A 230,686-nucleotide genomic window follows, 5' to 3' on the forward strand; every position below is an offset into this window, starting at 1 on the left:
TGGAAATACGCAATCGCACCAAGCCGCCCAAGCAATTCGCCCTGTGGTTCAGCCCGTCTGGCTATGAAAGGATTTCTCTTCGCGGGACTTTCGAACGGGAAACAGAGCAAGGCATGTATGCCTATCACCTGGCCCAGCATGACCAGGACGAAACCGAGCGCCTGCGCCAATACATCCTGCAACAGCACCGCCTGACCCATCCGGCGATGCACTTCTAAACGCGGTTCACGTATCCAGGTTACCCGCCAGGAACTGATGCAAGCGCTGCCCCATCACCGAACCCTCATTTCCCAGACAAGCGATCGGCGATCCCGCCAGGCTTTCCTGTGCCAGGTCGGAGGCTTCGCCGGCCAGCAACAGGGGACAATCCAGGCCCATCGCCAATTTGGTCAGCCGCCTGGGCAATTCGGCGGCCGGTGCATGATTGGAGACCAGCACCAACGCCAACGGCCGGATCTTCTGGCAAACCAGCGTCAGTTCATCAAAGGGCTGCCCGACGGTCATGACCCGCACGCCCACCTCTGCCTTGGAAACGAACAGCGCTGTTACCAGCAACTCCAACTCCCGGCATTGACCAGCAACGGCACTGACCAGCACTCGCCGCGAGGTTGCCTCACGCTTGAGCAAGAGACGGTGCATGACCCGCGAACGCAAGAAACCGTCGAAGAACAGCCATTCGCTGGTATGCCCGAACTCATGCTGGCGATGCAGCAGGTCTCGCCAGAGCGGCATCAGAATGTCCTGGAATACCACGGGCTCGGCGTAACTCGAGAAAATCTTTCCGTAGACACGATCCAGTTCGATGTCGTCAAAATTGCCGACCGCATCCGACACCTGCTGCTGCCAATCGCTGTAATCGGCACGAACCAGATCGGGTGAAATAAACTTGGAGACTGGCCGTACCGATTCGGTTTTCGCAAGGATCTTACCCACCTTGCTCACGGCGACCCCGCGCTCGATCCAGGCGAGAATGCTCCGCACCTTTTCGATATCGATCAAAGAATACAAGCGATGCCCGCTTTCGGTGCGTGTGGGCTGGATCAGGCCGTAGCGACGCTCCCATGCACGCAAGGTCACCGGGTTGACCCCCGTCAACCGGGCGACGTCCCGAATCGGAAGCAAATCCTCGCGGGTCGAAGCGACAGATGCCTGAGAAGGGTGGTTTTCCTCGACTATCGCGCTCATTTGCCTGGATTTCCCAGCTGGAAAATTGGATCCCAGTTTACCCCTTTCCCGCCATGGGCTGACAAGGATAAACACGTCCGCCCTGCGGATTCGTTGTTTATTGCTCGAAAGCAACAATGCTCGCGCACCCTGCTGCCAGGCGCAGCCCAACGCCCACGGGGCGTTTTTCCCATAGCGCTCGTTACAAAGCGAAACAAAATGTCTGGGTCCCCGGTCAAGGGAACCGGTCTCGAAATCGTTAACCCCTGACAGCGCCCCAGCGCTGTACTCGTCTTTACGCATAGGAGGCGCCGGCCGTCGCTGTTATAGTTTTTGCTTGTGCCGCGAACCGAGCCGAACCGTCCCATGTCCACCGCCCCGATCCTGATCACCGGCGCAGCCCAACGCGTCGGCCTGCACTGCGCCCGACGTTTATTGGAGGACGGGCAGCCGGTCATAGCCACTTACCGCACCGAACGCCCGGGCGTGCAGACGCTGCGGGACCTGGGGGCCACGGTGCTGTTTGCCGACCTTGCCAGCGAACCGGGAATCCTGGCGTTCATCGATCTGCTCAAGCAGCACACCGACCAGTTGCGAGCCGTCGTGCACAACGCCTCGGCCTGGCTGGCAGAAACGCCGGATAGCGAAACCACCGCGTTCAACGCCATGTTTGGCGTCCATATGCTCGCGCCTTACCTGATCAACCTGCATTGCGCCGAGCTTCTGCGTCGTTCGGTCCCAGCGGATATCGTGCACATCAGCGATGACGTGACACGCAAAGGCAGCAGCAAGCACATCGCCTATTGCGCCACCAAGGCCGGCCTGGAAAGTCTGACGCTGTCATTTGCGGCGAAGTATGCACCGGCCATCAAAGTCAACGGTATCGCCCCGGCCCTGCTACTGTTCAATCCCGGCGACGACCCAACCTATCGTGCCAAGGCCCTGGCCAAGTCCGCGCTGGGTATCGAGCCCGGCAGCGAAGTCATGTACCAGAGCTTGCGTTATCTGCTGGATAACTCATATGTCACCGGCACGACCCTGACGGTAAATGGCGGGCGGCACATCAAATAGTCACGGTTCGAGGAAGTATCCATGGCGCTTTCGCCCCAGCATTACCGTGAGATCCTGATCGGCCTGGGCGAAGACCCGGAGCGCGAAGGCCTGCTGGATACTCCGGTGCGCGCGGCCAAGGCCATGCAGTACCTGTGTCATGGCTACGAGCAAAGCGTCGAGCAGATCGTCAACGGCGCTCTGTTTGCTTCCGACAGCGATGAAATGGTGATCGTCGCCAACATCGAGCTTTATTCACTGTGCGAACATCACCTGCTGCCCTTCATCGGCAAGGCCCATGTGGCTTATATTCCAACGGGCAAGGTCCTGGGGCTGTCGAAGGTCGCCCGGCTGGTGGACATGTTCGCCCGCCGCCTGCAAATCCAGGAGAATCTCACCCGGCAAATTGCCGACGCCGTGCAGGAGGTCACCCAGGCTGCCGGCGTTGCGGTGGTGATCGAAGCCCAACACATGTGCATGATGATGCGCGGTGTGGAAAAACAGAACTCGACCATGAACACCTCGGTGATGCTCGGTGCCTTTCGCGAATCCAGCACCACGCGTCAGGAGTTTCTGCAATTGATTCGACGGAGCCAATAAATGCCTCAACTTCAACCCGCCATGGCGCGTATCAAGGTCAAGGACCTGCGCCTGCGTACGTTCATCGGCATCAATGAGGATGAAATCCTCAACAAGCAGGATGTGCTGATCAACCTGACCATCCTCTACGCGGCTCAAGAGGCCGTGCGCGACAACGACATCGACCACGCCCTGAACTACCGCACCATTACCAAGGCAGTCATTGCCCATGTGGAAGGCAATCGCTTCGCCCTGCTCGAACGCCTCACCCAGGAGTTGCTGGACCTGGTCATGGCGAACGAGTCGGTGCTGTACGCCGAGGTCGAAGTCGACAAGCCACACGCGTTGCGCTTCGCCGAGTCCGTATCGATCACGCTCGCAGCAAGCAGGGCTACTCCGTAGCCGCCAACAGTCTCAAGCTGTAACCTTCAAGCCTGAACGCCGCAAACCAACTAGCAGCTTGAAGCTCGCCGCTTGAAGCTGTCTCGCAGAGACCCTCATGAACGACCAACAACGCCTCGAACTTGAAGCCGCCGCTTTCCGCCGGCTGGTTGCCCACCTCGACAGCCGCAAGGATGTGCAGAACATCGACCTGATGAACCTCGCCGGTTTCTGCCGCAACTGCCTGTCCAAGTGGTACAAGGCCGCCGCCGATGAGCGCCAGGTCGAGGTCAGCCTCGATGATGCGCGCGAAGTTGTCTACGGCATGCCCTATGCCGAATGGAAAGCCCAATACCAGAAAGAAGCCAATGCCGAGCAGCAAGCGGCGTTTGCCAAAGGAAACCCCGATGCTTGACCTGAACACTTTCCGCGCCAGCCTCGAGAGCGGTGAGCATGTCTTTGCCGACACCCTGGCGTTCATTGCCGAAGGCTACGACTACCAGCCCCAAGCCTTCGACAACGGTGGCGTGAAGAACGCGGCCGGGCAGAACGAAGGCTCCTGCAAGACGTTGGGCCTGGCACTGCTTGAAGGCTTGAGCGACAAAGAGGCGCTCCTGGCATTCGGCGAGCACTACCGTTCGGTACTGAACACGCCCGAAGGCAGCGACCACGGCAATATCCGCGCGCTGATAGCCCACGGGTTGGCGGGGGTGAAGTTCGAAGCCCAGCCATTGCAACGCCGCTGATTCACCCGCTGTCGTAGCGAGGGAGCTTGTTCCCTCGCTACGGGGAATACGTCTCAAGTTAAGTGGCACCTCACCACATCCCGACTTTTATGATTGACCCGGCGACTTTATTTCGTTTGCTGGGCACTGCTTCTCGCGGCTTAGATAAGGCAAATCCTTTCTTCTTCCGAGCCGTCATCCATGAGCCGCGACAGCATCAGCCAATCGATTTCCTTCGTTCACCCCGTCAGTCTCAGCCACGGGAAAAATGCCGAGGTCTGGGATTGCGACGCCAAGCGCTATATTGATTTCGTGGGTGGCATCGGCGTGTTGAATCTGGGGCATTGTCATCCTCGCATCGTCGAGGCGATCCGCGAGCAAGCCACCCGCCTGACGCACTACGCCTTCAATGCCGCGCCCCACGCGCCTTACGTCCAATTGATGGAGCGCCTGGCCGCATTCATCCCGGTCGGTTATCCGGTGAGCGGCATGCTGACCAACAGCGGCGCCGAAGCGGCTGAAAATGCCTTGAAGATCGTGCGCGGCGCCACGGGACGCACTGCCGTGATTGCTTTCGACGGCGGCTTCCATGGGCGAACCCTCGCCACCCTCAATCTCAACGGCAAGGTCGCGCCGTACAAACAGAAAGTCGGCGTACTGCCCGGACCGGTCTATCACCTGCCCTACCCCAGCCACGACAATGGCGTGACGTGCGCCGAAGCGCTGAAAGCCATGGACAGGCTGTTCAGCGTCGAGATCGATGTAAACGACGTGGCCTGTTTCATCGTCGAGCCGGTGCAGGGCGAAGCCGGTTTCCTGGCGATGGACGTGGCGTTCGCCCAGGCGTTGCGGCAGTTCTGCGACGACAAGGGCATCGTGCTGATCGTCGATGAGATCCAGTCCGGTTTCGGCCGCACCGGCCAGCGCTTCGCGTTCTCGCGACTGGGGATCGACCCGGACCTGATCCTGCTGGGCAAAAGCATCGCTGGCGGTGTCCCTCTGGGGGCGGTGGTAGGGCGCAAGTCGCTGATGGATAACCTGCCAAAGGGTGGGCTCGGTGGGACCTATTCTGGCAACCCCATCGCCTGCGCCGCCGCGCTGGCAACGCTGGATGAAATGACTGACGCCAATCTCCACGCGTGGGGCGCACAACAGGAAGAAGCGATCGTCAGCCGCTACGAGTCGTGGCGCCGCCGTGGGCTGTCGCCGTACCTGGGCCGCCTGACCGGCGTCGGCGCCATGCGCGGGATCGAACTGGCCCACGCCGATGGCACCCCGGCCCCGGCACAACTGACACAACTGCTGGCCCTGGCACGTGAGTCGGGCCTGCTGCTGATGCCCAGTGGTAAATCGCGGCACATCATCCGGCTGCTGGCGCCGTTGACGACCGAAGCGGCGGTGCTGGAAGAGGGCTTGGACATCCTGGAGGCGTGCCTGGCGGAACTGGCCTGATCAAGGTTTTCCTGACCACACATAACCTTGTGGGAGCGAGCCTGCTCGCGATCGCGGTATATCAGCCAACACCGACATTGACTGGTTGACGCCATCGCGAGCAAGCTCGCTCCCACAGAAACCGCCTATGAAGTTGCGTTAAATACCAAGCACAAAAAACCGGCCGAAGCCGGTTTTTTTAATGCCCGATGAATCAGAACGAAACGTTCTGCAGGCCGTCCAGGTAACGTTCGGTGTCCAGAGCCGCCATGCAACCAGCGCCAGCCGAGGTGATGGCCTGGCGGTAGACGTGGTCGGCCACGTCGCCGGCGGCGAAGATACCTTCGACGCTGGTGGCGGTAGCGTTGCCGTCGCGGCCACCCTTGACGACCAGGTAGCCGTCCTTGAGCTCCAGCTGGCCTTCGAACAACGAAGTATTCGGCGTGTGGCCGATGGCGATGAATACGCCGTCAACCTTGATTTCTTCGAAGCTGCCATCGTTGTTCTTCAAGCGCGCGCCGGTCACGCCCATGTTGTCACCCAACACTTCGTCCAGGGTCGCGTTGAGCTTGAGGATGATCTTGCCTTCGGCGACGCGGGCGTTGAGCTTGTCGATCAAAATCTTCTCGGCGCGGAATGTTTCGCGACGGTGAACCAGGGTGACCGTGCTGGCGATGTTGGCCAGGTACAGCGCTTCCTCGACCGCGGTGTTGCCGCCGCCGACCACCGCCACGGGTTTGTTGCGGTAGAAGAAACCGTCGCAGGTAGCGCAGGCCGAAACGCCTTTGCCCATGAACGTTTCTTCCGATGGCAGGCCCAGGTAACGAGCGCTGGCGCCGGTGGCGATGATCAGGGCATCGCAGGTGTAGGTCGCGCTGTCGCCGGTCAAGGTGTATGGCTTGGCGGCGAAATCCACGGCATTGATGTGGTCGAAGACGATCTCGGTCTCGAAGCGCTCGGCGTGTTCTTTCATGCGCTCCATCAAGGCCGGGCCGGTCAGGCCGTGGACGTCGCCTGGCCAGTTGTCGACTTCGGTGGTGGTGGTCAATTGACCGCCGGCTTGCATGCCGGTGATCAACAACGGCTTGAGGTTGGCACGTGCCGCATAAACCGCGGCGCTGTAACCGGCAGGGCCGGAACCGAGAATAATCACACGCGAATGACGGACTTCAGACATGACCTGCTCCTGTTGACCGGACCCTGCGGCCCGGAACGCCGGCTGAGCGGCGGGAATAAAAAAAGACTGTTGATGCACTTGGGGAAGGCTTGGGTTCGACAGTCCTGTAAAAAGAATGGGTGCAGCGTATCGAGGGACCGAAGATTAAGGAAATACGGTTTAACAATCCAGCTCATAGGTGAGCTCTATCCGCCGCGACGTCGCCGATAGCGACAAACCTGCGCTAAACCTTTGTTACACGCCGTGTCGCGACTTTCCCGCACAAGGCAAAGTCGGTAAGGTCGGGCGCGTCCACTACCCTTGGAGCCACTTATGCCCGCCCCCGTCCTGTCCGGCCCGCAATATTTGCGCGAAGGGCTCAAATTGGTCCTGAGCCCCAGCCTGCGCCTTTTTGTTCTGCTGCCGCTCGCTGTCAACCTGGTGCTGTTCGTCGGGCTGATCTACCTCGCCGGCCACCAGTTCAGCTTGTGGGTCGACACGCTGATGCCGTCGCTGCCGGATTGGCTGAGTTTCCTGAGCTATGTCCTGTGGCCTCTGTTCGTCGTCCTTGTGGTGCTGATGGTATTTTTCACTTTCACGATGCTTGCCAACATCATCGCGGCGCCTTTCAACGGTTTTCTCGCCGAGAAGGTCGAAGTGGTAGTACGCGGCACGGATGATTTCCCAGCGTTCAGTTGGGGCGAGTTGGTCGCCATGGTCCCGCGCACCCTGGCTCGAGAGGCGCGCAAGCTCGGTTATTTTCTGCCCCGGGCCCTGGGGCTGTTCGTGCTTTCGTTCATCCCGGTGGTCAATCTGGTGGCCGCGCCACTGTGGTTGCTGTTCGGGATCTGGATGATGGCGATCCAGTACATCGACTACCCGGCGGACAACCATAAGCTGGGCTGGAACGAAATGCTCGCCTGGCTGCGGGAAAAGCGCTGGCAGAGCCTGGGTTTTGGCGGCAGCGTGTACCTGGTGCTGCTGATTCCCTTCGTGAACATTCTGATGATGCCGGCGGCGGTGGCCGGGGCGACGTTGTTCTGGGTGCGAGAGCAAGGCGCCGAGACGGCGCTGGCGCGTCAGGGCTGACCCGGTCACAAATCCGTCATCCTGACGTCACACTGGCGAAACGGCCCCGGTCGACACTGGGGCCATGACCACACTCCTGCACGTTACGCTCGTCACCGAAACCTTTGCGCCGGAAATCAATGGCGTAGCCAATACCCTGGGTCGTCTCCATGACGGTTTGCGCGCCCGCGGGCATCGGGTAGAACTGATTCGCCCTCGCCAGGCGGGAGACCAGGGTCTGACCAGTGATGACCAATTGCTGCTGTGCCGGGGCTGGCCATTGCCGGGGTATCCGGGTTTGCAGTGGGGACAGGCTTCGATGCACAAGCTGTTGCGGCGCTGGAAGCGTCATCGCCCGGACGTGTTGTATATCGCCACCGAAGGGCCGCTGGGCTTGTCTGCGTTGCGTGCCGCGCGGCGCCTGGGTATTTCGGTAGTCAGTGGCTTCCATACCAACTTCCAGCAATACACCCAGCAATACGGCCTCGGCCTGCTGAGCCGTGGGCTCACGCATTACTTGCGCTGGTTCCATAACCGCTCAAGCCTGACGCTGGTGCCCAGCGTCAGCCAGCGCCTGGAACTGGAACGCCGGCATTTCGAACGCGTGGCATTGTTGTCCCGTGGCGTGGATAGCCATTTGTTTCATCCGGCCAAACGCTCAGCCGCCTTGCGCAAGAGCTGGGGCCTGGATGATGACGCTATCGCGGTGCTTCATGTGGGACGCCTGGCGCCGGAAAAAAACCTGGCGCTGCTCAAACGCAGTTTCGACACCCTGCGCAGTGCTTTTGCGACACGGCAAATCAAACTGGTGATCGTTGGAGACGGCCCACAGCGGCTCGCTCTCGAGCAACAACTGCCCGAGGCGATATTCTGCGGGGCGCAACGTGGCGAAGCGCTGGCCGCCCATTACGCGTCCGGGGATGTGTTTGTCTTTCCGAGCCTGACCGAAACCTTCGGCAACGTTGTGCTGGAAGCACTGGCATCCGGGCTGGGCGTGGTGGCCTACGACCAGGCCGCGGCGGCGCAGCACATCCGTCATGGCTATAACGGCGTATTGGCGATGCCTGGGGATGAAGAAGCATTTTGCGACGCGGCCCGTTGGCTGCTGGAAGAGCCAGAGGCCTTGCGTTGCGTGAGGCTCAACGCGCGCCAGCATGCCAGCCGCCAGGGCTGGGGGGCGGTGATCGAGCAGTTCGAGGCGTTATTGCGAAGCGCTTGTGTCGGCGAGCAGGTGCTGCCTGCTGCGCCGACTGTGCGTTGATTATCCGATGATGCCGAGGCAGCCATCGCGAGCCTGCTCGCGAAGGCAGACGCCGCTTACACCAAGGTCATCAACGCCTCGCGACTGAACGGCAGGATGTCCTGCTCACGCCCGTCACGCACTTTCTGCGCCCAGTCGGGATCCACCAGCAGAGCACGGCCCACCGCCACCAGGTCGAACTCTTCCTTGTTCAGGCGCTCCAGCAGGTTTTCCAGGCTGGCCGGTTGGGCAACCTTGTCGGTATTGACCATGAACTGCAGGAACTCGCCGTCCAGGCCGACACTGCCGACGGTAATCGTTGGCTTGCCGGTGAGCTTGCGGGTCCAGCCGGCCAGGTTCAGGTCCGAACCGTCGAACTCAGGCTCCCAGAACCGACGCGTGGAGCAATGGAAAATATCCACGCCGGCATCGGCCAACGGCTTGAGGAACGCTTCCAGCGCCTCAGGCGTCTGCACCAGGCGCGCGGTGTAGTCCTGCTGCTTCCATTGAGAAAATCGGAAAATGATCGGAAAATCTTCGCCCACCGCAGCGCGCACGGCGCGGATCAGCTCGATGGCGAAGCGCGAACGGTTGGCCAGGTCGCCGCCGTAACCGTCCGTGCGCTGGTTGCTGCCTTCCCAGAAAAACTGATCCACCAGATAGCCGTGGGCACCGTGGATCTCGACGCCGTCCATGCCGATACCCTTGGCATCTTTTGCCGCTTGGGCGAAGGCGGCGATGACTTCGTCGATGTCTGCCTGGGTCATGCCGTGAACCACGACCTGGCCATCCTTGAGCTTTTCAGTCGGGCCATAGCCTGGTACGGCGCCGTCCGGCTCGGTACCAAGGCGTCGGACATTGCCTACGTGCCACAGTTGCGGAACGATCTTGCCGCCTTCGGCGTGCACCGCATCGACTACTTTCTTCCAACCCGCCAGCGCGGCGTCACCGTAGAAATGCGGTACGTTCGGGTAGCCATTGGACGCCTTGTGACCTACCGTCGTGCCCTCGGTGATGATCAGGCCCACCCCGGCCGCCGCGCGACGACGGTAATACTCGATCACCTTGCTGTTCGGTACGCCGCCCGGCGAAAAGGAACGGGTCATCGGCGCCATCACGACCCGGGTCGGCAGCTGGAACGTGCCGAGCTGAAAGGGTTTGAACAGGGCTTGTACAGGCATGGGGCACTCCACGGGATCGGTCACGGTTCATATATGACGACGATAATATGAAGCTGAAGCAGAGCTGGGTAGCACTATTGATTGGAGTGATTAAGGATCAGAAGGGAGCCGAGAGAACGCTTTTGTTTTGAGGCCCGCAATACGTGGCGAGGGAATGTATCCTCTCGCCACAAAGGTTCGCCTGACGGTTTAGCTCAGGGCTTTTTCGATCGCCTGGATCACCGCAGGATCATCGGGCGGCGTGCGCGGCGAGAAACGCGCCAGCACCCGGCCGTCCTTGCCGAGCAGGAATTTTTCGAAGTTCCAGGTAATGTTTCCAGGGAACTCGGCGCCCTCGCCCGCCAGCAGACGATAGAGCTGATGACGTTCTTGACCGTTCACTTCCAGCTTGCTGGACAGCGGGAACGTCACGCCATAGTTGAGGCTGCAGAATTCCTGGATTTGCTGATCGGTTCCAGGCTCCTGTCCGGCGAACTGGTTGCAGGGCAGGCCCAGCACACTGAAGCCCTTGTCCTTGTACTGCTGGTAGAGATTTTCCAGCGCCGCGTATTGAGGCGTCAGGCCACATTTGGAGGCAACGTTGACCACCAGCACGACTTGCCCTTTGAACGGTGCCAGAGGAAGCTCCTGACCATCCAGGGTTGTCAGTTTAAGGTCGTGGAAAGCACTCATGACGAAACTCCAGGTTTGCAGATCTTTTCGATACAGCCATGGGTGATGCTAACAGCAAGCGACTAAAAAGGCGCCGTATGGCGCCTTTCCAGTTCACTGTTTCCTTGAACGTAGCGCAGGAATCAGTGGTGATGGCCGCCTTCGCCATGGACGTGGCCATGGGCAACTTCTTCCTGGCTGGCGTCACGGATATCGACGATCTTGACTTGGAAGTTCAAGCGCTGGCCGGCCAACGGGTGGTTGCCGTCAACGGTGACGTCATCGCCGTCCAGGTCGCGAATGGTGACGATCTGCATCTGGCCATCCGGCGCCGAAGCGTGGAACTGCATGCCGACTTCCAGCTCATCCACACCTTCGAACATGCTGCGGCTCAGGGTGCTGACCAGTTCGGCGGAGTACTCGCCGTAGGCGTCTTCCGGCTCGACGGTCACGTTCAGCTCGTCGCCGGTGGTTTTGCCTTCGAGGGCTTTTTCCAGGCCCTGGATGATGTTGCCTGCACCATGCAGGTAGACCAGCGGAGCGCCGCCGGCAGAGCTGTCGATGACCTCACCAGCGTCGTTGGTCAGGGTATAGTCGATGGAGACAGCCTTATTGGCGGCGATCAGCATGGGGCGAGACCTTTTGCATAAGAATGAAGAACGGACAAGTCTAAACAAGGATTTGCCCGAAAGCGAACGGAACCCGGACAAACGGGCTAGCTCGAACAGACCAACGGTCACGGGTTTCCGCCAGGATGAGGACGGACACTGGGTCGTCGAGCTGTCTTGCGGCCACACCCAGCACCTGCGCCACCAGCCACCGTGGCAATCCCGGGCCTGGGTACTGGACCCGGCGCAACGTATTGAAAAAATCGGCCAGCCCTTTGCTTGCGGCTGGTGCGCTCAAGGCCCGGTTAGCGATAACCTTGGCGACTGAATTGTGGGTAGATGACCAGTCATAGGTCGCGCCCTGGTGCCCTGTTTCGCAAATACAGGGCACTGGCCATGCACCCTTAGAGAATCCGCATGCAAACTTTTTTTATCGCACCCACCGATTTTGGCGTGGGCCTGACCTCCATCAGCCTCGGGCTGGTGCGTACCCTGGAACGCGCCGGGCTCAAAGTCGGCTTTTTCAAACCCATTGCCCAGCCTCATCCTGGCGATACCGGCCCGGAACGCTCCACCGAACTGGTGGCCCGCACCCACGGCCTCAAGCCACCGCAACCGCTGGGCCTGGCTCACGTGGAGCGCATGCTCGGCGATGGCCAGCTCGATGAGCTGCTGGAAGAAATCATCACCCTCTACCAGCAGGCCGCCGTCGGCAAGGACGTACTGGTCGTAGAGGGCATGGTCCCGACCCGCAGCGCGAGCTACGCCGCCCGGGTCAACCTGCACCTGGCCAAGAGCCTGGACGCCGAAGTGATTCTGGTGTCGGCGCCGGAAAACGAAGTGCTGACGGAGCTTTCCGGTCGCGTCGAGTTGCAGGCACAACTATTTGGCGGCCCCAAGGACCCGAAAGTCCTCGGCGTGATCTTGAACAAGGTTCGCACCGACGAAAGCATGGAGGCGTTCACCGCGCGCCTGAAGGAACATTCGCCGTTGCTGCGCAGCGGCGACTTCCGCCTGCTCGGCTGCATCCCGTTTCGCCCCGAGCTCAACGCCCCGCGTACCCGCGACGTGGCCGACCTGATGGGCGCGCAGGTGCTCAATGCCGGCGACTACGAAACGCGGCGCATGAGCAACATCATCATTTGCGCCCGCACCATGCGCAACACCGTGGAACTGCTCAAGCCCGGCGTACTGGTGGTGACCCCTGGCGATCGCGACGACATCATCCTCGCCGTGAGCCTGGCGGCGATCAACGGCGTACCGCTGGCCGGCCTGCTGCTGACCAGCGACACCCTGCCCGATCCACGCATCATGGACCTTTGCCGCGGTGCGTTGCAGGCCGGGTTGCCAGTGCTGTCGGTGAGCACCGGCTCGTACGACACCGCCAATCTGCTCAACGGCTTGAACAAGGAAATCCCCATCGATGACCGCGAACGCGCGGAAATCATCACCGATTTTGTCGCCAGCCACCTGGACGCCCGATGGCTGCACCAGCGCTGCGGCACGCCACGGGAGATGCGCCTGTCACCGGCGGTGTTCCGCTATCAACTGATCCAGCGCGCCCAGGCTGCCAACAAACGCATCGTATTGCCGGAAGGCAGCGAACCGCTGACAGTGCAAGCCGCCGCCATTTGCCAGGCGCGGGGCATCGCCCGCTGCGTGTTGCTGGCAAAACCGGCCGACGTCGAGGCCGTGGCCCGCGCCCAGGGTATCGAACTGCCGCCGGGGCTGGAGATTCTCGACCCGGATGTGATTCGCGAGCGTTACGTCGAGCCCATGGTGCGGCTGCGCAAGAGCAAAAGCCTGAACGCCCCCATGGCCGAGCAGCAACTGGAAGACACCGTGGTGATCGGCACCATGATGCTGGCGCTGGATGAAGTGGACGGGCTCGTCTCCGGCGTCATCCACTCCACCGCCAACACCATCCGCCCGGCGTTGCAATTGATCAAGACCGCGCCGGGCTGTTCGCTCGTGTCGTCGGTATTCTTCATGCTGTTTCCCGAGGAAGTGCTGGTGTATGGCGATTGCGTGATGAACCCGCACCCAAGCGCTGCGGAACTGGCCGAGATCGCCTTGCAAAGCGCCGACTCCGCCGCGGCGTTCGGCATCACGCCACGGGTCGCGATGCTCAGCTATTCCAGCGGTGAGTCGGCCAGCGGCGAAGAAGTGGAAAAGGTCCGCGAAGCAACGCTGCTGGCCCATGAGGCGCAACAGGGGCTGTTGATCGACGGCCCGCTGCAATACGATGCCGCCGCCAACGAGGCCGTGGCACGGCAACTGGCGCCCAACAGCCAGGTCGCAGGTCGGGCCACCGTGTTCATTTTCCCGGACCTCAATACCGGCAATACCACCCACAAGGCCGTGCAGCGCAGCGCCGATTGCGTCAGCCTCGGGCCAATGCTGCAAGGTCTGCGCAAGCCCGTGAATGACTTGCCGCGTGGCGCCCAGGTCGATGACATCGTCTACACCATCGCCTTGACCGCGATTCAAGCCGCCAACCGACCTCTGGATATTTAAATGCTGGATTTCCTGCCTCCCCCTGTACGGGGCGTAATCGCCTCGCTGCTGTTGGCGTTGAACACCATCGCCTGCTGCACGCCGCTGTTCATCGTGGCGATCTTCAAACTGTTGCTGCCCTTCCCCGCTGCCCAGCGTATTACCGACTGGCTGATGAGCCATATCCACGAAGCCTGGATCAGCAACAACAAGGCCTGGATGAACCTGTTGCGCCGTACCCGCTGGCATATCAGCGGGCTGGAAGGCCTGGACTACCAACACTCATATCTGGTCACCAGCAATCATCAAAGCTGGGTCGACATCATGGTGTTGCAGTACGTGCTGAACCGACGCATCCGACCGTTGAAGTTTTTCCTCAAGCAAGAGCTGATCTGGGTGCCGGTGATTGGCCTGGCCTGGTGGGCACTGGGCTTCCCGTTCATGAAGCGTTACTCCAAGGCTTACCTGGAAAAACATCCGGAAAAGAAAGGCAAGGACCTGGAAACCACCCGCAGGACCTGTGCGAAATTCCGCAACAACCCGGTGGGTATTTTCAATTTCGTTGAGGGCACGCGCTTCACCGAAAGCAAGCATGCCCAGCAGCAATCACCGTTTCGCTACCTACTCAAGCCCAAGGCCGGCGGCATCGCGTTTGTGCTCGATGCGATGGGCGAACAATTGGAGTCGATCATCAACGTGACGATTCATTATCCGGGCGGCCGCCCGGGGTATCGGGATTTGCTCTGCGGCAACGTTGGCGAGGTGGTGGTGCACTTCCAGGAGCTGAAGATACCGCCGCAGTTCATTGGCAAAAGCTACGACCAGGACGGGGAATATCGCCTGGAGTTCCAGGGTTGGATCAACCAGCTGTGGCAGGACAAGGATGCATTGCTTGAGCAGATGCATCGGGAATATCCCGACAAGTTTTGAGCTGGCTGCACCGGCCTCATCGCGAGCAAGCTCGCTCCCACAATGGTCACTGCTGAGGCAAATACCTGTGGGAGCGAGCTTGCTCGCGATGGCGTCCCTCCAGACAACAAAAAAGCCCGCCGATGATCACTCATCGGCGGGCTTTTACTTGCCGCTTGCAGCTGTTTCCCTTAGATCGCGCCACGCTTGCGCAGCAGATCCAGCACTTGCTTGACGCTTTCTTCCAACGTCAGCGACTGGGTGTCGATCACCAGGTCGGCATCCAGCGGCACGTCGTATGGGAACGACTCGCCCGGAATGTTATCGCCGGCAGCCGCGTACAGCCCTTGTGGATCACGCTGGGCACATACCGTTGGCGAGGCCTGGACGTAGACGGTCACCAGGCGCTCGCGGCCGATCAAGTCCTTGGCCTGTTCACGGCCTTCGGCACTCGGCGCGACGAACGCAGCCAGGGTCAGCAGGCCGGCTTCGTTGAACTGACGGGCGACGTGAGCCGCGCGACGCCAGTTCTCGGTACGTCCGGCACGGTCTTGCGGCAGCCCCTTGTTCAGGTCGTGGCGCAGGTTCTGGCCATCGAGTACAAACACCGCACGGCCCATGTCGAACAGCTTGCGCTCCACCGCATAGGCCAACGTGCTCTTGCCCGCGCCCGACAGGCCGCTGAACAGCACCGTGGCCGGCTGCTGGCCGAAGCGCTGGGTACGTTCTTCCACCGACACATGGGCCAGTTTGCCGTGGTGCGTGCTGCTGCCGTGGGCCAGCGGCTGGGCCACGATCATGCCCGCGCCCACGGTGCCGTTGGTCAGACGGTCGATGACGATGAACGCGCCAGTGGTGCGGTTGCTCTCGTAACCGTCCAAGGCGATCGGCGCATCCAGGGCGATCTTCACCTTGCCGATTTCGTTGAGTTGCAACGCGCTGGCCGGACCTTCCTCGAGGGTGTTCACATCGACTTTGTTGACGATGCTGGCAATCGAACCGGGCACGTAGCTCGTGGCGCGCTTGATGTCATATTTCTTGCCCGGGAGCATCGGCTCCTCGGCCATCCACACCAGCATCGCTTCGAAGCTGTCGGTGACCGGCGGGACATTGTCGGCATGCACCAGCAGGTCGCCACGGGAGATATCAATCTCGTCTTCCATGGTCAGCGTGACAGCCTGACCCGGGCCGGCGTGCTCCAGCTCGCCTTCGAAGGTGACGATGGATTTCACGCGGCTGCTCTTGCCGGAAGGCAGCACCACCACTTCGTCGCCCTTGTGCACGATGCCGCTGGCGAGGGTGCCGGCGAAACCGCGGAAGTTCAGGTTCGGACGGTTGACGTACTGCACCGGGAAACGCAGGTCGGTGAAGTTGCGATCGCCCGCCACTTCCACGGTCTCGAGGATTTCCATCAGCGACTGGCCGGTGTACCACGGCGAGCGCTCGGACTTGTTCACCACGTTGTCGCCCTTGAGGGCCGACATCGGCACGAAGTGCATGCTGGTGGGCTTCATCTTCAAGCCTTCGGCGAACTTGAGGTAGTCGGCCTTGATCGACTCGAACACGCCCTGGTCGAAGTCCTTGAGGTCCATCTTGTTGATGGCCACGACGATGTGCTTGATGCCTAGCAACGAGGCGATGAAGCTGTGGCGACGGGTCTGGGTCTGCACGCCGTAGCGGGCATCCACCAGGATGATCGCCAGGTCACAGGTGGAAGCACCGGTGGCCATGTTGCGGGTGTACTGCTCATGGCCGGGGGTGTCGGCGATGATGAATTTGCGCTTGGCGGTGGAGAAATAGCGGTAGGCGACATCAATGGTGATGCCTTGCTCGCGCTCGGCCTGCAGACCATCGACCAGCAACGCCAGGTCGATATCGTCACCGGTGGTGCCGACTTTCTTCGAATCACGGGTAATGGCTTCCAGGTGATCTTCATAGATCATCTTGGAGTCGTGCAGCAGGCGCCCGATCAGGGTGCTCTTGCCGTCATCGACGTTACCGCAGGTCAAAAAGCGCAGCAGCTCTTTACGCTCGTGCTGGCCCAGGTAGGCGAGGATGTCCTCGCTGATCAAATCAGATGCGTGCGACATGACAACCCCTTAGAAATAACCCTGACGTTTTTTATCTTCCATCGAGCCTGCGCCATCGTGGTCGATGACCCGGCCCTGGCGCTCGGAAGTTCGCGTCAGGAGCATTTCCTGGATGATGTCCGTCAGGCTCTCGGCCTCGGACTCCACCGCGCCCGTCAACGGGTAGCAGCCAAGGGTACGGAAACGTACTTTCTTCTTGACGATTCGGGCTTTGTCTTCGTCGGACAGGTGCTCGAGGATGCGCTCATCATCGATCATGATCAGCGTGCCGTTCTTCTCGATCACTTCACGCTCGGCGGCGAAGTACAGCGGCACGATCGGGATGCCTTCGAGGTAGATGTACTGCCAGATGTCCAGCTCGGTCCAGTTCGACAATGGGAAGACGCGGATCGACTCGCCTTTGTTGACCTTGCCGTTGTAGACGTTCCACAGCTCCGGGCGCTGGTTCTTCGGGTCCCAGCGGTGCTTGCTGTCGCGGAACGAGTAGACGCGCTCCTTGGCACGGGACTTCTCTTCATCACGACGGGCGCCACCGAAGGCTGCGTCGAAACCATGCTTGTCGAGCGCCTGTTTCAGGCCCTCGGTCTTCATGATGTCGGTGTGCTTGGCGCTGCCGTGGGTAAACGGGTTGATGTTCTGCGCCACGCCGTCCGGGTTGATATGGGTGATCAGGTCCAAGCCGAGTTCTTCGACCATGCGGTCGCGGAACTTGTACATTTCCTGGAATTTCCACCGGGTGTCGACGTGCATCACCGGAAACGGCAGCTTGCCGGGGAAGAACGCCTTGCGTGCCAGGTGCAGCATCACGGCGGAGTCTTTACCGATGGAGTACAGCATCACCGGGTTATCGAACTCGGCGGCCACCTCGCGGATGATGTGGATGCTTTCCGCCTCCAGCTGTTTCAGATGCGTCAGTTTGTCGACCATGGCTACTCACGAAAGCTTTCTTATGAACGGCCAGCGGGCCGTGTTCGAGCGGGGAATCCTAGCACAGCGACCTCTTCTAATCAGGGCGCCAACTAGATCGAAACAGCATATGGATATGCCCGGTGGTTCGGGCCTCGCATTTGCTTTCTGTGGGGGCGAGCAAGCTCGCTCCCACAGGGATAAGCGCCCACAGCGTTTATAAGCAGTCAGATCGGATTCGGGCAGTCGATGAAGATGTGTTCCAGCGCAAAACGCCGCGCCAGGTAGTCGCCCAGCGCCTGGACGCCGTAGCGCTCGGTCGCATGATGCCCGGCGGCGATGAAGCTGATGCCGTTTTCCCGCGCGCTGTGGAAGGTCTGCTCGGACGCCTCGCCACTGAGGTACAGATCGACGCCGGCCAGTACCGCCTGGTCGATGTATCCCTGGCCGCCACCGGTACACCAGCCGACCCGGCGGATCATCTGTTCCCCTTCTATCAGCAACGGCTCGCGGCCCATGACTTCCTGGACCTTGCGGGCGAAATCCCGAGGCGTCATCGGTTCGGACAGAGAACCCACGAGGCCGACGATCTTTGGATTATCCGGATCCAGCGGCCCTTCGACGGTGATGTCCAGTTGTCGGGCAAGTTGTACGTTGTTGCCGACTTCGGCATGCAAGTCCAGGGGCAAGTGATAGGCCAGCAGGCTGATATCGTGCTTGAGCAAGGTTCTCAGGCGCCGCTGCTTCATCCCGGTGATGCAGGGATTCTCGCCCTTCCAGAAATAGCCGTGATGCACCAGGACCAGGTCGGCCTCGGCCTCCACGGCAGCATCGAGCAACGCCTGGCTGGCCGTCACGCCGCTGACGATACGCATCACCTGCGGGGCGCCTTCGACCTGCAAGCCGTTGGGGCAATAATCGGCGATCCGGCTGCTTGCCAGGTAACGGTCCGCTTCTTCTACCAGGGTGTTCAGGGCGACGGCCATGAAAAGACTCCTAAATATCCCGTCCAGAGGCGCGCGCGGCCTCGTATAATGCGCGACATTATGGGCGGTCCCATCCCGCCTGCAACCTTTGTAGGACGTGCTTAATGTTCAAGGCGCTGCGTTTTTCCGGCTGGCCGCTGTTGGCCGGCGTGCTTGTCGCTTTATTGATTATCCAGCGCTACCCGGAATGGGTCGGGCTGCCAAGCCTCGACGTCAACCTGCAACAAGCGCCCCAAGCCAAGGCGCCGCAGCAGGGGCCGGTGTCCTATGCCGACGCGGTCACCCTGGCGGCGCCGGCGGTCGTGAACCTGTACACCACCAAAGTCATCAACAAGCCCAACCACCCGCTGTTTGAAGACCCGCAATTCCGGCGTTTTTTCGGCGACAACTCGCCCAAGCAGAAGCGCATGGAGTCGAGCCTGGGCTCGGGTGTGATCATGAGCCCGGAAGGTTATATCCTGACCAACAACCACGTCACCAGCGGTGCCGACCAGATCGTGGTAGCACTCAAGGACGGCCGTGAAACCCTGGCCCGGGTGATCGGCAGCGATCCGGAAACCGACCTCGCGGTACTGAAGATCGATCTGAAGAACCTCCCCGCGATCACCATCGGCCGTTCCGACAGCATCCGCATCGGCGACGTGACCCTGGCAATCGGCAACCCGTTCGGCGTTGGCCAGACCGTGACCATGGGCATCATCAGCGCCACCGGCCGAAACCAACTGGGCCTGAACAACTACGAAGATTTCATCCAGACAGACGCTGCCATCAACCCTGGCAACTCCGGTGGCGCCCTGGTGGATGCCAACGGCAATCTCACCGGGATCAACACGGCGATCTTTTCCAAATCCGGTGGCAGCCAGGGCATCGGTTTTGCCATTCCGGTGAAGCTGGCCATGGAGGTAATGAAGTCCATCATCGAACACGGCCAGGTGATTCGTGGCTGGCTGGGCATCGAGGTCCAACCGCTGACCCAGGAACTGGCGGAGTCGTTCGGCTTGTCCGGGCGACCCGGCATCGTGGTGGCGGGCATCTTCCGCGACGGTCCGGCGCAGAAGGCAGGCCTGCAATTGGGTGATGTCATCCTGAGCATCGACGGCGAACCGGCCGGCGATGGCCGGCGCTCGATGAACCAGGTGGCGCGGATCAAACCCACCGACAAGGTCACGATTCAGGTCATGCGCAACGGCAAGGAACTCAAGCTCACGGCTGAGATTGGCCTGCGCCCGCCACCCGCGCCGGTGGTGCTTAAAGAAGAACAGTAAGCACGCCACTTTGGCGAGATCACCTTGGCGAAGGGATTTATCCCCTCGCCACATCTTCTCGATATCCAGCGACCACAACCACACCTGAAATTACAGATAGCATAAATTCTCATTAGTAGTGTTATATTGTTTCAATGCAAAAATTGGAACAACATAACATGTCATCTCTGAAACGGATTTCCGTTGCCAGCCTCACCCTGGGGTTGCTCGGCGATCCGGCTTTTGCCGAAGAAATCCAGCCCCTGGAACTGGACGCCATCAATGTGCACCTGGCCAGCCATTACAAGCAGGGTGAACTCTGGGGATTCGCTTCCGAAGCGCGCCCGTTGAATGCCGACGGCCACACGGTGAACCGTCGTTACCGCGAGCGAGACAACAATTGGCACGACAGCATTACTCAACTTGAAGTACGGGGGATGGTCGACCTCGGGGCCTGAACCTGAACAACATTTTCGACGAAAAATACTACGAACGCTCCTACAGCAATTACTGGGTCACGCCCGGTGATCCACGCAACTTCACTGTCAGCCTCACCCCCAATCTATAAGGAAGTCAGCATGAAATACCCCAAGACCTTCACCCTGCTCGCCCTGCTCCTGGCCACCCAGGCTTCGGCCCATGGCCTGTGGACAGAACAGCGACGCGGCAACATCGAAGTGATCTACGGTCACGGCGCCGAGGACAACGCCTTCAAGGCGAAGAAAATCAGTGGCGCCTGGGCCTACGACCTGGGCGGCAACATGATCCCCGTCACCGTGGAGCGTCTGCCGGACCACGCTCGCCTGCAACCCCTCAAGCCGCCGGCCGTGCTGGCCGTCGCCCTGGACAACGGCATGTGGTCACAGACCGCCGACAAGAAGTGGATCAACGAAGGCCGCAGCAAGGTACCCGGGGCGATCGAATCGACCCAGACCTTCAAGTACAGCCTGGCGATCTATGAGCCGGGAGCGAAGCTGCCGAAACTGGATCAGATCAAGTTCGTCATCGTACCGGAAGTCGACCCACTGACCGTCGGCCCCGGCCAGCCTTTGCCGGTGCGAGTGCTGATCGATGGCAAACCTGCCGCTGGCGTGAAACTGGTGGGCGACTATCGCAGCGCGCCAGGTACTGTCACCACGCAAACCGACGCCGAGGGACGGGCCAAGGTACCGGTACGTAATGAAGGGTTGAATGTCATTGCCGCGCAGATGGAAATCCCGCTCAAGGACAATAAGGATGTCGCGACGCGCGGGGTGTTTACGTCGCTGACGTTCCTTGGCGAGCCGCATCACGAGTAAGCGCTGAAATTGTGGGAGCTGATCTGGCCACTATCGCGAGCAAGCTCGCTCCCACAAAGGATTTCAGTGTCGCTGATCGTTAGGACGCCCTGAAATCAATGTGGGAGCGAGCTTGCTCGCGATGGCGTTGGGTCAGTCATCCAGGCGTTAACTGACACACAGCCTTCGCGAGCAAGCCCGCTCCCACAGGATCCATGCAGCGCTTTAGAGCTCGCCTAGGCCGTCGATCAGCGCCTGGTTCTGCTCCGGCGTACCGATGCTGATCCGCAGGAACTGCGCGATGCGCTCCTGCTTGAAGTGCCGCACGATCACGCCCTGCTCACGCAGTTTCGCCGCCAACCCCGCTGCGTCGTACCGGGGGTGACGAGCGAAAATGAAGTTGGCCGCCGATGGCAGCACTTCAAAGCCCCTGGCCTCCAGTTTGGCCACCACCCACTCGCGGTGCTCGATCACCAACCGGCAGGTTCGGTCGAAATACTCGCGATCGTCGAACGCCGCCGCGCCACCGACATTTGCCAGACGATCCAACGGATAGGAGTTGAAGCTGTTCTTGATCCGCTCCAACGCTTCGATCAGATCCGGATGCCCCACCGCCAGGCCCACTCGCAATCCCGCCAACGAGCGAGACTTGGACAGCGTCTGCGTGACCAGCAGGTTCGGATACCGATCCACCAGGCTGATGGCCGTTTCGCCACCAAAGTCGATGTAAGCCTCGTCGACGACCACCACCGAATCCGGGCTGCCCTTGAGGATCTGCTCGACCGCGTCAAGCGCCAGCAGGCAGCCGGTCGGCGCGTTCGGGTTGGGGAAGATGATCCCGCCGTTCGGCTTGGCGTAATCCGTCGGGTCGATCCGGAACTGTTCATCCAGCGGCACCGCGTCGAACGCGATGCCGTACAGCCCGCAATAGACCGGGTAGAAGCTGTAGCTGATGTCCGGGAACAACACCGGTTGGTTGTGCTGAAGCAGACCGTGGAAGATGTGCGCCAGCACCTCGTCCGAACCGTTACCCAGGAACACTTGGTTGGTTTGCACACCGTAATACCGGGCGACGGCGCTTTTCAGCAAATCGCTATTGGGGTCCGGATACAGGCGCAGGTTGTCATTGAGTTCGGTCTGCATCGCCGCGAGGGCCTTGGGCGATGGGCCATAGGGATTCTCGTTGGTGTTGAGCTTGACCAGGCGGGTCAGCTTCGGCTGTTCGCCCGGCACATACGGCACCAGGTCCTTGACGAACGGGCTCCAGAATCTACTCATTTCAGTTCCCCTTCCGTTCGTCTTTGATGCGGTATTCGGCGCTGCGGGCGTGGGCGCTCAGCGATTCGCCACGGGCCAGCACCGACGCGGTCTTGCCCAGTTCGGACGCGCCCTGCTCCGAGCAGAAAATGATCGAGGAGCGTTTCTGGAAGTCATAAACCCCCAGCGGCGACGAGAAGCGCGCGGTGCCGGAGGTCGGCAGTACATGGTTCGGTCCGGCGCAATAGTCGCCCAGCGCCTCGGAGGTGTGACGGCCCATGAAGATCGCGCCGGCATGGCGGATCTTCGGCAGCCAAGCCTGGGGATCGGCAACCGACAGTTCCAAGTGCTCCGGCGCGATGCGGTTGGCGACTTCGATGGCCTGTTCCATGTCATCGACCTTGATCAGGGCACCACGGCCATTGATGGAGGTGTTGATGATCTCGGCGCGGTCCATGGTCGGCAGCAACTTGTCGATGCTGGCGGCCACTTTGTCGAGAAATTCGGCGTCCGGGCTGACCAGGATGGCCTGGGCATCTTCGTCATGCTCGGCCTGGGAAAACAGGTCCATGGCGATCCAGTCCGGATCGGTCTGACCGTCGCACACCACGAGGATTTCCGAAGGGCCAGCAATCATGTCGATGCCGACCTGACCAAACACGTGGCGCTTGGCAGTGGCGACATAGATGTTGCCCGGACCGACTACCTTGTCGACCCGCGGCACGCTTTGCGTGCCATAGGCCAACGCGGCCACGGCCTGGGCACCGCCGATGGTGAACACCCGGTCCACGCCGGCAATGCAGGCGGCAGCCAGCACCAGTTCGTTGATTTCGCCGCGCGGGGTCGGGACAACCATGACCACTTCAGTCACGCCGGCGACCTTGGCCGGGATCGCGTTCATCAGCACCGAGGACGGATAGGACGCTTTGCCACCCGGCACGTACAAGCCGGCGCGGTCCAGCGGCGTGACCTTCTGGCCCAGCACCGTGCCGTCGGCCTCGGTGTAACTCCACGAATCCTGTTTCTGCCGCTCGTGATAACTGCGTACCCGGGACGCGGCTTTTTCCAAGGCTTCGCGCTGGGCCACGGTGATTCGGGTCAAAGCCAGTTCCAGACGCTCGCGCGGCAGGATCAGGTCGGCCATCGACGCCACGTGCAGGCCGTCGAACTTCTGTGTGAATTCCACCAAGGCATCGTCGCCACGCTCGCGCACGGCCTTGATGATGTCCAGCACCCGCTGGTTGACCGAGTCGTCGGACACACTCTCCCAGCTCAGCAGATGATCCAGATGATGTGCGAAATCCGGGTCGGCAGCATTGAGTCGGCGAATCGAGGTGGGAGCGGTCATAGCGAGGGCCTCATTAATGGCAAATGCTCAGGCGCCCTAAGCTACCAGTCCATTCGCGGGGGCACCTGAGAAAATTGGCTATGACGCGGATAGACGGGCGCGACTCAAGGTCGCGCAGGTGAATCAGCCGCGGTGTCGCGATTCCACTGCCTTGCGCAGGGTATCGATCAAAGCCTGGATACGGGCGTGCTGCATTTTCATCGAAGCCTTGTTGACGATCAGCCGGGAGGTGATGTCGGCGATGAAATCCTGGGGTTCCAGGCCGTTGGCGCGCAGGGTGTTGCCCGTGTCGACCACGTCGATGATCTTGTCCGCCAGGCCGATCAACGGCGCCAGCTCCATCGAGCCGTAGAGCTTGATGATGTCGACCTGGCGGCCTTGTTCGGCGTAGTAGCGCTTGGCAACGTTGACGAACTTGGTCGCGACCCGCAGGCGCCCTTTGGGCTCGGGCGCGCCGACCTTGCCAGCGGTCATCAGCTTGCAGCGAGCGATGCGCAGGTCCAGCGGCTCGTACAAACCCTGGCCGCCGTATTCCATCAGTACGTCCTTGCCGGCAACGCCCAGGTCGGCGGCGCCATGCTCCACGTACGTCGGCACATCGGTGGCGCGCACGATCAACAAGCGCACGTCGGCCTGGGTCGTGGGGATGATCAGCTTGCGGCTCTTGTCCGGATTCTCGGTCGGCACAATGCCCGCTTCAGCCAGAAGCGGCAGGGTGTCGTCAAGGATGCGGCCCTTGGACAGTGCGATGGTCAACATGGGAAACGTCAGTCCTAATCAAGGTACTCATGCCCGGTCGCAAGCGGCGCCGGACATACATCGAGGGCGCAACCACCCTCGATTTGAAACGAAATCCTGGCACATCCTTGTGCCATGCAGCCGGAACTAGCCCGGCACGCGGCGGATCTTGGCGCCGAGCATCTGCAGTTTCTCTTCGATGCACTCGTAGCCGCGGTCGATGTGGTAGATGCGGTCGATCAAGGTATCGCCCTCGGCGATCAGGGCCGAGATCACCAGGCTGGCCGAGGCCCGCAGGTCGGTTGCCATGACCGGCGCGCCCTTGAGTTTCTCGGCGCCGGTGACGATGGCGGTGTTGCCTTCGACCTGGATCTTGGCGCCCATGCGGTGCAGCTCATAGACGTGCATGAAGCGGTTTTCGAAGATCGTCTCGATCACCGCGCCCGTGCCTTCGGCAATGGCGTTGAGGGAGATGAACTGCGCCTGCATGTCGGTCGGGAACGCTGGGTAGGGAGCGGTCCGCACGTTGACGGCTTTCGGCCGCTTGCCGTGCATGTTCACTTCGATCCAGTCTTCGCCGCAGGTGACTTCGGCGCCAGCTTCCTTGAGTTTTTCCAGCACAGCTTCAAGGATGGTCGGATCGGTGTCCTTGACCTTGACGCGGCCACCGGTGACGGCGGCGGCAACCAGGTAGGTGCCCGTTTCAATACGGTCCGGCATCACTTTGTAAGTGGCCGAGTGCAGGCGCTCGACGCCATCGATGGTGATGGTGTCGGTGCCAGCGCCGCTGATCTTGGCGCCCATGGCGATCAGGAAGTTCGCCAGGTCCACCACCTCGGGCTCGCGAGCGGCGTTTTGCAGCACGCTGCGGCCCTTGGCCAATGCGGCGGCCATCATGATGTTCTCGGTCCCGGTCACGCTGACGGTATCGAAGAAGAAATGCGCGCCACGCAGGCCCCCTTCAGGGGCCTTGGCCTTGATGTAGCCGCCCTCGACATCGATCACCGCGCCCATGGCCTCCAGGCCACGGATGTGCAGGTCCACTGGACGCGAACCGATGGCGCAACCGCCAGGGAGCGCCACTTCGGCTTCACCGAAACGGGCGACCATCGGGCCGAGCACCAGGATCGAGGCACGCATGGTCTTGACCAGTTCGTACGGCGCGACCAGGGTCTTGATGGTACGTGGGTCGATTTCGACGGCGAGTTTCTCGTCGATCACAGGTTCGATGCCCATGCGGCCGAACAGCTCGATCATCGTGGTGATGTCGTGCAGGTGCGGCAGGTTGGCCACGGTCACAGGGCCATCGCACAGCAGCGTCGCGGCCAGGATCGGCAGCGCGGAGTTCTTTGCTCCGGAAATACGGATTTCGCCATCGAGGCGAACGCCGCCGGTAATAATCAATTTATCCATAAGAATCTCGACGCCCTTGGGCTCAGGTGCGCTCGGCCCAGGCCGCGCGGCTGAAAAATTTCATAGTGACCGCGTGGATGCTGCCATCGGCGATCCATGGGTTCAAATGGGCATAGATGCTCTGCTGACGCTTCACCGGGCTCAACGCCGCCAGTTCATCGCTGATCACGTTCAGCTGGAAATTGCAGCCTTCGCCTTCAACTTCCACCTGCGTACCAGGCAGCTTTCCTTCAAGGAAGCTCTTCACTTCTACAGCCTGCATGCTCAACCTCAATCGGCGCCCTGTGCGCACGGGTCGCACATCATACAAAAAAGCCCCGCGCCTGCGAACCCCGCGAAGCAGGACTCTGACGGGGGGCTTTTACGAAGTTGTGAATCAGGGGTGCTCCAACAGCTCGGTCAATTCGCTGACCTGGGCTATTTCGCGCATGTCCTCAGGCATCCCACGGATGCTCCACGTCTTGCCGGCGGCCTTGGCGTCGCGCATGAAGCACAGCAGGAGGGACAGACCGACACTGCTGGACTTCTCCACCGCCGAGCAGTCAATGACCAACTCGGCGGCCTTGGCGGATTGGATCAACGCCTGGCCCTGCTTGCGCAAACCCGGGCCGGTGCGGTAATCCAGCACGCCACTGAGCAGCAACTCGCCAGACTCGCCCAGGCGAACGGCCGACTCACTCACCGACGCATTCATTGTTGCTGCTTCTCTTGGGCATCTTCGGCAACTTCCTTCGCCTTGGCGACTTCACCCGCCCAACCGTCGATGGTCTTGTTCAGGTCGTTGCCGTTGCGCTGCATCGCATCGGCGAACTGATCGCGGAACAACTTGCCGATGTTGATGCCGTTGATGATCACGTTGCGTACTTTCCACTCGCCGCTGATTTTCTCGAGCGTGTAGGACACCGGATATACGGCGCCGTTATTGCCTTTGACCGTCATGCCGACGCTAGTGCGATCACCTGACTCATCCTTGGCCGGATCGACCGTGATGCCCTGGTTGTTGTACTCGAGCAAGGCGTTGCCATAGAACTGGAACAGGCTGCGCTTGAAGTTTTCCTGGAAGCGGGTCATCTGCTCGGGCGTAGCCTTGCGCGAGTATTTGACGGTCATGATGCTCTTGGAAATGCCATCGGCATCCACGACCGGCCCGACGATACGGTTCAGGGATTCATAGAACGCACCCGGGTCCTGCTTGTACTTTTCCTTATTGGCAGAGAGATCCGCCAGAAGTTGATCCGTGGTGGTCTTGATGATGTCGTGCGCCGAAGGCGCCGCCACGGCATTGCCCATCAGCGGCAGGGCCGCCAGCAAGACCAGCAGGCTGCGTCGCAGGATAGAGATCATTCAATAGCTCCTCATTTGGCGTCTTTGTTCACGGTATTGAGCAGGAATTTACCGATCAGGTCCTCGAGCACCAGGGACGACTGTGTATCGTGGATGGTCCCACCGTCCTTGAGCAAGGCATCTTCCCCACCCACGCTGATACCGATGTATTTCTCGCCCAACAGCCCAGCCGTGAGAATCGATGCAGTGGAGTCAGTCGGCAGGTTATCCACCCGCTTTTCCAGTTGCAGCGTTACCCGACCGGTGAAACTGTCGCGGTCCAGATCGATTGCCGTGACCTTGCCGATGGTGACACCGGCCATGGTTACCTTGGCTCTGACCGTCAAACCGGCGATATTGTCAAAATAAGCGTAAAGTTTATAAGTATCGGTGCTCGCGGTCGGCGCCAGTCCACTGACTCGCAGGGCCAGCAGCAGCAAAGCCAGGATGCCAGCCAGCAAGAAAAGGCCGACACCGATTTCCAGGGTGCGGTTTTGCATCAGAAATCTCCAAACATCAAGGCGGTCAGAATAAAGTCAAGGCCCAGGACGGCCAACGAGGCATAGACCACGGTCTTGGTTGTGGCACGGCTGATCCCCTCTGACGTGGGCTCACAGTCATAACCTTGGAACACGGCGATCCAGGTGACCACGAAAGCGAATACGGCACTCTTGATCACACCGTTGAGCACATCGTCGAGAAAGTCGACGCTGTTCTGCATGTTGGACCAGTAGGAACCTTCATAGACCCCCAGCCAATCGACGGCCACCCATGAGCCTCCCCAGATCCCCACGACACTGAAGATCATCGCCAGCACCGGCAGCGAGATGAAGCCGGCCCACAGGCGCGGGGCAATGATGTACTTGAGCGGATCGACACCAATCATTTCCAGGCTGGACAACTGCTCGGTGGACTTCATGTTGCCGATTTCAGCGGTCAACGCCGACCCGGCACGCCCAGCGAACAGCAGCGCCGTCACCACGGGCCCGAGCTCGCGCAACAAGGTCAGCGCGACCATTTGCCCGACCGCTTGCTCCGATCCATAGCTGGACAGGATGCTGAAGCCCTGGAGCGCCAGTACCATGCCAATGAAGATGCCCGAGACGACGATGATCACCAGGGACATCACCCCCACCGAATGCAATTGCTTGACCAGCAGGCCAAAACCGCCTCCGGTCGAATTGCGTCCGAGCAGTGCGTGCATCAGGAACAGCGTGGAACGCCCCAGCACGGCCAGCACGTCGATGCCGGAACGGCCGAACAGGCGAATTCTTTCTATTAATGATTTCTTGCGCATCAGCGCTTCCCCAGCAGATCGGTACGGTAATCCGTGGCCGGAAAATGAAACGCCACCGGACCGTCCGGGTCACCTTTCATGAATTGGCGAATGCGTGGGTTGTCCGAATCCTTCAATTCCTTGGGCGTACCCTGCCCCAGCACCTGGCCATCGCCAACGACATAGATGTAGTCGGCGATGCTCGCGGTTTCGGCCAGGTCGTGGGACACCACGATGCTGGTGATGCCCAGGGCGTCATTGAGCAGGCGGATCAACCGCACGAGCACGCCCATGGCAATGGGGTCCTGGCCAACAAAGGGCTCATCGTACATGAGGATTTTTGGATCGAGGGCGATGGCCCGCGCCAACGCCACGCGACGCTTCATGCCACCGGACAGTTCATCCGGCATCAAATCCAGGGCCCCGCGCAGCCCGACGGCCTGCAGCTTGAGTAAAACGATGTCGCGGATCATTTCGTCCGGCAGTTCGGTATGGACCCGCAGGGGAAACGCCACGTTCTCGAACACATCGAGGTCGGTAAACAGCGCGCCGCTCTGGAACAGCACCCCCATATGCTTGCGCGCATCGAACAAATCGCTGCGCGACAACTTTGGAAGGTTCTGGCCATTGACCCAGACTTCGCCGGCGCTAGGGCGCAGTTGTGCCCCCATCAGCCGCAGCAGCGTGGTCTTTCCGCACCCGGAAGGCCCCATGATGCCGGTCACCTTGCCGCGCGGGATGCGAATATCGATGTCATTGAAAATGCTGCGCGTCCCTCGCTTGAAGGACAGTCCCTTCAGCTCGACCGCGTAGGCGTTGTCGGCACTCATCTAAACTCCTTGCGATGCAGCCTCATATCCGAATGCCCAGGCCAACCGACAAATGCCGGTACCGCCGGGCACACGAACCGGCGGCGAACTATATCACTGCAAGCGTCAGGCGCCCAAGGCCAACCCCCCGCCCGTTAAGCCTGGCTTAAGGTAAAACACCACATTTTATGTCCAGCCTTGCAACCGTTCGAACAAAGCGTGACGAACTAACGTGAGGGAATCGTTCATTACCGCTATAATCGCCGCCTTTTCATCGGGCTATACGATCTGACATGAGCCAATCCAGCGACCTGATTCAATCGGCACAACGTACCATCCGCCTCGAGCTCGAAGCCGTACAAGGCTTACTGGCCCACATCGACGCTGATTTCGTACGTGCCTGCGAGATGATTCTGGCCAGCAAGGGCCGCGTGGTCGTGGTCGGCATGGGTAAGTCCGGCCACATCGGCAACAAGATCGCCGCCACGCTGGCGAGCACGGGCACGACGGCATTTTTTGTCCACCCGGCCGAAGCCAGCCACGGCGACATGGGCATGATTACCCGGGACGACGTCATCCTGGCCCTGTCCAACTCCGGCTCGACCAATGAAATCCTCACGTTGCTGCCGCTGATCAAGCGCCTGGGCATCCAGATGATCAGCATCACCGGCAACCCGGACTCCCCGTTGGCCAAGGCCGCCGAGGTGAACCTCAATGTCCATGTCGAGCACGAAGCCTGCCCGCTGAACCTGGCCCCGACCTCCTCCACCACCGCGGCACTGGTCATGGGCGATGCCCTGGCCGTGGCCCTGCTGGAAGCCCGTGGCTTCACGGCGGAGGATTTCGCCTTTTCCCATCCCGGTGGCGCGCTGGGCCGTCGCCTGCTGCTGAAAGTCGAAAACGTGATGCACGCCGGAGAAGAGCTGCCGCAGGTGCAACGCGGCACGCTGCTCAAAGATGCGCTGATGGAAATGACCCGCAAGGGCCTGGGCATGACCGTGATCCTCGAAGCCGACGGCAAGCTCGCCGGGATTTTCACAGACGGCGACCTGCGCCGCACCCTCGACCGCGCGATCGACATTCGCAACGCAACCATCGACGAAGTCATGACGCTGCACGGCAAGACCGCACGCGCCGACATGCTGGCCGCCGAAGCCCTTAAAATCATGGAAGACCACAGGATAAACGCACTGGTGGTAGTGGATGACGAAGACCGCCCGATCGGCGCCTTCAACCTGTCCGACTTGCTGCGTGCTGGAGTAATGTAATGACGACCGACCTGCTGCAACGGGGCAAGACCATCAAGCTCGCCGTATTCGACGTCGACGGTGTACTCACCGACGGCCGCCTTTATTTCCTCGAAGACGGCAGCGAATTCAAGACCTTCAACACACTCGACGGCCAAGGCATCAAGATGCTGATGGCCTCGGGCGTGCAAACGGCCATTATCAGCGGCCGCAAGACCCCGGTGGTCGAACGGCGGGCGAAGAACCTGGGCATCCCCCACCTTTACCAGGGCCGCGAAGACAAACTGGTGGTTCTGGACGAGCTCCTTGGCCAACTCAATCTAAGCTATGAACAGGTCGCCTACCTGGGCGACGATCTGCCGGACCTGCCGGTCATCCGTCGGGTCGGCCTGGGCATGGCAGTGGCCAACGCAGCGGCGTTCGTGCGCGAGCACGCCCATGGCGTCACCACGGCAAGGGGCGGCGAAGGTGCAGCCCGTGAATTCTGTGAACTGATCCTGCGTGCCCAGGGCCACCTCGAAGCGGCCAACGCCGCATACTTGTGAGCCATTTATGCTAAGCAAGAAGATTCGCACCATTCTGGTGTTCAGCTGCATCGCCGCGATTTTCGCTGCGGTGGGCTATTGGAACATCAGCCCGGAACGCTTCCTTGACCAACCCGCGGCCAAGGTCGAGGAAAATGACATCGACTGGTATGCGACCAATACGCATACCCTGCAATACCTGCCGGACGGAAAGGTGCAGTACGAGATGACGGCCGACAAGGTCGATCATGTAAAGGCCAGCGACGTCACGCTGGTGACCAAACCGGACCTGAACATGTTCCGGGGTACCGAATTTCCATGGCACGTGCAGAGCGAACGGGCCGAGGTCAATCCCGGCGGCACCGAAGTCGAACTGATCGACTCGGTGCGCATCGCACGGACCGATGAAAAGAACCGTACGACCATCATCACCAGCAGTCGCATGACGGTCTTCCCGCAGCGAGAATATGCGCAGACCGAGCAACCCGTTAGAATCGACGGCGCTGGCGGCGTGTCGACCGGCGTGGGAATGAAGGCGTATTTGAAGGAAAGCAGGATACACCTGCTATCGAAAGTAAGAGGACAGTATGAAGCTCGCTAAAACCCTCCCTATTTTGCTCAGTCTGGGCGCTGCACTGGGAAGCGCGAGCGCCTGGGCCCTTCCCAACGACCGCGACCAGCCTATCCGCATCCAGGCCGACGACGCGCAACTGGACGACAAGAACGGTGTCGCCACCTATAAGGGTGACGTGATCATTACCCAGGGCTCGATGAAGGTGACCGGCAATACCGTCACCATCACCCGCACCCAGTCCGGCGATATCGACGTAGTGACATCCGTGGGCAACCTGGCGTACTTCGAACAGTTGCAGACCGCAGGCGACACCAAGCCTGTGCAGGGTTACGGGGTCACCATCCAGTATCACGCCGCCCAGGACCGCGTTGTATTGATCGACCGCGCCAAGGTCGTCGACAAGGACAACAACGTGACCCAAGGCGAGAAGATCGTCTACGACACGGTCAAGAAGCTGGCCAGCGCCGGCCGTGCCACTGGCAGCAAGGTGACCGAACAGCGTCCGCGGATCGACATGGTGATCCAGCCGAAAAAGAAAACCGACGAGCAGAAGGCCCAGTAATGGCAACTCTGAAAGCCCAGCACCTGGCCAAGAGCTACAAGAGCCGCCAGGTTGTGCGCGATGTCAGCCTGTCCATCGACAGCGGCCAGATCGTTGGCTTGCTTGGCCCCAACGGCGCGGGCAAGACAACCTGTTTCTACATGATCGTCGGGCTGGTTCAGGCCGACCAGGGCCGCGTACTGATCGACGACCTGGATGTCAGCCACCAGCCGATGCACGGCCGGGCGAAGGCCGGTATCGGTTATCTGCCGCAAGAAGCGTCGATCTTCCGCAAACTGTCGGTGGCCGACAACATCATGGCCATCCTCGAGACCCGCAAGGAGCTCGACAAGGCCGGCCGCCGCCAGGAATTGGAGAGCCTGCTGCAGGAATTCCATATCAGCCACATTCGCGACAACCTGGGCATGAGCCTGTCCGGCGGCGAACGTCGTCGCGTGGAAATTGCCCGCGCCCTGGCTACCGCGCCGAAATTCATTCTGCTCGACGAACCCTTCGCCGGCGTAGACCCGATTTCGGTGGGCGACATCAAGCAGATCATCCATCATCTCAAGGCCAAGGGGATCGGCGTGCTGATCACCGACCACAACGTGCGCGAGACACTGGACATCTGCGAGACCGCCTATATCGTCAACGACGGCCAGTTGATCGCCGAGGGCGACTCGGCCACCATCCTGGCCAACGAGCTGGTCAAGGAAGTGTATCTGGGCCACGAGTTCCGCCTTTAAGCCACGAAGCCTCAGGCGAAGGCCTGGGTGGCGCCGAATGTCCGATGACGACCCGTGGGGCACTCTCAATTAATTGAAGACGCCCCCTAGGCAAACACTTCAGTTTCAGGCATATAATTTGCTTAAGTTTGGCGCTCCGGCGCCCTGTAGTGGATGGCGCATGTGCGCCGGCAAATAAGGTGTTAAGCCCCTGCCATGAAACCATCGCTAGTCTTGAGAATGGGCCAGCAGCTGACGATGACACCGCAGCTGCAACAGGCCATCCGCCTGCTCCAATTGTCGACCCTGGACCTGCAACAGGAAATCCAAGAGGCCCTGGAATCCAATCCGATGCTCGAACGCCAAGAAGAGGGCGACGACTTCGACAACACCGATCCACTGGCCGACAACGTCGAGCAGAAAACCACCCCGGAAATCCAGGAACCAACCTACCAACAGGAAGCCGCCCCCACGGTGGACAACCTTGAGGATGGCGAATGGAACGAGCGCATTCCCAACGACCTGCCCGTGGACACGGCTTGGGAAGACGTCTATCAGACCAGCGCCAGCAGCCTGCCCAGCGGCGATGACGACGAATGGGATTTCACTACCCGCACGTCCGCCGGCGAGAGCTTGCAGAGTCATCTGCTCTGGCAACTGAACCTGGCGCCGATGTCCGATACCGATCGCCTGATCGCCGTGACCCTGATCGATTGCATCAACAACCAGGGTTACCTGGACGAGACGCTGGAAGAAATCCTCGAAGCCTTCGACCCCGAGCTCGACATCGAGCTGGACGAGATCGAAGCCGTCTTGCATCGCATCCAGCAGTTCGAACCCGCCGGCATCGGTGCTCGCAACCTGGGCGAATGCCTGTTGCTGCAGCTGCGCCAATTGCCCGCCAAAACCCCGTGGCTGGCCGAAGCCAAGCGCCTGGTGACCGATTACATCGACCTTTTGGGCGGACGCGACTACAGCCAACTGATGCGTCGCATGAAGCTCAAGGAAGATGAACTGCGCCAGGTCATCGAGCTGGTGCAAAGCCTCAACCCGCGTCCTGGCTCACAGATCGAATCCACCGAGCCCGAATACGTCGTCCCCGACGTAATCGTGCGCAAGCACAACGATCGCTGGCTGGTGGAGCTCAACCAGGAGTCGATGCCCAAGCTGCGCGTCAACGCCCAGTACGCAGGTTTCGTCAAACGCGCCGATACCAGCGCCGACAACACCTTCATGCGCAACCAGTTGCAGGAAGCGCGCTGGTTCATCAAGAGCCTGCAGAGCCGCAACGAAACCCTGATGAAAGTCGCCACCCAGATCGTCGAGCATCAGCGCGGCTTCCTGGAATATGGCGACGAAGCGATGAAGCCGTTGGTCCTGCATGACATTGCCGAGGCGGTGGGCATGCACGAATCGACGATTTCACGGGTGACCACCCAGAAATTCATGCATACCCCTCGGGGCATCTATGAATTGAAATACTTTTTCTCCAGCCACGTCAGCACCTCCGAAGGCGGCGAATGCTCGTCCACGGCCATCCGCGCGATCATCAAAAAACTGGTCGCTGCGGAAAATCAGAAAAAGCCGTTGAGTGACAGCAAGATCGCTGGTTTACTGGAGGCACAAGGCATTCAGGTGGCCCGCCGTACCGTCGCCAAATACCGCGAATCCCTGGGGATCGCACCTTCGAGCGAACGCAAGCGGTTGATGTAACAGGCCACGCCACAGCGTTCCAGTGGCAGGCACCCAGCCTGCCGCTTTATGCACTGGCAACGAAGGAGAAGCTGTATGCAAGTCAACATCAGTGGACACCAACTGGAAGTGACCGAACCCCTGCGCACCTACATCGGCGAAAAACTCGACCGATTGGAGAGGCATTTCGACAAAATCACCAACGTGCAAGTCATTCTGAACGTCGAAAAGCTGAAGCAGAAGATCGAAGCCACACTGCATATTCCCGGCGGAGAAGTGGTTGCCAATGCGGAGCATGATGACATGTATGCCGCGATTGACCTGCTGACCGACAAGCTGGATCGCCAACTCAAAAAGCATAAGGAAAAGACCCAGAGCCTCCTCCAGGGCGCAACCGGTCGTTAACCCCCCCAATCCATGATCCGACTAGAAACCATCCTGACCCCCGGCCGTTCCCAGGTGAACGCGCCGGGTGGCAGTAAGAAGAAAGCCCTCGAACAAATTGCCAACCTGATCCACCGCGAAGTGCCGGATCTGGAAATGCAGGACGTCTTCGAGGCCCTTATCGCCCGTGAAAAACTAGGCTCCACCGGTTTTGGCAACGGCATCGCCATTCCACATTGCCGCCTCAAAGGCTGTACGTCGCCCATCAGCGCGCTACTGCACCTTGAAGCACCCATAGATTTCGACGCCATCGACGGCGCCCCGGTCGACCTGCTGTTCGTATTGCTGGTTCCGGAAGCGGCGACCGATGCGCACCTTGAGCTGCTGCGCCAGATCGCCAGCATGCTGGACCGCAAGGAAGTGCGCGAAAGACTGCGCAGCGCAACGAGTAACGACGCTTTGTATCAGGTTGTCCTGGACGAGCAGAACGGTCATTAAACATGCGCATGATCATCGTCAGTGGCCGCTCCGGCTCCGGTAAAAGTACCGCCCTCAATGTGCTCGAGGACAGCGGCTACTACTGCATCGACAACTTGCCGGCAGGCCTGCTTCCGGAGTTGGCCGAGCGCGCCCTGATCCACACCGAACTGGCGCAACCGCTGGTCGCCGTGTCGGTCGATGCCCGTAACCTGCCCAGCCACTTGTCGCGCTTCCCCGAACTGCTCGAGGAAGTGCGCAGCCGCCATATCCAATGCGATGTGCTCTACCTGGATGCCGACGAAGAAACCTTGCTCAAGCGTTTCTCCGAAACTCGCCGGCGCCATCCACTGAGCAATGCGAGCCGCTCCCTGGCCGAAGCGATCCATGACGAAAGCCAACTGCTCGGGCCCATCGCGGACCTGGCGGACCTCAAGCTCAACACCACGAACCTGAACCTGTATCAACTGCGCGACACCCTCAAGTTGCGCCTGCTGAACCAGCCAGAACCGGGTACGGCCTTTCTCGTCGAATCGTTCGGTTTCAAACGCGGAATGCCGGTAGATGCCGACCTGGTGTTCGATGTCCGCTGTTTGCCCAACCCTTATTGGAAACCGGAACTGCGCGAGCAGTCCGGGCTGGACCAACCGGTAATCGACTACTTGGCTGCCCAGCCGGATGTCGAAGAGATGTACCAGGACATTTCCAGCTACCTGCTTAAATGGCTGCCCCGCTTTGCCGCTAGCAACCGCGCCTACGTCACGATCGCCATTGGCTGTACGGGTGGCCATCACCGCTCCGTCTACCTGACCGAACGCCTGGGTCAGCTCCTGCAACAATCCCTAAAGAACGTCCAGGTTCGCCACCGCGACCTCAGCTAAAGGATTCACACCGCGATGCCTGCTCGTGAAATTGAAATCATCAACAAGCTGGGTTTGCATGCCCGAGCGTCGGCGAAATTCGTAGGTGTGGCGGGTCAGTTTCCTGAGACCACGATCCGGGTCGGGCGCACGCCTGAGAGTACCGTCGATGGTAAAAGCATCATGGCGATGATGATGCTCGCCGCTGGCAAGGGCACCAAGATCCACTTGAGCACCGAGGGCGAACAGGCCCAGGAGGCGATGGATGCCTTGGTGACGCTGATCAACAACTATTTCGACGAGGGGGAATAACTCCTCCGGACCCAAGGCCATTTCGTCGCGAGGGAGCTTGCTCCCGCTCGGCCGGACTGGCGCTCCAGTGCGCAGCGGCCGCAAGATGTTGGGGTCGCTTCGCGGCTCAGCGGAACAAGCTCCCTCGCCACAAAAACGGACTTGCCATGAGCTCTAATCGACACAAAAAAGGCGCGTCATCCACATGAATGACGCGCCTTTTTTTGTGGCCTTGAGTATCAGCTACCCGCCACGGTCATCCGCTCGATCAACACCGAGCCCGTGCGGATGTTGCTGCGCAGCTCCAAATCATTCCCCACCGCCACGATCTGCTTGAACATGTCACGCATGTTTCCGGCGATGGTGACTTCCTGAACCGGGAACTGGATCTCGCCATTCTCGACCCAGAAACCCGCCGCGCCACGGGAATAATCCCCGGTCACCATGTTCAGCCCATGGCCCATCAACTCCGTTACCAACAGCCCCCGGCCCATGCGCCGAAGCAATGCCGCCTGGTCTTCTTCGCCATGGGTAACGAAAAGGTTATGCACACCGCCAGCGTTGGCGGTGCTCGGCATGCCGAGTTTGCGGCCCGAATAGGTACCAAGGATGTAGGACACCAGCTCGCCGTTTTCCACGAACGGCTTGGCGTAAGTGGCCAGGCCATCGCCGTCGAATGCCGAGCTGCCCATGGCCTGCATCAGGTGCGGACGCTCGTCAATGGTCATCCACTCCGGGAACAGCTTCTGCCCCAGCGCGCCTTCCAGGAACGACGACTTGCGGTACAAGTTGCCGCCAGACACCGCCGACAGGAAGCTGCCAAACAGACCACCGGCCAGCTCGGCAGAAAACAACACCGGCACCTCACAGGTCGGCACCGGCCGCGCGCCCAAGCGGCTGGCTGCCCGTTGTGCGGCTTTCTGGCCGATGCTCACCGGGTCCGCCAGCAACGTGCCCTGGCGACTGACGTCATACCAGTAGTCGCGCTGCATCTGCCCGTCCGCCTCGGCGATCATCACACAACTTAGGCTGTGACGGGTCGAAGCGTAACCGCCGATAAAGCCATGGCTGTTGCCATAAACCCGGCAACCCTGGTGCGTATTGAGCGTCGTACCGTCGGCATTCTTGATCCGGCGGTCGGCATCGAATGCCGCCGCCTCACAGCGCAGCGCCTGTTCGATGGCTTGCTCGGGCGTGATGTCCCAGGCGTGGAACAGATCGAAATCCTTCAGTTCCTTGCACATAAGGGCGGCATCGGCCAACCCCGAGGCGTCATCCTCGGACGTGTGCTTGGCGATCGCCAGCGCCGCGGCCACCGTTTCGCGAATGGCATCGGGCCCGCTGGCCGAAGTGCTGGCCGATCCCTTGCGCTGGCCTACGTACAAGGTAATGCCGAAACCCTGATCCCGATTGAACTCAACGGTTTCCACTTCGCGCTGGCGCACCGAAGTCGACAATCCCTGCTCCAGCGATACCGCCACCTCACAGGCGCTGGCACCTTGTCGCTTGGCCTCGGCGAGAATCTGCTCGACTTGCTCCTGCAGTGCCGGCAATGCCTGCGGACCGACGCTCTGAACTGCACTCATGGTGTTCTCCACTCAAATTCTGCTTTCGGTATCGGGTTTGCACGCAAACTGCCTGCGCTGTTTTTCGTACAAACCCTTGGCCTTCTAGCGACCGGGCCGGACAAGCGGCCCCCGACTGGTTATCATGGCGGCGTTTCTTTGCGGACTGCCACCATGGTTGATTCTTACGACGACTCCCTCTACGAGGGTGAAAAAAGCAAATCCCAGGTCAAACGCGAGCTGCATGCTCTGGTTGACCTCGGCGAGCGCCTGACAACACTCAAGCCTGACTTGCTGGCCAAACTGCCGTTGACCGACGCCTTGCGCCGGGCCCTGGCCGATGCGCCCAAGCACACCGCGAATATCGCGCGTAAACGGCACCTGCAGTTCATCGGCAAACTGATGCGCGACCAGGACACTGACGCGATCCTGGTTTTGCTAGACCAGCTCGATGCCTCCACCCGGCAGTACAACGAGCGCTTCCACAACCTGGAACGCTGGCGTGATCGCTTGATCGCTGGCGATGACGGCACCTTGGAAAAATTCGTCATCGACTACCCGGAGGCCGATCGCCAGCAATTGCGCTCCCTGATCCGTCAGGCCCAGCACGAACTGGCGCACAACAAGCCGCCGGCCTCGAGCCGTAAAATCTTCAAATACATCCGTGAGCTGGACGAGACTCAACGCGGCCTGCGCTGAGTCTCGTCCTTGGGTGGAGGCCTTGCACTCCACCCAAGGCTCCGTCATGCGCCCGTGCCACCCACGGTGATCGCATCGATCTTCAAGGTCGGCTGGCCGACACCCACCGGCACCGACTGGCCGTCTTTGCCACACGTGCCCACGCCACTGTCCAGCGACAGGTCATTACCGACCATCGACACTTTGCTCATCGCCTCCGGCCCGTTGCCGATCAGGGTCGCGCCCTTGACCGGCGCGGTGATCTTGCCGTCTTCAATGAGGTAGGCCTCGCTGGTGGAAAACACGAACTTGCCGCTGGTGATGTCCACCTGGCCGCCGCCGAGGTTGGCGCAATAGATGCCTTTTTTCACCGAGGCAATGATTTCCGCCGGATCGCTCTGGCCGCCCAGCATGTAGGTATTGGTCATGCGCGGCATCGGAAGGTGCGCGTAGGATTCGCGACGACCGTTGCCGGTGCGAGCGACGCCCATCAGGCGAGCATTGAGCTTGTCCTGCATGTAGCCCTTGAGCACGCCGTTTTCGATCAAGGTGGTGCACTCGGTCGGGGTGCCTTCGTCATCAACGCTCAGGGAGCCCCGACGCCCGGCCAATGTACCGTCGTCGACGATCGTGCAGAGTTTCGAGGCGACCATTTCACCCATGCGACCACTGTAGGCAGAGCTGCCCTTGCGGTTGAAATCGCCTTCCAGGCCGTGGCCGACCGCTTCATGCAGCAGCACGCCGGACCAGCCGGAGCCCAGCACCACCGGCAACGTGCCGGCCGGGGCCGGAATCGCTTCCAGATTGACCAGCGCCTGGCGCAGGGCTTCGCGGGCGTAGCCCATGGCGCGGTCTTCGCTGAGGAAATAACGATAGTCGGTGCGCCCGCCGCCGCCATGACCGCCGCGCTCACGCCGGCCGTTCTGCTCGACGATCACGCTGACATTGAACCGCACCAGGGGCCGGACGTCCGCCGCCAGGCCACCATCGGTGGACGCCACCAGGATTCGCTCCCAGACGCCCGCCATGCTCACCGACACCTGCTGGATCCGTGGATCGAGGGCGCGAGTGGCAACGTCGATGCGTTTGAGCAGCTCGACTTTCTCGGCGCGACTCATGACCTCCAATGGATTATCCGGCGCATACAGCTGCGCCACGTCCTGGCTGCTGAACGCCTGGACCGTGCCGTTTTGCCCGGCGCGCGAGATCGAACGAGCGGCACGGGCCGCGGCGCCGAGGGCTTCGAGGGTGATGGCGTTGCTGTAGGCAAAACCGGTCTTTTCACCGGACTGGGCCCGTACGCCGACGCCCTGGTCAAGGTTGAAACTGCCTTCCTTGACGATGCCGTCTTCCAACGACCAGGACTCGGAAATCTGCCCCTGGAAATACAGGTCGGCGGCATCGATGCCCGGGCCGGCCAGGTCACCCAGCACGCCTTGCAGGCTTTCGAGGGTCACGCCACCGGGGGCTAAAAGGTGTTCACTGACTGAGGACAACAACCCGCTCATATGTTTTACGCCTTGAATTCGTCGTCTTGGGCAGGTCGCTGTCGGGCGCCCTGCGAGAAAAAGCGCCGATGGCTCGCCACCGGCATGCGCGCCCGGATGGACGCCTGTTCGCTGCTGTCGCGCTCGGCCAGCAGCACCGCCTCGCCTTGATCCTGTTGCGCCAGCACCCGCCCCCATGGGTCGATAATTGCAGCGTGGCCGAAGGTTTCCCTTGGCCCCGGATGCGTCCCGCCTTGGGCTGCCGCCAGCAGGTAGCACTGGGTCTCGATGGCTCGGGCGCGAATCAATACGTCCCAATGGGCGGCGCCGGTTACTGCTGTAAAGGCCGAAGGCGCGGTGATCAACTCAGCCCCGGCCGCTCGCAACTCGCTGTAGAGCTCCGGGAAACGCAAGTCGTAACAGACCGTCAGGCCCACCCGGCCCACGGGAGTATCGGCGACCACCACGTTGCGACCATAAGCATAGTCATCGGATTCGCGGTAGCGCCCACGATTGTCCGCCACGTCCACGTCAAACAGGTGCAGCTTGTCGTAACGCGCCACGATCTGGCCCTGGTCGTCCACCAGCAACGAACAGGCATGAGCCCTGGCTTCGGGCTCGTCCTCCGGCGGTAATGGCAGCGTGCCGGCGACAATCCATAACCTGAGGTCGCGAGCGACCTGTTTCAACCAAGGCAGGATCGGTCCCTGACCAAAGGCTTCGGCGCGACCGATGTCGGCAACGTCCCGCCGCCCCATGGCGGCGAAGTTTTCCGGCAGCACCGCCAGCCTCGCACCGCCAGCCGCTGCCTGTTCCAACAGCACACGGGCGCGGGCCAGGTTGGCGAGGACATCGCTTTGGCTGACCATTTGAATCACGGCGACTGGCATGCTGCCTCCCTCATTTCGTGCATCATTCCCTTGTGGGAGCGAGCTTGCTCGCTCCCACAAGGGCTAGCGTTACTCGTCAGAACGGCTTGTCGAAGCTGATCTTCGGCTCTTTCCACGGCCCCTTGACGTCGTATCTTACGCTGGCAAAACGCGCTACGCGGTCACCGATCAGTTTGTCGATCAAAAACAATGCCCCACCCACCGCCGGGGCGCCGACAATCAGCGCGGCGATGGGCAGGTTGTTGGTCACCGGCAACGTCACCAGCAGCTTGGCGTCGACCTGGTCAGTGACCATGTCCAGCGTTCCGTTCAGTTCCAGGTTGCTCGAAGGTCCCGTCAAGGCGATGGGCTCACGCGTTACATAGACGCCATTGCTCGCCACCAGCAAGCCCTTGACCCGGTCATAGCTCAGCCCCTTGCCAAACAGGTCGGAGAAATCCAGGCGCAGGCGGCGGCCGATGGAGTTGAAGTTCAACAGGCCGAATACCCGCAACGCCTGCGCGCTGCCTTCGACCTCGACGAACTGCCCCTTGGTAAGCGACGCATCGAGACTTCCGGAGAAGCGCTTGGTGGCCACCCAGGCGGGCGAACCAGGCCAACGGCCGTCAACGTCCAGGCGAAACTCCTGGCTGGTCACGCTGGGGGCGAATCCCCAGCCTTTCAGCACATCGGCCAGGTTCTTGCCCTTGATCCGCCCCTTGTACCAACTGCTGGTCGAGCCCGGCGCACCTTCCCAAGCGCCATTGCCATTGAGGACCATGCCCTTGAGGCCCATGTCCAGATCGTTCAACGCAATACCTTTACCGGTTGGACGCACCTTCAACGACCAGGCGCCGATCAGATCAGGCCCTTGGAACAACTGGTCGATGGCGATATCCAGGGCCGGTATCTTGCTCGGATCAACCGAAGCCAGCGGATCCGGGGCGTTTTCGTCGGCCTGCACCGTCGGGTCGGCAGCGGGCAGTCGCACGTAGTCCAGCTTGATACCGATGGGGGCGGCCTTTGCGTCCGGCACGTTGACGCTGCCCTTGGCCTGCTGGCTGTCGAGCCGCATGGCCCAGGCGTCCGGCTTGCGGTCCAGTTGCACCGATGCCTGGTCCAGCGTCGTGCCCATCGCCGTGAGTTTGCCTACTTTCAGGTCGACACCGCTGAGCACTTGCCGGGCGCTGCCGCCCGGGTCCTGGCCGGCGTATTTGCCCAACAAATCCTGCCAGGGACCCACGTCCAGCTCCGATAGCGTGCCTCGCAGGCGCAGCCCCTTGGCTCCCGGCAGCACTGCGTCGCCCCCGCCCAGGAGCAATTCGCCACGGCCATCGGCCGTTTTTCCGCTCGGGGCGGCATAAGTGAAGCTGGCCAGGTCGCCATAATTGGCCCAGTAACGCCGCTCCGGCCCCTGCAATGTCATACGGAACACGGTGTCGCGCCCGGCATCAGCCGCCATGCCGAAGGGCGCCGGCAGATCCACCGCGACGCCCTTGAGATTGGAATTGATCGACAGCTGGCTGTCGGCGCCGTCGAGGATCACTTGCAACTGGTAAGGAATCACGCCGGAGACGGGCAACGGCTGGGTCACGCTCAGCCAGTCGGTGAGTTTCTTCACCTCAACCCGTCCGGACGCCGTGACACGCGTATTGAGCGCGCCGGTGCGGCCCTCGGCGAATATCTGCGCGGTCACGGGTCGGTCGAATGCCCGGGCCGCAATGTTCTTGCCGCTCAGCCCCTTGCTGCTGTCGAAGCGGAAATCCCCCTTGAGCTGAGTCAATTCCAAGGCCGGCTCGCTGAGTTTGAGCCGAGCCTTGTCCGTGGAGAAATCCACGAGGATCTTCGGTTGCTCGCCTTTCACGAGCGGGATATCGAGCTTTACGCTGCCGCGCAGGTCGCCCTCGCCTTCCCAGCCGGCGAATGTTTCGGCCGTGCCGATGGGCGCGGTCTGGAGGATCTTCAACCCGTCGCCGAGCCCTCCGGCAAACCCACCGTCGAGCAGCAAATGAGCGTTTTGCCCGGTCGGCACGTGGGGAATGTTCACCGAAACGTCTTTTACCTGGGTGCCCAGCAGTTGCCCCTGGCTGGCGAAGATGCGTACGCCGCTGTCCTCGACAAACACATCGCCGCTGACCTTACTGACCGAAGGCCAGCCGGGCTGGAACGCCAGCTCAGCGTCATGCACCTTGAAAAACAGGCTGATGCTGCGAGCCGCATCCTCGGCGCCTTTGTTCAGCGAGCCTTGATACTGAAAGAAGCCCTCATCCACCGCGCCTTTGACAATTGCGGTGCGCAGCCACTCGTCCAGCGCCGGACTGAGAACGGCCGGCAGGTACTTGCCGGTGTAGCGCCCATCACCGTCCACCAGGCCGACCCGCAGGTCCATGTAATCTTCCTGGCTGTGATCGAAATGCAGGCGAATCAGGAAATCCCCGGCAATCCGGCCCTCCTCGCCCAGCACCTTCAGGTAAGGCGCGATCAAGGTGAACCCTTGCTTGTCCAACTTCCAGGTCAGCAGTGCGTTGGCCTGCAAGTACTGCCAGGGCTTGGCGAAGATCGGGTCCAGGTGCAGGGAGAAATCCTTGCTGTCCATGCGCAGTTCGCCGCCGCCGAGGTCGCCGCTCAGGCTGCCCGAAACATTACGTGCCGCCGGGGCCCCGTGATAGGCGTTGAAACCCACCGCGTCGAGGTTGGTGGCGAAGCTGACTTTTTGATCACCGGTATTGTGTGGCCGGTAGTCGAGCAAGACGTTGCGCAAGCCACCGGTCACCTTGAGTCGGTCGATGGCGGTGGCGACGCCTTCCGGCAATGGCGCCAGGGCATTGAGTAGCGGCGTGAGCGGCGTCAAGTCGAGACGATCGGCCTGCACGTGCCAGCGTTCCTCGGCCTTGTCGGAGGCGTCGGTCTGCTGCAGCTGCAGGCGCGACTCCCAGCGGGTGTCACCCAGGCTCATCGCCAGAGTGTCGAAGGTTGCGATAAATCCTTGGCTGCTGCGCTGGAAATAGCCGTTGAGGGCCAGGTTATGGATCTGCACGGGCTTGCGGTCGGCATAGGCGCCCTGGAGCTGCGGCGCGTTCAAGCGCACGGCCGCGCTTTGCACCGTGCCCGCGCCCCAGCTGAGCCAGAACTCGCCCCCCGCCTTGATTTCGGAAAAATTCCATTGCCGGGTCAGGCGTTTAGGCAGCCATTGGGACCAATCGCTTTGCGGCAGGCTCAGGTAGGCATCGGCCACGCCATTTTTCCAATCGCTGGCGCGGATGCGGGTACGCAGGTTGATCGCCACGGGCTGGCCGTCGGGCAGGGTCAGCCGAGCGTCCAGGCGCTGGCGGGAGGCACCGGTGCGCAGGCTCAAGCCAACGTAGGTGAGGCTCAGGGGCGGATGGTCCAGTGGCTGCAACGTCACTTGGCTGTCGAGCACCGACAGCTTCGAGACCATTTGCATGCGGTTCAACAGTTGCTGCGGATCGAGTGGCTGGTCGTCCCGTACTGGCAGGCCTTCCAGGGCCCATTTCCCGTCGGCGCCTTCCTTGAGGCTGATCTTCAGGCCGCTGATTTCCAGATGGGCGATGCGCACCTGGCGGGCCACCAGGCTGTCCCACACCGCGGGCACGGCGCGCACATGATCCAGGTGCAGGGCATTGGGGCCGTCGCCGACCACTACATCGCGCGCGGCGAAGATGGGGGCCAGGGCGTTCCAGCCGCCTTCGAGGCTACCGACGTGCACCGGCATGCCGAGCGCTTCGCCGGCACGGGCCTCGACCTCGCTACGGTATTCAGCCACCAGCGGGACCAACTCCCGGCCGAGGCTCACGTACAAGGCCAGCACGACCAGCAGCAGCGCACACAGGCCAAGCCCCCAGCGTGTCAATGTGCCCACCAGGCGTGTCAGACGCTCCATGTCAGCAGCCCCCCTTGGCAAAGGCATTCTCGCCGCGGCCTCGCCACTGTGCATGCCACGTCAGAGCAACACCACGTCGTATTGTTCCTGCGAATACATGGTCTCCACCTGGAAACGGATCGTGCGGCCGATAAAGGTTTCCAGCTCCGCGACGTTGCCCGACTCTTCATCGAGCAACCGGTCCACCACTTTCTGGTTCGCCAACACTCTATAGCCAGTGGCCTGGTAGGCGCGCGCTTCCCGGAGGATTTCCCGGAAGATTTCGTAACACACGGTTTCCGGGGTCTTGAGCTTGCCCCGGCCCTGGCAACTGCTGCATGGTTCGCACAGCACTTGTTCAAGACTTTCGCGGGTGCGCTTGCGGGTCATCTGCACCAGGCCCAGTTCGGTGATGCCGATGATGTTGGTCTTGGCGTGATCGCGCTCCAGCTGTTTTTCCAGGGTGCGCAGCACCTGGCGCTGGTGCTCTTCGTCTTCCATGTCGATGAAATCGATGATGATGATCCCGCCGAGGTTGCGCAGGCGCAATTGCCGGGCAATGGCCGTGGCCGCTTCAAGATTGGTCTTGAAGATGGTTTCCTCGAGATTACGATGGCCGACAAAGGCACCTGTGTTGACGTCGATGGTGCTCATCGCCTCGGCCGGATCGACCACCAGGTAACCGCCGGACTTGAGCGGCACCTTGCGTTCAAGGGCGCGCTGGATCTCATCTTCGACGCCGTACAGGTCGAAAATCGGCCGCTCGCCAGGGTAGTGCTCCAGGCGGTCGGCGATTTCCGGCATCAGCTCGGCGACGAACTGGGTGGTTTTCTGGAAGGTTTCCCGGGAATCGATGCGGATCTTCTCGATCTTCGGGCTGACCAGGTCACGCAGGGTTCGCAACGCCAGTCCCAGATCTTCGTAGATCACGCTGGGAGTGGCGATGGTCTTGATCTGCGCGGCGATCTGGTCCCAGAGCCTGCGCAGGTAGCGGATATCCATGAGGATCTCATCGGCCCCGGCGCCTTCGGCGGCCGTACGCAGGATGAAGCCGCCGGCTTCCTTGATGCCTTCTTTTTCCACGCAGTCACTGACCACTTTTTTGAGGCGCTCACGCTCGGCTTCGTCTTCGATCTTCAGGGATATGCCGACGTGGGCGGTGCGCGGCATGTACACCAGGTAGCGCGACGGAATCGACAGCTGGGTGGTCAGGCGCGCGCCCTTGGAGCCGATGGGGTCCTTGGTGACCTGCACCACCAGGCTCTGGCCCTCATGGACCAGCGCACTGATGCTTTCTACCGCCGGCCCTTCGCGCATGGAAATTTCCGAGGCGTGGATGAACGCCGCGCGGTCCAGGCCGATGTCGACGAAGGCTGCCTGCATGCCCGGCAAAACCCGCACCACCTTGCCCTTGTAAATATTGCCGACGATGCCACGCTTTTGCGTGCGCTCGACGTGAACTTCTTGCAGGACACCGTTTTCAACCACCGCCACGCGCGACTCCATCGGCGTGATGTTGATCAGAATCTCTTCACTCATGGCAGGGTCTCGTTCAGGCATATTCACGATTATGGCCGCATCTAGTCAGACGGCGCTCAACGCGCGCTCAAGGTTTGCCAACAGGGTATGCCGAAATGGCCGAGCAATTCTGCGGTTTCGCAGAGCGGCAGGCCGACCACGGCCGAATAACTGCCTTCAAGCCCGGCGACGAACACCGCGCCCAGCCCTTGGATACCATAGCTGCCGGCCTTGTCTCGCGGTTCGCCGCTGGCCCAATAGGCGAGCGCTTCCTGTTCCGTGATCAGGCGAAAGCGCACGCGGCTGCGAACCACCCGGGATTCGCAGCGTTCGGCATCCAGCACGGCAATGGCAGTCAATACCTCATGATCGCGCCCGGACAGGCCCATGAGCATCGACACGGCGTCGGCCTGATCCTGAGGCTTGCCGAGAATTTGTCCATCCAGCACCACGGCGGTGTCCGCGCCGAGCACGCAGCCATCGATGTCATTTGATAGGGCACGTCGTCCAGCATCGGCCTTGCCACGCGCCAAGCGCTCTACATAGGCCGATGGGGTTTCGTGATCGTGGGGAGTTTCGTCGATGTCCGCACCGATGGCGGTAAATGGCACCCCGATCTGCGTGAGCAATTCACGCCGGCGCGGCGACCCTGAGGCGAGGTAAAGCGGTTTCATCAAGACATCTCCCTTATAGGCGACCGGCTTTTGTGGCGAGGGAGCTCCCTCGCCACAGGGATGTAAGTCATCAAAAAAGTGTAGATATCCTGACCGAATCAGTTGATTTTGAAACGCAGCCGCAAGCCGCGCAAACCGAAACTTATCCACGGCCAGAGCAATGCGCTGACCAGGGCCGGCAAGACCAGCGCCAGGGTCGGCTGGCGATTACCGGTCAAGGCGCTGAGCCATAATTGCACCAGTTGCGCCAACCCGAAGATCACCAGGATCACCAAGCACTGTTGCCACATCGGGAACATGCGCAGGCGTTGTTGCAACGACAGCACCAGGAATGTGATCAAGGTCAGGATCAGCGCGTTCTGACCCAGCAACGTGCCATAGAGCACGTCTTCGGCCAGCCCCAGGCACCAGGCCGTGACCATGCCGACCTTGTGCGGCAAGGCCAGGGCCCAGAAGGCCAGCAGCAAGGCCAGCCACAGCGGGCGCAGGATTTCCATGAACTGCGGCAGCGGGGAAACGCTGAGCAACAGGCCGATGGCAAAGGTCAACCAGACCATCCAGCCATTACCGGATCGAGTACTGCTCATTCTTCACGTGCTCCCCTGGTGGCGGGCGTAGCGGCAGGCGCTGGGGCCGGTGGCTTGGTCGCGGGCCGGGCGGGTTGGACCGCCGGCTGCTGGGCTGCGGCCGGTCGGGCGGGAGCCGCGGCGTGTGCGGCCGGAGCTGTTGTTGCCGGGGCCGTCGCAGCCTGGGGCTTGGGCACAGTGGCTGGTACAGGTGCGGGCGCGGGCGCAGGTGTGGCCGGAGCAGGCGATTCGCCGCTCTGCTGGTCCTGGGCCTCCTGGGCCACGGCGGCATCGTTGGCGCGCTCTTCAGGCGTGCGGTTGTCGCTGAATACCAGCAGCAGGTAGCGGCTGCGGTTCAACGCAGCCGTTGGCACCGCCCGCACGATCGCGAACGGCTGGCCAGAGTCATGAATGACTTCCTTGACCGTCGCCACGGGATAACCAGCCGGAAACCGCTGGCCGAGGCCGGAACTGACCAGCAGGTCGCCTTCCTTGATGTCGGCGGTATCGGCCACATGGCGAAGTTCGAGGCGCTCGGGGTTGCCGGTGCCGCTTGCGATTGCCCGCAAGCCGTTGCGATTGACCTGCACCGGGATACTGTGGGTGGTATCGGTCAGCAACAGCACACGAGACGTATAAGGCATTAATTCCACCACCTGCCCCATCAGGCCACGGGCATCGAGCACCGGCTGGCCGAGGACCACGCCGTCGCGCTCGCCCTTGTTGATGATGATGCGGTGGGTGAACGGGTTCGGGTCCATGCCGATCAGCTCGGCCACTTCGACTTTCTCATTGACCAGCGCCGAGGAGTTGAGCAACTCGCGCAGCCGCACGTTCTGTTCGGTGAGGGCCGCCAGCTTCTGCATGCGTCCCTGCAGCAGCAGGTTTTCAGTCTTTAGTTTTTCGTTCTCGGCGACCAGTTCGGTCCGGCTGCCAAACTGGCTGGCCACACCCTGCCACAACCGTTGCGGCAGATCGGTGATCCAGTAGGACTCCATCAACACCAGCGACATCTGGCTGCGCACTGGCTTGAGCAGCGTGAAGCGGGCATCCACCACCATCAGCGCAACCGACAGCACGGTCAACACCAGCAGGCGTACACCCAATGAGGGGCCTTTGGCAAAAAGCGGTTTAATAAGCCGCTCCTCCCAGGCAAACGTTGTCTTTATTCATACGGTATCGAACCGGCCTGGATACGAATGACAGAAGATAAACGCCAACGGGCAGCACTGCAAAGTGCCGCCCGAGCGCAAACAACATAGACCACTGCGCCAGATTTATTCGCTGGAGAGCAGGTCCATGGTGTGCTTGTCCATCATTTCCAGCGCACGGCCACCACCGCGGGCAACGCACGTCAGCGGGTCTTCGGCAACGATCACCGGCAGGCCGGTTTCCTGGGCCAGCAGTTTGTCGAGGTCACGCAACAGCGCGCCACCACCGGTCAGCACCAGGCCGCGCTCGGCGATGTCCGAGGCCAGCTCCGGCGGCGATTGCTCCAGGGCGCTCTTGACGGCCTGGACGATGGTTGCCAGCGACTCTTGCAGCGCTTCGAGCACTTCGTTGGAGTTGAGCGTGAACGCGCGTGGAACGCCTTCGGCCAGGTTGCGACCGCGAACATCGACTTCGCGCACTTCACCGCCCGGGTAGGCCGTGCCGATTTCCTGCTTGATGCGCTCGGCGGTGGATTCGCCGATCAGGCTGCCGTAGTTGCGACGTACGTAGGTGATGATCGCTTCGTCGAAACGGTCGCCGCCCACACGCACGGATTCGGCGTAGACCACACCGTTGAGGGAGATCAAGGCGATTTCAGTGGTACCACCACCGATATCGACGACCATCGAACCACGGGCTTCTTCCACCGGCAGGCCGGCACCGATGGCTGCGGCCATTGGCTCTTCAATCAGGAATACTTCGCGAGCACCGGCACCCAGGGCCGATTCACGGATGGCGCGACGCTCCACCTGGGTGGACTTGCAGGGCACGCAGATCAGCACACGAGGGCTGGGCTGCAGAAAACTGTTTTCGTGAACCTTGTTGATGAAGTACTGCAGCATCTTTTCGCAGACGCTGAAGTCGGCGATCACGCCGTCCTTCATGGGGCGAATGGCTGCAATGTTGCCCGGTGTACGGCCCAGCATGCGCTTGGCTTCCGTACCGACAGCCACGACACTTTTCTGGTTACCGTGGGTGCGGATGGCCACGACCGAGGGTTCATTCAGGACGATACCGCGCTCGCGCACGTAAATAAGGGTGTTGGCAGTGCCCAGGTCGATGGAGAGATCGCTGGAAAACATGCCACGCAGTTTCTTGAACATGGGAAAGGGACCCTAGGCAACGCGTGGGTAAAAAAGTGCGGCAAACTCTAACAACGACAGGGATTTTGGGCAAGGCGCCAATATGTTAAATTGGCCGCTTTTCTGTGCACCAAACCCTACAATCGCGGCCGTAGCGCCGTAGAAATGCGGTAGTGTTCCGACAATCTAACACACGGACAGACTGCGTCCGTTTTGTTTTCCACTGGAGAATCCCATGGCGCTTGAACGCTCCGACGTGGAAAAAATCGCTCATCTGGCCTGCCTGGGCCTCAATGAAGCCGATCTTCCACACATCACTTCTGCCCTGAACAGCATCCTCGGGCTGGTCGACGAAATGCAGGCGGTCGATACCGACGGTATCGAGCCGCTGGCCCACCCACTGGAAGCCAGCCAGCGCCTGCGCGCCGACGTCGTCACCGAGTCCAATAACCGCGAGGCCTACCAGTCCATCGCGCCAGCGGTCGAAAACGGCCTGTACCTGGTTCCGAAAGTCATCGACTAAAGGGAAAGAGCCTCTCATGCATCAGATGACCCTGGCCGAGATCGCCCGCGGACTCGCCGACAAAAAGTTTTCCTCCGAAGAGCTGACCAAGGCCCTGCTGGCGCGCATCGCCCAGCTCGATCCGCAGCTCAACAGCTTCATCAGCCTCACCGAAGAACTGGCCCTGAGCCAGGCCAAGGCCGCCGACGCTCGTCGCGCCAAGGGTGAGAACGGCGCCCTGCTTGGCGCGCCGATTGCCCACAAGGACCTGTTTTGCACACAGGGCATCCGCACCAGCTGCGGCTCGAAGATGCTCGACAATTTCAAGGCCCCGTACGATGCCACCGTGGTCGCCAAGCTGGCCGCCGCCGGCACCGTGACCCTGGGCAAGACCAACATGGACGAGTTCGCCATGGGCTCGGCCAACGAGTCGAGCCATTACGGCGCGGTGAAAAACCCGTGGAACCTTGAACACGTACCGGGCGGCTCGTCCGGTGGTTCCGCCGCCGCCGTGGCCGCGCGCCTGTTGCCGGCCGCCACCGCCACCGACACCGGTGGCTCGATTCGCCAGCCAGCTGCGTTCACCAACCTCACCGGCCTGAAACCGACCTACGGCCGCGTCTCGCGCTGGGGCATGATTGCCTACGCCTCCAGCCTCGACCAGGGTGGCCCGCTGGCCCGCACCGCCGAAGACTGCGCGATCCTGCTCCAAGGCATGGCCGGCTTCGACCCGAACGATTCCACCAGCATCGATGAACCGGTGCCGGACTACAGCGCCAGCCTCAACGGTTCGCTGCAAGGCCTGCGCATTGGCGTGCCGAAGGAATATTTCGGCGCCGGCCTCGACCCGCGCATCGCCGATCTGATTCAAAACAGCATCAAGGAGCTGGAAAAGCTCGGCGCGGTCATCAAGCAAATCAGCCTGCCGAACATGCAGCACGCCATTCCGGCGTATTACGTGATCGCCCCGGCGGAAGCCTCCTCTAACCTCTCGCGTTTCGACGGCGTGCGCTTCGGCTATCGCTGCGAGAACCCGCAAAACCTGGTCGACCTGTACAAGCGCTCCCGTGGCGAAGGCTTCGGCGCCGAAGTGCAGCGCCGGATCATGGTTGGCGCCTACGCGCTGTCCGCCGGCTACTACGATGCCTACTACCTAAAGGCGCAGAAAATCCGCCGCCTGGTAAAGAACGACTTCATGGCCGCCTTCAACGAGGTCGATATCATCCTCGGCCCAACCACGCCGAACCCGGCCTGGAAGCTCGGCGCCAAGAACAGCGACCCGGTCGCCGAGTACCTGGAAGACGTCTACACCATCACCGCCAACCTCGCCGGCTTGCCAGGCCTGTCCATGCCGGCCGGCTTCGTCGATGGCCTGCCGGTGGGCGTGCAGTTGCTCGCGCCGTATTTCCAGGAAGGCCGCCTGCTCAACGTGGCGCACCAGTATCAGTTAAATACTGACTGGCACACCCGCACCCCTCAGGGGTTTTGAAACTGCTGCGCTCGGTAATGCTGCGTTGAAAACTGGCTCGAAATGCTCATTGATTAAAGTCAACTCCGCTTTCTCGCCAGTTTTCGCCTTGCCTTACCTTCGCTCGCGACGTTTCAAAATCCCCTGATAAGACTTCTGAGGAGAAACACATGCAATGGGAAGTCGTGATCGGGCTGGAGATTCATACCCAGCTCACCACCCGGTCGAAAATCTTTTCCGGTAGCTCGACCACCTTCGGTTCCGAGCCCAACACCCAGGCCAGCCTGGTTGACCTGGGCATGCCCGGCGTACTGCCGGTGCTCAACGCCGAAGCGGTGCGCATGGCGGTGATGTTCGGCCTGGCGATTGACGCCGAGATCGGCCAGCACAACGTGTTCGCCCGCAAGAACTACTTCTACCCGGACCTGCCCAAGGGCTACCAGATCAGCCAGATGGAACTGCCGATCGTCGGCAAGGGCCACCTGGACATCGCCCTGGAAGACGGCACGGTCAAGCGCGTCGGCATCACCCGCGCGCACCTGGAAGAAGACGCCGGCAAGAGCCTGCACGAAGAATTCAACGGTGCTACCGGCATCGACCTGAACCGCGCCGGCACGCCGCTGCTGGAAATCGTCTCAGAGCCGGACATGCGCAGCGCCAAGGAAGCCGTGGCCTACGTCAAGGCGATCCATGCCCTGGTGCGCTACCTGGGCATCTGCGACGGCAATATGGCCGAGGGCTCACTGCGTTGCGACTGCAACGTGTCGATCCGTCCCAAGGGCCAGGCCGAGTTCGGCACCCGCTGCGAGATCAAGAACGTCAACTCGTTCCGCTTCATCGAAAAGGCGATCAACAGCGAGATCCAACGCCAGATCGAACTGATCGAGGACGGCGGCAAGGTCATCCAGCAGACCCGCCTGTACGACCCGAACAAGGACGAGACCCGTCCGATGCGCAGCAAGGAAGAAGCCAACGACTACCGTTACTTCCCCGACCCGGACCTGCTGCCGGTGGTCATCGAGCATTCGTTCCTCGATGAAGTACGCGCCACCCTGCCGGAACTGCCGCCACAGAAACGCGAGCGCTTCCAGGCGCAGTTCGGGCTGTCGAGCTATGACGCCAACGTCCTGGCCACCAGCCGCGAACAGGCCGATTACTTCGAGAAAGTCGTGAGCATCGGCGGCGACGCCAAGCTGGCGGCCAACTGGGTGATGGTCGAGTTGGGCAGCCTGTTGAACAAGCAGGGCCTGGAAATCGACGAGTCGCCGGTGTCGGCCGAGCAACTGGGCGGCATGCTGTTGCGGATCAAGGACAACACCATTTCCGGCAAGATTGCCAAAATGGTATTCGAAGCCATGGCCAATGGTGAGGGCAGCGCAGACGAAATCATCGACAAGCGCGGCTTGAAGCAGGTCACCGACACCGGTGCGATCAGCGCCGTGCTCGATGAAGTGCTCGCGGCCAACGCCGAGCAGGTCGAGCAATACCGTGCGGCGGACGAAGCCAAGCGCGGCAAGATGTTCGGCTTCTTCGTCGGCCAGGCCATGAAAGCTTCCAAGGGCAAGGCCAACCCTCAGCAAGTCAACGAACTGCTGAAAAGCAAGCTCGAGGGCTGATTGCCATGGAGCCAGTCTTTGAATCTGGCTCAACTCCCTGTGGGAGCGGGCTTGCTCGCGATAGCGGTATGACAGTCAACCTAAATGTTGAATGTGATGGCCCCATCGCGAGCAAGCTCGCTCCCACATTTGTATTTGGAACCTCTCAGATGAAGCGTCTCCTCGGCGCCTGCGCCCTGCTGTCCCTGCTGGCCGGTTGCGCCAGCCAGAGCGGGACGGTCGATCCACACGGCTACGACCAGACCGGCGTCGCCTCCTATTACGGCTCCAGGCACCATGGCAAGCGTACCGCCAGCGGCGAGCGCTTCGACCAGCACGGCCTGACCGCCGCGCATCGCCAGTTGCCATTCGGCACCCGGGTGAAAGTCACCAACCTGAAAAACAACGACAGCGTCGTGGTCCGTATCAACGATCGTGGCCCGTATACCCGTGGGCGCCTGATCGATGTGTCCCGCGCCGCGGCCGAACAATTGGGCATGCTGCGCAGCGGTACCGCGCGTGTGCGTGTGCAAGCCCTCGACGACTGATAGACGGAGCCCGGCCATTTCCCTGATCAATGCTTTACCGCTGCTCAGCCTGATCGAACTGTGTGGCGCCCTGCTGTTGCTGATCGCCGGCGCCGAGTTGCTGGTGCGTGCCGCCGTGGGGCTGGCGGCACGCTTGCAGGTGCGGCCGCTGATTATCGGCCTGACCGTCGTCGCATTCGGCAGCAGCGCACCGCAAATGGCTGTCAGCCTGCAAGCGACCCTGGCACAGAACGCTGACATCGCCGTGGGGAGTGTGATCGGCAGCAGTACCTTCAACATCCTCGTCACCCTCGGGCTGTCGGCGCTGATCATTCCGCTGCGCGTCTCGCGTCAATTGGTGCGCTTGGACATCCCGCTGATGATCGGCGCCAGCCTGCTGGTGTTCGTGCTGGCCTGGAACGAAGAACTGACCCGACTCGACGGCGTCCTGCTGCTGGTAGCCCTGGCGGTGTACCTGGGCCTGTTGCTGCGCCAGTCCCGGCACTCCGCGCGACCACATCCGCTGGGAGGCGCAGTTGCCCATGGTTCGTGGCCCAAGAGCCTGGTGATGATCGTTTCGGGCCTGGCGATGCTGGTCTTCGCCGGGAACCTGTTATTGGGCGCGGCGGTGGAAGTGGCGACCGACCTGGGGTTGTCCGAGCGCATCATCGGCCTGACCATCGTTGCCGTGAGCACCTCGCTGCCGGAGCTAGCCACTTCGTTGATCGCCGCCCTTCGGGGTCAACGGGACATCGCGGTAGGCAACGTAATCGGCAGCAACCTGTTCAACCTTCTGGGTGTATTGGGCGTGACCGCCCTCGCCGCGCCCTCTCCGCTCTCGGTCTCGCCCAATGCCCTGGCCTTCGACCTGCCGGTGATGCTTGGCGTCGCGGTGCTGTGCCTGCCGGTGTTCTATTCCGGCTATCGCGTCACCCGTGCCGAAGGGCTGCTGTTCCTGGGCTTGTACACGGCGTACGGGCTGCACGTGGTGTCGTTCACCACCGGCATGCCATTGGCCGGCCAGCTTGAACGATTGATGTTGTTCTACGTGCTGCCGGCCCTGCTCGCGTTTCTGCTGTTCACTTCCTTGCGCGCCTGGCGCCGCCAACATCACAAGAGGGATTTGCCATGACCGACAATCCAAAGACCGGCCTCGATATGCGTCGCAAAGTGATGGGCGATGCGTTCGTCGACCGCGCCCTGGGCAACGCCACCGAATTCACCCAGCCGCTGCAGGATTTCGTGAACGAACATGCCTGGGGCAGCGTCTGGAGCCGCGAAGGCCTGCCGCTGAAGACCCGCAGCCTGATCACCCTCGCCGCCCTCACCGCGCTCAAGTGCCCGCAGGAACTCAAGGGCCACGTGCGTGGCGCGCTGAATAATGGCTGCACGGTAGAAGAAATTCGCGAAGCGTTGCTGCATTGCGCGGTGTACGCGGGCGTGCCAGCGGCGATCGATGCGTTTCGGGCGGCGCAGGAAGTGATCGATAGTTACCAGAAACCTGAGTGATCGGGCGACCGCCTTCGCGAGCAGGCTCGCTCCCACAGGGATCGCGGCACAACCACAAGCCAATGTGGGAGCGAGCTTGCTCGCGATTGGCCCTCAAGAACAGCGCAAAATCGAGGGTTAGATCCACCCACCCCACTGCAACACAAAGATCCCCAGGTTGGTGGTAATCGCCGCCATCAAGGTGGTGATGACGATGATCGCCGCCGCCAGCTCGTGGTTGCCATTCGCGGCGCGGGCCATGACGTAGCTGGCGGCGGCGGTGGGGCTGCCGAAGTACAGGAACAGGATCCCCAGTTCCGCCCCGCGAAAACCCCACAACCATGCGCCCAGAGTAGTCACCAACGGCAAGCCGACCATCTTCACCAGGCTCGAACTCAGGGCCATCTTGCCGCTCTTGCGCAAGGCCGCCAGGGACAGCGTGCCGCCGATGCAGATCAGCGCCAGGGGCAAGGTCATTTGGGACAGATACTTGGCCGACGTCTCGAACCAGTTCGGCAGGCCGATCTGCCAATAGGCGAACGGCGCGGCGGCAAGCACGCTGATGATCAGCGGGTTGCTGATCACGCTCTTGCAGATGCTCCAGGGGTCGGACTTGATCACCGGGCTGTAGACCGCCAGCACGATGGTCGACAGGGTGTTGTAGAACAGGATCACCAGCGCCGCCAGAATCGCCCCCAGGGAAATCCCATAGTCGCCATACATGCTCGCGGCCAATGCCAGGCCGATCACGCCGTTGTTGCCACGAAACGCGCCCTGGGTGTAGATCCCGCGATCCTCCCGCGGGCAACGCCAGATCGCCCAGCCCCAGGCCATGGCGAAACTCACCAGGGTGGCAATCGAGAAATAGATCAGCAGGTCTGGCTGCAAAGCCGCGTGCAAATCAGCGTGCAGAATGCCAAGGAACAACAGCGCCGGCATGGTGACGTTGAACACCAGCGACGAAGCGATGTGGATGAAGTTGTCGTTGATCCAGCCGATGCGCTTGAGCAGCGTCCCCAGAAACAGCATGGCGAACACCGGCGCGGTGACGTTCAGGGTTTCGAGGAAAATTGCCAGCATGCCGAGGACCTTGAGAAGGAGGTGTCGTTAGGTGGCTAATGATAAGCCACTCACGACGTTGGCGTCTGGTGAAGCGCTTTCGCGAGCAGGCTCGCTCCCACATTTATTGTGCGCTGAACACAAAATCCATATTCACCCCACATCCCCTGTGGGAGCGAGCTTGCTCGCGATAGCGTTGGGTCAGCTTGCATCAATGCTGAATGTACCGCCCCCATCGCGAGCAAGCTCGCTCCCACACTGGATCTCCATCGATCACGCAATCATCAGGTAATCGGCGCCGGGTTGAACAAGGTAATGTCGTTGAACAACTTGTGCTGCTCGGCCCAGGTCTGTTTCTTGCCGCTGGCCACGTCCAGGTAGTAGTGGAACAGCTCCCAGCCCAACTCTTCGATGGTCGCGCGCCCGGTGGCGATGCGGCCGGCGTCGATGTCGATCAGGTCCGGCCAGCGCTGGGCCAGTTCGGTACGGGTCGAGACCTTCACCACCGGCGCCATGGCCAAGCCGTACGGGGTGCCCCGACCGGTAGTGAACACGTGCAGGTTCATCCCCGCCGCCAGTTGCAGCGTGCCGCAGACAAAGTCGCTGGCCGGCGTGGCGCAGAAGATCAGGCCCTTTTGCTTGAAGCGCTCACCCGGGCCAAGCACGCCGCTGATTGCGCTGCTGCCGGATTTGACGATCGAGCCCAAGGACTTCTCGACGATGTTCGACAACCCACCCTTCTTGTTGCCCGGCGTGGTGTTGGCGCTGCGATCGGCCTCGCCCTTGGCCAGGTAACGGTCGTACCAGTCCATTTCGCGCACCAGTTCCTGGGCGACTTCCTGGGTTTGCGCCCGGGAGGTCAGCAGGTAGATCGCATCGCGCACTTCGGTGACTTCAGAGAACATCACCGTCGCACCGGCCCGCAGCAACAGGTCCGAGGCGTAGCCCAGGGCCGGGTTGGCGGTGATGCCGGAGAACGCATCGCTGCCGCCGCACTGCATGCCCAGGATCAGCTCCGAGGCGGGCACGGTTTCGCGGCGACGCTGGTCGAGTTTCTTCAGGCGCGTCTCGGCCAACTCCATGATCTGCTCGATCATCTCGGTAAAGCCGTGGCTGGAATCCTGCAAGCGATACAACCATGGCTCGCTGAGGTCCACCGAGCTATCGCCTTCGTGCATCACCTGCCCGGCTTGCAATTTCTCACAGCCCAGGCTGATCACCAGCGCCTCGCCACCCAGGTTCGGGTTGCGCGCCAGGTTGCGCACGGTGCGGATCGGGATGTAGGCGTCGGTGGCGGTGATCGCCACGCCGCAGCCATAACTGTGGGTCAGCGCCACCACGTCATCGACGTTCGGGTACTTGTGCAGCAGCTCTTCCTTGATGCGCTTGACCGCATGGTCAAGCACCCCGGTGACGCACTGCACCGTGGTGGTGATGCCCAGGATGTTGCGCGTGCCGACGGTGCCGTCGGCGTTGCGGTAGCCCTCGAAGGTGTAGCCTTCCAGTGGCGCATCCGCCGCCGGCACATCGGTGGACAGCGGCAGGCTGTCCAAGGGTGGCGCGGTGGGCATGCGCAATTGGTCTTCCTTGACCCAGCTGCCACGAGGGATCGGTTGCAGCGCGTAGCCAATGACCTGGCCGTAGCGAATCACCTCGCCACCCTCGGGAATGTCCACCAGGGTGACCTTGTGGCTCTGTGGCACGAAGTCCACGGTGACCAGGCCGTCCGGGAACTCGGTCCCGGCGGGTACGCCCTGGTCGTTGACAACAATCACCACGTTGTCCCGCTCGTGCAGGCGGATGTAACGGGGCGAATCGGCATGTTCAATCAGATTCATGGACGCCATTCCTCAGGATTTGGCTTCAGACAGGCTGGATAGGTCGGCTTCCCTGGCCGTGGGCTCCTTGAGCACCACACGCTTGATCGGGCCCACGATGACCAGATAGCTGAACACCGCCACCAACGCATTGCAACCGACGAACACCAGGGCCCACTTGAACGAACCGGTGGCGCTGATGATGTAGCCGATGACGATTGGCGTGGTGATCGACGCCAGGTTGCCGAAGGTGTTGAACAGGCCACCGCTCAAGCCGGCGATCTGTTTTGGCGACGTGTCGGACACCACGGCCCAACCCAATGCGCCCACGCCTTTGCCGAAGAATGCCAGGGCCATGAAGCCCACCACCATCCATTCGATATCGACGTAGTTGCACGCCACGATGCTGCTGGACACCAGCAGCCCGGCGATGATTGGCGCCTTGCGGGCGAAGGTCAGCGAATGGCCCTTGCGCAGCAGGTAGTCGGAAATCACCCCGCCGAGGACGCCACCAATGAAACCGCAAATGGCCGGCAAGGACGCGATGAAACCGGCCTTGAGTATGGTCATGCCGCGCTCCTGCACCAGGTACACCGGGAACCAGGTCAGGAAGAAATAGGTGATGCCGTTGATGCAGTACTGGCCCAGGTACACACCGAGCATCATGCGGTTGGTCAGCAACTGGCGGATGTAATCCCACTTCGGACCGTCGGCTTTCTTTTCCTTGCCCTTGTCCTGGTCCATGTCGACCATCGCGCCATTGGAAGCGATGTGGTTGAACTCGGCCTCGTTGATCATCGGGTGTTGGCGCGGGCTGTAGATGACCTTCAGCCAGACGAGCGAGAACACGATGCCGATCACGCCCATGACGATGAACACGTGCTGCCAGCCGAAGCGGTAGACGATCCAGCCCATCAGCGGCGCGAACAATACGGTGGCGAAATACTGCGCCGAGTTGAAGATCGCCGAGGCGGTGCCACGTTCGGCGGTGGGAAACCAGGCCGCGACGATACGGGCGTTGCCGGGGAAAGAAGGCGCTTCGGCCAGCCCGACCAGAAAGCGCAGCATGAACAGCGCAACCACCGCCGTGGACATGCCGAACTCACCGACGTAGCCCTGCAGCACGGTGAACAGCGACCAAGTGAAAATGCTCAGTGCATAGATTTTCTTCGACCCGAAACGGTCGAGCAGCCAGCCGCCAGGAATCTGCCCGGCCACGTAGGCCCAGCCGAAAGCGGAGAAGATGTAACCGAGGGTGACGGCGTCGATGCCGAGGTCTTTTTGCAGGCTGGAACCAGCGATGGCGATGGTGGCGCGGTCGGCATAGTTGATCGTCGTCACCAAAAACAGCATGAGCAGGATCAAATAGCGGACGTGCGTCGGCTTGGTCTCTTGCATGTAATCTACTTCCACTATTTATTTTTATGCGGGAAATCAAATTGTACGGTCGGCGCCAGAGCCCGGCGCCGGCCGGTCCTGCGTATTACGAGCCGATGTAGGAGGTCTTCACCACGGTGTAGAACTCTTGCGCGTAGCGACCTTGCTCGCGCGAACCGTAGGACGAACCTTTGCGCCCACCGAACGGAACATGGTAATCCACGCCGGCGGTTGGCAGGTTGACCATCACCATGCCTGCTTGGGAGTGGCGCTTGAAGTGGTTGGCATACTTCAACGACGTGGTGGCGATACCGGCCGACAAGCCGAACTCGGTGTCGTTGGCCATCGCCAGCGCCGCCTCGTAGTCAGCCACGCGCACGACGTTGGCCACCGGGCCGAAGATCTCTTCGCGGCTGATGCGCATCGAAGCCTCGCTGTCGGCGAACAGGGTCGGCGCCAGGAAGTAACCTTCGGTGTCGCAAGTCACTACACCACCACCGCTGACCAGCCGCGCACCTTCGTTCTGGCCGATGTCGATGTACTTCAAGTCCTGGTTGAGCTGGGCTTCGGAAACGACCGGGCCGATGTCGGTGCCAGCCTTCAGCGCGTGACCGACCTTGATCGATTGCATGCGCTCGGCCATGGCGGCAACGAACTTGTCGTGGATACCGGCAGTGACGATCAGTCGGCTCGATGCCGTGCAACGCTGGCCGGTGGAGTAGAACGCGCTCTGCACCGCCAATTCGACCGCCTGCTTGAGGTCGGCGTCGTCGAGGATGATCTGCGGGTTCTTGCCGCCCATTTCCAGCTGGACCTTGGCTTGGCGCGCCACGCAGTTGACCGCGATCTGCCGGCCGACGCCCACGGAACCGGTGAAGCTGATGCCATCGACTTTCGGGCTGTTGACCAGAATGTCACCGACCACACGGCCGCTGCCCATCACCAGGTTGAACGCACCGGCCGGGAAACCGGCACGGGAAATGATCTCGGCCAGGGCCCAGGCGCAGCCCGGCACCAGCTCGGCGGGCTTGATCACCACGCAGTTGCCGTAGGCCAGGGCCGGGGCAATTTTCCACGCAGGGATGGCGATCGGGAAGTTCCACGGAGTGATCAGACCAACCACGCCGAGGGCTTCGCGGGTCACTTCGACGTTGACGCCCGGGCGCACCGACGGCACGTAGTCGCCCGACAGGCGCAGGCATTCACCGGCGAAGAATTTGAAAATGTTGCCGGCGCGGGTTACTTCGCCGATGGCTTCGGGCAGGGTCTTACCCTCTTCCCGGGCCAGCAGTTGGCCAAGCTCTTCGCGACGGGCGAGAATTTCGCTGCCGACTTTGTCCAGCGCATCGTGACGGGCCTGGATGCCCGAGGTCGACCAGGCCGGGAACGCGGCACGGGCGGCTTCGATGGCGGCGTTGACTTGCGCTGCGTCAGCCTTGGCGTATTCACCGATGACGTCGGACAAGTCAGACGGGTTGATGTTGGTGCAATAGTCAGCACCGGCCACCCACTCACCGTTGATGTAGTTATCGAAACGCTTTGCATCTGCCACGGAGCTTCTCCTCTCACAAAAGCTGTCTAGGAACGCAGGGCGTCCCTGGCTGCGTTTCCACGCGCACGTGGAAACGATCAAGCCTTACGCAAAAAGCCGCTGATTGCTCAGCGGCCTTGTCGGGTCTGTTACTGCTTGCCTTGCTTGTCGATCAGCGCGGCCAGGGCTTCGTACTCTTCTGGCAGCAGGTCGGTCAGCGGCGTGCGCACTGGGCCCGCGTCATAACCAACGATCTTCGCGCCGGCCTTGACGATGCTCACCGCGTAACCCGCCTTGCGGTTGCGGATGTCCAGGTATGGCAGGAAGAAGTCGTCGATGATCTTGCCGACAGTCTCGTGATCTTCGCGGGCAATGGCGTGGTAGAAGTCCATCGCGGTTTTCGGGATGAAGTTGAACACCGCCGAGGAGTAGACCGGCACGCCCAGGGCCTTGTAGGCCGCGGCGTAGACTTCAGCGGTCGGCAGGCCGCCCAGGTAGCTGAAACGGTCGCCGAGGCGACGACGGATCGACACCATCAGTTCGATGTCGCCCAGGCCGTCCTTGTAGCCGATCAGGTTCGGGCAGCGCTCGGCCAGTTGTTCCAGCTGGGTCGCGTTCAGGCGGCAGACGTTGCGGTTGTACACCACCACGCCGATCTTCACCGATTTGCACACGGCTTCAACGTGGGCGGCAACGCCGTCCTGGCTGGCTTCGGTCAGGTAGTGCGGCAGCAGCAACAGACCCTTGGCGCCCAGGCGCTCAGCTTCCTGAGCGTATTCGATAGCCTGGCGGGTGGCACCGCCGACGCCGGCGAGGATTGGCACGCTGGTGGCGCAGGTATCGACGGCAGTCTTGATGACTTGCGAATACTCACTGGCGGCCAGGGAGAAGAATTCACCGGTGCCGCCCGCCGCGAACAATGCAGAGGCGCCGTACGGGGCCAGCCACTCGAGGCGCTTGATGTAGCTGTCGCGATTGAAATCGCCATTGGCAGTGAAATCGGTAACCGGGAACGACAGCAGGCCCGACGAGAGGATGGACTTCAGTTCTTGTGGATTCATTATTCGAACACCCTGGACGCAAATGTTGTGTTGTGGAAATGGTTCAGCTTCATGTGAAGTTGTAGGTCATCGTACAACTTAAAATGTGGGCGTCAACTGTATTTCGTCTTTTGTCGCGAAGCGGGCAACGGGTGTTTGGCGGGAAGCCTTGTAGAACGGGGCTTTGGGTGTGATGGGAGACGGATGAAACTTGTGGACTGAGAACCGGAACCGCTTGTCGCCACTGTCAACTCTGCCAGTAGGCGCCGTTGCGGCATGGGGGCATAACCCAGGCATGGCCGTGCAAAGCTCGGCCATGATCCTTTTCATAAACTGTAAGTGAGTCGCCCGTACGTGACGATCAGGGCCGCCTCACAGGAGTGACATCATGAGGACGTATGCAAAGCCCACGCTCGAGGAATTTCCAGACCAAGACGCAGTGACGATCAACCTGTCAAAGACAAAGACGTTAACCGTGAACATTCCGGATGCAGAATTCCACAAGTACTCGAACGCCATGCTGACTCTGACTCTTACGCGTTCCGTAGGCGCGTTTACACCCTTGACCGATGGCGAGGAAGGTACGCCACGCATGAATGTGAAAGTGGCTCTAACTCACGCCGACTTGGAAGCTTTCAAAGGCGAATCGGTTGAGCTTCGTTACGAAGTGACCTATGAGAGCGGCGGGGATGACAAATCCGACCCGCTAATGTTGCGGATCAAGGCGTAGGACTGCGCATTCACTCTTTATCGAACGGTGCAAAGTCGTAAAGCTGGACACCACTACCCTATGGCGAGGGAGCTTGCTCCGTTCGACTGCGAAGCAGTCGCCAACCTGTAGAAGGACGGATCGCTCAAAGAGCTGAGGGGGCCGCTTCGCAGCCCAGCGGGAGCAAGCTCCCTCGCCACAACAGCATCCTCGGCGCCCGAGCAGTGAGCGACTTTCAGCCCTGCGCCTGCGCCTCTTCATGGGCCTGGCGCAGCCGCTCGCGGCTGTTGGTCAGGTGCAAACGCATGGCCGCACGGGCCGCATCGGAATCCTGGCGAGCGATGGCCTCGTAGATTTCCTCGTGCTCGCGACTCAGTCGATCCATGTAGTGCTGTTGGTCGTCATGGGCCAGGCGCGCCGAGTTCAGCCGGGTGCGCGGGATGATGCTGGTGCCCAAGTGGGTCATGATGTCGGTGAAGTAACGGTTGCCGGTGGACAGGGCGATTTCCAGATGGAAGGCGAAGTCCGAGGCCACCGCGTCGCTGGCGTGGGCCGCGCTTTCGTTCAAGGCATCGAGCGCCGCCCGCATCGCCGACAGTTGCTCATCGCTGCGGCGCTGCGCCGCGAGCCCGGCGGATTCCACTTCCAGGCTGATGCGCAACTCCAGGATCGCCAGCACATCGCGCAGCGTGACCACCGTCGCCGGGTCGATGCGAAAGCCGCTCGGGCTGGGCGTGTCCAGCACGAAGGTGCCGATGCCATGGCGGGTTTCAACCTGGCCGGCCGCCTGCAAACGGGAAATTGCCTCGCGCACCACCGTGCGGCTGACGCCATGGGCCTCCATGATCGCCGACTCGGTGGGCAACTTATCGCCACGCTTGAGCAGGCCGTCGCGAATCTGCTCGGTCAGCACCGTCACCAGCTCCTGCGCCAGGCTGCGGCGCTTGCGGGGAAGGCGTGGGACGTTGATCGGGTTTTCCATGGTGTGTCTCTATCTGACAGGCGGCTAAGTATGCATCATAGCGCAACGTAGTTGTACGATCACCGTGCTCACTGGTGGGCCTTTTCAAAGGTTACTGCCATGCATCGCTGTGGCGAGGGGATTTATCCCCGCTGGGCTGCGTAGCAGCCCCTTGGTCTATTGGCAGACTCAATATCGAGACCGTTGATTTGAAAGGGGCGCTTCGCGCCCAGCGGGGATAAATCCCCTCGCCACAACAGCGTTCGACAATGACAATCAAGCGGTCACGGCCTGCTCCACCAGTTGGCCATTTTCGATACGCACGTGTCGCGGATGGAAACGTTTCAAGCTGCTTCGGTGGCCGACACTGACGATACTCAGGCCGGGCAACTGGTCGATCAAGGCTTGATACAGCGTCGCCTCGTCTTCTTCATCCATCGCCGACGTGGCTTCGTCCATGTACAACCACAGCGGTGCGTAAAGCAATGCACGGGCGAAGGCCAGGCGTTGTTGCTCGCCGGGCGAGAGCATGCGCTGCCAGTGGTTGCTTTCATCCAACCGCGCCACCAGGTGCGGCAGGCGACAGGTTTCGAGCACCTGTGCATAACGTTCGTTGGGGTAGACATCGCCGGCCTGTGGGTAACTCAGCACTTCCCGCAGGCTGCCAATCGGCAAGTAGGGCTTTTGCGGCAGGAACAGATAACGCGCCGAGGGCAGGAGAATGCTGCCATGCCCCGCAGGCCACAGATGCCCCATCGCCCGCAGCAACGTTGACTTGCCGCTGCCGGAGCGACCACTGAGCATCACCCGCTCGCCCGGCTCCACGCTCAGTTCGCCATGGGTCAGCAGATGCCGGCCATCGTTCAGGTCCAGCCCGAGATCGTGGACCTTCAGCTCGTTGCCCTGGCTCTGTACATCAATGGCCGGCACGCGCTCTTCGTTGTCGCTCATCGCCTGGCGGAAACTCAGCAGACGGTCACAGGTGGCGCGCCACGCGGCGAGGTTGGCGTAGGCGGTAATGAACCAACTGAAATTCTCCTGCACATTACCGAACGCCGAGTTGATCTGCATGAGCTCGCCCAGTTGGATCTTGCCCGCGAAATAACGCGGCGCGGCGACGATGAATGGGAAAATGATTGCGATCTGGCCGTAGCCGGACGTGAAGAATGTCAGGCGCTTGGACACCCGCATGATGTCCCAGAAGTTGTGCCAGACCAGGCCGAAACGACCACTCAAGCGACGATTCTCATTAGGCTCGCCGCCATAGAGCGCGATGCTCTCGGCGTTCTCGCGCACCCGCACCATGGAGAAACGCAGGTCGGCTTCGAAGCGCTGCTGGTTGTTGTTCAGACCGATCAGGCGACGGCCGATCAGGTGCGTCAGCCAACTGCCCACCGCCGCATAGACCAACGCGCACCAGAACATATAGCCAGGGATGGTGTAGCCGAACACCTCGATGCTGCCAGACACGCCCCACAGGATAATCGAGAACGACACCAGGCTGACCACCGTGCGAAGCAGCCCCAGGCCCAGCTCCAGCGTGTTGCTGGTAAAACTGTTGAGGTCTTCGGAGATCCGCTGGTCGGGGTTGTCCGTGTAGCCACCCTGCTCCAGCCGGTAGTAGTTCTTGTTGTTGAGCCAGCGGGCGAAATGCTGCTCGGTGAGCCAGGCCCGCCAGCGGATGGTGAGCATTTGCGTGAGGTACAAGCGGTACACCGCGCCCAGGATCGCTACCGCCGCGATGCCGCAGAAGTACAGGATCAACCGCCAGAATGCCACGGTGTCCTTTTCTTGCAGGGCGTTGTAGAAATCCCTGTACCAACTGTTGACCCACACCGAAATCGCCACGCTGAACAACGACAGCGCGATCACGGCGATCAATAGCGTCCAGGCCTTGCCCTTCTCCTCACTGCGCCAGTATGGCGTGGTCATCTGCCAGACACGGCGCAAAAAATGGCCGCGCACCGCGTCATTGACCGCGGAATATTCAGCGTTCTGATTCATGGTTAAGGCTCAATAAAGGAATAACTCGGGCCGATGATAGAGCAACGGCCCGATCTGTCGCGAGAGGGACAGCATTCGTTCAGCGCAGGTTCAGCGACGCACCGGACGCTTCTGCAATTTGCGCTGCAAGGTCCGCCGGTGCATGCCCAAGGCACGAGCCGTGGCGGAAATATTGCCTTCGTGCTCGGTCAGCACCCGCTGGATGTGTTCCCATTGCAGGCGATCCACCGACATGGGGTTTTCCGGCACCAGGGTATCGAGGTCGGCGTGCTCGGACAGCAGCGCCGCCAGCACATCGTCGGCATCCGCCGGTTTGCACAGGTAGTTGCACGCGCCGCGCTTGATGGCCTCGACCGCGGTGGCAATGCTCGAATAACCGGTGAGGATCACCACGCGCATCTCCGGGTCCAGCTCCAGCAGCTTGGGCAGCAGCACCAGGCCGGAGTCGCCGTCCATTTTCAGGTCGAGGGCGGCATAGTCCGGCAGGTCGGCCTGGGCGATGGTCAGGCCCTCTTCGGCGGAACCGGCGGTGCTGACCCGAAAACCGCGACGGGACATGGCCCGGGCCATGACGCGGGTAAAGGTGGCGTCGTCATCCACCAGCAGCAGGTGCGGCAGTTCTTCGCCGTCGACTTGGATCTCGTCACTCATATTCGTCTCCTCGGTCGGCATGGGGCAGGCGCAGCTCGGTGAGCGTACCGCCTTCCTCATGGGGGTAGAGTTTCACCGAGCCGCCGGCGCGTGTCACGCTGGCCTTGCTCAAAAACAGGCCCAGGCCGAAACCCTTGCCCTTGGTAGTGAAAAACGGTTTGCCGATCTGCTCGGCAATCGCCAGCGGCACACCGGCGCCGTGATCGCGAATACAGATCGTCAGTTCATAGGCGTCCCAGTCCAGCACCACTTCCAAGTTTTCCGGGCAGGCGTCGGCGGCATTGTTCAGCAGGTTCAGCAAGGCCTGGGTCAAGTCCGGCGGCGGCGCCATGCGCGGCACCGTGCCCTTGCCCAGGCACTGGAAGCGATAACTGGCTTCGGGGCGCATCAGGTGCCAACGGTTCAGGGCATCGTCGAGCCAGAACGTGACCGCCTGCATGTCGATGTCCAGCCGGCGGTTGGCCTCGGCGGCGCGCACCAGGTATTGCAGGGTTTCCTTGCAGAGCTTGACCTGGTCTTGCAGCACACCGAGGTCTTCTTGCAACGCCGGGTCTTTATGGTCCTGGCGCATTTCCTTGAGCAGTACGCTCATGGTCGCCAGCGGCGTGCCCAGTTCATGGGCAGCGCCGGCGGCCTGGGTCGCCACAGCCAGCAGTTGCTCGTCCCGCAGGCCTTCTTCACGACGGATCGCCCGCAGCTCTTCCTGGCGACGCAATTCTTCGGCCATGCGCGCGGCAAAAAAGGTGATGACCGCAGCCGCCAGGGCGAAGCTCAGCCACATGCCGTAGATCTGCAGGTTTTCCCGGGCGATGGGGAAGGTTTCCAGCGGATAGAAGCGCGCCAGCAACAAGGTGTACAGCGCCAGGGCGATGCCGGACAGGATCAGCGAAAAACGCCACGGCAGTGTCACGGCGGCGATGGTGAGCGGCACCAGGTAATAAGAGACGAAAGGATTGGTGGAGCCGCCGGAGAAATACAGCAGCGCGCTGTGGATAAACAGGTCGCAGGCCAGTTGCACAGCGTATTCAAGTTCGGTCACTGGCCATGAGGTACGCAGGCGAACCGCAGTCAACGCGCAAAGTACGCTGGAAAAGACCAGCGTGATTGCCAGTTGCAGCCAAGGCAGCGGCAGCAGGTCGAACCAATAGGCAAGCCCCACCGAGCCGGCCTGGGCTGCGAGGACCAGAATGCGGATAAACGTCAGGCGCCATAGGTTCTGGCGCGAAGCGGAAGTCATTTGCAAAGGGGCGAGCATGAGCTCTCCTGATGAGCGCTCCAGGCGGATCGCACGGAGTATAACCAAGGCAGGGCTTGCAGCGGCGGATATGCGGCAAAGCGCCACAGCCCTGAAATGGCACACCAACCTGTGGCGAGGGGATTTATCCCCGCTGGACTGCACAGCAGGCCCTAAGATGTTCACCGGTGAAATTTGGGGGCCGCTTCGCGCCCCAGCGGGGATAAATCCCCTCGCCACAAAAGCGCCACTTTGCTGCGATCTGTATAGAAGTTGTAACTGTGCGAACCGCACCATAAACGCTAGAGTCTTATCGTTCACGCAGGCCCGGAACCTACCCCTGCGCATCATCCCAAGGAGCTTTCATGCACACGTTCAGTCGCCCCGCCGCCCTGCTCGCCCTCAGCCTCGGCACCGTCGCCAGCCTGCCGGCCGTGGCCGCCGATGAGCTTCATTACAACCAGATTTCCCTGCGCGCCGAAGCCAGCCAGGAAGTGGCCCGCGACCTGATGATCGTCACCCTCTACACCGAGGAACAGAACACCGACCCGGCCAAACTCGCGGCCACCGTCAGCACCACACTGAACAAAGCCATTGGCCAGGCCAAGCAGGTCAAGGACATCAACTTGCGCCAAGGCAGCCGCAACAGCTACCCGGTCTACGATAACAAGGGCCAGAAGATCACCGGCTGGCGCGAACGCGCCGAGCTGCGCCTGGAAAGCGCCGACTTCGCCGCCCTGTCCAAACTCACCGGCGAATTGCTCACCGACATGAAAATGGCCGGCATGGACTTCGCCATCGCCACCGCCACCCGCCAGACCAGCGAAGACGCCCTGCTCAAGGACGCCGTCAACGCCTTCAAGGCCCGCGCCCAACTAGCCACCGAAGCCCTAGGCGGCAAGGGCTACAAAATCGTCAACCTGAACTTCAACACCAACGGTTATCCACAACCGTACATGCGCCCGCAGATGATGATGAAAGCGGCGTCCATGGATGCCGAGTCGGTCACGCCGGAAGTGGAAGCAGGCACCAGCAAAGTGACGATGACGGCGGATGGGGTTGTTGAGGTGTTGATGCACTGATGATCGGCGGTGGTTCAGTTAATTTTACTGACTGAACCACCGAAGCCGAGCGACAAAAACTCCCGTGGCGAGGGAGCTTGCTCCCGCTGGGCTGCGCAGCGGCCCCAAACCAGACACCTGGGTGTATCAGATGGATGCAGTCGCTGCTATTGGGGCCGCTTCGCGCCCCAGCGGGAGCAAGCTCCCTCGCCACTGGTTTGGTGGTCGGCGGGACATAGGCATATTGCTTCGACCTCTGTTGGGGTCTTCTCGGAACGGAGTCGCACAATAGTTTTGACATTTCCAAAAGCAGCACGAGAGAACTGTCCACGTTTTATGGAACGTGGACAGCGAAAGATTAGGCCTCCTTGAAAAGTCAAAATGTTTTTCCCAGGCATGAAATGTACAGCCTTCACACCTGGGCATTCAGGTGACCTTCGCGAACAAACCCACCCACAACTGATCGGGTACATCCGTGAAAAGATAGGCAGGCTACAAGGCCGCCTTCGCGAGCAGGCTCGCTCCCGCAAATGGATTGGGTATGACCGGGAGAGCCAGGTCGACTACCAGTTCAGCTTTGCCCCCACAGACCTGACAGGTGTACGACCCGGGAGAAACGCTATACCCAAACCCCACGGTCCACCTCACTTTTCGATATTTCCACCACCCCCACCCGCAACGCTACTCTCCTGAAAACCTCACTGCCCCCAAGGGATTTCATGGACAGAACCACCTTCAAGCCCCTCCTGCTCGCGCTGGCCCTGATCAGCAGCGCCCCAATGGCCCAAGCCGCCACCACCCTGGTCTACTGCTCCGAAGCCAGCCCCGCCGGCTTCGACCCAAGCCAATACACCAGCGGCACCGACTTCGATGCCTCGGCCGAAACCGTCTTCAACCGCCTCACCCAGTTCAAGCGCGGCGGCACCGAGGTCGAGCCCGGGTTGGCTTCAAGCTGGGACGTGTCCCCCGATGGCCTGGCCTACACCTTCCACCTACGCGAGGGTGTGAAATTTCATACCACCGAGTTCTTCACCCCGAGCCGCGACTTCAACGCCGACGACGTGCTGTTCACTTTCCAGCGCCTGCTCGACCCTCAGCACCCGTTCCGCCAGGCCTACCCCACCGGATCGCCGTACTTCACCGACATGGGCCTGAACACCACGATCAAGAGCGTCGAGAAGGTCGACGAGCACACCGTCCGCTTCAACCTCAATAACGTCGACGCCGCGTTCGTGCAAAATTTGGCGATGAGTTTTGCCTCGGTGCAATCGGCCGAATACGCCGCGCAATTGTTGAAAGAAGGCAAGGCCGGCGACCTCAACCAGAAACCCGTCGGCACCGGGCCGTTCGTGTTCAAGCGCTACCAGAAGGATTCGCAGATCCGCTACGTCGCCAACACCGCGTACTGGAAACCCGAGGACGTGAAGCTCGACAACCTGATTTTTTCCATCACCCCGGACGCCGCCGTACGCCTGCAAAAGCTCAAGCGTGGCGAATGCCAGGTCAGCGGTTATCCGCGCCCGGCCGATATCGAAGTGATGGAGCAAGACCCGAACCTGCAGGTGCTCAAGCAGCCCGGCTTCAACCTGGGCTTCCTGGCCTACAACGTGACGCACCCGCCGCTGGACCAGCTCAAGGTCCGTCAGGCGCTGGACATGGCCATCGACAAGCCAGCGATCATCAAAGCGGTGTACCAGAGCGCTGGGCAACTGGCGCAAAACGCCTTGCCACCGGCCCAATGGTCGTTCGACCCTGCGATCCAGGACGCGCCCCATGACGTGACCAAGGCCAAGGCGCTCCTCAAGGAAGCCGGGGTTGCGCCCGGTACAACCATTGATTTATGGGCGATGACGGTGCAGCGCGCCTCCAACCCCAACGCGCGGATGTCTGCGCAAATGATCCAGCAGGATTGGGCCAAGATTGGTATCAAGGCGAACATCGTCAGCTACGAATGGGGCGAATACATCAAGCGCGCCAAGAACGGCGAGCATGACGCAATGATCTATGGCTGGACCGGCGACAACGGTGATCCGGACAACTGGCTCGGCGTGCTTTATAGCTGCGCGGCGGTCAAGGGCAGCAACTACGCCAAGTGGTGCGACCCGGCCTATGACCGGTTGATCCAGCAGGCCAAGGTCGCGACCGACCGGCAAAAACGGATCGAGCTGTACCAGCAGGCGCAGAAAATCCTCAAGCAGCAGGTGCCCATCACACCCATTGCCAACTCAACGGTGTTCCAGCCGATACGCAAGGAAGTGGTGGATTTCAAACTCAGCCCGTTTGGCCTGACACCTTTCTACGGCGTGGGTTTGAACAAGTAAAACCCGCCCCATGGCGGTGCGCAGCAGCCCTGCGCCGCACCGCCAGCGGGCGCCTTTTGCCCCAAAAAAACCTGCGCAAACGATCAAATGCGTCAAAAGTTACAAAGATGCGACATTAAGGTACGTTCGTGCCACTGTTTCAGAGTTGAAACCGCTCTAGATCTTGCATTGGGTATGGGGCCTGCATAAGTATCCGCAGGACGACTCACGAGGTCGCCCTCAAATCCAAAAATGACAACAAATCATGAGGCCAACATGCTTAAACACGCGGTCATTCCGTTTTTAGTCGGTGCAGGCTTGTTAGCCAGCGCTCCTTTCGCTTCCGCCGCGACTAACCTGGTGTTCTGCTCCGAAGGCAGCCCGGCCGGTTTCGACCCCGGTCAGTACACCACCGGAACCGACTTCGATGCCTCTGCAGAAACCATGTTCAACCGCCTGACCCAGTTTGAGCGCGGCGGCACCGCCGTGATTCCTGGCCTGGCCACCAAGTGGGACATCTCCGAAGACGGCCTCACCTATACGTTCCACCTGCGTGAAGGCGTCAAGTTCCACACCACCCCGTATTTCAAGCCGACCCGTGAATTCAATGCCGACGACGTGCTGTTCACGTTCAATCGCATGATCAACAAGGACGACCCGTTCCGTAAGGCGTACCCAACCGAATTCCCGTACTTCACCGACATGGGGATGGACACCAACATCACCAAGATCGATAAAGTCGACGACCACACCGTCAAGTTCACCCTCAAAGATGTCGACGCCGCGTTCATCCAGAACATGGCCATGAGCTTCGCCTCGATCCAGTCCGCCGAATATAGCGCCCAACTGCTCAAGGAAGGCAAGGCCCCGGACATCAACCAAAAGCCGGTCGGCACCGGCCCGTTCGTGTTCAAGAGCTACCAGAAAGATTCCAACATCCGCTACACCGGCAACAAGGAATACTGGAAGCCTGAAGACGTGAAGATCGACAACCTGATCTTCGCCATCACCACCGACCCGTCGGTACGTATCCAGAAGTTGAAGAAGAACGAGTGCCAGATCACTCTCTTCCCACGCCCGGCCGACCTCCAGGCCCTTAAGGACGACAAAGCGCTGAAGATGCCTGACCAGGCGGGTTTCAACCTGGGTTATGTAGCTTACAACGTGATGGACAAAGTCAAAGGCGACGACAAGCCCAACCCACTGGCTGACCTGCGAGTTCGTCAAGCCTTGGACATGGCCGTGAACAAGCAACAGATCATCGACTCTGTGTACCAAGGAGCGGGCCAGCTGGCGGTCAACGCCATGCCACCGACCCAGTGGTCCTACGACACCACCATCAAAGATGCCAAATACGACCCAGAGAAAGCCAAGGCGCTGCTCAAGGAAGCCGGCGTCAAGGAAGGCACAGAGATCGTTCTGTGGGCCATGCCGGTTCAGCGTCCGTACAACCCGAACGCCAAACTGATGGCGGAAATGCTGCAGAATGACTGGTCCAAGATCGGCCTGAAGGTCAAGATCACCAGCTACGAATGGGGCGAGTACATCAAGCGTTCCAAAGGTGGCGAGAACCAGGCCATGATCATTGGCTGGAGCGGTGACAACGGTGACCCGGACAACTGGCTCAACGTGCTGTTTGGCTGCGACTCGCTGCAAGGCAACAACTTTTCCAAATGGTGTGACAAGAAGTTCGACGGCCTCGTGAAAGAAGCCAAGCGCACCACCGACCAGGCCAAGCGCACCGACCTCTACAAACAGGCACAACACGTCCTCAAGGATGCTGTGCCGATGACACCTATCGCTCACTCGACGGTGTATCAACCCATGCGCGCCAACGTGCAGGACTTCAAGATCAGCCCATTTGGCTTGAACTCCTTCTACGGCGTCAGCGTCAGCAAATAACGATAGGCAACGGCGGCGCTTTCAACGTCGCCGTTGTGCTATCCGCCAAGACCCAAGGAAACCGCCTGCCTTTGGAAGCACCGCACACAGCGGTAGCCGAGAGGGCATCGCCTTTTCCCACATGTCTTTCAGGCGTTACGCATTTACCGCCTCGCCCACGACTCATACCGTCGGGCTACCGGTTTGCTAATGCTGTGGCATCGCTGTTTTACGCAATGGAATGAGCCCAGTGCCCCGGACCTGTCCCCGAAGAAGGACGCCGGTTCGCTGACAAACACCCCGAACGAGAGAGGGAGCGTCATGCGCCATACCTTGGTTTTATCCGCATTGCTGGGCACCGGCCTGCTGGCCGCCACATCCGCAGCCCAGGCCGCCGGCGGCAGCCTGGTGTTCTGTTCCGAAGGCAGCCCCGCCGGTTTCGACACCGCGCAATACACCACCGCCACTGATAACGACGCCGCCGAGCCGCTGTACAACCGCCTGGCCGAGTTTGAAAAAGGCGCGACCAATGTCGTCCCGGGCCTGGCGACGAGCTGGGACATTTCCGAAGACGGCTTGAAGTACACCTTCCACCTGCGCGAAGGGGTGAAGTTTCATACCACCGATTACTTCAAGCCGACCCGGGATTTCAACGCCGACGACGTGCTGTTCACCTTCAACCGCATGCTTGACCCGCAGCATCCGTTCCGCAAGGCCTACCCCACTGAGTTCCCGTACTTCAACGGCATGAGCCTGAACAAGAACATTGCCAAGGTAGAAAAGACCGGGCCGCTGACGGTAGTCATGACGCTGAACAGCGTCGACGCAGCGTTCATCCAGAACATCGCTATGAGCTTCGCCTCGATCCTGTCGGCTGAATACGCCGACCAGTTGCTCAAGGGCGGCAAGCCGAGCGATATCAACCAAAAGCCGATCGGCACCGGGCCGTTCGAGTTCAAGAGCTACCAGAAAGACTCCAACATTCGCTACGTCGCCAACGACAAGTACTGGGCACCGGAGCGGGTGAAGCTGAAAAACCTGATCTTCTCCATCAACACCGATGCGTCGGTGCGGGTGCAGAAGCTCAAGGCCAACGAATGCCAGGTCACCCTGCATCCGCGTCCTGCCGACGTGCCCGCCTTGAAGAACGATCCCAAGCTGCAGTTGATCGAGAAGCCCGGCTTCAACCTCGGCTACATCGCTTATAACACTCGCCACAAACCCTTCGACCAGGTCGAAGTGCGCCGTGCGCTGGACATGGCGGTGAACAAGCAAGGCATTCTCAACGCGGTGTACCAGGGCGCGGGGCAACTGGCGCAGAACGCCATGCCACCGACCCAATGGTCCTACGACGAGACCATCAAGGACACGCCTTACAACCCGGAAAAAGCCAAAGAGCTGCTCAAGGCCGCCGGAGTCAAGGAAGGCACCGAAATCACCCTCTGGGCCATGCCCGTGCAACGCCCGTACAACCCCAACGCCAAGCTGATGGCCGAGATGCTCCAGGCCGACTGGGCGAAGATCGGCCTGAAAGTGAAGATCGTCAGCTATGAATGGGGCGAGTACATCAAGCGCACCAAGAACGGCGAGCACGACATCAGCCTGATCGGCTGGACCGGCGACAACGGTGACCCGGACAACTGGCTGGGCACGCTGTACAGCTGTGACGCCATTGGTGGCAACAACTACTCCATGTGGTGTGACCAGGATTACGACAAGCTGATCAAGCAGGCCAAGATCGTCACCGACCGCGAAAAGCGCACCGTGCTCTACAAACAGGCCCAGCAGTTGCTCAAGCAGCAAGTGCCGATCACCCCTGTTGCCCACTCGACGGTCAACCAGCCGCTGAGCGCCAAAGTCGAAGGGTTCAAAGTCAGCCCCTTCGGTCGCAACGTCTTCTCGGGCGTCAGCCTGAACCCATAACCGTATCGCCGCACAGCGAGGGCTTCCCTGGGAGCCCTCACGCAGACGTCTTGCCGTAATTCGCCGATCCGGCGCCAGGCAAACGTTTGCACGCTGCAAATGAGCTGTAAACCAAATAGCCGTATCACCAAAAAAGAACGGCATAAAAAAGAAAGAAAAAGGAGCGTTACCGATGAAACTGAGCAGCACCGCGATACTGGCCTTGGCCATCAGCAGCATCACCGCGACGGCCTATGCAGAGTCCCAGAGCCAGGCGGTTACGCCGGTGACGGTCAAGACCAGCAGCGCTCAATCCGAAGCCAAGGGCTTTATTGAAGGGCAAAAGCTTGAGGGCAGTACCCGTAACTGGTACTCCAACGAACAACTCAAGCGTGGCGCAAAATTCTCGTATCAGAAGAACGGCGCCCTGGCTCCAACTGATCGCCGCATCAACTGGATGCAAGGCACCATCATCAAGTACAACTCGGGCTTCACCGAGGGCACTGTTGGCTTCAGTACCGAAGTGGCTGCCTACAACGCTATCGCGTTGGAGCGCGACCGCAAGAATCTGGCATCGGCCAATGGTGGCGCTCCAGAGCCAGGACGAAGCGGCCGCGGAAACAACCGTACCCTGACTGAGAGTGGCGGCGATGCTGTCGACCAGTGGAGCAAGCTGGGCCTGGCCAACGTCAAGGCCCGTGTCTCGAACACTACCCTGACTGCAGGTCGCCAGAATTTCAGCAGCCCGATGGTCGATGTGATCGGCAACCGTGCCCTGCCTTCGAGCTTCGAAGGTGTGAGCCTGCACAGCGAAGAGCTGGAGAACCTGTCTTTCGATATCGGCACCTTCGATCGCAACTCGCCTCGTACCGAACAGAGCCAGCGCAAGTTCCGCTCCGAATACGGTAACTCCTCGGCTGAAGCCGACCATGTAAATACCGCCGGTATCACTTACCAGCCGCTCGCCAGCCTGACCACCAGCCTGTGGGGCACCCAGGCCGAAGACCTGTGGAACCAGTACTACTTCGGCGCCAGCCACGTGCTTGGCGACAGCTCGGTACTGAGCCTGACCACTGGCCTGAACTACTATAAGACCGTCGATTCGGGTTCTGCCCTGCTGGGCGATATCGACAACGATACCTACTCGCTGTCGTTCGGCCTGACTCACCAGGCTCATACCGTGACCTTCTCGTACCAGGAAATCAATGGCGACGAGTACTTCGACTACCTGCACGAAACCAACGGCATCTACCTGGCCAACTCTCTGCTGTCGGACTTCAACGGCCCGAACGAGAAATCCTTCCAGATCGCCTATGGCTTGAACATGGCCGAGTACGGCGTGCCGGGCCTGAAGTTCAACGTCTACCAAGCCCGCGGCTGGGGTATCGATGGCACTCACTACACCGGTAACAAAGGCGTAGTTGGCAAGGGTTACGACGGCGTCCAGGCCATGGACGGTGAACATCACTACGAGTACGGCATCGGTGCTTCCTACGCCGTGCAGAGCGGTCCGTTGAAGGCCACCGCGATTCGTGCGACCTACACCGCTCACCGCGCCAGCGAGAACCAGGCCGACGGCAGCATCAACGAATTCCGTCTGGTCACCACCATCCCGTTCAACATTCTCTAAACTGCCACCGGGCGGTCGACTCACAAGGTCGCCCGCCCGGTCTTTTGCCAATTACCCGATTGCAGAGGATTGACGATGAACATGAACCCCCTACGCGCCGCCATCGCCGCCGCGCTGCTGAGTGTCGCCGTTGGCGCCACGGCCAAACCCCTTGTGGTTTGCACAGAAGCCAGTCCGGAAGGCTTCGACATGGTCCAGTACACGACTGCAGTCACCGCCGATGCCGTGGCGGAAACCATTTTCAATCGCCTGGCTGATTTCAAGCCCGGCACCACCGAAGTGATTCCGGCCTTGGCCGAATCCTGGGACATCAGCGACGATGGCCTGACGTACACCTTCCACCTGCGCAAGGGCGTCAAGTTCCACACCACCGATTACTTCAAGCCGACCCGCGACATGAACGCCGACGACGTGGTCTGGAGCTTTCAGCGCCAGCTGGACCCGAATCATCCGTGGCATAAACTGTCGAGCGTGGGCTTCCCGTACTTTGAAAGCATGGGCTTCAAGGAGCTGCTGAAAAACGTCGAGAAAGTCGACGAGCACACGGTCAAGTTCACCTTGACCCGTCGCGAAGCGCCGTTCCTGGCCGACATCGCCATGGCGTTCTCTTCGATCTACCCGGCTGAATACGCCGACCAGTTGCTCAAGGCCAACAAGGCCGGCGACCTCAACAGCAAGCCGATCGGCACCGGCCCATTCGTCTTCCAGCGCTACAACAAGGACGCCCAGGTTCGCTTCAAGGCCAACCCGGACTACTTCCGTGGCAAGCCACCGGCCGATGCGCTGGTATTGGCCATCGCCACCGACAACAACGTGCGCATGCAGAAACTCAAGACCAACGAATGTCAGATCGCGCTGTACCCAAAACCCGATGACATCCCCAGCATCAAGAAAGACCCGAACCTGAAGGTCACCGAGCTGGACGCGATGACCGTTTCCTACACCGCGCTGAACACCAGCAAGAAGTACATGAGCGACGTGCGTGTACGCAAGGCCATCGACCTGGCCTTCGACAAGGAAGCCTACGTCAACGCCCTGTTCGGCAAGGGCAACGCCACCGTGGCGGTTAACCCGTACCCGCCGACACTGCTGGGCTTCAATCACGAACTGAAGAACCCGACCCGCGACCTCGACAAGGCCCGCCAGTTGCTCAAGGAAGCCGGCGTGCCGGAAGGCACCGTGTTTACCTTGTTCACCCGCAACGGCGGCGGCCCGACCAACCCCAACCCGATGCTCGGCGCGCAAATGATGCAGGCCGACCTGGCGAAAGTCGGGATCAAGGTCGACATCCGCGTGATGGAGTGGGGCGAAATGCTCAAGCGCGCGAAAAACGGCGAGCACGACATGGTGTCCGCCGGATGGGCGGGCGACAACGGCGACCCGGATAACTTCCTGACGCCTATGCTCAGTTGCGAAGCCGCCAAGAACGGCGAAAACTACGCGCGCTGGTGCAACGAGAAATTCCAGGCGCTGCTCGACCAGGCACGCGCCACAGTGAACCCCGAGGAGCGCGCCAGGCTCTATGAACAGGCCCAGGTGATCTTCAACCAGGACCAGCCATGGATCAGCATGGCCCACACCCGCATGTTCACGGCAATGCGCAAGAACGTAGAGGGCTACGTGATTAGCCCGCTCACCACCAACAACTTCGCCACCACCCAGGTGAAGTAGATAAGAAAACGCCCTTCGACGCTTGACCCCAAGCCTCGAAGGGCACGCCTAACCGGCTGATGAGGTACACCTGAAGATGTTTAGTTTTATTGCCCGCCGACTGGGATTATTGATCCCCACGTTCTTCGGCATCACCTTGCTGACCTTCGCGTTGATTCGCATGATCCCCGGCGACCCCGTGGAAGTGATGATGGGCGAACGTCGGGTCGATCCCGAAATGCATGCACAGGCAATGGAACGCCTTGGCCTCAACAAACCGCTGTATGCCCAATACCTGGACTACATCGGCAAACTGGCCCAGGGCGATCTCGGCGAATCGCTGCGTACCCGTGAAAGCGTATGGACCGAGTTCAGCTCCCTGTTCCCCGCGACCCTGGAACTGTCCATGGCCGCCCTGTTGTTCGCCGGTATCCTGGGCCTGCTGGCTGGGGTGATCGCGGCACTCAAGCGAGGATCCCTGTTCGACCATGGGGTGATGGGCGTCTCCCTCGCGGGATACTCGATGCCGATCTTCTGGTGGGGCCTGATCCTGATCATGTTCTTCTCGGTGTCCCTTGGCTGGACGCCGGTGTCGGGGCGGATCGACCTGCTCTACGACATCGAGCCGAAAACCGGCTTCATGCTGATCGACACGCTGCTGGCCGACGAGCCGGGCGCGTTCCTCGATGCGCTGCATCACCTGATCCTGCCGGCGATCGTACTGGGCACCATTCCGCTGGCGGTGATCGCCCGCATGACCCGCTCTTCGATGCTCGAAGTGCTGCGCGAAGACTACATCCGCACCGCCAAGGCCAAGGGCCTGTCGCCGTCGCGCGTGGTGTTCGTGCATGGCCTGCGCAACGCGCTGATCCCGGTGCTGACCGTGGTCGGTCTGCAAGTCGGCACGCTGCTGGCCGGTGCGGTCCTGACCGAAACGATCTTCTCCTGGCCGGGCATCGGCAAGTGGTTGATCGAAGCCATCGGCGCCCGGGACTATCCCGTGGTGCAGAACGGCATCCTGTTAATCGCCTGCCTGGTGATTCTGGTCAACTTCGTCGTGGACATCCTCTACGGCTTTGCCAACCCACGCATCCGTCACCAGCGCTGAGATCAAGACCATGAGTACTCCAACTACCGCGGTAGCAGTCGATCAAAGCCTGCTGTACCCATCCCCTTACAAAGAATTCTGGCAAGCGTTTTCCCGCAACAAGGGCGCCGTCGCCGGGCTGATGTTCATGACCCTGATCGTGTTCTGCGCGATCTTCGCTCCGTGGGTCGCGCCTCATGACCCGAGCGAGCAATACCGTGACTTCCTGCTGACGCCACCGGCCTGGCTGGAAGGTGGGCAGATGCAATTCCTGCTGGGCACCGACGAACTGGGCCGCGACCTGCTGTCGCGCCTGATCCAGGGCTCGCGCCTGTCGCTGCTGATCGGCTTGTCGTCGGTGGTGATGTCGTTGATCCCGGGCATCCTGCTGGGGCTGTTCGCCGGGTTCTTCCCGCGCATCCTCGGCCCGACCATCATGCGTCTGATGGACATCATGCTCGCCCTGCCGTCCTTGCTGCTGGCCGTGGCGATCGTCGCCATCCTCGGCCCAGGCCTGATCAACACCGTGATCGCCATCGCCATCGTCTCGCTGCCATCCTACGTGCGCCTGACCCGCGCCGCCGTGATGGGCGAACTGAACCGCGACTACGTGACCGCCGCCCGCCTGGCCGGTGCCGGCCTGCCGCGCCTGATGTTCATCACCGTGCTGCCCAACTGCATGGCACCGCTGATCGTCCAGGCGACGCTGAGCTTTTCCTCGGCGATCCTCGACGCCGCCGCCCTGGGCTTCCTCGGCCTCGGCGTGCAGCCGCCAACCCCTGAATGGGGCACCATGCTGGCCTCGGCCCGCGACTACATCGAACGCGCCTGGTGGGTCGTGAGCCTGCCTGGCTTGACCATTTTGCTCAGCGTGCTGGCAATCAACCTGATGGGCGACGGGCTGCGCGATGCGCTGGACCCGAAACTCAAGAATGCCGCCTGAGGAGATTCCCATGTCACTGCTAGAAATCAAGAATCTCAACGTCCGCTTCGGCGACGCCACCGCCGTGCCGGTGGTCGACGGCCTGGACCTGAGCGTGGACAAAGGCGAAGTCCTGGCGATCGTCGGCGAATCGGGTTCGGGTAAATCCGTGACCATGATGGCGCTGATGGGCCTGATCGAGCACCCAGGCATCGTCACCGCCGACGCGCTGAACTTCGACGGCAAGAACATGCTCAAGCTGAGCAACCGCCAGCGTCGGCAGATCGTCGGCAAGGACCTGGCGATGGTGTTCCAGGACCCGATGACCGCGCTCAATCCCAGCTACACCGTCGGTTTCCAGATCGAAGAAGTGCTGCGCCTGCACCTGAAGATGTCCGGCAAAGCCGCCCGCAAGCGCGCCATCGAACTGCTGGAAAAAGTCGAAATTCCCGGCGCCGCGAGCCGCATGGACGCGTACCCGCACCAACTGTCCGGCGGCATGAGCCAGCGCGTGGCGATTGCCATGGCGATTGCCGGCGAGCCGAAGTTGTTGATTGCCGATGAACCGACCACCGCCCTGGACGTGACCATCCAGGCGCAGATCATGGACCTGCTGCTGGCCCTGCAAAAAGAGCAGAACATGGGCCTGGTGCTGATCACTCACGACCTCGCCGTCGTGGCTGAAACCGCCCAGCGCGTGTGCGTGATGTACGCCGGCCAGGCCGTGGAAGTGGGCAAGGTGCCTCAGTTGTTCGACATTCCCGCCCACCCATACAGCGAAGCGCTGCTGGCGGCGATTCCGGAACACAGCATGGGCGCCGAGCGCCTGGCGACCTTGCCGGGTATCGTTCCCGGTCGCTATGACCGTCCGCAAGGCTGCCTGCTGTCGCCGCGCTGCCCGTATGTGCGCGACAACTGTCGCCAGGAGCGCCCTGCTCTCGATCCGAAAACCAACAGCCTCGCCCGCTGCTTCTACCCGTTGAACCAGGAGGTGGCGTGATGGCCGTCGTACTTACCGCCCGTGACCTGACCCGTCATTACGAAGTGTCCCGTGGCATGTTCAAGGGCCATGCGACCGTGCGCGCCCTCAACGGGGTGTCGTTCGAACTGGAGGCCGGCAAGACCCTGGCCGTGGTGGGCGAATCCGGTTGCGGCAAATCCACCCTCGCCCGGGCTCTGACGCTGATCGAAGAGCCGTCCGCGGGCTCCTTGAAAATCGCCGGTCAGGAAGTGGCTGGCGCCAACAAGGCCGAACGCAAGCAACTGCGTAAAGACGTGCAGATGGTGTTCCAGAGCCCGTATGCGTCCCTCAACCCGCGGCAGAAAATCGGTGATCAACTGGCCGAGCCGTTGCTGATCAACACCAACCTGTCGGCCACCGAGCGGCGTGAGAAAGTCCAGGCGATGATGAAGCAGGTGGGCTTGCGTCCCGAGCATTACCAGCGCTACCCGCACATGTTCTCCGGCGGCCAGCGCCAGCGCATCGCCCTGGCCCGCGCCATGATGCTGCAACCCAAGGTGCTGGTGGCGGACGAACCGACCTCGGCGCTGGACGTATCGATCCAGGCCCAGGTGCTGAACCTGTTCATGGACCTGCAACAGGAATTCAACACCGCCTACGTGTTCATTTCCCACAACCTGGCGGTGGTCCAGCACGTCGCTGACGACGTGATGGTGATGTACCTCGGCCGCCCAGTGGAAATGGGCCCCAACGAGTCCATCTACAGCCGCCCGCTGCACCCATACACCCAGGCGCTGCTGTCGGCCACCCCGACCATCCACCCGGACCCGAACAAGCCGAAGATCAAGATCGTCGGCGAACTGCCCAACCCGTTGAACCCGCCGTCCGGCTGCGCCTTCCACAAGCGCTGCCCGTACGCGACCGAGCGCTGCAAGACCGAAGAACCGGCGTTGCGGCCGTTGGATAACCGGTTGGTGGCGTGTCACTACGCCGAGCGGTTCCTCGACGGTGCGGCGTGAGACTAAAAGGCTAAAAGGCTAAAAGGCAGCAAAGCACTTAAGGCAGAAAAGCACTTGTGGCGAGGGAGCTTGCTCCCGCTGGACTGCGCAGCAGTCCCAAAAAGGGCCGCTACGCGCCCCAGCGGGAGCAAGCTCCCTCGCCACGGGCAATAAAAAAACCTCCAGTCCGACCAGGGCTGGAGGTTTTTTATGTCGGATATCTACGTCTGGCTATCGCCCTCTGCATCTTCATCGCTATCCGGTGTATCGATTGGCGAACCATCATCATCCTCGCCATCGTCCGGATCGCCTGCGTCCGCATCGGTCGCGGCCAGCATCATCTCGCCTTGCACCACCGAACCGCTCGAGGCGTGTTTCTCATGCTCATCGCACTCGGCCCACGCAGCCGTTGAGCCGAGGGAAAGCACCACCAAAACTTTCAGCAAAAACATCATGCGCAGCAGCTTATTCATAGCCCAATTCCTTCTTTATCCGGATACAGCAGAGCCCGATGGCGCTTAAGGGAAGCTAATTTTGAACAAAGTAGCACACAAGATAGGACGCCCCGAAACAGCTAGAAATGCCGCCATCGTAAAGACAAGTTTTGAATAAACCTTATTACAAAAGGTGCTGATCGCCGTTTCCCATTGCCTGGGTTTGGGTGATCAAGAATGGAGAAGTGGCACAAAAACAGTGTGGGTGGCTTGGAGATCAAGGGCGGGCACAAAACCAATGTGGGAGCGAGCCTGAACTGGTCAAGTAATCTTGGACACCGATTAAGGTTCACGCCGCCAACCTTTCCTTCGCGACCGGCGACCGGTAGTCGTTGTAGCTGTGAGGCCTGCTGATGTTGTAGCGCGAGACATAGCGCTGCACGTCTGCCCGGGCCTCATGTTCCAGTTTGTAGCCCGTTTCAGGAACCCACTCTGATTTCAAACTACCAAAGAAACGCTCCATGGGGGCGTTGTCCCAGCACTCGCCTTTACGGCTCATACTTTGCCTAAACCCGTGTTTCACAAGCTCGTTTCGGAATTTATGACTGGTGTACTGACAACCTTGGTCTGAATGAAACAACACATCCTGGGGGTGGCCGCGTAGCTCAACCGCCATGCGTAGCGCTTCGCAGGTCAGGTTGGCATCAGAAATCATCGAGAACGACCAACCCACGATCCTCCGAGCGTACAGATCCAGAACGGCGGCGAAGTACATCCACCGCTTGCCGACCTTGATGTAAGTCACGTCGCCACACCACACCTGGTTAACCGCCGTTACATCAAATTTTCGCTTGAGCACGTGCGGCGCCACCAATGCCTCAACGCCCGGCGACTTGTACTTATGGCGCCTGCGCTGACGACTAGCGATGCCAGCTTCGCGCATCAAACTGCGAGCCATATAACGTCCGATACGATGCCCTTTGGCTTTTAGCTCCTTGGACAAAGTACGTGCGCCGGCCGACTCTCTGGACGCCCTGTGGTGCCTGACCAGCGCGGCTTTGAGCTTGTCCCGTTCAGGATTTGCTCTGCCTTGGCGCTGGCGCCAGGCGTAGAAACTACTGCGGTTGATCCCAAACGCCCGGCAACACCTTTTAACGCCGTATTGCTCGTCCAGCTCATCGATCAGCGTGAATGATCTTTGGCGTCCAAAAGCAGGAGAGCACTGGCCTTTTTTAGGATTTCAATGTCCAGGTCTTTCTCCCTGAGTAGGGCTTTGAGCCTCTGGATTTCTCGCTGATCAGCGGTAATCGCCTTGGCCCCTACCGGGGTCGAACCCAGGCGTTCTTTTTGCACTTGATCGACCCAGCGGCGCAGAGCAGTGGGGCCGATATCTAGGCTGGCACAGACCTCGGTAACCGGCTGGCCTTCATCCAGCACCATGCTGGCAGCCTTGAGCTTGAACTCACTCGAATAAGATTTACGCATATCCAAACACCTCAGATTTGGGCGCTATCATAGCGCCCGATTGAAGTGTCCAAAATCATTAGGCCAGTTCAGCCTGCTCGCGATGACGCCGGCACACCCTGAAAAGATGCCGGCTGACCACCGCTATCGCGAGCAAGCTTTGCTACCACAGGTTGGCCCGAGATTGGTGTTAAGACCCTGGCCCCTTTAACGGCAGGCATCGAGCCTTACAGACAAATACCCAGTAACACGGAGCCCTAGTCCCGAGGCTACGTTGCCTTGCGCCTTTGCCTACAACTAAGCCAGAATCCGCCCGCTTGTGCGCCTTGGGGCGGGACCTTATGGTTACCGGGTCGCTGAAAATCAGCGGTCGGGTTTAGCGACCCGAACCTTAGGCACATAAGCAACCATGCATCATTGCGGCGTCCAAACTCGCAACTATGTTATGGCGGCTGTATGTAGGAGACCTTCGGGTCTACCGGGTGCCTATGTCCGGTTCGCTAACCTGCGTGCAGTCGCCACCATCCTGTTTAGCGACAGGTCTTGGCGGCTCCCATTCCCCATAGGAGCGTCATCATGTTCAAAGCCACACCCAACCCACCAGAATCAGACCCCACCTCGTCCTATTCAAGCCTCGACCCGGAAAAATTCCACGAAGCCACTGAGCGGGCGCTCGATTATTATTTGAAGCCGGAACAGGCCAAAGCCAAGAAAGCCCCGTCAGCAGCGCAGCTCTTCACTGTCGTCGAGAGCATCGATACTGAAAGCCTGCTCGCCAACCTCAGCGAAAACCTGGCCTCCGCCAACGCCATGATCAGCGACTTGGCGTTCGATCTTGAGGGTTCTCGCCGGCATGTTGCGATGGGGATCCTGCAAGTGACAGAGGTGAGTGAGCTACTGGCGAATCGGGCGCTGGATATCGCCGATCCACGCTAGCAACTCGCCGCACATCAAAAGGGCTGGCCGGCATTTGTAGGCGCCTCGACTACAAGGCCGGCAGCCCGTCCATGCAAGCTGAACCACTACCTTGAAAAACGCCGCCATCGCGAGCAAGCTCGCCCCCACAAGCCGCGCGTCAACTTAGCGCCAAGCGCTAGATCCTCACACCTCGCTATCAGTCACCTTGGCTAATTCCAGTCGCTCCTGATCCAATGCGCTCTCACTAACGATTGCCATGACTAGCGTACAGAAGAACGATCCGCCTTGAATAAAAAACCAGATGGACACCAACGCCACGAGGTCAAACTCTACGAAATGTGCAAAAGGCACGAGAAACAGAGCACACAGGAGATAAATGAGCCCTATCAAAATTTCGACCGAAGACGACTTAACCCCTCGCAGAAAATTTCCGGATTGTTTGAACTTATTCGTTCTAACCCACGAAATCTGGAGTTTAAATAAAGGTAAAATGAACGCCTTCACACCCACCCATCTCAGGGCACCTTTGAGCATCAATGTCATGAAATAATCACGCACTTCGTTGCTCCCCAGTTCTCTGACGCCGATCCAGATTTCAAGAAATTTTACAACCACTGCCGCCCCAATCAAACCCAAAAAACCATGGGGTATTTGCAATACCTGCGAACTCGACACCAGAAAGACGCAAACGAGAAAAAAAGATATATCCACCAAAAATGCGCACGCACCGATACAATCTTTAAAGGTCGTATACAATCTCAAGCTTCTTTGAGCCACCGTCATTTTTTCGTTAGTCAGCCCAAGGTATCGACGCCAATTCACCCTGAACTCCTGGGTGGCTCCCGCCCACCAACGAAACTGTTGTTTTTTTATCCCGTCCAGAGTTTCTGGTATAAGCCCTTTGCCCCATGTGTCGCTGAATACATGCCCTGTATATCCCTTAGCCATAATTCTCATGGCCAGCTCCAGATCCTCGGTAAGCGCCCATTCTGCCCACCCGCCGAGTTCTTCAATCAAATGACGCCTAACCATACACACCGTACCCACCAAATAACCGGCACCGTATTCGTTCAAGGCAGGATGTACTGTTTTATGGCCAATTAAATAGTGATGATAAACGCCAGATAAAAACGGATTACCCCGCCACTCCCGATAGTCATGACTGGTCTGCACGAACCCCGTTTTTTCATCTTCAAAAAGTGCGATATATCGCCTTATGAACGCAGGGTCCACTTTATAATCCGCATCGATAATCAAAACAATTTCTGCGTCGACGTTCGAGTGACGTAGCGCAAAATTTATGGCGCCCGCCTTTGCACCAGCGAGAGGATCGACATGAAAAAAACAAAATCGTTGCCCTAGTTTTGTACAGAATTTTTCAACCGGCTTCCAAAGCTCAGGATCTTTTGTGTTATTGTCAACAACCAACACCTCAAAATTATTATACTCAAGGTTCGCCACTGCACTTAGGGTGGCAATAACCAAAGCCGGAGGTTCCGCATAACAAGGAACATGTATGGAAATCAACGGATTCCACCGCCCATCGGCCATCCTTATTTTTTGCAGCGCAGCATCACGCTTCGGAAAATTGATGGTAAATCTCGGCAAGTCTTCAAGCACTCTGCAAAGCATATAAAATACCGCGATGAGCAGACAAATAAGCTGAATAACATAGATACAACCCCAAAGTACAATCCCCAACTCCACTTGCTGAATTTTTTGATTTACAAAAATCAGGATAGCCACAGGCACAGTAAACCTAGCCACCAGCAGCCCGACACCAAACAGACTGATAATCGGAATATAAAAACGAACTAAAAACCCTAAAGCTACTCCGCCTAGCAAAGAAAACAACGCCCCCTCCATCTCTCCTGTAACGACGGCGACTGAGATGAGACTCGATATGAAACTCGTTATCCAGAGACCACTCCAAAAATATGCCGACGGCTTGGCATAGGAATATCTGGCCCAAAGAATAAGCGCACTTAAGACGTTAAGTGTGGCAGCAAAATATAACGACTCCACGATCGTCTCCCTGTATTGACATTACATGTGAAGCGTTTGTCGAGCCGAATCTATGCGCGTCGGGATAGGGCTGTCTACTGTCAAAGATGACAGTAGACAGCCTAAGTTATTAGCAAGTAGTAAACAAAAAACCCCTCCAGCCCCAACTAAGTCTCAGTTGGGGCTGGAGGGGTTTTCTTCAGGTCAAAAATCTACGTCTGGCTATCGCCTTCCGGATCCTCATCATCCGGCGTATCGATTGGCGAACCATCATCATCCTCGCCATCGTCCGGATCGCCTGCGTCCGCATCGGTCGCGGCAAGCATCAACTCACCCTGCGCCACCGATCCGCTTGATGCATGTTTTTCATGCTCATCGCACTCAGCCCAGGCAACCGTTGAACCGAGAGACAGCATCACCAACACCTTCAGCAAAAACATCATGCGTAGCAGCTTATTCATGACCAATTCCTTCTTTTTCCGGATAAAGCCGGGGCCCGACGGCGCTCAAGAAAATCTAGTTCTGAACTGCCCGGTTCACCAGATAAGACGCCACCGAACCGCCAGAAATGCCCCCGCACGACAGAATGGTTTCGAATAAGCCTTATTTCAAAACCAACTAACACCCAAAACCCAGTGTGGGAGCGAGCCTGCTCGCGAAGAGGTCGGCACATCCAGCATCCAGGCAGCCTGACCCACCGCTTTCGCGAGCAGGCTCGCTCCCACAGGGGCTATGGATGACCGGGAGATCGAGGATCTGACACAAGACCATTGTGGGAGCGGGCTTGCCCGCGAAGAGGCCGGCACAACCAACATCTAGGCAAGCTGACCTATCGCTTTCGCGAGCAGGCTCGCTCCCACAGCTTTTGGCTTTAAACGCTTACTGCTTAGTGATGCTCCCGCGTCGCGCGGAATTTCACATCCGGCCAGCGCTCTTCCATCAGCGCCAGGTTCACCCGGGTAGGCGCCAGGTAGGTCAAATGCCCACCACCATCCAGCGCAAGGTTTTCCACGGCCTTGTTGGAGAATTCCTCAAGCTTTTTCTTATCGCCACATTCGACCCAACGGGCGGAGTAAACGGTGATCGGCTCGTAGGAGCACTCAACCTTGTATTCCTCTTTCAGGCGGCTGGCGACGACGTCGAACTGCAGCACGCCGACGGCGCCGAGGATGATGTCGTTGCTGCGCTCCGGGAAGAACACCTGGGTGGCGCCTTCTTCGGCCAATTGCTGCAAACCTTGGCGCAACTGCTTGGACTTGAGCGGGTCCTTCAGGCGCACGCGGCGGAACAGTTCCGGGGCGAAGTGGGGGATACCGGTGAAGCCCAGGGCTTCGCCTTCGGTGAAGGTGTCGCCGATCTGGATGGTGCCGTGGTTGTGCAGGCCGATGATGTCACCGGCGAAGGCTTCTTCCAGTTGCTCGCGTTCCGAGGAGAAGAAGGTCAAGGCATCGCCGATACGCACGTCCTTGCCGGTGCGCACGTGGCGCATCTTCATGCCTTTTTCGTATTTGCCGGAGCAGATACGCATGAAGGCAATGCGGTCGCGGTGCTTGGGGTCCATGTTCGCCTGGATCTTGAACACGAAGCCTGCGAACTTCTCTTCCACCGGCTCCACGGTGCGCTCATTGGCAACGCGCGGCAGCGGGCGCGGGGCCCAGTCGACCACGGCGTCGAGCACATGGTCGACGCCGAAGTTGCCCAGGGCGGTCCCGAAGAACACCGGGGTCAGCTGCCCATCGATGAATTCCTGCTGGTTGAACTCATGGCAGGCGCCCTGCACCAGTTCCAGTTGCTCGACGAAACGCTCGTACTCATCGCCCAGGTGCGCGCGGGCTTCGTCGGAGTCGAGCTTCTGGATGATCTTGGTTTCGGTGCGTTCATGGCCGTGGCCTGGGGTGTAGACGATGATGTAGTCGTCGGCCAGGTGGTACACGCCCTTGAAGTCGCGATAGCAACCGATCGGCCAGGTGATCGGCGCGGCCTTGATCTTGAGGACGGCTTCGATCTCGTCGAGCAATTCGATCGGGTCGCGGATGTCGCGGTCGAGTTTGTTGATGAAGCTCACGATCGGCGTGTCACGCAGACGGCAAACGTCCATCAGCGCGATGGTCCGTGGCTCGACGCCCTTACCGCCGTCGAGAACCATCAAGGCCGAGTCCACCGCGGTCAGGGTGCGGTAGGTGTCTTCCGAGAAGTCTTCGTGGCCCGGGGTGTCGAGCAGGTTGATCATGTGATCGCGATACGGGAACTGCATGACCGACGTGGTAATGGAGATACCCCGCTGCTTTTCCATCTCCATCCAGTCAGAGGTGGCATGGCGGTCGGACTTGCGGGATTTCACCGTGCCGGCCACCGCAATCGCCTTGCCCATCAGCAAGAGCTTTTCGGTGATGGTGGTCTTACCGGCATCGGGGTGGGAAATAATGGCGAAAGTGCGGCGTTTCGCGACTTCGGCGGCCTGTTTGGTCATGGGAAATCGCCTGGCAGGTGATTCAAAAAAGGGCGGCGATTATAGCTCAACTTGGGCCAGGAACCGAACCGTTGAGCACATCGAGGGTGGCCAAATGCTGCCCAGCATGGGAACCTTTTGCCGCGTGGAGCCGTCCACAACCCTGATATGAGCAACCGTCGGGGCCTGCAAAATCAGCAAGTTAGCCTGACGAGGCTGCGCCCATGGCTCGCTTCGACGGTCCTTTGACCCGCCTCGAAAAGAGCTGCTTCTCGCGAACGTTTTCCCGGCATCCCATGATGGTTTGCCGCCCGAGCAAAGCGTGCGCCGACTAAAAGAAAAAGGAGTCCGCCTGTGGCTATCCGCTATGGCAAAGGGCTGACAGGGGCTGCGTTCGTCGTCGCACTCCTGGCCCTGTTGGTCCACTGGATTGGCATCGATACGATCCAACGCTACCGCGACGATCTGCTGTTTTACCTGCAAGCGCACCTGATGCTTGTATTGGCATCCATGTTTGCGGCCCTGATAGTCGGCATCCCAGCCGGCATACTCCTCAGCCGCCCCGGCATGGTCGGGCGTGCCGAACGCTTCATGCAAGTGTTCAACATCGGCAACACCGTGCCCCCCCTGGCCGTATTGGCCATCGCCCTAGGCGTCCTGGGCATCGGCAACGGGCCCGCCATCTTCGCCCTCTTCCTCGCCTCACTATTGCCCATCGTGCGCAACACCTATGAAGGCCTGAAAAACGTTCAGGGTTCCCTCAAGGAAGCCGCTATCGGCATCGGCATGACTGCGCGCCAGGTGTTGTGGAAAGTCGAATTGCCCAACGCCGTGCCAATCATAGTCGGCGGGGTGCGCGTGGCCCTGGCGATCAACGTCGGCACCGCGCCCCTGGCGTTCCTGATCGGCGCCAACAGCCTTGGCAGCCTGATCTTCCCCGGCATCGCCTTGAACAACCAGCCGCAATTGCTGCTCGGCGCAGCCTGCACCGCCCTGCTCGCTTTGCTGCTCGACGGGCTGGTGACACTGGCCAGCCGCCTCTGGCTGGAACGCGGTCTACGACCGTCCTGAGCCTGGCTGGATAAAGGAAACGTTATGAAGAAGATGAGCTTGATTCTGGGGTGCCTGCTGCTGTTCGCAGGGTTTGCCCAAGCCGCTGAAAAACCGCTGATCCGCCTCGGCGCCCGGGTATTCACCGAGCAGACATTGCTGGCGGAAATCACCGCGCAATACCTGCGTGACAAAGGTTACGACGCGCAAGTCACCGGCGGCCTGGGAAGCAACCTGGCCCGTAGCGCCCAGGAATCCGGGCAATTGGATTTGCTTTGGGAGTACACCGGCGTGTCGTTGGTGGCCTACAACCATGTCACCGAAAAACTCGACAGCGCCCAATCCTACGCTCGAGTGAAAGAACTCGACGCGAAAAAAGGCCTGGTCTGGCTTGCTCCGTCGAAATTCAGCAACACCTACGCCTTGGCCCTTCCTGAAAAAGTCGCGAAGAAGTACCCGCAGATCAATTCCATCAGCCAGTTGAACGCGGTGTTGCAGGCCGAGGCCGACGAGAACCATCTGGTTGCCCTGGACACCGAGTTCGCCAACCGTTCCGACGGCCTGGCCGGCATGGTCAAGCAGTACGGTATGAACCTGACCCGCAGGAACATCCGCCAGATGGACGCGGGCCTGGTCTACACGGCGCTGCGCAACAGCCAGGTTTTCGCCGGTTTGGTGTACACCACCGACGGGCGCCTGAATGCCTTCAAACTGAAGCTGCTGGAAGACGACAAGCATTACTTCCCCGACTACACCGCCGCGCCGGTGGTACGCCAGGCATTCCTTGACGCGCACCCTCAACTGGCCGCGCAACTCAAGCCCCTGGCCGAACTGTTCGACGACGAAACCATGCGCCAGCTCAATGCCCGCGTGGACGTGGATCATGAAAGCCCTTCCGCCGTTGCCGCCGATTTCCTGCGTCAGCATTCGCTGCTCTCAACCCAATGACCTGGAGGAAAAGCCATGGATTTTCTTGACGCCTTTTCCCATCTGGACTGGCCGCTGGTGCTGCACCTGACCTGGCAGCACATCACCCTGGTGGGCATCGCCGTGACCCTGGCAATCGTGATCGGCGTGCCGCTGGGCATTTTCATGACCCGCTTCCCGGCGCTCGCCGGCCCGTTGCAGGCCAGCGCCACGGTGCTGCTGACGATTCCGTCGATTGCCCTGTTCGGGCTGCTGCTGCCGTTCTATTCCAAGTTCGGCCAAGGCCTGGGGCCGATGCCGGCGATCACCGCGGTGTTTCTTTACTCACTGTTGCCGATCATGCGCAACACCTACCTGGCCCTGACCGGGGTCGAACCCGGTATTCGCGAAGCCGCCCGCGGCATCGGCATGACCTTCGGCCAGCGCCTGCGCATGGTCGAACTTCCCATCGCCGTGCCGGTGATCCTGGCCGGCGTGCGCACCGCCGTGGTCATGAACATCGGCGTCATGACCATCGCCGCCACCATCGGCGCCGGTGGCCTGGGGGTGCTCATCCTCGCTTCCATCAGCCGCAGCGATATGTCGATGCTGATCGTCGGCGCCTTGCTGGTCAGCCTCCTGGCCATCTTCGCCGACCTGCTTTTGCAATGGCTGCAACGCTCATTGACTCCGAAAGGATTACTGAAATGATCGAATTACAAAACCTCAGCAAAACCTTCAAGAGCAACGGCAAGGATGTGAAAGCCGTGGACTCGGTGAACCTGACCGTCAATGAAGGCGAGATCTGCGTGTTCCTCGGGCCGTCGGGCTGTGGCAAGAGCACCACGCTGAAAATGATCAACCGGCTGATCCCGCCGACCTCGGGCAAGGTCTTGATCAATGGTGAAGACACCACCGGCCTGGACGAGGTGACCCTGCGCCGCAATATTGGCTACGTGATCCAGCAGATCGGTCTGTTCCCGAACATGACCATCGAGGAAAACATCACCGTCGTCCCACGCCTGCTGGGCTGGGACAAGCAGAAATGCCACGACCGCGCCCGCGAATTGATGAGCATGATCAAGCTTGAACCCAAGCAATACCTGCACCGATACCCGCGCGAATTGTCCGGCGGCCAGCAACAACGGATCGGTGTCATCCGCGCCCTGGCGGCCGATGCGCCGCTGTTGCTGATGGACGAGCCCTTCGGCGCGGTCGACCCGATCAACCGCGAGATGATCCAGAACGAGTTCTTCGAGATGCAGCGGGCGCTGAACAAGACCGTGATCATGGTCAGCCACGACATCGACGAGGCCATCAAGCTGGGGGATAAGATCGCGATCTTCCGCGCCGGTAAATTGATCCAGTGCGATCACCCGGACACGCTGCTGGCACATCCCGCCGATGAGTTCGTCAGCAATTTCGTCGGTCAGGACAGCACGCTCAAGCGCCTGCTATTGGTCAAGGCCGAAGACGCGGCGGACAACGCCCCCTCGGTCAGCCCCCAAACCCCGGTGACCGAGGCGTTGGAACTGATGGACGAACATGACCGGCGCTACGTGGTGGTCACCTGTGCCGAGAATAAGGCCCTGGGGTATGTAAGACGCCGCGACCTGTACCGTCAGACCGGAACCTGCGGCCAATACCTGCGGGAATTCAATGCCACCGCCGCCTACGACGAACATCTGCGGATCCTGTTGTCACGCATGTACGAGTTCAATCGCTCGTGGCTGCCGGTGATGGACGCCGAGCGGGTGTTCCTCGGCGAAGTGACGCAGGAATCGATTGCCGAGTACCTGAGCTCCGGCAAGTCCCGTGGCGGCAAGACCAGTATTGTTTCGCCGGCGGAGGCTGCCTCAGTCTGACCAACCACGACCGCTTTTGTGGCGAGGGAGCTTGCTCCCGCTTGACCGGGCTGGCGCTCCAGTGCGAAGCGCTCATCGCTTTTTTGGGGCCGCTGCGCGCCCCAGCGGGAGCAAGCTCCCTCGCCACAAAGGCAAAAGCCATATTGAGCAAGCTCGAAAACCGATCGAGGGGAACGTCAATCTGTCACGCAGGTCGGTTACATCATGAGCTGTCGACCACCGCACGACGGATGCGTGCAAAAACGCGACATTTTTAGTTGATCTCAGGTCCCTCACGCCCTAAAGTTCGCGCCGAACGTCCATGCTGGAAACGATCCATCCGGCTCAAGTACTGACGACGAGACAGCAAGGCCAAGGGAATCAAGCGTCCCATGGCCTTTTTGCTTTCGGCGACATGCCTTGGGAAGTAGGCGAACCAAAGTGGGGATACGGAGGACGTTCGCGGGGGCAGCTTGCCCTCAAACCCATTGATTCTGATGTTTGCCAGTAGGAGTCCCAAGTATGTCGATCCAGGTCGAAGATTATTTCGCGCGCGAAACCTTTCAGAAAATGAAGGCGTTCGCCGACAAGCAGGAAACCCCGTTCGTGGTGATCGACACCGCGATGATCGCCCAGGCCTATGACGACCTGCGCGCCGGTTTCGAATTCGCCAAGGTCTACTATGCCGTCAAGGCCAACCCGGCGGTGGAAATCATCGACCTGCTCAAGGAAAAAGGCTCGAACTTCGACATCGCTTCGATCTACGAGCTGGACAAGGTCCTGAGCCGTGGCGTCGGCCCGGAGCAGATCAGCTACGGCAACACCATCAAGAAATCCCGAGACATCCGCTACTTCTATGACAAGGGCGTGCGCCTGTACGCCACTGACTCCGAAGCCGACCTGCGCAACATCGCCAAGGCCGCGCCGGGCTCCAAGGTCTATGTGCGGATCCTCACTGAAGGCTCGACCACCGCTGACTGGCCATTGTCGCGCAAGTTCGGCTGCCAGACCGACATGGCCATGGACCTGCTGATCCTCGCCCGCGACCTGGGCCTGGTGCCGTACGGCATCTCGTTCCACGTTGGCTCGCAACAGCGCGACATCAGCGTCTGGGACGCGGCTATCGCCAAGGTCAAGGTGATCTTCGAGCGCCTGAAGGAAGAAGACGGCATCGTCTTGAAGCTGATCAACATGGGCGGCGGCTTCCCGGCCAACTACATCACTCGTACCAACAGCCTGGAAACCTACGCCGAGGAAATCATCCGTTTCCTCAAGGAAGACTTCGGTGACGACCTGCCGGAAATCATCCTGGAGCCGGGCCGTTCGTTGATTGCAAACGCCGGTATCCTGGTCAGCGAAGTGGTGCTGGTGGCGCGCAAGTCCCGTACCGCCGTCGAGCGCTGGGTGTACACGGACGTGGGCAAGTTCTCCGGCCTGATCGAAACCATGGACGAAGCCATCAAGTTCCCGATCTGGACCGAGAAAAAAGGCGAGATGGAAGAAGTAGTGATCGCCGGCCCGACCTGTGACAGCGCCGACATCATGTATGAGAACTACAAGTACGGCTTGCCGTTGAACCTGGCAATCGGTGATCGCCTGTATTGGTTGTCGACCGGCGCCTATACCACCAGCTACAGCGCGGTGGAGTTCAATGGGTTTCCGCCGTTGAAGTCGTTTTACGTTTAATACGGCTGAATGAGAAGGTCCATGGGAAACCATGGACCTTTTTTATCTGCATAGCCACCTGTGAAAGTCATCCAGCATCGTCGTGCATTGCTCGAGTGTCTCAATGGCTGCGCCCAATCCAAAATTCAATTCTTTGAGATTGCCGGCATAACTTGCTCGCTCGACCTCTAGCATCGCAGCGTCCATGGACAGGTATAACGCTCGGGCAAGCAACCCCATCTGGGAATTAAGGCTACTGAAAATATTGAACAGGGCGGCAATATCAGCCTTGTACTCCGTAGCCCTGATTGACGCATCCGTGGAGGAATAACCCAGGTCCCATGACGGTGAAGTGCTGGCCTGCTGGAACAGTGCCTGCGCCAGCGTCGGTCGATCATGGCAATAGCAGCTTCGGTGATCCATGGCCCTCGTGAATATCGAGTACACCCCAAACGAGTCCTGGTTTATCCCGGCGAACTTGAAGTCGAGTTGCCTGATGGCACTTCTGACGTCAACAAGACGAAGGTAAAGCTCATGGACCAGATCCCCAACATTCTTCGGTGACGATAGTTTCCAACGTTCGGAACGAGAAAGACTGAAACGTCTGTAGTCAATTTCAGAAAGTGGCGTTTGCCTGGGGGTTTTCTCTGCCAGACCCAACGCTTCTCCCGCGAACAGCCTCAGTTCAGCCACATGAGTATCGACGAGCGCCTTGGTATCACTGACATCCCCCCCTAATGCCGAAAGGGCCCGCCCGTTGAAGTACGCGTTGTCTAATCGCGAATCCCTAGGAAGCGACGCTGCCTGATGACCGCTGACGCGGCTCCTTTCAAGAACTGCCGATATCCTGTCAAAGACCGAGCGCAAGCCGCCAAGGAAAGAAATATAACGGTCCAATGCCCTGCGCTGCCCCTCAGTAAAATCATGTCCATATCGATTCATGAGATGTTCCTGGCGATGGCCGCCTCTCGGACCGCCATCGCCTATAGCATTAATTCAATCGGCGCATGCCGACGCGGTGCCAGACTTTTTCATGGCTGGAGAATGGGTCGTAAGTATTGCGTGAATCCAGGAATGAGCACGCGCGCGTTACGGACATTCTCTTCGACGGGCCGCGACCTTTCCCACGCGAATGCCTTTGAAAACTTCTCATAGGCAGCCACGACATTTCCAAACTCCTTGAGGTAGTCCCAGCGAACACTGTCCAACCTATCCAGACTCTCAACCAAGTCGATTTTCCCTTGGACCTCAGAAAGTTCCTTGTGCCGGTCTCCCGCCTCCATCATCAGTTGATGAGCCCTGTCACGAAGCCTGTCGCGCCCGGCAACCATATTGAGGTAGGAAAGGGTTTCTCCAATACCTGCGATCGTTTTTTTCAAAGTGTCCATCGCCAACAATGCCACCTGCATCTGAGGAGGTGCCATACCCATTGCCATCAGACTCTCCACTGTCAGCTGAGCTTCCTGGCCAATTTTTTCGACGCCGTTTCTTCCAATCAACTCGATAGCATTGGACACCGAAGCGACCTGTTCAAGCAGCTCGACACGCTTGGCTTCGGCCTTATCTTTTTGCTCTTCTACAAATGTCCGGTCTTGCAGCAGTGCAAGCGTCCATTGTTTCGATGCTTCCCTGTCGTATCGGGCGCTCAGGTTAAGTTCGATCTGCTTGAGGTTGTCGACCTGCTGGCTAATTTCTCCGGATGTGGCTCGAAGCGCTTTCTCCATATCGTAGCGTACCTCTTGCTTATCCGACTCACTGCCAAGCTCTTCAAGTTCGTCCTGATATCTTTCAAGCCGTCCGTTTGTTCTATTCAGGATATGAAGCGCACTCTGTGCGGTGTTGCGAAGGTTGAACGTCTGGCTGTCAATAGCGGTGGCCAAACCCGTCATTCTGCCCACCACGGCCGGTAGGTAATCATGCCGTTCAGCGAGAAACTGCGTTTGCGTCTTTGCAGTCTGGACATTCGAGTTGTAGCCATACAACGCCCTGATATTGATTTGCGGATAATCCACACCACTTGATAACGAATACATTTGTACGCTCCTTGTCCTGATCAAATTACCGGCATCAATTTCCCGTTGAGCCTCTTCAAAAATCGCGTTCAGCGCCCGCGCGGTAGGGCCTATATCTTCGCCCCAAGGTTCAACCACCAGTTTGAGACTATTATGGAACGATCTCAGAGACACCGCATCGTGTACCTCATCGACTGTCTTCAGAGAGTCCTCAATGAACTGGCTGAGCGAATTCCAGACCAACATAAGGTTCTGCGTAGCGACTTCCGCTTCAATCGTGACCGCACTGAGATTTTGAAGATCACCCCGCACCCGGTTCAATGAAGAAAGTGTTTGATGTTTGCTACCCAATTTCGCGATAGCGGTATCTTGGGTGCTTTTCAGTTCGTTACGCTTTTTGCGTATGTTCTCGGCCTGAACGCCCTGGTAAATACCCATGATCAGACCGCCGACATTCAATGTCGCTGCGGCAACAATCGCTTCCTTGACCATGGCATCGTATTGGTTGTTGAGTTCATCAATCTCAGCGGCACGTTGATCGATGTCCTCCTGAATGCTCCGAATTTCGTCTTCATAGGGGTTTTCAGTCACAGCTTTCAAGCGCAACTTAATTCTCGGCAATACCTTTTCTCGCATGTCGGTCCCGAAACTATCCAGCTCCCGTCGGACCGCTTCAGCGGAGACATGACGGCTCTTGACCCCATCCAGTATGCTGTTGAGATAGAACTTTATTTCCCGGATATCCCCCGATGGGAGCGCCAGATCAGGAAGGTGCGGAATTTCAACCTTCAGCTTCAGGTATTCTTCAATGGTAGTTATGTTGTGTTCTTCCAGATACCTGGACGATCTAAGATCACCATAAACTTCGGAGATCGCAGCTCCCCGCCCGACGATAATACGGGCAAAGCCTTGCAGGTCAGCGCCGGTCAGTTGAATTTTTTCACGTAACGGTGACCAACGCCTAGCATGATCATACGTCGTGGTAAATGTTCCCAAAAAATCCATGGGCGTCAGCCCTGGGCGACCCGCATCACCGGCGCCATAGTTCAAATAGCTAATCACGTCAGTTAGCCGCTGAGGAAGCGACAATCCCAACATTTCATACCGTCTCAAGCTGATGACCTGTTCCTTGGTTAATTGTATCCCAGGCGCTCTGTTATATTGACCATCCCCCCCAAGCGACGCCTCGACGAAAACTTTGGGCGCTTTAGCGGCCGCCTCGACCACCTCTTTCCTCAACTTGAATTCCATAAAAGACTTCCTGTCTTCAATTGATAGATTACCGCCATCGACCGCACATAAATACCTACTTTATTAATAGCCGATCGCGAAAAGACTCTAGAGCAGATCCATGACCACCGACAACGATTCAAGTATTAACAAAAAAAACAGCCGAGCGCGCCAAAGCGCAAAACTGTCGACCCGACAAATCCTGAAAGTTAAAAAGATCCAAATATGTTTATGGAAAGCGACACTGTTGAAAGACATAGGGCTGGCGGCAGGCCTAGTTATGAGTTGTTGCTGCCCGTTATTTGAAAAAGCCGCTGCCGATAAGCACAAGCCATGGCACGAACTTCCGGATGCAGAGCATCCCGCAACGCCTCACTGCTCACGCGAAGGAAACTCACATTTCCACCCGCCAGCGCCTCGCGCAGCCAAGTCAGGGACTCGTCGATGCGACCTTCTTGCGCCAGCACCGCCGCATGGCTGAACTGGCCTCGGAAATCTCCAGCTTCGGCCGAACGCCGATACCACTCGGCCGCCGCAACTGGATCCGCCGGGCAACAGCGCCCGTCCTCCAGATAACGCCCCAGCAGGTTCATTGACTTGGCGTGGCCCAATTCTGCGGCGCGGCGGTACAGGGCCAACGCCTGCGGCTGATCTTCAGTAACCCCACGCCCGGTCGCCAACAGGTTGGCGTAGTTGTACATCGCCCAATCCAGCCCTGCCTCGGCGGCCTGTCGATAATGGGCGGCAGCGACTGCAGGATCGGCAACACAGCCCCAACCATGCTCATGGCAACGGCCAAGCATGTTGCGCGCCATCAAGTGCCCGCGTTGGGCGGCGATGTCGAACCAGCGCAGGGCCAGGGGTTTGTCCTGTTCGATGCCCTGCCCATCCAACAGAATTTGCCCAAGCAGCGCCTGGGCCTCCAGCACGCCAGCGCCAGCAGCGATGAGAATCGCCTGCGCCGCGCGCGCCGGGCTGTCCTTGAGCATGGCTTTGAGGCTTTCGCCGTCGAGCACCTCTTCTCGGCGCAGACGAAAATCCGCCACTTACACCTCGACCCAGCGGCGCAACAGGTTGTGATAGGTGCCGGTCAGGCAGATCAACGAAGGGTGGTCGGGTACGTCCCGGGTCAATTGCTGGATCGCGCCGTCCATCTCGAACAGCAGTGCCCGCTGGCTGTCTTCGCGCACCAGGCTTTGTGTCCAGAAAAACGAGGCGTAGCGCGCGCCCCGGGTGACGGCGTTGACCTTGTGCAGGCTGGTCCCCGGATACAACACCATGTCGCCGGCCGGCAGCTTGACCCGCTGGGTGCCGTAGGTGTCCTGGATTTCCAGCTCACCGCCGTCGTAGTCCTGCGGGTCGCTGAAAAACAGCGTCGCCGACAGGTCGGTGCGCACCCGCTCGGCACTGCCCTTGGGCTGGCGCACGGCATTGTCGATGTGGAAATCGAAGCTGCCGCCAGCGCTGTAGCAGTTCACCAATGGCGGGAACACCTTGTGCGGCAGGGCCGCCGACATGAACAACGGGTTTTTCCACAGCCGTTCAAGCATGGCCGCGCCGATTTCCTTGGCCAGGGGATGGCCCTCGGGCAGTTGCAGGTTGTGCTTGGCCTTGGCCGATTGATAACCGGCGGTGACCTTGCCGTCCTCCCATTCGGCCTGCTCCAGCGCTTCACGAATACGCTGCGCTTCTTCGGCGCTAAACACACCGGGGATGTGCAACAACATGGCATTCGGACCTGTGGATAGAGGGGCGCCAATGGTAGTGATTCTTATTGGCTGCGCACAACCCCGCACAACGCACCACTCGACGGAAACCGTAAGGACAAATTGTAAAGAATGTAAATTCCTCTCAAATAGCAATATTTCGCAATTGATACAAATACCTGTTTCCCCTATATTCCGCGGCCTCAAACCTTGGGGAAGGCACTGTTCATGTCGCGTCAACAACTACAATCACCGGCCCATTCACCTCGTTTACTGGCTTCCGCCATCGGCGTCGCGCTCAGTGCTACCTCCGTGGCGCAGATGGCCCAGGCGGCAGAAAATACCGGAGAAAAAGCCCCGCGCAATGCCATTTCCCTGGATGCCACCAGTATCACCGGCGAAGCCCAGGACACGACGTCCTATCAGGTCGAGAAAGCCTCGTCCTCGAAATACACCGCGCCGCTGGTCGACACGCCACGCTCGGTGACGGTCATCCCCCAGCAAGTGCTCAAGGACACCGGCGCGCTCAACATGCAAGACGCGCTGCGCACCGTGCCCGGCATTACTTTCGGCGCGGGTGAAGGCGGCAACCCCCAGGGCGACCGCCCCTTCATCCGTGGCTTCGATGCCCAGGGCGACACTTACCTGGATAACGTGCGTGACACCGGTTCCCAGAGCCGGGAGATCTTCGCGGTCGAGTCCATCGAGGTCAGCAAGGGCCCCAACTCCGCCATCGGTGGCCGTGGCGCCGCCGGCGGCACCATCAACCTGGTGAGCAAGAAAGCGCATCTGGGCGACTCCTTCGACGGCGGTTTCACCTGGGGTTCGGACCAGACCCAGCGCTACACACTGGACGGCAATTACCAGTTCAGCGACAGCGCCGCCGGCCGTCTCAACCTGATGAGCCATGAAAGCAACGTCGCCGGTCGTGACAAGGTCAACTACGACCGCTGGGGCGTCGCGCCATCGCTGGCGTTCGGCCTGGGCACCGATACCCGGGTCAACCTCGATTACTACCACCTGGAAAGCAACGACCTGCCGGATTCGGGCATTCCCTACACCGTGCCCGCCTCGGGTCGTACGGCCGATCGCACCAAGGCCAACCCCGACAAGCCCTACGCCGGCGGCGACAGCAGTAACTTCTACGGCCTCACCGACCGCGACTTCCGCAAGACTCGCGTCGACACGGCGACCATCGCCATCGAGCACGACCTGAGCGATGCACTGACGGTCAAGAACACCCTGCGCCACGGCTCCAGCATGCAGGACTACATCCTGACCCAGCCCGACGACAGCAAGGGCAACGTCAACAATGGTACGGTCTGGCGCCGGGCCAACACCCGCGTCAGCAATGTCGACACCACCACCAACCAGACCGATCTGTTTGGCGATTTTTACGTCGCAGGATTCAAGAACAGCTTCTCCACAGGCATCGAACTGAGCCGCGAAACCGGCGAGAAATCCTCTTACAACGTCAACACCGACACCGTGCCGGGCACCGCCGCCGCGAACACCAACTGCACCCCGGCGACAGTCGGCTCGCCAAGCGGGAACAACTGCACGTCGCTGTCCAATCCAAACCCGAACGATCCCTGGAACGGCGCGATTTCCCGCAACTACGCCGGCACCGACACCACCAGCGTCACCCGTGCGCTTTACGTGTTCGACACTTTGGAGCTGTCACCGCAATGGCTGGTGAACATGGGCTTGCGTTACGACCACTTCGACACGAAATACAAAACCTACAATGCCGCCGGCACCACCACTTCCAAGGGTGATGACACCAGCGAGTTCGTTACCGGCCAGTTCGGCCTGGTCTGGAAACCGGCGGACAACGGCAGCATCTATGCGTCCTACGCCACCTCGGCCACGCCGCCGGGCAACACGGTCGGTGAAGGTCAGGAAGGCAACCCGCTGGGTGGCACGCCGGACCGCAGCGGCAACCTGCTCGCCAGCGACATGGAGCCGGAAACCACCAAGAACTACGAAATCGGCACCAAGTGGGACTTGCTCGACAGTCGCCTGTCACTGACGGCCGCGATCTTCCGCACCGAGAAGGAAAACGCCCGGGTCCAGGTCGACACCACCACCTATGAAAACGCCGGCAAGACCCGCGTCGACGGCCTCGAACTGTCAGCCAGCGGCAAGCTCACGGAAAAGTGGCAAGTGTTCGCCGGCTATAGCTACCTGGACAGCGAACAGGTCGATGGCGGGCCGTTGAGTGTTACCGATGGCAATCAATTGCCCAACACACCGAAGAACAGCGCCAGCGTCTGGACCACCTATGCCCTCACGCCGAAGCTGACCATCGGTGGCGGTGCCTTTTATGTGGACGATGTATTTGGCAGCGTGGCGAATACTACGATGGTCGATTCCTACGTGCGTTACGACGCCATGGCCAGCTACAAGGTCAGCAAAAACCTGGACCTGCAACTCAACGTGCAGAACCTGACGGACGAGACTTACTACGACAAGGCTTTCTCGACCCACTTCGCCAACCAGGCGGCCGGGCGTACCGCGTTGTTGAGTACCAACTTCCACTTCTAAAGGCGAAAACCCGATGCCGATGGTCAGGCAATGTACTTGTGGGGGCTAGCTCGCTCCCACGGGACTGAGCCCCCGGCCATCACGGACCGGCACCGGGCAAAAAGCCCCGCTCATGCAAATGATCGGGGCTTTCAGGTGTGTTTATGAATGGTTCTCGATAACACACGGCATAATGCACGCCGTGACAAACAGTATTGAACGAACAAGGCGGGCGACGTGTTGAAAAAAACCCTGTTCCAGTTGCACTGGTTCTTTGGCATCAGTGCCGGGCTGGTCCTGGCATTGATGGGCATTACCGGTGCGATGGTGTCGTTTCAGGACGAGATCCTGCGCGCGCTGAACCCACAGGTGCTGACGGTTGAAAAGCAACCGGCCGGCGTATTGCCGCCTGCCGAACTGGTGGAACAGATCGAAGCCGCGTCCGGCAAGACCGTCAGCATGCTCTGGGTAGAGACCGACAGCGGCAACGCCGCACGGGCGGTTTTCACCGCCTCGCCCGGGGAAAAGCGTGGCCCGATGCGCTACTTCAATCCCTACAACGCGCAATTCATGGGGGATGTGGTGGGGCAGGACTTCTTTGGTCTGATGCTCCGTCTGCACCGCGTCCTCACCCTGGACGACGTAGGCCGGCAGATCACCGGCGCGTGCACGCTGATCCTGGTGTTTTTCTGCCTGTCCGGGCTTTACCTGCGCTGGCCGCGCCAATGGAAAAACTGGCGCGCCTGGCTGACCCTCGATTGGGCGAAAAAAGGCCGCAGTTTCAATTGGGACCTGCACTCCGTCGCGGGCACCTGGTGCCTGGTGTTCTACCTGCTGGCCGCCTTGACCGGGCTGACCTGGTCCTACGAGTGGTACAACAAAGGCGTAACCCGCCTGCTTTCCGATTCGCCCAAGGATGAGCGCGTGCGCAAGCGCGGCCCCGCACCCGGTGGCCCGGCGCCGATCGCCGACTACCGCGCCATGTGGAGCAGCATCTACAGCGCCGCCGGCCCCGACCTGTCCGCCTATAACGTGCGCATGCCGCCGGTAGCGGGACAACCGGCGACCGTGTTCTACCTGCTGAAAAACTCCCCCCATGACCGGGCGCTGAACCAGCTTATCCTCGACCCGGCCACCGGCGTCGTCAGCCGTCACAGCCGCTACAGCGACAAAAGCTTCAAGGCGCAATTGCTGACCAGCATCTACGCCCTCCATGTCGGCAGCTACTTCGGCCTGGTCGGCCGGATCCTGGTGACCGTCGCCGCGCTGGCCATGCCGCTGTTTTTCATCACTGGCTGGCTGTTGTATCTCAATCGTCGACGCAAGAAGCGCCAGGTCCAAAAGGCCCGCCAGGCGCTGACCCAAACCCCTGGTGACGCCCCGGCGTGGCTGATCGGTTTCGCCAGCCAGAGCGGTTTCGCCGAGCAACTGGCCTGGCAGACCGCCGGCCAGCTCCAGGCCGCCGGCCTGCCGGTGAAGGTCCGGCCATTGGCCGGCGTCAGCGAGCAGGATTTGAACAGCTCCACTCGCGCCTTGTTCGTGGTCAGTACCTTTGGCGATGGCGAAGGCCCCGACAGTGTCCGGGGTTTCGAGCGCAAGGTGTTGGGCCAGCCGCTGAGCCTGGAGCGCTTGCAGTATTCGGTGCTGGGCCTGGGCGACCGCCAATATGAAAACTTCTGCGGCTTCGCCCGCCGCCTGCATGCCTGGCTGGCGGAACACGGCGGCAAGACACTGTTCGCGCCGGTGGAAGTGGACAGCGGCGATCCTTACGCCTTGCGCCACTGGCAACAACAGCTGGCGGAACTCACCGGCCAGGCCCCGGCGGACGCCTGGCAGGCGCCGAGTTTCGAGCATTGGACGTTGAACCAACGCACCCTGCTCAACCCCGACAGCTGCGGGTCTGGCGTATACCTGCTGGGCCTCACCGCACCGGGGCCGAGCAGTTGGCTGGCCGGTGACCTGGTGGAAATCCTGCCGCGCAATGATCCATGGGCCATTGAACATTTCCTCGATGGGCTGGGCATCGCCGGTATTGCTCGGGTGCACGTCGACGGCTTGCAGCAGACACTCGAACAAGCCCTGGCGACACGCCAGCTGCCGGAAAACCGCGCCCATCTGGTCGGCCTGCACGCCCAGGCACTGGTGGAGGCGTTGGCACCGCTGGGCATGCGCGAATACTCCATCGCATCGATCCCCGCCGATGGCGTGCTGGAACTGATCGTGCGCCAGGAGCGCCGCGCCGATGGCAGCCTGGGCGTCGGCTCCGGCTGGCTGACCGAACATGCGCCGCTGGGCAGCCCAATCAGCTTGCGGGTAAGACGCAACAGCAGCTTTCATCTGCCACCCCAAGGCGTACCGATGATCCTGCTGGGCAACGGAACCGGCCTGGCCGGCCTGCGCAGTTTGCTCAAGGCCCGTGTTGCCGAGGGCATGCAACGCAACTGGCTGCTGTTTGGCGAACGCAACCGCGAACACGATTTCCATTGTCGCGATGAGCTTCAGGAATGGGTCACCTCCGGCGATCTGGAGCGCCTGGACCTGGCCTTCTCCCGAGACCAGGACAAGAAAATCTACGTCCAGGATCGCCTGCTGGAATCGGCGGCATTGCTCAAGCAATGGCTGGCCGACGGCGCGGTGATCTATGTCTGCGGCAGCCTGCAGGGCATGGCGTCAGGGGTGGATCACGTGCTCAACCTGGTGCTGGGGCGTGAGGAAGTGGAGAAGCTGATCGAGCAAGGGCGGTATCGGCGGGATGTGTACTGACGGAACGCTTATCCAGAATTGAATCGAATCCCCAGTGGGAGCGAGCTTGCTCGCGATAGCGGATGGTCAGTCAACGCTTTCTTGATCGACACACCGCCATCGCGAGCGAGCTCGCTCCCACACTGGATGCAGTGCGCTTCAGAACTCACACCGGCTGCAACTTCTTCTCGAACACCGCCAGCCCTTCCAGGTCCCTTAGCACCACGCTCATCTCCCCGCTCTGCCCGTCGATGTTCACCTCGCCAAAGAACTGATAGCCGGCAAACGGCGAGGTGTTCTGGGCCGGAGGGGCTTTCTGGAACACCACTTCAGGGCCGAAGGTCTTGTCCAGGGCGTTGGGCCCGAAGCTGCCGGCGTTCAATGGGCCGGCGACGAACTCCCAGAAGGGTTCGAAATCCTGGAACGCGGCGTGTTCGGGATGGTAGTGGTGGGCGGCGCAATAGTGGACGTCGGCGGTGAGCCAGACGTAGTTGCGCACCTGATGCTTGCGCAGATAACCGAGCAATTCGGCGATCTCCACTTCGCGCCCCTGGGCCTCGCCCGGGTCACCGTTGGCGACCGCTTCCCAACGCGCAACGCCGGGGCTGACCTCGCCATCCGGCACGCCCAGGCCGATGGGCATGTCAGCAGCGATGACTTTCCACTGGGCACCGGATTGCTTCAATTCGCGCTTGAGCCAGTCCAACTGCTCCCGCCCGAGGAACGGTTTGGCCGCACCGAGGTTCGCGTCATTGGCTTGTCGATAGCTGCGCATGTCCAGCACAAACACATCCAGCATCGGCCCGTAACCGAGCTTGCGGTAGATGCGCCCTCCCCCATCGGCCTTCTGCAGGCGCATCGGCGCGTATTCCAACCAGGCCTGTCGCGCACGACCGACCAGGCTGTGGATATCCTTGGTCTGGTAGCGCTCGTCCAGTTGCTTGCCCGGCGACCAGTTGTTGACCACTTCGTGATCGTCCCACTGCCAGATCTGCGGCACTTCGGCGTTGAAACGGCGGACGTTTTCATCCATCAGGTTGTAGCGGTAGTTACCGCGATATTCATCCAGGGTCTCGGCGACCTTGCTCTTGGCTTCGGTGGTCAGGTTGCGCCAGATGCGCCCGCCCTCTGTGGTGATCTGCGCCGGCACCGGGCCGTCGGCATAGATGGTGTCGCCGCTGTGGATGAAGAAATCCGGCAGGCGCAGGCGCATGGCCTCATAGATGCGCATGCCGCCGATGTCCGGATTGATACCAAAACCCTGGCCGACGGTGTCGCCGCTCCAGACAAAACGGATGTTGCGCTTGAACTGCGGCACGCTGCGCAGGTGGCCGAGCCACGGCTCGCTGGCCACACCGCTCTGGGCGTCTTGGAAATGCACGCGGTAGAAAATCGCCTGGTCGGGTGGCAAGCCGGTGAGCTCGACCCGAGCGGTGAAATCGCTGCGGCTATCGGCCAGCGCCGAGACGAAGCGCCGGGGGTTGGGGAACTGACTGCGGGTGTCCCACTCCACCACCATCCTCGCCGGGCGGTCGCTGCGGCTCCAGATCATCGCGCGATCACCTTGCAAGTCGCCCGACTGCACACCTTCGGTCAACACGGGCCGGTCCTTGACCGAAGCGATCACGGCCGGGGCCAGCCCGGGCAGCAACAAGCCCGCGCCAACGACTTGCATCACACGGCGGCGGCCCAGGTCGAATTCGCTCATGGTGTTCTCCCCAAATGGGAAAACTTAAGCATGGCTGTGTGAAGTGGGTGTGACAGGGATTTCATCATCACCCCACAACCACTGTGGGAGCGAGCTTGCTCGCGATTGCGGAGTGTCAGGCCACCTATTTGTTGACTGATACACCGCTATCGCGAGCAAGCTCGCTCCCACAGGGGAAACCGGAGTGGACTCAGGCCTTCGCCGGCTCCAACGCCATTTCCACCACTTCCGGTCGCTTGAGCAGCGCATACGCCACTGCCGTCACCAAACTCCCCGCCACGATCGCCAGCAGGTACAAAAGCGCGTGGTTGATGGCGTTGGGGATCAGCATCACGAACAGCCCGCCGTGAGGCGCCATGAGTTTGCAGCCGAAGTACATCGACAGCGCACCGGTCAGCGCGCCGCCGGCAATGCTGGCCGGGATCACCCGCAGTGGATCCTTGGCCGCGAACGGGATCGCGCCTTCGGAGATGAAGCACAGCCCCAGCACCAGCGCTGCCTTACCGGCCTCACGCTCGGTCTTGGCGAACTTGCGGCGGGCTATGAACGTGGCGATGCCCAGCCCAATCGGCGGCACCATGCCGGCGGCCATGGTCGCGGCCATGGGTGCATAACTTTGCGAAGCCAGCAGTCCCACGGAAAACGCGTAGGCGGCTTTGTTGATCGGCCCACCGAGGTCCACGCACATCATCGCCCCCAGCAGCACGCCCAGCAAAAGCGCGTTGGTGGTGCCCATGCTGTCGAGGAAATGGGTCAGCCCCTCAAGCATGCCCGCCACCGGTTTGCCGACGATGTAGATCATCACCAGGCCGGTGAACAGGCTCGCCAGCAACGGAATGATCAGGATCGGCTTGAGCGCTTCAAGGCTCTGGGGCAGGCGCGCGTAACGGTTGATCGCCTTGGCCGCATACCCGGCGAGGAAACCGGCGATGATCCCGCCGATGAATCCAGCGCCCAGGGTGCTGGCCAGCATCCCGCCGATCATCCCTGGCGCCAGGCCAGGTCGGTCAGCAATCGAATAGGCGATGTAGCCCGCCAGCAGCGGCACCATCAATTTGAATGCGGTGTCGCCGCCAATCTGCATCAGCGCTGCTGCGAGAGTGCCAGGTTCCTTGAAGGCCTCGATGCCAAACACGAACGACAAAGCGATCATCAAGCCACCCGCTACCACCATCGGTAGCATGAACGAAACACCCGTCAGCAAGTGTTTATAGACACCGCTTTTTTCCGCCTTCGCCGGGCCCGTGGAAGCACCACTCGCTGCGCTTTCCTGGACGCCTTCGGCCAAGGCTTTTTTCAGCGTGGCTTCGGCTTGTTTCAACGCAATGCCGGTGCCGCAGCGATAGATTTTCTTACCGGCGAAACGCTCGGTGGCGACCTCGATATCGGTCGCCAGCAACACCACATCGGCCTCGGCAATCGCCTCGGGGCTGAGCGGGTTGCGGGCGCCCACCGAGCCCTGGGTTTCGATCTTCAGGTCATAACCCAAGCGTGCCGCTGCCTGTTGCAAGGCTTCAGCGGCCATGAAGGTATGGGCGACGCCGGTCGGGCACGCGGTGATGGCCACCAGGCGCGGGGCGCGTTCGGTCGACGGCGCAGGTACTTCGGCGAGCACCTCGGCCTCGCCCAGCACTTGGGCCTCTTCGGCGCCGCGACGCAGCACCGCGTCAACGTCCTGCAGGGCGAGGGCCGGGGTGCTGCGAAACACCCGCTTGCCAACGAATCGCGACAGGTCCACCGGGCCGCTGGCAACCAGCAATACCCATTCGGCCGCTTCGAGGGTCGCCGCCGACAACTGGCGTTCCGGGTGGGCCGCGTCATGGACTTCGACACTGGTGCTCCAACCTTGGCGCTGGGCCGCCGCATCCAGCAGGCGGGCGCACAACACGCTGGTGACCATGCCGTTCGGGCAAGCCGTCACAATGGCTAATTTCATCTTGCGAACCCTCTTATTGTTCTGTCAGGGGGCGCACGCGCACGCCCTGTTCAAGCGACGCCAGCAACGCGGTGTCGTGGATGCCGAACCCGATCTGGGTGACCGCCATGGCGGCGATGGCCGTGGCGGTGCGCAGGGTCTGCTCCGGTGCGTGGGCAGCGAGCAATCCATGCAGCATGCCGGCCAACAGCGAATCGCCGGCGCCCACGGTGCTGGCGACAGTGACCTTGGGCGGCGAGGCATGCAGGGCCGAACCAACGCTGAACCAATTCACACCGTCGGCGCCGTGGGAAATCACCACATGTTCCACGCCTTGGGCATGCAACCGCTGAGCCGCTTGTGCCTGGGCGACCTCGGTCACCACGTCGCAACCCAGCGCATCGGCCAGCTCCTCGGTATTGGGCTTGATCAGCCATGGCCCCGCCGCCAGGGCGACGCGCAACGCTTCGCCGCTGGTGTCGAGGGCGACATTCAGGCCGAGCTGTTTGAGCCGCATGATCAGCGCCTGCAACCATTGCGCACTGACGCCTCGGGGCATGCTGCCGGCAACCACTACGGCATCGTGGCCTGGGGCTATCTGCTCGAGACGTTCCAGCAACGCTTGTTGCGCGGCTTCATCGACCACCGGGCCAGGACCGTTGAGGTCAGTGATGCGTCCGTCCTGTTCGGCCAGCTTGATGTTGCTGCGGGTTTCGCCGGGGACGCGAATAAAAGCGTCGACGAAGCCACGCTGGATAAACAGCGTCTCGAACACTTGGGCGTTGTCTTCACCCAGGAAACCACTGACGGTCAGGGTGTGGCCGAGGTCCGCCAGCACCTGCGCCACGTTCACGCCCTTGCCGGCGGCGTGGGCGTGCATGGCGTCGCTGCGGTTGACCTGGCCCGGTTCCAGGCGCGCCAACTCCACCGTGAGGTCGAGCGCCGGGTTAAGGGTCAGGGTAAGAATCTTCGCCATTACAGCGCCTCCACTAATGCGCGCACGTCATCGGCGCTGCCCACGGCCAATGCCGCTTGGGCCAGGGTTTGTACTTGTGCCAGGCTCAATTCGCGGACTCGTGCCTTGACCTCCGCGATGCTGCGGGCCGAGACACTCAACTCGTCCACGCCCAGGCCCACCAACACCGGCACCGCCAGCGGATCGGCCGCCAGTTCGCCGCACACACCGACCCATTTGCCATGGGCATGGGCGGCGCGCACGGTGATGTCGATCAGTTGCAATACCGCCGGGTGCAAGCCATCGGCCTGGGCCGACAGGGTCGGGTGACCACGGTCGATCGCCAGGGTGTATTGCGTCAGGTCGTTGGTGCCGACGCTGAAGAAATCGACTTCCTTGGCGAGTACCGGCGCCAGCAGCGCGGCGGACGGCACTTCGATCATGATGCCCAACTGCAAATCCGCCACGGGGATCTCCCGACGCAGACGCTCGGTCATGTCCCGTGCCTGGCGCCACTCGTCGATGCTGCCGACCATGGGGAACATGATCCGCAGCGGACGGTTGTCCGCCGAGCGCAACAGGGCGCGCAGTTGCGCTTCCATGACGTGGGGGCGCTGCAAGGTCAGGCGGATGCCGCGCACGCCGAGGAAGGGGTTTTCTTCCTTCGCGATCGGCCAATAAGGCAACGGCTTATCGCCGCCGACGTCGAGGGTGCGCACCACCAGCGGCCGACCGGCCAGGCCATCGAGCACCTTGCGGTATTCGGCTTCCTGGGTCGCTTCGTCCGGGGCCTCGGTGTGGGCCATGAAGATAAGCTCGGTGCGCAACAGGCCGATGCCTTCGGCGCCCTGCTCCACCGCGCTGGTGACGCCGGCGCTTTCGCCGATGTTGGCGAATACTTCAACGGCATGACCGTCGCGGGTCAGCGCCGGTTGGTGGCGCTGTTCGGCGGCGACTTTCAGGCGCTGCTCACGGGTGTCGCGCTCTTCAGCGGCCCGTTGCAGGGTCGCGGCGTCCGGGTCGACATGCAGCCGACCACGCTGCCCATCCAGCAGCAAGGACGTGCCCGGCGCCAACAGCAACACCGCCGCGCCTGCGCCCACCAAGGCCGGAATGCCCAGGGCGCGGGCGACAATGGCACTGTGGGCGGTGGCGCCGCCGCGTGCGGTGAGGATCCCCGCCACGCGGGCCGGGTCCAGGCGCGCGACGTCGGAGGGGCCGACTTCGTCCATCACCAGGATGTAGGGTTGATCCGGTTCAGCCGGGGTCTCGATGCCGCACAACTGCGCCAGCACCCGACGGCCAACATCCCGCAGATCGGCGGCGCGCTCGGCAAGCAAGGCATCCTGCAGGGCTTCCTGTTCCTTCGCGGCGGCTTCGATCACGCCCATCCACGCCGCTTGCGCGCTCTCGCCCAGCTTCAGGCGGGTGTCGACTTCGTCGGTCAGTTCCGGGTCGTCGAGCATTTCCTGGTGGGTGATGAAAATCTCGCGGATGGCCTTGGGCTTGGCGCGCTCGATCAAGCCCTCGATGTCCCGACGTACCTGGCCTAGGGCGTTTTGTAGACGCTCGCGCTCGATCGCCGGAGACTCGCCACGCAGTGGATAATCGATGTCTTGCTGCACTTGGATATGCGCCGGACCGATGGCAATGCCCGGCGCGGCGGCGACGGCCTGGATCAGGCTGCCGGATTCCGGCGCGAGCAGCACGGTGGCAACTTCGGCAATGGTGGTTTCTCGCGGCGCGCTCGGTGGCGGCAGCGGTTCGACCTCTTCGCCGAGACCTTCTTCGACGGCTGCGAGCAACGCCGGCAACGCGTCGGCGGCAATGCTGGGTTCGGCAATGAACTCCAGGACCTGACCGCGACGGGCGCCCAGACTCAGCAGTTTGCTCAGACTCTTCACCGATACGGCGCTGTCCTGGCCGTCGACGATGCGCACGCGGATCTCGCCTTCGAAACTTTTCGCCAGCTGGGCAAGGATTTTCGCCGGGCGCGCGTGCAGGCCGTGGGCATTCGCCAGGCCGATGCGCGCGCTGGGCCAGTCGGCGGGCAGTTCGCCCCCCAGCACTTCCAGGACCTTGCGGCTGCTGGTAGCGCGGCCCAATTCGTGGCCGCGACCTTCGATCAGCAATGCGCAAAGCCTTTCCAGCAACGCCTGGTGGGCCTCGCCGAGGCTGGCCAGGCAGAACAACCCGCTCAGGGGTTGGCCCAGATAACGAATGGGTTTGTCGGGCGTGACGAAGGCCAGGCCCGGGCGCTTGACGGTCTGTTCGCTGTGCAGCCACCAGAGCCCATCGCCGAGAGGCAACGCTTCGACCTGCTGCAGCACGCCGGCGAAGCCGTTGCTCACGCAATCGGCCTGGCGTAACAAACGGGCGCCGCGCCACACCAGTTCTTCGAAATCGTCGGCCGACACGCCGAGGCCGATCATCTGCGCATCCAGCGCCAGTTCCTGCGGCGCGCCTTGCAGCAGTTTCAGCAAGGCTTCGGCGCTGCCGGCGCGACGCAATGCCTGGCCCAGATCGGTCTCGCCGAGGGCGCGGGTCAGCAGTTGCAGCAGGCGCAGGTGTTCGTCGGACTTGGCGGCGATGCCGATCGCCAGGTAAACGATCTGGCCGTCGCCCCAGTCCACGCCTTCGGGAAATTGAAGCAAGCGCACGCCGGTGGAATACACCAGGTCGCGGGTCTGCGGAGTACCGTGGGGGATGGCAATACCTTGGCCAAGAAAGGTCGAGCCCTGGGCCTCGCGGGCCTGCAATCCGGCAAGATAACCCTCGGCTACCAGGCCATCGGCCACCAGTTTGTCAGCGAGCAGTTGCAGCGCGGCGTCTTTATCCACAGCCACCTGGGCCATGGATATCTGCTCTAGAGTGAGCTCGAGCATGCTTTCTCCTTTTTGGCGTCCGGTTGGCGCCAGGTATTGTTTTGAATGAATCAGCTTAGCGTTGCAAACGGCTTGCGGCGGTATCGCGGCAGTGCGACCGAAAACCCTGAAGCCCTGAAAATACGCCTGCTGAAACGTTTAATCTAGAAAGATTGGCACGTTACTCGATAATCTCCCATCCTTGAAGTGCAACTTGTCGAAAGCGTCCGGGGGTGACCATCGATCCGAATCGGGTAGGATGAGCCTTCATTGTCGGGGCAAACTCGAAAAAACAAGGAAAACCGGGTTGAAACTCAGTGATATCGCCCAGCTCGCCGGTGTGTCCGTGACCACCGCCAGCTACGTCATCAACGGCAAGGCCGAACAACAACGCATCAGCAACGCGACCGTCGAACGGGTGCGGGCGGTGGTCCAAGAGCATGGCTTCACGCCCAACCCACAGGCCGCCGGACTGCGCAGCCGGCATACCCGCACGTTGGGGTTCATCCTGCCCGACCTGGAGAACCCCAGTTACGCGCGTATCGCCAAGCTGCTGGAACAAGGTGCCCGCGCCCGAGGTTACCAGTTGCTGATCGCCAGCTCCGATGATGCGCCTGACAGCGAGCGCCAGTTGCTGCAACTGTTCCGCGCCCGACGCTGCGATGCGCTGATCGTTGCCAGTTGCCTGCCCGCCGAAGACGATAGCTACCGCCAATTGCAGGCCAAGGGCATCCCGATCATCGCCATCGACCGGGTGATGGAACCGGCGCAGTTCTGCTCGGTAATCAGCGACGACCGCCAGGCCAGCCTGCAACTGACACGAAGCCTGCTGGAAACGAATCCACGGCAGATCGCGCTGATCAGCGCCCGCCCCGAACTGAGCATCAGCCAGGAGCGGACCGCCGGTTTCCGCGAGGCGCTGGCCGGGTTCGAAGGCCAGGTGCTGATCGAGCACGGCGAGTCGTTCAGCCGTGAATGCGGTCGTCAGCTGATGGATGACATGCTCGCGCGCCTGGGCCATCTCCCCGACGCGCTGATCACCACCTCTTATGTGCTGCTGCAAGGGGTGTTCGATGCCCTGCATGATTTTCCGCTCAAGGCGCGTCCCCTTCGCCTGGGCACCTTTGGCGACACGCAACTGTTGGATTTCCTGCCGCTGCCGGTCAACGCCATGTCCCAGCAGCATCAACTGATCGCCGACAAAGCCTTGGAACTGGCGCTGGCGGCCATCGAAAACGATGTCTATCAACCCGGTGTCCAGGCGATTGCGCGCACGTTCAAGCAGCGCATTCACCAGGGCTGAGGTTCAGGGTGCGGATATGCAGTTGATCGACACGCACACTCATCTGGACTTCCCGGATTTCGACGCGGATCGCCCGGCGCTGCTGGCCGAAAGCCGCGCCTTGGGTGTCCGGGAAATAGTGGTGCTGGGCGTATATCGGGACAATTGGCAGCGCGTCTGGGACCTGGTCCAAAGCGACCCGCACCTGCATGCCGCGCTGGGCCTGCACCCGGTGTTTCTCGACGAGCATCGCGGCGAAGACCTGACGCAGTTGCGCGAATGGCTGGAGCGCCTGGCCGGGCATCGGCAGTTGTGCGCGGTGGGGGAAATCGGCCTGGACTATTACGTCCAGACCCTGGACCGCGATCGCCAGCAAACGCTGTTCGAGGCGCAGCTGGAACTGGCCCGGGATTTCGAACTGCCGGCGCTGATCCATGTACGTCGCAGCCACGCCGCCGTGATCGCGACGCTCAAACGCATCTGCCCGGCCCGTGCGGGCATCATCCATGCCTTTGCCGGCAGCTTCGAGGAGGCTCGCGAATACATCAAGCTCGGTTTCAAGCTCGGCCTCGGCGGCGCGGCCACGTGGCCCCAGGCCCTGCGCATGCACCGGGTGCTGCCGAAACTGCCGCTGGATGCGCTGGTGCTGGAGACCGACTCACCGGACATGGCGCCGTCGATGTTTCCCGGGCAACGCAACAGCCCGGCGCATTTGCCGGCGATTTGCGAGGCGTTGGCGGGCATCATGGCGGTGACGCCTGAACGACTGGCCGAGGCCAGCACGGCAAACGCCCGGCAGCTATTCCAGTGGTGATCCTTGTGGGAGCGAGCTTGCTCGCGATAGCGGTGATCCAGGCAACCTTTCATTGGCTGACACTCCGCCATCGCGAGCAAGCTCGCTCCCACACAGGCTCGCTCCCACATTGGGCCTGTGGTGAGGCAGGAGATCACACCCGAAACGCATTGATCAGTTGCTTGAGCCGCACCACCTGGGAGGACAGTTCGCGGCTGGCGTCTTCGGTCTGGTGAGCCCCTTCGGCGGTGCGTTCGCCGGCGCGGTTGATCTCGACGATGTTCTGGTCGATGTCATGGGCGACGGCGGTCTGCTGCTCCACCGCAGCGGCGATCTGCTGGTTCTGGTCGACGATCATGCCAACGGCGCCAAGAATGTTTTCCAGCGCCTGCTGGACCTTCTCCGACTGGCCAACCGTGCCGCTGGCCATCTCATGGCTGGTGCCCATCGCCTTGACGGCGGCACCGACGCCGCCGTGCAGGCGGCTGATCATCGCTTCGATTTCTTCGGTCGACTGCTGGGTCCGCTTGGCCAGGGTTCGCACCTCGTCGGCCACCACCGCGAATCCGCGCCCTTGCTCGCCAGCCCGGGCGGCTTCGATAGCGGCGTTGAGGGCCAGCAGGTTGGTTTGCTCGGCAATGCTCTTGATCACATCGAGGACGCGGCTGATGGCCTGGCTGTCGGTCGCCAGTTGATTGATCACCTGCACCGACTGGTCGATTTCGCTGGCGAGCCGGGCGATGCTGCCCTGCTGGGATTCCACCAAGCCTCGTCCGCTGAGGGTTTCATCATTCACGCTATGGGCGCTGCTGACCGCCGCCGCAGCGCTGCGGGCGACTTCCTGGGCAGTGGCGGACATCTGGTTCATCGCCGTGGCGACCAGTTCGATCTGGCTGCGCTGGCCGGCCACGGCCTGGTTGCTCTGGGCCGATACCGTTTCCACCTGCCCGGCCTGGCGCTCGACCTCGGCGACGGTGTGGCCGACCTGTTCGATCAAATCATGGATCTTCGCCACGGTGCCATTGAACACCTCGCCCAACTCGCCCAGCTCATCCTTGCTGCGGGCGACGAAACTGACCGTCATATCCCCCGCCGCGACTTTGTCCATCATCGCCCCCAGGTGCTTGAGCGTCGTGCGTGTCGAGGCGTAGAAACCGGCGTACAGATAGAAAATCAACAGGAACACCGCTGCGAGCGCCACCGCCTGTAGCACCATGTGGCTGCGGTTCTGCTCCAGGCGGTGCTGCAATTGCACACCGAGAAAGCCCAACGTCGCCTCGTTCAACCGATAGGTCTGCTCCATCAGGCCGCTGACCTGATCGAAGAATGCCGGCCATGGCGCATCGAGGGTGTCCGCCATGACAACCTGGTTTTCAATCAGCTCGGCCGCTTGCTTGAGGGTGCTCTTGCTGCCACCGGCCTGATCGGCGAGTGCTTGTCCGACCGCCTTGCTCGAGCCCAGCGCGTCCTGCAGTTTCAGCTCATATTCGCCCTGGAGCTTCTCGATTTGCACCAGCAACTCATCGAACCGGGTACTCGACGCGGAATTGAGGAAACCCAACCCCAACGAAGAAGCGCCCAAGGCACGGCCCTCGCCCAAAATTTGAGTGACCCTGGGCGTCAGGCCGACGATCAGCTCGCTGAGCTGCCGGATGTCGGCCTGGTTGTCACGGCTCAGGCCGGCCTGACTGGCGATGATCTGGCCGAATATTTGTGCATTGTTGAGCAGATTGCCGATCAACGCGCTTTTGCTCTGCAGCGAGCTTTCGGCTTGTTGGGCCTTGAAAGCGGCGATCATTTCGTCGCGCTTGGTATCGAAGGCACTGACGTGCTCGGGCTCCATCGCCATGGCCGTCATGCCTTGCAACCGGGCGAGCACCTTGTGCTCGAGCGCGGCGATCTTCGCGTCCACGTCGCCGGCCTTGCCAGACTGGCCCAGGCTGGCATTGATCTGCACCAGGTCGTTCAGCGTCTCCAGGTCACGCCGCAGCGCCAGGCTGCTGCCCAGCAAATCCAGGCTTTGCAGCTCCACTTGCGTGCCCTGGAACTCGCGGTAGGAATCACGCACCAGAAAGAAATTGGTCACCAGCATCGGCAGCAGGAACAGGACACTGATCAGGCTGAACTTCATGCCGAAGCTAAGGCGATTCATCAGGGCGACGGCGGGCCAGAGCAAACTCTTCACAAGGGAAGTCTCCCGGTAGTTTTTATTGTTATGAGCTGCGCACGCAGACAGCACAAAGCCACTATTCGGACGCTGTTCCTGTATAGCCTAATTCGGCAGGGAGATTTGTAACTTAAGGTTAACGAGGGCACACGATCCAGTGGCGAGGGAGCTCGCTCCCGCTGGCCTGTGCGGTAGGCCCCGTGGGGTTTGCGCAGAGGGGATCGTTTTTATCCTGGTTTACGACTGCTGCGCAGCCGACCGGGAGCAAGCTCCCTCGCCACGACAGCTTAGCGTTACGAACTTGCTGGGTTCGATCAGGCCAACACCGTCCACAACGCGAACCCGGCATACCAGAGCAACGCAGCGCGCAGCAGCAATTCCCAAAGTCGATCCAGGCTGTTGATGCCGTCCGGCCCGGCGACCGGCGTGGGAATTTCGCCGGCGACCAAGCCGACTTTGTCGATGAGGTCGGCGGCGCTGATGTTCCAGTTCAACAGTTCATGCAGCATGACCCGACTGACCGCGACGAAGTTGCCCACCAGGGCGAAGCTCGCCGCCAGCAATCGCACCGGTACCCAGTCGAAGGCGTGGCGCAGTTGCGCTGCACGCTCGGCCACACCCGGGTTCTGGCTGTGCTCGGCGGCCAACGCCAACAATCGATAACTCAGGGCGGCCACGGGTCCCAGCAGGAAGTACCAGAAGATCACCGCGAAAAAACTCTGGTAAGCCTGCCATAGCAAATGCCCCTGGACCCGTTCGAGCAACTGCTCACCGTCATCGGCATCGATGTTCAGGTCACGCTTGGCCACGTGGGTGGCCGCTTGCAGGTCTTCACGACGCCAGGCATCGCGAAACGGCCCGAGATCAGCCAACAGATCGCCGCGCCCCAGGCTGTATATCACCACCAACAGGTGGATCGGCAGCGCCAGCAAACCATAGGCCACCGGCTCCAACACCCAGAGTAGCAACGCCAGCAGCGAAACCGGCAGCAGAACCATCACCACCAGCACCAGCCAAGGCCGGTTGCCCCAGCGCGGACTCGCTTCAAGCTTGTTCAGCTCGCCCAGCCAGCCGCCGTCACGCTGGACCCGCTGGCGCAAGGCCGAGAACTTCTCGATCCAGACCGCCAGCAGCAACACCAGAAAACTCATTGTCCTTCCCCTTCTGTCAGGGCCGCGCGGTAACGCGCCCAGTCGAATGCCGGCCCCGGATCGGTCTTGCGACCCGGCGCGATGTCGCTGTGCCCGCAGATGCGCTGCACCGTGATCGCCGAAAACGCTTTTTGCAGCTGCCGGGTCAAGTCCACCAAGGCGACATATTGCCCGTCGGTGAACGGCAGGTCATCGGTGCCTTCAAGCTCGATGCCTATGGAAAAATCGTTACACGTCTCCCGCCCTTCGAAACACGAAACACCAGCGTGCCAGGCACGATCAAGACAAGAGACAAACTGGGTCACGGTGCCGTCACGTTCGATCAGAAAATGCGCGGACACGCGCAGGTCCGCGATACCCGCAAAATAGGGATGTTCCGTGACATCCAGGCGATTCTGGAAAAATTCCTGCACTTTGCCCGTGGCGAACTGTGCCGGTGGCAAGCTGATGTTGTGGATGACCAGCAGGGAGATCTCGCCCTCGGGGCGCGCATTGAAGTTGGGCGAAGGGCAATGACGCACGCCATCGCACCAACCGCTCGCGGAGTCCAGCTGCATACAGGTTCCTTCGATGAGACGGTGAAGGCCGTCAGTATGCCGCGATCGGGCCCGGCTGCGCGATCACTTGCCGCGATTGAGCTGGCGCAGGTTGCCCAGCACGGATTCCAGCGCCCTGTCGAACAACAGGGTATCGTCCAGCAACCGCGCCGCCCCACGGCGGAACTCCAAGGCCAGGCTGGTGCGGCTGTGCTCAAGGACCTTGAGGCCGGTACGGTTGACGAAGACATACTTGCCAGTGGCCTGGATGATCGCTGCGAGTTTGCAACGAAGATTGTTGTCTTCGTCTTCCTGGAACTCGACCCAACTTCCCAGGCGCAGTTGATCGACCTGGAGCAGGCCCACGTCATCGGCAGGCAAGCGTACGGTCGGTTCGTCCGTCGCGGTTACCGGCGCAGCCCGCAGGACGATGGGTTCCACCACCTCGACCAGCACCGGCGAATCTGCCGGCTGTGCCTGCTCCGTTGCCTGGCCCAGCCGTTGGAGAGCCTGGACATGCAGCACTTCCAGTTCGCTGAAGAATTCGCTGGTGGCGAACGGATCGAACGCCGAACGGCTCAAGCCGTCGCGCAGGGCCTTGAGCAGCTCCGGCACCATCGCCAGCAAGCGCAGGCCGGCGTCGGGTTCTTCGTGATGCTGGACGCTCCACACCAACTGCTCGAGGGTCAGCACGTCGGCCTGCCATTCAGCTGATTGCTCGCCATGTTTGAAGCCGGTCAGCAACAACACCTGGCTCCACGCCTGCTGGACGAAATCCACCACAGCCTGGGGCAAGACCTTGCCCAGCATGATGTGGTTCAGCGCCCCTTCGACCCGCTGTCGGGCCAGTTCGGCCTTGGCCCGCCCTTCTTCAGCGTCGCGAATGCGTTGCTCCAGCAGTTCGCTGCGACGACGTTCGTCGCTGGTGAACGCCAGGAAGTCCGCCAGCACTTCGGAAAATATCGCCGGGTCGTCAACGAAGTCGTTCAACAAACGCTGCACGACTTGCTCGATGCGCAGGTAAAGACTGTCGCGCTGATGATCATCGCAATCGCCCCAGCCCATCGCAGCGGCAGCAATTTCGTTGAGCAGCCGGCGGGCCGGATGATTGCCTCGGCTGAAGAAACTCTTGTCCTGTACCGCGACCTTGAGCATCGGAATCTGCAGTCGACCGATCAGCGCCTTGAGGGAGTCCGGCAGGTTCTGGTCGTCGAGAATGAACTCGAACATCATCGCGATCAGGTTGATCACGTCTTCGTCGGCGCCGTCGACGACCCGGGACTTGCCACTCTTGACGCTGACACGCGTCAGCAACTGTTCGAGCTGGCTGCGCAGGTCGAACTCGTCCTGCACCGTGAGCGAGGGAACGTACTGCTGCAAATGAGACAACAATCGCAGCAGGTCCCGTTTCGAAATCGGCTGGGCTGGGGCGCTGGCTTCCAAGGTTGGCGCGACGCTGCCGCGTACCTGCACCAGCAATTTCTGCAACGCGGCGAAGACCTCCTGGACGCTGTCGTCGACGTCATCGGCCCTTGGCCTGGCGGCGCCATCGACGTTGGGTTGGGCGACTTCCTCGACACGATCCGATGCCCGTCGCGACGGTGAGATCTTGAGGTCCGGCAACACGCCCGTCGCGGCGAGCAATTGATTGGCCTGCGCATAGAACTGGTCGCATTCGCTGAGCACATAACGCTCGAACAGCTTGAGCAGGATCAGCTTGACCTTGATCCCCACGCCCAGGTTGCGTCCAGCCTGAAGGAAATGCCCGCACAATAAACCTGGGCTTAACGGGTTCAACTGGTTCGTCAATGGCCGGTCCAGCAACACACTGAGCCGCGCCGTGAGTTGGTCGAGCGACACGCCGTCGCGGCTGATCACTCGGGCGACCATGGTTTCCACCGCCAGGCGGCGCTCCAGCTCGTCATGGTTTGGCTGGGCCGGTATGGCGCCCACCACGGGTGCCAGGGTCGCCTGGGTAAGGTCGTACTGGGCGAGACTGACAAAAGCCTCGAAAAACTGTTCAATGAATTCACGCTCGATGCTTTTGCGTTTCAAACGCAAGTCGCGCATGGCTTCGAAGTAGAGGTTCTGCTCGAGATCATTGCGCGCCCGGTCGGCCATTTCGAACAACGTGTCATCGGCGTTATCGAACAAGCCCTGCAGACCCACGCGCAACTGCTGCGCGGCCTTGTCGCGAACCTGGAGCAGAATGACCGGCAGCCGGGCGAGCGGCGAACGATTCGCCTGGTCGGTAGGCACTTTATGCAAAGGCACTACATTCCCGTCGTTTTGCATCCTGGACTCCTGAAACGGCATTCTTCGGCTCGCGACGTCAAACTCATGACGTCAAACGAAAGGCGGATTATCCGGTAAAAAGAGCCCGCCATACCAGAGGACTCTGTGAACAGGCTCAAAGAGATCGCAATAAATGACCGGCATTTCGGGTAAATGTTGCGTGGACGCGACCAAATGCAAGCCAACAGGTGCCAAGCGGATATAATCCGGCCACTTTGTTCGTGGAGCCTGTTATGCCGAATCTACATCTCGCCGACCTGACCGCCGAAATCGAAGCCAATGTGCGCCGCGCGCTGTTGGAAGACATCGGCAGCGGCGACATCACCGCGCAACTGATCCCCGCCGAACGCCTGGCCAAGGCCACCATCATCACCCGTGAAGCAGCGATCATCAGCGGCACGGCCTGGGTGGATGCGGTGTTCCGGCAGTTGGACCCACGTGTCGCGGTGCATTGGCAAGTACATGACGGCGACCGCGTGAGCCCTGACCAAGCCCTGTTCCACCTCGAAGGCCCGGCCCGCTCACTGCTGACGGGCGAACGCAGCGCGCTGAATTTCCTGCAGTTGCTATCGGGCGTTGCCACCCGGGCTCGCTACCTGGCCGACTTCGTCGCCGATACCCAGGTCAAGCTGCTGGACACTCGCAAAACGTTGCCTGGGCTACGTCTGGCCCAGAAGTACGCCGTGACCTGCGGTGGCTGTCACAACCACCGCATCGGCCTGTACGACGCGTTCCTGATCAAGGAAAACCACATTGCCGCTTGCGGCGGGATTGCCCAGGCCATCAGCGCCGCCCAGCAGATCGCACCGGGTAAACCGGTGGAAGTCGAAGTCGAAAGCCTGGCGGAATTGAAAGAAGCGCTGGCGGCAGGTGCCGACATCATCATGCTCGACGAACTGAGCCTGGACGACATGCGCGAAGCGGTACGTCTGAACGGCGGCAAGGCCAAGCTGGAAGCCAGCGGCGGCATCAACGAGAGCACGTTGCGCCCGATTGCCGAGACCGGAGTGGATTACATCTCTATCGGTGCGATGACCAAGGATGTGAAGGCCGTGGATTTGTCGATGCGCTTGAGCCTCTGACAACGAAAAACGCCAGCCTCAAAAGGCTGGCGTTTTCTTCAGACCACCAGATTGTTCATCTCGCAATATTCATCCCATTCCACACCCAACACCTCGGCAGCCTCCTTGTGCAAGGCAAGGCGCTGCGCCTCGAACTCTTCAGGCGTGCTGGTGTATTTGAGCGTCAACTCCCAAGGCTGCAGCCCCTGGGCTTCGGCCTCGTCTTCGAACGCCCATTGGATCTGGTCTTTCTGATCATCGGCGGGTAGGTCCTTGATCTCATCCCGCAGCTGCGGCGTTTCGTTCAAGTACTTTTCCAGGGCTTCTTGGTGTCTGGCTTCTTGACTCAATTCTTTGACGGTCATGGCGTTCTCGCTGATCTGGGAATGGAAGATGGATCTGGATCATCAAGGATCTCTCTGACGCAGGAAGCCGTTGGAAGCCCGGTTTACCTGGCCTTCAGAACCATTCGGGGGATCATCTGAAAACAAGTGTGACTTTGCCCGAGACAGGAATCGAACCTGCGACCTTCGCGTTACGAGTGCGCTGCTCTACCGACTGAGCTACACGGGCGTGGGGCTAAACCTAGCATTGAGCCAGAGGGCAGGCAACCCGCGGCAAAAATGATTTTTGCGCGCACAGCAAAACGCCCCGAACCAGTCGGGGCGTTTGCTTGTTCAGCGGCTAAGCGAGGGAGTGTTTAAACGCCCGATGCCTTGGCTGCCGCGACGTCCTTGATGGACAGCTTGATACGGCCGCGGTTGTCCACGTCCAGTACCAGCACTTCCACTTCCTGGCCTTCTTTCAGGATGTCGGTCACTTTCTCGACACGAGCATCGCTCAGCATGGAGATGTGAACCAGGCCGTCCTTGCCCGGCAGGATGTTGACGAATGCGCCGAAGTCGACGATGCGCTCAACCTTGCCGACGTAGATCTTGCCGATCTCGGCTTCGGCGGTGATGCCCAGGACGCGCTGGCGTGCTGCTTCTGCCGCTTCCTTGGTTTCGCCGAAGATCTTAATCGAACCGTCGTCTTCGATGTCGATCGAGGCCTTGGTTTCTTCACAGATCGCACGGATGGTCGCGCCGCCTTTACCGATGACATCACGGATTTTGTCGGTGTCGATTTTCATCGCGATCATGGTCGGAGCGTTTTCCGACAGCTCGGTGCGGGACTGACCGATGATCTGGTTCATCTGGCCGAGGATGTTCAGGCGCGCTTCCAGGGCTTGGCCCAGGGCGATTTCCATGATCTCTTCGGTGATGCCTTTGATCTTGATGTCCATCTGCAGTGCGGTGACGCCTTTGGCGGTACCGGCCACTTTGAAGTCCATGTCGCCCAGGTGGTCTTCGTCACCCAGGATGTCGGTCAGGACAGCGAACTTCTCGCCTTCTTTAACCAGACCCATGGCGATGCCGGCAACCGGAGCCTTCATCGGCACACCAGCGTCCATCAGGGCCAGGGAAGCGCCGCAGACCGAAGCCATCGAGCTCGAGCCGTTGGATTCGGTGATTTCCGATACCACGCGGATGGTGTACGGGAACACGTCAGCGGCTGGCAGCATGGCCTGGACCGAACGACGGGCCAGACGGCCGTGGCCGATTTCGCGACGACCGGCGCCACCCATGCGACCACACTCGCCCACCGAGAACGGAGGGAAGTTGTAGTGCAGCATGAACGGGTCTTTCTTTTCGCCTTCCAGGGTGTCCAGCAGTTGCGCGTCACGGGCGGTGCCCAGTGTTGCAACGACCAGTGCCTGGGTCTCGCCACGGGTGAACAGTGCCGAACCGTGGGTCTTCGGCAGAACGCCGACTTCGATGTTCAGCGGACGTACGGTGCGGGTGTCGCGACCATCGATACGCGGCTTGCCGTTGACGATGTTTTCGCGAACGGTGCGGTATTCGATTTCACCGAACGCAGCCTTCACGTCGCTGGCCGATGGCTGGCCTTCTTCGCCGGAGAACTTGGCGACGACCTGGTCACGCAGCTCGCCCAGACGCGCATAACGGTCGGCCTTGATGGTGATGGTGTAGGCCTGGGAAATCGCGTCGCCGAACTCGGCACGGATCGCGCCCAGCAGCTCGGTGGCTTCTGGCTGTGGCGCCCAGGTCCAGGTTGGCTTGGCGGCTTCGGCGGCCAGTTCCTTGACGGCGTTGATCACCACTTGGAACTCGTCGTGGGCGAACAGCACGGCGCCCAGCATCTGGTCTTCGGTCAGTTCTTTGGCTTCGGATTCAACCATCAGCACGGCTTCGGAAGTACCGGCCACGACCATGTCCAGGCTCGATGCCTTCAACTGCTCGTAGGTCGGGTTCAGCAGGTAGCCGGTGCTTTCGTGGAAGGCGACGCGGGCAGCGCCGATCGGGCCATCGAAAGGAATGCCGGAGATGGCCAGGGCAGCCGAGGTACCGATCATCGCAGCGATGTCCGGATCGGTCTTCTTGCTGGTGGACACGACGGTGCAGACGACCTGCACTTCGTTCATGAAGCCTTCTGGGAAAAGCGGACGGATCGGACGGTCGATCAGTCGGGAAGTCAGGGTTTCTTTCTCGGAAGGACGGCCTTCGCGCTTGAAGAAACCGCCAGGGATCTTACCGGCTGCGTAAGTCTTTTCCTGGTAGTGGACAGACAGAGGGAAGAAGCCCTTGCCTGGATCGGCTTGCTTGGCGCCGACAACGGTCACCAATACGCTGACGTCGTCGTCAACGGTGACCAGCACTGCGCCGGAGGCCTGACGGGCGATACGGCCGGTCTCGAGGGTAACGGTCGACTGACCGAACTGGAATTTTTTGATTACCGGGTTCACGGTGTCCTACCTTCTTTGTGGCTCTTGGGGGAACTTGTCTTCTTGCGAAATTCTTGGGCAATGACGGGAATCGGCCCGGCAACTGTCCAGGGTAAAACGTGCATCCAGATAAAACTTGAGGCTGGGAGCCTGCCATGCGCCAACGGGAAACCCCTGACGTACGACAGACCACCAACCTCTAGCGCAATCGCTTATTAGCGACGCAGACCCAGGCGAGCGATCAGAGCGCTGTAACGGCTCACGTCCTTGCCTTTCAGGTAGTCCAGCAGTTTACGGCGCTGGTTTACCATGCGGATCAGACCACGACGGGAGTGGTGATCTTTACCGTTGGCCTTGAAGTGACCTTGCAGTTTGTTGATGTTGGCGGTCAGCAGTGCAACTTGCACTTCTGGCGAACCAGTGTCACCAACAGCTTGCTGGTAGTCAGCTACGATTTGAGCTTTTTCTTGAACGTCGAGAGCCATGAGGCAATCCTTTTAGTCAGGAAACTGTTTCAATGAAACAGCTTCAACAGGCCAGGGACAAATCCCTGTATCTATAAATGAGTAGTGACCGTGCCTGTTAACAGCCACACTCGCCAGCCTGTTGTTACGCAGGCTGGTTCCGGTCATTCCGACCGAATCAATCGACGTGGCGCAATGCGCCCGTCTTCGCTCACTTCACCGATACCGATGAAGCGACCATTGTGATCCTGTACCCGAACCATGCCGAACTTCGGCGCATCCGGGGCACGTACCGGCTGGCCGTTGAGCCAGTAGAACGCACTGTGTTCAGAGAACTGCAGCAGCGGCCAGTCGAGCAAACCGCTGTCCGACGGCATCAGGAAGCGGTCGACCGCTTCATTCCCGCCTTCGGCATGCACGGCTTCGAGCTCTTCCAACGTGACCGTCTGGGCTAACGTGAAAGGCCCGGCCTGGGTCCGCCGCAATTCTGCCACGTACGCGCCACAGCCGAGTTGCTCGCCGATATCCTCCACCAGGGTACGGATATAGGTGCCTTTGCTGCAATCCACGGCTAGCCGTGCAGTATTACCGTCAAAGGCCAGCAATTCCAAGCGCGCAATAGTAACAGAACGCGGTTCACGCTCCACTACTTCACCTGCACGGGCCAGTTTGTACAACGGCTGTCCATCGCGCTTGAGGGCGGAGTACATCGGCGGTATCTGACTGATTTGCCCGCGAAACTTCGGCAAGACCGCCTCGATATCCGTCTGACCAACGGTCACCGGGCGTTCCAGCAAAACCTCACCTTCGGCGTCCGCCGTGGTGGTGGTCTTGCCTAACTGCGCCAGGGTTTCATAACCCTTATCGGAATCGAGCAGGTACTGGGAGAACTTGGTCGCCTCGCCGAAACACAGGGGCAGCACGCCAGTAGCCAGCGGATCGAGACTACCGGTGTGGCCAGCCTTCTCGGCGTTGAGCAACCAGCGAACCTTCTGCAGGGCTGCGTTGGAGGTGAATCCCAACGGTTTGTCGAGCAGGATGATACCGCTGACGTTACGACGGATACGTTTGACCTGAGCCACCGGTTACTCCTTGGTGTCTTCGGGTTCAGCCGCAGCCGGGTGCTGGCTGTCTTCAGCCACGGCGCGCTCGATCAGCGCTGACAGATGCGCGCCTCGCACGACGCTTTCGTCGTAGTGGAAGTGCAACTGCGGAACGCTGCGCAGCTTCATCTCCCGGGCCAACTGCATGCGCAGGAAGCCGGCGGCCGAGTTGAGCACCTTGATGCTCTGGGCGATTTCTTCGGCGCTGTCCTGGCCCATCACGGTGATGAAAATCTTGGCATGACCGACGTCACGGCTGACTTCCACTGCGGTAATGGTGACCAGGCCAACGCGCGGGTCCTTGACTTCGCGACGGATCAGTTGGGCCAGCTCGCGCTGCATCTGATCGCCGATTCGTTGGGTACGGCTGTATTCTTTTGCCATGTCTTGTTACCTGTTACTGCCCCACGGTGAAACCCGCGAGGTCTGAAAGCGGCAAACGCCCGGCCTGGCAAAAGCCAGACCGGGCGTTGCGTTTAGAGTCCGCCTGCACGGCAGCGCATGTTCATGCGGCTGCCCGATGCGGCTCTTGAAGTGCGCGAGTCAGAGGCTGCGAGCAACCTGGACCTTCTCGAAGACTTCGATCTTGTCGCCAACCTTGACGTCGTTGTAGCTCTTGACGCCAATACCGCACTCCATGCCGGCACGCACTTCGGAAGCGTCATCCTTGAAGCGGCGCAGGGATTCCAGCTCGCCTTCGAAGATAACGATGTCTTCACGCAATACACGGATAGGACGGTTACGGTGAACGACACCTTCGATCACCATGCAACCGGCGATCGCACCGAACTTCGGCGAACGGAACACATCGCGAACTTCGGCCACGCCCAGGATGTTCTCCCGCACGTCGCTGCCCAACATACCGGTCAACGCTTTCTTGACGTCTTCGATGATGTCGTAGATCACGTTGTAGTAACGCATGTCCAGGCCTTCCTGCTCGACGATCTTGCGAGCACCGGCATCGGCACGCACGTTGAAGCCAAACAGTACAGCGTTGGAGGCGAGTGCCAGGTTGGCGTCGGATTCGGTGATACCACCGACACCGCCACCGACCACGCGCACTTGCACTTCGTCGTTACCCAGGCCGTTCAGAGCGCCCTGCAAAGCTTCCAGCGAGCCACGGACGTCGGATTTGAGGACGATGTTGAGCGTCTTCTTCTCTTCCTGGCCCATGTTCTCGAAGATGTTCTCCAGCTTGCCGGCGTGAGCACGGGCCAGCTTGACTTCGCGGAACTTGCCTTGACGGAACAGCGCGACTTCACGGGCTTTCTTCTCGTCAGCCACAACGCTCATTTCGTCGCCAGCGTCCGGAGTACCGTCCAGGCCGAGGATCTCGACCGGGATAGCCGGACCGGCTTCCTTGATTGGCTTGCCGTTCTCGTCGAGCATGGCGCGCACGCGGCCATAGTTCGAACCGACCAGCACCATGTCGCCTTGGCGCAGGGTACCGTCCTGGACGAGTACGGTCGCCACCGGGCCGCGGCCCTTGTCGAGGCGCGATTCAACCACCACGCCACGGCCTGGAGCCGAAGGCGTAGCGGTCAATTCCAGAACCTCGGCCTGCAACAGGACGGCTTCGAGCAGTTCGTCGACGCCAGTACCCATCTTCGCGGAAACCGGGACGAATGGAGTGTCGCCACCCCACTCTTCAGAGGTCACGCCGTGAACCGACAGTTCGCTGCGGATGCGATCGAGATCAGCGCCCGGCTTGTCGATCTTGTTCACTGCAACCACCAGCGGCACGCCAGCTGCCTGGGCATGCTGAACAGCTTCGATGGTTTGCGGCATGACGCCGTCGTCCGCCGCGACCACCAGGATAACGATGTCGGTGGCCTTGGCACCACGGGCACGCATCGCGGTAAACGCGGCGTGACCCGGGGTGTCGAGGAACGTCACCATGCCGCGGTCGGTTTCAACGTGGTAGGCGCCGATGTGCTGGGTAATACCGCCAGCCTCGCCCGCCGCAACCTTGGCGCGACGAATGTAGTCGAGCAGCGACGTCTTACCATGGTCAACGTGACCCATGACGGTCACGACCGGCGCACGGGCGACCGCTTCACCTTCGAACTTCAGCGACTCGGCCAGGGAATCTTCCAGGGCGGTGTCGCTGACCAGGGTCACTTTGTGGCCCAGTTCTTCGGCGACCAGCTGGGCAGTTTCCTGATCCAGTACCTGGTTGATGGTGGCCGGGGTACCCAGCTTGAACATGAACTTGATGATTTCAGCAGCCTTGACCGACATCTGCTGGGCCAGGTCGCCCACAGTGATGGTCTCGCCGATCTTCACTTCGCGCACGACAGGGCCGGTAGGGCTCTGGAAACCGTGGGCGTTGCGTTTCTTCAGCTTGGCCTTGCCGCGACCGCCGCGACGGAAGCCATCGCTTTCTTCGTCGGTAGTACGAGGCGCAACGCGTGGAGCCGGCGCCTTTTCCTTGACCGAAGCACGATGAGGAGCATTCTTGCGCTCGCCATCGTTACCGCCACGACGGTTGTCGTCGGCACGTGGCTTGTCGGGACGACGCTGCTCATCGCGCTTGCGAGTGTCGGCCGGAGCCGGCGCTGGTGCCGCGACCGGTGCGGCTTCACGCACAGGCTCGGCTACCGGGGCCGCAGCCTCGACAGCTTCGACTGGAGCGGGTTGCGCAGCAGCAGGCTGGCGACGCGCTTCTTCTTCAGCGCGACGCTTGGCTTCTTCTTCAGCCTTCTGGCGAGCAGCATTTTCCACTGCACGACGTTCTTCCAGTTCGCGTTTGCGCTCGGCTTCGATTTCTTCCGGGCTGCGCTGTACGAAGACTTTCTTCTTGCGTACTTCAACGCTGATGCTTTTGCTACCGGCAACACGCAGGGTGCTGGTGGTTTTACGCTGCAGTGTGATCTTGCGCGGTTCTTCCACTTTCGCCTTGTGACTGCTCTTCAAGTGAGTCAGCAGGGACTGCTTCTCACTGTCGGTCACATGTTCCTCGGCGGCGGTGTGCGGCAGACCTGCCTCACGCATCTGCTGCAACAGGCGCTCTACCGGTGTTTTGACCTCATCGGCCAGTTGTTTCACCGTGACTTGCGTCATGCACTTCTCTCCTCAGGCCGCGCCTAATTACTCGAACCAGTGGGCTCGGGCGGCCATGATCAACTTGCCGGCACGATCATCGTCAATGCCGTCGATGTCGAGCAGGTCGTCAATAGACTGCTCGGCCAGGTCTTCGCGGGTAATTACGCCGCGCACCGCCAGTTCCATCGCCAAATCCTTGTCCATGCCCTCAAGCGAGAGCAGGTCTTCGGCCGGATGGGCGTCTGCCAGCTTTTCCTCAGTAGCGATGGCTTTGGTCAACAAACGATCCTTGGCCCGAGCGCGAAGCTCGTTGACGATTTCCTCGTCAAAGCCGTCGATGTTGAGCATTTCTTCCACCGGTACGTAGGCAATCTCTTCCAGGCTGGTAAAGCCCTCATCCACCAGCACCTGCGCCAGCTCTTCATCGACTTCAAGCTCTTCGATGAAGTTGCGCAGGATGTCGCCGGTTTCAGCTTGCTGCTTAGCCTGGATGTCCGATTCGGTCATCACGTTCAGGGTCCAGCCAGTCAATTGGCTGGCCAGACGCACGTTCTGACCACCGCGACCGATGGCCTGAGCGAGATTGTCTGCGCCAACGGCGATGTCCATGGCGTGGGCATCTTCGTCGACGATAATTGCCGCCACTTCAGCAGGCGACATGGCATTGATCACGAACTGAGCCGGGTTGTCGTCCCAGAGGACGATGTCCACACGCTCGCCGCCCAACTCGCCGGATACGGCCTGGACACGCGAACCACGCATGCCGATGCAGGCACCTTGCGGGTCGATGCGCTTGTCCTTGGAGCGGACCGCGATCTTGGCGCGCGAACCCGGATCACGGGACGCGGCCATGACTTCGATCAGACCTTCAGCAATTTCCGGCACTTCGATGCGGAACAGCTCGATCAGCATTTCCGGCGCGGTACGCGACAGGATCAGCTGCGGGCCCCGGTTCTCGGTGCGGATTTCCTTGAGCAGCGCGCGCAAACGCACGCCGACCCGGAAGGTTTCGCGAGAAATGATGTCTTCACGGGCCAGCAACGCTTCGGCGTTGTTGCCCAGGTCGACGATCACGTTGTCGCGTGTCACTTTTTTCACGGTGCCGGAGATGATTTCTCCCAGGCGCTCGCGATAAGCGTCAACAACTTGTGCGCGCTCGGCTTCGCGAACTTTCTGCACAATGACCTGCTTGGCAGTCTGTGCAGCGATGCGACCGAACTCGATGGATTCGATTTTTTCTTCGACGACATCGCCGACCTTGGCGCCCGGGTGCGTTTCCGCGACCTTGCTCGGCCAGGTTTCGATAGCCGGATCGTCCAGGTCCTCTTCCTCGACTACCGTCCAGCGACGGAAAGTCTCGTAGGCACCGGTGTGGCGATTGATTTCCACACGCAGATCAACTTCGTCTTCGAACCGCTTCTTGGTAGCAGTGGCCAGGGCCAGCTCCAGCGCTTCAAAAATAACGTTAGCCGGTACGCCCTTTTCATTGGATACCGACTCAACAACCAGCAGTACTTCTTTGCTCATCGTACGCCTCGCCTTTCGCAAGCCATTGGATCCGCGGGATCCGCAGTATCTGGCACGTATCAGTCAAAACTGGGAATAATGTTGGCCTTGTCGATCATATCGATCGGCAACAGGAATTCGTGTTCATCTACTTGAACCACGACGTCCTGCTCTTCTACACCGCGTAGAAGGCCTTGGAAGTTGCGTCGACCTTCGAAAGGCGAGCGCAGCCTGATTTTCACTTGTTCACCGGCAAACAAAGCGAACTGCTCAAGGGTGAACAGAGGGCGCTCCATGCCAGGCGAGGAAACTTCAAGGGTGTATTCGGATGTGATTGGATCTTCAACATCCAGCACACCGCTGATCTGACGGCTGACAATGGCGCAATCGTCCACCAGCACACCGCCTTCTTTATCAATATAAACGCGCAACATTGAGTGGCGACCTTGAGCCGAAAACTCAATACCCCAGCATTCATAGCCTAGGGCCACGACCACCGGGGCCAACAAGGCCTGCAACTCTTCTAGCTTGCTCGACACCTGAACCCCCTCGTGCATGTAGTGCATGCTGTGCAAAATAAAAATGGGCGAAACGCCCATCCTTGAAACGCCGTTGAACAGCGGCGTTGTAAAGTGTCCAGCTAACAAAAAGCCCCTTGGAAGGGGCCCTGAAACTGGTTGCGGGAGCCGGATTTGAACCGACGACCTTCGGGTTATGAGCCCGACGAGCTACCAGGCTGCTCCATCCCGCGACAAAGCTGGGGCGGAAGTATACGACCGATCCCTTATAGGGTCAATGTAACCCTTCCACCTACAAGAAAGCCCGCAATAGCGGGCTCTCCTGATAATTGGTACCGAGAAGGGGACTCGAACCCCTACACCCTATGGGCACAACCACCTCAAGGTTGCGTGTCTACCAATTCCACCACCTCGGCAATACAGCGTTTGAAACTTTCCTACTTCTGCTCTTGAGCTGGAGGCACGTCAGTCGCCGAGTTGGCCGACTTTTGCTCTTGAAGCACCGGGACATCATCAGAAACCGGTTGTTGCTTTGGCGCTTCCAACACCGCTGGGTTTGGCAAACCTACCTGAGTCAGCTCATGAGCCTTCTCTTTAGCAAAGTAACCTAACCCTAAGCTGGTTATGAAGAAACCGGCGGCGAGTATAGCAGTAAACTTACTAAGAAAGGTAGAGGAACCTTGGCTTCCGAATACAGTATTTGAAGCACCTGCACCAAAAGACGCACCAGCATCCGCACCTTTACCCTGCTGCAGCAATACGAGAGCGACAACACCCAGCGCGCCCAGCAGATGAAAAACGACTACGACTGTTTCCAGCATTTTTTCAGTTTCCCGCGGCGCGACAGATCGCACCGAACTCATCTGCATTCAGGGACGCTCCACCAATGAGCCCCCCATCGATATCCGGCATGCCGAACAGTTCGACCGCATTGGCCGCCTTCACGCTGCCGCCGTATAGAAGCCGCACACCTCGTGCCACTTCAGAATTTTCTGCCGCCAGCTGCGCTCGGATGGCGGCGTGCACATCCTGCGCCTGCTGCGGCGAAGCCGTCAGTCCGGTACCAATGGCCCAGACAGGCTCGTAAGCGATGACCGCCTTGGCAAAGGCTCCGACACCCAGGTCCTCGATAATGCTACCCAGTTGGCGCCCTACCACTTCAAGCGTCTGCCCGGATTCACGCTGTTCCAGGGTCTCCCCTACGCACAGCACCGGAACAAGGCCACAGGCCTGGGCCGCAGCAAACTTGCGGATCAGGGCTTTATCCTGCTCGCCCATGATCATGCGGCGCTCGGAGTGCCCTACCAGAACCAGCGAACAACCTGCATCAACGAGCTGGCTCGGTGCAATCTCACCGGTCAACGCGCCTTGCATGGATTCCACCGCAGAGTTCTGCGCACCGATCGAAATCGACTTGCCTTTCAAGCCATCAACCACTTGGTTGATATACAGGCAAGGCGGGAATACCGCGACATCAACACCGCTTGGCAAGGCCAGACTACGAAGGCCTTTGATCAGCTCAGCGACGCTGGCGCGGGTACCGTGCATCTTCCAGTTACCAGCTACCATAGGGCGACGCATGCTGTACCTCGTCGATCAAAGTGGGCGCAGATGTTACCCAACCGTTTCATGACTGGCAAGCCGAATTCAGGCAGAAACTTCAGTAACGAGTTTTGCCAACTCTTCGGCATAACCACGGACCTGTGCTTCATCCTCGCCTTCGACCATTACACGCACCAAAGGCTCTGTCCCTGACTTGCGCAACAATACCCTTCCGCGCCCAGCCATCGCCTGGGTCACTCGCTCGCTGGCTTGCTTGACCATCGTGTGTTCGAGTGGATTCACACCGCCACCGAAACGTACGTTGATCAATACCTGCGGACACTTGCGCAACGCCTGGCGCGACTGGGCGAGCCCTTCGTTGCGCGCCTTGAGCGCCATCAGCACCTGCAACGCGGCAATGATCGCATCACCGGTGGTGGTATGGTCGAAGCAAACGATGTGCCCCGAGTTCTCACCACCAATCACCCAACTGCGCTCCAGCAGCTCGGAAATCACGTAGCGGTCGCCCACATTGGCGCGCACGAAGGGGATATCCAGGTCAGCCAGGGCCAGCTCAAGTCCGAGGTTGCTCATCAATGTCCCGACAACACCACCTTGCAGCTTGCCCCGACCGTGCAAATCACGAGCAATAATGAACAGCAGCTCATCACCGTCGACAACCGTACCGGTGTGATCGACCATCAGCACTCGGTCGCCATCACCGTCAAAGGCGATACCGAGATCCGCATGCTCAGCCAGTACAGCCGCCTGCAATGCCTCGGTGTGGGTCGAACCGCAGTTATGGTTGATGTTCAGCCCGTTAGGCTGGGCAGAAAGCACCACCACCTCGGCGCCCAGCTCTCGAAAAACGCTCGGTGCAACTTTGTAGGTTGCTCCATGGGCACAATCGACAACGATCTTCAGCCCCGAAAAACTGGTACCGGTTGGAACACTGCCTTTGCAGAATTCGATGTAGCGACCCGATGCGTCGTTGATCCGGGATACCTTGCCGATCTTGCTCGACTCGACGACCGTCATGGGCGCGTCCAGCAACTCTTCAATCATCAGTTCGATTTCGTCCGGCAGCTTGGTGCCCTTGCCGGAGAAGAACTTGATGCCGTTGTCGTCATGAGGGTTATGCGACGCACTGATCACAATGCCAGCCTGCGCCTGGAATGTACGCGTCAGGTAGGCAATGGCAGGTGTGGGCATCGGTCCGAGCAGCATGACATCGGCACCTGCGGAGGTCAGGCCGGCCTCAAGGGCCGATTCGAACATGTAGCCGGATATGCGCGTGTCCTTTCCGACCAGGACCTTGCAGGCCCCCATCTTTCGGAACGCCATGCCGGCAGCCCAGCCAAGCTTGAGCATGAAATCGGGGGTAATGGGGTATTCGCCGACCCGACCACGGATACCGTCGGTGCCAAAGTATTTTTTGCTCATAAGTGCTCCATCATTCTTATTCGGCTGAATCCACCGCGGCGATCATCCGCACGACATCCATTGTTTCGATCACATCATGCACCCGTAATATACGCGCGCCTTTCGTAATGGCCAGGGCCGCCAGGGCGAGACCTCCATAGAGGCGCTCTCCTACCGGACGCCCCAGGGCGTTGCCTATCATGCTCTTTCGCGAAACCCCAACCAACAAGGGTCGCCCAAGGGCATGCAAGGCTTCCATATGTTTGAACAGGCTTAGATTGTGGGCCACTGTCTTCGCAAAACCGAATCCAGGGTCAAGGATAATGCGCTCGGCGGGAATGCCCACGGCAGCGCACTGGTTCATGCGCTCCGCCAGGAACTCGCCCACCTCCTTGGTCACGTCGTCATAATGCGGGTCGTCCTGCATGGTTCCAGGCTCGCCCAGCATATGCATCAGGCAAACCGGCAGGCCCGTAGCGGCGGCCGCATCCAGAGCGCCATCTCGACGCAAGGAGCGAACATCATTGATAAGCCCCGCCCCCAAGCGCGCCGCCTCCCGCATGACTGCCGGCGTGGACGTATCGACTGAGATGACGACATCGAGCTCGCGATGGATGCGCTCGACAATCGGCGCCACTCGCTCCAGCTCTTCCGTAGGCGAAACCGCCCGCGCACCGGGACGAGTGGACTCTCCGCCAACATCGATCAACGTCGCGCCAGCGCAGACCATGGCCTGCGCATGTCGCAACGCAGCGTCGAGCTGACTGAAGCGCCCACCATCGGAAAAGGAATCTGGAGTGACATTGAGGATGCCCATGACATGCACATGGGCCAAATCAAGAACCCGGTTGCCGCAAGGCAACCGGGTCGAGGACTGAACAGAAGTCATTTCAAGCCTTAAACGTCGGCAGCCGGGCCGCCGATGGGTGTTTCCGGGCGCTCGCCCTGCACCGCCGGAGGCGTACCTGAGGCACCCGTGCCACCGGACCAATCCCGAGGCTCACGTGGCGTGCGGCCTGCCATGATGTCGTCGATCTGCTCGGCATCGATGGTTTCATATTTCATCAAGGCATCAGCCATCGCATCCAGCTTGTCGCGATTGTCCGTGAGGATCTGCTTCGCCGTGCCGTAGCAGTGGTCGATGATGCTGCGAACTTCAGTGTCAATCAGCTTGGCAGTCTCACCGGAGAAGCTAGCATGTTGACCACCGCCACCGCGGCCAAGGAACACTTCGCCTTCTTCCTCGGCATACATCAGCGGCCCGAGCTTCTCGGACAAGCCCCACTTGGTCACCATGTTTCGCGCAATCTGGCTGGCACGCATGATGTCGTTTGACGCACCAGTCGTCACGCCATCGAAACCCAACGTCATCTCTTCAGCGATACGACCGCCGTACAGCGAACAGATCTGGCTGATCAAGGCACGCTTGGAGAGACTGTAGCGGTCTTCTTCCGGTAGGAACATCGTCACACCCAGCGCGCGACCGCGCGGGATGATCGAAACCTTGTAAACCGGATCATGCTCAGGCACCACTCGACCGACGATAGCGTGACCCGCCTCGTGGTAAGCCGTGTTCTGCTTTTCCTTTTCCGACATGACCATCGATTTGCGCTCGGCGCCCATCATGATCTTGTCCTTGGCCAATTCGAACTCTTTCATTTCAACGACGCGCTTGCCGGAACGGGCCGCGAACAACGACGCTTCGTTTACCAGGTTCGCCAGATCCGCACCGGAGAAACCCGGCGTACCGCGGGCGATGACCGCTGGAGCGACATCGTCACCCATTGGCACCTTGCGCATGTGGACCTTCAGGATCTGCTCGCGACCGCGGATGTCTGGCAGCCCCACCACGACTTGGCGGTCGAAACGACCTGGACGCAACAGCGCGGGGTCAAGCACGTCAGGACGGTTGGTGGCGGCAATCACGATGATGCCGTCGTTCATTTCAAAACCGTCCATCTCCACCAGCAACTGGTTCAGGGTTTGCTCACGTTCGTCGTGACCACCACCCATACCAGCACCACGGTGACGACCGACCGCGTCGATTTCGTCGATGAAGATGATGCACGGCGCGTGTTTCTTGGCTTGCTCGAACATGTCACGAACACGGCTGGCGCCCACGCCGACGAACATTTCGACAAAGTCGGAGCCGGAAATCGTGAAGAACGGCACTTTCGCTTCGCCGGCAATCGCCTTGGCCAACAGCGTTTTACCTGTACCCGGCGGGCCAACCATCAGCACACCACGTGGGATGCGGCCACCCAGGCGTTGGAACTTGCCCGGATCGCGCAGGAACTCGACCAGCTCACCCACTTCTTCCTTCGCCTCATCGCAACCCGCGACGTCGGCAAGGGTGGTCTTGACCTGATCTTCGGACAACAGCCGAGCCTTGCTCTTGCCGAAGCTCATCGGCCCGCCCTTGCCTCCGGCTCCACCCTGCATCTGGCGCATGAAGAACATGAACACCGCAATGATCACAAGGATAGGGAAGCTGGCGACCAGAAGCTGGGTCCAGATGCTTTGCTGCTCGGGCTGCTTGCCTTCGATCACGACATGATTGTCCACCAGGTCGCCGATCAGGCCGTTGTCCTGGATAGCCGGACGAATGGTCTTGAAAGTGTCGCCATCGGCGCGCTTGCCGGTAATCACATAGCCATCAACGGCTACGCGCTCGACCTTGCCTTCCTTGACCTGCTGGAGGAAGTCGGAATAGTTGAGGGTCTGCGGCTCGTTAGGGCTGGAGAAGTTGTTCATCACGGTCACAAGGACAGCAGCGATGATCAACCACAGGATCAGATTCTTTGCCATATCGTTCAATTAACTACCCTCTGAAGCAAGCTCCGCTACTGGCGCGCGCTTCGCATGATATTCACCGGCCTAACTTACTACATTACCTGCGACTTGGCAGGCGCCGTCTGTAACCCTTTGTGAAACTTTGACTCGCGTAATTTTCGTTACCTGCCATTTTCAAGGCGAGACAAAAAAAACTATCGCCCCTGATTAAAGACGCTCATCACTGGCAGCGCCTTCAATCCCGCGGAACCCACGCGCCAGCAGGTACTGCTCGCGAGAACGGTCACGGGACGACAACGGCTTGCGCATCTGCACTTTGTCGAACAGCTTGCGGATACCCTTATGGTACTCATCGAAGCCCTCACCCTGGAAAACCTTGATCAGGAAATCACCACCCGGACGCAGAACCCGCCCAGCCAGATCCAGGGCCAGCTCGCTCAAAAACATCGCACGAGGCATGTCGACAGCCGCTAATCCACTCATATTGGGGGCCATATCGGAAATCACAAGGTCGACTTCGGTATTTCCGACGGCCTCCAGGATTTTCGCCAACACCGCGTCTTCCGTGAAGTCGCCTTGGATGAAGGTGACATCGGGGATACCGTCCATTTCCAGGATATCGGACGCGATCAGCCGCCCCTGGCCGCCAATCAGACGACTGGTTACTTGCGACCAGCCTCCCGGCGCTGCGCCGAGATCGATCACGGTCATGCCAGGACGAATCAAGCGATCTTTTTCCTGGATCTCCAGCAATTTATAGCTGGCGCGCGAACGATAGCCGTCTTTTTGCGCCATTTTGACGTACGGGTCGTTGAAATGTTCTTTGAGCCAGTTCTGGCTAGTCTTGGAACGGGCCACGGGCCACCTCTAAAAAATAAATCGCGTCGTGATTAACTGGGCGGTCCCGGACTCGCTCGGGTAAACTGGCCGCCGCTTTTTACAAGATCAGACGCAGGGGTCAGATTATGCCGCTCACTCAAGAGCAGAAGAAACAATACAAATCCATTGGCCACCATCTGAAACCGGTTTTGACTGTGGCTGACAACGGTTTGACTGAGGGTGTGCTCGCCGAACTGGAACGCGCCTTGGGCGATCACGAGCTGATCAAGATCAAGCTCAACATCCTCGACCGCGAAGCACGCCTGGCTGCCGTTGCCGAACTGTGTAAAGTCGGAAAGGCAGACCTCGTGCAGGTCATCGGCAAGATGGCGCTGATTTACCGCAAGAACTTCAGCGTCAACAAGCAATTGTCGAACGTTCACCGCTTCAAGTGATACCAAAGGGTCAAGGGTGTGCTTCGCACACCCTGCCGCTCCAGCCGGGAACCGGTTGCAACACTAGCACCAATCCGGAAAAGCCCAGTATCAGGTAACTGAATACCTGCCACTGCGTTGCACTTGGCCAACCGAGACGCACCGCCAGGAACATCCCGCATGCGTACAACGACATGAGCAGCAATTGCCCACGAATGTCGCGCCACAGACTGACAAAACCCTCAGCCTGAACCAACACCAGCGCCTGAAACAGCACGCACGCTGCGGAAAATCCCACCAGCAGCGCCGTCAGCATGCTCGCGATTTCATCGATAAGCAGCGGCGCCAGGCCAATTTTGCCCAGTACCGGCAGCAGACCGATGTGCAGCAACCAGACGCCGCCCACCCACAACATCTGGGCGAGCTGCCAGATCATGGCGCCCGCTCGCAGCGGGCGCCTTCGTTCAGATATGACGGACTTCGACAATCTCATACTCGATGACACCGCCAGGCGTCTTCACGGCAACCACGTCACCCTCTTCCTTGGCAATCAAGGCACGGGCGATAGGGGAACCGACTGAAATCTTGCCGAGCTTGATGTCCGCCTCGTCCTCGCCAACGATCTGGTAAGTGACGCTTTCATCAGTCTCGACGTTGGCGATTTCCACGGTGGTGCCGAAAATCACTTTGCCAGTGTGCGGGATCGTCGTGACATCGATAATCACCGCGTTCTGCATACGGCCTTCGATGTCACGGATACGCGCCTCGACCATGCCCTGCTCTTCACGCGCAGCGTGGTATTCGGCGTTTTCCTTCAGGTCGCCCAGCTCACGGGCCTCACCGATGGCCTGGCTCAAGCGAGGACGCTCGACCTTGGTCAGGTGAGCGTGCTCTTCTTCCAGGGCGCGAGCGCCCTGAACGGTCATGGGGTACTTGGTTATGCTCATGCCTTCAATCCTGCATGTAGATCCTGCAAGCGACGTACGGTCTTCTCAGGGCCGAACTTGAGCGCTTCGCAGATCGCTTCGCCGGCAGCAATGGTCGTGGTGCAGTAGATCTTATGCTGCAGCGCATTGCGACGAATGGAATAGGAATCAGCGATCGACTGGCGACCTTCGGTGGTATTGATGATCAGCGTGACTTCGTCATTCTTGATCATGTCGACCACGTGCGGACGGCCCTCGGTCACCTTGTTCACGCGGCGCACTTTCAGGCCTGCTGCTTCGATCAGCTTGGCAGTACCGGCAGTGGCGACCACTTCGAAGCCCAAGTTGATCAGATCACGGGCCACGCCTGCAACCAGTGGCTTGTCGTCATCACGCACACTGATGAACGCCGTGCCACCCGTCGGCAACACTTCGCTGGCGCCCATCTGGGCCTTGGCGAAAGCCTCACCGAAAGTATCGCCCACGCCCATGACTTCACCGGTGGATTTCATTTCCGGGCCGAGGATCGGGTCAACACCCGGGAACTTGGCGAACGGGAACACCGCTTCTTTCACGCTGTAGAAGTTCGGGATGATTTCCTTGGTAAAGCCCAGCTCTTGCAGGGTTTTGCCAGCCATGACCCGTGCAGCGATCATTGCCAGGGAAACACCGATGCACTTGGAAACGAACGGCACGGTCCGGGAAGCGCGCGGGTTGACTTCGATGACATAGATGTCTTCGCCCTGCAGGGCCAGTTGCACGTTCATCAGGCCGATGACGCCCAGCTCCAAGGCCATTTTTTTGACCTGTTCGCGCATCTCGTCCTGGATGTGCGCCGGCAGCGAGTAAGGTGGCAACGAGCAAGCGGAGTCACCGGAGTGAACACCGGCCTGTTCGATGTGCTGCATGATCGCGCCGATCACCACATCCTTGCCGTCGCTGACCGCATCCACGTCCATCTCGATGGCGCAGTTGAGGAAGTGGTCAAGCAATACCGGGCTGTCGTTGGACACCTGGACCGCTTCGCGCAGGTAACGCTTGAGTTCGTCTTCCTGGTAGACGATTTCCATCGCGCGACCACCCAGTACATAGGACGGACGAACAACCAACGGGTAGCCGATCTTCGCGGCGGCGCGAATGGCTTCGTCTTCGCTGCGCACGGTGGCGTTTGGCGGCTGGCGCAGGTTCAGGCGCTCGACCATCTGCTGGAAGCGCTCGCGGTCTTCCGCGCGGTCGATGGCATCCGGGCTGGTACCGATGATCGGCACGCCAGCGGCCTCAAGGGCACGAGCCAGTTTCAGCGGGGTCTGGCCGCCGTACTGGACGATCACGCCCTTTGGCTTCTCGACGCGGACGATTTCCAGCACGTCTTCCAGGGTGACAGGCTCGAAGTACAGACGATCGGACGTGTCGTAATCAGTGGACACGGTTTCCGGGTTGCAGTTGACCATGATGGTCTCGTAACCGTCGTCGCGCAGGGCCAGTGCCGCGTGTACACAGCAGTAGTCGAATTCAATGCCCTGGCCGATCCGGTTGGGGCCGCCACCCAGGATCATGATCTTGTCACGGCTCGACGGCGCGGCTTCGCACTCTTCTTCGTACGTGGAATACAGGTAGGCGGTATCGGTGGCGAACTCAGCGGCGCAGGTGTCGACGCGCTTGTAGACCGGGAAAACCTCCAGCTTGTGACGATGGGCGCGAAGGCTCTTGTCGGTCACGCCCAGCAACTTGGCGAGGCGCTGGTCGGAGAAGCCTTTGCGCTTGAGGCGCAGCATCGTGTCGCGGTCAATGCTGGACATGCCCAGGGTCTTGACCTTCTCTTCTTCCTTGATCAGATCTTCGATCTGCACCAGGAACCAAGGATCGATCATGTTCATGCCGAAAATCTGTTCGACGGTCATGCCGGCGCGGAAGGCATCGGCCACGTACCAGATACGCTCGGCGCCCGGCACGGTCAGCTCGCGCTTGAGCTCGCTCATGCTTTCCGGGTTGCTCAGGTCCAGCTTCGGATCGAGGCCGCAAACACCCACTTCCAGGCCGCGAAGGGCTTTCTGCAGGGATTCCTGGAAGGTCCGGCCGATGGCCATGACTTCACCGACCGACTTCATCTGGGTGGTCAGGCGAGCGTCAGCCTTGGCGAACTTCTCGAAGGCGAAGCGTGGCAGCTTGGTCACGACGTAGTCGATGGACGGCTCGAAGGACGCCGGTGTCTTGCCGCCGGTGATGTCGTTCGACAGCTCGTCCAGGGTGTAGCCCACGGCTAGCTTGGCGGCGACCTTGGCGATCGGGAAACCGGTGGCCTTGGAGGCCAACGCCGAGGAACGGGACACCCGCGGGTTCATCTCGATGACCACCATGCGACCGGTGTTCGGGCAGATGCCGAACTGGACGTTGGAGCCGCCGGTTTCCACGCCGATCTCGCGCAATACCGCCAGGGAGGCGTTACGCAGGATCTGGTATTCCTTGTCCGTCAGGGTCTGGGCCGGCGCAACGGTGATCGAATCACCGGTGTGCACACCCATCGGGTCGAAGTTCTCGATGGAGCAGACGATGATGCAGTTGTCCTTTTTGTCGCGGACAACTTCCATTTCATATTCTTTCCAACCGATCAGGGATTCGTCGATCAGCAATTCCTTGGTCGGCGACAAATCGAGACCACGGGCGCAGATTTCTTCGAATTCTTCACGGTTGTAGGCGATGCCACCACCGGTGCCGCCCATGGTGAAGGACGGACGGATGATGCATGGGAAACCAAGGCGCTCCAGGACCGCGTTGGCTTCTTCCATGCTGTGGGCGATACCCGAGCGCGGACAGTCCAGGCCGATGGATTTCATCGCCTTGTCGAAACGCGAACGGTCCTCGGCCTTGTCGATGGTGTCGGCGTTGGCGCCGATCATTTCCACACCGAATTTCTCCAGGACGCCTTCGCGCTCCAGCTCAAGGGCGCAGTTCAGCGCGGTCTGGCCGCCCATGGTAGGCAGCAGAGCGTCCGGGCGCTCCTTCTCGATGATCTTGGCAACGGTTTGCCACTTGATCGGTTCGATGTAGGTGGCGTCGGCCATGGCCGGGTCGGTCATGATGGTGGCCGGGTTGGAGTTCACCAGGATGACGCGATAGCCCTCTTCGCGCAGGGCTTTGCAGGCCTGGGCGCCGGAGTAGTCGAATTCGCAGGCCTGGCCGATCACGATCGGGCCAGCGCCGAGAATCAGGATGCTTTTTATGTCTGTACGTTTTGGCATGGGTTTGTCACTCAAATCCGCAGGTCAGTCGGCTAGGCCGTCGAACAATCTTTGAAGCGCCCGAGGGGGCCGCCGTTTTCGGGGCCGCCCTCGGGCTTCACGCGGTCAGCGTCGCTTGGCCATCTCGTTGATGAAGCGATCGAACAGCGGCGCCACGTCGTTCGGGCCCGGGCTCGCTTCTGGGTGGCCCTGGAAGCTGAACGCGCTCTTGTCGGTACGCTCGATACCTTGCAGCGTGCCATCGAACAGCGACTTGTGAATCGCGCGCACGTTGGCCGGCAGGGTCGCTTCGTCGACTGCAAAACCGTGGTTCTGGCTGGTGATCATGACGACACCGGTGTCCAGGTCCTGGACCGGGTGGTTTGCACCATGATGGCCATGACCCATTTTGACGGTCTTGGCACCCGATGCCAGGGCAAGCAATTGGTGACCGAGGCAGATACCGAATACCGGAATCTCGGTTTCCAGCACATCCTTGATCGCCTGGATGGCGTAGTCGCAAGGCTCCGGGTCACCCGGGCCGTTGGACAGGAACACGCCATCAGGCTTGAGCGCCAGGACGTCAGCCGCCGGGGTTTGTGCTGGCACTACCGTCACGCGGCAGCCACGTGCGACCAGCATGCGCAGGATGTTCAACTTGACGCCGTAGTCGTACGCGACCACGTGGTACGGCAGCTCGGAGGCTTCGATCGTCGCGTGGTTGTCGGTTTTCAGATCCCAGACCGAGGAGCGCCACTCATATTGCTTCTGGGTGCTGACGACCTTCGCCAGGTCCATGCCCTTGAGGCCTGGAAACCCCTGGGCGGCGGCGATGGCCGCCTCTTCGGAAATGTTGTCGCCGGCCATGATGCAGCCGTTCTGCGCGCCTTTTTCCCGAAGGATGCGGGTCAGGCGGCGGGTATCGATACCGGCAATCGCCACGACATTGTTGGCTTTCAGGTAGTCGGAGAGGGACATCGTGTTACGCCAGTTGCTCGCTACCAGCGGCAAGTCGCGGATGACCAGGCCAGCGGACCAGACACGATCGGACTCAGCGTCTTCCGGCGTGGTGCCAGTGTTGCCGATGTGCGGATAGGTCAAGGTAACGATTTGTTGGGCGTAGGAAGGATCGGTAAGAATTTCCTGATAGCCGGTCATTGCGGTGTTGAACACCACCTCACCAACGGTCTGACCGTCGGCTCCAATGGCTTCGCCGCGAAAAATGCTGCCATCAGCAAGGGCGAGTATGGCTGGCTTAGTCAAGAAGACCTCCCGTAAATAAAGCCTGAAAGGGCGATCGCAGGTTGTAAAAAAGCGGAGTGACGTATGGACACGTCACCCCGCTTGTTCACTGAATTATTCTGCGCGCTTTTAGTGGACACACTAAAGCTGTAGCTTACAGAAAAAGGCTTTTTTGGTCCACCGCTAATGAGCCTGAAAGGCAGGGGAATGCGACAGGTCGTCGCGAAGCGGCGTAAAACGGGGCTCAGTATAACCTGAACCCCGTCTTCAGAGACATCAACGCAGGTCGAGAACATCCTGCATGTCGTACAAACCAGGCTCACGACCATCCAACCAAAGCGCGGCACGCACAGCGCCCTTGGCGAAGGTCATCCGGCTCGATGCCTTGTGGGTAATTTCCAAACGCTCGCCCTCAGTCGCGAACAGCACGGTGTGATCACCCACCACATCGCCGCCACGCACGGTCGCGAAACCGATGGTGTCTCTGTCCCGAGCACCGGTATGCCCCTGGCGCCCGTACACGGCCACTTCCTGCAAATCGCGACCCAGCGCATCGGCAATCACTTCACCCATGCGCAACGCGGTGCCCGAAGGCGCATCGATCTTGTGCCGGTGATGTGCCTCGATGATTTCGATATCCGCATCGTCGCCCAACACTCGAGCAGTCAAGTCCAGCAACTTCAGCGACAGGTTCACGCCGACGCTGAAGTTCGCCGCAAATACAATCGGGATGTCCTTGCCTGCGTCGGCCAGCAATTGCTTTTGCGCGGCATCCAGGCCGGTCGTGCCGATCACCATGGCCTTGCCAGCCTTGCGGCAGATGGCAAGGTTCTTGAGCATCACTTCCGGAAGCGTGAAATCGATCAGGACGTCAAACTCGTCGAGCACCTTTTCCAGCCCACCGGACATTGGCACGCCGATACGCCCAAGCGAGGCCAACTCGCCAGCATCGGCGCCTACCAGCGTACTGTCGGGCCTCACGATGGCAGCGGTCAGGCCCGAAAGCGGCGAGCGTTGCTGCACCGCTTCGACCAGCGCCTTGCCCATGCGCCCCGCGGCGCCCATCACAGCAATACGTCGCATGCCCACTCCTTACAGGTCGCCGAAGAAGCGCTTCACGCCTTCGAACCAGCCAGTGGTTTTAGGGGAGTGGCTATTGTCATCCGCCAACGAGCTGCGGAACTCTTCCAACAGTTCTCGCTGACGCCGGCTCAGGTTGACCGGTGTCTCTACCGCAACGCGGCACATCAGGTCACCCGCACCACCGCCACGCACCGGCGCCACGCCCTTGCCGCGAATCCGGAATTGCTTGCCTGTTTGCGTCCCCTCAGGGATCTTCAGCTTGACGCGACCATCGAGGGTCGGGATTTCCAGCTCGCCACCCAGCGCCGCATCGACGAAGCTGATAGGCACTTCGCAGAACAAGTGCTTGCCGTCACGCTGGAAGATCGCGTGTTCGCGCACGTTGATGACCACATACAAGTCGCCAGTCGGACCACCCTGGGCACCTGCCTCGCCTTCGCCGGACAGGCGGATACGGTCGCCCGTGTCGACACCGGCCGGCACTTTCACCGACAGCGTCTTGTACTCTTCGACACGCCCTTCGCCATGGCAGGCATCGCACGGATCGGAAATGATCTTGCCTTGGCCATGGCAGCGCGGACAGGTCTGCTGGACCGAGAAGAAGCCTTGCTGCATGCGAACCTGGCCGATACCGCCACAGGTAGGGCAAGTGACTGGCGAGGAACCCTTCTTGGCACCCGAGCCGTCGCATGGTTTGCAATTGACCAGCGTCGGAACACGGATATTGACCGTGGTCCCCCGCACCGCCTCCTCGAGGCTCAGCTCCAGCGTGTAGCGCAGGTCACTGCCTCGCTGGGCGCCACCACGGGCACCGCCACGGCCGCCACCGAAGAAATCACTGAACACATCGCCGAAAATATCGGAGAAGTTCTGTCCGCCGAAACCGGCACCGCCGCCACCCATGCTAGGGTCGACACCGGCATGGCCGTACTGGTCGTAAGCCGCGCGCTTGCTGGAATCGGACAGGACTTCATAGGCCTCGTTGGCCTCCTTGAACATCTCTTCCGAAGCCTTGTCGCCGGGATTACGGTCCGGGTGGTGTTTCATCGCCAGGCGACGATAGGCCTTCTTCAGCTCTGCTTCGCTGGCCCCCCGCTCAACACCCAATACTTCGTAAAAATCACGTTTTGCCATTAGTCTTTGCACTCTTATAGGACGTTCGGCAAACCTCTCCTGAACCTCGCCAAACTCGTTGGGCCTCCATACAGGCCCGAACCCAACTCACGTCGATTCAACGATCCTGGTCTCGGTGCATATCGCCCGGAAAGCAGGAGCATTCCCGAACCCACCGTCAGCACCCGAGCTTTGTCGCATGCTGCAAAAATTCGCTGCCTCCAGACACGCCAACGCGGGAGCAAGCTCCCGCGCGGCGACATCCTACCAGCCACCGCACAAAAGCAGTCAACCGGCCGACCAACAAGCGATTACTTGTTGTCTTTCACTTCTTCGAACTCAGCGTCGACGACATCGTCGGTTTTCTCGGCCGACTCGCCTTGCGGCGCTGCGCCTTCAGCGGGCTGGGCCTGCTCGGCATACATCTTCTGAGCCACTGGCGCGGAGACTTTCGACAACTCTTCGATCTTCGCTTCGATGGCCGCCTTGTCGTCGCCTTTGACGGCAGCTTCAAGAGCAACTACAGCCGCTTCGATCGCCGTTTTTTCTTCGGCGGTCACTTTGTCACCGGCGTCGGCGATCATCTTGCGAGTCGAGTGCACCAAGGCATCGCCCTGGTTACGCGCGCTTGCCAGCTCTTCGAACTTGCGGTCTTCCTCGGCGTTGACTTCAGCATCGCGAACCATCTGCTGAATTTCTTCTTCGGACAGGCCGGAGTTGGCCTTGATCACGATCGACTGGGTCTTGCCGGTGGCCTTGTCTTTCGCGCCGACGTGCAGGATGCCGTTGGCGTCGATGTCGAAGGTCACTTCGATCTGTGGCACGCCACGTGGAGCCGGTGGAATCTCGGCCAGGTCGAACTTGCCCAACGACTTGTTCTGGGCGGCTTGCTTGCGCTCGCCTTGCAGCACGTGGATGGTCACGGCGCTCTGGTTGTCATCGGCAGTCGAGAACACCTGGGATTTCTTGGTAGGAATCGTGGTGTTTTTCTCGATCAGCGCAGTCATCACGCCGCCCATGGTTTCGATACCCAGGGTCAGCGGGCTGACGTCGAGCAGCAGAACGTCCTTCACGTCACCGGCCAGAACGGCGCCCTGGATGGCGGCACCCATGGCAACGGCTTCGTCAGGGTTCACATCCTTACGAGCTTCTTTACCGAAGAAATCGGTTACCAGCTTCTGCACCAGCGGCATACGGGTCTGGCCGCCGACCAGGATCACGTCGTTGATCGAACCCACGTCGATACCGGCGTCTTTCATCGCAATGCGGCAAGGCTCGATGGTGCGCTGAACCAGGTCTTCAACCAGCGCTTCGAGCTTGGCGCGGGAAATCTTCACGTTCAGGTGCTTCGGACCGGTGGCGTCTGCGGTGATGTACGGCAGGTTCACGTCGGTCGACTGGCTCGAGGACAGTTCGATCTTGGCTTTTTCAGCGGCTTCTTTGAGGCGCTGCATGGCCAGCGGGTCACCCTTGAGGTTCATGCCGCTTTCTTTCTTGAACTCATCGACGAGGTAGTCGATCAGGCGGATGTCGAAGTCTTCACCACCGAGGAACGTGTCGCCGTTGGTCGCCAGCACTTCGAACTGGTGCTCGCCGTCGACTTCAGCGATCTCGATCACGGAAACGTCGAAGGTACCGCCACCCAGGTCGTAAACGATCACGGTGTGATCGCCCTTGGCCTTGTCCATGCCGTAGGCCAGAGCGGCCGCGGTTGGTTCGTTGATGATGCGTTTTACGTCCAGGCCCGCGATGCGGCCGGCGTCTTTGGTCGCCTGACGCTGGCTGTCGTTGAAGTAAGCAGGGACAGTGATAACAGCCTCGGTCACTGCCTCGCCGAGGTAATCTTCGGCGGTTTTCTTCATTTTCTTCAGGATTTCAGCCGAGATCTGTGGCGGCGCCATTTTCTGGCCGTTCACTTCAACCCAGGCGTCGCCGTTGTCAGCCTTGGCGATCTTGTAAGGCACCATCTTGATGTCTTTCTGAACGACTTCTTCGTCGAACTTGCGACCGATCAGACGCTTCACCGCGTACAGGGTGTTATGCGGATTGGTCACAGCCTGGCGCTTGGCGGACTGACCCACCAGGATTTCGCCATCGTTGGCGTACGCGATGATCGACGGCGTGGTGCGCGCGCCTTCAGCGTTTTCAATAACCTTGGCCTTGCCGTTTTCCAGCACGGAGACGCACGAGTTGGTGGTCCCCAGGTCGATACCGATAATTTTGCCCATCTTGACTCTCCCGGAACTTGGATTTTGTTGCCGCAGCATTGGTGGTTAACTGCGGTAGCACTTAAACGCTTGACTTCTTAATGGGGCCGTTTCGCCCGATTTCAAGCCTGCTCATCAATAGAAGGCGAAACCGGCGCTGGCGCCTTGCTGACCACAACCATGGCCGGGCGCAGCAGGCGACCGTTGAGCAGATAGCCCTTCTGGAACACTTTCAGCACGCTGTTTGGCTCGACGTCTGCACTTTCCTGCATCGCCATGGCCTGATGGTGCTCGGCGTTGAAGGGTTCACCGTGAGGATCGATCGCTTCAAGCTGGTAACGCTTGAGCGTGTCCTGGAACATCTTCAGGGTCAGCTCGATGCCTTCACGCATTGGACGGATGTTCTCGTCGTCCGGGTTGGACAGCTCCAGACCCCGCTCCAGGCTGTCGATGATCGGCAGCAGGTCGCCAGCAAAACGTTCCAAGGCGAATTTATGAGCCTTTTCCACATCCTGCTCGGCACGACGGCGGACGTTCTGCAGATCGGCTGCTACACGCAACGCCTGATCCTGCGCACCGGCCAGTTGCTCTTCGAGCACTTGTACACGTGCCGCCAGGTCTTCACCCGAATCTTGGGGAGCCTGATTGGCGTCTAGATTTTGGGTGTCCTGCGTCTGTTCGTCAGCCATAGATTTCTCCTTTCAATTTCGTCCGCGAGCTCGACTCGCGCTTCTGCCCCGGTATATGGGGCCGGGTTTTCCAGCTTCAAGGGCCATCTGACGAATTAACCCTACAAAAGGCAGCAGCATAATCATTCCTCGCAGCACTAAGGAATCTGTTGGTCCAAGCAAATCGAGCTAAGCGCAGGCATTGTCAGCGCGAAACAAAACACTGTATAAATAACCAGACCTAATGCCTGGGAGCGGCCTTATGCTGGTGCACCTGTCCGTACACAACTACGCCATCGTCGAACATCTCGACCTCGAACTCGATCGAGGCATGAGCGTGATTACCGGTGAAACCGGTGCCGGCAAATCGATCATGCTCGACGCCCTGGGACTGACACTTGGCGACCGCGCTGATAGCGGCGTGGTACGTCCCGGTGCGGAAAAGGCCGACATCCTGGCGACATTCGACCTCGTCGACATCCCCGAAGCCAGCGCCTGGCTGGCCGAGCGCGACCTGGACACCGATGGGCTGTGCATCCTGCGCCGGGTCATCACCGCCGAGGGCCGCTCCCGAGGCTATATCAACGGCACCCCTTGCCCCCTCGGCGACCTCAAGGCACTCGGCGAACTGCTGATCGATATTCACAGCCAGCATGAACACCAATCGCTGCTCAAGACCGACACCCATCGTCGCTTGCTCGACGAGTACGCGGGTGCCACCGACCTGGCCCGCCAGGTTCAATTGGCCGCCCAACGCTGGCGACAGACCCGGCAGGAACTGGATCGACTTTCCAACTCAGGCGATGAACAACGGGCCCGCCACCAACTGTTGAGCTACCAGCTTGAAGAGCTGGAAAACCTGGCCCTGGGCGAAAACGAGCTGGAGGAACTTGAGCAGGAGCACAAGAACCTGACCAATGCCGAGGCACTCCTCGGTGTCTGTCGGCAAGTGGTCGAGCAATGCAGCGAAAGTGATTCCGGCAATGTGCTCAGTGCGCTGACCGCAAGCATCAACCGACTTTCCAGCGTCAGCAATGCCGTGGGAGCCCTGGGCGAAGCGAGCAACCTGCTGACCAGCGCCCAGATCCAGGTCGAAGAAGCCGTTGGGGAGTTGAACCGCTTCCTTGATCATTTCGATGCCGACCCGGCACGCCTTCAGTTTCTGGAAGAGCGCCTGGACACTATCTATACGCTGGCCCGCAAGCATCGCGTCCAGCCAACCGACGTCGTCGAACTGCAGCAACGGCTGCTGGAGGAACTGGAAAGCCTGAACGCCAATGATGAATCCATCGAGCGGCTCGGGGATGAACTGGCGTCCTTTGCGCGCCATTACCAGGAAAAGGCCAAGGAGCTCAGCGAATTGCGCCGACAAGCCGCAACGGGCTTGGCGAGCGCGGTAGAACAGGAGATCCAGCGCCTGGGCATGCCAGGGGGCCGATTCACCATCGAACTGCACCCTAACGGCGGTGATGATCTTCAGCCTAACGGGCTGGAGCAAGTGGAACTGCTGGTCAGCGCCAACCCCGGGCAACCCCTTAAGGCATTGGCAAAAGTGGCTTCCGGCGGCGAGCTGTCGCGTATCAGTCTGGCCATCCAGGTGATCACAGCGCAGACATCGCGGGTGCCAACGCTGGTGTTCGACGAGGTGGATGTCGGCATTGGCGGCCCTACGGCGGAAATTGTCGGCCAGTTGCTGCGCAGATTGGGCGAGCGTGGACAGGTCCTGACGGTCACTCACCTGCCCCAGGTTGCCGCCCAGGGACACCAACATCTATTTGTCCACAAGGTGCGCGGCGAAGACGCCACTCGTACCGCAGTGTCCAAACTCAACAAAAATGAACGCGTGGAAGAAGTCGCTCGGATGCTCGGAGGAATAGACCTGACCAAGGAATCCTTGGCCCACGCAAAAAAAATGGTGGTTGCGGCGAAAACCTGACATAGGCCGTTGAAAAAAAGAAGGCGACCCGAGGGTCGCCTTCTTTTGTTCTGAGGGCCTGAGCCCACGTCACAAGCTTATTTGCGCTTGCGCACATGCAGGACGAGATGGTGATCGATCAGCTCGAAGCCATACTCCTCAGCAATAGCCTTTTGCAGTTGCTCGATTTCAGGGCTGATGAATTCGATGACTTCACGGGTCTCAACATCCACCATATGGTCATGGTGCTCCCCGTCAGCCAATTCAAAGACAGCATGACCGCCATCGAAGTTATGACGAGCGACCAGCCCGGCAGCTTCGAATTGAGTCAGGACACGGTAGACCGTGGCCAGACCGACATCCTCGCCAGCTTCCATGAGCGCCTTATAGACGTCTTCGGCACTCATGTGGCGCTGCTCGGCAGAGTCGAGCATTTGCAGAATCTTGACCCTTGGCAGGGTCACTTTGAGGCCGGCTTTGCGTAGTTCGCTATTTTCAACCATGGTCAGCTTTCTCGCGATGCTGCTTCGCAGCTTCTCTTAATGCGGGTATGATCGGTGTTTACGTTGTCCCAGCCAAGATAGTGGAAGTCGCCCACCGATGCAAAACACCAAGCTCTTGCTAACCAGTTTCACCTTCGTGGGACTGCTCGCACTCGCCGGTTGTTCATTCCCCGGGGTTTACAAAATCGACATCCAGCAGGGCAATGTCGTCACGCAGGACATGATAGACCAGTTACGCCCGGGAATGACCCGCCGGCAAGTACGGTTTATTATGGGCAACCCTCTGTTGACCGACACGTTTCATGCCGATCGCTGGGATTACCTGTACAGCTTGCAGCCAGGCGGCGGCGAGCGGCAGCAGGAACGCATCAGCGTTATTTTCAATGCCAATGATCAACTCGTCAGCTTGTCGGGAGATTTCATGCCCGGCGTGAGCCGCGACGAGGCCATCATGGGCAAGGATAGCGGCACCACGGTCACCGACCCGACCCAGAACACCGAACAGCCGAAACCGGAAAAACCGGCCAAGCCAGGTTCGCTGCTGGATCAGATCCAGAAGGACGTGGACAACGTCGAGACCGTACCTGTCCCGACGCCAGAACCTCTGGACACCTCGCCGCAATAAATCGCGACAATAAAAAACCCGGCATGCCGGGTTTTTTATTGCCTGCAATACAAGCCAGTTTTTTACTCAGTTCGACGAGCCTGGGCTGCCTTGGCCGCCCGCAGGCGACGAATTTCCTTGGGATCAGCCAACAATGGCCGGTAAATCTCAAGCCGGTCGGCTGGCTGCACCAGCTGCCGGTCCGGATCAGCAACCACCCGACCAAAAATCCCGATCGGACTCGTCGTCAAATCCAGCTCCGGAAAATCCGCAGCGATACCCGACGCCATCAGGGCAGCACGAACAGATGTCCCTTCCTGGACGGCGAATCGTCGCAATACCTGACGATCGACACCGGCATACACCACTTCTATCTCAATCAACGCTTGAGCTCGGCATTCTGCTTGGCACGCTGGCAAAAAGCGTCGACCAGGGTGTTGGCCGCCTGATTGAACAACGGGCCTAACGTCGCCCGCACCAGCGGCCCGGCGTAATCGAACGACAGGTCCAGGCTGATCTTGCAGGCTTTCTCACCCAGCGCCTTGAACACCCAGACGCCATGGAGCTGATTGAAAGGCCCTTCCTCAAGGTTCATCTCGATGGACTGGCCCGGCACCAAGGTGTTACGAGTGACGAAGTGCTGGCTCAACCCGCCCTTGGCGACATTGAGGCTCGCGCGCATATGGGTTTCGGAGCTTTCGAGCACCTCGGCGGACGAGCACCAGGGCAGGAATTGCGGGTAACTCGCCACGTCGTTGACCAAGTCGTACAGCGCCTGGGCCGGATAGGGCAGAAGGGCCGAGCGTTGAATATGTGTCGTCATGTAAGCGTCACTTCCACAGCTGGGTGGCAAACACTACAAGAATGCCAATGGGCGCCACATAGCGCATCAAGAACAGACTCAAGGCGAACAATACAGGACTGCGTAGCGACAGCTCATCGCGCACGGCTTCACGCCCCATGATCCACCCTGCAAACACCACGAAACACAAACCGCCCAAGGGCAACATGATCCGCGACGTGAAGAAATCAATCACACCGAAGAAATCCAGCCCTCCGGTTGCTCCCCACTGATAGAGGTGGAACAGGTCGCCTTCGTTCACGAAAAACTTTGCCTGCTTCCATATATTGAAGGAAAAAACCGTACCCAGCCCCACGAACCAGCAAGTGAAAGCCAGCCAGAAAGTCACCCAGGCACGACTGAGGCGAGTCCGCTCAACCAGATAAGCCACCATCGGCTCGAGCAAGGAAATGGCCGAACTCCAGGCGGCAATCGCCACCAGGACAAAAAACACCACGCCCATCACTTGCCCGAACGCCATGCTGCCGAAGGCAAATGGCAGGCTGACGAACATCAGCCCCGGCCCCTCGCTAGGGTTCAGGCCGGCAGCGAAGACAATCGGAAACAATGCCACCCCAGCCAACAACGACACAAAGGTGTCCAGCAGCGCAACGCCGACGACTGTCTTGGTGAGGGAGGCGCTCTTGGGCATGTAGGCGCCGTAGATCATGATCGAACCGACCCCCACGCTCAGAGAGAAAAAAGCGTGCCCCATGGCCGGTAACAGTCCATCCATGACTTTTTCCGGCTGGAAATCGAACATGAAATGCACGCCCTCCATGAAGTGCCCCGTGGTCATGCTGTAGCCCAGCAGCACCAGGATCATCACGAACAGCAGCGGCATCATGATTTGCAGGCTGCGCTCAAGCCCCGCGACGACACCACGGGCAATCACGACGGCGGAAAGCACCATGAACAGCGTGTGCCAGAGCGTCAGCCTCCAGGGATCGGCGATCACGCTCCCAAAGTAAGCGCCAACCTGATCGGGCGTTGCGTTCTGGAAGTCGCCGCGCCCCATGTCGATGATGTAGTCCAGCGACCAGCCACCGACCACGCTATAGAAAGACAGGATCAGCAGCGCCGTGATCATCCCTGCGAATGCGCCCCAGGACCACTTCGACGAATGCCCCGCCTCCACCGCCAGCACTTTCAGGGCATTGGCCGGACTTTGCCGGGCGCGACGACCGATCAGCGTCTCAGCTAACATCACCGGCGCACCGATCAGCGCGATGCACGCCAGGAACATCAGCACGAAGGCGCCGCCGCCATAGACACCGACCATGTACGGAAACTTCCAGATACTACCCAGCCCGACGGCCGAACCGGTCGCGGCGAATATGAAGACCCAGCGGCTAGCCCAACTGCCGTGGACAGAAACCTTGTCTGTCGACATCGTGATCACGCCCAAGCGTTCAAAAAAGAGGCCGCATTGTCCGGGATTCATGCAACCTGCTCAAGCACACAGGTTCACCGTAGCCGACACGCACGCAACTGCCTATAATGCCGCCCCTATGGCTAAACAGAAGAAACACCCCACAGGGACCATCGCGCAAAACAAAAAGGCGCGACACGATTACTTCATCGAACAACGTTTCGAGGCTGGCATGGTCCTGGCCGGTTGGGAAGTAAAGAGCTTGCGTGCCGGCAAGGCGCAACTGGTCGACAGTTATGTCTTGCTCAAGGACGGCGAAGCATGGCTGCTGGGCAGTCATATCACGCCGCTGACCACCGCCAGCACCCACGTCATCGCCGACCCTGTGCGCTCGCGCAAGCTGCTGCTCAACAAGCGCGAGCTGGAGAAGCTCTTCGCTTCCGTGCAGCAGAAGGGTTATGCCTGCGTCTGTACATCGCTGTACTGGAGCAAGCACTTGATCAAGTGCGAGATCGCGCTGGGCAAGGGCAAGAAGGAATACGACAAGCGTGATACCGAACGCGAGCGCGATGCCGGTCGCGAATTGCAACGTGCGGTGCGCAACAAGGGCAAGGAAGAGTAGCCAGTAGATGTGTCAAATCGACCGCCATCGCGAGCAAGCTGAACTGGCCTAATGATTTTGGACACTTCAATCGGGCGTTATGATAGCGCCCAAATCTGAGGTGTTTGGATATGCGTAAATCTTATTCGAGTGAGTTCAAGCTCAAGGCTGCCAGCATGGTGCTGGATGAAGGCCAGCCGGTTACCGAGGTCTGTGCCAGCCTAGATATCGGCCCCACTGCTCTGCGCCGCTGGGTCGATCAAGTGCAAAAAGAACGCCTGGGTTCGACCCCGGTAGGGGCCAAGGCGATTACCGCTGATCAGCGAGAAATCCAGAGGCTCAAAGCCCTACTCAGGGAGAAAGACCTGGACATTGAAATCCTAAAAAAGGCCAGTGCTCTCCTGCTTTTGGACGCCAAAGATCATTCACGCTGATCGATGAGCTGGACGAGCAATACGGCGTTAAAAGGTGTTGCCGGGCGTTTGGGATCAACCGCAGTAGTTTCTACGCCTGGCGCCAGCGCCAAGGCAGAGCAAATCCTGAACGGGACAAGCTCAAAGCCGCGCTGGTCAGGCACCACAGGGCGTCCAGAGAGTCGGCCGGCGCACGTACTTTGTCCAAGGAGCTAAAAGCCAAAGGGCATCGTATCGGACGTTATATGGCTCGCAGTTTGATGCGCGAAGCTGGCATCGCTAGTCGTCAGCGCAGGCGCCATAAGTACAAGTCGCCGGGCGTTGAGGCATTGGTGGCGCCGCACGTGCTCAAGCGAAAATTTGATGTAACGGCGGTTAACCAGGTGTGGTGTGGCGACGTGACTTACATCAAGGTCGGCAAGCGGTGGATGTACTTCGCCGCCGTTCTGGATCTGTACGCTCGGAGGATCGTGGGTTGGTCGTTCTCGATGATTTCTGATGCCAACCTGACCTGCGAAGCGCTACGCATGGCGGTTGAGCTACGCGGCCACCCCCAGGATGTGTTGTTTCATTCAGACCAAGGTTGTCAGTACACCAGTCATAAATTCCGAAACGAGCTTGTGAAACACGGGTTTAGGCAAAGTATGAGCCGTAAAGGCGAGTGCTGGGACAACGCCCCCATGGAGCGTTTCTTTGGTAGTTTGAAATCAGAGTGGGTTCCTGAAACGGGCTACAAACTGGAACATGAGGCCCGGGCAGACGTGCAGCGCTATGTCTCGCGCTACAACATCAGCAGGCCTCACAGCTACAACGACTACCGGTCGCCGGTCGCGAAGGAAAGGTTGGCGGCGTGAACCTTAATCGGTGTCCAAGATTACTTGACCAGTTCAAGCTCGCTCCCAAAAGGTTCGCAAGCTCGATCAGATGCCCTTGCGCCGCTCCGCTCGCGCCACCCGCTGCACTTCCTGACGCACCTCTTCCAAGACTTCCTGCACGTACAAGATGTGTCGGCTGGACACTTCCCGCGCCAACTCGGCGTGCCCGTCCATGATGGCTTGATAAAGCTCCCGATGCTGGCTGATCAGCATGTCGCGCGTCTCGCTGCGCTGCTTGTACATGCCGCCGATATTGGTCACCACATTGCGCTTGAGCAGGTCGAACAATCCTCGGATCGTATGCAGTAAGACAGCGTTATGGCTGGCCTCGGCGATCGCCAGGTGAAAACGCGCATCTGCCGCGCCCTCCTCTGCCCGGCTCACGTCCTCGTGGCGCGAATAACAATCCTGCAACGCTTCAAAGGCTGTCGTCAGCCGCTCCCGATCGACCTCCGTGGCCCGAAGTGCTGCGTAATAAGCGCAGGACGCTTCCAGGGTATGCCGGAACTCAAGGAGGTCGCGCTGCGCTTCGGGGTTGCTTTCCAAGAGGTGCAGCAGCGGATCACTGAACGTCGAGCCCAGCGACTCCACAACATAGTTGCCGCCGCCCTGGCGACTGATCAGCAAGCCCTTGGCCGTCAGTTTCTGGATCGCTTCACGCAACGAAGGACGTGACACGCCGAACTGCTCGGCCAGGGTCCGCTCGGCCGGCAACCGCTCGCCGGATTTCAACGTGCCCTCAAGGATCATGCCTTCAAGCCGCTCGACAATATCGTCAGACAAACGGCGCTGACGAATCTGATCAAACCCCATAACTCGACTCTCCACGGACCCGACAGCTCGCCGGGCTCTCTATTCTGGCCCATCCGAGCCCCTTCCACACCTATCAAAAACCACGGATGCCGACGGGGCGGATGCCATCGGCTGGGTGTTATGCGACGAAAGTTTCCGGGCGACAAATTGACACATGACAACCAAGGCTTTTACCCTAGCCGACAGCGCTTGTAAATTGGTATTACCAATTATCCAAAGCCGCTGACCAGTGCCTGACCAAAAACAATTAGGGGCTCACCCAATATGCAAACCTGGCAACAGCTTTACAGTCCGCTCGGCAGCCTAGGCCTGTCCGCACTCGCGGCCGTCATTCCAATCGTATTTTTCTTCCTTGCCCTGGCGGTGTTTCGCCTCAAGGGGCACGTGGCCGGCAGCATCACCCTGGCGCTGGCGATCGCGGTCGCGATTTTTGCATTCCAGATGCCGGCGGACATGGCGTTCGCGGCGGCGGGTTATGGTTTTGCGTATGGGTTGTGGCCTATCGCCTGGATCATCGTTGCCGCGGTATTTCTCTACAAGCTGACCGTCAAGAGCGGCCAGTTCGAAGTGATCCGCAGCTCGGTGCTGTCGATCACCGACGACCAGCGCCTTCAGGTGCTGCTGATCGGCTTCTGCTTTGGCGCCTTCCTGGAAGGTGCCGCCGGCTTCGGCGCGCCCGTCGCGATTACCGCCGCATTGCTGGTGGGCCTGGGCTTCAACCCGCTCTATGCCGCGGGCCTGTGCCTGATCGCCAATACCGCCCCCGTGGCATTCGGCGCGCTGGGCATCCCGATAATCGTGGCAGGCCAAGTCACCGGCATCGATGCGTTCAAGATCGGCGCCATGACCGGCCGACAGCTGCCATTGCTGTCGCTGTTCGTGCCGTTCTGGCTGGTATTCATGATGGATGGCCTGCGCGGCGTGCGAGAAACCTGGCCGGCGGCACTGGTGGCGGGCTTGAGTTTCGCCATCACTCAGTACCTCACCTCGAACTTCATCGGCCCGGAACTGCCAGACATCACCTCGGCCCTGGCCAGCCTGGTCTCGCTGACGTTGTTCCTGAAAATCTGGCAGCCCAAGCGCACCGCAGGCGCCCAGATCGCCGGCGCAACGTCCAGCGCAGCCATCACCGCCAGCGCCGGTGGTTTCGGCCAGCCTCGCAGCACCGTGGTGTCGCCCTACAGCCTGGGAGAAATCATCAAGGCGTGGTCGCCTTTTCTGATCCTCACCGTGCTGGTGACGATCTGGACGCTGAAGCCATTCAAGGCAATGTTCGCCCCTGGCGGCTCGATGTACGGTTGGGTGTTCAACTTCGCGATCCCGCACCTGCACCAGTTGGTGATCAAGTCCGCGCCAATCGTGGTCAACCCGACCGCCATCCCGGCGGTGTTCAAGCTCGATCCGATTTCGGCGACCGGCACAGCGATTTTCTTTTCCGCGTTGATCTCGATGCTGGTGTTGAAAATCGATTTCAGAACTGGTCTTACCACTTTTAAAGAGACGCTTTTTGAGTTGCGCTGGCCAATCCTGTCCATCGGCATGGTGCTGGCCTTCGCCTTCGTCACCAATTTCTCGGGGATGTCGTCGACCATGGCCCTGGTATTGGCTGGCACTGGCGCAGCGTTCCCGTTCTTCTCGCCGTTCCTCGGTTGGCTGGGCGTGTTCCTGACCGGCTCCGATACCTCGTCCAACGCGCTGTTCGGTTCGCTGCAAGCGACCACCGCGCACCAGATCGGCGTCAACGACACCTTGCTGGTGGCGGCCAATACCAGCGGCGGCGTGACCGGCAAGATGATTTCGCCACAATCGATCGCCGTGGCGTGCGCAGCGACCGGGCTGGTTGGCAAAGAATCCGATCTGTTCCGTTTCACCCTGAAACACAGCCTATTCTTTGCAACGATCGTTGGCCTGATCACGCTGGCCCAGGCCTACTGGTTCACCGGCATGCTGGTTCACTGAGTACTACACGAAGCACTGAAAAAACCGACGCCGAACCGTAATCGTCGTCCGCTATTCACAACCGGGTCTGCAAGGCTGCTGAAAGATTTCCCCTCTATATTCAGCAGCCTCAGCAGACGGATAACCGGGACCACCCGGAGACACGCCTGATGAGCGAGCTTTTTTATAACGCCGTGCCGAACGCGACCCGTGTCGCCCCGCCATTGCCCGAGCCCCGGCAGTACCCCAGCGAGAAACCTGCTCGGGTCTACCTCTTCGGGACATGCGTGGTCGACCTGTTCTACCCCGAAGCCGGGATGGATGCGATTCATCTCCTCGAGCGCGAAGGAATCCGGGTGGACTACCCACAGGGCCAGACCTGCTGTGGGCAACCGGCCTACACGTCGGGTTACACGGAACAGGCGCGGACAGTGGCGCGGGCGCAATTGGCGTTATTCGCCGAGGATTACCCGGTGGTCGTGCCGTCGGGCTCATGTGCCGGCATGCTCCGCGAGCATTATGCCGACCTGTTCAAGGACGAGCCGCAAATGCTCAAGCAGGTCCAGGCGCTGGCCGCCAGGACCTACGAATTGGCGGAGTTCCTGCTGTTCGTTTGCAAGGTGCAATTGAACGACAGTGGCACGCCAGTGAAGGTCGCGCTGCATACGTCCTGCTCGGCACGACGGGAAATGAACACCCACCTGCACGGCCGTGCGTTGTTGGCCCAGCTGCGCAATGTGGAGCGAGTCGACCACAGCCATGAGAGTGAATGCTGTGGTTTTGGTGGGACGTTCAGCGTTCGCATGCCGGATATTTCCGGCGCGATGGTGGCCGACAAGACCCGAGCGCTGAAGGAATCCGGCGCGCACCAGGTCGTCAGCGCCGACTGCGGGTGCTTGATGAACATCAACGGCGCCTTGGAAAAACAGCAGGAAGCGTTGCGCGGCCAACACTTGGCAAGCTTCCTCTGGCAGCGAACCGGAGGTGCCGCATGAGCACGCCGACGCTGATTCCGACCGTTGAGGTGCAGGAAGATTTTCGCGCCCGCGCCCACAAGGCGCTGGACGACACGCAACTGCGAAACAACTTTCGCAGCGCGATGGATTCACTGATGACAAAACGGGCAACGTCTTTCAGCGATGCCCACGAAAGAGAACATTTGCGAGTGCTCGGCAACGCTGTCCGGGCCCGCGCGTTATCCAAGCTGCCCGACCTGCTCGAGCAACTTGAAAGCAACCTGACCCGCAACGGTGTGAAAGTGCACTGGGCGGAAACGGTGGACGAAGCCAACGGCATCGTTCTTTCGATCATCCGCGCTCACGAGGCGCGGCAAGTGATCAAGGGCAAATCGATGGTCAGCGAAGAGATGGAGATGAACCATTTCCTCGAGGCTCGGGACATTGAGTGTCTCGAATCCGACATGGGGGAATACATCGTCCAGCTCGACCACGAGAAGCCTTCCCACATCATTATGCCGGCGATCCACAAGAATGCCGGTCAGGTCGCGTCCTTGTTCCACGACAAACTTGGCGTGGAATACACCAAGGACGTTGACCAACTCATTCAGATCGGTCGCAAGGTCTTGCGGCAGAAATTTTTCGAAGCCGACATCGGCGTTTCGGGCGTCAACTTTGCCGTCGCCGAAACCGGCACGCTGCTGCTGGTGGAAAACGAAGGCAACGGGCGGATGTCCACTACGGTGCCGCCGGTGCACATTGCCGTGACCGGCATCGAAAAAGTCGTGGAAAACCTGCGGGACGTCGTTCCGCTGCTTTCGCTGCTGACCCGCTCGGCCCTGGGCCAGCCGATCACCACCTACGTCAACATGATCTCCGGGCCACGCAAGGCCGATGAGTTGGACGGGCCTCAGGAAGTCCACCTGGTCTTGCTGGATAACGGTCGCAGCCAGGCATTTGCCGACAGCGAACTGCGCCAGACCCTGAATTGCATCCGCTGCGGCGCCTGTATGAATCATTGCCCGGTCTACACCCGAATTGGCGGGCATGCCTACGGTGAGGTCTACCCGGGGCCTATCGGAAAAATCATCACGCCGCACATGGTCGGCTTGGCGAAGGTGCCGGATCACCCAAGCGCCTCCTCGTTGTGCGGCGCCTGTGGCGAAGTGTGTCCGGTGAAGATTCCGATCCCGGCCCTGTTGCGGCGGCTGCGAGAGGAAAACGTCAAGGCACCGGATAGCCCTAACCCGGTGATGCGCGGCCAGGGCAGCAAATACTCGGCCAAGGAACGGTTCATCTGGAATGCCTGGGCCCGGCTCAACAGCTCGCCACGGCTGTACCGGTTGTTCGCGTTCTTCGCCACGCGCCTGCGCGCCCTGACACCGCGGAACGTCGGGCCTTGGACCCAGAACCACAGCGCCCCGAAACCCGCCGCCCGCTCGCTGCATGACCTGGCCCGCGACCACCTGAACCCGCAGGGAGACCGCCGATGAGCGCCAAGGAAAATATCCTCGCCAAACTGCGTAAAAGCCTCACAGGCACAACTCCGGTTGCCGACAACTATGACGTCGAATTGGTGACGCAGACCTACCGCTACGCACCCGAAGAACGCATCCCGCAATTGCGCAAGCTGATGGAGGCGGTACACACCGAGATCCACCTGACCTCTGGTGAGAACTGGCCGGCGCTGCTGGCGCAACTGCTGCGGGACCGCCAACTGCCGAGCCTGCTGATCGCCCCGACGACGCCTCACGGGCAAAAAATCGCACAGTTCTGGGCGAACAATCCGGACCTGCCTGCTCTCAAGTCCTACGATCGGCCTGTGGAAGAATGGAAAGCCGAACTGTTCAACGAAACCCCCGCCAGCCTGACCGGCACCCTGGGTGCCATCGCCGCGACCGGCAGCCTGATTTTGTGGCCGACGCGGGAAGAACCGCGACTGATGAGCCTCGTCCCACCGGTGCATTTCGCCTTGCTCAAGGCCAGCGAGATCCGCGACAACTTCTATGAAGTGCAACAGGAATTCGAGTGGGCCCAGGGCATGCCCACCAACGCCCTGCTGGTATCGGGTCCGTCGAAAACCGCCGACATCGAGCAAGTCCTGGCCTATGGCGCCCATGGCCCGAAGGATCTAGTGGTGCTGATTATGGAGGACCAATGACACTTCCGGCCCCTTTCCTGCGCGATGTCCTACAGCTGATCCCGCAGCAGCGACGTTTCGACGACCCGCTGTCGACCTTGGCGTTCGGCACCGACGCCAGTTTCTATCGGCTGGTTCCGAAGCTGGTGGTACGCGTCGAGTCCGAAGACGAAGTGATTGCTCTGCTGAAACTGGCCCAGCGTGATCGCGTTCCCGTCACGTTCCGCGCGGCCGGCACCAGCCTGTCCGGCCAGGCCATCAGCGACTCGGTGCTGATTGTGTTGGGGGATAACTGGAACGGTCGCGAGATTCGCCAGCAGGGCACGCAGATTCGTTTGCAACCCGGCGTGATCGGCGCCCAGGCCAACGCCTGGCTCGCCCCGTTCGGGCGCAAGATCGGCCCGGACCCAGCGTCGATCAATGCCTGCAAGATTGGTGGCATCGTCGCCAACAACGCCAGCGGCATGTGCTGCGGCACCGCACAGAATACCTATCACACCCTGGCCGGCATCCGCCTCGTCCTGGCCGACGGCACGCGCCTGGACACCGAAGACGCCGCCAGCGTGGCGGCCTTCCGGACAAGCCACGGTGAACTGTTGGAACGACTGGCGACCCTCGGCCGCGAGACCCGCGCCAACACGGAACTGGCCGCCCGAATTCGCCACAAATACCGTCTGAAAAATACCACCGGCCTGTCGCTCAACGCCTTGGTGGATTTCGACGAGCCTGTGGATATCTTGAGCCACCTGCTGGTGGGCTCCGAAGGCACCCTCGGCTTCATCAGCGCGGTGACCTACAACACCGTCATCGATCACCCGAACAAAGCATCAGCGCTGATCGTATTCCCGGACGTGGAAACCTGCTGCAACGCCGTCACCGTGTTGAAAAGCCAGCCGGTTTCCGCCGTCGAGCTGCTGGACCGCCGCAGCCTGCGTTCGGTACAGGACAAACCCGGCATGCCGGATTTCGTACAGCATTTGTCGAACAATGCCTGCGCCCTGCTGATCGAATCCCGCGCGGCTTCGTCATCATTGCTGCAAGAACAGCTGGCACGGATCATGGCCTCATTGGCCGGCTTCCCGGTGGAAAAGCAGGTCGACTTCACCGAAGACCCACGGGAAAACGCTCGCCTCTGGGCGATCCGCAAGGACACCTTCCCCGCCGTGGGCGCGGTTCGCAAGACCGGGACCACTGTGATCATTGAAGACGTGACGTTCCCGGTCGAACAACTGGCTATCGGCGTGAATCGCCTGATCGCGCTGTTCGACAAACATCACTACGACGAAGCGATCCTTTTCGGACACGCGCTGGAGGGCAATCTGCACTTCGTCTTCACCCAGGGCTTCAACAATACCGAAGAAGTCGCACGGTACCAGGCGTTCATGGATGACGTGGCGCACCTGGTGGCGGTGGAGTTTGGCGGCTCACTGAAAGCCGAGCACGGCACCGGCCGCAACATGGCGCCGTTCGTCGAGCTGGAATGGGGCAGCGACGCCTATCAACTGATGTGGCAACTCAAACGCCTGCTCGACCCCAACGGCATTCTCAACCCTGATGTGGTGCTCAGCGAGGACCCACAGATTCATCTCAAGCACCTCAAACCCTTGCCAGCCGCCGATGAGATTGTGGACAAGTGCATCGAATGCGGCTTCTGCGAGCCGGTGTGTCCGTCCAAGGACCTGACCCTGAGCCCGCGCCAGCGCATCGTGATCTGGAGGGACATCCAGGCGAAAAAGCGCGAAGGCATTGATACTTCCGAGCTAGAGACGGCCTATCAATACCAGGGCATCGACACCTGCGCCGCCACCGGGCTGTGCGCCCAACGCTGCCCTGTAGGCATCAATACCGGCGAACTGGTTAAAAAGCTCCGCGGACGCGACGCGACGCGTACGAAAACCGCCGACTGGCTTGCAAGTAATTTCACAACCGCATTGCAAGGGGCGCGCTTTACCCTGCATGTTGCCAATGGTGCGCGGATGCTCTTGGGGGCGCCGAGGCTGGCGCGTTTGTCCGCAGGACTGACACGCTTGTCCAAAGGCCAGGTCCCACAGTGGACCCACGCCATGCCGCAGCCGGAAAGGGCCATTCGATTCAGTCCCGCCGTGTCGGACGAACGACCCAGAGTGGTTTATCTGGCGGCCTGCGTGTCGCGAGTCATGGGACCTGCGGCAGGGGACAAGGAACAAATGTCGCTGCATGACAAGACTCGTGGCCTGTTGGAAAAGGCCGGCTATCAAGTTGTCGTCCCGGACAATGTGGACAGCCTTTGCTGCGGCCAGCCCTTTGCGTCCAAAGGTTACGCCGACCAAGCCGAGCAGAAACGCCAGGAACTGATCGGCGCGTTGCTGCAGGCCAGCCGGGGCGGGCTCGACCCGATCTACTGCGACACCAGCCCCTGCGCCCTGCGCCTGGTCCAGGACTTGGGCGACGTACGTCTGGATCTCTACGACCCGGTGCGCTTCATTCGCACGCACTTGATGGATCGCCTCGACTTCATGCCACAGGAGGCGCCTATCGCAGTGCATGTCACCTGTAGCACCCAACACCTCGGTGAAAGCCAGGCGTTGATTGACCTGGCGCGCAGGTGCAGCAAAAACGTGGTCATACCTGAAGGCATCCATTGCTGCGGTTTTGCCGGTGACAAAGGTTTCACCACGCCGGAACTGAACGCCCACTCATTACGCACCTTGAAGGACGCGGTACAACATTGCAGCGAGGGAATCTCCACCAGCCGGACCTGTGAGATCGGGCTTACGCAGCATGGCGCAATCGACTACCACGGCCTGGTCTACCTGGTTGATCGAGTGACCCGTGCCAGGGTGACGTGAAGAAAAATAGAACCCTTGAGCGAGACGGTAGTCCACAGAACAAGCCCTGAAGATCGGGGCTTTCCCTCCATTCGGTTATCCGTCCTGACGGCCAGCGAAGTCTGGATCCTCAGTTCAAGGAGATAGATATGAAGCGTTCTGCACTGTTAGGTCTGTTCGTTACCGCCTCAATGTTGGCAACCGGTTCGTTCGCAGCAAGTAAGCCGGACAGCCAGTGTGACACCAATATCCAAACCATCGAGAACGCCAAGACGCAGTATCAGTCTTCACCCGACTTACAGGGCCGTGTGGAAACCAGCGTGGCGAAGGCAAAGGCGCTCAAGGCTGAAGGGAAAGTTGACGATTGTGTCGCCGAAACCGATCGGACCATCCTGGAAATCAGAAAAACCTCTGACGGCACCAACAAGTGATCGATGAGCAGGCCAACCTTCGGGTTGGCCTGCTCGCTCGATTGGCGTACACTACGCAGGCCTGTCGCTCCAGAGATTCACGGAGTGCCAGGTTCGGGGCCGTTTAGGATTCGACGCCGGTTGCGAAACTTTAGGTGCATGCCGAGTTGGTAACAGAACTCGTAAATCCACTGTTGCAACTTCCTATAGTTGCCAATGACGAAACCTACGGGGAATACGCTCTCGCTGCGTAAGCAGCCTTAGCCCTTCCCTTCTGGTACCTTCGGGTCCAGCAATCACCAGGGGATGTCCGTAAACCCAAAGTGATTGTCATATAGAACGGAATCGCCGTGCAGTACGTTGTGGACGAAGCGGCTAAAACTTACACAACTCGCCCAAAGCACCCTGCCCGTCGGGTCGCTGCGGGTTAACTCAATAGACACGGCTAAGCATGTAGTACCGACAGCGGAGTACTGGCGGACGGGGGTTCAAATCCCCCCGGCTCCACCATTTCATCATGTAAAGACGTCCACGGACGTCTTTTTTTGTGCCTGAAATTCAGTAAATACGAGGGTTTCAGCTCTTTTGGGGGCTTTGGAGGATTTCTGAGTTCCAGGCGCTTTGGTATCCCAGGTGGTATCCCGAGTTACCAATTGCTATTTTCAGGATACCAAAACGGTGCTGGAGGTAGCCCCCATGCCTACTAACGCAACCCGCCTCTCCGATCGCCAGCTCAAGGCAGTCAAGGCAACTGGTAAAGACTTCGTCCTCAGCGACGGCGACGGCCTGCAGCTTCGAGTACGCGCCAGCGGCTCGATGATGTGGAATTTCAATTACCGCGAGCCGTTGACCAGAAGCCGTCTTAATATGGCGCTCGGTCCATACCCCGACCTCTCGCTAGCCAACGCCCGGAAGAAAGCAGCAGAGGCGCGTGAGCTGCTCGCTTTGGGCATTGATCCCAAAACCCAGCGTGATGAGGTAAGGCAAGCCAAACTTGCTGAGACTGAACACACGTTCGAGAAGGTGGCCACCGCCTGGTTCGAGCTGAAGAAAGACTCCGTAACCAAAGCCTACGCCGAAGACATTTGGAGATCGCTGATGCTCCATGTGTTCCCAAGCATGAAAACAACGCCGCTCTCTCAAATCACTGCTCCGATGGTTATCAAGATCCTTCGCCCAATCGAGGCCAAAGGGAGCCTAGAAACCGTGAAACGACTGAGCCAACGACTCAACGAGATCATGACCTACGGGGTCAACTCCGGACTGATATTTGCGAACCCCCTCAATGGAATTCGGGCGGTGTTCAAGAAGCCCAAGAAAGAGAACATGGCTGCGCTACCACCTGAGGAGCTTCCCGAGCTCATGATGGAAATCGCGAACGCCAGCATCAAGCGCACAACCCGCTGCCTGATCGAATGGCAACTGCACACGATGACCCGCCCTGCCGAAGCAGCTACCACACGATGGGCAGATATCGACTTTGACAAGCGCATTTGGACCATTCCGCCAGAGCGCATGAAAAAGCGTCGGCCGCACACAATCCCTCTTACCGATCAGGCACTTTCGTTACTGGAGACGCTCAAGCAACTCAGCGGTAACAGAGAGTACGTGTTCCCCTCAGATAGAAATCCCCGCACCCATGCCAATAGCCAGACCGCCAACATGGCGTTGAAGCGCATGGGCTTTCAGGACCGTCTAGTCAGCCACGGCTTGCGCTCGATGGCGAGCACCATCCTGAATGAGCATGGCTGGGATCCGGAGCTGATCGAAGTCGCGCTGGCGCATGTTGACAAGGACGAAGTTCGAAGTGCCTACAATCGGGCGGACTACATCGAACGCAGGAGGCCGATGATGGCTTGGTGGAGTGAGCACATCCAGAAAGCGGCCATAGGCAGCCTATCGGCATCTGCGATCAATCCGACCAAGAACCGCAACGCTGTGCCGATACGCTGAGCACTCACCGAATGGCGCAGTTAGTCGACCCTGCAATACTAAGAAGGTCACGAAGTGAAGAAAATTAAATACATCGAAGTCGCAGCAGATTTAACCCTGTAAGCAGAGTGGAAAGCCTAGTATTACTTATTCGCACCATTCCGGTCAGCCTCCATCTTTTCGATACTCGACTTATCGAGATGATCGAACATGGTGGCTAGATTTTTTTTGATCAGATAGAGAGACAGCATCAAAAAGCAAACAGCTACCACTACGGTAAAAAGGCATAGCATAACAGCTGGAACCGCCTCAAATAAACCGACGGTCAATTGCGATATTGACGCTATAAAACTTGATGAAATCGTATAAAAAATAATATTACTCAATCTACGCAACGGATAGTAAAGCGACGAGTAATACTCTGCACCATTTAACTTAAGTCCATCCAACCAATTCTCTTCATAGCTATCTGAATCATAAACCTCCTTCTTCATATTAACAATAATAAACGTTTTAGCCGACATCAAAAATCCGCCCAACGCTAAAAACCCGGTGAATAAGCTTCCACGAAGATTTTTAGAGTAAAACTCAAATATCTTTGCAGTAGTGCCTGGCTCAAGCCATATAAAGCCTAATACGCTGGTAGGGCCAGAGGCGACAGATACAATGGCGACATACAGGGCCGCAGAAATTACTACTGCAACCGGGACAACCCATCGCTCTTTCAGGTTATTCGACGACTTTTTTTGAGAAAACATGGGCGTACTCCGTTTCGCATTTATCCTTAAGTGCTTTAACCAGACTGCATTCCCTAAGCTTTTTTGGATCAAATGTCATCAATCCGAGAATGAAATCGTCGTAGGCCATTTCCCCATAATTCACAGGGACGTCCATGATCTTCACGGATACCGGCTCGTCTTGGTCGTCGAGCACCTCAATCCTCGCAGTTTTTTCCTTAACTGTCGACATCATGTTCTGAATGCCTTTGATGATAAGGCTTGAATCCACCGAGCTATCAAAGCGAACATCGTGCCTTGCTTTAGCTACTAGCCCGTGCAATGGGGAGTCATCACTAAGATACGCCTCAACAGAAGCAATTTCATACTTAAAGGAGCGTATTTCTTTATATTTAGCCAAAACCTTTTCAATATCACGCGACTGCACTAACATCTCAAAGGCCAAGCCATGAAAAAACCTGCTATTTACCGCTTTAATTTGCTTCTGTGGAGCATCTTCGGCCAGCGCATCTAATTCAACCTTCCTTTTTGCCTCGAGCTGGCGCCTGTACAGCGATGTAATCATCGACGCAAAATTAGGCAAGGTGCAGGCACCGTAATGGTATTGATAAAGCCCAAACCCGTTGAGCTTATTGATGACAAGAAAGTTAAACTCAGCAATTTTTTCCAGATCAGCAAGCTCGGAGATTTTGACTTTCATTTCTCCCTTGTCACTTACAAGCGATGCAAACCGCTTTTGATTCTTAATGGTAATTACAACACCATAGAAAAACTTATCATCACTATCCAATATTATTCTGCGAACATTACCCGATTTGATAGCGAACTCAACATTAGCTCCAACAAGAGACGACAAGAAAGAATTGAGCTCGATATCGCTTTTCTGCGCCGAAAATGAAAACCCGTAGTTTTTGGAAATGTACATCCGAACTCACATCCTTATGAAACTGGTGCCGCCGGTCGTTCGCGCCTACCCAGCAAAGTAGACATGAAACGCCCTAGCCCGCACCAGCCAATTGTTGGTGGCAAAGCGGCATCATACGTCAGTCGGAACGACTACTGAAGATATCGACCGAACATGCGCACCTGGCGCGCGGAGAGCACCTCATCAAAGCGAGAAATTCCTCACAGGTGGCTGCGGGCAAAGCGCATGCACATCGCGAGCAGCACCTTCGATAGGTAAAGCAAGATGGTGGAGGTGGCCTGGTTCACGCCCTTGTCGATCACATGCTGGTTGACCTCAAGCGCAAGATCGTCCGGGGACTATTCGGATAGCCGCAATTGACGTCCCAGATGCTGTGATAGTTCTGTTTGCGACAGCGGCGACACCGGCGACAACCCTCGTAATTCGTAGCATGCAGCACGGCGACAGGGGTGGCGACTGTCGCCGTTGCAAGCCTCGCTTTTGGGGCCTTTTCGGCTAAGCCCATGCGGGCGGGAAGGCTCCGCATTCCCACTCGCATGGGCTCACATTAAAAACCGACGAACGACCACACGGCCATGTAATGCCACCTATCTCCAAGGTCTTCCAGCGCTACCGATAGGCGCAAGAGTCGCCCCCAAAATACTGTTGACCGCTAGCAGAACGAGCGCTAAACCAGAATCGTACAAGCGCTGTCCTCGACAGCACCCAGGTAGCCAGAACCTTTGAGGCTACGCCACATTGTGGTGGTTCTCCCCAAGTGCGATTAGCGTCCGGCGGCTCGCACGGTCACAGCGATGTGATGGATGCCTACTCCTCCAGAGCGCCCTCTGCGGCAACTCATACTCTTTCCTCGCTGCTCTGCAGCAACTTATCCGCTTGGCCATTTCTTGCGCCAACCATTTGCCCGTCTCTTTCCCTCGAAAGAGACGGGCGCATCTCACACTGCTGCAGCCCCGCTCGCATGGGGCTTTGCGGCTTTCCCTCTCGTGACAATCGGCATGACAAACACCGAAAAGTCACCAGCAACAGCGACGCCGATCATGGTGCCGCAGCCCAAGGAATGGACTGCACCTGACTGACAGTCAGGCACGCCCCGGTCATCGCATCACTGCCTTCACCCGAATCAGGATCTCGCGGCCCAGGTTTCGTCAGCCAGTGCAGCCTCCACCCGCCCACCGCCATCGGTGTTCAGGAGGCCAGATCATGAGATGCCCAAGCTTCCGGCCGTAAGGAGCCGTCAGTCCCGCGTTAGTGGACAAACCTCACAGGTAGCATGGGCCTTGATCCCTGATAACACTCAACAACCGTGGCGGGATGAGTGAGGACGAGGTCGATAAACTCAGGAGAATAGCGATGCAACTGTGCGAAGCGTTCGAACCACCACAACCATTGCTGGAATACCAGCAGGCACCATTGCCCTACCCGATCGAAGCACTCGGGAAATTGTTGGGCCCTGCGGTCGAGCGACTGGCCGAGGTGATCGGCGTGCCCTGCGCCATGGCCGCGCAATCGGTGCTGGCCAGCGCTGCTCTGGTGAGCCAGGGTCATGCCAATGTCCAACTCGACGGTCGAACCTATCCGCTGTCCCTCTACCTACTGACGGTGGCGTCCTCGGGTGATCGCAAAAGCGCGGTGGATCAGCTGGCACTGAAGGCGGCGCGCGATTGGGAGCGACAGCAGTGGACCCTGTACGCGGAAAAGCTCAAAGCTTATCGCGCCGCAAGCAGCATCATGACCAAACCCAAAACTTCAAAGAAACCCTCGGGGGCGGAAGGCGGTGAGCTATCCGAACCGGTACCGCCGAGACTGATCATTGCCGAGCCCACCATTGAGGCCCTGGTCAAAAGCCTGTGCCATGGCTTGCCCAGCATGGGTTTGTTCAATGATGAAGGGGGCCAGTTCTTGGGCAGCAGCACCATGAGTAAAGAGAATCTGCTCAAGGCGATCACCACCTTGTCGACACTGTGGGATGGCAGCCCGATCGACCGGGCCCGCTCCATGGCTGGAGAAAGCCTGCGAGCCTATGACCGCCGCCTCAGTCTGCATCTGATGCTGCAGCCCTACCTAGCCAATCAGCTGTTCAAAGACCCGGTGATCAATGGCCAAGGCATCCTCGGCCGCTGCCTGATCAGTTGGCCCGAGCGCCTGGCTGGCCAGAGACTCTACAAGGCAATCGACCTGATCCGAGATGCCAAAGTCCAGGGCTACCAACAGCGGATCACCGCCCTGCTGCAAAAGCCCTGGTCGCTTCACAAGGATGGCTCACTCAATCCCGCCACGCTCGAGCTGACTGCCCGTGCCCGTCGTGCCTGGATTGATATTCACGACACCATCGAGTGCCAGTCTGGCGAGTTCGGCGAACTAGCCGGTGTCCAGCCTTTCGCGGGCAAAGCCCCGGCGAATGTGCTGCGCATCGCGGGCGTGCTGGCCATGGTTGAAGAGGCCAGTCAGTTAGATGAAGCACACATCCAGCGCGCCTCCACGTTGATGGATTACTACCTGGCCGAAATCCAGCGCCTGACCGAACAGGAGCCAGTCAATAGCCGATGCGAAGAGGCGGATCGGCTGTTGCGCTGGCTGGTGCAGAAAGGCTGGACCCACTTCAGCATCCGAGACGTCAATCGCAACGGCCCTCGTTTTGCCCGCAAGAGCGCTGACCATACCGCCTCTTTATTGGTCGTACTGATCACTCATCGCTGGCTGAGCAGTCGCGATGGAAGAACCTTCGAGGTACGCCATGTTCCGCCTCAATGACGCGGTGCGCCGCTACCAAGCGCAACATCAACCGCGGCCAGAATCGCGGCGTGTCGCCACCTCTGTCGCCACCCTGTCGCCGCGTCCCAGGCCAGAAACGACGCGGGTTGTCGCCACTGTCACCGCTGTCGCCACACCACCACTTGATCCTGCCTACCTCGTCCTGCTGATTGAGCAACTACGTGAAGAAGGGGCACTGTTGCAACACCACGAGAACGCCCTCCTGATCCGCCCGACACACTGGCGGCAGGTGGACAGGCTCAGCCCCCACTGGAAAGCCCTGCTGCTCTTTCTGCAAACAAACGAAAACGGTGATGATGATGGCCCTGGTCGGTCGGCGTGAGGGTCGCAACTTTGGCTACGGTCGGCAGCTGAGCTACGCTGGCCCACAGGCGCTCAAGGATCTGTTTGCCGACGGCCACTTCGCCACGGTCAAAGCGCATAGCGATCGCTGGCAAGCGTTCGTGCGTTGGTGTCGGTCAGAGGATGGACCCGGTTACAACGATGCGCGCCAGATCGATCGACAGACGCTGCAAGACTACGCCGCTTACCTGCGCCAGCAGATCCAGCAAGGCGAACTCTGCATCGCTACCGCGCAGAACCGTCTGAGCAGTGTTAACCGCACCCTCGCGGCACTGCGCGGTGATCAGGACGTGAGGATCGCCAGTCCGAGCCAGGCGTTGGGACAGCAGCGCTCGAGCATACGCACCCGCGCGCCGGATGGCCAAGACCAGCAACAGGTACGGCGAGTATTCGACGCGCTTGGCAAACAGCAACACGAGCGGGTGGCCGCGATTGTCCTGTTGGCCCGAGTAACTGGTATGCGCCTGCGCGAAGCGATCCTGGCTGACCTGCCACGCTTGCACCGCGAAGCCGAACACTTAGGCCGCATCAATATCCAGGACGGCACCAAAGGCGGCCGCTCAGGCGCATCAGCGCCGCGATGGGTCGCGGTAAATGAAGAGGTGAAAGCGGCGCTGCTGTTTGCTCGTAAGGCATCGCCGCCCCGCAGCCGTAACTTGCTGGCCCGAGACGAAAGCTACGCCGCGTTCCTGCAACAGACCGTACTTCCCGCCCGTGAAACGCTGCATGAACACGGGCTGAAGGGTTTTCATGAACTGCGAGCGGCCTACGCCTGCGAACGTTACGAGCAGCTCACTGGCCACGCGGCTCCGGTCAATGGTGGTCACTGCTATCGCATTGACCGCGACCTTGATCAACAGGCGCGCCAACAGATCAGCCTTGAACTCGGGCATAACCGGATCGATGTGATGTCGGCCTACATTGGAGGTCGAGCATGACCAAGTCCTTCGATATGGCGCTGTTCCTGAGCGGCGTACTGACCGGCTCGAAGGCCACGCAACAACGCCACCTACGTCAAGCCCGATTCATGCAAGCGGCCATTCAACAACGATGGCAATGCGATAATCCCTGGACCTGGCAGCTCAAACATGTGCGTTGGTTTTTGGCGCAACACCTCAAGGGTCGTTCCCAGGCTACCCGATATTATTATCGGCTCACGAGCGTTCTGATCTGGAAACGGATGGGAAAAACACAACTGTAATCAGACCTCTCCTACTTCGCCGCAAGACTCATAAATCGAGCGATGGAAGCACAAGTACTTCCTGTGCTCAGCAGCCAACCAGCGCAGCCTCATCCCGCGATGAATGCCTAACTGTTGTAGATCCGCTACAGGAATTCGAGAAGATACCAGTAGCCCCCCTTGATCATCGAAGCTGATCAGAAATCTATCGAACAAAGCGTCCAGATTAGCGGTGAGCAGAAAGCCATTAAAAACATCTAGCCGCTCCGCATCAGATAGACATTCCGCCCAAGGTTTGGCGTGACTGGCACGTAGCACCTCAGGCAGTGCAACACCCGTCACGGCGCATGAGCTCCCCCAATACTCAAGCAATGCCTCACGGAATTTTTGCTGGCCCACACGTAGACGCACCAAACGCTCAATTTCGGTACCCGCTAAACCATTAGGCAGAGCCGACAACGCCTCGACAACAGCCTTACCGTAGCCAATTGCAGCTTGGCTAGGCAATGCACTGGATAAACTAGCAATTCGACGCAGCAAAGCCGCCAATGCTGCTTCGTCGGCTACCCTAAATCCGCCTCCGGCCTGCTGTTCTGCTGGAAAGCTGCGTATCAACTCAGGAAGCAAAGAAACCATGTCAGACTTGAAGTAGATATCGAAACCACTGCCCACGACCGCTACTGTGGCACAGGTTGGATGTCGAGCCGACGCAAGGGTGACGCTACCCACCTCAACAATAAGTGTGTGCTCAAAACCATTGTCCGTGCCGCTTTTTTCTATTAGGGCTCGCTGAAGAGAATTCATCGAAACATCATCCGTGCTCGCTTATGCAGGTCGAACAGGCAACAGAACTGGACACGATTTCTGGACTTTCCAGGCAACGTCATGAAAAAAGCTATGCATCGAGCAAGTTAAACCGATACGCCGTACCCAACGAACTTGGCTGAGCAATTGAGAGAAATTCGCTATTTTCATAGCGCTCCAGAAAATCGACGTTTGAAAAGCATGCCATCGTCAAAACTCGGATCGAGTACCAGACACACCTGCTCGCTACTGATCAGCTCCTCTGGCGGAGGTGTGGTAGTGGTCACTATGTACTGAAACGGAATGTTTGCATCGACCTCAAAAGCTTTCTGCAGACGATCAGTTAATAGTAAGAACCCCTCATACAACCCGGCGCTCATATCCGCTTCGCGTGGACAATCGTGAATGACCAAACCAGGAAACGCATTACCATCCCCTGCGCTTTCCATAAGGCACGCGATATCGCCCAATAGAACCTCCAACACACGGTAGGCTTCACCGCCTCGCATCGATATACGGAAGGGTCGGTTTTCATCGCGAGGATCGAATGCGCCGAACGCATCATTGGAAAGCAGTTCTCTCGTAAAACGATCCATGATGTTGGCTATACGCTTTTCTCGGGTTGATAAATCTTTCTGTACTATCGCCAACCGAGTTCGGATGCTACTTATATCGCGCCCGATGCCGTCAGACTTGGCACAGGACTGATCAATAGCAGCTTGGGAAACTGACGAGCCTGCCGACGTCTCCCAACGATTCATCTCAACAAGCAGTTCCTCTCCACGACGTGCGTCATGAGACGTTTTATCCCGCACTTCACGAATTTTATTACGTTTACCAACCAAATCAGCTTCGGCCACCTCCAGACTCTGAAGTTTTACTTCGAGCTGTTTCTTACGCTGAAGTACAACTACTGCCCGTGATGCAGACTCTTCCATGGCACGACTCAAGGCTTTCTTATCACGCTCATCTCTTAGATTAGCTACCTGCAAACGCGCAACTTCTGCTTGTATGTGCTGGCATTTCGAAAACGGAATATTTCCCTCTTGACAGTCCCCTGCAAGTTGAGTGAGCCTCAGTAACTTCATGCCAATCGTTTTATAGGCTTCCTCATCTCCCACCCTTGCTGCCTCAACATGTTCATACTCCAAATACGCCCTGCTGAGCTGAGTCTGTAGTTCCGTTACTTCTGCACGCAGCTTTGCAAGATTTTGTTCGGCCTCCTCTTGGCGTTCATTCCAGTCCTGCAATACAGACTCTGTCTTATCTGCAGCGTTACGCACTTCCTTTACCACTGAGTTAGCAAACAAATCCTCAGCGTGCATCGGTAAGCTATCCGGTAGATTCCGCCAGGCACGTAGGTCCGACTCAATGCGCCGGCGGATCAATACTGGCTCAAGCAACAACGCGGCCGTTTGCTTCTTCGCAAGCTCCAGGTCCGCTTCCAACTCAGCCAAGCGACTCATGAGGCTTGATTCCGCTTGATCCAGCAAACCCAACACTGCACGCATGATAATGGGTGGATCCTGGCGACTGCGCTGCAAACCCGTGCCCTCGCCCTCGCGCCAAGAGAAAAAAGACTTAAAGCGCGAGCCTTGGTCGCGGCTGACCCAAGCCAAAAGGTGGCGCCATTCAATAGCCTGATCTGTTTCCGGGATGGCGCGGGGCGTGACCTTAGCCATCATGGTGTCTGAAAGGTGCTGTATGAATGAGCGGTCTGTATCGCCGGTTTCCTCGCCCCATAGAGCATTGATGTCGTCACCTTCCAGAGCAATACCTTCCTTGTAGGTATTGAAATGGCGGAACAGGGTGAATACTTGGCCCTCTACATGCAGAACGGCCGCGACACCACCCTGCGGGAACTCACCGAATAACTCCTCACGCACCTCACTGACGGCCTTGGCTGTATCTCCCAGACACAACCGCAATAACAGGCATAACGAGGTCTTGCCAACTCCATGGCCTGCTGCACGTACTCCAGAGGCGCTACCAGCCACCGGTTCCTTAGCCCAGACAATATTCAGGCCACGCTTAAAAGTAACGGTGCGAAGAACGTGTTCAGGACCCGTTTCACTAAAGAGGGTCAGACGCTCGAACCATAAACGCGGACTGTGCCTGACTTCCGACAATTGCTGGATCAATTCCTGCACCGTTTCGCTCCTTGCTTAGGCTTTTTTGCTTGATTGTTGGCTGATCTGAATCTCTTCGTCACCGGCACCAAGCAGCATCTGTTTCGCTGCTTTCAAAAGAATGCTCGCGATTGACATGGCCTGAGCGTCGACAATTAGATGATCCGGAATACCTTTCCCCTGCACTGCGACGATCTGATCGAGCGACACTCGTACCAACCCGGAATTCTCGAAGTGACGAATAAACCCTTGCATCCGATCACCCACCACTCGCGTGGACTCAAAGATCCCGGAATAACGATTTTGATAGGCCACAACAGCGTTCGTATTCTCCACCCCAACATAAGCCGACAGCAATTCGGATCGTGCCGCAATAAGTGTGGCATCGTTCAACTGACGGCGCGACAAACTCCCTGCTTGCTGAATCAGCGTGAGCAGTAAGCCAGCTAATTGAGCATCTTGCTCATCGCGAACAACGCCATGATCCGAGTAAGTTACCTGAGCGTGTTGTCCTGGTGGAGGTACCAGCAGGCTGGCATAGGCTTCACCACGAGCGTCTGCCAAGGTCATTCGATCAAACTCGCGCATAATCAAACTCTGAGTGCGGTATTCGTCGAACGCTTTAATTTCGTTATTTTTGAGTACACGGAAGGTTTCGCTAGGATAGTCTTCGCCCATAACATCCGCAGGATCAAGAATGTAGCGCAGCTCGTCCCGGGTCAATCCATAGAGACGGGCATAGTAAACATCAAGTTCGGCACGCAGTAGGGCACGGCGGTCGGGATCGAAGACAAACGGAGAGGTGTCGTAGCCTAGATTTTGGGCCCAAGGAGCGAGATCGTGCGTGGTATAGGTTAGCTCCAGTACACGCGGGATAATAAAAGCCAAATCGGCTTGCGCGTACCTATCTGGAGGTAAATTCGGCAACTGCTTTTTAACATGATATTTAAGATGCGTACCGCCTACTTTTTGTCGTGCAACATAGTCATGCACTAGAGAGCATTGATCAGCCAGGAGGCAGGCAACACGAGCCCCATGCTTGGGATCAGGAAACATCAGCAATAAGGTATCGCCAGTTCCCACCTTCGGCAGCACCGAGGCTATTACGGTGCGCTCATCAGTAGAGCGACAGATATCTCGCCAGCCCATCAACCACCCCTGCGACCAGCTTCTATCGTTAAAGCGCTGATCCACCTCGATGGCACTTACCCAATAGCGCGGCGATATTCTAAAGTCGCAGTCCCGCTTTTCCGCTGCGGTCACATCGCGCGCGCTCCCCTCCGATGTATAGGTTGCCCAGCGATGATCGAATTGATGGATAAGCTTAGCCTCGTACAACGGCAGCAATCCCGCAGCAGGGCCATCATGGAACAGATGGCTGTCGTTGGCCATGTCGAATTGCCGTAGAAATGAGATACCCCAGGGATTACCGTCCGACCTACCATCTTCAATTAGTACCGGCGCGGTACGGTAGAGCTTCTTTGTCAGCTCAGCATCACGCTCGCTACGAAACACCGGGCAGGTGAGCGAATTGGGGTTGATCAGGCGAAACTCATCCGGAGTCAGGCGGAAGCGACGCCTCGGATCGCTTAGTTGACTAACTTGCGCTGCAAAGCAAACGAACTCAGCCTGCTCGGCTGCCCCTAGCGTCAGAAGGCAGAACTTGTAACTGCGATGTACCGAAGGAAATATAGCCTCTCGGTTTTCAATATCAAACAAACTAATCAGACGGCCCTTTTGGGTAATCTCGGCAAAGTAAGCTTTAGTGCTGTCATCGGTTGCAATACCAGTGGGCACGATAAAGCCGGCTCGCCCATGTTCAGAGGTGATTTGGCTGATGGTTTCGGCAAACAGGGCATAAGTGTTCACGTCGCCCACACCGGTAAACGGGTAACGCCCGCCGTTCTCACTCTTGACGTGAACAAACACGCTGGCGGCTTCGGCGGAGCGGCGGGCACTGATGAATTCGGCATATAGGCGCTGCTCAGCTTCGCAATCAGACACACTGTGATCCAGTTGCGGGTAAAGATTTTTTGCCAGCATACCCTCACTCAACCACTTGATCCGCTGGCTACGCTCGGCCTTGTTTTTGGCACCAAAAACATCGCTGTGACGGGTAGCGAAGAACTCTTCCTCTTGTAGTTTTATTCGCTCCCACGGCGGGTTGCCTAGCACACAATCAAATCCACCGGCGGCAAAAACTTGCGGAAAAGCCAGCGGCCAGTGCAATACCCGGGCCTCTACACATACGGTTTGTGCGGCGGTGAGTTGTTGCTCATTCACGGCAGGGAGCTCATCACCTAACAGCGTAAGATAGAGCGTGGCACTGGTAGGAATAGCATCTTGACTGGCCTCGCTCTTGGGCAACAGGTAGGCGCCCAATGCTAAATCAGCTGCGTGGGCCAGACGGCTTATTTTGGCCTTCGCCAGAAAGTCGTGATAGGCAACTTCTTTATAGGCAATCTGTTGTGTACTGTCCTGCGGTAATGCCTCGATAGCTTGTAAGGCGGCCAACCCACTATTTTCTGCATAATCGGCCTCAAGCTGGCCAAAGGCATGAGCGTTACGTTTTTTCTCCAAATCTTTCAGTGCGGCGGTGTTTTTCTTAGCAAGAACTTTGCACACCTGTTTATCATCACCACTCAACGCCTTAAAGGCGTCCTTGGCAATGCCCAACTCCAGCACCTTAAAGTCGGTGAGCCCCAGCAAAGCATCACCGCATTGCAGGTGGTGATCGAGGAAGCTCAAAGGACGGCCCTCCTCGAAGCCTTCCAACCACAGGGCAGTACGCGCCAGCTCCAGAGCCATCGGATTTCGGTCCACACCAAATATGCATCGGGCCACAACTTCGCGAAGAGCATGGCGGTAGTCATGGGGCTTTACCACACCTTCCGACGCACGTAATTGGGCCAACTTTTCCGCCAGACGACGCGCGGCAGCAAGTAAAAAGTGACCACTGCCGCAAGCTGGGTCAATTACTCGGATAGTAAGCAATGACTCAGTGGGGTTTTTATCTAGCAATCGTTGCTCAATCACCGGATCAAGTGCCGACTTGATCAGCTCCTGCACGAGTGAATCCGGGGTATAGTAACTACCAGTAAGCTTGCGGGCATTGCCAGCGGTACTGCCGTCACTGGTAAAACCGATAAATCCAAACTGCCTAGCAGGGAGGTCTATTTCTGGCACCAGTTCCAGCAAGCTTTCGTAGACGCTGCCCAGTTCTTCCGGTCCCATGTTGCGATAGTCCACTGGAGCCAACGTGCCACTACGATTGGCCCAACGCAGGTTTTGCATCGCAGCCAGCAAATGGGCGTTGCTCAAACTGGCGCCATTGAGCTGCGGGCACTGGCTTTCTGCAAACAGCCCCCCCAGTGCGGGTAGGGCTAGGCGAGGCTCTCCCTCGCTTAACCCCTTGAAGACTATGCGGAGGGCTTGCCAGTGATCGTCAAAGCGGTTGCGAGCGCGACGCTTCAGACATAGTTCACGCAGCCGTGCTACAGCGTAACCCTCGGCATAAGCGTGGCGAGCAGCGATGGTTTCCTTATTCTCGTCTAGCGGATGCAGCAGGCCCCGCTCCTCCACGCTGAACAGAAAGATCAGCCGATAGATAAGGCGCAGCAACTGCTGGAAATACGCATCCTTGCTCAGCTCGCCGTCGTGCAAGGCACGGCGTAGGACCTCGTTGCTGGGGTGTTGCAAAAAGCCTTCGCCTAGGGTGAGCAGGGCTTGGGTAACTCCCAGGCGCAGACCATCACGCACACGGGTGCCTTCCTCCTGCCCAGCTTCGCGCCAACGCTCCCAGATGCAACTTTTTAGGCCATTGCCGGCACGGCTGGCGTGCAACAGGCGCCAGACGTTGCTGAACTCGGCATAACGCTGACCACTCAGTAAGTCTTGCAGGTCCACTTCCAGAAAACTGGGGCGGGTGAGTGTGGCCGCATCGCGCAACAGACGTAGTTGTTTGCCATTGCTGACAATTGCCCAGAGGTGTTCGGAGCTGGCGTTAAGCAGTTCCTGCGCGAGCTGGAAAGCGGACTTTTTTCGGCTACCACTGCCGGCAATAGCAAAGCGCGTATCGGCATCATCCAGGCCCAATGTGTGCGGAGCGATGACGATGGGTAAATTTCCTGTGAGTAGCTGCACCGGGTAGTGGCGTTCACCCACCGTGATACCTTTGACTTGCGCAAGATTGCTGTAGCCAAAGGCATCTCGCAGCAGCTCAAGCACTAGGTGTTGCGTGACTGCACCAGCATCCACATCCGTACGGTCGATTTGCGCAATAAAGTGTTTGTACTGGGCGCTGGCAATCTGGAAGGCCCGGCTATAGTCGTCTTTAAGCTTGAGCCCCTTAGGGATGAAGTAATCAGCTTCGGTTTGCCATTTGGCACTGCCAAGGGCGGCCTTTTCCAACTGGTCAGGCAGGAACAGACCACCTTCGAGCTTAAGCGTAGGCAGGTTGAGCGCGGCCTGGGTTTTGCGGAGCTTCTTCATTTTTGACTTTCCTTAGGCCCGCTTACAGCGAATTCGGTAGCAGTACATACACACCAATCACATCCACCGGTAGACAGGGGCTAACGCTGTACTGACCAACATCTCGAGCGGCTTCGCGCACGCGATGATGGTCGTCCAACAACAAGTTGGCGCGCTCAGTAGCCAACGTTTCTAGCCGCTGCTGGTTGCTGACAAGGAAATCAAGAGCGGTGCGGATTTCACGCTGCACGGTCTCAGTGGGTAGGTTGCCACTAGGGGTGCATTGCAGCAGCTTGCTGGCCGACTCATCACTCAACCACTGCGGATTACTGCGACCTTTGACGGCTAGCGCCACAGTTTCTTCGGCCATCATCTGAAAGGGTTCGCGGCGGCGCACATAGCCGAGCTGGTGGCGCAGTCGCAGCAGGTAAATGGTGGTAACCACGTCCACCGCATCGGTGAGAGTGGCAGCGCTGCGGGCGGCGATAGCATGCTCACTGGAAAGGCTATCTTCGAGCAGATATTCAGCCAGAACAGTAACCAGTGGATGGCTGCGGTGCAGCTCGTTAAAATCAATTATCAGAGGTTTACCGATACCTTCATCGGCTAGACGCATCCTCAAAGCCTCGGGCAAGTGCTGTGGCAGCAATCGCTGGTGATGCGGCTTATGCGTGGGCTCCAGCGGGGCATTCAATCGGGCGCAAGCGCTTTGTACAAAGCGTTGAACGTCGGCCTGGGTACCGAGAGCCTGCTGCTGTTTTTGCCATTCGGGTAACACTTCATCAGGACGAATACGTCGCTGGGCGAACACCGTGCGGTTGGCCTTGGCTTTTTCCAATGCGTCCTGCCATTGGGCTTGCAGCGGCTGCAGTTCGACATTCGCGGCAGCAAACATATCTGGCGTATAGGGCGCGGTGATGCCGCCGCGCTTCATAAGGGCAGCTTTCACCAGCGCCTGGCTGATGCGCTGCTCGTCTTCAGGCATGGGCACTAATACACCGAGTTCTTTCTGAATGGCCTCGCCCTTGCGCAGAATGACGTTAATCACAAAGCCATCAACTGGGTTGTCTTGTCCATAGAGCATCGTGCAGCGCACTTCCGCCGATTGCTGACCAAAGCGGTCGACACGGCCTTCACGTTGCTCGTGACGGGTAGGGTTCCAAGCCAAGTCGTAGTGGACGACGGCGGTAAACAAGTGCTGCAGATTAATACCTTCAGATAGGCAGTCTGTGGCGACTAGAATGCGTTGGTTGCACTCCTCCATCGCATCGACCCGTTCGCGACGTTCTTCTGGTGTGTATTCGCCGGTGACGGCTTCGATGGTGACCTTGGGGAAGGCTTTTTTCAGGTGCTCGGCCACATAGTGCGCGGTAGCGATATAGCGACAGAACACCACCGGCAGGTATCCGTCCTTAATCAGGGATTGCAGGTGCTGAATAAGGCTAGAGAGTTTAGGGTCGCCGGCTTTGCCAGAAAGACGCTCAGCCTCTTTGATGAGGGTTTGCAGGCGACTGGCATCTTGGAGTTGAGCCGGTGGCTCCAAATCGCTGCTTTCCAGATCGTCAACCTCGCCGTCATGCAGACGCTCGTCGGTCAGCAGATCGTCGAATTCGAGAGTGCCCTCAATCCGGGTGGTCAAGGCTTTAACTGCCGCTGCCGGAGAGGAGGCAACGCAACGCAACAGGGCAAGGGTGGCGTACCAGATCAGACGCACGCTGCCGGGCTTTGACTGCTCAATACTTTCGGCCAGCTCACGGCAGTAGCTTTGTACTGCATCGAAAAAGTGGCCCCAGTCACCACTAAGCTGGTAGGTAACTTCGGTTTTCATGCGACGCGGAAAACCACGGCCATCGCCGGTTTCCGCTTGCCATTCGGCTATATCCTTGCGGCGACGCTGGACGAAATGGCGAGCGAGTTCCTGGCGCAACGGATCAGTGGTGGACATACGTCCTTGCAGGGCAACAAAGCGCGGGTCAAGCAAGGAAAGTAAGTTGTAGAACGCGACTTCGTCGCCAGAGTGCGGGGTGGCGGTGAGCAGCAGCAGGTGGCGACTTTCGTCTTTAACTAAGCGTTGCAACAGCTCAAAGCGCAGTTGCTTGCCAGCACCACTCCTAACGCAGGTATGTGCCTCATCGACGATTACACATTCCGGAGCAATGGAAAGGAAGTGTTCGCGGTGGCGTTCGCTTTTGATGTAGTCGAGGCTTACTACCACCACAGGGTAGTGATCAAACAGGCTAACACCGTGTGGCAGATCGCGCTCAATGCGGCTAGCGCTGCTAGACGTAAGCGCCACGGCTTGCAGATTGAAGCGGGCTTCCAACTCACTTTGCCATTGTTCGACGAGGTGCGGCGGACAAAGTATGGCAAGACGGCTGATCTCACCGCGATCCATCAGCTCGCGGGCAATCAAGCCGGCTTCGATAGTTTTGCCGACACCTACGTCATCGGCAATTAGTAAACGTACAGTCGTCAAGCGCAGGGCCATCAACAACGGCACCAACTGGTAACCACGCGGCTCGACGGCGATATTGCCGAAGCAGCGGAACGGGCCACCCCCGTTGCGAAGCTTTAAACGCAGAGCATCGCGCAATAACAGAGCCGCCGCATGGTTGCCAGCCTGTTCGGGCTGTGGCCATGGGAAGGTAGCCGGCTCGACGGGCTCAAACTCAAGCTCAGGAATCAAGGCGATGGTGTCGTCATCTGCGCCACCCAATGGGCGCAACCGCAGCCAGTCACGTCGAGAGTCGCTTTGTACCACCCACTCGCGCCCACGGGCGCGAATCAAGTTGCCGGGCATGAAATCGTGTTCGAGCGTAGTCATTGTTGTTTCTCTGGCATGTCAAACACGTCAGCATGGCGGGCGAACTTGACTGACCATTGTGATGGGTCGGAAAAGTCAAGCACTTGCCAGCCTTTGTCGACTAATAGGCTATGTAACTCATTGGATACCGCCTTAAGGAATACTAATGCGCGGACAGCTTTGTACTGTCCGGCTGCAGTAGCCATCCCATTTAGGACTGACACATTGACGGTATCGGGCTGGCGGTGTCCTGCCCGACTAAGGATTTGCAGCCATTGCTCCAGAAGTTCATCACCGCTGCTGACTGAATTGCGCGCCGCCGCAACAACAGGTACCCGACTCGGTTGTACTTGGGCGTTGGCCAACGCTACCAGAAGCTTGAGAGCATCAGCATTGCGGCGATTGATGTGTTCGTGATCAGGCTGATTGAAGTAGGAAAGTAGGCATTGGTAGCAGCCGGCTTCGCAGATACGGCTGCCCAGCGCGTCGGTTTGTTCTAGCTCGGGTAGGTTGTCGAACTGCCACTCACCTTGCGGTACGTTGTAATGCATAAGACTCAGGGCGCTGCTAGCGACTTGCGCAAGGCTGGCAGGCTCGTTTGCTAGGCGGGTTAGCACTCCTGCACCGCCTTCGGCTGCCTCGTAAAACATCAACGCTCGACGTTCATCGCCTTTGGGCAATGGCTCAGCGACCAGTTCGGATTCTTCGATCTGAAAGGTCATTTCGATACCGCGCTTGAGCGCAGCCTGCAAGGTAGCCATCGCCTCGGTAGAAAGCGGGTGCAGCGGTGCCAAAATCAACAAATTTCGATGATCCTCGACAAAAGGAACGATGCGCTGATTGGGTATTTTGTCTAGTAAAGCTTCGTCATTGCCGCCGTCTTCGCTGCCAGTAGGATCGTCCTGCTTGCTCCAGGTACCAGTTATAGGGTTAATGTAGAAGCCGAGCTGTTCCTTATTCTTACGTCGGCGCCACCCTCGATTTATCCGCCACAAGCGGGCGGCGGGAGCATAGGTGAGCTCGGCCAGTACCTCTCCGCCCTGCTGAATTTCCGCCTTACGCTTCTGGATGACACCATCAGGCCCAGGCAGGAAACGGTAGGTAGTTTGTAAATCGAAGCCTTGACGTTGTCGGTCTTCATCATTAATGGAGATGCGTTCGACAGCTACGGTTTCGACAGTCTCGACGCGATAAAGCTCACGCACCCAATCATGCTCGGTCAGCAGTGCATCACAGTTTTCACAGGTGTTAACGGCGAGCTGGCCGCCGCCGGGCTCGCCCACGTGACCATAGCCGCACTGGTTACAGACCAATGAGGCAACAGTAGCCAACTGACTGTTGCCCGAAATGTGATCAGACGAGCCGACGTTAAGTTTGGCACGCACCACGCGATACATGCGACCTTGATGGTAGATAAGGCTGCGCGGGCCAAATTCAGAAAGGCCTAGAAAACGCGGACGGCTTACCATGCTGCCTTCGTCGTCCTTCCCGGAATTAGCAATACCGCCACGGGCGGGAATCCAAGCCATAAGCGGCAAACGAGGGAAGTTGTAACCTGGCAGGAATCCTTGGCTGGCCAAGTAGCGATAAGTATAGAAATCCGAGTTCTGCGTATTGCCGCTCTTGAGCAGCACGGCGTATTGGCGAGCGGCATCCCCATAACGACGCTGCGCGTTTTGTCTTTCGCTGTTGGAGGCGGTATGACTCTTTACAATTTGGTCAGCCATATTCATCTGTGCGCGGGTGGCATCGAACAAGACCCGCCAGCGCTCAAGTGCGTTGGAGAACTCTTGTGGCGCCTCTTTAATGACCTGCTGCACGTAGTCGGGTTTAAACCAGTCGCTGCCATTTAGTTCGTTTTGCAACTGAGCGATGACTCGAGAAGCGCTGAGCTGTGCTCTTGCCTGAACCGCGGGATCATTGAGGGCATCGTAATAATGCTGGATAAGTGGTTTTTCTGGAGGATCTAGATCAAGCATAAGTGCGATGCTGGAGTCCAGGGCTACTTGTGCGCAAGCCAGCCAGACGGCGTTCAGGTGACTTTGTACAAGATCACGGTTGGCCAAATCGAGGGTGGGGGGCCGTACTATGCCATGCACCATCTCATTGGCATGATGGAAAAACCATTGGTCGTGCGGGCTCTGAGAAGCGCAGTAAGTGATGACCAACGCCTGCTGTCCGGAGCGGCCTGCCCGGCCACTACGCTGCGCATAGTTGGCTGGGGTAGGTGGCACGTTTCGCAAGTAAACGGTGTTAAGCGCAGAGATATCCACACCCAACTCCATGGTTGGCGAACAAAACATGACAGGTAAACGCTCAAGCGGCGCTTCGTGCGCTGGGTTGCTCGCCCAATCCTTGCGGTCTTTCTCGGTATAGCGGAATCGCTGCTCCAGCAATTGCCGCGTTCCCGCATCGACTTGGGCAGTGTGTTCATGGGCCTCAAAATCGAACAGCGAATGGCCGCTCTGTCTCAGCACCGTAGCGACACTGAGATAGAGCGTACGGAAGAAAGCATTAGCTCGACTATCGTCACTCTGGACATCGTCAGTGATCAGACACCAATCCAGCGCCGCTGCATTCAAACGCCAGCCCACCAGTCGCTGGTCAATCGGGTGCTTTTGCACATAGCCATAAAGGTTAGCGGCCTGCAGCAAGGCTTCCACTAAGTCGCGCCAGTCAGCATCTTTCCAGCTCGCCACTTGACCAGCTACTGAAGTTTGCTTCCAGAAAGATGCTGTTTTTATGTCGCGCAGAAGGCGCGAACGTGCGCCACCTGGCATCAGATCCGTTCGAGGTTTGCCTTTGTAGTCAGGACGCTTGTCCAGGATTAGATACTTGGCAGTTTCCAATTGCTCGTCAGCGGCAAAGGCCCAGCGATCATTGAGGTAGGAGAAAGCACTAGTACGGGCTTTATCCTGCTCTACGGCATCTAGGTATCGGCTCTCCAAACACAGACCGCGCCGCATGGCATCAAAAACTTGCTGGCAGAGGATTGTGCGATTGTGCGCATTCAGTTTGCTCAGTGTGGAGCTTTTGGCAAAGGAGGCGTCGTCTGCACAGAACTCATCCAAGCTGCGATACCGAATGGCAAGCAGACCCAACTGATCAAGGTTCGGATTGTTGAAGCGCCAGCCTCGGCGAAGGTCGCGCAGCAACCGATATCCGATGATGAAACGCAGCGTGCGTTGCGCCTCCTGCCGTGCCAGTCCCATAAGCTTGGGAGTACGCAGATATTCAACGAGAGTGGCGTCATTCAGTTGGTCAAAGCCGAGCGCCTTGAACACCGAGTCGGCCAACTGCTCTTCGGTCAGGAGTCCCTGGCTATTTTGCAGCGCGCCGATCAGGCCGGAACGCAGTGTCAACAGAAAAACAAAATCGTTGAAATGCCCAGCCTGCAGAGCGGCATCCTGACGGTTGTCGGTAAAACCCAGCAATTTACGGGGATCGGCTTGCCCTGGGCTTGGTTCTCCCTCAGCAAACAGTTGACGCAACGCACTCAAGGTAAGGATTGTCGTGGCAGATGAACGGCCCTCGCCCGAAAGACTAGCGAGGCGGTTTATGTCTTTGCCGTGGGCTTCATGCGCTTGCGCGCACTTTAGGCAAAAACGGAACTTGCCGGGGATATACCAGAAAGACTCGCCGGAACCCTCATCACCTCTCACACTCACTGATGTTTGGTAGGGCACTAACTTTTTGTAGTTCTGCTTGAGCTTGGGTTCGTCTTTGCTCAAGTCCAACCAAGTCTCGGGTAGATCCTCTAACAGCCCCCCATACTGCTGGCCGGATTGCACCGGGCAGAGAAAACCAAAGGCAACATCTTCGTTGTCATCGGAGGCTATATCATCGATTTCGCGCGGTTGGTAGCTGGTGGGCAGTTGCTTGGAAAGCCACACCGGGTGGTATTCCTGGCCGCAGTCGCGACAGAAATGTACTGGATACAAATGAACGCCTTCGTCCTGCCGTCCCGGCGCAAACCGCTGCGCGTCGAGAGTCACATGGCGCGTCCCCTGAGCCTCCAGAGTAGCCAGAACTTTGCCCGGACCACTGATGAACTGATGCAGCTTGAAGGCAAAGGGCGGGCGGCCTTGCGGGGTTCTGATTTCATGAGCAGCTACTAAAAATCGTTGCAAACTAACGCGAGCGTCCTCCGGAGTGATTCCGGCCTCCTTCGCAAGTTTGGCGCTGGCATCATGCAAAGTCATGGGCTTGGCACGACGTGGAGGTTCGTTGTCCGAAAAATCGATCCCAAGATTTAGCTCTACCCAGATTGCCATCGGGTCTGTGCGGAAAGACTCGAATCCATCCCAGGCAAACCCCTTGCGGCTCAACGCTATCTTCAGTTTCGGCAGAATGGCCGAGACATCCTTGAGCGGATCGGTTACCCGTTCCAGCGTTTCGCCAATGACGTCTTGCTCACTAATGCAAGCGCCAAAAAGCTTGCTAGCTACCTCAGCCACCGTCTTGTTGCGGTCAGCTTGGCTTCCTGTGCTGGACATAGTCGCAGAGGTGCCAATGCAAACTAGCTCATCGGCTTGTAAGCGCTCGCGCAACCGTCGCACCAGCAACGCAACATCAGCCCCCTGCCGCCCGCGATAGGTATGCAACTCGTCAAGAATCAAGAACTCCAGGCCATGACAATGCTCAACCACCCGCCGATCGTCCTCATCAAACCGAGTAAGAATAAGCTCCAACATCATGAAGTTAGTGAGGAGAATATCCGGAGGATTGTCAGCAATGGCGGCGCGTTCGATACGCGACTCCTGCCCGGTGTAACGAGCGACGGTGAATGGCTGCAACCCTTCTGGGTAGCCATGCAAGAATTTGTCTAGCTCTTCCAGCTGGCTATTGGCTAAGGCGTTCATTGGATAGATGACGATGGCGCGGGTACGCGGACTTTGATCCTGATCCTTGGCTTTTAAGATCCGATCGATCACAGGAATAAAAAAGGACAAAGATTTACCGGATCCTGTACCAGTCGTGACTACATAACTCTGGCGACCCTGACCTTTGGCCAAGGCTTGTAGCTGGTGGGCGTAAAGGTGCAGCGGTTCCGGATAACCTTCCGTTTTCCCTACCTGAAAAAGCTCGGCACAAGCTTTGTGCAATAGGCCGTCCCCAGCAAGTTGCTGGACCGTACCCTTGCGCTGATAGTTTGGGTTGATCTGGATAAGCGGTTCAGGCCAATAACGACCGCTGGCATACTGCCGTTCGACTTCCTCTCGGATGTCGGCAGCCTGAATCCGGGAGAAGCTGCGGGAAAAGCTGCTGTATTCATTTATCAATTGATCGCGGAAATTGAATACGTTATCCATGCGTTGTTTCTCCTTCCACTTCGATTTGATAATCAACAGTCATGAATGCTTTGCTCTCGCCTTCGAGCGTCTGCGGACGCTTCAATATATTGTGCGCAAGGAGGTTCACGTACCCGCAGACGGATTTCCCCAGCCCCCCAGTTTTTTGCATTGACAAATTGCGACCGGCAACCCGCTCAGCCTGCCGAGCAAACAATACGCTCGCGGCATAAGACACGCGATAGCATTCGGACATCATCACGAGCCTAGTGCGCAGCTGTCACTGGCACCACCGGCCTTAACCCAGGCATCCACCTCTGTTTTCTGGAACTTCCAAAGCCGGCCAACCTTGTGGGCCGGCATCCGGCGCTTGGCAATCCAAGCGTACACGGTGTCTTTGCTGACGCCGAGGTGCTCAGTAATTTCTTCAACGCTAAGCCAACGGTCTGTCATGCCTAGATCCACGGAAAACAAGATCGCGGATCTTAGCGGATTTGGCCTGATTTAAAAGGATTACGTCATCCTAAGGACCTGACCTTGTTTGTTAGGTTCTCCGAGCGGTGTCGCCAAGAGGCACCGCTTCTGATGGGATGCTCAACCCTCGTTCCAGATGGGCAAGATGCTGTCGATGCGGTGTTAGCGGCCCTTGATGCGCGACGGTGAATGAAACGCAGAGATTTAACGTAGCCGCGTGTAAAATAGTGATTTCACTTCAATGTATTGCTAATCAGGCTAGTTCTACTTTTTCAACAGAATCGGCAGTTCACTGCCAATCATGGCTACGAAGCGTGCTGGTCCGATCGAATGCAAACGGGTGGCCAAGTAAAGTGCAGTATTCCAATTGGTATTCCATCTTAAAACCAAAATCCTTATTAATGTTATAAATCAAAAACTTACTTAACGAATTCAAATTACCCCGGCCCACGGACGTCTTTTTTTGTGCTTGAAATCCAGTAAATACGCGCCTCCAGCGCCATAGCACTTCACGCAGATCGTGCACTCACCAACTATCCGCCTCAGGTGACGAGTCACTGAGCTCCGTCAGGACGTTTGAGCCGGGCCTGGTTTGCACAGGCCAGGAACGTCTCGATGACCTGGCTGCGGCGTTCGGCGAGGCAGTAAAGGTACGTCTCTGTATGCACCGGATCCCCTTCGATACGAATGGCTTTGAGGTTTGCACCTGGGATGTACTCGGCCTCGGACACAACACCCAGGCCGATGCCCCTGGCGACTGCTTCCCGTAGTGCCTCTCGACTACCGATCTCCATGACCATACACGGCGTCACGTCCCGTTCGGCCAGCGCCCGCTCAAATGCCAGGCGTGTCGTCGAGCCTTGCTCGCGGCGTAACATCGGCTGCCCCTGTAGTTCTTCCAGGCGTACGACATCGCGCTGTGCCAGCGGATGCTGGTGATGAGCAAACACGATTACCCGGTGCCGGGCATAGAGCGTGGAGTGGAACGACGGATCTTCATGCAGGCCTGCGAGGACTCCGATGTCTGTCACGTAGTTTTCTAAGTCCGCCAACACCGAGGCCGAGTTGCCCACCCGGATCGACAGCTCTACCTGGGGGAACTCGCGACGATAAGCATCGACCATTTCGATGACGTGAAACGGGCCAACCGCCCCCAGTCGCAACTGTCCCCTGACCATTGTCCCGGAGTCACGCAATAAGCCATGCGCTTCGGCTTCAAGGGCCATCAACTGCTGGGCGATAGGCAGCAGTTGGCGGCCAACCGTCGACAGCTCGGCGCGGCGCCCACGGCGGTGGAACAACTCCAGGTTATGCAAGCGCTCCAACGCCTGTATCTGCGTGGTGACCGTCGGTTGGCTAAGCCCAAGTGATCGTGCCCCCGCGCTGAAGCTTCCCTGACGGGCCACAGCCAGAAACGCGCGCAGCTTACTGTTCGACATCCATAGACTCCTTCAATACTTTTTCGTGTTAACCAATATTGAATCGATGGCATGACGGTCACATTACAAAAATAAGGTAAGCGGCATACCCAACCACGACTCGGATATGCCATGAAAATTCTTCGTAAGCTGTTTTGCGCTGCCAGTGTGTCCCTACCGCTGCTGATCAGCAGTGAAGTATCTGCCGAGACGGCGCTGAGGATCGGCCTGATTCCATCCGAAGATTCTCAATCGATGATCGAGAGCAGCCAACAGGTGCTCGATCAGTTGCAGGCGAAGTTGGGCATGCCCGTCAAGCCGTTCGTGGCGACCGACTACAACGGTGTGATCGAGGCGTTGCGCTCCAAGAAGCTGGATGTTGCTTACCTTGGGCCATTTTCCTACGTGCTTGCCAGCCAGGTGGCCGACGTGGAAGCGTTCGCGGTGGCAGTCACTAAAAAAACCGGCAAAAGTGCCTATCGCAGCCTGATCGTGGCCCGCTCCGACAGCGGCCTGAAGTCGCTGGCTGACCTGAAGGGTCATACGTTCGCTTTCGTCGATCCAAGTTCGACGTCCGGTCACCTCTTTCCCAAAGCCGGTATCGAGAAGGCTGGTTATCAGCCGGACAAGCTGTTTTCCCGCGTGATTTTTTCTGGCTCGCACGATGCGAGCATCCTGGCCGTGGCCAACGGCAAGGTGGACGCTGCCGCTGTGGCTGACCGCATTCTGGCTACCGCCACGACGCAGGGTGAAGTCAAACCGGACGAGTTGCGCGTCGTCTGGAGCTCGTCGGATATTCCCGAGTCACCGATGGTGTGGCGCAAGGATCTGGACCCGGCGCTGAAGCAGAAGCTGGCGGCTGCACTGGCCGAGGTCAAGGATATCCCCTGGGGCGATCAGGGCATGCTCAACGGTTTTCAACCCACCCGCGACGGCGCGTACGACGTGGTCCGAGAGACCGCCAAGGTACTCGATCTCGACCTGAGCAAAATGAAATGATCAGGGTTCATCAACTCACCAAGCACTACGGGGACAACCCCGTGCTCAGAGGCATCGACCTGCAGATCGGAGCCGGTGAGTTCGTCGTCGTGCTTGGGCAATCAGGTGCTGGAAAATCCACGCTGCTGCGTTGCATGAATCGGCTGGCCCAGGCAGATGGTGGCGAGCTTCACATCGCTGGGGTCGACGCAATGCAGTCACGTGACGAGCGCGCCCTGCGTCGTCAGGTGGCGATGATCTTCCAGCATCACAACGTGGTACCGCGCCTTTCGGTGTTGAAAAACGTACTCACTGGACGCCTGGGATCGCTGTCGACACTGGCCTCGGTACTCCAGCTGTTCAGTCGAGCCGACGTGGAATTAGCGCAACAATGCCTGCGCCGAGTAGAGCTGCTGCACAAAGCTGACGCGCGCACCGACTCGCTGTCGGGTGGGCAAATGCAAAGGGTCGGGATCGCACGCGCACTCGCCCAGCAACCCAAGGTAATTCTCGCTGACGAGCCCGTTGCCAGTCTTGATCCAAAGACGGCGCGGCTGGTCATGCAGTACCTGCGTGATGCCAGTCGCGAGCTCGGCATTACCGTGGTGTGCAACCTGCACCAAGTCGATTTCGCAAGAGAGTTTGGCGACCGAATCATCGGCCTTGCCCATGGTCGCCTCGTTTATGACGGTGACGCGAGCGGTCTCGATCAACCCACGCTGAATCGTATCTATCCAGCGACAGGCGCGGATGACAATGCGACGGACATTGAATGCTCCTCGCCGCTGCGTTACAGCAATAGCTTGGGAGGCTGACATGCGCACTGAAAATTACCGCTGGATGGTTAAAACGCCGGACAGCCTTCGCGGCTGGGCTTCAACAGCCTCGCTGGTATTGATATTGATGGTCGTTTTGCACTGGAGTGCCAATGGCGCTCAGCTCAGTTTGGGGGAGTTGGCGGCCGGCCTTCCACAAATCGGCGATTTCCTGTCTCGGTCAGTGCCACCCAACCTGGATATCTTGCCCAAGTTGATAGCGCCGGCTCTGGAGACCTTGCAGATCGCAATCTGGGGCACGCTCCTGGGTATCCTCTTCGCCGTGCCGCTGGCCTTTCTCGCTGCACGTAATCTGCAAAGCAACCGCTGGCTGTATCAAGGAACCCGACAAGCGCTCAACGTCATTCGCAGTATCAACGAGCTGATCCTCGCGCTGGTCTTTGTCTCCGCTGTGGGCTTGGGACCCTTTCCCGGCGTACTGGCGCTTGCCGTCCATGGCATTGGCATGCTCGGCAAGTTTTTCGCCGAGAGCATCGAAGAGATTGATCAGGGCCCTCTGGAAGCACTTCGAGCCACGGGCGCGCGACCGCTGCAGGTGATTGTGTTCGGGGTCATACCGCAAGTCATCACAGCCTGGATCGCCGTGATCCTCTATCGCTTCGAGGTCAACCTGCGCTCGGCGACCGTGCTGGGCATGGTCGGTGCTGGTGGTCTCGGATTCGAGCTGGTGAGCAGCATCAAGCTGTTCAAATACCAGGAGACTGCCACCTGCATCATTGTGATCACGGTGATGGTAATCGCCGCCGACATGGTTTCGAACCGCTTGCGAGCCTCGATTCAGCAGGGCGGCGGACACTAGCCCGTCACGCTCGTCGCCGCGTTTCAGCCGGCGATCACGCCCTTTTACCCGACCTGATCCAGCGGAGTATCCCAGGTGGTCACGCACACCCATTCAACGCCAGGCACTATCGGCCTGGCCGATGCAGAACTCGTATCAATCGATTTGAGCTCATGTAATGCGCCAGCGAACATGGCCGCACCTTCCAATAACAAGGGGAACGTCATGCCTGCCCACTTCCATAATCCGGTCGCCACTTATTTTGGCGGCGGTAGCTTGAGCCAGATCACTGCACTCACCGAGGGCCAGACGGTCGCCTTGGTGACTTTCCCGGAAGCCCGTGGCCTGGGCGTGATCGATAAGATCCAGGCGCTGCTGGGTGAGCGTCTTATTCATATCGTGGAAGATGTGCAGCCCAACCCGGATGTCTCGCAGTTGAGCGCCACTTACGAGCGTTTCTGGGCGCAGGCCGGAGGTTGTGAAACCGTGTTGGCGGTGGGAGGGGGAAGTGCGATCGATACCGCCAAGGCTCTGATCGTCGGTACGGCATCAGGGCGTTTCGATGAACTGCTGACTTTGCTGGGCAGTGGCAAGCCCTTCACGCCGGCGCGCTGCAAGGCGCTCATTGCAGCACCTACAACAGCCGGTACTGGCAGCGAAGTGACGCCATGGGCAACGATCTGGGATTCAGGCCAGCAAAAGAAGTACTCGCTGCATCTGGAATGTACCTGGCCCAAAGCGGCAATCATTGACCCGGACCTGATGCTCACTGTGCCGGCAGGTGTGACGGTATCCACCGGCCTTGATGCCCTGTCACATGCGCTGGAGTCGATCTGGAACGTCAACGCCAACCCGATCTCCGACACTTTTGCGACCTCTGCCATCGAAGACATCCTGGACTGCCTGCCTCGCTTGCGCCAGGACCTGTCCAGCCGCGAGCTTCGTTCGCGAATGGCGTTGGCAGCCCTGAAAGCGGGCCTGGCATTTTCCAACACCAAGACCGCGCTGGCCCATTCCATTTCCTACGAGATGACGCTGCGTCATGGCTTGCCGCACGGCATCGCCTGCTCCTTTACGCTGCCACACGTGCTGGGGCTGGCGTGGGGCCGCGACGCCGCTCGGGACCAGACGCTACAGCGTGTCTTTGGAACTGACCTGGCCGAGGCCCAGGAGCGCTTGCGCAGCTTTCTCCATCACCTGGACGTGAAGACCGAGTTCACCGACTACGGGGTGACGGAGGTCGAGGCGCAGGAGATGATCGTTTCTGCCATGCAGGGCGCCCGCGGCAAGAATTTCATCGGCTCGCGGGCTGCCTGATACGTCGCTTACCCAAACGAGGGCGACTGATTAGGCCGCCTATTTCCTGTTGCACCGAATAAGAGTGCCGTTCTTCGACCACCTGGTTGAAGGCGTAACAAAAAGGAAAACATGATGAATCGTGAGCATGCTCTGTCTGGTCTCGCTGTGTCCGCAGCCCCATCCTTTCGCTTGGCTCAGTGGCGAATGCTGCTGGCGGCGATGTTCTGCTACCTGTTTTTCTACACCGGTCGGCAAACGTTCGGCTTCGCAATTCCCGGCATGCAGGCTGAGTTCGGCCTGAGCAAGGAGACCCTGGGCTGGGTTTCTGCGGCGATGCTGTGGGCTTACGCCATCGGCCAAGCTATCAATGGAAACCTGGCGGACAAGTTCGGCGGGCGCCGCATCATGACGCTGGGGGCTGTCCTCTCCTGCGCCGCCAATTGGGTGACCAGCTTCGCCAGCGGCATCGTCAGCCTCATCCTACCGTGGGGCGTCAATGGCTACTTTCAGGCGCTTGGCTGGGCGCCAGGTAGCCGTCTGCTGTCCAATTGGTGGGGAGTGTCGGAGCGCGGCAAGGTATATGGGTTCTACGTGTTCGCGGCAGGTTGTGCCTCGATTCTGTCCTATGTCACATCGGTGGTCGTGCTGGAAGTGTTAGAGCTCGAATGGCGCTGGATTTTCCGTCTGCCAGTGCTGCTCATGCTGGCCGGCGGTATCCTGTTTTACTTCATCGCCCGGGAGCGCCCACAGGACATGGGGTTCGAGCCGCTTACCGACACCGGCGTGGCAAACGCCGATGACAAGGGACAAGAAGCCTCGGATGAAGTCGAGACCTCGGCTCAGCGCTACAAAGCAGTCCTGAAGAATACGCGTCTGATCATCGCAGCCGTTTCTCTCGGGTTTCAGAATGCGGCGCGGTATGGCTTGATCGTCTGGGTGCCGGTGCATTTCCTGGGTGCCGACTGGAAAAGCGGCGACAGCTGGATCGATCCGAAATGGATCACCGTCGCGCTGCCGGTTGGCATGGCGGTAGGTGCGCTCAGCAACGGTTGGGTGTCCGACAAGTTATTCGGCTCCAAGCGCTACCTGGCCATCATGTTGTACATGTTCCTCGGCGCAGCCACCAGCCTATGGATGTGGAGCCTGCCGGCACATAGCACCGTCGGCTTGATCGCCCTGTTCCTCTGCGGTTTCTTCGTCTACGGCCCCGCCTCCAGCTTCTGGGCGCTGTGCCCCGATCTGGTTGGCGCCAAGCGCGCAGGCACCGCCACCGGCATCATGAATTTCTCCTCTTACCTGTTCGCCGGCCTGGCTGAGCCATTGATCGGCAGCATGCTGGACAGCACGGGCAACACGTCATTGATATTCGTAGTCGTCGCTTCTGCCTGTATCTGCAGTGCAATGGTCGCATTGTTCGTACGGCGCTGACCTAGGCTTAACCAGCGGAACTCACGAAATCGGTAATCGCCATGTATCAGTACCACAAATGGCTTCGCTCCTTTCACGCAGTCGCTCGCAATGGCAGCTTCACGCTTGCTGCTGAGTATCTGAGCGTGGGACAGCCGACTGTCAGCGAGCAGGTGAGCGCGTTGGAGAACATGTTCTCCGTCGAGCTCTTCCATCGTCGCGGGCGTTCCATCGAGATGACGGCTGCCGGTCGCCAACTCTATGCGATCACCCAGGGCCTGTTCGGTCAGGAGGATGAAGCCGTGCAATTGCTGCAGAGCTTCCGCCAACGAAAGGCAGGGTTGTTGAGGCTCGGCGCAGTTTCGCCGCCCATCGCCATGAGCCTGACGTATGCGTTGATGCAGCAGTACCCGGATGTGGAGTTGGAAACCTCTTTTTCCTCTGAACGGGAAACACTGGATCGGCTTTACAACTTCGACATCGATGTGGCGATCCTGGCGCTCTCGGAGTTCGATCATCGCCTGCACACACAGTTATATCGGCGTTACCCGATTGTCGGCGTGGTCCGCGAGGATCATCCATGGGCAGGGCTGGAACAGGTTCGGATCGAACAGATTCGCGGCGAGCGAGTGGTTTTGCGCGAGCAGGCTTCACGCACCCGGCAGTTGGTGGAAGAGGCCTGTCATCGAGCCGGCATCGAGCTCGACTGCGCCATGCAGCTCAACAGCCGCGAAGCGATCGTGCATGCCATCGCTCAGGGCATAGGTATCGGTTTCGTCTCGGCGGTGGAATACGCGGAAACGCCCGGTACCCGGCCGGTCACCTTTGTCGATCATCCGTTTCACATCGAATATCACCTGTGCTGCCTGGGCATTCGTCGTAACCGACCAATGATTGTCGAGCTGTTCGAAAACTGCACACCGCCACCGACCTGAATGCCATCGATTTCATCACTCAGCCTGCCCATTCAATGGGGGGGCAGGACTTTTTCACTCGTCATTTGGAGATGCACCATGAACTACAACCAACCGACACAACTGCAAGCGGCCATTCTCGACTGGGCAGGTACCGTCGTTGACTTTGGCTCCTTCGCGCCTACGCAGATCTTTGTCGAAGCGTTCGGCGAGTTCGGGGTCGAGGTGTCCCTTGAAGAGGCACGCGGTCCGATGGGGATGGGCAAGTGGGATCACATCCGAACCCTGTGCGACATGCCCGCGGTTGCCGAGCGCTACCGCGCAAAATTTGGCCGTACGCCTACGGATGCGGACGTCACGGCGATTTATGAGCGCTTCATGCCGCTGCAGATCGACAAGATCGGCCTTCATTCGGCATTGATTCCGGGCGCGCTGGAGGCCATCACGGTGTTGCGTGATAAGGGTTTGAAGATCGGCACCTGCTCGGGCTACCCGGCGGTGGTGATGGAGAAGGTCGTGGAGTTGGCTCGCCGCAACGGTTATGAGCCTGATCACGTCGTGGCCACCGATGAAGTGCCCAATGGCCGCCCTTATCCAGCACAGTCCCTGGCCAACGTCATCGCACTGGGTATCAGTGATGTCGCGGCCTGTGTGAAAGTCGATGACACCTGGCCAGGCATTTTGGAAGGTCGCAGCGCCGGCATGTGGACGGTCGCACTGACCTGCTCGGGCAATGCTCTAGGGATGACCTACGAGCAATACAAGAGCATGCCTGGGGATAAGCTGGATCAGGAGCGCAACCGCATCGGTCGCATGTTCGAGGGTTCGCGCCCGCACTACTTGATCGACACCATCGCCGAGTTGCCGGCAGTGATCGATGACATCAATGCACGCCTGTCGAGAGGCGAAATGCCTCAAAACACCTGAGTTCCCGGGTACCGGGCAGCTGGCATCGTCAATTGCCCTATCAGGCGCGCCGACCCTGGCGCAGCCCAACAAAAAAGACGTCCAAAAGGCGTCTTTTTTTGTGTCTGCCATTTCATAACCCACGAAGCAGCGGCATTCATCTCCTACTAGTAGACCGATCGACTAGAAACGATTAGCATCGCCCCCATGAATACTCTAAAGATCCGCGAAACATCCGACGTCCGCCAAGGCATCCTTGATGTGGGCCAAAGAATCATGGCCGCCAAAGGTTATACCGCGGTGGGTCTGAACGAGATCCTGGCGACTGCCGGTGTGCCGAAGGGCTCGTTCTATCACTACTTTGGCTCCAAGGACGCGTTTGGCGAGGCCCTGCTCGAGAACTATTTCGAGACTTATCTCGACGATATCGACCGGACCCTCGCCCAGCCGGGCCTGACGATGGCGCAGCGTCTGCTGGACTATTTCCGCATCTGGCAGGACACCCAGTCCTTTCATGATTGCCAGGGCAAGTGCCTGGCGGTGAAGCTGGGCGTGGAAGTCGCTGACCTTTCCGAGGCCATGCGTGCAGTGCTTAACCGCGGTACGTCAGGAATCATCGATCGCCTGGCGAGTGGGATCGAGTCCGGCTTGGCCGAGGGCTCATTGACCATCAGCGGTACTCCCCACGAGGTTGCGCAGAGCCTCTATCAACTTTGGGTCGGCGCTAGCGTCATGGTGAAGATCACCAAGAGCGTCCAACCCTTCGAGACGGCGATGTCCACGACTCGCCAGCTTCTCAACCTGTCCTGATGCACCGGCATGAGCGGTGTAGCGCCCGTCACGGCGTCGCACTGCTCGCGTCATCCCTCGCCGCTTTTTCCCCGACGTTTCTACGATTCTTCCCACGCTCACTTGCAGCCCCTGAACAGCACCCGTAAAAAATTTCAAAAAGTTACTAGACGACCGGTCTAATTTGAAATACCGTAGCAACACGTTCACCTCTGGGAACAAAGAACTACAGCCTTAGCCAGTCAACCAATGATCGTTCGCCGCCAACCATCTAGACGACCGGTCTAATTTAACGATTTGTCGTGACCTCACGACCCAACTGAAAAAAGGAAGCACAAATGAAAATTCTCATGGTTCTGACCTCACACGACACCCTTGGCGATACCGGCCGCAAAACCGGTTTTTGGCTCGAAGAGCTGGCGGCGCCTTATTACACCTTCCTGGGCGCCAACGCCGAGATCGTCCTGGCGTCCCCAGCGGGAGGCCAGCCACCGCTCGATCCGAAGAGCAACGAGCCGTCCTTCCAGACTGACCTGACCCGCCGCTTCGAAACCGATGCCGTAGCCACCGCGCTGCTCGCCAACACCGTGCGTTTGGACAGCGTATCGCCTGCCGATTTCGATGCGGTTTTCTACCCAGGCGGCCACGGCCCGCTGTGGGATCTGGCAGAAGACCCGGTCTCGATCCAGTTGATCGAGTCCTTCATCGCCGCCGGCAAGCCCGCTGCCTTGGTGTGCCATGCCCCGGGCGTCCTGCGCCATGTAAAGAAGGCTGACGGCACACCCTTGGTCGAAGGCAAGCAAGTTGCCGGTTTCACCAATTCCGAAGAAGAGGCAGTCGGCCTGACCCACGTCGTGCCCTTCCTGGTCGAGGACATGCTCAAGGCCAACGGCGGCCTGTACTCGAAAGGCCCGGACTGGGCCTCCTACGTGGTTCGCGACGGCCTGCTGATCACCGGCCAGAACCCCGGCTCGTCCAGCGAAGCCGCGAAGGTCCTGACAGAGCTGCTGAACAACGCCTGATCAAGCCTTGGGCGGGAGACGCCGCAGGTCTCCCGCACTCTACGACATCCCCCGACGCCATCGGCAAAAGCCCTCACATTCCTGGAGACACCCATGACTGCGTTCAACTTGCAGCAGATCAAAGACGCTGGCTGGCTGAAAGAAGCCAACTATATCGACGGCCTGTGGGTGGCAGCGGATGACGCCAGCCACTTCGCGGTAAACGACCCAGCCACCGAGAGCCAGATCGGCCAGATCCCTTGGAGCGGCGCTGTTGAAACACGCCGCGCCATCGACGCCGCACAGGCAGCGTTCGCATCCTGGTCACTGACCACCGCGGCAGAGCGCGCCATTCTGCTCAATCGCATGGCGCAGTTGGTACGCGACAACCTCGACATCCTCGCCAGCATGCTGACGCTCGAACAAGGCAAGCCGCTGGCCGAAGCGCGCAACGAAATGAAACTGGGCGCCGACTACATTCAGTGGTTTGCCGAAGAGGCGCGGCGCATCAATGGCGAGATCATTCCCTCGCCTTGGAAAGACCGGCAGATCCTGGTCACCCGCGAGCCCGTCGGCGTGGTGGGAGCGATCTCGCCGTGGAACTTCCCCTTCTCCATGCTCTCGCGCAAAGTCGCTCCGGCGCTGGCGGCCGGCTGCACCATCGTCATCAAACCATCCGAATTCACGCCGTTCTCCGGCCTGCTCTATGGTGTGTTGGCGCAGCAAGCGGGCATCCCCGCCGGAGTGGTCAATGTCGTCACAGGCGACGGTGCCGCGGTGGGCGGCGAACTGTCCGCCAACCCGTTGGTGCGCAAGATCACCTTCACCGGTTCCACCCGCGTCGGCAAGCTGCTGTACAAGCAATCCGCCGACAGCATGAAGAAATTGTCGATGGAGTTGGGCGGCAACGCACCGACCATCATTTTCGACGACGCCGACCTCGACCTGGCCGTCGAAAATGCCATCGCAGGAAAATTTCGCAACAGTGGCCAGACCTGCGTATGCACCAACCGCTTCTATGTCCAGGACGGTATCTATGACGAGTTCGCTAAGCGCCTGACGGCACGGGTCCGGCAGCTGAAAATCGGCAACGGCTTCGATGAGGGCGTCGAGCAAGGCCCGCTGATCAACCAGGCCGCCGTCAGCAAGGTCGATGCGCACGTGCGAGACGCCCAAGCCAAAGGCGGTCGCGTATTGCTGGGTGGCAAACGCCATGCGCTCGGCGCGACGTTTTATGAGCCCACCGTGATCGCTGACGCCACAGCCGACATGCTCATCGCCCAGGAAGAGACCTTCGGCCCCGTGGCCGCGCTGTTCCGCTTCAGCACCGAACAAGAAGGCATCGACGCCGCCAACGCCTCCGAGTTCGGCCTGGCCGCGTACTTCTTTACCCGCGACCTGGCGCGCACCTTCCGCGTCTCCCGCGCCTTGCAGAGCGGCATGATCGGCATCAACGCCGGGGTCATCACCACCGTCGAAGCGCCCTTCGGCGGGGTCAAGGATAGCGGTATCGGCCGCGAGGGCTCGACTCATGGCCTGGATGAATACCTCAACCTCAAATACCTCAGCCTCGGTGGTTTGTAAGCCCACCCGACATTGACGCGACAAGGAATCGAATCATGGAACATCGCTCGTTGTTCGAGCCCACCTCGTTGGGCTCCATCACGCTGAAGAACCGCATCGTCATGCCGCCACTCACCCGCCAACGCAGCGGACAGCCCGGCGACATTCCCACGGCCCTGATGGCTCGCTACTACCAACAACGGGCCAGCGCCGGCCTGATCATCAGCGAAGGCACCCAGATCGAGCCTCGGGGCAAAGGTTATGCCTGGACGCCAGGCATCTACAGCCAGGCGCAGATCGATGGCTGGCGCACCGTGACCGACGCCGTGCATGCCAAGGGCGGGGTGATTTTCGCCCAGCTTTGGCACGTTGGCCGGGTGTCCCACAACGCACTGCAGCCCAACAACGCCGCCCCCATCGCGCCGTCGCCGATCCAGGCGCAAAAGGCCAAGGCCTTAATCGAAACCGGCCCTGGCACCGGTACTCTGGTGGAACCGTCCATGCCTCGGGAATTGAGCGTCGCCGAGATCAAGACGCTGGTCGAACTCTATGCCCAGGCCGCACGCAATGCCCAGAGCGCCGGCTTCGATGGCATTGAAATCCACTCGGCCAATGGCTATCTGGTCAATCAGTTCATCTCGACCCATGCCAACCAGCGCACCGATGAATACGGCGGCTCGCTGCACAACCGCCTGCGCTTCTTGCGCGAAGTGGTGCAAGCCGTCAGCGCCGTGGTCGGGCCCGAACGCGTCGGGGTGCGCTTCACGCCGCTGTTCACCAGCACCGACGAAGACCGGGTGTACATCGGCTTTGTCGAAGAAGATCCGCACCAGACCTACATCGAGGCCATCAAGGTGCTTGAGCAAGCAGGCGTAGGCTACCTCTCGATCGCCGAAGCCGACTGGCCGAATGCGCCGGACCTGCCCGACGCGTTTCGTCGCGAGGTCAGACGCACGTTCAGCGGTCGCATCATCTATGCCGGTTTGTACACTGCGGATCGCGCGGCACGCCTGGTCGAAGCGGGCCTGGCCGACCTGGTTGCGTTCGGTCGTCCCTTCATTGCCAACCCCGACTTGCCTGAGCGCATCGCCAACGGCTGGCCGCTGAACACTCTGGACGCCGCTGGGCTGTATGGCGGCAACGAGCAAGGGTTCACCGACTACCCGCGGTACAGCCCCTCCACATCTGACGTAAAAGAAGAGGTATTGGCATGAACGAAGGAATCGCAGGCAAAGTCGTCCTGATTACCGGCGGCAGTACCGGCATCGGCGCCGAAGTCGCTCGCCTGCTGGCCGCACGCGGCGCCAAGGTGGCAGTGGCCGCACGGCGGACTGACAAACTGGAGGCAGTGGTGGCCGGGATCGCTCGCCAGGGTGGCGCGGCCAAAGCCTACACCCTCGACGTCACCGACAAACGCCAGGTCGAGGCCGTGGTCGCCGCGGTCGTGACCGACTTCGGCAAGCTCGACGTGCTGATCAACAACGCCGGACTGATGCCGATTCGCCCCATGGCGGAGGTCAACACCGATGAATGGGACGCCATGATCGACGTCAATCTCAAGGGCACGCTCTACGGTATCGCAGCGGCGCTGCCACGTTTCCTCGCGCAGGAAAGCGGACACATCATCAACCTGAGCTCCGTGGCTGGAGTGAAAGTCTTTGCACCCGGTGGAACGGTGTACTCGGGAACGAAGTTCGCCGTCAGCGCCATTTCCGAAGGCTTGCGCCAGGAAGTAGGCGACAAGGTTCGCGTGACGTCCATCGCACCCGGCGCGGTGGACAGCGACCTCAAGCACAGCACCTTCGGCACAGCCAAAGACACCGTGCTGGACTTCTATAAGAAAGCAATCCCGGCTGCCTCGGTGGCTCGTGCCATCGCTTTCGCGATCGAGCAGCCGAACGATGTGGACATCAACGAAATCGTGCTCCGTCCGACTCAACAGGAATTTTGACAACAGGGAAAGACAAAAGGGGACTTGACCGTAGAGGACTTCAGGTGCGGATCGTCCACCGGTACTCGGGACATACGTAGCCGCATCGAATGAATTTTTCTTCACCCCGGGTCTTCATGTGATCCGTTACAGTCCCCTCGCTCATTCAAGAAACTAAGGTTTTAGCCCGCTCTCCCGCGGGCTTTTTTTTGCCTGTCATTCCTCATCCCGACAAAAAAACTTTCAGATTCAGGACCAGCCGCCGATACAGCTCCGTTAAACGTTTTTGCTGGCTCTTAACAACAACAATCTTCCAGCCAACCGACGATCAAGCAGCGCAACGTTCCTGGAGGAATTTGATGAATAGCTGGTTTGGCAACATTAGCGTCAACATGAAACTGGGCCTGGGCTTCGGCCTGGTGCTGGTACTGACTTGTCTCCTGGCCCTGACCAGTTGGACCAGCCTGGGTGGCTTGATAGACCGCAGCAACTGGATGAGCGACATCACCCAGCTCAACGCTGGCCTGACCAAGCTGCGCGTCACGCGCCTGCAATACATGCTGACCAACGGCGACGAGACCGCCGCGCAAAATGTACAGACCACCCTTGATGGTTTCCTGGCGCAGCAGAACGCGCTGCTCAACAGTTTCAAAAGCCCTGCAAACGTCAAACTGCTCAAAGAGCAGAATGCGACCATCAACGCCTATCAAGTGTCGCTGAACAAAATGCGCAGCGCCTACCGTACCGGCAACTCCGCCCGTGAGGTCATGGGCGCAAACGCCGAGACGGCCTACAAGCTGATCGAAGCAATCGATTCGGACGTCAAGCAAATGGCCCTCAGCGATGAACGCTTTGAGCAGTTCCAGGCCATTACCCAGACCAAGCAGGCGTTCATGCTGGCTCGTTATGAAGTGCGCGGCTATACCGCCAACCCCAACGCCGATACCGAACGCAAGGCCTTCGCCCAACTGGATGCCGCCATCGCGTCGCTCAAGCCGCTCGATGAATACTTCGCCAGTACCCGCCAAGGTGAGCTGCGCCAGCTTGAGTCGACCCTGGTCCAATACCGCAGCGCCGTACAGGCTTTCAAATTGGCCACGGCCGATGTTGTACAGGCACGCAAGGAAATGACTGACCAAGGCGCGGCCATCGTCTCCCTGAGCGAGCAGCTGTACCAGATCCAACTCGATCGTCGCGACGCCGAAAGCGCCCAAGCCCGCACGCTGCAACTGGTCAGCACCTTGCTGGCCTTGTTGGTGGGCGTCATTGCCGCCGTGGTCATCACTCGCCAGATCACTCGCCCGCTGCGTGAAACGCTCGCCGTGGTAGAGCGCATCGCCGGCGGCGACCTGTCGCAGAACGTTATCGTTACCCGTCGCGATGAACTCGGCGTCTTGCAACAAGGCATCGCCCGCATGGGCGTGACCTTGCGCGACCTCATCAGCGGCATCCGCGATGGCGTGACGCAGATCGCCAGCGCCGCCGAAGAGCTGTCGGCCGTCACCGAGCAGACCAGCGCCGGGGTCAACAGCCAGAAAGTCGAGACCGACCAGGTCGCGACCGCCATGCATGAGATGACCGCCACGGTCCAGGAAGTCGCCCGCAACGCCGAAGAAGCGTCCCAAGCCGCGGCCGCCGCCGACGGCGAAGCCCGTGATGGCGACCAGGTGGTCAACGAAGCCATCGCTCAGATCGAACGCCTGGCCAGTGAAGTGGTGCGCTCTACCGATGCGATGACCGTTCTGCAGCAGGAAAGCGACAAGATCGGCGCGGTGATGGACGTCATCAAGGCCGTCGCCGAGCAGACCAACTTGCTGGCGCTCAACGCCGCCATCGAAGCGGCCCGCGCCGGTGAAGCCGGTCGTGGCTTCGCAGTCGTCGCCGACGAAGTCCGTGGCCTGGCCCAACGCACGCAGAAATCCACCGAGGAAATCGAAGGCCTGGTGGCCGGCCTGCAGAACGGCACCCAGCAAGTGGCCGCCGTGATGAACAACAGCCGCAACCTCACCGACAGTAGCGTGGCACTGACCCGCAAGGCCGGCGTGTCACTGGAGAACATCACCCGCACGGTGTCGAACATCCAGTCGATGAACCAGCAGATCGCCGCCGCCGCCGAGCAACAGAGCGCCGTGGCCGAAGAGATCAGCCGCAGCATCATCAACGTGCGCGATGTCTCCGAACAAACCGCCGCCGCCAGCGAAGAGACCGCAGCGTCCAGTGTTGAACTGGCGCGGTTGGGCGGTCAGTTGCAGCAGATGGTCAGTCATTTCAGGGTTTGATTACGCAAACGCCCGCTTCCAATGGAAACGGGCGTCTTGCCTACCGATGCAGCTCAAGCGTTCCAGGGGTTGATCACCTCAATCCCCGGAAACTCGAAGTCTCTTATGTTGCGTGTGGCAATCGGCGCGCCGTGAGACCGGCAAATAGCCGCAATTTGCGCATCGGCCATACCCGCCGCCTTACCCTTGGCCTCACACGACGCAACAAGCGTTGCGTACTCAACAGCCGCATGGGCATCAAAAGATAAAATCCTGCCTGCAAAATCCTCTTCAAAAATTGCCATCGCATGGGATTCGAGCTTCTGCTTTCGCTTGCCGAAGGGCAGCCTGGCTATACCATGAAGAATTTCCGCGACCGTGATAGCGCAGATGACCAGATCCATCGCTGGCTGTGAATCGACCCAAGTCAGAACTTTTGTATCCGGCTCAACGCGCATGAATTCGGAAATCACATTGGTATCGAGGATTATCATTCAGAGAAATCCACCGCCTTTGCTTTTTCGTCACGGGACGGTAGGTCAAGCTCAACGCCCCCCAGGGCCCGGAACCTGTTTCGAATACGACTTCCCAATCCTCCCGCAGAATTAACCGTGGCCAGTGCGCGCCCCAGGATAAGACGAGCCTCTTCCTCCATTGAATGACCATTGTGAGCCGCAGCGATACGCAGTTGCTCTTTTATTTGATCATCTAGATTTCGAATCGTGATACTAGCCATAACGCCACCGCAATCAATGAAATCATTGACTGCAAGATTAGTCGACGAGTCGTCGAATTGTCCAGCCGCCGTTACACACTGATCGCGTTCGTAAAGACCAACCGATTCCCAAACGGATCCATCACGGTCATGTCCTGGCTACCCCACGGCATGGCCTGGATCTGTGGGTGGGCGTAGCGGTATTGCTTGGCGATCAATTGCTGCTGGAAGACTTCCAGTTCATCAGTCTCGATTCGCAACGCCGAGCCCGGCGTGCAATCGCCATGGTGCTCGGACAGGTGCAGCACACAGTCACCACGGGAGACTTGCAGGTACAACGGAAAGTCGTCACCGAAGCGGTGTTGCCAGTCGACGGTAAAGCCCAGGAAGTCGACATAGAACGCCAACGCCTTGGTTTCATCGAAGATCCGCAGGATCGGAGTGGTTTTACCGAAGCTCATGGGTTGCTCCCTGGCTGAAAAGACCCAGTTTAGATGGGTTGACTCCAATGCTTCGGCCTGTGATTGGGCTTCTTTAGTGTCGTAGTGCCATTATTGTGGCGTCAATTAATGCAACTGCTTGCCTTTGAATGCTATCGGGAGCAGTGAAATCCGTGGCGCAGGTCGCCTTCACGCGCCAGGAAACGTCCTTCTCTTTTGCCATTCGCTTGCCCTTTGCAATAACTCAGGATGCCGTTGACCCACACGCCGTCAATGCCTTCCGCCGCCCGTTGCGGTTCGTTGAAGTCCGCGACGTCGCGGATGGTCTGTGGATTGAACAACACCAGGTCCGCCCAATGTCCTTCACGTATTTCGCCCCGCTCCTTCAGGCCGAAGCGCGCGGCTGAAAGCCCTGTCATCTTGTGGACGGCGGTATGCAGCGGAAAAAGCCCGATGTCTCGACTGAAATGTCCCAAGACTCGAGGGAAAGCGCCCCACAGCCGTGGGTGCGGAAAGGGGTCTTCGGGCAGGCCATCAGAGCCGACCATGGACAAAGGGTGCGCGAGGATTCGTCTTACATCGCTTTCATCCATGCCGTAATACACCGCACCTGCCGGCTGTAGGCGACTCGCCGCTTCCAGAAGCGACACGTCCCATTCGGCGGCGATGTCTGCCAGGTCTCGACCGCCCATGGGCGGATGCGGTGTCGACCAGGTGATGGTGATGCGATGGGCATCGGTCACCTGTTTGAGGTCCAGTGTCGAAGAGCTCGCCGCATAGGGATAGCAGTCACAACCGACTGGGTGGGTTTTCGCCGCGTTTTCCAACGCCGCGAGCACCTGTGGACTACGTCCCCAGTTACCGGCGCCGGCACATTTGAGGTGGGAAATAATGACCGGGCTCTGGGCATGACGACCTATCTGGAACGCCTCGTCCATGGCTTCCAGCACCGGCTCGAATTCGCTGCGCAGATGGGTGGTGTAGACCGCGCCGAACGCCGCCAACTCTTCGGTCAATTGCATGACCTCGTCAGTGGATGCGCAGAACGCGTTGGCATAGGCCAGGCCGGTGGACAGGCCCAGCGCACCGTCCTCCAGGCTTTCACGCAGTTGCTGACGCATGGCGGCGATTTCTCCTGCGCTGGCGGTGCGCAACAAGTCGTCCAGATGATTGCTGCGCAGCGCCGTGTGCCCGACCAAGGCGGCTACGTTGACCGCTGGTGTCGCCGCCTCCACCGCCGAACGATAATCAGCGAAGCGTGGGTAGGCAAACGCCTGGGCGGTGCCGAGCAGGTTCATCGGGTCCGGCGGATCGCCCTGAAGGCGAACCGGCGACGCGCTGATGCCGCAGTTGCCGACGATCACCGTGGTCACGCCCTGGCTGAGCTTGGGCAGCATTTGCGGTTGGCGGATAACCACCGTGTCGTCGTGGGTGTGCACGTCGATGAATCCTGGCGCCAGCACGCGGCCAGCGGCGTCGATTTCGTCAACCGCCCGGGTGTCGCCCAGATCGCCGATGCGCTCGATGCGACCCGCGCGAATCGCCACGTCGGCGTTATAGCCAGGCTTGTCGTGACCATCGATCACCAAGGCGTTGCGGATGAGTGTGTCGTACAGCATGTCAGTCTCCCAGCGGCAGGCGATCGTCGCCGCCACGGTAATCGTCCAGGGCAAGCTTGACCCGCCGCAGGCGCTCTTGATTGTCTTGCGGATGAGCCAGCGCCAGTTCAGTGGCGAGCACATCGATGGCCAGCAGCATGCCGTAGCGCGCCGCCGTGGGTTTGTAGATGAACGAGGTTTCGGCGCCTTGCAGCGGCAGCACCACGTCGGCCAGGCGGGCCAGTGGCGAGTCGGCACGGGTGATGGCCAGGATCGGAGCACCGTAGCTGCGGGCCAGTTCAACCGCGCTCAACAACTCTGGCGTGATACCAGTCAGTGAACAGGCAATGACCAAGTGTTGATCGCTCAGCGAAGTGGCCGTGATGCGCATCATTACCGGGTCGCGGCAGGCGGCGATCGAGTAGCCGAAACGCACCAGGCGCACCTGTAATTCTTCGCCACACAGCGCCGACCAGCCACCGAGGCCGAACGCATGGACCATTCGTGCCTTGCCGATCATCCGTACCGCATCGCCGAACTGCGGCTCTTCGAACGCTGCCAAGTGCTGACGCAACGTCGATTCGATGTCCCCAACGATCTGTCCATAAAACGCCGATTGCTCGGGCGCGCCGGCGGGGTCGAGGAAGCGACTGCCGACGCCACTGGCCTGGGCCAGCTGCAGGCGCAGGTCTCGCAGATCGCGGCAACCGACGGTACGGGCAAAGCGCGACAACGTGGCGCTGCTGACCTCCGCGCGCTGGGCCAACTCTTCCAGGCTGGCGGAGGCGGCAAATCCTACGTCGTCGAGCATCAGCCGGGCGATTCTTCCTTCGCCGGCGCTGAAAGAATCCTGACGGGAGCGGATCTGGTAGAGGATGTCCATGACGGTTCCTTGCAATGGCGGTCAGAGCACGCGGGCAAGCCCAAGGGTCAAGGCGAACGCGACCAGGGATATCAATGTCTCGAGCACCGTCCAGGTCTTGAACGTTTGCGTGACGGTCATATTGAAGTATTCCTTGATCAGCCAGAAGCCGCCGTCATTGACGTGGGACAAGATAACCGACCCAGCTCCGGTCGCCAGCACCAGTAACTCGGGATGGGGATAACCCAGGCCAATCGCCACGGGCGCGACAATGCCCGACGCCGTCGTCATCGCCACCGTGGCCGACCCCGTTGCAACACGCATCAATGCGGCGAACAGCCACCCCATCACCAGGGGCGACAATTGAAACTCCTGGGCCAGGCCGACGATTTGCTGAGTGACCCCGGCATCCACCAAAATCCTGTTCAAACCACCGCCCGCCCCCACCAGCAAGGTGATGCTGGCCGTCGGCGCCAGGCATTCGTTGGTGAACCTGAGGATCGACTCGCGGCTGAAGCCTTGGGCGAGGCCGAGGGTCCAGAAGCTGAGGATGGTCGCCAACAGCAGGGCGATCACCGAGTTGCCGATAAACAACAGGAACTGATTGAAACCGCTCCCCGGCGTGGAGATCAGGTTGGCCCAGCCGCCAATCAGCATCAGGATCACCGGCAACAGAATCGTCCCCAGCGTTATGCCGAAGCCAGGCAGATTGGCCCGTGGCTCCCGATCGAGAAATTGGCGCTCCAGCGGGTTTTCAGCGGGCAGTTGGATGCGCGGTACGATGAACTTGGCGTACAGAGGTCCGGCGATGATCGCAGTGGGAATGCCGACCAGGATCGCGTACAGCAAGGTCTGCCCCACCGACGCCTGGAACGCCTGCACCGCCAGCATCGCCGCCGGGTGCGGCGGCACCAGCGCATGGACCACCGAAAGCCCGGCGACCATGGGCAGCCCCACCATCAAAATCGACACGCCCACGCGTCGGGCGATGGTAAAGGCGATAGGCACCAACAGCACAAAACCGACTTCGAAAAACAGCGGCAAGCCGACCAGGAATGCGATGCAGACCATTGCCCAATGGGCATTGCGCTCGCCGAATCGTTCGATCAACGTCTGCGCCATCCGCTCCGCGCCGCCGGACTCGGCCATCATCTTGCCAAGCATCGTGCCCAAGGCCACCACCAACGCGATGTGCCCCAGCGTCTTGCCGACACCCGCCTCGTACGCCCCCACCACACCCGAGGGCGGCATCCCGGCCAGCAACGCCAGGCCGATGGAAACCAGGGTAATCACGATGAACGGATTGAGCCGGTAGCGCGCAATCAAAACGATCAGTGCAATGATGGCGATGGCCGCGTAGACCAATAGCCAATAACCGAAAGCAGGTGCCATGCGTTACTCCTCGAATGGGGTCACGTCGATGTGTTGTGAAAGTCATAAATCATTTCGACGGGAAATCTTCAAACCCACTGAAAATAATTTTCGCGCACAGACAAAAAATGTCGCTGATGGACATCGCGACAGGGCGACGATGAAAATTCAGCGCAAGATTTTCATCGCCCACAGACGACTGGCCGCCCTGCACTCAATTCCGTACCATCCGCACCTGTCTTCACACCGCTTCCCCGGCAGCCGACCGTCCACCGGCGCCCAGTCAGGTAAACCATGAAACCAGCACGCCTTAGCGCCGACGCCCTCGCCGGCCTCACGACTTCTTTCGCCTTGCTCCCCGAATGCATCGCCTTCGCCCTGGTGGCCCACCTCAACCCACTGATGGGGCTGTACGGCGCGTTCATCATTTGCACGCTGACCGCGTTGTTCGGTGGTCGGCCCGGGATGGTATCGGGTGCGGCGGGATCGATGGCGGTGGTGATCGTCGCGCTGGTGGTACAGCACGGCGTGCAATACCTGTTGGCGACCGTGCTGCTGGGCGGGTTGATCATGATGGCGTTTGGGCTGCTGCGACTGGGCAAGCTGGTGCGCATGGTGCCGCATCCGGTGATGCTGGGGTTCGTCAATGGCCTGGCAATTGTCATCGCCTTGGCGCAACTGGAGCATTTCAAGCGCGACGGCGCCTGGCTCAGTGGCCCCCCGCTCTACCTGATGGTCGGCCTGGTGGCGCTGACGATGGCCATCGTCTACCTGCTGCCGCGCCTGACCCGCAGCGTGCCGCCGGCCCTGGTGGCGATCCTCGGCGTTGGCCTGGCGGTCTATCTGCTTGGCTTGCCTACCCGGACGCTGGGCGACATGGCGCACATTGCAGGCGGCTTGCCGGTTTTCGCCCTGCCGGACATTCCCTGGAATCTCGAAACCCTGCTGATCGTCGCGCCCTACGCCGTCATCATGGCGATGGTAGGCTTGTTGGAAACCCTGCTGACCCTGAACCTGACCGACGAAATCACCGAGAGCCGCGGTTATCCTGACCGTGAATGCGTGGCGCTGGGCGCGGCCAACATGGCCTCCGGGTTGTTCGGCGGCATGGGCGGTTGCGCCATGATCGGCCAGACGATGATCAACCTCAGCTCGGGCGGGCGCGGGCGGATATCGGGCGTCGTGGCCGGGGTGATGGTGTTGCTGTTCGTGTTGTTCCTGTCGCCGCTGATCGAGCGCATTCCGCTGGCGGCGCTGGTGGGCGTGATGTTCGTGGTGTCGCAGCAGACATTCGCCTGGGCCTCGTTGCGAGTGGTCAACAAGGTACCGGCGAACGATGTGCTGGTGATCATCGCGGTGACCGTCATCACGGTATTCACCGACCTGGCCGTCGCCGTGCTCTGCGGGATTATCATCGCGGCGCTCAACTTCGCCTGGCAACAAGCCCGGGAGCTGTATGCCGACGCGCAACTGGAAGCGGACGGCAGCAAGCTCTATCGCGTGCACGGCACCTTGTTCTTCGCCTCGACGACGCCGTTTCTCAACCAGTTCGACCCGGCCAACGACCCTGATCTCGTTACCCTTGACTGTCGTCACCTGAGCTTCGTCGACTACTCGGCCATCGCCGCGCTGATGACCCTGCGCGAGCGCTACAGCAAGGCCGGCAAGCACCTGCGGGTGTTTCATCTGTCCGAGCGTTGCAAGCAGATGCTCAAGCGCGCGGATGTGCACCACGATTGACAGGACCCCGGCACAAAATTTGTGGGAGCGAGCTTGCTCGCGACAGCGTTGGGCCAGCCATATCAATGCTGACTGACCCGGGGCCATCGCGAGCAAGCTCGCTCCCACAGGTTCCACGCTTTAATTAACGATCTGGTCGGCTCTCTTGGGACTCGAAGCGTACCCGGCGAGCTTGCCCTGGATGAAGTCCAGGAAGCACTGGATGCGCAGGGCCAGTTGGGAGTTGCGGTAGTACACCGCATTGATCGGCTGGCGATAACCGCTGTTGGCATCGGCGAGCAACACCTTGAGCCGACCGGCGCGGATGTCGTCCCGGGTCATGAAGTCCGAGAGGCAGGCAATGCCCTGCCCTTGCAGCGCCAGGTGACGCACCGTTTCGCCGCTGGACGCACTGATGGCCGGCTGGATCGGCCAGCGATCGCCGTGGATGTGACGCAGTGGCCACTGGTTGAGCCCGTCGTTCTGGGCAAACCCCAAAAGCGAATGTTCCGCCAGTTCGGCAACGCTTGAGGGCGTCCCCCGCCGCTTCAAGTAAGCCGGACTAGCAAGAATGTGCAACGGGCTGCAACCCAGTGAGCGGGCATGGAGCGTCGAGTCCGTGAGCGTACCGATACGAATGGCGACGTCCGTGCTTTGTTCGAGCAAATCGATGATCAAGTCGTTGCTGTTGAGCTCCAGCTGGATATCCGGATACAGCGTGCGGAACTCTTCGATGTGGGGGACGATGGCGTGGAGCATGAACGGCGATGCCGCGTTGATCCGCAAGCGCCCGGCGGGGGTCTTATGGCGAGACGACAATCGCTCTTCCAGCTCATCCATCTGGTCGAGAATGCCCTTGGCCTGCTCGAAGAAGTACTTGCCCTCCTCAGTCAGGTCCATGCGCCGCGTGGTGCGGTTGATCAACGTGGTGTCGAGCTTGGCTTCCAGGCGCGACAAGGTGCGACTGACCGCCGAGGGTGTCTGCCCGACTTGCTCGGCGGCGGCGGAGATCGACCCGCATTCGATCACGCAGACGAAGATCTGCAACTCGTCGGATCTGGCTTTCACAGGTGTCCTCTCGCTTTCAGGCAAGTCCCGATAGTAGCCCGATTACCGCGAAAGGCCGAACACCTCGATCAGATGCCGCTCATACCGCGCCACATCTTCTTCGATGTTCGGGCGCTTCATCACGTCCACGCACAGGAAGGTCGGCAGAGCGGTCATGCCCAGGAATTGATTGGCCTTGTGGAATGGGAAATACACCGCGTCCACGCCCTTGGCTTCGAAGAAGTCCGTCGGGTCGTCGAAGGCTTGCTGCGGGGCGTTCCAGGTCAGCGACAACATGTATTGCTTGCCCTGTACCAAACCACCGCTGCCGTATTTTTGCGACGCATCGGAACGAGTCCGGCCGTCATTGGCATAGAGGCTACCGTGGCCTTCGGTAAAGACTTCGTCGATGTATTTCTTTACGGTCCACGGAGCGCCCATCCACCAGCCGGGCATCTGATAAATGATTACGTCGGCCCAGAGAAACTTGGCGACTTCTTCCTTGATGTCGTAGCCACCGTCGATGAAGGTGGTTTTCACATCAAGGCCGCCGCGGTCCAGGACGCTGAGCGCGGTGTCGTGAAGGGTGGCGTTGTAGCGACCGTCGGAATGGGCGAATTGCTTACCGCCGTTGAGCAACAGGACTTTTTTCATTGCAAGCCTCATCGATTCCAGGCGTGGCCGCTGGGCCGTCGCTCACTGGAAGATTAAAAAGATGGCGGCAGAGTACCGATGAGACTCGCGTGGAATAAGCACCCGAACGGCAAAACTGTTTTGATCCATATGCACGAATCGCTGCCCGATTGTTGCCTTAAACTCTTACAGTCCTTTAAACCTGGAGCCCGAGCCCTGATGAGTGAATTGCACGGTTTCATCCTGCATGCCAAGACCCGACCGGAAAAAGCCGAAGCCTTCGAAGCCTTGTTCCGCGCTTACGTCGAACCGAGTCGGGCCGAGCCCGGCTGCATCGAGTACCACATGTTGCGGGACCAGCAGGACCCGACGTTGTTCATCTTCTATGAAATCTGGGCATCCCAGGCCGATCTGGATGTGCACTCGAACCTGCCGCATATGAAGCAATTTTTCGAACAGCGTATGGATTACCTGGAACGAGACTTCGAGATTCGTCGCGTCGACATGCTCAGCCCCTCTTCGGCTAACCGCTGATCAAAAGATGGCCGCCGAGCACACCGAGGCCGATGAAAAACACCCGCTTGAACAGCACGGCGCTGAGCCGCTGGCGCAACCATTGCCCCAGCCACATCCCCAGCAACGCCGGTATCAGCGCCAGCAGCGACGCGCTCAACTCACCGCCGCCCAAGGCGCCTCGCCACAACAGCCCGGCCGCCAAGGCCAATGTTGAAACGGTAAATGACAAGCCCAGGGCCTGGACCAGCTCATCTCGGTTCAAGCCCAACGCCTGGAGATAAGGCACCGCTGGAATCACGAACACGCCAGTGGCCGAAGTGATCACACCGGTGAGCAAGCCGCAAAGCGGAGCAAGCCAGCCTTCTTGCCCGACACCGACCCGCAACGTCGGTAGAAACAAGCCGCTCAACGCGTAAACCATCAGCGCGGCGCCCAGTCCCTTTATTGCCCATGCCCCGCCCACCATGCCGATCCACAACGTACCGAATCCGGTGCCGATGAAAATCGCCAGCAGCAGCGGCCACAGCCGCCGTATGAGCGCGCGCAAATGCCCGCCAAACGTCAACTGCCAGACATTGGTCAGTGTCGCCGGAATGATCAACAGCGCTGCAGCCTGCATCGGGGCCATAGCCAGCCCGAGCAAGCCCATGGCGATGGTCGGCAGGCCGAGACCGATCACCCCCTTGACGGTACCGGCCAGCAGGAAGGTGCCAATGACCAGCAGGGAAAGGGCCGGGCCGAGGTTCTGGTAGAAAGCGAAGAGTGTGTCCATAGGGCTATCGTGCGCCCCGGGCCTTGGTTTTGAAATGTGCCATATACTGAGGGTGCCTCTCTTCCTGCAAGAGGCTGGTAATTTTGGCGATGCTACTGGCGCCATCGCGAGCAAGCTCGCTCCCCTAAGGGATTGCGTTCGAAACTGTGGGAGCGAGCTTGCTCGCGATGACGATAAACCGGCACCGCAACACTGAGACAGGATCCCCGGCCATGCACCTCGACTTCACCGACCTGCGCCTCTACCTGAACGTCCTCGACGCTGGCAACATCACCGCCGGCGCGGCCCGCAGCCATTTGTCCCTGGCTGCGGCCAGTGCGCGAATCCGTGCCATGGAGGCGTCCCTGGGCATCGACCTGCTTGAACGCGGGCGACGCGGCATCACCCCGACGCCGGCCGGCAAGGCGCTGGCCGAACATGCGCGGATCCTGCTGCAACATGCCGAACGCCTCCAGCAGGATCTGGCCGAATACGCCCGAGGCGCGAAAGGCCGGGTGCGGCTGCTCTGCAACACCAGCGCCATGACCGAGTACCTGCCCGAATTGCTCGCCGGTTTTCTCAAGGCCCATCCCAATCTCGACATCGACCTGCAGGAGTTGCCCAGCTCCCGGATCACCCATGCGCTGCGCCAGGGCACAGCGGACCTGGGTATCGTTTCCGACGCGGTGAACACCGATGACCTTCAGGCCTGGCCATTTCGCGACGACCCGCTGGTATTGATCCTACCGACCGGACATTCGCTGGCTGACGGCCGAGCCGTGCGTTTCAGCGAGACCCTCAATCACGACTATATCGGCCTGAACGCCTCCAGCGCCTTGGCGATCCACTTGGAAGAACAGGCCCTGCACATCGGCTCACGCATGCAGATCCGCATTCGCGCCGACAGTTTCGATGGGGTGATTCGCATGGTGGCCCACGGCGCTGGCATCGCTATCGTGCCAAAGGCTGCCATCGACCGGCGACCGTCCGAGCGCGCGTATCGGTGCGTCCCGTTGCAAGAGACCTGGACCCGACGAGCGCTGCTGCTCTGCGCCCGTAACTTCGAAGGTTTGCCGCCCTATGCCAAAGCCCTGGCTCAGCATTTGGCCGAATAATGCGCGCTTCTGGACAGCCCGGTGTCGAGCACAGGCATCTGCCCAGTCCTGCTCCGCGCTAGGGTGCAGCTTCTTTTTTGCCCCTTTTCGGAGCTCACATGACCGCCCCCATCACCGTCCTGCGCGACACCCATCCGCTGCCCGTACTCGATGCCTGCAAATGGGAAAAACTCGAAGGCGATCCGCACACCGTCAACCTCAATGCTTACACCAGCGAAGACGGCAGCAAGATCATGGGCACCTGGATTTGCACGCCCGGCAAATGGCGTGTGGACTATGTGAAGTGGGAGTACTGCCATTTCCAGGAAGGCTATTGCGTGATCACCCCGGACGGCATGGCGCCGATCCATCTGCGCGCCGGTGACATTTTTGTCGTCGAGCCGGGCATGAAAGGCACTTGGGAAGTGGTCGAGACCGTGCGCAAGTATTTCGTGTTTGCCTGACATAAAAAAAGCCGAGAGACCACCCGACGCGGTCGCTCGGCAAACAACTTCCAGAATGCACTACCCTGTGGCGAGGTGATTTATCCCCTCGCCACAAAAACTTCAGAGCGCCTCAAGTTTTACTGCGGCTTGCGATAGCTGTTAACAATCGCCGAGAAATCCTGGCCGCCCTCGCCCCGCTGGCTCATCGCCTGATATAGCTGCTGCGCCACCGCGCCCAATATCACCGGCTGACGGGCTTGGCGCGCGGCTTCGGTGGCCAGGCCCAAGTCCTTGAGCATCAAGTCCGCGCCGAAACCGCCGGTATAACCGCGCGCCGCTGGTGCCGTTTCGATCACGCCCGGCCATGGGTTGTAGGTATCCGAACTCCAGCACCGCCCGGTCGAGCTGTTGATAATGCCGGCCAGCACCTGGGTGTCGATCCCCAAGGCATCGCCCAGCGCCATGGCCTCGCTGACACCCACCATGGAAATCCCCAGCAGCAGGTTGTTGCAGATCTTGGCGATCTGCCCGGTGCCGACTTCGCCGCAGTGCACGATGTTGCGGCCCATTTGCGCCAGCACCGGTTGCAGGGTGGCGAACAGCTCGTCCGTAGCGCCAACCATGAAGGTCAACGTGCCCGCCGCCGCGCCGCCAGTACCGCCCGAGACGGGCGCATCGGCCATCGCCACTCCTTGCTTCGCAGCGGCGGCCGCCACGTCACGAGCGGTCTGCGGATCGATGGTGCTGCAATCAACGGCCGGCGTACCAGCGGCGATGCCGGCAAGCACGCCGTCCTCACCCAGCCAGACACTGCGTACATGGGCGGCGGCCGGCAGCATGGTAATCACCAGCGCCGCACCCTGGGCCGCATCGCGGGGCGAGGCGCTGATCGTGCCGCCCAACGCCGCCAGTTCGGCCAGCACCGTCTGGTTCAGGTCGAACAGGTTCAGCGAATGGCCGGCCTTGAGCAGGTTGCGCGCCATGGGGGCGCCCATGTTACCCAGGCCGATAAATGCGATGTTCATGTCCGGCTCCTTAACGCAGATTGATGGTGGTGTTCACACCGTCATTGACGCTGTCGTCATCGAACCAACGCGCGGTAACGGTCTTGGTCTGAGTGTAGAACTGCACCACCTGTTTGCCGTAAGGGCCAAGGTCGCCAAGCTTCGAACCACGGGAACCGGTGAAGCTGAAGAACGGTACCGGCACCGGGATCGGAATGTTGATGCCCACTTGGCCAACGTCGATTTCGCTCTGGAACTTGCGCGCCGCCGCTCCGCTCTGGGTGAACAGGCCGGTGCCGTTGCCGAATGGGTTGGCGTTGACCAGGGCAATGGCCTGATCCAGGGTGTCGACTTCCAGCACCACCAGCACCGGGCCGAAGATTTCTTCGGTGTAGATGCGCATGTCGGTGGTCACGCCGGAAAACAGGGTCGGGCCGACAAAGTTACCTTCCTCGAAACCCGGCACGCTGATTTCCCGTCCGTCGAGCTCCAGCTTCGCGCCTTCCTTCACGCCGCTTTCGATCAATTCAAGGATCCGCGCCTTGGCTCGCTTGGAAATCACCGGGCCGACATCAGTGCCCGGCTCGCTGCCTGCGTTGACCTTGAGCTTCTTCGCCAGCGCCTTCAGCTCCGGCAACCATTGCTTGGCCGCGCCCACCATCACCACGACGGAGGTGGCCATGCAACGCTGGCCCGCCGCGCCGAAACCGGCGCCGACCAAGGCGTTGAGGGTTTGCTCGCGATTGGCATCGGGCAACACCACCGCATGGTTCTTCGCGCCCATCATCGATTGCACGCGCTTGCCATGGCGGCCCGCCAAGTCATAGACGTGGGTGCCTACCGCTGTGGAGCCGACGAAGGAAACGGCCTTGATGTCCTTGTGGGTACAAAGCGCATCCACTACGTCCTTGCCGCCGTGCACCACATTGAGAACGCCTGCCGGTACGCCGGCCTCGATGGCCAGTTCCACCAGCAGCATGGTCGACAACGGATCCTGTTCGGACGGCTTGAGCACGAATGTATTGCCGCAGGCGATGGCCATCGGAAACATCCACAACGGGATCATCGCCGGAAAGTTGAACGGCGTGATTCCCGCGCATACCCCGATCGGCTGGCGCAGTGTGTAGGTGTCCACGCCCCCGGCGACGTTCTCGGCGAACTCGCCCATCTGCAGGGTGCCGATGGAACAAGCGTGCTCGACCACTTCAAGGCCACGGAAAATATCGCCTTCGGCATCCGCGATGGTCTTGCCTTGTTCGGCGCTCAGCACCGCGGCGATGCGCTTGGAATGCTCGCGAATCAGGGCCTGGAGCTTGAGCATGATGCGCATCCGCGCACCGATGGGCGTCAGTTTCCAGGTCTGGAAGGCACGCTGGGCAGCGGCGATGGCTGCATCGACTTCCGAGGCCGTGGCAAACGGGACCTTCGCCAGCACCTGTTGGGTAGCCGGGTTGACGATGTCGTGCCATTCGTTGGATCGGGATTCAACCCACTCGCCATCGATCAACAGTTTGACGGTATGCAGGGCAGTGTCGCTGGGCGTGAGGGAAACGTTCATGCTGGCCTCCGGGATTGTTCTTATATAGAGAGCGCTGGTTCAGCTAAGACCAAGACGCACGAGCACGCTTGGTGATGAGACGGTTTATGGAGTATAGATGTGCAAACTTCTAATAAGAACGCACATAAAAACCGGTCCATCATGCAAAAAAACATCACCTCCCTCGGTTCGCTGAACTGGGACGACCTCAAGTTTTTCCTCGAAGTGGCCCGTACCCGCAAGGCCAGCACAGCCGCCAAGCGCCTGGCGGTCGACTACACCACCGTGTCGCGACGCATCAGCTCGCTGGAAGCTTCATTGGGTACGCTGCTGTTCGAAAAATCCCGGACCAACGGTTTTGTCCTGACGGCCGAAGGCCAGCGGTTGCTGGGCTACGCCGAATCGATCGAAAGCACGCTGCACATGGCTTGCGAACAGGTGTCTGGCTCCGGCGTCGCGCTGTCCGGCCATGTGCGCATGGGTTGCACCGAAGGCTTCGGCAGCTTTTTCATCACGCCGCAATTGAGCCACTTCGTCGATGCGTACCCGGCGATTTCAGTGGACATCCTGCCGCTGCCGCACTTCATCAGCCTCTCCAAGCGCGAAGCCGACATTGTCATCGCCCTCGAGCGCCCTGAACATGGCCCGTATGTCTGCTGCAAGCTGTGTGATTACCGGCTGCAGCTCTACGCAACCCAGCACTACCTGGACAACCATCCGCCCATCCACCATCCGGCGGATCTGGGCAAGCATTCGTTCATCAGTTATGTCGACGACCTGGCATTCAGCTCCGAGCTGCTGTACCTGGCCAATGTCTTGCCCGGCGCGCACGCACATCTGCGCAGCACCAGCGTGATCGCGCAGTTCGTCGCTGCGCAGCAAGGTCGGTCGCTGGCAATCCTGCCGTGCTTCCTCGCGGCCCAGGACTCACGCCTGTTGCCGGTGCTGCCAGACGAAATCACCGTTACGCGGCAGTTCTGGATGTACTGCCGGGAGGACTTGAGGAAGCTCAAGCGGATTACGTTGTTGTGGGACTACATCAGGGATGTGACTGAGCAGAACCGGCCATTGCTGATGGGCAACAGCCGGGAGATGGTTTTTGCCGACTAATCGGCGATGACCACGATGGCAACGCGGCGGTTTTCGGTGCGGCCGCTGGCGGTGTCATTGGACGCGACGGGCTGGCTGCTGCCGAGGCCGCGCGACTGGACGTTCTCTTCGCGCATGCCCACGCCGATCAATACTTTACCGACGCTGTCGGCCCGACGTATCGACAGTTGTTCGTTATAGGCTTGGGAGCCTGATGCGTCGGTGTGACCATCGATGCGAACTCGCTCGATACCCGCGCCCAGCAGCGCCTTGCCAATGCGCTCGACAATTTCGGTGCTGGCTGGATTGAGAGTTTCCACATCGCTGCCAAACAGCACTTTGCCTGAGAGGCCGAAGGCCCAGCCCTCCTCCGTCAACTTGAAACCCTGCTCCTTGAGGACGGCGATTTGCGCTGGGGTCAGGCCCTTTTGCGGGGCGGTCTGACACCCAGCGAGGGTAAATACGGTGATCAATAAAAATGCTGCGAACCGCAGCAGAGAAAAACGAGCATTCGAAAGCATGCATTCAGCTCCTGGTTTGAAGTTCCGCGACCGGGTGCTCCGCACCCGCCGTGTGTTGACCGCCTCGGGCGAGGCGTTTGGCCTGGTACATCGCCGCATCGGCGGCGCTGAGCAGCGCACCGGGCGTTGCCCCATGCTCGGGGTAAACGGCAATGCCGATACTGAGGGAGGTCAACACCGAGGCGTTACCTGGCAACTGGATCGGCATTTCCATGCTGGCGATGATTTTTTCGGCGATTCGCTCGGCATCCTCGATCTTGTGCAACGGCGTCAGCAGCACCGCGAATTCGTCGCCGCCCAGGCGTGCCACAAGGTCATCTTCTCGTAACTGAGCCCGCACCCGGGTCGCGACGGCAGTCAACACCGCGTCGCCGGCGGCGTGGCCGAAGTTGTCATTGATGCCTTTGAAGCGATCGCTGTCCAGATACAGGACGGCCACTTGCTCGTCGAGCTTGCTGGCATTGCGCAAGGCGCGGATCAATCGACCTTCGAAAAATGCCCGGTTCGGCAACCCGGTCAGGCTGTCGTGGCTGGCCTGGTGAGCCAAGGTCTCGTTTTCACTTTGCAGGTGGGTCTGCCAGGACTCGAGCTCAGCGAGCAATCCATTGAAGTCATTTCCCAGGTTATCCAGCTCGGCGATGTCGGCCGGGGGAACCCTTCGGTCCAAGGCTCGCTCGCAGCGCGCGGCGTGGGCGACCTCAGCCAAGCTGCGCAACGGTCCAGTGATCGCCCGCAACTGACGTCGCGCCAGATACAGCGCGACCCAGGCACTGACCGCCGTACACACAATGATTCCCGCCAGGCCGCTGAGCAGAAAACGCAACAGACTGCCGCCATGCCCCGCCAGCAGGATCCTGCCGATATTTTGCCCTTGGTGGACGATGGGAAGGCTGATGGGTTTTTCCAGGAACGCCTTGGCGATGTGCATTTCCAGCTCTGAAAGAAGTCCGGTCTCCGGCCGCTGCCAGCGCGCTAACAAGCGGCCCTGCTCGTTGAATACCTGCGCATCGGCCACCTCTTCGGTGGTGGCGATCAAGGCCAGCGCTTCGGTGGCGGCGGCCTCGTCATCGAACACCACTGCCGCTTCCACGGTGTAGTTGATCGAACGGGCGATGAGGTGCAGGTTGTGATCGGCGTAGACACGCAAGGCAAGCACGCCCAGCAATGTAAGGGAAACACTGGCCATGGCGATCGCCACCAGCGCGACGATCAAATGACCGCGACCGATGACCGACCCCAACGTGGGACGAATTCGTGGTTTTGACGAACTCATGGGGCGGCAGGCCTGCGGCGTGATAGTTGGAGGACACTGGGATGGATGCGCACGCCACTACGGGCGACCGAGTCGAGATTGACCTCGAACGACACTTGCTCATCACCGACCCGCAGGCAAAACAGACTGCCCACGGTGCATTCATCCCCGCCCTCGCTGATGCTCAACACAGGTTGGCCAATCAGCGAAGCAAACAGACGGGAGCGTTCAGCAGTGCTCAGATTGCCGATATAGACGGCGTTGCAGTCAGCGGTGATGCTCGGATAATCAGCCAGCACACGCTGCACGGTCACGGGGCGACCGGTCGCCTGGGTGGTGCCTTTGACGAGGTCATCGGTATATTGGGTGGGGCCGACGATACACAGTTGCAGTTGCGTTGGCTCGACCGGCCACCGCGCATAACTGAGAATGCCTAATACAACCTGGGTGACCGCCTCGGCTCGCTGGTCGGCTCGAGTAACAGCCGGCGGGTCCTGGGCAATGACCGCAGGCGACAGCAGCCACAAAAGAAAGGCAAGCAAATAATGCCTGCAATCCTTGCTGCGCACCGCCTCCCGTCCCACCGCAGTCATGAATGATCTCTTGTTGTAGATAAGAGCCGGAACGATAGCACAGTGTCAAAAAGCCAGCGAGACAGTGTCCTACAAAGAGCTCCGACAAAAAACAGGCATTAGCGCAAGCAACGCACTGGCACACCAAAACCGATCATTGCGTCACCTTACTCCCATTCCAACATCAAGCCGCTCAAGCGCTTGACCTTGCGTTGCACCGCCTCTTCGAAAATTCCCGCGCGTGGCTCTATCAGACTGAACCATTGTTTGGCCCGGGTGATAGCGGTGTACACCAATTCCTTGGTCAGTACAGGATTCAGTGCATCCGGAAGGATCAACGCCGTGTGAGTGAACTCCGAGCCTTGGGATTTATGCACGGTCATGGCGTATACGGTTTCCACATCGTTCAATCGGCTGGGCAGCACAAAACGCACGCCACCTCGGCCGTCGTTACGAGGAAATGCAACCCGCAGCACCTGTTTTCCGGCATCCGGTCCGTCACGCTCAGGCAACCTGAGGGCAATGCCGATATCGCCATTCATCAATCCCAACCCGTAATCATTGCGCGTCATCAATACCGGACGCCCCTCATACCAAAGCTGGTCATTGTCGATCAGCCGCGCCTTGAGCAGCGCGGCAGTGATCCGTTGGTTCAACCCTTCGACACCCCACGGGCCTCTGCGCACCGCGCAAAGCAACTGGAATTCGTCAAACGCCGACAAGACCTCCCGAGCCCAATCATTCCAGCAATCGTCTTCCAGCGGACGGGAGGCCGCCGGACGCCGTTGCCGCAAGACGCTCAGATAATGCCGATATCCCTGCGGCCCGGAGGCTTGGCCATCCAGCAGCAAACGTTCCAGCGCAGTATCGTGTTCGCCTTTCAACGCCAACGTGGACAGATCGGGGTATTGGCCCTTGCGCAATAGGTTCCGCGCCTGCTCCGGCTGTTGTCCATTGACCAGGCGGGCCAACTGGCCAATCCCACTGCCCTCGCCGAAACGCCGGGAATGCCTGAGCATGACCACTTGCTGGGCGAGGGGGTGAGTACCTTCGTGGTCCTGCTTCAGGTCATTGGTCATCAGGTTTTCGCCGCTGACGGATTCGAGCCACGCCAGAGTCTGTGGGCTATACCAACCCTCTTCGGCATCGCGGCACAAATCGCCAAGCACCGCGCCGGCTTCGACCGAAGCCAACTGGTCCTTGTCCCCCAGCAATACCAAACGCGCATGGGACGGCAGCGCATCCAACAGATTGGCCATCATCTCCAGATCAATCATCGAAGCCTCATCGATGACCAGCACATCCAGTGGCAGGCGATTGCCTGCATGATGACGAAAATGACGGGTACCGGGACGACTGCCCAGCAGGCGATGGACCGTAGTGACTTCGCAGGGAATGCGTTCACGCACGGCATCGGTGACGTCCAGCGTGCGAACCTGTTGGCTGATGGACTCGGTCAGGCGTGCCGCCGCCTTGCCGGTGGGCGCGGCCAGACGAATGCGCAGCGGCTTACCTGCTTCGACAGCGGGTGCCTGCAACAAGGCGAGCAGACGCACGACCGTGGTGGTCTTGCCGGTGCCGGGGCCGCCCGTGACGATACTGAACGCGCTTCGGGTCGCGAGCGCGCAGGCCAGTTTCTGCCAGTCGACCGGCCCCGTCGCGCTGGCCGGACCAAACAGCCCGGCCAGGCGCTCATCCAAGTCATCAGGCACCGCTCCGTGGTCGGCCAGCCGTTGACGCAACGCATCGTCGATTCGTCGCTCGTAGCCCCAGTAGCGACGCAGATAAAGACGTTTTCCGGCGAGTACCAGCGGCCGTTGTCGTGCCTGCTCACGCTCGTCGCCTGCCAGGGCGACCAGCGGGCTGGAAGCCAGTACTTTGCACCAGTCGGCACCATCGAGTGTCTGCAAAACCTGCGACGGCAATAGCATCACGCCGGGCTGCAGGTCTCCCTCCGGTGGCAAGGACAACGCAAAATCCGGCTCCTTGAGTGTTTCGAACAGATCCAGGCAGACATGCCCGTGCCCCAATTGATGGCTGGCAAGGGCCGCGGCAAGCAACACCAGCGGGTCGTCTTCTGGGCACAGTTCATGGAGGAACGCCACGAATGCCCTGTCCAAGGCTCGCAGCCAACCGCGCTCCACCCAGCGAGTCAGCAGCAGCAACAGGTCGTCCACGTCGCTCAAGGGCGCCAAATCCACCAGGCTCTCGTCGTCGGAATTCTTGGGAAGCAGGTCCGCAAAAGAACGACTCATAACAGTTCTCCCTGCACCCAAGCCGGCTCCGCCTTGGGCTCGGGCATTCCTCGGAACAGGCGATCCAGTTGCTCTATCAAGGCGCGCGCAGGCTTGGTGAAGTAGACACCCTGGCTGGCAGCGCGTGTGCCACGAAGGAATATATACAGCGCGCCGCCAACATGCTTGTCGTAGTCATAGTGGGGCAAGCGCGCCTTGAGCTGGCGGTGCAAGGCCAACAGGTACAGCACGTATTGCAAGTCGTAGCGGTTATCCAGGATCGATTGCTCCATGGCCTGCATGGTGTAGGCGGCGTCGTCCAATCCCAGCCAGTTGGACTTGTAATCGGCCACATAATATCGACCGTCGTGCTCGAAGGTCAGGTCTATGAAACCCTTGAACATGCCATTGAGCAATACCGGTTCCGCAGCGACACGAGCCACGCCGTCATGGGTGAATCGGCAAACCAGATCATCGAGCTTGAGCACATCGACCTTGTGGCTGGCGAACCAGAATTCCATTTCCACTTGGAACCGGGTCAAGTCTTCCAGCACCACCGGCGCTTGGCCGCCGCCAATACACAGAGGCGTTTTGATCAGGTGCAACAACCAGTCGCCAAGGGTTTTGATCCATCCATTCCAACCCCGGCGGTTGCAGCGTCGGGCAATGGCATCCTCAATGATGGCTGGCGCCGTCGGGAATCCTTCGCCGGCAGCCCACTCCAGGAGCCCATGCAGGAAGGTACCGGGGTTGGGGCCACGTGGAAAACGGTGGATGTCACCGCCCGCAGCCGCAACTTCCCGCGGGGCGTCTGGGTCGAGTCGCTCATCATCGAACAGTTTCTGGGCTTGGGGATTTTCCGGTGCGGTGTCACCGCCCACGTTGAGGCTGTCGCCGAAACGCAACGCACTGTAGGAAGCAATCCACCAGTTCTCGCTGGCTTTGCGCAACGGAATCAAGGGTTCAAGCAATACCGCGTCGTTGCGTGCGGGTCGGTAGTGCTCGTCGCTGGGCTGGGGCATATCCAGGCAGCTCACCGCCTGGCTGCCTTGCCGCAGGTCTTCCAACCAACGTCTGAGCTCTACCGACTCGTTCAACGGCGCACCACCACCCAACAGATAGCCCAGGGCAGACAAATGTAGAATCGAGCGGTTATTACTGCCGCGCTTGAGATCGGCGACACCCAGCCAGCAGGCGTGCTGGGCACGGGTAAGTGCCACGTACAAAAGACGCAGGTCCTCTGCCAGACGCTCGTCATCGGCCTTGGCGATCAATTCCGGGGTCGGGGCGAGACTGATCTGCGCCAGGCCGCGCTCATCGTGGTAATGCAGCGGAAGTCGACTGCCATCCACCGGCTTCGTCGAGCATATGAACGGGAGGAACACCAGGGGGTATTCGAGTCCCTTGGACTTATGGATCGTCACTACCTTGACCAACTGCTCGTCGCTTTCGAGGCGAAGGATCTGCTCTTCTCCCGCCTGCCCGGTCATGGCCAGATGCTCGGCCAGGTAACGAATCATGGCTTGCTCGCCATCCAGCTCGACGGCGGCCTGCTGCAACAACTCACAAAGGTGCAGCAGGTTGGTCAGCACCCGCTCGCCGTCATCACGTGCCATCAGGGACTGAGGCAATTTGAAGTCGTGCAACAAGCGCCTCAGCATCGGCAGCACACCTTGCGCGCGCCAGACCATCCGATAGCCCCGGAACTGCATCACACGGCTTTCCCACGCCAACTCATCCTGGTTCAGGCGCTCAAGCTCTGTGAGCGGCAGGTTCAACGTAGTGCTGGCCAGGGCTGTGCGCAGCAGTCGCTCCACATCCGGCTCGGCACATGCCTTGAGCCAGGTCAGCAAATCCCTTGCTTCCTGGGAAGCAAATACCGAGTCCTTGTCTGATAGATAGACACTGCGCACGCCTCGTGCGGACAACTCGCCGCGCACGGCCTGCGCTTCCTTGCCATCGCGCACGAGAATGGCGATGTCGGCCGGCAGAAGACCACGAAGCATTTCCCCATCATGGAAAAAGCCATCGCGCCCCGACTGTCCGCCGTTGAGCAGCGCAGTGATTTCGCTGGCGCAGGCTGCAGCCATCTGCTGCCGATACACCGCTCCGGAAACTGGCTGGTCAGAGACCAGGTGCCAAACATTAAGGGCAGCGACAGTCTGTCCCGAAACCCGCAAGCTCTCTTTGCGCCCTTGGGACTCGACGGGCAGGAACGGCACGGGATTCTCACCCGATGGCTCGCGGAACAGGAAAGCCCCTCGCCCCTGCTGACGCGCCTCGGCATGTTGGAAAACCTGATTCACCGCGCCGACCATGGCATGGCTGGAGCGGAAGTTTGTCCCCAGCGTATGCAACCGGCCAGCGGTGGCTTCCCTGGCGCGCAGGTAGGTATAGATATCGGCGCCGCGAAACGCATAAATGGCCTGCTTCGGATCACCGATCAGGAACAGCCCGCTTTGCGGATTGTTGTCTTCAATGCAATAGATGCTTTCGAAGATTCGGTACTGGATCGGATCGGTGTCCTGGAATTCATCGATCAGCGCCACTGGGAACTGCTCGCGAATCAGGCTAGCCAGCCGCTCCCCGCCTTCAGCCTGCAACGCCGCGTCCAGGCGCAGCAGCATGTCGTCGAAACCCATTTCAGCCCGGCGCCGTTTCTCCGCTTCGAAGCGTGTCCCGACCCATTGCGCGGCATGCTGCAACACCGCCGCGTCCGGGGTGGGCAGGGCGTCCAGGCTGGCCTTGAGGCCCGACATCGCATCCAGCCCGGGATGACTGGGCACATCGCCTTTCCAGGCCTCGGCCATGCCCTCGGGCGTCAGCCGTGTGAAGCCGGTGCCAATGTCCAGCAGCTCGAGACTTTCGTCCTCGACCCAGGCCGTGATCTTCTGGAACCAGGGTTCGAAATAGCGAGCCTGCATCTTGCGTCCGTCGACGCTTTTATTGGCAACGCCCTGCTGGCAGATTTCCAACAACTCCACGGCCCATTGTCGCCAAGGAGCCTTGAGGTCGAGCAATGCCGCGCTGCGTTCCTGAAGGGATGCGACGATCAGCTCGGCCGGCTCGATCCCCTGCGCCTCACCTCGAGAACTGGAAAACAAACCCCTTACCCGGGGCAGCAGGGCGGCAGGCCCGCCCCAGTGAGCCCGCACCCAGTGCAGCGCTTCACCTTGCATCGAATAGCAGAACAGCCGCCAGTAGTCGCGCAGCACCTCTGCGAGCAACTCGCTGTGATCGGTTTCCAGGGTTTGCGTAAACAGGCTGCCACTGTCGAAGGCATGCTCGCGAAGCATTCGCTGACACCAGCTATGGATAGTCGAAACGGCCGCTTCGTCCATCCATTGCGCGGCTATATCGAGCCGGTTCGCGCAGGCTGCCCATTGCCCTTCCCCGAACTCATCACGCAACGAGGCAATCAACGAGTCCGGGGCGGGAATCTCATCGCGAAAAAAACGCGCCGCTTCCGCCAGGCGCGTACGGATACGCTCCCGCAGTTCCTTGGTCGCGGCATCGGTGAAGGTCACTACCAGAATCTGCGGAGGAAGCAGCTCGCGTTCAAACCGCGTCTGCGGGTCGCCATGCCCTAACACCAGGCGCAAATACAACGCCGAAATGGTAAAGGTTTTCCCGGTACCGGCACTGGCCTCGATCAATTGACTGCCACGTAGCGGGAAGGCCAGGGCCAAGGGAGTTTTCCGGCTCATGGATGTACGTCCTCGCTCACCAGTGAGCGCCAAGGCGCTTCGAGTAGCGGCCGATAAAGCGCATCACACCAGTCGGGAAATGTTTCGTCAGCGACCAGCGCATTGAAGTCGGGGTATTGCCGTGCCAGCGCAGGGCTTTCCCGGCGCTCCCCCTCAAACGTCAGCCCGTCACCTTCGTAGGCTTTGCGAGCCGCCGCCAGGGCTTTCTCCGGGTCGCTTTGGTCGAGCCAGGCGAACGCGGTCTTCACCGCGATTGGCAAGGGTTGGCGCATACCAGCCCGCCAGGCTTGCAGCAGGTCGCCAAGGACCTGGCGCGCTACGGTTTCGTCAAAAGGGGCGAGCAGCAAGCTGTCATCACTGGCGACCAACGCCGTAGTCATCGAAAGCCCACTGGCGCAGGCTACAAGATGGTTGACCCAGACCCGTATCAGTCGATGCCATTTGCGGGTCTTGGTAGATCCGATGCTGTTGGGGATAGCGGTAATGGCGAGGACCGAGCCATCGCCTCGCTGATGCAGGCCGCTAAGCCATCCTTCTACGCTGACATCGTGTATACGAAGGCTGACGGGGACGGCGCTGGTCAGTGGAGTGGGCCATGAAGACAGGAGCTGCTGGTAGCGCTGGAGCAGGTCAGGGAACGGCTCGATCAACTCGCGCTGCAGGCTTTCACCGAAACCCGCCATGGGCAGCAGGCCACTGTTCTGTAACCGCTTGGCATGCGCCGCCAACGCCAGGTCCGATTGGTCGAGGCGAACAAGGGCGGCCTCGAGCAAGCTGTCGCTCAAGCTGTAGCGCTGCAGGGCATCGAGAACGAAAGGTTCGTCATCGGCCAGGGGGGCTTCGAAAGTCTCGAAGAACACCTTGAGTCGCTGGCTGAAGAAATGACGAACAGGATTGCGCAGAAAATCCTGCAACTGAGCGATCCCCAATGGCTCTTCCTGGGCATAGGGCTCCAACATTGCAGGCATCGCGCTGTGTTCATGGGCCTCGTGAAGCGAACGCCATTCACCGGCATAGCTGAACAGCCCGTCACCCTGATAAAAGTACCGGGCGCTGAACGGCTGCAAAGGATGCTCCTGAGTCAACGCCTCGAGTAGACCCTCGTCACCATTTGCCAACCGCCACCCACTGGCAAGATGATCACGCAACTGGCCGATCAAGACCGATGCCGGCCGATCGCTGTTGTCACGAATACTGCGACCGACCCAACTGATGTAGAGCTTTTCCCGGGCAGAAAGCAGCGCTTCCAAAAGTAGGTACCGATCGTCCTCGCGCCGGGAACGATCGCCTGGGCGGTAATCGCTGCCCATGAGATCGAAATCCAGCGGTGGTTGAGCTCGTGGATAGTCGCCGTCATTCATTCCCAGCAAACAAACCAGCTTGAAGGGTATCGCTCGCATCGGCATCAACGTACAAAAATTGACCGCTCCGGCGAGGAAACGTTGGGACAACTTCCCCTGATCCAGTCCGGTCAGCCAGGCTTCCCTGACAACCGTCAAAGGAAGCTCATCCTCCAGCCCGACCGAATCGCAGGTTTCCAGCCAGGTTTCACGCAGGTCCTCGAGTTGGGCCAGCAGATAATCGTCGTGCTCGTTGCTTGCCAGGAAGAACAATTGCATCAAGTCATGCAGACGCGCCCCCCATTCCTTGGGAGAGGTTGGCTGGCTCAGCTCCCGGTGAGCAACTTCCAGCGCATCCAGCAAAGCCACCAGCGGACCGATCAAAGCCGCATCGAGGCCACCGATTTCGTCATAGGGCTCGATGCCCTCGTAAGCCTCTGAATCGCCAACCGCATACCCCAGCAACATGCGACGCAGGCCGAAACGCCAGCTGTTCTGCTCAAGCTCTGCGGGCAAACCCAAACTGGCGCGATGCCGGGCATTCATCCCCCAGCGAATGCCTGCTCCCTCAATCCAGCGGTGCAGTATCGGCAAGTCGGCCTCATTGATGCCAAACCGCTCGCGCAACGCTGGCACGTCCAGCAGATCGAGAATCTCGCTGACCGGAAACCGACTATCCGGGAGCCTGAGCAAATGCTCGACGGCGATGAGCAAAGGGTCACGGCCACGCTGGCCCTGATCTGTCAGGGTGAAGGGGATGAAACGAGGGTCACCCCGATCAAGCTGGCCAAACACGGCGCGGATATGCGGCGCATAACTGTCGATATCCGGGACCATGACGATGATATCCCGGGGACGCAGGGACGAATCCTTGCTGAAGTGCGCAAGCAATTGATCATGAAGGATCTCAACTTCACGCTGGGCACTGTGGGCCACATGGAAACGGATCGACTCGTCTTGTTGCGTATCGACTGAAGGCCAGTGTTGCCGGGTTTCATCCAAGGGGCGCAATTCCAGGATATCGTCCTGCAGCTGACTA

General features: G+C 59.7%; 193 protein-coding genes, 3 tRNA genes, 1 other RNA gene and 3 pseudogenes (2 of these 200 cut by a window edge). 90 read left to right on the forward strand and 110 right to left on the reverse strand.

Going from position 1 to position 230,686, the window contains the following annotated elements:
- On the forward strand, positions 1-218 hold the end of the coding sequence (locus J3P92_RS20945) for a hypothetical protein (RefSeq protein WP_420765489.1). Its footprint begins 388 nt before the window's first position; the window shows 218 of its 606 coding nt (coding positions 389-606); its start codon lies off the left edge, out of view; it ends in the stop codon at positions 216-218.
- Positions 219-225: 7 nt separating this feature from the next.
- Here the strand turns inward: J3P92_RS20945 and J3P92_RS20950 are convergent, their stop codons facing one another.
- Positions 226-1,185 carry a MerR family transcriptional regulator gene (locus tag J3P92_RS20950; protein ID WP_434648931.1) on the reverse strand — a complete coding sequence of 320 codons (960 nt, stop codon included), beginning with the start codon at positions 1,183-1,185 and terminating at the stop codon, positions 226-228.
- Between the two features lie 345 nt (positions 1,186-1,530).
- Here J3P92_RS20950 and folM point away from each other — a divergent pair, with 345 nt between their 5' ends.
- From folM to J3P92_RS20980, 6 genes are all read left to right on the forward strand, one after another.
- Entirely contained in the window at positions 1,531-2,235 is a 705-nt protein-coding gene (folM, locus tag J3P92_RS20955; RefSeq protein WP_434648933.1) for a dihydromonapterin reductase, read from the forward strand.
- 21 nt (positions 2,236-2,256) lie between these two features.
- Entirely contained in the window at positions 2,257-2,814 is a 558-nt protein-coding gene (folE, locus tag J3P92_RS20960) for a GTP cyclohydrolase I FolE (RefSeq protein WP_434648935.1), read from the forward strand.
- Positions 2,815-3,195: a dihydroneopterin triphosphate 2'-epimerase gene (gene folX / locus J3P92_RS20965; protein WP_420765493.1), complete on the forward strand. Its 381-nt coding sequence runs from the start codon at positions 2,815-2,817 to the stop codon at positions 3,193-3,195.
- Positions 3,196-3,292: 97 nt separating this feature from the next.
- On the forward strand, positions 3,293-3,589 hold the full coding sequence (locus tag J3P92_RS20970) for a DUF1244 domain-containing protein (RefSeq protein WP_420765494.1): 297 nt from the start codon (positions 3,293-3,295) through the stop codon (positions 3,587-3,589).
- Positions 3,582-3,920 (forward strand): HopJ type III effector protein, encoded by a 339-nt coding sequence (locus J3P92_RS20975; protein WP_420765495.1) that lies wholly within the window; start codon positions 3,582-3,584, stop codon positions 3,918-3,920. Before J3P92_RS20970 ends, J3P92_RS20975 begins: the two co-directional genes overlap by 8 nt.
- 180 nt (positions 3,921-4,100) lie before the next feature.
- Positions 4,101-5,351 carry a 2-aminoadipate transaminase gene (locus J3P92_RS20980; RefSeq protein WP_434648937.1) on the forward strand — a complete coding sequence of 417 codons (1,251 nt, stop codon included), beginning with the start codon at positions 4,101-4,103 and terminating at the stop codon, positions 5,349-5,351.
- Positions 5,352-5,544: 193 nt separating this feature from the next.
- On the opposite strand, the gene trxB is transcribed toward J3P92_RS20980, so the two are convergent.
- A complete protein-coding gene (trxB, locus tag J3P92_RS20985; RefSeq protein WP_420765497.1) occupies positions 5,545-6,507 on the reverse strand; it encodes a thioredoxin-disulfide reductase in 963 nt (320 codons plus the stop codon).
- A gap of 312 nt (positions 6,508-6,819) precedes the next feature.
- Here trxB and cysZ point away from each other — a divergent pair, with 312 nt between their 5' ends.
- Both cysZ and J3P92_RS20995 read left to right on the forward strand, forming a co-directional pair.
- Positions 6,820-7,575: a sulfate transporter CysZ gene (cysZ, locus tag J3P92_RS20990; RefSeq protein ID WP_434607736.1), complete on the forward strand. Its 756-nt coding sequence runs from the start codon at positions 6,820-6,822 to the stop codon at positions 7,573-7,575.
- Positions 7,576-7,639: 64 nt separating this feature from the next.
- Entirely contained in the window at positions 7,640-8,815 is a 1,176-nt protein-coding gene (locus J3P92_RS20995) for a glycosyltransferase family 4 protein (RefSeq protein WP_420765499.1), read from the forward strand.
- A 56-nt stretch (positions 8,816-8,871) separates the two neighbouring features.
- Here J3P92_RS20995 and J3P92_RS21000 read toward each other — a convergent pair whose 3' ends face one another.
- The 3 genes from J3P92_RS21000 to J3P92_RS21010 form a co-directional block, all read right to left on the reverse strand.
- Positions 8,872-9,975 carry an NADH:flavin oxidoreductase gene (locus J3P92_RS21000; protein WP_434648939.1) on the reverse strand — a complete coding sequence of 368 codons (1,104 nt, stop codon included), beginning with the start codon at positions 9,973-9,975 and terminating at the stop codon, positions 8,872-8,874.
- Between the two features lie 189 nt (positions 9,976-10,164).
- A complete protein-coding gene (locus J3P92_RS21005; protein ID WP_434648941.1) occupies positions 10,165-10,647 on the reverse strand; it encodes a glutathione peroxidase in 483 nt (160 codons plus the stop codon).
- A 122-nt stretch (positions 10,648-10,769) separates the two neighbouring features.
- Entirely contained in the window at positions 10,770-11,255 is a 486-nt protein-coding gene (locus J3P92_RS21010; RefSeq protein ID WP_265066092.1) for an FKBP-type peptidyl-prolyl cis-trans isomerase, read from the reverse strand.
- Between J3P92_RS21010 and J3P92_RS21015 the strand changes: the two genes are divergently transcribed.
- From J3P92_RS21015 to J3P92_RS21025, 3 genes are all read left to right on the forward strand, one after another.
- Positions 11,224-11,562: a DUF3565 domain-containing protein gene (locus tag J3P92_RS21015; protein ID WP_420765502.1), complete on the forward strand. Its 339-nt coding sequence runs from the start codon at positions 11,224-11,226 to the stop codon at positions 11,560-11,562. The genes J3P92_RS21010 and J3P92_RS21015 overlap by 32 nt on opposite strands.
- Positions 11,563-11,651: 89 nt before the next feature.
- Complete coding sequence (pta, locus tag J3P92_RS21020) at positions 11,652-13,751, forward strand: phosphate acetyltransferase (RefSeq protein WP_420765503.1); 2,100 nt, start codon at positions 11,652-11,654, stop codon at positions 13,749-13,751.
- A complete protein-coding gene (locus J3P92_RS21025; protein ID WP_434648943.1) occupies positions 13,752-14,660 on the forward strand; it encodes an acyltransferase in 909 nt (302 codons plus the stop codon). It abuts the gene before it with no gap.
- Between the two features lie 170 nt (positions 14,661-14,830).
- Here J3P92_RS21025 and cysN read toward each other — a convergent pair whose 3' ends face one another.
- The 3 genes from cysN to J3P92_RS21040 form a co-directional block, all read right to left on the reverse strand.
- On the reverse strand, positions 14,831-16,729 hold the full coding sequence (gene cysN, locus J3P92_RS21030; RefSeq protein WP_420765505.1) for a sulfate adenylyltransferase subunit CysN: 1,899 nt from the start codon (positions 16,727-16,729) through the stop codon (positions 14,831-14,833).
- Positions 16,730-16,738: 9 nt separating this feature from the next.
- Entirely contained in the window at positions 16,739-17,656 is a 918-nt protein-coding gene (gene cysD / locus J3P92_RS21035) for a sulfate adenylyltransferase subunit CysD (protein ID WP_030139871.1), read from the reverse strand.
- A gap of 206 nt (positions 17,657-17,862) precedes the next feature.
- Positions 17,863-18,621, reverse strand: a complete 759-nt coding sequence (locus J3P92_RS21040; RefSeq protein WP_434560621.1) for a Nif3-like dinuclear metal center hexameric protein — start codon at positions 18,619-18,621, stop codon at positions 17,863-17,865.
- A 104-nt stretch (positions 18,622-18,725) separates the two neighbouring features.
- On the opposite strand from J3P92_RS21040, the gene algW reads away from it, so the two are divergent.
- From algW to J3P92_RS21055, 3 genes are all read left to right on the forward strand, one after another.
- Entirely contained in the window at positions 18,726-19,886 is a 1,161-nt protein-coding gene (gene algW / locus J3P92_RS21045; RefSeq protein WP_420765507.1) for a Do family serine endopeptidase AlgW, read from the forward strand.
- Positions 19,887-20,044: 158 nt separating this feature from the next.
- Positions 20,045-20,323, forward strand: a complete 279-nt coding sequence (locus J3P92_RS21050; RefSeq protein ID WP_434651223.1) for a hypothetical protein — start codon at positions 20,045-20,047, stop codon at positions 20,321-20,323.
- Between the two features lie 120 nt (positions 20,324-20,443).
- Entirely contained in the window at positions 20,444-21,163 is a 720-nt protein-coding gene (locus J3P92_RS21055; protein ID WP_434607748.1) for a DUF4198 domain-containing protein, read from the forward strand.
- A 204-nt stretch (positions 21,164-21,367) separates the two neighbouring features.
- On the opposite strand, the gene hisC is transcribed toward J3P92_RS21055, so the two are convergent.
- From hisC to J3P92_RS21105, 10 genes are all read right to left on the reverse strand, one after another.
- Positions 21,368-22,420, reverse strand: a complete 1,053-nt coding sequence (hisC, locus tag J3P92_RS21060) for a histidinol-phosphate transaminase (protein ID WP_434648945.1) — start codon at positions 22,418-22,420, stop codon at positions 21,368-21,370.
- Between the two features lies 1 nt (position 22,421).
- Positions 22,422-23,747, reverse strand: coding sequence for a histidinol dehydrogenase (hisD, locus tag J3P92_RS21065; protein WP_434607752.1), 1,326 nt, complete (start codon positions 23,745-23,747; stop codon positions 22,422-22,424).
- 123 nt (positions 23,748-23,870) lie between these two features.
- Positions 23,871-24,506, reverse strand: a complete 636-nt coding sequence (gene hisG / locus J3P92_RS21070) for an ATP phosphoribosyltransferase (protein ID WP_047699553.1) — start codon at positions 24,504-24,506, stop codon at positions 23,871-23,873.
- A gap of 126 nt (positions 24,507-24,632) precedes the next feature.
- Positions 24,633-25,898: a UDP-N-acetylglucosamine 1-carboxyvinyltransferase gene (murA, locus tag J3P92_RS21075; RefSeq protein WP_144922830.1), complete on the reverse strand. Its 1,266-nt coding sequence runs from the start codon at positions 25,896-25,898 to the stop codon at positions 24,633-24,635.
- Positions 25,899-25,920: 22 nt separating this feature from the next.
- Positions 25,921-26,160 carry a BolA family protein gene (locus tag J3P92_RS21080; protein ID WP_003221710.1) on the reverse strand — a complete coding sequence of 80 codons (240 nt, stop codon included), beginning with the start codon at positions 26,158-26,160 and terminating at the stop codon, positions 25,921-25,923.
- Between the two features lie 114 nt (positions 26,161-26,274).
- Positions 26,275-26,580: an STAS domain-containing protein gene (locus J3P92_RS21085; protein ID WP_434560631.1), complete on the reverse strand. Its 306-nt coding sequence runs from the start codon at positions 26,578-26,580 to the stop codon at positions 26,275-26,277.
- A gap of 8 nt (positions 26,581-26,588) precedes the next feature.
- On the reverse strand, positions 26,589-27,242 hold the full coding sequence (locus J3P92_RS21090) for an MlaC/ttg2D family ABC transporter substrate-binding protein (protein WP_420765511.1): 654 nt from the start codon (positions 27,240-27,242) through the stop codon (positions 26,589-26,591).
- Between the two features lie 11 nt (positions 27,243-27,253).
- Complete coding sequence (gene mlaD / locus J3P92_RS21095) at positions 27,254-27,721, reverse strand: outer membrane lipid asymmetry maintenance protein MlaD (protein ID WP_420765512.1); 468 nt, start codon at positions 27,719-27,721, stop codon at positions 27,254-27,256.
- On the reverse strand, positions 27,721-28,518 hold the full coding sequence (gene mlaE / locus J3P92_RS21100; RefSeq protein ID WP_420765513.1) for a lipid asymmetry maintenance ABC transporter permease subunit MlaE: 798 nt from the start codon (positions 28,516-28,518) through the stop codon (positions 27,721-27,723). The genes mlaD and mlaE overlap by 1 nt, the downstream gene beginning before the upstream one ends.
- Positions 28,518-29,327, reverse strand: coding sequence for an ATP-binding cassette domain-containing protein (locus tag J3P92_RS21105; RefSeq protein ID WP_420765514.1), 810 nt, complete (start codon positions 29,325-29,327; stop codon positions 28,518-28,520). Before J3P92_RS21105 ends, mlaE begins: the two co-directional genes overlap by 1 nt.
- Positions 29,328-29,599: 272 nt before the next feature.
- Here J3P92_RS21105 and J3P92_RS21110 point away from each other — a divergent pair, with 272 nt between their 5' ends.
- The 10 genes from J3P92_RS21110 (at position 29,600) to J3P92_RS21155 (ending at position 36,642) form a co-directional block, all read left to right on the forward strand.
- Positions 29,600-30,574 (forward strand): KpsF/GutQ family sugar-phosphate isomerase, encoded by a 975-nt coding sequence (locus tag J3P92_RS21110; RefSeq protein WP_420765515.1) that lies wholly within the window; start codon positions 29,600-29,602, stop codon positions 30,572-30,574.
- On the forward strand, positions 30,574-31,098 hold the full coding sequence (locus J3P92_RS21115) for a KdsC family phosphatase (RefSeq protein ID WP_039592232.1): 525 nt from the start codon (positions 30,574-30,576) through the stop codon (positions 31,096-31,098). The genes J3P92_RS21110 and J3P92_RS21115 overlap by 1 nt, the downstream gene beginning before the upstream one ends.
- 7 nt (positions 31,099-31,105) lie before the next feature.
- Positions 31,106-31,678, forward strand: a complete 573-nt coding sequence (gene lptC / locus J3P92_RS21120; protein ID WP_420765516.1) for an LPS export ABC transporter periplasmic protein LptC — start codon at positions 31,106-31,108, stop codon at positions 31,676-31,678.
- Positions 31,665-32,213 carry a lipopolysaccharide transport periplasmic protein LptA gene (gene lptA, locus J3P92_RS21125; protein ID WP_420765517.1) on the forward strand — a complete coding sequence of 183 codons (549 nt, stop codon included), beginning with the start codon at positions 31,665-31,667 and terminating at the stop codon, positions 32,211-32,213. Before lptC ends, lptA begins: the two co-directional genes overlap by 14 nt.
- On the forward strand, positions 32,213-32,938 hold the full coding sequence (lptB, locus tag J3P92_RS21130; RefSeq protein WP_047228667.1) for an LPS export ABC transporter ATP-binding protein: 726 nt from the start codon (positions 32,213-32,215) through the stop codon (positions 32,936-32,938). The genes lptA and lptB overlap by 1 nt, the downstream gene beginning before the upstream one ends.
- 195 nt (positions 32,939-33,133) lie before the next feature.
- Positions 33,134-34,630, forward strand: coding sequence for an RNA polymerase factor sigma-54 (locus J3P92_RS21135; RefSeq protein WP_434560635.1), 1,497 nt, complete (start codon positions 33,134-33,136; stop codon positions 34,628-34,630).
- 75 nt (positions 34,631-34,705) lie between these two features.
- On the forward strand, positions 34,706-35,014 hold the full coding sequence (hpf, locus tag J3P92_RS21140; RefSeq protein WP_090281780.1) for a ribosome hibernation-promoting factor, HPF/YfiA family: 309 nt from the start codon (positions 34,706-34,708) through the stop codon (positions 35,012-35,014).
- A gap of 12 nt (positions 35,015-35,026) precedes the next feature.
- The gene (gene ptsN, locus J3P92_RS21145; RefSeq protein ID WP_420765519.1) at positions 35,027-35,491 is read left to right on the forward strand and encodes a PTS IIA-like nitrogen regulatory protein PtsN; all 465 of its coding nucleotides are present in this window, start codon (positions 35,027-35,029) and stop codon (positions 35,489-35,491) included.
- A gap of 2 nt (positions 35,492-35,493) precedes the next feature.
- The gene (gene rapZ / locus J3P92_RS21150; RefSeq protein ID WP_420765520.1) at positions 35,494-36,351 is read left to right on the forward strand and encodes an RNase adapter RapZ; all 858 of its coding nucleotides are present in this window, start codon (positions 35,494-35,496) and stop codon (positions 36,349-36,351) included.
- Between the two features lie 15 nt (positions 36,352-36,366).
- Positions 36,367-36,642 (forward strand): HPr family phosphocarrier protein, encoded by a 276-nt coding sequence (locus tag J3P92_RS21155; RefSeq protein WP_434560639.1) that lies wholly within the window; start codon positions 36,367-36,369, stop codon positions 36,640-36,642.
- A gap of 218 nt (positions 36,643-36,860) precedes the next feature.
- Here J3P92_RS21155 and pmbA read toward each other — a convergent pair whose 3' ends face one another.
- On the reverse strand, positions 36,861-38,207 hold the full coding sequence (gene pmbA / locus J3P92_RS21160; protein ID WP_420765522.1) for a metalloprotease PmbA: 1,347 nt from the start codon (positions 38,205-38,207) through the stop codon (positions 36,861-36,863).
- Positions 38,208-38,360: 153 nt separating this feature from the next.
- On the opposite strand from pmbA, the gene yjgA reads away from it, so the two are divergent.
- Complete coding sequence (yjgA, locus tag J3P92_RS21165; RefSeq protein WP_420765523.1) at positions 38,361-38,885, forward strand: ribosome biogenesis factor YjgA; 525 nt, start codon at positions 38,361-38,363, stop codon at positions 38,883-38,885.
- A 44-nt stretch (positions 38,886-38,929) separates the two neighbouring features.
- On the opposite strand, the gene tldD is transcribed toward yjgA, so the two are convergent.
- The 8 genes from tldD to mreB form a co-directional block, all read right to left on the reverse strand.
- Positions 38,930-40,372, reverse strand: coding sequence for a metalloprotease TldD (tldD, locus tag J3P92_RS21170; protein WP_186710681.1), 1,443 nt, complete (start codon positions 40,370-40,372; stop codon positions 38,930-38,932).
- 5 nt (positions 40,373-40,377) lie between these two features.
- Positions 40,378-41,241 (reverse strand): carbon-nitrogen hydrolase family protein, encoded by an 864-nt coding sequence (locus tag J3P92_RS21175; protein ID WP_434560641.1) that lies wholly within the window; start codon positions 41,239-41,241, stop codon positions 40,378-40,380.
- 76 nt (positions 41,242-41,317) lie between these two features.
- On the reverse strand, positions 41,318-45,121 hold the full coding sequence (locus J3P92_RS21180; protein ID WP_434648947.1) for a YhdP family protein: 3,804 nt from the start codon (positions 45,119-45,121) through the stop codon (positions 41,318-41,320).
- A 60-nt stretch (positions 45,122-45,181) separates the two neighbouring features.
- A complete protein-coding gene (rng, locus tag J3P92_RS21185; RefSeq protein WP_420765526.1) occupies positions 45,182-46,639 on the reverse strand; it encodes a ribonuclease G in 1,458 nt (485 codons plus the stop codon).
- 56 nt (positions 46,640-46,695) lie between these two features.
- Complete coding sequence (locus J3P92_RS21190) at positions 46,696-47,292, reverse strand: Maf family protein (RefSeq protein WP_434648949.1); 597 nt, start codon at positions 47,290-47,292, stop codon at positions 46,696-46,698.
- A 98-nt stretch (positions 47,293-47,390) separates the two neighbouring features.
- On the reverse strand, positions 47,391-47,879 hold the full coding sequence (gene mreD, locus J3P92_RS21195; protein ID WP_249876151.1) for a rod shape-determining protein MreD: 489 nt from the start codon (positions 47,877-47,879) through the stop codon (positions 47,391-47,393).
- Positions 47,876-48,964: a rod shape-determining protein MreC gene (mreC, locus tag J3P92_RS21200; protein WP_434560647.1), complete on the reverse strand. Its 1,089-nt coding sequence runs from the start codon at positions 48,962-48,964 to the stop codon at positions 47,876-47,878. Before mreC ends, mreD begins: the two co-directional genes overlap by 4 nt.
- Before the next feature lie 171 nt (positions 48,965-49,135).
- Complete coding sequence (gene mreB / locus J3P92_RS21205) at positions 49,136-50,173, reverse strand: rod shape-determining protein MreB (RefSeq protein WP_002555108.1); 1,038 nt, start codon at positions 50,171-50,173, stop codon at positions 49,136-49,138.
- Between the two features lie 214 nt (positions 50,174-50,387).
- Between mreB and gatC the strand changes: the two genes are divergently transcribed.
- From gatC to J3P92_RS21235, 6 genes are all read left to right on the forward strand, one after another.
- Positions 50,388-50,675 (forward strand): Asp-tRNA(Asn)/Glu-tRNA(Gln) amidotransferase subunit GatC, encoded by a 288-nt coding sequence (gene gatC / locus J3P92_RS21210; RefSeq protein WP_039592252.1) that lies wholly within the window; start codon positions 50,388-50,390, stop codon positions 50,673-50,675.
- Between the two features lie 16 nt (positions 50,676-50,691).
- On the forward strand, positions 50,692-52,143 hold the full coding sequence (gene gatA / locus J3P92_RS21215) for an Asp-tRNA(Asn)/Glu-tRNA(Gln) amidotransferase subunit GatA (protein WP_420765528.1): 1,452 nt from the start codon (positions 50,692-50,694) through the stop codon (positions 52,141-52,143).
- A gap of 149 nt (positions 52,144-52,292) precedes the next feature.
- A complete protein-coding gene (gene gatB / locus J3P92_RS21220) occupies positions 52,293-53,738 on the forward strand; it encodes an Asp-tRNA(Asn)/Glu-tRNA(Gln) amidotransferase subunit GatB (protein WP_434560651.1) in 1,446 nt (481 codons plus the stop codon).
- 149 nt (positions 53,739-53,887) lie between these two features.
- Positions 53,888-54,265 carry a septal ring lytic transglycosylase RlpA family protein gene (locus J3P92_RS21225; RefSeq protein WP_420765529.1) on the forward strand — a complete coding sequence of 126 codons (378 nt, stop codon included), beginning with the start codon at positions 53,888-53,890 and terminating at the stop codon, positions 54,263-54,265.
- A gap of 49 nt (positions 54,266-54,314) precedes the next feature.
- On the forward strand, positions 54,315-55,376 hold the full coding sequence (locus tag J3P92_RS21230) for a calcium/sodium antiporter (RefSeq protein WP_434651177.1): 1,062 nt from the start codon (positions 54,315-54,317) through the stop codon (positions 55,374-55,376).
- Entirely contained in the window at positions 55,373-55,753 is a 381-nt protein-coding gene (locus J3P92_RS21235) for a carboxymuconolactone decarboxylase family protein (RefSeq protein ID WP_434648951.1), read from the forward strand. Before J3P92_RS21230 ends, J3P92_RS21235 begins: the two co-directional genes overlap by 4 nt.
- A gap of 117 nt (positions 55,754-55,870) precedes the next feature.
- Here the strand turns inward: J3P92_RS21235 and J3P92_RS21240 are convergent, their stop codons facing one another.
- The 5 genes from J3P92_RS21240 to kdgD all read right to left on the reverse strand — a co-directional run bounded on the left by J3P92_RS21240 (position 55,871) and on the right by kdgD (position 62,577).
- A complete protein-coding gene (locus tag J3P92_RS21240) occupies positions 55,871-56,812 on the reverse strand; it encodes an AEC family transporter (RefSeq protein ID WP_434560655.1) in 942 nt (313 codons plus the stop codon).
- 263 nt (positions 56,813-57,075) lie between these two features.
- Positions 57,076-58,629 (reverse strand): galactarate dehydratase, encoded by a 1,554-nt coding sequence (garD, locus tag J3P92_RS21245; RefSeq protein WP_434648953.1) that lies wholly within the window; start codon positions 58,627-58,629, stop codon positions 57,076-57,078.
- A gap of 12 nt (positions 58,630-58,641) precedes the next feature.
- Positions 58,642-60,006 carry an MFS transporter gene (locus tag J3P92_RS21250; protein WP_434560659.1) on the reverse strand — a complete coding sequence of 455 codons (1,365 nt, stop codon included), beginning with the start codon at positions 60,004-60,006 and terminating at the stop codon, positions 58,642-58,644.
- Positions 60,007-60,091: 85 nt separating this feature from the next.
- Entirely contained in the window at positions 60,092-61,537 is a 1,446-nt protein-coding gene (locus J3P92_RS21255) for an aldehyde dehydrogenase family protein (protein WP_434648955.1), read from the reverse strand.
- Positions 61,538-61,665: 128 nt separating this feature from the next.
- Positions 61,666-62,577 carry a 5-dehydro-4-deoxyglucarate dehydratase gene (kdgD, locus tag J3P92_RS21260; RefSeq protein ID WP_186613371.1) on the reverse strand — a complete coding sequence of 304 codons (912 nt, stop codon included), beginning with the start codon at positions 62,575-62,577 and terminating at the stop codon, positions 61,666-61,668.
- Between the two features lie 367 nt (positions 62,578-62,944).
- Here kdgD and J3P92_RS21265 point away from each other — a divergent pair, with 367 nt between their 5' ends.
- Positions 62,945-63,286 carry a hypothetical protein gene (locus J3P92_RS21265; protein ID WP_434648957.1) on the forward strand — a complete coding sequence of 114 codons (342 nt, stop codon included), beginning with the start codon at positions 62,945-62,947 and terminating at the stop codon, positions 63,284-63,286.
- Positions 63,287-63,500: 214 nt separating this feature from the next.
- Here the strand turns inward: J3P92_RS21265 and J3P92_RS21270 are convergent, their stop codons facing one another.
- From J3P92_RS21270 to J3P92_RS21285, 4 genes are all read right to left on the reverse strand, one after another.
- Entirely contained in the window at positions 63,501-64,247 is a 747-nt protein-coding gene (locus J3P92_RS21270; protein WP_420765536.1) for a FadR/GntR family transcriptional regulator, read from the reverse strand.
- 255 nt (positions 64,248-64,502) lie between these two features.
- Positions 64,503-66,230 (reverse strand): ABC transporter ATP-binding protein/permease, encoded by a 1,728-nt coding sequence (locus tag J3P92_RS21275; protein WP_420765537.1) that lies wholly within the window; start codon positions 66,228-66,230, stop codon positions 64,503-64,505.
- Between the two features lie 90 nt (positions 66,231-66,320).
- Positions 66,321-66,881, reverse strand: coding sequence for a response regulator transcription factor (locus J3P92_RS21280; protein WP_003177957.1), 561 nt, complete (start codon positions 66,879-66,881; stop codon positions 66,321-66,323).
- Positions 66,874-68,136 (reverse strand): ATP-binding protein, encoded by a 1,263-nt coding sequence (locus J3P92_RS21285; RefSeq protein ID WP_434648959.1) that lies wholly within the window; start codon positions 68,134-68,136, stop codon positions 66,874-66,876. The genes J3P92_RS21280 and J3P92_RS21285 overlap by 8 nt, the downstream gene beginning before the upstream one ends.
- Before the next feature lie 344 nt (positions 68,137-68,480).
- Here J3P92_RS21285 and J3P92_RS21290 point away from each other — a divergent pair, with 344 nt between their 5' ends.
- The 10 genes from J3P92_RS21290 to J3P92_RS21335 all read left to right on the forward strand — a co-directional run bounded on the left by J3P92_RS21290 (position 68,481) and on the right by J3P92_RS21335 (position 82,528).
- On the forward strand, positions 68,481-69,197 hold the full coding sequence (locus J3P92_RS21290; protein ID WP_434648960.1) for an SIMPL domain-containing protein: 717 nt from the start codon (positions 68,481-68,483) through the stop codon (positions 69,195-69,197).
- A 698-nt stretch (positions 69,198-69,895) separates the two neighbouring features.
- Entirely contained in the window at positions 69,896-71,497 is a 1,602-nt protein-coding gene (locus tag J3P92_RS21295) for an ABC transporter substrate-binding protein (RefSeq protein ID WP_434648961.1), read from the forward strand.
- A gap of 255 nt (positions 71,498-71,752) precedes the next feature.
- Positions 71,753-73,378, forward strand: coding sequence for an ABC transporter substrate-binding protein (locus J3P92_RS21300; protein ID WP_434607785.1), 1,626 nt, complete (start codon positions 71,753-71,755; stop codon positions 73,376-73,378).
- A gap of 300 nt (positions 73,379-73,678) precedes the next feature.
- Positions 73,679-75,280, forward strand: coding sequence for an ABC transporter substrate-binding protein (locus J3P92_RS21305; RefSeq protein ID WP_434560671.1), 1,602 nt, complete (start codon positions 73,679-73,681; stop codon positions 75,278-75,280).
- Between the two features lie 172 nt (positions 75,281-75,452).
- Positions 75,453-76,889 carry an OprD family porin gene (locus J3P92_RS21310; RefSeq protein WP_420765545.1) on the forward strand — a complete coding sequence of 479 codons (1,437 nt, stop codon included), beginning with the start codon at positions 75,453-75,455 and terminating at the stop codon, positions 76,887-76,889.
- A gap of 75 nt (positions 76,890-76,964) precedes the next feature.
- The gene (locus J3P92_RS21315; RefSeq protein ID WP_434607790.1) at positions 76,965-78,560 is read left to right on the forward strand and encodes an ABC transporter substrate-binding protein; all 1,596 of its coding nucleotides are present in this window, start codon (positions 76,965-76,967) and stop codon (positions 78,558-78,560) included.
- A 76-nt stretch (positions 78,561-78,636) separates the two neighbouring features.
- Positions 78,637-79,647: an ABC transporter permease subunit gene (locus J3P92_RS21320; protein WP_063322947.1), complete on the forward strand. Its 1,011-nt coding sequence runs from the start codon at positions 78,637-78,639 to the stop codon at positions 79,645-79,647.
- Between the two features lie 10 nt (positions 79,648-79,657).
- Positions 79,658-80,569, forward strand: a complete 912-nt coding sequence (locus tag J3P92_RS21325) for an ABC transporter permease subunit (protein ID WP_434607793.1) — start codon at positions 79,658-79,660, stop codon at positions 80,567-80,569.
- A 10-nt stretch (positions 80,570-80,579) separates the two neighbouring features.
- The gene (locus J3P92_RS21330) at positions 80,580-81,548 is read left to right on the forward strand and encodes an ABC transporter ATP-binding protein (RefSeq protein WP_420765548.1); all 969 of its coding nucleotides are present in this window, start codon (positions 80,580-80,582) and stop codon (positions 81,546-81,548) included.
- Entirely contained in the window at positions 81,548-82,528 is a 981-nt protein-coding gene (locus J3P92_RS21335; RefSeq protein ID WP_030139820.1) for a peptide ABC transporter ATP-binding protein, read from the forward strand. The genes J3P92_RS21330 and J3P92_RS21335 overlap by 1 nt, the downstream gene beginning before the upstream one ends.
- 200 nt (positions 82,529-82,728) lie before the next feature.
- Here J3P92_RS21335 and J3P92_RS21340 read toward each other — a convergent pair whose 3' ends face one another.
- Both J3P92_RS21340 and J3P92_RS21345 read right to left on the reverse strand, forming a co-directional pair.
- Positions 82,729-82,980, reverse strand: coding sequence for a hypothetical protein (locus J3P92_RS21340; RefSeq protein ID WP_420765549.1), 252 nt, complete (start codon positions 82,978-82,980; stop codon positions 82,729-82,731).
- 310 nt (positions 82,981-83,290) lie between these two features.
- A protein-coding gene (locus J3P92_RS21345; RefSeq protein ID WP_434627779.1) for an IS3 family transposase occupies positions 83,291-84,426 on the reverse strand; the annotation gives its coding sequence in 2 pieces (ribosomal slippage) (positions 83,291-84,177 and positions 84,177-84,426; 1,137 coding nt in all).
- A 555-nt stretch (positions 84,427-84,981) separates the two neighbouring features.
- Between J3P92_RS21345 and J3P92_RS21350 the strand changes: the two genes are divergently transcribed.
- Positions 84,982-85,341, forward strand: coding sequence for a DUF6124 family protein (locus J3P92_RS21350; RefSeq protein WP_434560675.1), 360 nt, complete (start codon positions 84,982-84,984; stop codon positions 85,339-85,341).
- A 165-nt stretch (positions 85,342-85,506) separates the two neighbouring features.
- Here J3P92_RS21350 and J3P92_RS21355 read toward each other — a convergent pair whose 3' ends face one another.
- From J3P92_RS21355 to J3P92_RS21365, 3 genes are all read right to left on the reverse strand, one after another.
- On the reverse strand, positions 85,507-87,348 hold the full coding sequence (locus tag J3P92_RS21355; RefSeq protein WP_434648962.1) for a glycosyltransferase: 1,842 nt from the start codon (positions 87,346-87,348) through the stop codon (positions 85,507-85,509).
- Positions 87,349-87,539: 191 nt separating this feature from the next.
- Positions 87,540-87,788, reverse strand: coding sequence for a hypothetical protein (locus J3P92_RS21360; protein ID WP_434611663.1), 249 nt, complete (start codon positions 87,786-87,788; stop codon positions 87,540-87,542).
- Positions 87,789-88,213: 425 nt separating this feature from the next.
- The gene (locus tag J3P92_RS21365) at positions 88,214-89,797 is read right to left on the reverse strand and encodes a peptide chain release factor 3 (RefSeq protein ID WP_434560681.1); all 1,584 of its coding nucleotides are present in this window, start codon (positions 89,795-89,797) and stop codon (positions 88,214-88,216) included.
- A 333-nt stretch (positions 89,798-90,130) separates the two neighbouring features.
- Here J3P92_RS21365 and J3P92_RS21370 point away from each other — a divergent pair, with 333 nt between their 5' ends.
- The 5 genes from J3P92_RS21370 (at position 90,131) to J3P92_RS21390 (ending at position 95,262) form a co-directional block, all read left to right on the forward strand.
- Positions 90,131-90,847, forward strand: coding sequence for an ABC transporter permease (locus J3P92_RS21370; RefSeq protein WP_434648963.1), 717 nt, complete (start codon positions 90,131-90,133; stop codon positions 90,845-90,847).
- Positions 90,848-90,871: 24 nt separating this feature from the next.
- Entirely contained in the window at positions 90,872-91,774 is a 903-nt protein-coding gene (locus J3P92_RS21375) for a glycine betaine ABC transporter substrate-binding protein (protein ID WP_434607802.1), read from the forward strand.
- A gap of 15 nt (positions 91,775-91,789) precedes the next feature.
- The gene (locus J3P92_RS21380) at positions 91,790-92,443 is read left to right on the forward strand and encodes an ABC transporter permease (RefSeq protein ID WP_420765553.1); all 654 of its coding nucleotides are present in this window, start codon (positions 91,790-91,792) and stop codon (positions 92,441-92,443) included.
- Positions 92,440-93,597 (forward strand): osmoprotectant ABC transporter ATP-binding protein OsmV, encoded by a 1,158-nt coding sequence (locus J3P92_RS21385; protein WP_434648964.1) that lies wholly within the window; start codon positions 92,440-92,442, stop codon positions 93,595-93,597. Before J3P92_RS21380 ends, J3P92_RS21385 begins: the two co-directional genes overlap by 4 nt.
- A 501-nt stretch (positions 93,598-94,098) precedes the next feature.
- The gene (locus J3P92_RS21390) at positions 94,099-95,262 is read left to right on the forward strand and encodes a type III PLP-dependent enzyme (RefSeq protein ID WP_420765555.1); all 1,164 of its coding nucleotides are present in this window, start codon (positions 94,099-94,101) and stop codon (positions 95,260-95,262) included.
- Positions 95,263-95,304: 42 nt separating this feature from the next.
- Here J3P92_RS21390 and J3P92_RS21395 read toward each other — a convergent pair whose 3' ends face one another.
- From J3P92_RS21395 to J3P92_RS21410, 4 genes are all read right to left on the reverse strand, one after another.
- Positions 95,305-96,183, reverse strand: coding sequence for a hypothetical protein (locus J3P92_RS21395; protein WP_434648965.1), 879 nt, complete (start codon positions 96,181-96,183; stop codon positions 95,305-95,307).
- A gap of 89 nt (positions 96,184-96,272) precedes the next feature.
- Positions 96,273-98,504 carry an alpha-xenorhabdolysin family binary toxin subunit A gene (locus tag J3P92_RS21400; RefSeq protein WP_434648966.1) on the reverse strand — a complete coding sequence of 744 codons (2,232 nt, stop codon included), beginning with the start codon at positions 98,502-98,504 and terminating at the stop codon, positions 96,273-96,275.
- Positions 98,505-98,761: 257 nt separating this feature from the next.
- On the reverse strand, positions 98,762-99,472 hold the full coding sequence (locus J3P92_RS21405; RefSeq protein WP_434628600.1) for a tetratricopeptide repeat protein: 711 nt from the start codon (positions 99,470-99,472) through the stop codon (positions 98,762-98,764).
- 57 nt (positions 99,473-99,529) lie between these two features.
- Positions 99,530-100,210: a Fe2+-dependent dioxygenase gene (locus J3P92_RS21410; RefSeq protein ID WP_434711748.1), complete on the reverse strand. Its 681-nt coding sequence runs from the start codon at positions 100,208-100,210 to the stop codon at positions 99,530-99,532.
- A gap of 207 nt (positions 100,211-100,417) precedes the next feature.
- Here J3P92_RS21410 and J3P92_RS21415 point away from each other — a divergent pair, with 207 nt between their 5' ends.
- Positions 100,418-102,736, forward strand: a complete 2,319-nt coding sequence (locus J3P92_RS21415) for a TonB-dependent receptor (protein WP_434648968.1) — start codon at positions 100,418-100,420, stop codon at positions 102,734-102,736.
- Between the two features lie 216 nt (positions 102,737-102,952).
- The gene (locus tag J3P92_RS21420) at positions 102,953-105,478 is read left to right on the forward strand and encodes a PepSY domain-containing protein (protein WP_434648969.1); all 2,526 of its coding nucleotides are present in this window, start codon (positions 102,953-102,955) and stop codon (positions 105,476-105,478) included.
- A gap of 145 nt (positions 105,479-105,623) precedes the next feature.
- On the opposite strand, the gene J3P92_RS21425 is transcribed toward J3P92_RS21420, so the two are convergent.
- From J3P92_RS21425 to ptsP, 4 genes are all read right to left on the reverse strand, one after another.
- The gene (locus J3P92_RS21425; protein WP_434648971.1) at positions 105,624-107,165 is read right to left on the reverse strand and encodes an alkaline phosphatase D family protein; all 1,542 of its coding nucleotides are present in this window, start codon (positions 107,163-107,165) and stop codon (positions 105,624-105,626) included.
- Positions 107,166-107,355: 190 nt separating this feature from the next.
- Entirely contained in the window at positions 107,356-109,101 is a 1,746-nt protein-coding gene (locus tag J3P92_RS21430; RefSeq protein ID WP_434648973.1) for a PTS fructose-like transporter subunit IIB, read from the reverse strand.
- A gap of 13 nt (positions 109,102-109,114) precedes the next feature.
- Entirely contained in the window at positions 109,115-110,056 is a 942-nt protein-coding gene (pfkB, locus tag J3P92_RS21435) for a 1-phosphofructokinase (protein ID WP_434648975.1), read from the reverse strand.
- Complete coding sequence (gene ptsP, locus J3P92_RS21440; RefSeq protein WP_434648977.1) at positions 110,056-112,920, reverse strand: phosphoenolpyruvate--protein phosphotransferase; 2,865 nt, start codon at positions 112,918-112,920, stop codon at positions 110,056-110,058. The genes pfkB and ptsP overlap by 1 nt, the downstream gene beginning before the upstream one ends.
- A gap of 286 nt (positions 112,921-113,206) precedes the next feature.
- On the opposite strand from ptsP, the gene cra reads away from it, so the two are divergent.
- Positions 113,207-114,202, forward strand: coding sequence for a catabolite repressor/activator (gene cra / locus J3P92_RS21445; RefSeq protein WP_434607825.1), 996 nt, complete (start codon positions 113,207-113,209; stop codon positions 114,200-114,202).
- A gap of 16 nt (positions 114,203-114,218) precedes the next feature.
- A complete protein-coding gene (locus J3P92_RS21450) occupies positions 114,219-114,995 on the forward strand; it encodes a TatD family hydrolase (protein ID WP_434648979.1) in 777 nt (258 codons plus the stop codon).
- A 133-nt stretch (positions 114,996-115,128) separates the two neighbouring features.
- Here J3P92_RS21450 and J3P92_RS21455 read toward each other — a convergent pair.
- The 5 genes and pseudogenes from J3P92_RS21455 to J3P92_RS21475 form a co-directional block, all read right to left on the reverse strand.
- A pseudogene (locus tag J3P92_RS21455) lies at positions 115,129-115,701 on the reverse strand (methyl-accepting chemotaxis protein); the annotation flags it as partial.
- Between the two features lie 333 nt (positions 115,702-116,034).
- Positions 116,035-117,126, reverse strand: a pseudogene (locus tag J3P92_RS21460) (methyl-accepting chemotaxis protein); the annotation flags it as partial.
- A gap of 329 nt (positions 117,127-117,455) precedes the next feature.
- Positions 117,456-118,292 (reverse strand): regulatory signaling modulator protein AmpE, encoded by an 837-nt coding sequence (ampE, locus tag J3P92_RS21465; protein ID WP_434560711.1) that lies wholly within the window; start codon positions 118,290-118,292, stop codon positions 117,456-117,458.
- Positions 118,289-118,849: a 1,6-anhydro-N-acetylmuramyl-L-alanine amidase AmpD gene (ampD, locus tag J3P92_RS21470; protein ID WP_434560713.1), complete on the reverse strand. Its 561-nt coding sequence runs from the start codon at positions 118,847-118,849 to the stop codon at positions 118,289-118,291. The genes ampE and ampD overlap by 4 nt, the downstream gene beginning before the upstream one ends.
- A 63-nt stretch (positions 118,850-118,912) precedes the next feature.
- Positions 118,913-121,123 carry a DUF1631 domain-containing protein gene (locus tag J3P92_RS21475; protein ID WP_434648981.1) on the reverse strand — a complete coding sequence of 737 codons (2,211 nt, stop codon included), beginning with the start codon at positions 121,121-121,123 and terminating at the stop codon, positions 118,913-118,915.
- 233 nt (positions 121,124-121,356) lie between these two features.
- Here J3P92_RS21475 and nadC point away from each other — a divergent pair, with 233 nt between their 5' ends.
- Positions 121,357-122,205 (forward strand): carboxylating nicotinate-nucleotide diphosphorylase, encoded by an 849-nt coding sequence (gene nadC, locus J3P92_RS21480; RefSeq protein WP_420765570.1) that lies wholly within the window; start codon positions 121,357-121,359, stop codon positions 122,203-122,205.
- Positions 122,206-122,243: 38 nt separating this feature from the next.
- Here the strand turns inward: nadC and J3P92_RS21485 are convergent, their stop codons facing one another.
- The 17 genes from J3P92_RS21485 to rlmE all read right to left on the reverse strand — a co-directional run bounded on the left by J3P92_RS21485 (position 122,244) and on the right by rlmE (position 138,220).
- The gene (locus J3P92_RS21485) at positions 122,244-122,549 is read right to left on the reverse strand and encodes a DUF6388 family protein (protein WP_420765571.1); all 306 of its coding nucleotides are present in this window, start codon (positions 122,547-122,549) and stop codon (positions 122,244-122,246) included.
- 135 nt (positions 122,550-122,684) lie between these two features.
- A tRNA-Thr gene (locus J3P92_RS21490) sits at positions 122,685-122,757 on the reverse strand.
- A 127-nt stretch (positions 122,758-122,884) separates the two neighbouring features.
- A complete protein-coding gene (gene pnp / locus J3P92_RS21495; protein ID WP_420765572.1) occupies positions 122,885-124,990 on the reverse strand; it encodes a polyribonucleotide nucleotidyltransferase in 2,106 nt (701 codons plus the stop codon).
- 194 nt (positions 124,991-125,184) lie between these two features.
- Complete coding sequence (gene rpsO, locus J3P92_RS21500) at positions 125,185-125,454, reverse strand: 30S ribosomal protein S15 (protein ID WP_011332409.1); 270 nt, start codon at positions 125,452-125,454, stop codon at positions 125,185-125,187.
- A gap of 143 nt (positions 125,455-125,597) precedes the next feature.
- The gene (gene truB / locus J3P92_RS21505; RefSeq protein ID WP_420765573.1) at positions 125,598-126,515 is read right to left on the reverse strand and encodes a tRNA pseudouridine(55) synthase TruB; all 918 of its coding nucleotides are present in this window, start codon (positions 126,513-126,515) and stop codon (positions 125,598-125,600) included.
- A 3-nt stretch (positions 126,516-126,518) separates the two neighbouring features.
- A complete protein-coding gene (gene rbfA / locus J3P92_RS21510) occupies positions 126,519-126,920 on the reverse strand; it encodes a 30S ribosome-binding factor RbfA (protein WP_181287552.1) in 402 nt (133 codons plus the stop codon).
- A 159-nt stretch (positions 126,921-127,079) separates the two neighbouring features.
- The gene (gene infB / locus J3P92_RS21515; RefSeq protein ID WP_434560715.1) at positions 127,080-129,599 is read right to left on the reverse strand and encodes a translation initiation factor IF-2; all 2,520 of its coding nucleotides are present in this window, start codon (positions 129,597-129,599) and stop codon (positions 127,080-127,082) included.
- Positions 129,600-129,626: 27 nt separating this feature from the next.
- Positions 129,627-131,108 (reverse strand): transcription termination factor NusA, encoded by a 1,482-nt coding sequence (gene nusA / locus J3P92_RS21520; RefSeq protein ID WP_420765576.1) that lies wholly within the window; start codon positions 131,106-131,108, stop codon positions 129,627-129,629.
- Positions 131,109-131,167: 59 nt separating this feature from the next.
- A complete protein-coding gene (gene rimP / locus J3P92_RS21525) occupies positions 131,168-131,626 on the reverse strand; it encodes a ribosome maturation factor RimP (RefSeq protein ID WP_420765577.1) in 459 nt (152 codons plus the stop codon).
- Between the two features lie 135 nt (positions 131,627-131,761).
- Positions 131,762-131,838, reverse strand: a tRNA-Met gene (locus J3P92_RS21530).
- A 97-nt stretch (positions 131,839-131,935) separates the two neighbouring features.
- A tRNA-Leu gene (locus tag J3P92_RS21535) sits at positions 131,936-132,021 on the reverse strand.
- Positions 132,022-132,042: 21 nt separating this feature from the next.
- Positions 132,043-132,426, reverse strand: coding sequence for a preprotein translocase subunit SecG (secG, locus tag J3P92_RS21540; protein WP_420765658.1), 384 nt, complete (start codon positions 132,424-132,426; stop codon positions 132,043-132,045).
- Between the two features lie 4 nt (positions 132,427-132,430).
- A complete protein-coding gene (gene tpiA, locus J3P92_RS21545; RefSeq protein ID WP_420765578.1) occupies positions 132,431-133,186 on the reverse strand; it encodes a triose-phosphate isomerase in 756 nt (251 codons plus the stop codon).
- A gap of 66 nt (positions 133,187-133,252) precedes the next feature.
- Positions 133,253-134,590, reverse strand: a complete 1,338-nt coding sequence (glmM, locus tag J3P92_RS21550; protein ID WP_420765579.1) for a phosphoglucosamine mutase — start codon at positions 134,588-134,590, stop codon at positions 133,253-133,255.
- 16 nt (positions 134,591-134,606) lie between these two features.
- Positions 134,607-135,458: a dihydropteroate synthase gene (gene folP / locus J3P92_RS21555; RefSeq protein WP_420765580.1), complete on the reverse strand. Its 852-nt coding sequence runs from the start codon at positions 135,456-135,458 to the stop codon at positions 134,607-134,609.
- 8 nt (positions 135,459-135,466) lie between these two features.
- Complete coding sequence (ftsH, locus tag J3P92_RS21560; protein ID WP_420765581.1) at positions 135,467-137,377, reverse strand: ATP-dependent zinc metalloprotease FtsH; 1,911 nt, start codon at positions 137,375-137,377, stop codon at positions 135,467-135,469.
- Positions 137,378-137,569: 192 nt separating this feature from the next.
- The gene (gene rlmE, locus J3P92_RS21565) at positions 137,570-138,220 is read right to left on the reverse strand and encodes a 23S rRNA (uridine(2552)-2'-O)-methyltransferase RlmE (protein WP_039592319.1); all 651 of its coding nucleotides are present in this window, start codon (positions 138,218-138,220) and stop codon (positions 137,570-137,572) included.
- A gap of 107 nt (positions 138,221-138,327) precedes the next feature.
- Here rlmE and J3P92_RS21570 point away from each other — a divergent pair, with 107 nt between their 5' ends.
- Positions 138,328-138,636, forward strand: coding sequence for a YhbY family RNA-binding protein (locus tag J3P92_RS21570; protein ID WP_181287543.1), 309 nt, complete (start codon positions 138,328-138,330; stop codon positions 138,634-138,636).
- Positions 138,637-138,646: 10 nt separating this feature from the next.
- Here J3P92_RS21570 and J3P92_RS21575 read toward each other — a convergent pair whose 3' ends face one another.
- From J3P92_RS21575 to grpE, 8 genes are all read right to left on the reverse strand, one after another.
- Positions 138,647-139,051 (reverse strand): MFS transporter, encoded by a 405-nt coding sequence (locus J3P92_RS21575; RefSeq protein WP_420765582.1) that lies wholly within the window; start codon positions 139,049-139,051, stop codon positions 138,647-138,649.
- 28 nt (positions 139,052-139,079) lie between these two features.
- The gene (greA, locus tag J3P92_RS21580; RefSeq protein WP_420765659.1) at positions 139,080-139,556 is read right to left on the reverse strand and encodes a transcription elongation factor GreA; all 477 of its coding nucleotides are present in this window, start codon (positions 139,554-139,556) and stop codon (positions 139,080-139,082) included.
- Between the two features lie 2 nt (positions 139,557-139,558).
- On the reverse strand, positions 139,559-142,780 hold the full coding sequence (gene carB, locus J3P92_RS21585; protein WP_420765583.1) for a carbamoyl-phosphate synthase large subunit: 3,222 nt from the start codon (positions 142,778-142,780) through the stop codon (positions 139,559-139,561).
- Positions 142,781-142,885: 105 nt separating this feature from the next.
- Positions 142,886-144,022, reverse strand: coding sequence for a glutamine-hydrolyzing carbamoyl-phosphate synthase small subunit (carA, locus tag J3P92_RS21590; protein WP_434648983.1), 1,137 nt, complete (start codon positions 144,020-144,022; stop codon positions 142,886-142,888).
- A gap of 255 nt (positions 144,023-144,277) precedes the next feature.
- Entirely contained in the window at positions 144,278-145,084 is an 807-nt protein-coding gene (gene dapB, locus J3P92_RS21595) for a 4-hydroxy-tetrahydrodipicolinate reductase (protein WP_420765585.1), read from the reverse strand.
- A gap of 9 nt (positions 145,085-145,093) precedes the next feature.
- Positions 145,094-146,218, reverse strand: coding sequence for a molecular chaperone DnaJ (dnaJ, locus tag J3P92_RS21600; RefSeq protein WP_420765586.1), 1,125 nt, complete (start codon positions 146,216-146,218; stop codon positions 145,094-145,096).
- A gap of 290 nt (positions 146,219-146,508) precedes the next feature.
- Positions 146,509-148,425 (reverse strand): molecular chaperone DnaK, encoded by a 1,917-nt coding sequence (gene dnaK / locus J3P92_RS21605; protein WP_420765587.1) that lies wholly within the window; start codon positions 148,423-148,425, stop codon positions 146,509-146,511.
- Between the two features lie 101 nt (positions 148,426-148,526).
- Positions 148,527-149,093 carry a nucleotide exchange factor GrpE gene (gene grpE, locus J3P92_RS21610; RefSeq protein WP_039592327.1) on the reverse strand — a complete coding sequence of 189 codons (567 nt, stop codon included), beginning with the start codon at positions 149,091-149,093 and terminating at the stop codon, positions 148,527-148,529.
- A 241-nt stretch (positions 149,094-149,334) separates the two neighbouring features.
- Here grpE and recN point away from each other — a divergent pair, with 241 nt between their 5' ends.
- Positions 149,335-151,008, forward strand: a complete 1,674-nt coding sequence (gene recN, locus J3P92_RS21615; RefSeq protein WP_420765588.1) for a DNA repair protein RecN — start codon at positions 149,335-149,337, stop codon at positions 151,006-151,008.
- A 77-nt stretch (positions 151,009-151,085) separates the two neighbouring features.
- Here recN and fur read toward each other — a convergent pair whose 3' ends face one another.
- The gene (gene fur, locus J3P92_RS21620; protein WP_420765589.1) at positions 151,086-151,490 is read right to left on the reverse strand and encodes a ferric iron uptake transcriptional regulator; all 405 of its coding nucleotides are present in this window, start codon (positions 151,488-151,490) and stop codon (positions 151,086-151,088) included.
- Between the two features lie 97 nt (positions 151,491-151,587).
- On the opposite strand from fur, the gene bamE reads away from it, so the two are divergent.
- Complete coding sequence (gene bamE, locus J3P92_RS21625; RefSeq protein WP_039592330.1) at positions 151,588-152,115, forward strand: outer membrane protein assembly factor BamE; 528 nt, start codon at positions 151,588-151,590, stop codon at positions 152,113-152,115.
- A 62-nt stretch (positions 152,116-152,177) separates the two neighbouring features.
- On the opposite strand, the gene J3P92_RS21630 is transcribed toward bamE, so the two are convergent.
- From J3P92_RS21630 to J3P92_RS21640, 3 genes are read right to left on the reverse strand one after another with little or no spacing between them, the layout of a single operon-like run.
- Positions 152,178-152,477 carry an RnfH family protein gene (locus J3P92_RS21630; RefSeq protein ID WP_420765591.1) on the reverse strand — a complete coding sequence of 100 codons (300 nt, stop codon included), beginning with the start codon at positions 152,475-152,477 and terminating at the stop codon, positions 152,178-152,180.
- Positions 152,474-152,917, reverse strand: a complete 444-nt coding sequence (locus J3P92_RS21635) for a type II toxin-antitoxin system RatA family toxin (protein ID WP_420765592.1) — start codon at positions 152,915-152,917, stop codon at positions 152,474-152,476. Before J3P92_RS21635 ends, J3P92_RS21630 begins: the two co-directional genes overlap by 4 nt.
- A gap of 7 nt (positions 152,918-152,924) precedes the next feature.
- Complete coding sequence (locus tag J3P92_RS21640; RefSeq protein WP_434651181.1) at positions 152,925-154,328, reverse strand: sodium-dependent transporter; 1,404 nt, start codon at positions 154,326-154,328, stop codon at positions 152,925-152,927.
- A gap of 118 nt (positions 154,329-154,446) precedes the next feature.
- Here J3P92_RS21640 and smpB point away from each other — a divergent pair, with 118 nt between their 5' ends.
- Together smpB and J3P92_RS21650 are read left to right on the forward strand one after the other, a co-directional pair.
- Complete coding sequence (smpB, locus tag J3P92_RS21645; protein ID WP_434560725.1) at positions 154,447-154,929, forward strand: SsrA-binding protein SmpB; 483 nt, start codon at positions 154,447-154,449, stop codon at positions 154,927-154,929.
- A 110-nt stretch (positions 154,930-155,039) separates the two neighbouring features.
- A protein-coding gene (locus J3P92_RS21650) for an IS3 family transposase (RefSeq protein WP_434627779.1) occupies positions 155,040-156,175 on the forward strand; the annotation gives its coding sequence in 2 pieces (ribosomal slippage) (positions 155,040-155,289 and positions 155,289-156,175; 1,137 coding nt in all).
- A gap of 66 nt (positions 156,176-156,241) precedes the next feature.
- On the opposite strand, the gene J3P92_RS21655 is transcribed toward J3P92_RS21650, so the two are convergent.
- Positions 156,242-157,009, reverse strand: a complete 768-nt coding sequence (locus J3P92_RS21655) for an FCD domain-containing protein (RefSeq protein ID WP_420765594.1) — start codon at positions 157,007-157,009, stop codon at positions 156,242-156,244.
- Between the two features lie 264 nt (positions 157,010-157,273).
- Here J3P92_RS21655 and J3P92_RS21660 point away from each other — a divergent pair, with 264 nt between their 5' ends.
- From J3P92_RS21660 to J3P92_RS21695, 8 genes are all read left to right on the forward strand, one after another.
- Positions 157,274-158,968: a lactate permease LctP family transporter gene (locus tag J3P92_RS21660; protein ID WP_434648985.1), complete on the forward strand. Its 1,695-nt coding sequence runs from the start codon at positions 157,274-157,276 to the stop codon at positions 158,966-158,968.
- 149 nt (positions 158,969-159,117) lie between these two features.
- The gene (locus J3P92_RS21665) at positions 159,118-159,942 is read left to right on the forward strand and encodes a (Fe-S)-binding protein (RefSeq protein ID WP_420765596.1); all 825 of its coding nucleotides are present in this window, start codon (positions 159,118-159,120) and stop codon (positions 159,940-159,942) included.
- Positions 159,939-161,396 (forward strand): LutB/LldF family L-lactate oxidation iron-sulfur protein, encoded by a 1,458-nt coding sequence (locus tag J3P92_RS21670; RefSeq protein ID WP_434648988.1) that lies wholly within the window; start codon positions 159,939-159,941, stop codon positions 161,394-161,396. Before J3P92_RS21665 ends, J3P92_RS21670 begins: the two co-directional genes overlap by 4 nt.
- Positions 161,393-162,064 (forward strand): LutC/YkgG family protein, encoded by a 672-nt coding sequence (locus J3P92_RS21675; RefSeq protein ID WP_434648989.1) that lies wholly within the window; start codon positions 161,393-161,395, stop codon positions 162,062-162,064. Before J3P92_RS21670 ends, J3P92_RS21675 begins: the two co-directional genes overlap by 4 nt.
- A complete protein-coding gene (locus J3P92_RS21680) occupies positions 162,061-164,871 on the forward strand; it encodes an FAD-binding and (Fe-S)-binding domain-containing protein (protein WP_434648991.1) in 2,811 nt (936 codons plus the stop codon). The genes J3P92_RS21675 and J3P92_RS21680 overlap by 4 nt, the downstream gene beginning before the upstream one ends.
- A 128-nt stretch (positions 164,872-164,999) precedes the next feature.
- Positions 165,000-165,281: a hypothetical protein gene (locus J3P92_RS21685; protein WP_420765600.1), complete on the forward strand. Its 282-nt coding sequence runs from the start codon at positions 165,000-165,002 to the stop codon at positions 165,279-165,281.
- Positions 165,282-165,376: 95 nt separating this feature from the next.
- Positions 165,377-165,770, forward strand: a transfer-messenger RNA (tmRNA) gene (ssrA, locus tag J3P92_RS21690).
- 186 nt (positions 165,771-165,956) lie between these two features.
- Positions 165,957-167,213: an integrase domain-containing protein gene (locus tag J3P92_RS21695; RefSeq protein WP_434648993.1), complete on the forward strand. Its 1,257-nt coding sequence runs from the start codon at positions 165,957-165,959 to the stop codon at positions 167,211-167,213.
- Positions 167,214-167,335: 122 nt separating this feature from the next.
- On the opposite strand, the gene J3P92_RS21700 is transcribed toward J3P92_RS21695, so the two are convergent.
- On the reverse strand, positions 167,336-167,950 hold the full coding sequence (locus tag J3P92_RS21700; protein WP_152032069.1) for a hypothetical protein: 615 nt from the start codon (positions 167,948-167,950) through the stop codon (positions 167,336-167,338).
- The gene (locus J3P92_RS21705) at positions 167,922-168,854 is read right to left on the reverse strand and encodes a hypothetical protein (RefSeq protein ID WP_009042104.1); all 933 of its coding nucleotides are present in this window, start codon (positions 168,852-168,854) and stop codon (positions 167,922-167,924) included. The genes J3P92_RS21700 and J3P92_RS21705 overlap by 29 nt, the downstream gene beginning before the upstream one ends.
- A gap of 1,353 nt (positions 168,855-170,207) precedes the next feature.
- On the opposite strand from J3P92_RS21705, the gene J3P92_RS21710 reads away from it, so the two are divergent.
- The 4 genes from J3P92_RS21710 to J3P92_RS21725 are packed head-to-tail and all read left to right on the forward strand — an operon-like array spanning position 170,208 to position 173,172.
- Positions 170,208-171,608 (forward strand): YfjI family protein, encoded by a 1,401-nt coding sequence (locus tag J3P92_RS21710; RefSeq protein ID WP_434648995.1) that lies wholly within the window; start codon positions 170,208-170,210, stop codon positions 171,606-171,608.
- Positions 171,592-171,951, forward strand: coding sequence for a hypothetical protein (locus J3P92_RS21715; protein ID WP_434648997.1), 360 nt, complete (start codon positions 171,592-171,594; stop codon positions 171,949-171,951). Before J3P92_RS21710 ends, J3P92_RS21715 begins: the two co-directional genes overlap by 17 nt.
- Positions 171,929-172,909, forward strand: a complete 981-nt coding sequence (locus tag J3P92_RS21720) for an integrase domain-containing protein (RefSeq protein ID WP_434651183.1) — start codon at positions 171,929-171,931, stop codon at positions 172,907-172,909. Before J3P92_RS21715 ends, J3P92_RS21720 begins: the two co-directional genes overlap by 23 nt.
- On the forward strand, positions 172,906-173,172 hold the full coding sequence (locus J3P92_RS21725) for a hypothetical protein (protein WP_434648998.1): 267 nt from the start codon (positions 172,906-172,908) through the stop codon (positions 173,170-173,172). The genes J3P92_RS21720 and J3P92_RS21725 overlap by 4 nt, the downstream gene beginning before the upstream one ends.
- Here J3P92_RS21725 and J3P92_RS21730 read toward each other — a convergent pair whose 3' ends face one another.
- The 7 genes from J3P92_RS21730 to J3P92_RS21760 all read right to left on the reverse strand — a co-directional run bounded on the left by J3P92_RS21730 (position 173,173) and on the right by J3P92_RS21760 (position 190,561).
- Positions 173,173-173,955, reverse strand: a complete 783-nt coding sequence (locus J3P92_RS21730) for an HNH endonuclease (protein ID WP_434649000.1) — start codon at positions 173,953-173,955, stop codon at positions 173,173-173,175.
- Between the two features lie 167 nt (positions 173,956-174,122).
- Positions 174,123-176,105 carry a hypothetical protein gene (locus J3P92_RS21735; protein WP_434649001.1) on the reverse strand — a complete coding sequence of 661 codons (1,983 nt, stop codon included), beginning with the start codon at positions 176,103-176,105 and terminating at the stop codon, positions 174,123-174,125.
- Positions 176,106-176,120: 15 nt separating this feature from the next.
- The gene (locus tag J3P92_RS21740) at positions 176,121-180,575 is read right to left on the reverse strand and encodes an Eco57I restriction-modification methylase domain-containing protein (protein WP_434649003.1); all 4,455 of its coding nucleotides are present in this window, start codon (positions 180,573-180,575) and stop codon (positions 176,121-176,123) included.
- A gap of 22 nt (positions 180,576-180,597) precedes the next feature.
- A complete protein-coding gene (locus J3P92_RS21745) occupies positions 180,598-183,378 on the reverse strand; it encodes a helicase-related protein (RefSeq protein WP_434649005.1) in 2,781 nt (926 codons plus the stop codon).
- Positions 183,375-188,669 (reverse strand): DEAD/DEAH box helicase, encoded by a 5,295-nt coding sequence (locus J3P92_RS21750; protein WP_434649007.1) that lies wholly within the window; start codon positions 188,667-188,669, stop codon positions 183,375-183,377. Before J3P92_RS21750 ends, J3P92_RS21745 begins: the two co-directional genes overlap by 4 nt.
- A gap of 237 nt (positions 188,670-188,906) precedes the next feature.
- On the reverse strand, positions 188,907-189,101 hold the full coding sequence (gene mads1 / locus J3P92_RS21755; protein WP_434649009.1) for a methylation-associated defense system helix-turn-helix domain-containing protein MAD1: 195 nt from the start codon (positions 189,099-189,101) through the stop codon (positions 188,907-188,909).
- Positions 189,102-189,676: 575 nt separating this feature from the next.
- Positions 189,677-190,561 (reverse strand): LysR substrate-binding domain-containing protein, encoded by an 885-nt coding sequence (locus tag J3P92_RS21760; protein WP_434649011.1) that lies wholly within the window; start codon positions 190,559-190,561, stop codon positions 189,677-189,679.
- A 111-nt stretch (positions 190,562-190,672) separates the two neighbouring features.
- On the opposite strand from J3P92_RS21760, the gene phnD reads away from it, so the two are divergent.
- The 14 genes and pseudogenes from phnD to J3P92_RS21830 all read left to right on the forward strand — a co-directional run bounded on the left by phnD (position 190,673) and on the right by J3P92_RS21830 (position 205,220).
- Positions 190,673-191,539: a phosphonate ABC transporter substrate-binding protein gene (gene phnD / locus J3P92_RS21765; RefSeq protein WP_434560773.1), complete on the forward strand. Its 867-nt coding sequence runs from the start codon at positions 190,673-190,675 to the stop codon at positions 191,537-191,539.
- On the forward strand, positions 191,536-192,333 hold the full coding sequence (gene phnC / locus J3P92_RS21770; RefSeq protein WP_434560775.1) for a phosphonate ABC transporter ATP-binding protein: 798 nt from the start codon (positions 191,536-191,538) through the stop codon (positions 192,331-192,333). The genes phnD and phnC overlap by 4 nt, the downstream gene beginning before the upstream one ends.
- Position 192,334: 1 nt before the next feature.
- Positions 192,335-193,153 (forward strand): phosphonate ABC transporter, permease protein PhnE, encoded by an 819-nt coding sequence (phnE, locus tag J3P92_RS21775; RefSeq protein ID WP_434649013.1) that lies wholly within the window; start codon positions 192,335-192,337, stop codon positions 193,151-193,153.
- A 204-nt stretch (positions 193,154-193,357) separates the two neighbouring features.
- On the forward strand, positions 193,358-194,449 hold the full coding sequence (gene psrA, locus J3P92_RS21780) for an iron-containing alcohol dehydrogenase PsrA (protein ID WP_434649015.1): 1,092 nt from the start codon (positions 193,358-193,360) through the stop codon (positions 194,447-194,449).
- Between the two features lie 114 nt (positions 194,450-194,563).
- A complete protein-coding gene (locus J3P92_RS21785; RefSeq protein WP_434560779.1) occupies positions 194,564-195,859 on the forward strand; it encodes an MFS transporter in 1,296 nt (431 codons plus the stop codon).
- Between the two features lie 41 nt (positions 195,860-195,900).
- On the forward strand, positions 195,901-196,773 hold the full coding sequence (locus J3P92_RS21790; RefSeq protein WP_420765623.1) for a LysR substrate-binding domain-containing protein: 873 nt from the start codon (positions 195,901-195,903) through the stop codon (positions 196,771-196,773).
- Between the two features lie 78 nt (positions 196,774-196,851).
- Positions 196,852-197,679, forward strand: coding sequence for a phosphonoacetaldehyde hydrolase (phnX, locus tag J3P92_RS21795; protein ID WP_434560780.1), 828 nt, complete (start codon positions 196,852-196,854; stop codon positions 197,677-197,679).
- A gap of 186 nt (positions 197,680-197,865) precedes the next feature.
- Positions 197,866-198,468 carry a TetR/AcrR family transcriptional regulator gene (locus J3P92_RS21800; protein WP_420765625.1) on the forward strand — a complete coding sequence of 201 codons (603 nt, stop codon included), beginning with the start codon at positions 197,866-197,868 and terminating at the stop codon, positions 198,466-198,468.
- A gap of 317 nt (positions 198,469-198,785) precedes the next feature.
- Positions 198,786-199,469 carry a type 1 glutamine amidotransferase domain-containing protein gene (locus J3P92_RS21805; protein ID WP_420765626.1) on the forward strand — a complete coding sequence of 228 codons (684 nt, stop codon included), beginning with the start codon at positions 198,786-198,788 and terminating at the stop codon, positions 199,467-199,469.
- A 93-nt stretch (positions 199,470-199,562) separates the two neighbouring features.
- Complete coding sequence (locus J3P92_RS21810) at positions 199,563-201,032, forward strand: NAD-dependent succinate-semialdehyde dehydrogenase (RefSeq protein ID WP_434560783.1); 1,470 nt, start codon at positions 199,563-199,565, stop codon at positions 201,030-201,032.
- A 35-nt stretch (positions 201,033-201,067) separates the two neighbouring features.
- Entirely contained in the window at positions 201,068-202,225 is a 1,158-nt protein-coding gene (locus J3P92_RS21815; protein ID WP_434649017.1) for an alkene reductase, read from the forward strand.
- Complete coding sequence (locus J3P92_RS21820; RefSeq protein ID WP_434649019.1) at positions 202,222-202,962, forward strand: SDR family oxidoreductase; 741 nt, start codon at positions 202,222-202,224, stop codon at positions 202,960-202,962. Before J3P92_RS21815 ends, J3P92_RS21820 begins: the two co-directional genes overlap by 4 nt.
- A 473-nt stretch (positions 202,963-203,435) precedes the next feature.
- A pseudogene (locus J3P92_RS21825) lies at positions 203,436-204,314 on the forward strand (methyl-accepting chemotaxis protein); the annotation flags it as partial.
- Between the two features lie 201 nt (positions 204,315-204,515).
- Positions 204,516-205,220, forward strand: a complete 705-nt coding sequence (locus tag J3P92_RS21830; protein ID WP_420765661.1) for a methyl-accepting chemotaxis protein — start codon at positions 204,516-204,518, stop codon at positions 205,218-205,220.
- A 53-nt stretch (positions 205,221-205,273) separates the two neighbouring features.
- Here J3P92_RS21830 and J3P92_RS21835 read toward each other — a convergent pair whose 3' ends face one another.
- The 6 genes from J3P92_RS21835 to J3P92_RS21860 all read right to left on the reverse strand — a co-directional run bounded on the left by J3P92_RS21835 (position 205,274) and on the right by J3P92_RS21860 (position 210,206).
- Positions 205,274-205,693, reverse strand: a complete 420-nt coding sequence (locus tag J3P92_RS21835) for a type II toxin-antitoxin system VapC family toxin (RefSeq protein ID WP_434560789.1) — start codon at positions 205,691-205,693, stop codon at positions 205,274-205,276.
- Complete coding sequence (locus J3P92_RS21840; RefSeq protein WP_039592371.1) at positions 205,690-205,935, reverse strand: FitA-like ribbon-helix-helix domain-containing protein; 246 nt, start codon at positions 205,933-205,935, stop codon at positions 205,690-205,692. The genes J3P92_RS21835 and J3P92_RS21840 overlap by 4 nt, the downstream gene beginning before the upstream one ends.
- A 71-nt stretch (positions 205,936-206,006) precedes the next feature.
- Entirely contained in the window at positions 206,007-206,375 is a 369-nt protein-coding gene (locus tag J3P92_RS21845; RefSeq protein WP_434560793.1) for a glyoxalase superfamily protein, read from the reverse strand.
- Positions 206,376-206,506: 131 nt separating this feature from the next.
- Entirely contained in the window at positions 206,507-207,973 is a 1,467-nt protein-coding gene (locus tag J3P92_RS21850) for an N-acyl-D-amino-acid deacylase family protein (protein ID WP_434649021.1), read from the reverse strand.
- A 1-nt stretch (position 207,974) separates the two neighbouring features.
- Positions 207,975-208,835 (reverse strand): MurR/RpiR family transcriptional regulator, encoded by an 861-nt coding sequence (locus tag J3P92_RS21855; protein WP_434607900.1) that lies wholly within the window; start codon positions 208,833-208,835, stop codon positions 207,975-207,977.
- 21 nt (positions 208,836-208,856) lie between these two features.
- Positions 208,857-210,206, reverse strand: coding sequence for a gluconate:H+ symporter (locus tag J3P92_RS21860; protein ID WP_434607902.1), 1,350 nt, complete (start codon positions 210,204-210,206; stop codon positions 208,857-208,859).
- 273 nt (positions 210,207-210,479) lie between these two features.
- Between J3P92_RS21860 and J3P92_RS21865 the strand changes: the two genes are divergently transcribed.
- Positions 210,480-211,925: a SulP family inorganic anion transporter gene (locus J3P92_RS21865; RefSeq protein WP_434649023.1), complete on the forward strand. Its 1,446-nt coding sequence runs from the start codon at positions 210,480-210,482 to the stop codon at positions 211,923-211,925.
- Between the two features lie 120 nt (positions 211,926-212,045).
- Here the strand turns inward: J3P92_RS21865 and J3P92_RS21870 are convergent, their stop codons facing one another.
- Complete coding sequence (locus J3P92_RS21870; protein WP_434560799.1) at positions 212,046-212,972, reverse strand: LysR substrate-binding domain-containing protein; 927 nt, start codon at positions 212,970-212,972, stop codon at positions 212,046-212,048.
- A 42-nt stretch (positions 212,973-213,014) separates the two neighbouring features.
- Positions 213,015-213,605 carry an NAD(P)H-dependent oxidoreductase gene (locus tag J3P92_RS21875; RefSeq protein ID WP_434649025.1) on the reverse strand — a complete coding sequence of 197 codons (591 nt, stop codon included), beginning with the start codon at positions 213,603-213,605 and terminating at the stop codon, positions 213,015-213,017.
- A gap of 198 nt (positions 213,606-213,803) precedes the next feature.
- Here J3P92_RS21875 and J3P92_RS21880 point away from each other — a divergent pair, with 198 nt between their 5' ends.
- Complete coding sequence (locus J3P92_RS21880; RefSeq protein ID WP_420765639.1) at positions 213,804-214,118, forward strand: putative quinol monooxygenase; 315 nt, start codon at positions 213,804-213,806, stop codon at positions 214,116-214,118.
- Here J3P92_RS21880 and J3P92_RS21885 read toward each other — a convergent pair.
- Positions 214,108-214,872 (reverse strand): sulfite exporter TauE/SafE family protein, encoded by a 765-nt coding sequence (locus J3P92_RS21885; protein ID WP_434560801.1) that lies wholly within the window; start codon positions 214,870-214,872, stop codon positions 214,108-214,110. The genes J3P92_RS21880 and J3P92_RS21885 overlap by 11 nt on opposite strands.
- Positions 214,873-215,084: 212 nt before the next feature.
- Here J3P92_RS21885 and J3P92_RS21890 point away from each other — a divergent pair, with 212 nt between their 5' ends.
- Positions 215,085-215,966: a LysR family transcriptional regulator gene (locus J3P92_RS21890; RefSeq protein WP_434649027.1), complete on the forward strand. Its 882-nt coding sequence runs from the start codon at positions 215,085-215,087 to the stop codon at positions 215,964-215,966.
- 98 nt (positions 215,967-216,064) lie between these two features.
- Positions 216,065-216,409, forward strand: a complete 345-nt coding sequence (locus J3P92_RS21895; protein WP_003177747.1) for a cupin domain-containing protein — start codon at positions 216,065-216,067, stop codon at positions 216,407-216,409.
- 119 nt (positions 216,410-216,528) lie between these two features.
- On the opposite strand, the gene mmsB is transcribed toward J3P92_RS21895, so the two are convergent.
- Both mmsB and J3P92_RS21905 read right to left on the reverse strand, forming a co-directional pair.
- Complete coding sequence (mmsB, locus tag J3P92_RS21900) at positions 216,529-217,416, reverse strand: 3-hydroxyisobutyrate dehydrogenase (RefSeq protein WP_434560805.1); 888 nt, start codon at positions 217,414-217,416, stop codon at positions 216,529-216,531.
- Between the two features lie 10 nt (positions 217,417-217,426).
- Complete coding sequence (locus J3P92_RS21905) at positions 217,427-218,953, reverse strand: CoA-acylating methylmalonate-semialdehyde dehydrogenase (protein WP_434649029.1); 1,527 nt, start codon at positions 218,951-218,953, stop codon at positions 217,427-217,429.
- A 141-nt stretch (positions 218,954-219,094) separates the two neighbouring features.
- Between J3P92_RS21905 and J3P92_RS21910 the strand changes: the two genes are divergently transcribed.
- Entirely contained in the window at positions 219,095-220,042 is a 948-nt protein-coding gene (locus J3P92_RS21910) for a LysR family transcriptional regulator (protein WP_434564152.1), read from the forward strand.
- Here the strand turns inward: J3P92_RS21910 and J3P92_RS21915 are convergent.
- The 6 genes from J3P92_RS21915 to recC all read right to left on the reverse strand — a co-directional run.
- On the reverse strand, positions 220,039-220,542 hold the full coding sequence (locus J3P92_RS21915) for an OmpA family protein (protein ID WP_420765644.1): 504 nt from the start codon (positions 220,540-220,542) through the stop codon (positions 220,039-220,041). The genes J3P92_RS21910 and J3P92_RS21915 overlap by 4 nt on opposite strands.
- Positions 220,543-220,546: 4 nt before the next feature.
- Positions 220,547-221,815 (reverse strand): diguanylate cyclase domain-containing protein, encoded by a 1,269-nt coding sequence (locus tag J3P92_RS21920; protein ID WP_420765645.1) that lies wholly within the window; start codon positions 221,813-221,815, stop codon positions 220,547-220,549.
- The gene (locus J3P92_RS21925; RefSeq protein ID WP_434560807.1) at positions 221,812-222,387 is read right to left on the reverse strand and encodes a YfiR family protein; all 576 of its coding nucleotides are present in this window, start codon (positions 222,385-222,387) and stop codon (positions 221,812-221,814) included. Before J3P92_RS21925 ends, J3P92_RS21920 begins: the two co-directional genes overlap by 4 nt.
- 146 nt (positions 222,388-222,533) lie before the next feature.
- Entirely contained in the window at positions 222,534-224,621 is a 2,088-nt protein-coding gene (recD, locus tag J3P92_RS21930) for an exodeoxyribonuclease V subunit alpha (protein ID WP_434649031.1), read from the reverse strand.
- Positions 224,618-228,307, reverse strand: a complete 3,690-nt coding sequence (gene recB / locus J3P92_RS21935) for an exodeoxyribonuclease V subunit beta (protein WP_434649033.1) — start codon at positions 228,305-228,307, stop codon at positions 224,618-224,620. Before recB ends, recD begins: the two co-directional genes overlap by 4 nt.
- Positions 228,304-230,686 carry the 3' portion of an exodeoxyribonuclease V subunit gamma gene (gene recC, locus J3P92_RS21940; protein WP_434649034.1) on the reverse strand. Its footprint extends 1,070 nt past the window's final position, so 2,383 of the gene's 3,453 nt are visible here — the last part of the coding sequence; its start codon lies beyond the right edge, outside the window — the gene reads right to left on this strand; it ends in the stop codon at positions 228,304-228,306. The genes recB and recC overlap by 4 nt, the downstream gene beginning before the upstream one ends.

The sequence above is a fragment of the Pseudomonas sp. D3-27 genome, from assembly GCF_051132165.1.
Lineage (GTDB): Bacteria > Pseudomonadota > Gammaproteobacteria > Pseudomonadales > Pseudomonadaceae > Aquipseudomonas.

Bases quoted from the DNA above. Each gene is read 5' to 3' on its own strand.
- mreB (WP_002555108.1), bottom strand. From the start codon at position 50,173: ATGTTCAAGAAACTGCGTGGCATGTTTTCCAGCGATCTCTCCATCGAC.
- rng (WP_420765526.1), bottom strand. From the start codon at position 46,639: ATGAGTGAAGAGATTCTGATCAACATCACGCCGATGGAGTCGCGCGTG.
- J3P92_RS21180 (WP_434648947.1), bottom strand. From the start codon at position 45,121: ATGGAGCGTCTGACACGCCTGGTGGGCACATTGACACGCTGGGGGCTT.
- J3P92_RS21385 (WP_434648964.1), top strand. From the start codon at position 92,440: ATGATCGAATTACAAAACCTCAGCAAAACCTTCAAGAGCAACGGCAAG.
- J3P92_RS21760 (WP_434649011.1), bottom strand. From the start codon at position 190,561: ATGTCGAACAGTAAGCTGCGCGCGTTTCTGGCTGTGGCCCGTCAGGGA.
- folP (WP_420765580.1), bottom strand. From the start codon at position 135,458: ATGACTTCTGTTCAGTCCTCGACCCGGTTGCCTTGCGGCAACCGGGTT.
- J3P92_RS21350 (WP_434560675.1), top strand. From the start codon at position 84,982: ATGTTCAAAGCCACACCCAACCCACCAGAATCAGACCCCACCTCGTCC.
- J3P92_RS21700 (WP_152032069.1), bottom strand. From the start codon at position 167,950: ATGTTTTCTCAAAAAAAGTCGTCGAATAACCTGAAAGAGCGATGGGTT.
- dnaK (WP_420765587.1), bottom strand. From the start codon at position 148,425: ATGGGCAAAATTATCGGTATCGACCTGGGGACCACCAACTCGTGCGTC.
- smpB (WP_434560725.1), top strand. From the start codon at position 154,447: ATGGCTAAACAGAAGAAACACCCCACAGGGACCATCGCGCAAAACAAA.
- tpiA (WP_420765578.1), bottom strand. From the start codon at position 133,186: ATGCGTCGCCCTATGGTAGCTGGTAACTGGAAGATGCACGGTACCCGC.
- J3P92_RS21485 (WP_420765571.1), bottom strand. From the start codon at position 122,549: ATGACCGTCAAAGAATTGAGTCAAGAAGCCAGACACCAAGAAGCCCTG.
- secG (WP_420765658.1), bottom strand. From the start codon at position 132,426: ATGCTGGAAACAGTCGTAGTCGTTTTTCATCTGCTGGGCGCGCTGGGT.
- J3P92_RS21175 (WP_434560641.1), bottom strand. From the start codon at position 41,241: ATGCCAGTCGCCGTGATTCAAATGGTCAGCCAAAGCGATGTCCTCGCC.
- lptA (WP_420765517.1), top strand. From the start codon at position 31,665: ATGAAGCTCGCTAAAACCCTCCCTATTTTGCTCAGTCTGGGCGCTGCA.
- rbfA (WP_181287552.1), bottom strand. From the start codon at position 126,920: ATGGCAAAAGAATACAGCCGTACCCAACGAATCGGCGATCAGATGCAG.
- dapB (WP_420765585.1), bottom strand. From the start codon at position 145,084: ATGCGACGTATTGCTGTGATGGGCGCCGCGGGGCGCATGGGCAAGGCG.
- J3P92_RS21110 (WP_420765515.1), top strand. From the start codon at position 29,600: ATGAGCCAATCCAGCGACCTGATTCAATCGGCACAACGTACCATCCGC.
- J3P92_RS21305 (WP_434560671.1), top strand. From the start codon at position 73,679: ATGCGCCATACCTTGGTTTTATCCGCATTGCTGGGCACCGGCCTGCTG.
- J3P92_RS21425 (WP_434648971.1), bottom strand. From the start codon at position 107,165: ATGAGCGAATTCGACCTGGGCCGCCGCCGTGTGATGCAAGTCGTTGGC.
- ampD (WP_434560713.1), bottom strand. From the start codon at position 118,849: ATGCAGCTGGACTCCGCGAGCGGTTGGTGCGATGGCGTGCGTCATTGC.
- J3P92_RS20970 (WP_420765494.1), top strand. From the start codon at position 3,293: ATGAACGACCAACAACGCCTCGAACTTGAAGCCGCCGCTTTCCGCCGG.
- J3P92_RS21715 (WP_434648997.1), top strand. From the start codon at position 171,592: ATGTTCCGCCTCAATGACGCGGTGCGCCGCTACCAAGCGCAACATCAA.
- J3P92_RS21665 (WP_420765596.1), top strand. From the start codon at position 159,118: ATGAGCGAGCTTTTTTATAACGCCGTGCCGAACGCGACCCGTGTCGCC.
- hisG (WP_047699553.1), bottom strand. From the start codon at position 24,506: ATGTTGACCATCGCACTGTCCAAGGGCCGCATCCTTGACGACACCCTG.
- J3P92_RS21005 (WP_434648941.1), bottom strand. From the start codon at position 10,647: ATGAGTGCTTTCCACGACCTTAAACTGACAACCCTGGATGGTCAGGAG.
- J3P92_RS21740 (WP_434649003.1), bottom strand. From the start codon at position 180,575: ATGAAGAAGCTCCGCAAAACCCAGGCCGCGCTCAACCTGCCTACGCTT.
- J3P92_RS21905 (WP_434649029.1), bottom strand. From the start codon at position 218,953: ATGAACGTTTCCCTCACGCCCAGCGACACTGCCCTGCATACCGTCAAA.
- J3P92_RS21890 (WP_434649027.1), top strand. From the start codon at position 215,085: ATGCACCTCGACTTCACCGACCTGCGCCTCTACCTGAACGTCCTCGAC.
- mmsB (WP_434560805.1), bottom strand. From the start codon at position 217,416: ATGAACATCGCATTTATCGGCCTGGGTAACATGGGCGCCCCCATGGCG.
- J3P92_RS21680 (WP_434648991.1), top strand. From the start codon at position 162,061: ATGACACTTCCGGCCCCTTTCCTGCGCGATGTCCTACAGCTGATCCCG.
- J3P92_RS21225 (WP_420765529.1), top strand. From the start codon at position 53,888: ATGAAGCGTCTCCTCGGCGCCTGCGCCCTGCTGTCCCTGCTGGCCGGT.
- J3P92_RS21270 (WP_420765536.1), bottom strand. From the start codon at position 64,247: ATGGAAAACCCGATCAACGTCCCACGCCTTCCCCGCAAGCGCCGCAGC.
- rapZ (WP_420765520.1), top strand. From the start codon at position 35,494: ATGCGCATGATCATCGTCAGTGGCCGCTCCGGCTCCGGTAAAAGTACC.
- glmM (WP_420765579.1), bottom strand. From the start codon at position 134,590: ATGAGCAAAAAATACTTTGGCACCGACGGTATCCGTGGTCGGGTCGGC.
- J3P92_RS21815 (WP_434649017.1), top strand. From the start codon at position 201,068: ATGGAACATCGCTCGTTGTTCGAGCCCACCTCGTTGGGCTCCATCACG.
- J3P92_RS21320 (WP_063322947.1), top strand. From the start codon at position 78,637: ATGTTTAGTTTTATTGCCCGCCGACTGGGATTATTGATCCCCACGTTC.
- J3P92_RS21790 (WP_420765623.1), top strand. From the start codon at position 195,901: ATGTATCAGTACCACAAATGGCTTCGCTCCTTTCACGCAGTCGCTCGC.
- J3P92_RS21040 (WP_434560621.1), bottom strand. From the start codon at position 18,621: ATGGCCGTCGCCCTGAACACCCTGGTAGAAGAAGCGGACCGTTACCTG.
- gatB (WP_434560651.1), top strand. From the start codon at position 52,293: ATGCAATGGGAAGTCGTGATCGGGCTGGAGATTCATACCCAGCTCACC.
- J3P92_RS21365 (WP_434560681.1), bottom strand. From the start codon at position 89,797: ATGACCAAACAGGCCGCCGAAGTCGCGAAACGCCGCACTTTCGCCATT.
- phnC (WP_434560775.1), top strand. From the start codon at position 191,536: ATGATCAGGGTTCATCAACTCACCAAGCACTACGGGGACAACCCCGTG.
- J3P92_RS21430 (WP_434648973.1), bottom strand. From the start codon at position 109,101: ATGAAATTAGCCATTGTGACGGCTTGCCCGAACGGCATGGTCACCAGC.
- recN (WP_420765588.1), top strand. From the start codon at position 149,335: ATGCTGGTGCACCTGTCCGTACACAACTACGCCATCGTCGAACATCTC.
- psrA (WP_434649015.1), top strand. From the start codon at position 193,358: ATGCCTGCCCACTTCCATAATCCGGTCGCCACTTATTTTGGCGGCGGT.
- J3P92_RS21860 (WP_434607902.1), bottom strand. From the start codon at position 210,206: ATGGCACCTGCTTTCGGTTATTGGCTATTGGTCTACGCGGCCATCGCC.
- pfkB (WP_434648975.1), bottom strand. From the start codon at position 110,056: ATGGCGAAGATTCTTACCCTGACCCTTAACCCGGCGCTCGACCTCACG.
- J3P92_RS21655 (WP_420765594.1), bottom strand. From the start codon at position 157,009: ATGGGGTTTGATCAGATTCGTCAGCGCCGTTTGTCTGACGATATTGTC.
- J3P92_RS21845 (WP_434560793.1), bottom strand. From the start codon at position 206,375: ATGAGCTTCGGTAAAACCACTCCGATCCTGCGGATCTTCGATGAAACC.
- ftsH (WP_420765581.1), bottom strand. From the start codon at position 137,377: ATGGCAAAGAATCTGATCCTGTGGTTGATCATCGCTGCTGTCCTTGTG.
- J3P92_RS21285 (WP_434648959.1), bottom strand. From the start codon at position 68,136: ATGCTCGCCCCTTTGCAAATGACTTCCGCTTCGCGCCAGAACCTATGG.
- phnD (WP_434560773.1), top strand. From the start codon at position 190,673: ATGAAAATTCTTCGTAAGCTGTTTTGCGCTGCCAGTGTGTCCCTACCG.
- ptsN (WP_420765519.1), top strand. From the start codon at position 35,027: ATGATCCGACTAGAAACCATCCTGACCCCCGGCCGTTCCCAGGTGAAC.
- J3P92_RS21840 (WP_039592371.1), bottom strand. From the start codon at position 205,935: ATGGCTAGTATCACGATTCGAAATCTAGATGATCAAATAAAAGAGCAA.
- murA (WP_144922830.1), bottom strand. From the start codon at position 25,898: ATGGATAAATTGATTATTACCGGCGGCGTTCGCCTCGATGGCGAAATC.
- yjgA (WP_420765523.1), top strand. From the start codon at position 38,361: ATGGTTGATTCTTACGACGACTCCCTCTACGAGGGTGAAAAAAGCAAA.
- phnE (WP_434649013.1), top strand. From the start codon at position 192,335: ATGCGCACTGAAAATTACCGCTGGATGGTTAAAACGCCGGACAGCCTT.
- J3P92_RS21315 (WP_434607790.1), top strand. From the start codon at position 76,965: ATGAACATGAACCCCCTACGCGCCGCCATCGCCGCCGCGCTGCTGAGT.
- J3P92_RS21805 (WP_420765626.1), top strand. From the start codon at position 198,786: ATGAAAATTCTCATGGTTCTGACCTCACACGACACCCTTGGCGATACC.
- J3P92_RS21055 (WP_434607748.1), top strand. From the start codon at position 20,444: ATGAAATACCCCAAGACCTTCACCCTGCTCGCCCTGCTCCTGGCCACC.
- J3P92_RS21705 (WP_009042104.1), bottom strand. From the start codon at position 168,854: ATGTACATTTCCAAAAACTACGGGTTTTCATTTTCGGCGCAGAAAAGC.
- J3P92_RS21875 (WP_434649025.1), bottom strand. From the start codon at position 213,605: ATGAAAAAAGTCCTGTTGCTCAACGGCGGTAAGCAATTCGCCCATTCC.
- cysZ (WP_434607736.1), top strand. From the start codon at position 6,820: ATGCCCGCCCCCGTCCTGTCCGGCCCGCAATATTTGCGCGAAGGGCTC.
- J3P92_RS21915 (WP_420765644.1), bottom strand. From the start codon at position 220,542: ATGCTTTCGAATGCTCGTTTTTCTCTGCTGCGGTTCGCAGCATTTTTA.
- mlaD (WP_420765512.1), bottom strand. From the start codon at position 27,721: ATGCAAAACCGCACCCTGGAAATCGGTGTCGGCCTTTTCTTGCTGGCT.
- cysN (WP_420765505.1), bottom strand. From the start codon at position 16,729: ATGTCGCACGCATCTGATTTGATCAGCGAGGACATCCTCGCCTACCTG.
- J3P92_RS21010 (WP_265066092.1), bottom strand. From the start codon at position 11,255: ATGCTGATCGCCGCCAATAAGGCTGTCTCCATCGACTATACCCTGACC.
- J3P92_RS21475 (WP_434648981.1), bottom strand. From the start codon at position 121,123: ATGCAAAACGACGGGAATGTAGTGCCTTTGCATAAAGTGCCTACCGAC.
- J3P92_RS21675 (WP_434648989.1), top strand. From the start codon at position 161,393: ATGAGCGCCAAGGAAAATATCCTCGCCAAACTGCGTAAAAGCCTCACA.
- J3P92_RS21670 (WP_434648988.1), top strand. From the start codon at position 159,939: ATGAGCACGCCGACGCTGATTCCGACCGTTGAGGTGCAGGAAGATTTT.
- J3P92_RS20995 (WP_420765499.1), top strand. From the start codon at position 7,640: ATGACCACACTCCTGCACGTTACGCTCGTCACCGAAACCTTTGCGCCG.
- kdgD (WP_186613371.1), bottom strand. From the start codon at position 62,577: ATGAATCCACAAGAACTGAAGTCCATCCTCTCGTCGGGCCTGCTGTCG.
- J3P92_RS21105 (WP_420765514.1), bottom strand. From the start codon at position 29,327: ATGAGTGCCGACAACGCCTACGCGGTCGAGCTGAAGGGACTGTCCTTC.
- J3P92_RS21310 (WP_420765545.1), top strand. From the start codon at position 75,453: ATGAAACTGAGCAGCACCGCGATACTGGCCTTGGCCATCAGCAGCATC.
- J3P92_RS21265 (WP_434648957.1), top strand. From the start codon at position 62,945: ATGAGGACGTATGCAAAGCCCACGCTCGAGGAATTTCCAGACCAAGAC.
- J3P92_RS21115 (WP_039592232.1), top strand. From the start codon at position 30,574: ATGACGACCGACCTGCTGCAACGGGGCAAGACCATCAAGCTCGCCGTA.
- folX (WP_420765493.1), top strand. From the start codon at position 2,815: ATGCCTCAACTTCAACCCGCCATGGCGCGTATCAAGGTCAAGGACCTG.
- gatC (WP_039592252.1), top strand. From the start codon at position 50,388: ATGGCGCTTGAACGCTCCGACGTGGAAAAAATCGCTCATCTGGCCTGC.
- J3P92_RS21325 (WP_434607793.1), top strand. From the start codon at position 79,658: ATGAGTACTCCAACTACCGCGGTAGCAGTCGATCAAAGCCTGCTGTAC.
- bamE (WP_039592330.1), top strand. From the start codon at position 151,588: ATGCAAAACACCAAGCTCTTGCTAACCAGTTTCACCTTCGTGGGACTG.
- J3P92_RS21820 (WP_434649019.1), top strand. From the start codon at position 202,222: ATGAACGAAGGAATCGCAGGCAAAGTCGTCCTGATTACCGGCGGCAGT.
- J3P92_RS21300 (WP_434607785.1), top strand. From the start codon at position 71,753: ATGCTTAAACACGCGGTCATTCCGTTTTTAGTCGGTGCAGGCTTGTTA.
- J3P92_RS21800 (WP_420765625.1), top strand. From the start codon at position 197,866: ATGAATACTCTAAAGATCCGCGAAACATCCGACGTCCGCCAAGGCATC.
- grpE (WP_039592327.1), bottom strand. From the start codon at position 149,093: ATGGCTGACGAACAGACGCAGGACACCCAAAATCTAGACGCCAATCAG.
- J3P92_RS21745 (WP_434649005.1), bottom strand. From the start codon at position 183,378: ATGACTACGCTCGAACACGATTTCATGCCCGGCAACTTGATTCGCGCC.
- J3P92_RS21240 (WP_434560655.1), bottom strand. From the start codon at position 56,812: ATGCTGGCAATTTTCCTCGAAACCCTGAACGTCACCGCGCCGGTGTTC.
- nadC (WP_420765570.1), top strand. From the start codon at position 121,357: ATGCCGAATCTACATCTCGCCGACCTGACCGCCGAAATCGAAGCCAAT.
- tldD (WP_186710681.1), bottom strand. From the start codon at position 40,372: ATGAGCGGGTTGTTGTCCTCAGTCAGTGAACACCTTTTAGCCCCCGGT.
- nusA (WP_420765576.1), bottom strand. From the start codon at position 131,108: ATGAGCAAAGAAGTACTGCTGGTTGTTGAGTCGGTATCCAATGAAAAG.
- J3P92_RS21295 (WP_434648961.1), top strand. From the start codon at position 69,896: ATGGACAGAACCACCTTCAAGCCCCTCCTGCTCGCGCTGGCCCTGATC.
- J3P92_RS21275 (WP_420765537.1), bottom strand. From the start codon at position 66,230: ATGAATCAGAACGCTGAATATTCCGCGGTCAATGACGCGGTGCGCGGC.
- J3P92_RS21235 (WP_434648951.1), top strand. From the start codon at position 55,373: ATGACCGACAATCCAAAGACCGGCCTCGATATGCGTCGCAAAGTGATG.
- J3P92_RS21855 (WP_434607900.1), bottom strand. From the start codon at position 208,835: ATGGACATCCTCTACCAGATCCGCTCCCGTCAGGATTCTTTCAGCGCC.
- J3P92_RS20950 (WP_434648931.1), bottom strand. From the start codon at position 1,185: ATGAGCGCGATAGTCGAGGAAAACCACCCTTCTCAGGCATCTGTCGCT.
- J3P92_RS21080 (WP_003221710.1), bottom strand. From the start codon at position 26,160: ATGCAGGCTGTAGAAGTGAAGAGCTTCCTTGAAGGAAAGCTGCCTGGT.
- J3P92_RS21405 (WP_434628600.1), bottom strand. From the start codon at position 99,472: ATGCTCAAGGACAGCCCGGCGCGCGCGGCGCAGGCGATTCTCATCGCT.
- J3P92_RS21635 (WP_420765592.1), bottom strand. From the start codon at position 152,917: ATGACGACACATATTCAACGCTCGGCCCTTCTGCCCTATCCGGCCCAG.
- gatA (WP_420765528.1), top strand. From the start codon at position 50,692: ATGCATCAGATGACCCTGGCCGAGATCGCCCGCGGACTCGCCGACAAA.
- J3P92_RS21135 (WP_434560635.1), top strand. From the start codon at position 33,134: ATGAAACCATCGCTAGTCTTGAGAATGGGCCAGCAGCTGACGATGACA.
- J3P92_RS21015 (WP_420765502.1), top strand. From the start codon at position 11,224: ATGGAGACAGCCTTATTGGCGGCGATCAGCATGGGGCGAGACCTTTTG.
- hisD (WP_434607752.1), bottom strand. From the start codon at position 23,747: ATGACCGCTCCCACCTCGATTCGCCGACTCAATGCTGCCGACCCGGAT.
- J3P92_RS21340 (WP_420765549.1), bottom strand. From the start codon at position 82,980: ATGAATAAGCTGCTGCGCATGATGTTTTTGCTGAAAGTTTTGGTGGTG.
- J3P92_RS21750 (WP_434649007.1), bottom strand. From the start codon at position 188,669: ATGGATAACGTATTCAATTTCCGCGATCAATTGATAAATGAATACAGC.
- J3P92_RS21415 (WP_434648968.1), top strand. From the start codon at position 100,418: ATGTCGCGTCAACAACTACAATCACCGGCCCATTCACCTCGTTTACTG.
- J3P92_RS21360 (WP_434611663.1), bottom strand. From the start codon at position 87,788: ATGAATAAGCTGCTACGCATGATGTTTTTGCTGAAGGTGTTGGTGATG.
- J3P92_RS21925 (WP_434560807.1), bottom strand. From the start codon at position 222,387: ATGACTGCGGTGGGACGGGAGGCGGTGCGCAGCAAGGATTGCAGGCAT.
- J3P92_RS21290 (WP_434648960.1), top strand. From the start codon at position 68,481: ATGCACACGTTCAGTCGCCCCGCCGCCCTGCTCGCCCTCAGCCTCGGC.
- ampE (WP_434560711.1), bottom strand. From the start codon at position 118,292: ATGAGTTTTCTGGTGTTGCTGCTGGCGGTCTGGATCGAGAAGTTCTCG.
- J3P92_RS21685 (WP_420765600.1), top strand. From the start codon at position 165,000: ATGAAGCGTTCTGCACTGTTAGGTCTGTTCGTTACCGCCTCAATGTTG.
- ptsP (WP_434648977.1), bottom strand. From the start codon at position 112,920: ATGCTCGAGCTCACTCTAGAGCAGATATCCATGGCCCAGGTGGCTGTG.
- folM (WP_434648933.1), top strand. From the start codon at position 1,531: ATGTCCACCGCCCCGATCCTGATCACCGGCGCAGCCCAACGCGTCGGC.
- J3P92_RS21725 (WP_434648998.1), top strand. From the start codon at position 172,906: ATGACCAAGTCCTTCGATATGGCGCTGTTCCTGAGCGGCGTACTGACC.
- algW (WP_420765507.1), top strand. From the start codon at position 18,726: ATGTTCAAGGCGCTGCGTTTTTCCGGCTGGCCGCTGTTGGCCGGCGTG.
- J3P92_RS21575 (WP_420765582.1), bottom strand. From the start codon at position 139,051: ATGATCTGGCAGCTCGCCCAGATGTTGTGGGTGGGCGGCGTCTGGTTG.
- recD (WP_434649031.1), bottom strand. From the start codon at position 224,621: ATGAGTCGTTCTTTTGCGGACCTGCTTCCCAAGAATTCCGACGACGAG.
- hpf (WP_090281780.1), top strand. From the start codon at position 34,706: ATGCAAGTCAACATCAGTGGACACCAACTGGAAGTGACCGAACCCCTG.
- J3P92_RS21335 (WP_030139820.1), top strand. From the start codon at position 81,548: ATGGCCGTCGTACTTACCGCCCGTGACCTGACCCGTCATTACGAAGTG.
- J3P92_RS21830 (WP_420765661.1), top strand. From the start codon at position 204,516: ATGACCGCCACGGTCCAGGAAGTCGCCCGCAACGCCGAAGAAGCGTCC.
- J3P92_RS21090 (WP_420765511.1), bottom strand. From the start codon at position 27,242: ATGATCTCTATCCTGCGACGCAGCCTGCTGGTCTTGCTGGCGGCCCTG.
- J3P92_RS21400 (WP_434648966.1), bottom strand. From the start codon at position 98,504: ATGGAATTCAAGTTGAGGAAAGAGGTGGTCGAGGCGGCCGCTAAAGCG.
- J3P92_RS21920 (WP_420765645.1), bottom strand. From the start codon at position 221,815: ATGAGTTCGTCAAAACCACGAATTCGTCCCACGTTGGGGTCGGTCATC.
- J3P92_RS21395 (WP_434648965.1), bottom strand. From the start codon at position 96,183: ATGAATCGATATGGACATGATTTTACTGAGGGGCAGCGCAGGGCATTG.
- J3P92_RS21880 (WP_420765639.1), top strand. From the start codon at position 213,804: ATGAGTGAATTGCACGGTTTCATCCTGCATGCCAAGACCCGACCGGAA.
- lptC (WP_420765516.1), top strand. From the start codon at position 31,106: ATGCTAAGCAAGAAGATTCGCACCATTCTGGTGTTCAGCTGCATCGCC.
- carB (WP_420765583.1), bottom strand. From the start codon at position 142,780: ATGCCAAAACGTACAGACATAAAAAGCATCCTGATTCTCGGCGCTGGC.
- J3P92_RS21025 (WP_434648943.1), top strand. From the start codon at position 13,752: ATGCTGGATTTCCTGCCTCCCCCTGTACGGGGCGTAATCGCCTCGCTG.
- J3P92_RS21895 (WP_003177747.1), top strand. From the start codon at position 216,065: ATGACCGCCCCCATCACCGTCCTGCGCGACACCCATCCGCTGCCCGTA.
- J3P92_RS21280 (WP_003177957.1), bottom strand. From the start codon at position 66,881: ATGAGTGACGAGATCCAAGTCGACGGCGAAGAACTGCCGCACCTGCTG.
- J3P92_RS21785 (WP_434560779.1), top strand. From the start codon at position 194,564: ATGAATCGTGAGCATGCTCTGTCTGGTCTCGCTGTGTCCGCAGCCCCA.
- J3P92_RS21850 (WP_434649021.1), bottom strand. From the start codon at position 207,973: ATGCTGTACGACACACTCATCCGCAACGCCTTGGTGATCGATGGTCAC.
- phnX (WP_434560780.1), top strand. From the start codon at position 196,852: ATGAACTACAACCAACCGACACAACTGCAAGCGGCCATTCTCGACTGG.
- J3P92_RS21835 (WP_434560789.1), bottom strand. From the start codon at position 205,693: ATGATAATCCTCGATACCAATGTGATTTCCGAATTCATGCGCGTTGAG.
- J3P92_RS21640 (WP_434651181.1), bottom strand. From the start codon at position 154,328: ATGTCGACAGACAAGGTTTCTGTCCACGGCAGTTGGGCTAGCCGCTGG.
- pta (WP_420765503.1), top strand. From the start codon at position 11,652: ATGCAAACTTTTTTTATCGCACCCACCGATTTTGGCGTGGGCCTGACC.
- infB (WP_434560715.1), bottom strand. From the start codon at position 129,599: ATGACGCAAGTCACGGTGAAACAACTGGCCGATGAGGTCAAAACACCG.
- dnaJ (WP_420765586.1), bottom strand. From the start codon at position 146,218: ATGGCAAAACGTGATTTTTACGAAGTATTGGGTGTTGAGCGGGGGGCC.
- pmbA (WP_420765522.1), bottom strand. From the start codon at position 38,207: ATGAGTGCAGTTCAGAGCGTCGGTCCGCAGGCATTGCCGGCACTGCAG.
- J3P92_RS21410 (WP_434711748.1), bottom strand. From the start codon at position 100,210: ATGTTGTTGCACATCCCCGGTGTGTTTAGCGCCGAAGAAGCGCAGCGT.
- J3P92_RS21375 (WP_434607802.1), top strand. From the start codon at position 90,872: ATGAAGAAGATGAGCTTGATTCTGGGGTGCCTGCTGCTGTTCGCAGGG.
- J3P92_RS21730 (WP_434649000.1), bottom strand. From the start codon at position 173,955: ATGAATTCTCTTCAGCGAGCCCTAATAGAAAAAAGCGGCACGGACAAT.
- J3P92_RS21570 (WP_181287543.1), top strand. From the start codon at position 138,328: ATGCCGCTCACTCAAGAGCAGAAGAAACAATACAAATCCATTGGCCAC.
- mreD (WP_249876151.1), bottom strand. From the start codon at position 47,879: ATGAGCAGTACTCGATCCGGTAATGGCTGGATGGTCTGGTTGACCTTT.
- J3P92_RS21390 (WP_420765555.1), top strand. From the start codon at position 94,099: ATGTCGATCCAGGTCGAAGATTATTTCGCGCGCGAAACCTTTCAGAAA.
- hisC (WP_434648945.1), bottom strand. From the start codon at position 22,420: ATGAGTAGATTCTGGAGCCCGTTCGTCAAGGACCTGGTGCCGTATGTG.
- J3P92_RS21885 (WP_434560801.1), bottom strand. From the start codon at position 214,872: ATGGACACACTCTTCGCTTTCTACCAGAACCTCGGCCCGGCCCTTTCC.
- folE (WP_434648935.1), top strand. From the start codon at position 2,257: ATGGCGCTTTCGCCCCAGCATTACCGTGAGATCCTGATCGGCCTGGGC.
- J3P92_RS21000 (WP_434648939.1), bottom strand. From the start codon at position 9,975: ATGCCTGTACAAGCCCTGTTCAAACCCTTTCAGCTCGGCACGTTCCAG.
- lptB (WP_047228667.1), top strand. From the start codon at position 32,213: ATGGCAACTCTGAAAGCCCAGCACCTGGCCAAGAGCTACAAGAGCCGC.
- mads1 (WP_434649009.1), bottom strand. From the start codon at position 189,101: ATGACAGACCGTTGGCTTAGCGTTGAAGAAATTACTGAGCACCTCGGC.
- J3P92_RS21910 (WP_434564152.1), top strand. From the start codon at position 219,095: ATGCAAAAAAACATCACCTCCCTCGGTTCGCTGAACTGGGACGACCTC.
- J3P92_RS21050 (WP_434651223.1), top strand. From the start codon at position 20,045: ATGTCATCTCTGAAACGGATTTCCGTTGCCAGCCTCACCCTGGGGTTG.
- garD (WP_434648953.1), bottom strand. From the start codon at position 58,629: ATGAATCTGATTGAACATGCCGATTCGCCCCGTTACATCCGCCTGCAC.
- J3P92_RS21810 (WP_434560783.1), top strand. From the start codon at position 199,563: ATGACTGCGTTCAACTTGCAGCAGATCAAAGACGCTGGCTGGCTGAAA.
- recB (WP_434649033.1), bottom strand. From the start codon at position 228,307: ATGAGCCGGAAAACTCCCTTGGCCCTGGCCTTCCCGCTACGTGGCAGT.
- J3P92_RS21380 (WP_420765553.1), top strand. From the start codon at position 91,790: ATGGATTTTCTTGACGCCTTTTCCCATCTGGACTGGCCGCTGGTGCTG.
- mlaE (WP_420765513.1), bottom strand. From the start codon at position 28,518: ATGCGCAAGAAATCATTAATAGAAAGAATTCGCCTGTTCGGCCGTTCC.
- J3P92_RS21720 (WP_434651183.1), top strand. From the start codon at position 171,929: ATGGCCCTGGTCGGTCGGCGTGAGGGTCGCAACTTTGGCTACGGTCGG.
- J3P92_RS21865 (WP_434649023.1), top strand. From the start codon at position 210,480: ATGAAACCAGCACGCCTTAGCGCCGACGCCCTCGCCGGCCTCACGACT.
- rpsO (WP_011332409.1), bottom strand. From the start codon at position 125,454: ATGGCTCTCGACGTTCAAGAAAAAGCTCAAATCGTAGCTGACTACCAG.
- cysD (WP_030139871.1), bottom strand. From the start codon at position 17,656: ATGGTCGACAAACTGACGCATCTGAAACAGCTGGAGGCGGAAAGCATC.
- J3P92_RS21155 (WP_434560639.1), top strand. From the start codon at position 36,367: ATGCCTGCTCGTGAAATTGAAATCATCAACAAGCTGGGTTTGCATGCC.
- J3P92_RS21190 (WP_434648949.1), bottom strand. From the start codon at position 47,292: ATGAAACCGCTTTACCTCGCCTCAGGGTCGCCGCGCCGGCGTGAATTG.
- J3P92_RS21660 (WP_434648985.1), top strand. From the start codon at position 157,274: ATGCAAACCTGGCAACAGCTTTACAGTCCGCTCGGCAGCCTAGGCCTG.
- J3P92_RS21450 (WP_434648979.1), top strand. From the start codon at position 114,219: ATGCAGTTGATCGACACGCACACTCATCTGGACTTCCCGGATTTCGAC.
- J3P92_RS21250 (WP_434560659.1), bottom strand. From the start codon at position 60,006: ATGCAAGAGACCAAGCCGACGCACGTCCGCTATTTGATCCTGCTCATG.
- trxB (WP_420765497.1), bottom strand. From the start codon at position 6,507: ATGTCTGAAGTCCGTCATTCGCGTGTGATTATTCTCGGTTCCGGCCCT.
- J3P92_RS20980 (WP_434648937.1), top strand. From the start codon at position 4,101: ATGAGCCGCGACAGCATCAGCCAATCGATTTCCTTCGTTCACCCCGTC.
- J3P92_RS21330 (WP_420765548.1), top strand. From the start codon at position 80,580: ATGTCACTGCTAGAAATCAAGAATCTCAACGTCCGCTTCGGCGACGCC.
- fur (WP_420765589.1), bottom strand. From the start codon at position 151,490: ATGGTTGAAAATAGCGAACTACGCAAAGCCGGCCTCAAAGTGACCCTG.
- J3P92_RS20975 (WP_420765495.1), top strand. From the start codon at position 3,582: ATGCTTGACCTGAACACTTTCCGCGCCAGCCTCGAGAGCGGTGAGCAT.
- J3P92_RS21710 (WP_434648995.1), top strand. From the start codon at position 170,208: ATGCAACTGTGCGAAGCGTTCGAACCACCACAACCATTGCTGGAATAC.
- J3P92_RS21695 (WP_434648993.1), top strand. From the start codon at position 165,957: ATGCCTACTAACGCAACCCGCCTCTCCGATCGCCAGCTCAAGGCAGTC.